The following is a 230,686-nucleotide window of genomic DNA, read 5'->3' on the forward strand; positions in this document are numbered from 1 at the left end:
TAAAAAAACGGTACTTTTGGCAGCACTGACAGGATTTTTAGGTTTACTCCTTAATTTAATAATTAGTAAGATTTATTTTGAGCCGCGCCCGTTCGTTACCCATTTGGTTGATGTGTTGATCTATCATACCGCAGATGCTTCGTTCCCAAGTGATCACACGACAGGTGCTTTTTCACTCGCCTTTGCTGTTTTATTTCGTCACCGTAAGATAGGTTTAGGTATGCTTTTATTAGCGGTTTTAACAGGGATTTCACGCATTTATGTCGGTCATCATTATCCAATTGATGTGATGGGCAGTATAGTTGTGGGTATGTTGGTCAGTGTGTTTATTTATAAAACCAGTTCATTTCTTGAACAAATTCTACAATCAATCATTGACATTTATTATCGGGTTGCACAATTTCCGCAAAAAAAATAATGCAACCACTTATTGTAAATAATTCAAGGGGAAGGTGATTACTGAGTTCTATAATAGACTACTTGAACCGCATTGTAGGACTAATCATATTTTAACGTAATTCGTGTTCCATTTTCCAACGACCCTATCTGGAAAAGAACCGGTCCAATAAAGGCAGATTCCCTAAGTGGAACTGCCTTTATTATGTTTCTCTATTAACCTGAAAAAGGAGCCTATCAGCGAATCTGTTCATTTTAGCGTAAAATGCTAACCAAAGTTGATAGAGTGATTGATATTTGACAACCTTAACGTAAATATATATGATGTGGAGGTTATTTGAAGAGGTTGCTTTGATATGGAGGGCTCCTGTGAAAGAAACACGATTGTGCTCCAAAAATGTGCACATGCGTTTCTTAATAGAGGGCCTATTCGGTTTGTATTCTAAAATTGTCGGAATAATCTCACTTAGTGTATTCGAACTAATTTCTATTGGAACAGGACAACGAACTTGTATGCTAATAGAGTATTGTGACGAATAAATATAATTTTGGAGGAGGGAGAAATTAATTGAAAAGAAATGATGTACAGTTGGATTATATATTGTTGATCACTTTACTCTTTTTATTTATATATAGCTTATTTGCTGTCTATAGTGGATCTGGACAATATGAAACCCAAGACCCTTATTATTTTTTGAAGCGGCAAGTGATTTGGTACATTATTGGAATAGGTGTAATGGTAGTTGTAGCATCTTTTGATTTTGAGTTGTTAGAAAGATGGGCAGCGCCCCTTTATGCTTTAGGAATGGGATTATTATTGCTGGTACACTTTTTTGGAACGTTCAAAAACGGAGCTATCCGATGGATAAGTATTGGACCAATGGAGTTGCAGCCGTCAGAGTTTATGAAAGTGTTTCTGATTTTATATTTAGCCGTAGTATTAAAACGTTTTGCAAATCGAAAGCTATCCTTTAAAGAGAGTATTCCAACTACGTTAAAAGTACTCTTGTTAACAATCGCACCATTCTATTTAATCTTGGTGCAGCCTGACTTAGGATCTGCACTTGTAATCGCAGCAATTGCTTTTAGTTTAATTCTTGCTTCTGGGATTGCTTACCGATTATTGATAATTTTAGTTTTTGGCTTCATGGCTTTAATAGGCTTTCTTTTTTATTTACACAATAATTTTTATGATATGTTCATAAAATTCATCAAGCCCCATCAATTGGAACGGATTTATGGCTGGCTAAGCCCTGATGAGTTTGCCTCAAGCTATGGTTATCAACTAAAACAAGCCCTTCTGGGAATTGGGTCAGGTCAAATGTTTGGAAATGGTTTTAATCAGGGAAGTCAGGTGCAAAGTGGAAGGATACCTGAAGCTCACACTGATTTCATCTTTTCCGTCATTGGAGAAGAATTCGGATTTATTGGTGCAGCCATTCTGATAAGCCTGTATTTCATCTTGCTTTATCGAATAACGATCATTGCATTTAATTCCAATAATATATTTGGCTACTTTATATGTGGTGGAGTGATTGGGTTAATATCATTTCAGGTTTTCCAAAATATCGCTATGACGATCGGCTTAATGCCAGTTACTGGAATTGCCTTGCCGCTTCTAAGTTATGGTGGGAGTGCATTGATAACCAATATGATGGCCCTAGGATTAGTATTCAGTGTCAATTTACGTTCCAAGAAATATATGTTCAGTAAGAGTGGAAATTTGTGAATTATCTTACGACGTATAAGTCACTTGTTGATTGAGGAAAAAATTACCGGGTGCGAAGAAATGAATTTTCGGAGCAGGCATATGAATGTGAAAATGGAGGTAGTCCTTGTATTTATTATTTGAAGGAACAACTATGGGCAAAGTGTTGACATTTTGTCAATCTTACTATATGTTAAATGTAATGATATGCAGGATCTCTTCTTTTCTATACTGTTCCTATGGCAAGACACATATGAAATCAGTCCTCTAGCACCATGTTGACATCATATAAGGATAATTAGGAAACAGGTTTTATCACATATAGTTCTTCACCGGACTCTCAATGGAAAGGAAGGAAAAACGATAATGTCTGAAGTCAATCATAAAAGTGAACTTGGTTTTAAATTGAAAAGCTTATTGAAAGAACGATCATTATCAATGCGAAAACTTAGTGAACTTACTGATATTGATACAGCAACAATTTCGCGGATAATTAACGGTAAACGAAAAGCCAAGCCAGAGCATATACAGCAATTTTCTAAGGCTTTAGGAGTTCCCTTCTCAGAATTGCTTACTGCAGCGGGCTATGATATTGAAGAGAAAGAGGATAAGATGAATTCAGATATTCACACTTCTGTTGAGAGCATCCAAACTATCCTTGAATCCGCTAACTTATATGATAAAAATTTTTCTATAGCAAGTGTAGAAAAAAAACTGGCTATTTATGAAGAGCTCACACAATCAGAAGAAGGAAAAGACACGATACTTAATAGATTTGCGGACAAGGTTCAGAAGGTAGGAAGTATTGGTCCATTTATTAGTCATTTGAAGGAGATGTATGAAAGATTCCGACTTAAAAATGGCACTCCAGCTGAACTCACTTTAATTGGAAGTGCACTTATATATTTCATATTACCAGTGGATGTTATTCCGGATTATACATTTCCGATTGGTTACTTAGATGACGCCATGGCTGTACAACTGGTGATGAATTTAATCTCAATTAAATAAAGACTTTTCAATGGAAGGTTTTTGCAAGTTGGAGTTTCAAAATATCAAGGGAATTGAATCCACTCATAATCACCTTCATTTTTTTCTTTATAATAGTAAAGAGAAAAAATTGTTCATTATAAAAAAGGCAATAGGAACGGACGGCCCACTCCTATTGCCTTTTGTCATGCTCTTTGGACGGCGTTAGTTACAGATGATTTATTAAGTACCGATGAAAAAACCTATATAAAGGTAAAAATCGTATATTATAGAAGAAACTCGTCAAATAAGCCATTATTCGAGAAAATAAAAACTATAAGTTAACTAATCCATATATAATTCCTTATAGGAACTTCAACTTTAGGCGCATATTTTGATACATCTTGAACCGGATGATGAAGCCTTTGGTCCATTTATCTCTCGAATCCTGAAGGGGATTGTGGTTCGTTATTGAATAAACTAAAACTATGAGAACGAAAATAGTAGGTTATCTAAGAAAAATGAAGGCTTACATTCTTATTCTGATTCTGAATGATGTATGGAAAACCTTTTGTGGTTTTTTTGTTGACATTTTGTCAAATAAAACTTATGTTGAATAAAGTGGAATATAAAAAAATAAATTTAGGAGTCAGTCTGCATAATGTGTTGACATTTTGTCAATTAATCGATGATAAAATGCGACACTGGGGATGGACGCCGCTTGTTTAACAGCCATGAGCCAATAAGGTGTAATTCTAAAGAAGTATCATGGCAACAGCGCCATAACGGTGGGAAGATACGGAAACTAAGTGGGAATAAGTCGAATATGTGGGAATGACCAAGTCGGTTCTATCATAAGAATCCATCGATATACTGCATATATCATATTTGTGGAAGAGGGAATGAATGTACATGAAAAAGAACGGATACAAAAAAAACAGATTTAGAATTCTCATTTTTACCGTGATCGCTTGTTTACTTTTGGGAGGAACTTATATTTATTCCCAATTCTATGATTTTACCAGTCATACATTTCGTGAACTCGAAAGGGGAAGTAAATCCAATAAAAGAGAACAAATGATATCTCCTTTAAAAGATAATATTTCGATTTTAATCATAGGTGAAGACACGAGTGAGACAAGAGAAAATGGTGATGGAACGAATGCTCGCTCAGATGCATTGTTACTTGCTACAATCAATAAACAGGATACGGCAATCAATCTCGTAAGCATCCCACGTGATACTAGAATGTATATACCGATTAAAGATAAGGAAGACAAAATTGCCCATGCGCATGCCTTTGGCGGTATAGAAGGTACAATAGATACAGTTGAAAATTTTTTGGACGTACCTGTCGATTACTATATTAAATTTAATTTTGATTCATTTCTCAGTCTAATAGATACTATTGGAGGGATTGACGTTGATGTCCCCGTCACTTTTACGGAACAAGATAGTCAAGATAAGGCAGGTGCCATTCATTTAGAAAAAGGGCATCAACATCTTAGTGGCGAGCAGGCTTTAGCACTAACTAGAACACGTAAGATTGATAATGATTTTTTTCGCGGGCAACGTCAGCAATTGGTGATTGAAGCAATTGGAAAAAAAGTTTTATCCTTAAATTCAATAGGGAAAATGAATGACATATTGGATGAAGTAGGTCCGCATACTTCTACAAATCTATCTGCAAAAAATATCCTGACCATTGCAAGTACGCTTATGGGTAAAAATATCGAATTTAACAAGCAACAAATTAAATGTAATGATGAATATATAAACGGAATTTATTATGCAATACCCGATATTGAGAATGTCAAAGAAATATCACGGGAAATCAACCAAGTTTTACAAGAAAAATAAGTATTGGTTTTTTGTAACGAGCGACCGCCTGGCCTGGCGGAACATACCGACCGGATAAGGAATAACTGATATCACGAGGATAGTTTCGTCTTAGCAATAGGGGGCCGCATTCATAAAAGAGCGTTACACCCCTAAATCCAATTCTTGCAACTTTGCCATAAATACATCCTCGACCTGTTAAAAGAAGATTGCTGAAACTAGCCAATGGAAAGACTGCAAATGTTGGAGGGATGATCCTTCCAACTTCCGTCCAACATTCAAGAATGTATAACAGCCAACTATTTTGCTCAGGTATGGTGTTATAATCGTAAGCAAATTAAAGCATGGATACATGGCAATGGCTCCTGCCATTTCAATTTCTTATATTATTGAGAATTTTAAGGACAGTCTGGAAAAATAACTCCTGTTCTTCTTCCGTGATGCCCTCCAAGGCTTTTCCTTCAATCTTTTCTGCGATTTTAAGGCATTTTGTATGTACTTCCTTGCCCCGGGGAGTCAGTTCAATTCTTTTTTCCTGTTCATCTTTTCCTGGTACTTGCTTAATCATGCTATTTTGTTCCATGCTGTTGACTGAACGGGTGATGATGACACTATCTACATCCAGGTAATTACAAATATCGGGTATGGTGGAATACCCACAGTTTTTTAAATAATTCAAAATTGTCCACTGATTATGATAAATTTCAAGGGAGGTAATTTGCTCATTCATTTTACTGACTAATGATCGGGAAACTTGTAAATATTGATGAAATAATTGAGTAGGGTTCATATGATTCTCCTTTATAATGGTCGACCAATCCATTATATTCTTTAATTCTTAAAAGTCTATTGTAAAGAATCATTCATTTCAGTCAATGTTTATTTTTGGAATAAAGGCACGAAAGGGAGAGGGGAATGGTGGGATAATTGGATTTTTTGGGAGTGCAATCGACCCTGAACCATTACAAAATATAGCTTAAGGATATGAAAACTGGAAAAAAAGCTAGCGAATTTTATTTTAAAATGTTGTATTTGGATATTTGGGCGGGGAGGGAGTAATACAAGCTGGCTGGCATTCTTGTATGGTTGTAGGAAACGAAGGGGCATACCGGACAGAAAGTCTGACCTTAAACCAAAAACCAGCCTGTATACGGCTGGTTATGTTTTTATATTAAAATTTCTCGCTTGTGGAGCGATTCTTCGTTTCTTTTTTATTTCGTTCTTCTTGTCGTTCATATTTAATTTCATCGATGGGTAAATCTTCAATGGGCATGACAACTTGGTCACGTTCCAGCTGCTTTTCTTGATTTTCTTTGAATGCCTTGGATTTATCATTACGCTCTTCAAGATATTTTTCCTTATCTTTGTTATCCATAGCCTATCCCTCCATCTCTTTGTACCTCTTTTTCCCTAAATTCAAGAAAATAAAACGTATAGGCGAAATATATGTGACTCCGTTTCATAAATATAGGGAGAACAAGAAAGAGCAAGGAGGGTTTGCTCAGTGAATGCTGCTGTTTTTTTTCGCTGGTTTTGGAGATTTCTTTTTCTCTTGGGCATAATAATCGTTATTCCCTATTCATGGGCTTTGATTTTGGCGCTACTCACTGCGATTCTTTTGGATGGAATGGTCCGGATGATGAGTGAAACGGCTAAGCTGCATCGCCTATGGGCCGTCTTGATTTCATTCGTTTTATATGTAGGCGGCCTACTAGGTATCACCTATTTCTCCTTTTCGGTATTGATCAAAAAAATCATGGTCTATTCCGAGGGATTTCCTGGATTGATACGTGAAATGTATTTGACGGCGATATTGCCTGTCATAAGGCAATGGGAACAATATTCCCAAACGTTGCCGCCAAATCTCATTCAATCTGTAGAACAAACGATGGAAAAGAGCGTCAAGGCTCTTGAGGGGTTCACAGAGGGATTCGTTCAGGATATGGTCCAGTTCGTTACGCTAATTCCGGGTTTATTCATTGATTTCCTCATTTATTTAATCGCTTTATTCTTGATCAGCCTGGAATTGCCTAAGTTAAAGAAAAAGGCAATGCAATACTTAAAAACGTCCACCTTCCAAAAGATATCGTTAGTTTATCATGATTTAAGCATGGCAGCAGTTGGCTTCATCAAGGCACAGGTTTTATTGAGTTTAATTACATTCATTATGGCATATGGCGGGCTATGGCTATTGAATGTGAGATATGCAATCCCGCTGGCTTTGTTAATTGTTGTTGTGGACATTCTCCCGATATTGGGTACGGGATCTGTCCTCGTTCCTTGGGCAGTCATTGTTTGGGCACAAGGAAATCACCATTTTGGGATTGGTCTGGTTATCTTGTTCTTGGTCATTACCATTATTAGAAGGATTATAGAACCAAAAATCTACTCAGCAAATATGGGGTTGTCCCCATTGGCTTCGTTGATCAGTCTTTATTTAGGGTTTAAAATGCTAGGATTCATCGGACTTTTCCTTGGACCTTCGCTTGTGATCGTTTATGAGACGTTAAAGAAGGCAGGTGTCATCAAATCCAACTTTAAATTGTGAAAGAAAGGCTAGAGGTGTTTCGCATGATTTCTTTTATTGGACATATCTCTTACCGCTTTGCCTTGGCCATGGCAATGATGGCAGTCACGGGAAAAGAATTGCAGATAGCGGGTTCTCCCTTTCCCTTTGCAGTGCTGACAGATGGTTATCAGTTTCATGATTCTTCGCTCCTTCATAAATATTGCTTTCCCCTAACAGTATGAAACAATAAAGGTTGAACTATACTCGCTGTATTCATTCAATCTTGATGGGGTTAATTTGTTTATAATATGCTGTTTATCACTTCATGTACCAAATAAACGAAAATACCCCCCGTGCCTCAACAAAATGAGGCATGGGGGGTATTTTCATGAAACGATTTCTGTTTGCGAGATCATCGGAAATTCTTTTACTTCACTTACAATTTTTGCTGGTTTATATATTTCAATATAGCGAATATGGTGATCTTCCATTTCTTTTATCCTAAAGTTATAAGGTCCAAAAGTTAGGACATCACCTTGCTTTGCTTCGTAATTCTCGGTAAGGATCCATCCGCCCATCGTATCGATGTCTTCATCATTAATATCCAGACCAAGTAAATCATTCATTTCACTGACCAATACCTTTGCATCGATTATATAATGATCTTCTTTTATTTTACGCACATCAGGCACTTCATCCAGGTCAAATTCATCCCGAATATCGCCAACGATTTCTTCAAGGATATCTTCAACTGTCACCAGGCCTGATGTCCCGCCATATTCATCCATGAGGATAGCCATATGAATTCGTTCTTTTTGCATTTTTAACAATAAATCGTGAATCGGTATGCTGTCAATGACGCGTATGATCGGACGAACATATCTGTTGATCGTTGCGGCCGTGTGATTGCTTTTGTCAATCATTTCAGTGAAGAGTTCCTTGATATTGACCATACCGATGACATGATCTTTATCGCCATCAATGACAGGATAACGGGTAAAGTTGTCTTCCGCCATGACGGTGAAAAACTGTTCAATCGTATCATCCTTGGATATCGTAGCGATTTCAGTACGCGGAACCATGATTTCTTTTGCTATCCTATCATCGAATTCAAAGATTTTATTCACGTATTTAAACTCAGATTGGTTAATTTCGCCACTTTTATAGCTTTCGGAAACGATGATACGCAGCTCTTCTTCTGTATGAGCCAAATCATGTTCAGAAACTGCTTTTAATCCTAGCATTTTTGTCAGCGCCCTTGCGGAGCCATTCAGTACCCAGATGAACGGATACATGATTTTGTTAAACCATATTAAAGGTTTGGAAACCAATAACGTAACCTGCTCCGCTTTTTGAATCGCCAATGTTTTCGGTGCCAGTTCCCCAACGACGACATGTATGAACGTTATGGAAGAAAAGGCAATCGCAACTGAGAGTATATGTGAAGCAGAATGAAGATTTAATTGAATTAAAAGTGGTCGCAAAATGTTTTCAACCGTCGGTTCTCCAAGGAACCCCAGCCCTAAGGCAGTGACGGTAATGCCGAGCTGGCAAGTCGAAAGGTATTCATCAAGATTGGATATGACCTTCCTTGCTGAAAGAGCATTTGGATTTCCTTCTTCAATTAATTGATCGACCCTCGTGCTTCTCACTTTAACGATCGCAAACTCCGTAGCGACAAAAAATGCTGTTAAAGCAATTAAAATGGCAATGATAACCAAGTTTAATATGTCCAAATAGTCTCCCTTACATCGTCTCCGAGACGAATAAGGAGTCCACCTCCTACATTTTTAAAATATACAAGTATATTTTTTTTGTCTTGCCAAATATTTTGGGACCAGTCAGACCTATTTATTGAATTACAGTCTCGAGTCCCGAATAACTTTTAAGTGATGAAGAGAATCATAGTGTATGCCGATTAGCGATGCGCAGACGGGAAATAGAAGAATTCCTGCATAATGACCTGCATCCATTTAAGTATGCACATGTCTTTTACGCAAAGCAACGTCCGTCCGTCAAAACGAACATTCTTTAATGCCCCATCAAATCACCTCAATTAATTAATTTAAATACTTTCATTATAAAAAGAGATCATCATTCAGTCAAACTGCTTACTGCTCCTTAAATCAGGTAAATAGCTTGTAAAGAGTCAATTTGAGCTAATAATTAGCCGTTTTTGACTGTTTTCTCTACTTTATTGCATTATATGATGGAATATTCTGAAAATGATTAGGCTGATTCATAAATAATTGCCGTTTTCATTATTTTTTGGACGACATAATCATATCTTTAGAAGCGGGACAGGTTTTATGGCGCAGAGGAGGGGAGATTGATGAAAATGATGGAAAGGATGGCAGCGGTTCTTGCCGGCAGCATGCTCGTAGGGGTTGGTATCAACTTCTTTCTGATACCTTACCATTTACTGGATGGTGGCATGATCGGGATTGGGCTGATTTTTCATTACTATATCGGACTTCCAACAGGCTTGGGGGTAATTCTGAGCAGTATTCCGCTATATATATATGCATGGTATTTTGAGAAAAAACTATTTCTGAACAGCTTGCATGGCCTGTTATTCTCTTCTTTATGCATCGATATTTTTTCCGACGCCATCACTGGGTGGAATTTACCCATTTATGTTAGTGCTGTAATTGGGGGAGCGTTGATCGGACTCGGAATTGGCTTGATGCTTCGTTATGGAACCTCTACAGGTGGAACGGATATGCTGGCACAAATCCTTTCGAGGAAGAGCGGACTCAATGTTGGTTTACTGATTTTCTTCATTGATGGATGCGTTCTGCTTTTCGGATTGAGTGTTGTAGGGACTTCCGTTTTTCTATATTCATTTTTAACGATCATCGCAGTAGCCATGCTGACTTCAGTCACCGTGATGCGAACGGCTTAAAGTTAATTTACGTATAAAAATCTGAAAAAAGGAAAGGATGGTCAATATGAATAGGGCGGATTTTTAGTCCAATAACTGGTAAGGGGAAGTACAAATGAAAAAAATCTATATGGTTTCTGCGTTGATAATTATGCTTGTGGGCTGTCAACAGAAAGAAATGCAAGAGGATAAAGAAGTGAACAGTGCCGTTCCGGAATCCATGGAAGCATCGATTGCCATTAAAGGGAGTTTGGATCAAGGAAAGGAAGTCATTCTTGAAACGACAGTGAAACAAGGGGATCAATTAGTGAATGAAGCTGATGAGGTACTGTTTGAGATAAGAAAGTCCGGACAAGATAAAAGGGAAATGCTTGATGCGAAAAATACGGGGAGCGGTAAGTATCAAGTGATGCATACATTTACGGAGCAAGGGAAATATATCGTGGTTGCCCATGTAACGGCCAAAGGGCTACATGTGATGCCTGAAAAAGAAATTGCCATTCCAGGACATGAAGATGAAGGTGCATCAATACATCCTAGATCGGATGTATCGATTGAATTCCAAAGCAACCCTGTAAAGGCTGGAAGCAGTTCGATTTTTGCCGCTACCGTGGAATTGGATGGAAAGCCACTGACAAATGCAGATGTGAATTTCGAGGTTTGGAAGGATGGCAGCGACGAAAGTCATTTTACTAAAGCTGAGGATGATGGAGATGGGAAATACTTAAATAAGGTATCATTCACTGAAGCAGGTACCTATAAGGTGCAGGTGCATGTTGAGAAAGACGAGGTTCATGAGCACCAGCTGCAAACCATTCAAGTGAACAAATGAAACGCTATAAAATGCTTTTTTTTGAACAAATTGATTTAATAGGTTTTATCCATTATTAAAATGGGAAGAAAAAGAATAACAATACAGAAGAAAGGGTGAGATGAGCATGAAGAACCGAATCATCAATAAGTATAAGGATCTCGGGATTCATATTGAAAAAACGAAGTCACGCCAGGAGATTTTCAATAATGTTTCGCAAGCAGATTCATCCTTACTCACCACAGCTGCTTTTTCGCAATTCGCCCGAAAAACGGAGACTAAAGGAATACTGATGCAATGAGAGGCCAGAGCACATATTTTCTGGTCTTTTTTTGTGTGCATTAACTAAGGCCGTATACCGTATGGGGCAGAAAGTGAAAAACCGAATAGAACGCCATGTCCCGAATAGGATATAAGGACGAACATATTGAAATTAGTGCTAAGGGGAGTCCGATTGCATGGTATCACAGCTTATAATGACGATATTGAATTGGTTTGCTGAAATGGGTTATATGGGGATATTGTTGGGACTGATGGTCGAAGTCATTCCAAGCGAGCTTGTTCTCGGATACGGTGGATATTTGGTGGGCCTTGGAAAAATGAATTTTTGGGGAGCCGTACTTGCAGGTGTAGCCGGTGGGACGATGGCGCAATTATTTCTATATTGGGCTGGGTACTATGGCGGGCGGCCTTTTCTTTTGAAGTATGGAAAGTATATCTTAATTAAGGAAAAGCATATTTTTATGGCTGAAGAGTGGTTTCAACGATACGGGGTAGGTGTCATTTTCACTGCTCGATTCATCCCGGTTATCCGTCACGCGATTTCAATCCCCGCAGGTATTGCTAGAATGTCCGTATGGAAATTCAGCTTCTATACAATTGCGGCAGTGATACCCTGGACCATTTTGTTTTTATCCTTGGGAAAGATCCTCGGCGAAAATTGGCAGCAGATCAGGGAGATTACTGCGCCTTATTTAATTCCGGCAGCTGGTTTTTCCTTTGTCTGCATCATGCTTTATATCATCTGGAAAAAGAAGAGCCCCCCTCCGATCGTATCGGTCAAAAAAAAATAGGTCGGCTTCCTGATAAATGAATACAAAAAAACAGCCTCGTATTTTTTACGAGGCTGTTTTTTCATCTATCTTTGAGGAAGGTCTTCCTCAAGAGGTATCTTAACGATTTTTTTTGTCACTTCGATGGAACGAATGGCGCGATCTTCCATTTCAATCACCTTAAAGCAAAATCCATCCTTCTCCATGATGTCCCCAACAGTCACATCATAATTTTCCGTAAGCACCCATCCGCCTATAGTGTCGACATCGTCTTCTTCCAAGTGAATGCCAAGTAAATCATTCACTTCCTTAACAAGAAGCTTCGAGTCTAAAATATAGTGGCCATCCTTAATTTTCCTGATGGAGGCGACTTCATCAATATCGAATTCGTCACGAATTTCCCCAACGATTTCCTCGAGGATATCCTCGACAGTGACAAGGCCGGAGGTACCTCCGTATTCATCCATCAAAATAGCCATATGAATGCGTTCCTTTTGCATTTTTAGCAGTAAATCGTGTATGGGTATATTTTCCATTACGCGAATGATCGGACGAGAGTAATTTTCAATCGCCTTTACTTGGATTTCCGGATTACGGATAAGATCCGAGAAAACTTCCTTCAAGTTCACTAAGCCAATGACATGATCTTTGTCACCCTCGACAACAGGATATCGTGTGTATTTCTCCAATTTTGCTACATCGACGAATTCCTGTACCGTTTCATCCTTGGAAATGGTCAGGATTTCTGTCCTTGGAACCATGATTTCTTTGGCAACACGGTCATCGAATTCAAATATGTTGCTTACATATTTGAATTCGGATTGGTTGATCTCCCCGCTTTTATAACTATCGGAAAGGATGAAACGCAATTCTTCTTCGGTGTGGGCTATCTCACTTTCGGACGCTGGCTTGAAGCCAAATAAACCGACAACGAAGCGGGAGGAATGATTCAATACCCAAATGAAGGGAAACGCAATCTTATGGAAAAAGATCAGCGGGCTGGCAATAGCCAGGGCCACCTGTTCCGCCTTTTGGATGGCGACGGTCTTTGGAGCCAATTCGCCTACAACCACATTCAGGAATGTTATCAGCGAAAACGATATGAAAAATGTCAAAATGCTTGTGATTTCCTGAGGGAAATGTAAGGCATTGAATAAAGGTCCGACCAATGTGAGGACGGTCGGTTGTCCGAGCCACCCCAATCCAAGGGCTGTTACTGTAATGCCGAGCTGGGTCGCGGAAAGGTATTCATCGAGATCGGATGTCACTTTCTTTGCCGCCATGGCTTTTTTGTTTCCCTCTTCAATCAATTGATCGATCCTGGAGCTGCGAACCCTGATGATCGAAAATTCAGAAGCTACAAAAAAGGCAGTTAAAGCGATTAAAATAATGACTAATAAAAAACTTAATATGTCCAAATAGTGTGGGACTCATTGAATCGCCAATGATGCCGGACGATTTTGCTATCCCAGTCACCTCCCAAAACCAATAATGAATGAAATGATTGTCTTTAAAAAATAAGTAGTGGTTTATCTTGTATGAAAGTCTTCAATCTATACGGTCATTCACCTCGATCAGTAATGGAACCTTCCTATTAGTATAAGTAAACTGACGCGAATCAGTCAAAAATTTGACACTGAAAATGCAAGGAAATGAGGATATTTATTCTTATTTTGTTTGCAGCTGTATCGAGAAGGTCGTTAGGAAATCGGTTGAGTGACAGGATAAGGTTCCTTTATGTTTCAATACGATTTCTTTACAAACGAACAGTCCCAAACCCGTCCCCCTTTTTTTGGTGGTGATGAATGGTTCAAAAATATTCGGCAGGACTTCTTCGGGTATCTTCGGACCATTGTTGGAAATGTTCAAGGTAAGGATGCCGGGTGGGCATTCAGAGCCAGATATATATATGGCTGGGGAGGGCATCCCAGTAACTACATCAAGGGCATTTAAAATGATATTCAATAAGACTTGGCGGAATTCCTCTTCAGAACCTGTAATGACCGCATCATCGGCAACATTACAAGTAATGGAAGCATTCACTTCCAAAATGCTGGGATATAAAAATTCAATAACCTCATTAGCCAATCGGGATATGGAAAACAGTTCAGGTGGCGATTCTGAAGTTTCTTTTTTTGACATATTGAGGAATTGAGTAATCCTGTAATTGAGCTGATCCAACTCCTTGGAAATGATACCAAGATATTTAGTTTCAGGTTGTTCTGCTTGTAGCAATTGAATGAACCCCATGATGGAAGTCAGCGGATTACGGAATTCATGGACGAAGCTTGAGGTCATTTGGCCTAAAAGCGTCAAACGGTCTTTGTGATCAGGGCTGATGAATTGATAGCGCTCATCGAGCTCCTTGATTTTCAATTCGGAATAATGGGATGATGCAAACTGAATGAGTTGATCAAAGTAAATGTTGATTTGCTTTATGAGACCGGATACTTCTTCCATACTTACATTGGAATTCAAAAGGTGTTCAATGATAGTGGATCTGCCGATGCTTATAGAGGAAAAGAAAATTTCCATATTCAACTGCTTATTAGCTCGGTCAGATGCAATTTTTTTCCCAATCACCTTTAGCACATCTTCTATGTCCGTATCCGTTGTTCCAAGCTGATCGACCAATAAATTGAATATGTTTTCCACTTCCCCCTTGAAGTATCCTATATATCCATCTGGTAAATGCAGCAGCTCATCTTTCCATTTAGATATGATGGTGCCCTGTTGAGAAGATAAAAAGTGAATGGTCATTTCTCGATTAGATCCCATTTTGCCCTCCATACTGTAGGAAAATGAATTTACTATTGACCTAGGTTTATTGATAAAAAATGAAAGAATTTCAAAATGATTACATTTTGTGTCCATGATAACAGATTAGTGGTGTTTAGACATGTGTCAATTGGTTAGGTATTCGGCAATTAATCGATGAATCCCTTTTTTTGAACTAGTTTTATTACAGTTATTACAAATATGAAAATAAAAAAAGGAAGCCGTTAAGTTACTGACGGTTTCCTTTTTTGTGGAAGGCAAAGGGCTCGATGTGAACGATTACATGCTGGATATTATATTTTTGTAATAGGTTCTCTTCAATTTTAACCGTAATATCGTGACCTTGGATAACCGTTAAGAGAGGGTTAACGTGAACGGTGGTTTCTAGCAGGATTTCACTTCCGTGCATTCGGGCCTTGATTTCACTCATGTCTTTTACACCTTCTGTCGAACTGATGGTTTGACCTATTTTTTGCAGCAGCTGATCGTCGAAGCCATCTGTTAAAGAAATGGAGGCATCACGGAAAATGCCCCAAGCCGTTTTGCAAATGATGATGCCTACGACTGCAGCTGCTATGGCATCCAACCAAGGAATTCCAAGCTTAGTACCGAGGATCCCGATAAATGCACCGACGCTGACAAGGGCATCGGAACGGTTATCCTGTGCAACGGCATATAGGGAGGAGCTGTTGATTTTCTTGCTTAACACTATATTGTAACGATAGATACCAAACATGAAAATAGCAGAGAAAATGGCGACATAAGCGGTAAGCATATTGGGGACGGTCGTTGATTTTGGCTGGAAGAAGGATTCCACAGCACTGAATACAACCTGCAGGCCCACTGTGATCATGATGAAGGCCGCGACTAAAGAAGCTATCGTTTCCGCCCGTAAATGCCCGTAGGCGTGATTACCATCTGGCGGTCTTTTGGATATCTTCAAGCCAATCAATACGGCAATCGAGGCGATAATGTCGGTCGAATTATTCAAACCATCTGCCCAGAGGCCTTTGGAATCCCCAAAATAGCCAAACGACAATTTAAGAGCTGATAAGAAAATGTAAGCGGCAATGCTTATGTAGGCGCCTTTTTCAGCCGATATAGAATGTTTATCCATATGTCTATCCCCTCCCGATGTAATTGGTCTTAATCATGACTAAAGCGGTAACTGGCAATCCAAAATTGGTCTAAAGAAGTTGGATGGGGTGTATCCATTTTAATTAATCATCATGCTGTTAATGTTATTTATGGAAACTAATAGTATATTCTAACCTAGGATCGAAAATTAAATACTTCCAAAAAAGGACCCAAAAAGGCTGAATGTAAGCAGACTCCTAATGCGTGAGGAATAGTATTGGCTTATGGTCTGATTTTAGATTCAAGAGTTATCGGGGCTTTGTTCATTCCGTTAAAGTGGTCGATGCACTGAAAAAAACCGAATTCACTAAGGAACCCGGTTTTTTGAGGATGGAAAATTAAATTCTTCCTAATCATTTGGCTATGAATACAGAACAAGGAGCGTTTTTCGCAATCGAACTACTGGTGCTGCCGAGAAAGAATTTTTCCAGCCCGCTTTTATCGCTATTACCGACAACGATGAGGTCAGCGCCGGTTCTCCCGGCATAGTCACAAATGCTATCTGGTGCATGCCCTTCCAATATTTCGAATTTCCCCTTCACTTGGAATTCACTTAGCAGCCTCAATGTATTGCTTTCTGCATTTTGGACACTGTTCTCGACGACGGAAGGAGATGGATTTCCTTTACGTTGTTCGGGTTGTTCAACTTCCACGACAGGGTGCGTTTGAACGGGATCTACATAAAATCCTGCAGCAGGTACGAATCCCGGAGCCGATGCATTTCCCATGATGCGCTGTTCCACCTTATCATTTAAGACATGAACTACGGTGAGCTCAGTTTCCGGAAAAGCCTTTTTCAATGTTGCCCCGTACTCGACAGCCCGTTTACTCTCCTCATTTCCATCAAAAGCGACGACAATATGCTTGAAGTTTTTCATGGATACCATCTCTCCCCATTTAGTATGTCTTTAGAGGTGTTATACCCACTTTCATCAGCATTAAGCCTTTTCAGCGGTATAAAGATGTCAAATATGGGTAAAGGAAAAGATACGAGCATACTACTGAAGCTTATTTCGCGAGCCGAGTCACGAACAAATGCAAAAAGAAAGGCGAATGATCGACTGCAAAATTAATTAATCAACGAGTTTTCTTTCATAAAAAGGGTAAAATATTTTTAATGAATATGACGCAGACGGGAAAATGGGGGTCCAAATGAGAGGGTTAGTGAAATTAGGTCTAATAATTATATTGGCAGTGGTGGTTGCGGGTGCCGGTTTTCTAATATATTTCAGACAGGGTGCAGATATAAGCCAGCTCGAAAATCGTCTGCAGCAGCCAACGGGAATTTATGATCTTGACGGGAACTTAGCCAGCACGATCACTGCCAATAAATCTGAAGGTGTGGCAATAGATGATATACCGGAACATATGAAACAGGCGGTGGTTTCCATTGAGGATCACCGTTTTTATGAACATCATGGCATAGATTATCAAGGGATTCTGCGAGCCTTGGTTAAAAATGCGAAGGCAGGCAGTGTTGTTGAAGGGGGAAGTACGCTTACGCAACAGCTTGTAAAGATTACGATGCTGGAGTCTAATCGAACATTGAAGAGGAAAATAGAAGAATTCTTCCTTGCACAGGAAGTCGAGGATGAATATACAAAAGATGAGATTCTGGAAATGTATTTGAATCAAGTATATTTTGGCCATGGGGCATGGGGCATCAAAAAAGCCGCCAATGTTTATTTTTCCAAAGAGGTTTCAGAATTGAGTGTTGCCGAGAGTGCTTTATTGGCGGGCGTCATCAACCTGCCTTCCAAACTTGATCCGTATAAGAATTTGGACGGGGCATTGAAGCGGCGAGATCTTGTTCTTTCAAGAATGGCAGAACATGGTTATTTGACGAAGGATGAGGAGGCTTCCGCTAAAAAAGATACAGTGACACTTATAAAGGGAGAAAAGGAAACGGATCCATTAAAAGGGAAGTATCCATATTTTGTCGATCATGTGTTATCGGAGGCATCCAGTAAATACGGTATGAAGCTTGAGGATTTACTTATTAAAGGCTATAAAATATATACGACACTGGATCAATCCATGCAGCAGGCGACAGAATCCGTTTACGAGAATGATGCCAATTTCCCCGTGGGAACGAGTACGGAGGAAATGGTCCAAAGTGGTTCCATCCTGTTGGATCCGAAAACAGGCGGAATAAATGCACTTGTGGGCGGACGGGGAAAGCATCAATTCATGGGATATAATCGGGCCACACAGCTGAAGCGGTCTCCCGGTTCGGCCATTAAACCACTTGTTGTTTACACCCCCGCGGTGGAAGAGGGGTATGATATCACTTCTCCTTTGAAGGATGAAAAAATGAGCTTCGGTGAATATGAGCCCACAAACTTGAGCGGAGTATATAAGGGGGAGGTACCGATGTATGAAGCTGTGATGAACTCCTTGAATGTTCCAACCGTGTGGTTATTGAATGAGATCGGCATCGATAAGGGACTTGATTCGCTTAAGCGGTTTGGAATTCCGTATGAAAAGGAAGATCGGAATTTAACGCTCGCTTTAGGCGGGATGAGGAAGGGTGTATCCCCGCTGCAGATGGCTGATGCTTTTTCAGCGTTTGCAAACAACGGTGAAAGGATCGAGCCGCATGCCATTATAAAAATAGAAAATGCCGAGGGAAAAGAGGTTGCGTCCTCTAAGGAGAACAAGACGAAAGTAACCTCTAAAAGTGTCGTCGATAAAATGAATGCGATGCTGCTTGGTACAGTCGAATATGGCACAGCGAAAAACGCAGCCGTTTCCGGTTATGAAATTGCAGGTAAAACAGGGTCAACGCAAGTTCCGATAGAAGGAGTGTCAGGCGTTAAAGATCAATGGTTCATTGGGTATACACCTTCGCTGGTAGGTGCCGTATGGGCAGGGTACGATAAGACGGATGAAAAGCATTATTTAACGACGCATAGCAGTGAGGGAAGTGCGCTCATTTTCCATAAGATAATGGCAAAAGCGCTCCAGAACCAAACGTCGCAATCTTTTAAAACACAAGACATCGGGCCGTTCATTGCTGAACAGCAAGCGATCATAGCGGAGCAAAAGGAAAAGGAAAAAGAAGATAAACGTAAGCAATATTGGATTGATAAAGGAAATGAAATAAGAGAAGGCTTGAACAAATGGAGGAACTGGGAAGTACCATGGTAATTTAAAGACATGGAAGCTTCCTCTTCACCTGGATGATTTGCTTCATGCCATACAGAACAAAAAAGCCTGTTGGCAAGCTCAATCATCATCGAGTTTGCCAACAGGCTCTTCATCATTAAAATATGAAATTTACAATGATGCCGATCACGACAATCGCACCAATTACCATTAATATGGTTCTCATTCTAAAAACCCCCTCTTCTATACGTAACGTAGTTGGACTCATTTAAATATTGACGGTTTGGTTCGAAAGAAAACCTAATGCGTTTTCTTCATTTTCCTTACAAATATCCTGTACTTTTTCAAGCATGGCATGTACATTCTCACCTTCAAGGATGACTTTCATGTTTGCACATTCCTGAAGGATAAGTACAAAGGATACAAATGTCGAAAGCTTTTTGGCATCGACCAATTTATGATTGCAGATAAAATATATATTTCCTTTAAATTCTTTTGTTACTTGATATAAATTCATGATTTGACGCATGGATAATCTTTTATTTGTTTTAATGTCAGAAGAAATCACTTTATTCATGTCGTTTACTCCTTTAGTTTTTATACTTTCGAAAAAAGCATAATCAAGATGTCGATTCAGCTGCAATTCTATAAATGAACAAGCAAGTTTGGTCTTTTTTATGTAATTGTTAGCGAGTTATGTTGTATATTTACCCGTGTAAAAGAAATTGAAACCTATTTGGCATTTACATTTTTGAAGGGAGAAGGAACGATGCTAACACTTATAAAAAATGGGGAGATTTATGGACCGGAATATATGGGTCAAAAAGATATCCTTTTGGTCGGAAGGCAAATCGGTTTCATTGAGGGTAATATTGATCGACCTGAAAATTTCGTTCAATGTGACGTGATTGATGCGAGCGGGCAAATCGTAGTTCCGGGGTTTATAGATGCTCATGTACATATCATCGGCGGCGGCGGTGAGGGTGGCTTCAAGACGAGGACACCGGAAATCCAATTGACGGATGCAACGCTGGCAGGGATAACGACATTGGTCGGCGTGATCGGTACGGATGGAACGACAAGGTCGATGCCGGCACTTATAGCTAAAGCAAGAGCGCTTGAAGAAGAAGGGATAAGCTCTTTCGTTCAAACTGGATCTTATCATCTTCCAGTCAAGACGTTAACCGGTTCGGTCGAGGACGATTTGATTCTTGTGGATAAAATCATTGGTGTCGGAGAGATCGCCATTGCGGACCATCGTTCATCGCAGCCGACTGCGGCAGAGCTTGCCAAACTTGCTTCGCAGGCACGTAATGGAGGTCTGCTTTCCGGAAAAGGGGGAATCGTGAATATTCATGTGGGCGACAGTCAAAATCTATTGAAGGTAATCGAGGAAGTCGTCGAAACAACGGATATACCGATCACTCAGTTTTACCCGACGCATATCAATCGGAATCCGGACGTTTTCAAAGCAGGTTTGTTATATGCAAAAAAAGGCGGCTATATAGACTTTACGACCAGTACGGTCAAGAAATTCCTGGAAGAAGGCGAAGTGAAAGCAAGTACAGCCATAAAATTGGCACTCGAAGAAGGCGTTGATATCAATCAGATCACCTTAACTTCAGATGGGCAAGCAAGCCTTCCCGACTTCGATGATGATGGGAAACTGCAAGGATTGAGCATGGGGACGTGCATGTCCCTCTATGATTCCGTAGTCGATGCGATTCTGGCGGATGGAGTGGCAACGGCTGACGCCATGCGGGTCGTGACGGAAAACCCAGCAAATATCTTAAAGCTGGCAAATAAGGGCCAGCTTAAGGCGGGGAATGACGCGGATATCATCATAATGGATAAGCATACTTTTGAAATCGATACCGTCATCGCGATGGGACAGGTCATGGTCAAAGAGGGAGCGGCGGTCGTGAAAGGAACATTTGAAAAATAGATTTTCCCAACAAAGGAGACATCGTGTTTTAAGTTTCAGTTTGTTGACAAAAGGTTTCGGAATGGTCTCCCCTCCGAAACCTTTTTTTATTGGATTTGAATAAGTTGTAGAGACAATACGTATAAAGCTGCTGGTCAATCGAGGTTCACCTGCGTTTTCACTCAGAGTGAATGGAAAGGGAAGGGGCTAGATTCCCGCTTATGAAATGTGTGTCCAACGATTAATACTTCACGAGACTATGAATGTAACAGTCAAATTTTACAAACTGAAAGACCCATATGATGGGCGTTTTCAGGTGGGAACGAATCAGGAAATGAGGAGATGTGCATGTTCGACCAATGGACAAACAGAGGATCAGAGCAAGTTAAGGACACTTTCGTCTTAAAATACACGTAAGAAGGCAATGAGATTTCTTGAAGTTTTTCGTTTGATTTGGCATATTTTCAAAATGAAGGCGATGCAGCAGAAAAGACATGCTAAAAAAAGGTAAAATACGGAAAATTAGTTCTATTTAACATGTTATTAAAATCACCGATGTATTATCCTTTTATATAAGCAAATGAAAAAGCAATCATTCACAGCATAAAAGTCCAGAATAAAGTTTTGGGCTGTTATTTCATGACCGTTCAAATCCTAGGTAAGTTTGCGAAACAAATCTATCTAAAGGGAGAAATGATATGGAAAAGACGGGAAACCCAATAATGAAAGCGCATTCAAATGGTGACGAGCCAGATATGTATCATGTATTGAATCCCGATGGAGAAATCATCGAATCCATTGATGGAAAAATTGATAAATCACTGATGCTGAAGATGTATGAAAGCATGCTTTTACTCAGGACCTTTGACCGTAAATCAGTTAATCTCCAGCGTCAAGGAAGAATGGGGACGTATGCGCCATTCGAAGGACAGGAGGCAGCCCAGGTAGGGAGTGCATTAGCGTTGTCGGCAGGGGATTGGATGTTTCCCACATACCGTGATCATGGGGCGGCAATCATCCACGGCCAGGAATTATACCGTGTTTTCCTGTATTGGATGGCGCATTTGGACGGCTCGGTCTGTCCGGAAGGAAAGAGGATACTGCCCCCTAGTGTCCCGATTGCCACTCAAATGGTTCATGCGGTAGGAACGGCTTGGGCAAGTAAGCTGAAAGGGGAAGAGAATGTGAGCATTGCTTATTTTGGTGATGGCGCCACTTCTGAAGGGGACTTTCATGAGGCACTCAATTTTGCTGGGGTCTATAAAACCCCGACGATCTTTTTCTGCCAAAACAATGGCTACGCAATCAGTGTCCCGTTTGAAAAGCAATCCTCCTCTAAAACGATTTCCCAGCGAGCAGCCGCATATGACATTCATGGCGTCCGAGTGGATGGAAATGATATTTTTGCAGTTTGGCTGACCGTGAGGGAGGCTGTCGAAAGAGCGCTTAGCGGCCAAGGACCCACTCTGATAGAAGCGATTACTTTTCGCTATGGCGCCCATACTACGGCAGATAACCCGAACATATATCGGAACCAAGACGAAGTTTCAACATTTTGGAGGGAAAATCGAGATCCGTTAACTCGTCTTAAAAAGTTTTTGCACAGAGAAGGTCACTGGAATGAGGAGCAGGAAGACAAGACCATCAAGCAGTTCAATGAACTGATAGATACCCACCTTCAAAAAGCCGAAGCTTATCCGAAATCGTCACCTGTTGAAATGTTCGATCATGTATACGCAGGGGGGTCATGGCATCTAAAGGAACAGCAGCAAGAATTGAAGCAAATCCTGAAGAAGGGTGTGAAAAAATGATGGGCAAAAGCGTAACGATGCTACAGGCCATTACGGAAGCAATGGATCAAAAGCTTGATCATGATGAGCGTGTCATGATTTTGGGAGAGGACATTGGGGTGAACGGAGGGGTATTTAGGTCGACGGAAGGGCTTTATGAGAAGTATGGCAGAGATCGCGTTGTCGATACTCCGTTGGCAGAGGCTGGGATCATCGGTTCTGCCATCGGTTTATCGCTTAATGGGATGGTGCCGATAGTGGAGATTCAATTCCTTGCCTTTATTTATCCTGGATTCGAACAGCTCGTGTCACATGCAGCCCGTATGAGATATCGGACCCGTGGTCAATTCGGGGTGCCCCTGGTGATTCGTACGCCTTATGGAGCGGGAATAAGAGGTCCTGAACTTCATTCAGAGAGTGTCGAAACCTTCTTTGCCCATACCCCTGGTTTAAAGGTGGTGGCACCAAGCAATCCTTACGATGCGAAGGGGCTGCTCATTTCTGCCATTGAAGATCCTGACCCGGTCATCTTCTTGGAACCGACTAAATTATATCGGGCTTTTAAGGAGGAAGTACCGGATGAAATGTACCGAATCCCGATCGGTCAGGCAAAAGTGGTCCAGGAGGGGAGTGATCTGACCATTTTTGCCTGGGGGGCCATGTTAAGGGAAGCGTTGAATGCTGCGAAAAAAATTGAAAAAGAAAAAGGCTGGAAGTGTGAAGTGGTCGACCTTCGTACATTGTACCCCTTGGATCGTGATACCATCGTACAGTCCATTAAAAAAACAGGTCGTGCACTGATAGTCCATGAAGCTCATAAGACAGCTGGATTAGGTGCGGAAATCATCTCCATCATTAATGATGAAGCGCTTATTTATCTGAAAGCACCGATTAAACGTGTGACTGGATTTGATGTACCAGTGCCGCCGTTTTCCATAGAAGATCATTATCTCCCAACTGTCGAACGTGTTAAACAGGGGATAGTTGAAACGATTTCATTCTAAATGAGATTAGGAAGGGGAGGAAGATGCATGATTGAATTCAAACTTCCTGATGTAGGGGAAGGAATGCATGAAGGGGAAATCATTCAATGGCTCATCAAAGAAGGGGATGCAGTGAAGCAGGACCAACCAATCGTTGAGGTGCAAACGGATAAGGTCAATGCGGAATTGACTGCACCTATAACCGGGGTTGTAAAGAATATCCTTTTTTCGGCAGGCGATACCGTTGAAGTCGGGACCACCATATTCACCATTCAGGAAGCGAACGAAATGTCTTTAACGGAAGCGGTTAGTGGTGAAAGTGATAACAGCCCCGAGCAATGTGGTGAAGAAAAACGAACAGATCGACTGCCAAGTCAATGGCAATTCGAAGCAGGACGTGCATTGGCTACACCGTTCGTACGTCAAATGGCTAGGGAGTTGAAGGTTGATATTCAGCTGGTCAAAGGGACGGGACCTGCAGGGCGGATAATTGAAAGTGACCTGCAGCAGTTTGTAGAAGCTGATCCGGTCTTCCGGGAACATCTAAATCAAGGCGGCAATGAAACGATTCTTCGAGAGCCGGAGCCGAAAAAGAAAGCCGAACAGCCAAAGGTTGCGGGTACTGAGCCCGAGGAGCGCATCCTGCTTAAGGGGATCCGTAAGAAAATCGCTGAGCATATGGTGAAATCCGTTTCCGCCATACCTCATGTCACCCATGTGGAAGAATTGGAAATGGATGCATTGAAGGAATTGAAGGATCAATTAAAGGCATATTCCGAAGACAAAGAAATCAAATTGACTTTTTTACCGTTTTTCGTCAAGGCCATCGTCATTGCTTTAAAGGAGTTCCAAACCTTAAATGCTTCAATAGATGAGAAGACCAATGAAATCATCTTGAAACACTATTACCATATAGGCATTGCTACGAATACGAACGAGGGTCTGATTGTTCCCGTCATAAAACATGCAGATCAAAAGACGATTTTCCAATTGGCTGATGAAATAAGGCAGTTGGCAACTGAAGCAAGAGAGGGAAAGCTGAGACTGGAGCAAATTACAGGAAGTACATTTACCATCAGTAATGTAGGTCCGATCGGAGGGATGCACGCGACCCCGATCATCAATTATCCTGAAGCGGCGATATTGGCGCTGCATAAAATGGAGCCGCGCACGGTCGTTAGGGATATGGAGGGTGTTATCCGTTTGATGATGAATATGTCCTTATCCTTCGATCATCGCTTGATTGATGGGGTTACAGCTGTGCAGTTTACCAATCGGGTCAAGGAACTGCTGGAGAATCCAATTCGTTTAGTTGTGGAGATGAGATAATGGTAGTAGGGGAAGTTGCTGTAGAAACCGATGTTTTAATCATGGGAGGCGGTCCGGGGGGGTATACTGCGGCAATCCGTCTCGGACAGTTAGGGAAAACGGTCGTCCTTGTTGAAAAGGATAGGCTCGGAGGAGTTTGCCTCAATAGGGGATGCATCCCTTCCAAGGCTCTGATACACACGGCTGACCAATTTCAAAAGCTTAGCGATTTAGGGAGAATGGGGATCAAGCTTCCTCAGGAAAGTATCAAGATGGATCTTAATGTTTGGCAGGATTGGAAGGGTGGAGTCATTTCCCGGTTGACTCAGGGGATAGCCCATTTGTGTAAAGAAAATGGAGTAACCGTGGTTCAAGGTGAAGCGACCTTTTTATCGGATGACCGGATCGGTGTGGAAACCGATGGAGATTTTGAAACCTACAAGTTTGAACACGCAATCATTGCGACAGGGTCCAGGCCGCTCATTCCGCCATACATCAAAGTGGATGGAAAGTATATACTGGATTCGACTGCATCCTTGCAGCTGCAGGAAATTCCAGCTAGCCTTTCGATCATCGGCGGGGGCTATATCGGAATTGAGTTGGGCATGGCCTTTGCAAAGCTAGGCACTAACGTGACCATCATCGAGATGGCCAATCGCATTCTTCCCCAAGTTTCAGAAAACCTGGTCAAGGAGGTCATCCGTAATACGAAGAAGCTCGGAATGAATCTAATAACATCGGCCAAAGTAGAAAAGGCTAGCGTAGTCGAAGGCCAGGTGCATCTTCATATTCAATCGGAAAAACTGGGTTCGCAAGTGATCGTCAGCGAAAAGTCGCTTGTTACAATCGGAAGAATTCCCAATACGGAAGAAATAGGTCTGAATCGGGCTGAGGTTGTGGCAGGGGAGAAGGGGCATATAACGGTTGATGTGGAATGCCGAACAAATGTGCCGCACATCTTTGCCATCGGAGACATTACGCCTGGCCCGGCTCTTGCTCATCGGGCGGCCAAACAGGGGGTGGTGGCAGCGGAAGTGATTTGTGGGATGCCTAGTGCCAATGATTCAGGCTATGTACCATATGTCATCTTCTCGGAGCCGCAAATAGCAGGAGTGGGGATCACTCGTGAAGAGGCCGAGAGACGGGGCTACAGTGTCAAGACCGGCCAATTCCCTTTCAGCGCGAACGGCAGGGCACTTGCGACGAATGAACCGAATGGGTTTGCTGAAGTGATCGTGGATGAGCGTAGCCACATATTGCTTGGTTTGCATTTGGTTGGTCCTGATGCCTCCAACCTGATAGGCGAAGGCGTCCTCGCCCTTGAGTTGGCGGCACGCATCGAAGACATAGCCCTTAGCATCCATCCGCATCCAACATTATCGGAGGTATGGATGGAAGCCGCGGAAGCGGCCTTAGGACATGCGATTCACATCGTGAATAATTAAAATATTCTTATTTCGCGGGGATTACCAATGTAGTCCCCTGATTTGAGTGCAATGCCAATGGAATCAGCATTTTGACCAGTTTTACGGGTGATATGACAACGAAAAAATGACATTTGGGCATACAGGAACTGTAAGAGCTTACAATGTTTCCTCTTGTAAAACGACCCGCATATTGATATATTTTTAATTTGTGAAGAAGTGGTTTATCAAGCAAGCAGTGCAGGCTTCCACGCTTTTTCCATAACGGTTGATGAGAATCTAACCTATCAAGTCGCCATTCGCTGGTTGAATGGGGTATTTTTAGTTTTTATAGTAAACACTTATGGATGAAGGAGGCAGATGCAAATGGGAACAAATGGTGGATCACTTCAAAAGAGATTGCTGCCGCGGCATATTAGCATGATGGCAATGGGGGGGGCAATCGGTACCGGGATTTTTAAAGGAAGTGCCGAAACCATATCATTAGCGGGACCGGGCGTCATTTTCACTTATATTTTTGCAGGACTATTACTTCTTGTCGTCATGGGAGCCATTGCCGAGATGGCGATCGCTTACCCGAATACGAATATGAAGGGTTTCATTCGGAAAGCATTCGGAAAGCGCAGCTCCTTCATTATTGGCTGGATGTATTGTTTCATGTGGCTGTCCGTGTGTGTCATCGAGATAGTGGTGGCAGGAAGCTTCTTGCAATACTGGCTCCCGGCAATTCCGCTATGGGCATTAAGCTTGGCGTGTGCAGCCTTGATCATTGGCGTCAATATGATGAATGTAAAAAATTATGGTGAATTCGAATTTTGGTTTGCAGGTATAAAAATTGCGATGATCATTTTATTCATTATATTGGGAGCTTGTATTTTATTTGGAATCATCCCAAGTGGCGGAGCTAATTATCTTCAGAACTTTACAGGGCATGGCGGTTTCTTTCCTAATGGCTGGATGTCCATCTTTTCGGCATTATTGATCGTGATGTTCTCATATGGCGGTTCCGAGTTAATCGGATTGACGGTAACGGAAGCAAAGGATGCAGAGCGCGTCCTGCCGAAGGTCATCAAAAACTATATTTGGAGAATCGTTTTATTCTTCACTTTGCCGATACTTGTCATCTGCGGGCTGATTCCATGGGACGAGATTACCGACCAATCGAGTCCTTTTGTCCAAGTTCTATCGATGTCCGGCTTTCAGGGGTCTGCCCACATCATGAACTTCATTCTTATTACGGCTGTCTTATCCGCCGCTAATTCCGGAATATATGGTTGTACCCGGATGCTGCATTCTTTGGCAGCAGAAGGCGAAGCGCCCAAATCGTTCTCATATGTTTCTAAAAATGGCGTTCCGATGTACAGTTTGGTGCTTAGTGCCGTTGTTTTGGTGGCCGGTTCGATGATCACCTACGTTGCACAGGATAAAGCATTTCTTTTGTTAATGGCGATACCGGGCTTTGTCGTTTCACTAGTATGGATCAGCATTTGTTTTGCGCAGCTAAAACTTCGCCGTTCATATACTAAGATTCCGAGCTTTAAAGTGTGGGGTTTCCCATATGTAACGACATTTGCAGCCATCACTTTAAGCATCATTACCCTCAGTTTCGTGTTTAGTGAACAGAATCGGATCAGTATTATTACGTGTCTTCTCGTGTTGGCTGCTTTAACCGTCATTTCGATTTTCAAATTTAAAAGGGCGGATGGTGAGGAACCAACCATCATAAAAAAGGATTTGATTAAATGAATCCGTATAAAAGATACGGCATGGGCGTTAGCGTCCATGCCGTTTTTTTTTCCTTCCTTTTAGTTCAAACACTAGTCTTTTCATTGATTGCATTTTGCAAGCATGTTATGAACTTTTCATTTTCAAGCGAAGTGCCGATGGTCACACGGATAGTATCCGCATAACCAAGCAAATGACCAGAACGGGTGATGACCCCGGAAGTCAATAGCTTTTCGAAAACATCCTTGCCCGGCTGGTTAAGCTTGATCATTAAGAAATTGGCATGTGAAGGGAAGAATGACAAGCCCATCCTGGTCAGTTCGGTTTCCAAATAATTTCTTCCTTCCTCGTTCCTGCGGGCGCATTGCTCCACGAAAGTATCGTCATCCAATGAAGCGAAGGCTGCAGCCTGAGCAAGCCGGTTCGTGTTGAATGGTTCTTTCACTTTGATGAGCTCTTGGATGATGGGGGCGTCCATTATACCGTATCCGATCCTTAATGCAGCCAAGCCATGAATTTTTGAAAACGTACGTAAGATGACAAGATTTGCATGATTATTTAAAAGTGGCAAGGTTTCCAAATAGTCTCCATCATTGACATACTCATAGTAAGCTTCGTCAACAACCAGTAAAATATGTTTCGGTACTTTCTCGATGAAGGCTCTTAACCTTTCCTTTTGAACGATCGTTCCTGTCGGATTATTGGGATTACAGACAAATATCATTCTCGTATTTTCCGTTATGGCGTCATACATCCGCTGAAGGTCATGCACGCCATTCATGAGAGGGATCATGACAGGCGTTCCGCCGTCTATCAAAACATTCGTTTCATAACGCGGAAAGGTAACATCTGCCATGATGACTTCATCATTTGGTTGGATATACGTTCTTGTTAATAGCCGGATCACTTCATCCGATCCATTCCCCAATATGATTTGATCTTGTTTAATGGATAATTTCCTTGCCAGTTTTTCAGCTAATGAAGGAGCCAAGCCTTCTGGGTAAAAGGATGCTTGCTCCATTTCGGCAATCATGGCTTCCTTAGCCAGGGATGAGCAGCCGTATGGATTTTCATTGGAGGCCAATTTGACGATTGTTTCAAGGCCCAATTCGCGTTGCACCTCTTCAATCGGTTTGCCGGAAACATAAGGACGTAATTCCTCAATCTTTTTTCGCACCGGGATTTTCTTAAAGGTCAATGCAGCATCCCCCTTTTATTATTCTGAATTTTCTTTTTCAATGGTAATATTAATGATAGAATATTAACTGTCAAAATTACATACAAAAAAGAACGTATTCACTGCTCACCATCCACCATATTAAAGAAATATAGACTTATATTCCTTCATTATGAAAGGCGGTCGTATCATGGATGAAATAGATGTCAGTTTGCTGGAGCTTTTACAGATGAATGGACGCATGACCATTAGTGAACTATCAAAGAAATTGACCTTAAGTCGACCAAGCATTTCCGAACGGATGTATCGACTCCAGGAGAAGGGAATCATCGAGGGCTTCAGTGCAAGGGTTTCACCGACCGCAATCGGGAGAGCGGTGCTCGTTTTCATTCAAGTGAGTGAACTTAAGGTTTCCGTTTCCGACTTCGAGCAATTAGTGATAAATGATTTGGATATTATCGAATGCCATCGCGTTACGGGGACGGTGGGGTATTTTCTAAAGGCGGCTTTAGCCGATATGGACAGCATGAGATTACTCATCGATCGCTTAATTCCCTATGGGCATCTGAATACTTCCATAGTCTTGACATCCCCTGTTCCTTCACGCTCCATCCTTCCGAAGGTCAGTGAATGATAAGGTCGCCAGCCATTGCAGTGCTTGGCGTAATGAGGAACAGTGCAGATCCACTGTTCCTTTTTGGTGTCATTCCAATTCCATCAGTGCCCCGAAATATTGCTGGGCGGCTGTAAAGCAAATGAAGGCCAATAGTTCAGAAATTTCTTCATCCGTAAGCGCTTCTTTCAGTACGTGGAAAAATTGTTCCCCCGTTTTTTCACGTTGGGTTAGGAATACTTCTGTAAAGCCAAGGCGCATATCTTTTATTTCAGATGCTCTTAGTGGACGGCCTTTTGCCTGACAGTACGAACAGCCGTTGCCGAATGCCAGGACCCGCCTGACATTTTCCTTTAACTCCATCAATAGGTTCCCATCTGCAGACATACACTACGAAAGGTCTGACCATTTTTGCAAAATCTCTTCGGAATGAAATAATCGTTGAAATGGACTGGACCCAAGCTCCGAATTTTTTATTCTTGTCATGTTCATCTCCCCTTTAAGGTAATGAATGCGCAATTTTGATTGCGTTTGTAAAGTATTTCGGTTAAAAATAAGGAAATATCACCCGAATGAAAATTGATGAAAAAGACAGTGAAATCCTTGCAGAATTAACGGTGAATAGCCGGATCTCGATGAGGGAATTGGCTAAGGAGGTAGGTCTCTCCGCGCCCACCGTTACCGAGCGAGTCCGGCAAATGGAGTCGTTCGGCATCATTAAGGGGTACGTTGCCGAGATTGATTATAAAAAAATAGGTTTTCCCATTGAGTGTATCGTGGAAGCAACGATAAAAAATGGGGAATATGAAAAATTCAAACAAGCTTGCTTTATGCTGAAAATTCGTGCTGAGAGTCTGGAAAAAGTGGAGGAATTCATTAATCAAACCATTCCCTTTGCAGCAACGGTGACACATGTGATCCTCTCTGAAGTTGAGCGGAAGCATGAATGATTTTTTTTTCATCGCTTGTGAACGAATCCTTCATTCCAAACGTCAAATAAATATAAAGGTTGGGAAATGAGAGTGGGTGATCAATGGATGGGCGAAAAAAATCTGATTAAAGCGGCAAAAAATGGCGATGACGGAGCTTTGGCGGAATTGTTTCAAAGTTCCTATCCTTTTCTGCTTAAATATTTATTGAAATTGACCTATAATCGCCAAAATGCAGAGGACTTGGTTCAGGAGACCTATTCGAAGGCCATCGAGAATCTTTCGAGGTTCAAGGGTACTTCAAAATTTTCCACTTGGTTGATTTCCATTGCAACACGGCTATATTTGGACCAGCAACGCAGGAGGAAACGTGAATTGAATTGGTTGAAACAAGAGCAGTCACTACGCAAGCTGAAATGGGAGGCACAAAGCAATAACCAAGTATGGGATGATGTGATGGAAGCATTAGGACAGTTGAACGATGGTTTACGGGTTCCTGTCATATTGAAGCATTACTATGGTTTTTCTTACGAAGAAATAGGCGCGATAATCAGCATTCCGGAAGGGACGGTAAAATCCCGTGTCCATAAGGGCATCAAAACCATAAGAAAGGAGCTGGCACCGAATGAAGAAGGATCAGTCAGGATATCCAAAACACTCAGCCAAGAATGATCTTGTTGTTGTCGACCAATTGAATAGGAGCCTGGAGAATTTTGATGAGGCGATATCTTTTGAGATTCCACATCCGTCGTTTTTTGAAGAGAAAATTAAAATCCAGCGTGCAGAGACTAAAAGAAAACGGCTGCGGGAATTGCTTTTTTTTACAGTAACTGCTGCAGTCATCCTATCTTTCCTGTTTTTTGCGCTATACCTTCAGCCGGAAATGTTCCTAGTGCTCCAGGTGCTGACAGTGGTTTTCATTTGTTGTTACACGGTATACGTGAAAAGGAAGGTGAAGATGTGTCATGAGCAAACTTGAGATATTTGCATTAATGGTCTGTGGGCTGGTGTTACTAACCCAAAGCATTTTTTTATTCATCGATGCCAGGAAGAATGGATTTAACCAATGGATTTGGGGGATTCTTGGGTTGATTCAAGCTCCGTTCCCGATCATTTTTTATTTGATCGTTAAGAAAATCAGAAAAAAGGAAGAGGATGAATTATATGATTATCGTGACTACTAATACGGTTCCTGGTAAAGAAATCAAAGATTTAAAGGGCCTTGTTAAGGGGAACTGTGTTCAATCCAAACATATCGGAAAAGATATTCTTGCTGGATTAAGAACCATTGTCGGTGGTGAAATCAATGAGTATACCGAAATGATGAAAGAGGCCAGGCAAAAAGCTATTGGCAGGATGGTGGAAGAAGCGAAAGAAAGAGGGGCGAACGCCATTGTGGCCATGCGTTTGGAAACTTCAGCTATCATGCAAAACACTTGTGAAATCATCGCCTATGGCACTGCCGTTCATGTGGAATGACGTGCAATGATCAAAAAAACAGGGTCATAAGTCTTGGTTCATTGAGCATATTTCTTTTTTCTGCTAATTATATACCGTATAATTCCTGAGCAAGACATAAGGAGGAATGAAGCGTGGGTATATATGATTTTTCAGCAGAGCGAATCAATGGCAAGGAAGTTTCTTTGGAACAATATAAAGGACAGGTTCTTATTGTAGTCAATACCGCAAGTGAATGTGGTTTCACTCCGCAATATGAAGATCTTCAAAAGTTGTATGATCGATATAAAGATAAAGGATTGAACATCTTAGGGTTTCCATGCAATCAGTTTGGCGCTCAAGAGCCTGGGCAAAATGAAGAAGTAGAGACGTTTTGTCAATTGAATTACGGTGTTAGCTTCCCTTTATTCAATAAAGTCGATGTAAGAGGAAGCCAGGCGCACCCTTTGTTTCCATATTTAACTGATCAAGCCCCGTTTACTGGACTTGAGAATAAACCTGGCGGGAAAATGCTGCAGGCAATGCTGCAAACGGAACATCCGGAATTCTTGATAGATGATTCAATTAAGTGGAATTTCACTAAATTTCTAATCGATCGTGATGGAAATGTCGTGAAGCGCTTTGAATCGGTCGAAGCACCTTTTGAAATGGAAGGTGCTATTGAAAAGCTTTTATAGCCCTTGTTACGTAATTGAATCTGGATATTATACGACATGCTTTAGACGAACTTGAAATACCGCTTATATGTTAGACACAAAACTAACATGTAAGCGGTATTTTTTCTGCCGGGAATTTCCTGTTTCATTGCACGGCAGGCACTTATCTTTCCGGAGGCTATCGGGAAGTCTCCTCTGCACGCGATTTTTCCAACAATCTGGCGACTGACTATATTCCAGAAGTTAATAGTGGATTGTACTCTGTGAAAAATCATTGGAATGCGAGTTTACCTTGAATAGGCTTATGGAATAATGGGTACAGGTAATAATGAATTTTAAAAGGATGGGGTGAGATGTAATGGAGGGAAAGGACAATTCAAAACCTGAGCTAGCCAGTGAAGCGGTGGATGCGATTGAAAAAGTAGTTGGAACATATCCAGGCTACCGGCGGGCACATGCGAGGGGATATGTGTATAAGGGGGTTTTTACCCCGAACGGAAAAGCATCGACGCTTACTGTTGCTGCCCATCTTCAGGATGAAGCCGTACCTGTGGTCATCCGGTTTTCGAATAGCTCACCGGTCCCGAGTCATCCTGATGCACATTCACCTGTAAAGGGCATGGCCGTCAAATTCCAATTGCCAGGCGGGGGGGAAACAGACCTCATTACGGTGACCATTCCGCTCTTCTTTGCGAAAACACCTGAGGCTTTCGTTGATATCGCCCACTTTATCAAAACTGCAAAAGACGGTTTTCCTAATCTGAAAGAGTTGGGGGGAATCCTGTTGAAATACCCGGAGAGCAAGGCAGGTCTGCAGATGCTTAAAGAAATGCGTTCTCCAGCCAGCTTCGCAACGTGTCAATATTACTCCATACATGCTTTTTACTTCATGAACGCACAAGGAAGGCGTCAGGCGATCAAGTATGAGTGGGTGCCCGATGCCGGCCTTAGCATGCTGGAGAAGAAGGAGGCAGCCGAGCACCCTGAATATTATTTGGAAGAAGAAATGGAAGAAAGAATCAAGCAAGGACCAGTAGGTTTTAAATTGAACATTCAAATAGGAGGCGAAAAGGATCCGGCTGACGATCCGACCATCGCTTGGTCGGAAGACAAACAGGCAATCACTGTCGGGCATTTACTAATTACTGATAAGCTGGAATCTTCTTTAGATCATCTGCTGTTTGATCCGACCAATATCCCCGAAGGAATTGAGTGTTCGAATGATCCGATCCTGCATTTTCGCCATCGCGCATATGCCGTTTCATATGCGCGCCGGACACATGGCCAATGAATGAAAAAGAGCAAAACCCTAAAGGGGGTTTTGCTCTTTCTTTCGTACGGTTACATTTTACCCGATCGGAAAATGGTATAAAGCATGAGCAAAAACATCAGGGTGGCAACGACAAATCCAATTTCGATCACCGGGATTTTCCATAGCAGCAGCGTTTCCCCGCCTATCGCCGAGCCGATTATGAGGCCGACCATGATAATGCTGAAGGCAAGCAGGATGATACTGAAGGAAAGGCGGTTCGAGATTTGATCAAGCTTATGTAAAAAAACTTGAAGCTCGGGAATGTTAATATCCAAGCGCAATTTCCCTTTTTTGATGATGCCTGTCACTTCCCTGATATCCTTCGGAAGTTCAGCGATGGCTTCAGCCGACTCGATAAATTGGCTCCAGGTATTCCTTGCAATATTTTTCGGATTGTAGCGTTCCTTGAAAAGCCTTTCCCCAAAAGGTTCGGCTGCCTTCATGATGCTGAAATGTGGATCCAGCTCCTCGACTATTGCCTCCATCGTAAGCAAAGCCTTCCCGAGCATGGTGAATTCCGGGGGGATTTGGATATGATGCCGATTGGCCACCGTGAACAGATCATTGACCGCTCCGCCTAAGCTTATTTGACTTAATGGGATATCATAATATTTATTTCGCAGTTCATCGATATCCCCCCTCAAGGAAGCCATATTCGTTTCGTCCGTCAGAAGCCCCATATCGGAAAGCGTTTTGATCAATCCATTGGTGCTACCGCGTTTCAGATTGATGACAAGCGAGGCGAACTGATATTTCATTTCGTCCTCCAATCGTCCCACCATTCCGAAATCCATGAGTGTGACGACATTCCCTGGCAAAATGATGATATTGCCAGGGTGGGGATCGCCATGATAAAAACCATCGATCAAAATTTGCTGAAGCAGCGAATTCGCTAATCTTTCGGCGATTATCCGTCGATCATATCCTTCCTCATCAAGCTGTTTATAGTGATTGATCTTAATACCTTGGATGAAATCCATCGTTAGGATTCTTTTGGTCGAATACTCCCAATGAATTCTTGGTATTTTCAGCCCCTGATCATGGATGAATTTCTTGGCTATCCTCTCCCCATTGCGGCCCTCTGCATTATAATCGAGTTCTGCGCGAAGTGATTTAGCGAATTCATCAATCATTTTCCTGATTTGGTAGCGCCTTGCCCAGGAAATGCGCGCTTCCATCAGTCTTGCCAAATCATCGAGGATTTCCAAATCCGTTTCCACTTTCGGCAAAATATCGGGACGCTGGACTTTGATTGCTACGACTTCCTGTGACGGAAGCCGTGCAGCATGTACCTGTCCAATCGATGCGGTTGCAAGCGGTTTTTGTTGGAATTCAAGAAAAAGGTTTTCCAAAGAGTCACCCAATTCTGCTTCAACTATTTTGCGTACCTTATCAAAAGGAAAGGGGGTAACCTGGTCCTGCAGTTTTTCCAGTTCGCGGACAATTTCTTCCGGAACGAAATCACGCCGAGTACTTGCAATCTGTCCAAGTTTAATGAAAGTGGGACCAAGGCTTTGTAAGATCGTCTGCAACCGCTCACCAATCGAGCGGAGGTTCAGGTTTTCATCGGGCTGGAGGTTCGATGCTGCCTTGCTTTCCGATAACCCGAGACGGTAGATGAAGTATCCAAAGCCATTTTTCAAAAAGGCATTAATGATTTCTTGGTAACGATGTGCGTGTTTCAGTCGTTTGCCAAACATTCAAGTACCTCCAGGTCATGGTTGTGTCTTTTGGTTTTGCTGCTCTAAAATGGTAATGCGACGCTCCAATTCCCGAACTTCTTCTTTCGTTGCCAAGTTTAGTCCGCTGATTGCTTGATTGACTTTAAGCTTGACGGATTCATCCAGTTGTTTTTGTGCTTGTTCCCCTTTTTCCACCCACTGCTTAATCAGAACCTTAGAGTCTTCTTTACTGATATCGCCTTTTTTCACAAGCGAGTCCACTGCTTTTTCAATTTGTTCCTTCGTAGCAGCGGCAGCTCCCAAACCTAAAGAGAACACATTTTTTAATAAGTCCATTTTTCATCCCTCCGTGAATTGTTTACTTTGCGGGCCTGATTCATTCTTGTTGTTTCTTTTATCATACATCATTCAAGGCCACTTCAAAAATATAATGGGTCCCCAGATTGTTGAGAATCACGGAAGCCAGCGTTTGAAGTGAAGGGGATTGGATATTATGATAGGGAAAAGTAAGTTAGCGAAAGGAAGGATGAAAGTATGGGCTTCTCAAATAAAACAGTGATCGTCACGGGCGCTTCAAATGGAATAGGGAGGGGCGTGGCAAAGGGATATGCACAAAGTGGTGCATCGGTCGTTCTGGCGGATACGGACGAGCAGGAGGGCCTTCGGTATGCAGAGGAGCTTAAAGGTAACGGGCATGAAGCTATGTTCGTTAAAACCGATGTTCGGAATGAGGCTGAGATCCGTCATTTGATGGATGTGACGCTAAAAGCCTATAAGACCATAGATATATTAATCAACAATGCCGGAAAGGCTTTATTCAAACCAGTATATGAACTGACGCTTGCGGAATGGGACGATATGATGAATACGAATTTACGCAGTGTTTTTCTTTGCTCCAGGGAAGCGGCAAAAGCGATGCGGGGTAATGAAATGGGCGGGGCGATCATCAATTTAGCCTCAACAAGAGCCATCATGTCAGAGCCTGATTCGGAATCCTATGCTGCCACGAAAGGGGGGATCGTTGCACTGACCCATGCATTTGCCGCATCTTTAAGCAAAGAGAAAATTACCGTTAATTCGATTTCTCCTGGATGGATTGAAACGGGCGATTATGATGCACTTAGGGAAATGGATCATCAACAGCATTTTTCCAATCGGGTCGGCAAACCTGAAGATATAGCAAGGGCCTGTCTTTACTTGACGGCAACGGAAAATGATTTCGTTACGGGCGTCAACCTTATCGTCGATGGAGGGATGACCAGAAAGATGATGTACGAAGAGTGAGTTCATTTTCTCCGATAGAGATATTGCAGCTCAGTTCCAAGCTCCCTGTTGAGCAGACGTTCCATTTCTTCGAGCTCTTCAATGCCGATTGGGGCATCGGCTGCGGTCCAGTGAATCGTGTAAACAAAATAGTAATCTCTTATCTTTCGAAAAATGACGGGAGAGTTCGGGAATTGATCAAAAATTGCCTTGATATTATATCTTCTCATATAGGACCATTTAACAAGCTGCATAGAGAACCATCCTTTATGGAATCGATCAATGGCTGCCTTGATGGCAGCCATTGAACGGACCTTATTTATCGTTGAATAAATTGAATAAACCCTTAGCTACACTGCCTTCTTCAGAAGATCCCCCGTTTTGGGGCGCTGCTGCAAAGACGCGGCTTGCAAGGCGGCTGAAAGGTAATGATTGCACCCAGACGGTTCCAGGTCCTTTCAATGTGGCGAAGAATAACCCTTCGCCCCCGAATAAAGCGGTCTTCACGCCTTTCACGAATTCGATATTATAATCTACCCCGCCAGTCATGGCGACTAAACACCCCGTATCGACCCGGAGAATCTCACCTGCAACCAATTCTTTTTTATGGATCGTGCCGCCAGCATGGACGAAGGTCATTCCGTCACCTTCGAGCTTTTGCATGATGAAGCCTTCGCCGCCAAAAAAGCCCGTTCCTATTTTTCTCTGAAACTCGATTCCAATCGATACTCCTTTTGCTGCCGCCAGAAAGGCATCCTTCTGGCAAATGACTTTACCGCCGAGCTCGCTTAAGTCCAATGGAATGATTTTTCCCGGGTAAGGCGAGGCGAAGGAGGCATGCCGTTTATCTCGCCCTTCATTCGTGAACGCTGTCATGAACAGGCTCTCCCCGGTTAGTAGCCTTTTGCCCGCACCAAATAATTTGCCCATCATTCCGCCGTCACTATTTCGTGACCCATCACCAAAGATGGTTTCCAGCTTGATTTGATCTTCCATCATCATCAAGCTCCCAGCTTCGGCCACCACCGTTTCCTGTGGATCCAATTCAACCTCGACGAACTGCATGTCATCACCATATATTTTAAAATCGATTTCATGATTATTCATTTCCCATTCCTCCCATCATTCTTTTTTCATTGTAAAAGATAATCTTGCAACCTGCCAATATTTTTCAAGCTGCCTGACTTTTTTCCGTTATCAGGGAGAAAATAAGTGGGGAGAAGGCAGTTCAGTTCGCCAGGGTTTTTAAATAGAATAAGTTAGGGTATTAATAGAAAGAAGAGATGGAGATAGGAACAAACTTTTAAAAGGGGTGTTTTACATGTTAGTGAAGGATTTCATGATCCGGGAAGTATACGTTGCCCGTCCTGATTTTACCTTGAAGGAAATTTTGCGAACCTTGATCGAAAATAAAGTGGGCGGGGTCCCGGTCGTCGATGAACACGATAAGCTATTGGGAATGGTGACGGATGGGGATATCCTTCGTTATTTGACACCTGCAGAAGAAGCCATCAAGGGATATTTCACATATATCACAGTCATTCCAGGTGAGGAATTGGATGAAAAGGTCCGATCCAAAATGAACGATAAAGCCTCACAAATCATAAAAAATAAAAGGATCACAAAGCTGTCTCCGGAAGATCCTTTAGATGAAATGATAAAGGTGCTTTCCAAGCATCATTTCAAGAAAATCCCGGTCGTCGACAAAGATGATAAAGTCGTCGGCATCATCAGCAGGGGAGATGCACTGCGGGCCCTATATAAGGAATTCGTTCACAAGCTGGAATAGGGCAATTTGCATGAAAAGGCCTGCTCTAAATCGAGCAGGCCCAGGTGAATTATTGAGTGTCTTCCGCTTTCTTGTCTGGATCGGACTTACCTTTTGCTCGATCTTCCTTTATTTTAAAGTAGGCGTCCATTACTTGCTCTCCGATCCGTTTGTTGATATCGTCAGCTGGCTTGCCTTGATATACCCATGGCACGACGACGGAGAATGCCACTTCCGGATTATTGTTAGGTGCATACCCTGCAAGCGTCAAATTGATGGTCGGGACGGGAGCACTGTATTGACTCCTCCGCGGACCGTCGTAATAGGCTTCCGCGGTTCCCGTTTTCGCTGCAGCCCGATAGGATTTTCCGCCAAAATACTTATATGCCGTTCCGCCTGGCTCCTGGGCAACCTGCCGGAAACCTTCCTGGACACGCTGAATCCAAACATCCTTACCGCCCAATTCGTTCAGCACTTTCGGGCTCATCGATTTAAAGACGCTGCCCAACTGATTGTGTTCGTCGGAAGGATTCCGGATTTCCTTGACCATCCGCGGCTCGAGCCTTTTACCGCCATTTGCAATCGTCGATGCGTATTGTGCCAACTGCATCGGGGTATACGTATCATACTGCCCGATCGATAAATCCAGCAGCAATCCATCCGTTGACATATCGACTCCTTTAAACCCGACCGATTCATTCGGCAGGTCGATGCCAGTGCGGACACCCAATCCGAATTGGGCATAATGATTGCGCATGATCGCATAAGCTTCCCGGTTGATCCCGAGCGGCCGATTCGGTATATAATGCCCGCCGGCAATCTTGATCGCCGTCATGAACATATAGACATTCGACGATTTCTTTAACGCGGAGACATCCGTTACATACCCTAAATCACTATAAGAGCCTTTCTTTGGAGCGCCCGCTAAATCGAGTTTCCTGTCAAAAAAAGCAGACCCGGGTGAAATGGCTCCCGTCTGGTAGCCCGTGTATACCGTGGCCCCTTTAACGGATGATCCTATCGTATAGGAGGTCGTAATGTTCCCGAGGGCGAAATCGTTCATTTCGGTCAAGCCGGTTTCACTGTTGCGTCCATATTGCCGGCCCGCCATCGTGAGCACCTCGCCTGTGTTCGGGTCCATCAAGACGACGAAGGCGCGATCCAAAAGGTAGGTATTCCCCCTGGCTTTGGCCCTCCATAGTTCACTCTCGATGATTTTTTCGACCTTTTGCTGCAATTCCATATCAATTGACAGGATCAAGTCTTTTCCGCTTTGCCCTTCCGTGAGGGTATTCGTTTGGATGACTTCCCCTTTGCTCATCACATTTTCAACCCGCGTCTTTTGACCACGCAGCACATCTTCATATTGTTTTTCAATATAACTTTTACCGACCCTGTCATTCCTGGTGTAATCGCGTGCGAGATAATAGTCGATATTCTCACTCGGAATCCCTTCTTCGGAGGAAGAGACCTTGCCAAGCACCGAGCGAAGGGTTTCGTCATACTTATAGGTCCTTTCCCAGTCCGTCGTTACGTCCACACCTGGCATTTCATCCAAATGCTCACTGACCCTGGCGAATTCTTTTGTGGAGACATCTTTGTTCTTCACGATCGACGGTGTGAGGGCATAGCCGCTATTGAATTCCCGGAATATGGCTATCACTTCCAATTCATCCTTGGTGAATTCCTTGATATTCTCCTCGGTGACACGCTCGAGCTGAAGCTTGTATAAATTCTTTTGTTCTAATTTCTTTTCGGTTACCTTCCGTCTTTCGGACTTGGTGATCAATGCCTCGGCTTCTTTCGGATGCTTTAAGATCCAAAAATCCTTTTTATCCGGTATTGTTACCTTTTTCGTATCTTTTTCGATCAAGGTAGCAAGAATCTCCGCCGTCTTCACCATATCGGGAGTTTTCGTATTTGGGTATTTCGTATAAGTAATGGCATTGCGCGGCTCATTATCAACGACCGGATTAAAATTGCGGTCATACATCTTCCCACGTGGAACAGGGGTATTGGCCACATCGTTTTCCGTTCGGTCGACTTCGCGAAGGTAATCATCCCCATACACGATCTGGACGATGCCAAGCCGGATTATTAAGCTTGAAAATAATATGAATATTAAAAAGAACATGAAGTTCAGTCGGAAAGGAATTGGGGTTTTTTTCTTCTTTTCTTTGGCCATCAGTAACATTCCTTTCTAGTAAAAGTAAAAAATAAGAAAATTCCTATCTCCAATGATATATAAAATTAACTTATTTTACTATGCTTTATCCGTAAATTTATCTATATTTCCAAAGAATTGTTAAATAGTCATAAAATTCCTAGTAATCTTGCGATTGGGAAAATTGATATAATAGAAACTTTAAAAAGACTGAAAGGCGGTATTTGATAGAGTGGGCTGCTTTATGGATGGGTGTAACGAAAAAAGGAGCTTAACGGATGGGGAGGTCGCTGAAAAATGAGCGTCGAATCTTAAGCTCCAACATAATCATTTAATTGACTTCATAATGCTTGGTGGGAGTTTGAGCGGAAACACTGATGATTTCTTTGAAATATCCGCATAACCCGAGCCATTTTTCAGGATAAATATAGATGAAGCGCTCCAACGTTTCCATGGAGTGCAGCACAAGGCAATCGATTTGGACGGTTTCTTTCTTCTGTAAATGGAGTAGCAGCTCATGCGGAATCGTGTAATAGAGATGGAGCTGATAAGGATTTAGTATGACCGGGGAAATATTTTTTTCATCCATATATTTGTCCGTCACGATCTTTTGGATTGTAAAGCTTTCGCTCATATGCAATTCCCCGATCGTGTAGTTCGGATTCAGTAGTACGATGCCTCTCATTTGCTTCACCCATTCTTTTTGTAACCATTCTTGCCAAATCGAGTATGGGATATTCAAAGTAAGAGGCTTCGTCTTGTTAAAAAAGGGCTTTCAGTTCGTTGATGGCTTTAAGATGTTTGACATTTTCAAGCACCTTTTGGGTCAAATCGACCTTTTTAATAATCGGTAAGTCTTGTAAATCCTCGATAAAGCTTTCCTTTGTATACCAATCATTCATTGGAAGAGGAAAGAAAGGCTGATCTGTCCATGCCTCTTGAAGGATGGGACTATAGACCTTTTCATCTTTTGCAAATGGATCGGAGGAGTAGATGCTTTCCCAGTAATCCATTCTCGAGCCAGTGTGTGGAACATCGATTGTAAATTCTTCAACACCATGTAAAACGGACGGATGCAGAAAAAGAAGCTCATAAAGAAATTTTCCCGTTTCAATTCGCTGTTTTGGGTCGGCAAAGCGTTCAACGGTTAGGCCAGTCAAGGAACGGATGCTGTCTTGCTCATTTCCGAAAGGGAAGATTACTTTCGTGAAGCCTAAAAATTCCTGCAGTTGAAAATCAATCCTTTGGAGGATTTTGCCATGACGGGTACGTTTCAACACCCGTTCTTGAATCATTCTTTGCTCATTGATGATAAGCGCTGTCGTTAAAAGGGGCGAATGGGGTTCTTTTATGAAAGATTCCCAAATCGGGGCCATGAATCTTGATATATGGAAGACGGGGAAATACTTTTTTAATCGAAGCTCCTTTTGTTTGGAATGTTCATATAGAAGGAGCTGTGGAAAGGCATCGGCAAATATCGCTGAATTGGCGCGCTCCAGGAAAAGGAAAAAATTCTGCCGTTCCGCTTGGCTAAGCAGCTGGGTCATGGACGAGCCTTTCAAGTCGGTCATATGGTATCCGCCATTCCTCGAAACCATATGTGCCAAAAAAGCCCAATGAACCTCGGGGTTACGATGGTAATAGGCAAGATAAGCTTGCGTTCTCGTCAAATTATTACGGTTCAAGGCAACCGTTTCGGTCCGGATGCTTTTTACAAGAGCGGTTTCCTCAGGGAAAAATGCCTTTGACTCCGTTTCAGGCTGAAAAAGTTCTTTTTGTAATTGAGTTTTTAGCAGACCGAATTTTTCAGGATCGATGATGGGCTTCGATTTGCCTGGGGATGTTCCGAACAGCTTCTGTACAAATTGGTAGAGCATGCGATCACCACGAGTGTTTTTCACTCATTATATGCAATGCGATCAAGAAAGGGCTTTGCATGTGCAACGCCCTCATGTTGATTGCTGATGAATTTTTTCATCTTTTATTTTTCTTCTTCTTTTCCCTGTTCAATAAAATATAATAAACTATCCAGAAAAGTAACACGGGAGTGAAGGATAACGGCCTGTATTGAACCGGTACGGCGAATAAGATGAAAATGGATAGAAATAAAAACGGTACCGCCAGGAGTATATATTTTCTCCAATCCATAAGCTAAAACCTCCTTACGCTATGTCATTCTTATAAGAATAAAGGATTATTCCGCAATAATCTAGAAAAGTCACAATTGACAAAAATATACTCACGTAGTAATCTTTAAACACGAGTAAAAAATTACCATTAATTATGAAAAAGGAGGCGAACGTCATGACTAAATCCGTTAAGCAAATAAATGCTTCAATTGAATATTTTCATACGTCCGCCTGCCCTGATCACATGTCTTTCTAGACAAAAGATCGAAATGAAGCCCTTCGATCATTTTAAAGCGCAGGTTGTCGACTTTTCGCGGCCTGCGCCTTTATATGTGTTCTTACGCATCTAAAAAAGCTTCCGCTAATCGGCGGAGGCTTTTTGGCATTGGGGAATTGAGGAGCATAAGTATCCTTTCCATACGATAGATAGGAGGAAACATGAATGAGACAAAATACTTTGGGAGCCATACAGCAGCCAGGAGATCCAGAAAGCGGTTAGCGAAAGGACATAGGTTTTGACAAAAGGGAGGGGAATCCATGTTTGCGATTTTTAAGAAGCTGTCCTGGTTCTTTAAAGAACAGTGGAAGCGTTATACCTGGGCCATTTTATTTTTGTGCCTGGTGAATATTTTGGAGGTTATTCCGCCAAAACTCGTCGGGAATGCCATCGATGATATGAACAATGGTGACATGACGCAAGAGACCATCATGAAATACGTTATTTATTTGCTGCTCGTGCTGTGCGGCAGCTACCTGTTCGGGTACTTATGGAGCTATCTGTTATTTGGTGGCGGAAACTTGGTTGAACGAAAACTAAGGTCAGGGTTCATGGGCCACTTACTGAAAATGTCACCGACTTTTTATGAGAAAAACCGGACAGGTGATTTAATGGCGAGGGCTACCAATGATTTAAAGGCCATATCGCTTACTGCTGGTTTTGGGATATTGACGCTCGTTGACTCGGTGCTGTTCACCATGACGGTCGTGGTCATGATGGGTGTTACCATCAGTTGGGAGTTGACGATTGCCGCGGTGCTGCCGCTCCCGATCATGGCAGTGATGATGCAAATCTACGTCAAAAAAATATACAGGCGCTTTACGGATGCACAGGCAGCCTTTGGTACGTTAAATGACAAGGTCCTGGAATCGATTTCCGGTGTCCGCGTCATCCGTGCCTATGTCCAGGAGCGGGAGGATGAAAAGCGATTTGATGAAATGACAGAGGATGTCTATCGTAAAAACCTTGCCGTGGCAAGAATTGATGCCCTCTTTGATCCGACGATCTCAATCATTATCGGCATCAGCTATTTAATCGGTTTGGGATATGGGGCCTATCTTGTTTTCCAACAGTCCATAACGCTTGGCGGGCTTGTTTCGTTCAATGTGTACCTTGGCATGTTAATTTGGCCGATGATCGCAGTGGGAGAACTGATCAATGTCATGCAAAGGGGAAATGCTTCGCTTGACCGCGTTCAAGATACGCTTTCATATGAAAGGGATGTGAAAAATCCATTGGGGCTGGAAAGTATTCCGAACCCGGAAGATATCTCTTTTCAACAAGTGTTTTTTACATATCCATCTTCATCGGTCGTGAATCTAGCCAATATTTCCGTCCAACTGGAACGTGGGCAAACATTAGGGATCGTAGGGAAAACAGGAAGCGGAAAAACGACCTTCGTGAAGCAATTCCTCAGGGAATATCCTTTAGGTAAAGGGGAAATCTCCTTTGCAGGCAAACCGTTGGAGCAATTGGATATTGCAGAAATTCGCACGTGGATCGGCTATGTTCCACAGGACCATTTTTTATTCTCCAAGTCTGTACGAGAAAATATCTTATTCGGCAAAATGGATGCAACTGAAGACGAACTGGCCGAAGCGATCAGGCTTGCCGACTTTGAGAAGGACGTAATGATGCTACCAAACCGGCTGGAAACGCTCGTTGGCGAAAAGGGTGTCGCTCTTTCCGGAGGCCAAAAGCAAAGGATTTCGATTGCGAGGGCATTGATCAAAAATCCGGAAATCCTTATCTTGGATGATTCCTTATCAGCCGTGGACGCGAAAACGGAAACGACGATCATCGAAAATATCCAAAATGAACGGGCAGGTAAAACGACCATCATTACGACGCATCGTTTATCAGCCGTTCAGCACGCCGATATGATCATCGTGTTGGATAACGGAGAAATCATCGAAGAGGGAACCCATGAAGATTTACTGCAACAAGATGGCTGGTATAGGGAGCAATACGAGCGGCAGCAGGTTGACGAAGGAACGGAGGTGGGGGCATGAAGGTCGTGAAAAAACTATTTCATTATGCTGCCCTTTATAAAAAATTGATCATCTGCGCCTTGATCATGCTAACACTTTCGGTAGCAGCCGATTTAACGGGTCCGTTCGTTGCCAAGAAAATCATCGATTCACATATACTCGGCATCGAAACGTCCTGGCATGAAACGGAAAAAGGAAAAGACGCTGTTAAATATGAGGGTAATTGGTATAAACGTGCGGATTACTTTACTGAAGGAGAGAAGAAAGGCAGGGAAGTCCATGTCTTCCAGGTCGGCAATCAATTTGTCTTCGTAAATGAAGCAGTACCTATCGATGGGCGCAGAGCTTTGGAAGGCCAAACGTTAATCATCAACAAAGACGGTAAAGAGCACGAAGCTCAAATAAAGAAATTGACCAGTCAGGAAGTGATGGGATTTTACCAGCCTGAAATACCGCGCATCATTAAGCTAGTCGCTTTTTACTTCGGGCTTGTCATCCTTTCTTCCATTTTTCAATATGGGCAAAGTTTTTATTTGCAGAAAGCGGCAAACCGGATCATTCAAAGAATGCGGAACGATATTTTCACACATATTTCCCGTTTACCGATTCGGTATTTCGATAATATGCCAGCGGGGAAAGTGGTAGCCAGGATCACTAATGATACAGAGGCGATCAGGGAATTGTATGTAACGGTGCTCGCCAGCTTCTTTTCGAGCACGATTAACATCATCGGCGTTCTTATCGCTTTATTCATTCTGGATGCACGTGCAGGTACGATGGGGCTTTTACTTATTCCGATCATCGTTATCTGGACGAAGGTATATCGTAAATTCGCCTCGAAGTACAATCACATCATCCGCGAGCGGATTAGTGATATTAATGGGATGATCAATGAATCGATTTCCGGAATGAGCATCATCCAGGCATTTGGACGTGAAAAGGAGACGAAGCAATCCTTTGAAAATTTGAACCGGGAGCATTATTCCTATCAAAATAAAATGCTGCATTTAAATTCATTGACCGGCGGGAACTTGATCGGTGTCATTAAGGTGTTGGCGTTAATTGCATTCGTCTGGTATTTCGGTGGGATGTCCTTGACAGCAAGCTCGGCGATTTCATTAGGGATGATGTATGCGATCGTCGATTTGATCAGCCGCCTGCTGCATCCACTTCACGGAATCGTCAATCAATTCGCCAATCTCGAACAGGCACTTGTTGCAGGGGAACGGGCGTTCAGCTTATTGGATGAGCATGGGTTGGCAGTCAGTGATGAAAGCATGGCCAGATACAAAGGGAATGTAGAATTCGAACATGTTTCTTTTGGTTATAAGGAAAATGAATATGTGTTACAAGACATTACCTTTTCAGCTAAGCAAGGGGAAACGGTAGCATTGGTCGGCCATACAGGATCGGGTAAAAGCTCGATCATGAATTTATTGTTCCGTTTTTATGACAGCAGTGAAGGGAAAATCAAAATAGACGGAAAGGATATATTGGATATCCCTCACCAAACACTAAGGGAACATATGGGAATCGTCCTTCAAGATCCTTATTTATTCACTGGCACCATCGCTTCCAATATCAGTCTCGATCATGACGGCATCACGAGGGAAATGGTCGAAAAGTCATTAAAGGATGTTGGCGGGGATAAAGTGCTGAAGCATCTTCCTTTAGGGCTGGATGAACCGGTTATCGAAAAAGGCGGAACACTGTCTTCCGGACAGCGCCAGCTAATTTCCTTCGCACGTGCTCTGGCATTCAATCCGGCTATTTTAATTTTGGATGAGGCAACTGCAAGCATCGACACTGAAACCGAAGCAATTATCCAGCAGGGGATGGAAGTGCTGAAAAAAGGAAGAACGACCTTCATCATTGCACATAGACTTTCCACGATTAAAAATGCCGATCAAATCCTAGTCCTCGATAAAGGCCGGATTGCCGAGAAGGGGACTCACGAGGAATTAATGGAATTGCAAGGGAAATACTATCAAATGTATGAACTGCAGATTGGTCCGCATAAAGGGATGGCAGGGTGAAGAAATCATTAACCAATCAGGAAATAATGATGGGTGTGCCAATTTGGCACACTCAAGCATATTACTTGATAATAGTAATCATTACGATTAATATATAGTTATACTAACAATGAGGTGATAATAGTGAAACAAAATATTCATCCTGATTATCAACAAGTAGTTTTTATGGATACGAACAGTGGATATAAATTTTTGACGGGTTCAACGAAAAAATCGGACGAAACAATCGAGTGGGAAGACGGTCAAACGTATCCTTTATTAAAAGTGGAGATAAGTTCGGATACACATCCTTTTTATACTGGAAAGCAAAAATTCGCTGAAAAAGGCGGACGAGTGGATCGCTTTCTGGAAAAATATAATATGAAGAAATGATGATAGAGCCATTTGTCCATGAAGTTTGTAGAAAAAAGGGGTCCGGATTTTAAAAATCCGGACCCTTTTTTCGCTTCACATTCATTCTATTCAGCAGGATTAACTGGTGTCTAATTTGTAAAATATGTATTTGGATGCAGGGCTCCAAAGTAATTAACCGGGTATGCCGCGTATCCGTTTTTTTATATTCTTAATTTTGTACACTTTTGATTTCGGCCAATTTTAAGTGTAATGTATGATGTAGTGGAACGATGGGAGCGAGTACCATTTGAACAGCCAAAAAAACCGTAGATAAAAATTCGATTTTCATCGAGTTTTTCTACGGTATGGGGAACCATCGGATGGATTGATGGTCCTCCTTTGTTGTTACGGAATGAAAGGAAGGGTGCCCATTAATTTGGCGGCAATCATCCATTCATCATTTTGCAGCAAGAACTCCCCCTTTGGCGATATTTACAAGAGCGGCATCGAAGTCCTTGATAAGATCATCCGGATTTTCAAGTCCCACAGAGAGACGAAGCAGGCTGTTGCTTATGCCTCGTTTATCTCTTTCATCAGCAGGCATCGCAGCGTGTGACATTTTAGCGGGATATGATAATATCGATTCGACTGCGCCAAGGCTTACGGCGAAAACTGGGAGCTCGACTGTGTTTACGAACGAACGGAAAATTTCCTCACTTGCCAATTCAAAGGAGAGGACCGCTCCAGCCCCGAGCGATTGACGCTTCTGGATGGCATGCTCGGGATGATCCGCAAGTCCAGGATAATAAACCTTTTTCACTAAGTGATGATTCTTTAAATGGGCGGCAATCTTTTCAGCCCCTCTTTGGGAATGATCCATTCTTACGGACAGGGTTTTCAGACCTCTCATGACTAGCCAGGCGTCCTGTACACCAAGAACAGCCCCGAAGGAGTTTTGGAGGGCACCGAGTCTCTGGGCCAATAAGGGATCCTTCACGACTGCAAGCCCCGCTACTACATCACTATGACCGGACAAGAACTTCGTAGCACTATGAAGGACGACATCAGCACCAAGTTTTAAAGGCTTTTGCAGTGCCGGCGTCAAGAATGTATTATCGACAAAGCTTAAGGCACCAATTTTTTTGGCGATATCACATACGGCAGAAATATCGGTCACTTTCAATAATGGATTTGAAGGCGTTTCGATGTAAATGGCCCTCGTATTTGGCTGAACGGCTGCTTCGACGCTTTCGAGGTCCGTCATATCAACGAAGGTATGTTCAATTTTGAAACGGGTCAGTACGGTGGTGACCATCCTGAACGTTCCCCCGTACACATCTTCGGAAATGATGATATGGTCCCCGGCAGATAACAGCAGAAAAGCTGTTGAAATGGCGGCCATGCCTGATGAAAAGGCGAAGCCATGTGTGCCTTCTTCCAGTTCGGCAATGATTTCTTCCAATGCCTCGCGAGTGGGATTCCCGCTTCGGCTGTAATCATATTTGCCGAATTGATCGATATCGGATTGATGGAAAGTGGAGGCGTGCTGAATGGGAACGCTCACACCTCCAGTCGTTGCATCGAATTTATGTTGATTATGAAGCAATTTGGTTTCAAAGCTAAAATCATGATCCGTCATCGTAGGGCCTCCCTTTTTACCTGCGCGAAGGCTTGCTGCAAGTCGGAAATCAAATCTCCGCTGTCTTCGATGCCTACGGAAAAGCGGAGCAGGCGATTACAAACCCCGTTTGCCGTCCTGACTTCAAGAGGAATATCGGCATGTGTTTGTGTGGCGGGGTAAGTGATGAAGCTTTCAACACCGCCAAGGCTTTCTGCAAACGAAATGAGTGAGAGTGATTGTAGAAATGGGTTGACAGCGGACTCATCAATGATTCGGAATGAAATCATGCCTCCTCTTCCGGGATAAAATACGTCCGTAACACAATCATGCTCCGACAAGTATTCTACAAGTATCTTCGCATTCTTTTCATGGCGTTCCATCCGAAGTGCAAGAGTTTTCATTCCACGCATCAATAACCATGAATCAAAGGGACTCAAAACAGCTCCTGTTCCATTGTGATGGAAGGCGAGTGATTCACATAATTCTTCTCCGCTAGCAACGATCAGTCCGGCGAGTACATCATTATGGCCGCCGAGATACTTCGTAGCACTGTGAATCACGATATCGGCGCCAAGAAGGATGGGCTGTTGAATGAGAGGCGTGTAAAACGTATTATCGACGATCAGCAATATATTGAATCGTTTGGCAAGTGTTGCAATGGCGCCAATATCCGTTTGCTGCATAAGGGGGTTAGTGGGAGTTTCGATGAAGATGGCCTTCGTGTGAGGAGTGATGGCATTCTCGATATCCTCCAAGCAGCAAGTGTTTACATAGTCACACTTCAATCCCCATTTCTTAAAGCCTTGTTCAAGCAGGCGATATGTACCGCCATAAAGATCTTCGCTGACAATCCATGCATCTCCCGATTTAAAAAGCGCCAAAATTGTAGAAATGGCGGCCATTCCCGAGCTGCAGGCATATCCTTGATCCCCTTTTTCTAGATCGGCAATCGAACGTTCCAATAGTTGGCGTGTGGGATTACCTGTCCTTGTATAATCGAAACCAGTCGATTGGCCAATACCTTCGTGACGGAAGGCTGTCGAGAAGTAGACGGGAGGATTGACCGCTCCTGTCACCGTTTCACTGCGATTTCCCAATTGAGCAAGATATGTTTCAGTTTTGTACATAATTTTCACTGCTCCTTTTTTGTTATAAAAATAAAAAAAAGTCTTCTTTAAGAAGAAGACTTTGATTAAGTGAGGACGAGTCATTCTTCTTATCTTCCAAGTTTAAAAACTTGTGGAATTAGCACCTTTTCATTGGTTTGAAACAAATGAAGGTTGCTGAGGTGTCATCGGGCCGTTCCCTCTACCTCTCTCGATAAGAGTTTAGATTATTCAATTTCTTTTGAATTTACTATATATACAAAAAACTGTCAAGCGCAATTTGGCCGGGTATTGCTCGAATGGGCTTGGAGAAGCCAAGCGTACCAACAATTTACGCTGTAAAAAAATATCCAGTAATGCAGGAGTCCGTGAGCATCATGTGCATCATTTATGGACCCTTTAGAAAAATGAGCAGGCTTGACCGGTTTTTTTTGCTTTAAAATAATAAAGTTTGTACAATGGATGGAGAGAAAGAATATTACGACATTATTCATTTCTTATTACATAGGGTATTCGATGAATAGTGCAACCATAGGAGGAGAACACATGGAATACAGAATCGAACGAGATACGATGGGTGAAGTGAAGGTCCCTGCCGATAAATATTGGGGAGCACAGACGGAAAGAAGCCGGAACAATTTCAAAATCGGTAATGAAAGAATGCCGATTGAGTTGGTGCGTGCTTTTGCATACGTTAAGCAAGCTGCTGCAAAGGTGAACTATGATCTTGGTGATCTATCGGAAGTGAAAAAGAATGCCATCGTCAAGATATGCGGGGAAATCCTCGAAGGTACGCTCGATGAGCATTTCCCGCTTGTTGTCTGGCAAACGGGGAGCGGCACACAAAGTAATATGAACGTGAACGAAGTGGTCGCCAATAAAGGAAATGAATGGTTAAAGGAAATGGGGGAAGCGGAAGCCCTTCACCCGAATGATGACGTTAACAAAGCCCAAAGCTCCAATGATACATTCCCGACTGCCATGCATATTGCAGCCTTCATGGAAGTTGCTGAAAAGTTGGTTCCTGCCATCAAAGTGCTAAGAGATACATTCGATGCAAAAGAAAAGGAATTTTGGGATGTCGTGAAAATCGGCCGGACACATCTTCAAGATGCAACTCCGTTAACTTTAGGACAAGAAATATCCGGTTGGAAAGCGATGCTGGATAAAGACTTGGCGATGATCGAGGAAAGCAGCCAAAAATTATTGAATCTAGCTTTAGGCGGAACGGCTGTTGGAACCGGAATCAATACAAAAAAAGAATTCCCGGGACTTTCCGCAAAACAAATCGCAGCGGATACAGGACATCCTTTTGTCACATCGGATAATAAGTTTCATGCACTGACAAGCCATAATGAAATCGTATATGCCCATGGTGCATTAAAAGCATTGGCAGCGGACTTGATGAAAATAGCGAACGATGTCAGGTGGCTGGCAAGTGGCCCTAGAAGCGGAATCGGTGAAATTGCCATCCCGGAAAACGAGCCAGGCAGCTCCATCATGCCAGGCAAGGTCAATCCAACCCAAAGTGAAGCGCTTACCATGATTGCAACACAAATCGTCGGTAACGATGCTACGATTGGTTTTGCAGCCAGCCAAGGAAATTTCGAATTGAACGTATTCAAGCCAGTGATCATCTATAACTTCCTGCAAACGGTTAAATTATTGACGGACGGCATTCATTCCTTCAACGATAACTGTGCAGTCGGCATCACTGCCAATGAAGATAAGATTAAAGAAAATGTTGATCGTTCCCTTATGCTGGTCACAGCATTGAATCCGCACATAGGTTATGAAAAAGCAGCCAAAATTGCCAAAACTGCATTCAAGGATAACTCTACACTAAAAGAAGCGGCGTTGAAATTGGAATTCCTAACGGAAGATGAATTCAATGCATGGGTCGACCCAGCTAACATGGTTAATAAGTAATACTCTAATACCCTCCCGCTGTTTGTTGGGGAGGGTGTTTCCATGTGTTAAAATGATTGATCTAACAAATACTAAGGTTCAAAGGCTGGAAATGGAGGAAACACAATGTCTTTATGCCCGCTTTGCAACGGTTTGAGAAAAATCAATGTGAGTTGCCCTGAATGCGGCAATGATCTTGATGATAAAGGGAAATTCATGGATTATGCTGATGAATACAGCGCTTATATGGATATCGATACACTTAAGCTGAATGACGGATACCCTCAATCCTTACAAAAAGGTCAATGCCCACACCTCATGAAATGCCCTGAATGCGGGCATGATGAAGTAGTATTGGTTCAAGAATAGGAGATCCTTAAATAAATCCTAGCAGCATAAAAAGACCCGTTCATGTGAACGGGTCTTTTTATGTTAGTTGGCTGACAATTTCAAACCTTCCTGCATCTGTTCGTCCTCTTCGACAAGAATGCGTTGTTCGCTGCTCTTATCGAAAAAGTGGGCTTTATTCATATCGAGGGCGAGCTCGATTTTTTCGCCTGCATGGATGATATTTTTGGCATCGACCCGTGCAACGAAGTCCTGTCCTTCAAGTGTGGAGTAAAGCATGATTTCCGCCCCCATCAGTTCAGCTACATCGATGTTTGTTTTGAATGTAGTGTTTAGGGAATCCGTGAAGTATTCTCCTTCATTATGGAAATCCTCCGGACGGATGCCAAGGATGATATCTTTTCCGACATAGCCTTGATCACGCAGCATTTTCATCTTTGATGCAGGTATTTCCAACGTTTGTTCACCAATTTTAAAAGTGCCTTCTTTTAATGTCCCGGTGAAGAAGTTCATGGCAGGTGATCCGATAAAGCCTCCGACGAAAACGTTTATCGGTTTCTCATATACGTCCTTTGGTGCACCGACCTGTTGGATGATGCCGTCCTTCATGACGACAAGTCTTGTCGCCATGGTCATCGCTTCCGTTTGGTCATGCGTGACATATATCGTTGTTGTGTCCAGGCGTTTATGTAGTTTGGCGATTTCAGCGCGCATTTGGACCCGGAGCTTTGCGTCAAGATTTGATAAGGGCTCATCCATCAAGAAAACCTTCGCGTCACGTACAATGGCGCGGCCAAGCGCCACACGCTGGCGTTGTCCTCCTGAAAGCGCTTTAGGTTTCCTGTTTAGATATTCTTCAAGACCGAGGATTCTAGCCGCTTCAGTGACCCTTTGCTTAATTTCCGCTTTTGGCGTTTTCCTAAGTTTTAATCCAAATGCCATATTGTCATAGACGGACATATGTGGATATAGAGCATAGTTCTGGAAAACCATTGCGATATCACGATCTTTTGGCGGGACATCATTGACGCGCTTACCGTCAATAAACAAATCACCCTGTGATATGTCTTCCAGGCCGGCAATCATCCGTAAAGTCGTCGATTTCCCGCAGCCGGAAGGTCCGACAAAAACAATGAATTCCTTATCGGCAACATGAAGGTTAAAATCCTTAACGGCTGTCACCTTTTTATCATAAATCTTGAAAATATGATCTAATACTAACTCTGCCATGAAAAATCCCCCTTTTAAACTACTGATTACTTGTACCAATTAACTTTAGTCTAAGCTATCAGTTTAGAAAAAAGTATGGGCACATTGCACAAAAAAGGGTAATGCTCCTTTTCTTTCAGCTAGAATCAATCATGCAATAAAATAAGCAAATAGGCAGTCAATGCGTGACGGAAGTTCCTTATGTCGAGCCCGGTTCTTTCGGTGAATTTGTCTATCCGGTATTGCAGGCTGTTCCGGTGTATATAAAGCTGTTTCGCGGCAAGTGTGGCATTTGAATTACACTCGATATACGTTTTGATCGTTTTGATAAGCTCCGTATCCTGCCTGGTCCTGCCAAGAACCTGATTGATATACCACTCTATATTCGTATTAGATTGATGTTTCAATAGTAAGTGGGGGACGATATCGGCCAAGTCCGTCACCTTTAAATCCGGCAACTCGGCTTGTGCCGATTCAAAACATTTTTTCTCCTGAGTCTTGTGGTGATGAAGTTCTTGGCTCACATGGTGAAAGCGGCCGGTGAACATCCGCGTCTTTACATAAAAATCGCTTTCCAGCGTCGAGGAGATGGCAAGTAATTCTTTATTTGATAAGGCTTCAGCCTTGTTCGTTTCAATAAGGATTCCTTCCATATCATCTTCCCAAATCAAGGCAGCGTCAGATGGTACAAAGGCTAGGAAAGCATCTTCGAAATCCGCGTGGGAGAAATCATTGTGAGTGAGCTTGAAATGGATGAAGCGCACGTTTTCCCAACTTGTCAAAGGCAACTGTGCATTCGGTTTGGTCAAAAAGGTGTTCCATGATGTATCTGTAAACGTGATGAGATTGGTTTTGTTCAAGGAAGACGGAAAAAGCAGCTCCAATATACGAATTTCCTCGGCGGAGATTTCAAAGCGGGGAATGCCGAGAATGCCTCCCATGGAGTCTTCGAACCAAGCAAATTGGGATATGTCAGCTGTTTCGACTTTTTCGGAAATCGCGTTCGGAAACTTTTGTTTAAGGTTTTCAAGCACTGTTCTTCACCTTCTTTCTTCCTATCATTATAGCGAAAAAGAATAAAGTTCAAAAGAATAGGATAGCACTGTTTTATTTCAAAAAGGAAAACTAACGTTTCTAAATGAGGGTGCAAAGAACGCCTGTGTGGTACCTCTGGAAGCGCCTTTCTGCTGGAGTATCGGGCACATCCTTTTGTCTACAAACCGAAAGGGTGATACCCATCATAGATGAATGATGGGTATCACCTTTCTTTTAACTTGTAAGGATTTCAAGGTTTTCCATGGCAGCTTGCACTTTTTCCAGGGATATATCAGGAAAAAGGAGATGGATCGCCTCACCCTCCTTTACGGATAGGGCGGCAATTTGCTGTAGCTCCACTTCATGTTCCACGGTCAGGCCAATGTCAGATAAAGACCTCGGAAGCTTTAGAGCCTCATAGATTGGGAGTAGCTGTTTGATATCCGAGAATTTTCCTTCTAACAACAGCTGCACTAAAATGCCATATGCCACTTTTTCCCCATGAAGTAAATGATGTGCCTGTTCGATGGAGGTCATGCCATTATGAATCGAGTGGGCACCTGCAATTCTCAGGAACTGGTCACCGAAGCCGCCAACGAGTCCACTCGTGACGATATTCGTTTCGATTACACGCTGAAGGGCGTCTGTCCATTTTCCTTTGTTCAAATCCGCCAGGGCTTCCTCGCCATGTGTCAATAAAACTTCCTGGCATTGCCTTGCGGCTATATGTGCCAATTCAATGCAGGCCGACTTGGAGGCGATTTTCTCGACGAGTGCATTGCCCTCATACCATTTAGCCAAGGTATCGCCAATTCCTGCCCGTAAATAGGCAATAGGGGAATCCAAGAGTATTCCTGGCTCGATCAGTAACATCCAGGCGTTTTTTAGATGGATATCAAACCGCACATATGAACCGTTCGTATCATAAATGACACTTAATGGCGTCCAAGCGGCACAGGTGGATGCAAGAGTTGGAATGAGGATGATATCCTTTTGGATGTGATTCCCAACTGATTTGGTGAGGTCCAGCAGTTTACCACCACCCACTCCGATTAATGCATCCACACATTGTTCCACTGCAAACTTACTGACACGTTCAATTTCGATATCACTGCATTCCCCATCATATTTAATGTAGCTCGTTTCGACATTTTCAAATGAAGGGAAGAATGGTTCAGCAACTACCCAAGATTTGTCTCCATGAACAACAAGCACTTTACGTATATTTGCTTTATTCAGTTTTGCTTCCAGTGTATCGAGAATACTAGCCATGCAGGCATAGTAGGAGGGGCCGCTGCGTACTTCCAGTAAGGTATTCATCGTTATTTCTCCTTCATGTAAAGGGCCTGTTCCCTAAAAAAGGGACGCAGGCCTCGAAATTATGTTTGGGTCGATCACTTCATCCATTCTGGTTTTCCGAAGCCGATGAATTTGCTATCGATCACTTTTTCAAACTCGGCGGACTTCACTACTTCTTTAATATCTTTTGCAAATTGAGCGTCTACATCCTTTGTATTCACGGCAACAACGTTTCGATACAAATCTGGCATGTTTTCCAATACAAGGGCATCCTCAAGCTTCATTTTAGCAGCAAGTGCGAAGTTCCCTGGCACCGCTGATAGGTCAACACTTTCAGTTGCCCGGGGCAATTGGGCGGATTCCAATGGTTTGAATTGGATATTTTTAGGGTTTTTTGTTACATCTTTTTCAGATATTTTTAAAGGGTCTACATCTGGGTCGACTTCAATCAACTTTTCATCCACCAATACTTTAAGTGCACGAGCGAGGTTGACGGGGTCATTGGGCAATGCCAAGGATGAGCCGTCTTTTATTTCTTTCAATGACTTATATTTGCTCGAATAAATTCCCATTGGTGCTGTAGGAACGATGATAAGGTCAGAGAGTTTTAATTTATTTTCTTTAGCGAAGTTATCCATATACACTTTATGCTGGAAAAGGTTTGCGTCGATCGAGTCGTTGCCAAGCGCCTTATTCGGCTGGATATAATCGGTGAATTCAACGATTTCCACTTTGTAGCCGAGATCTTCCAGACCTGGTTTGATGGCCTCATTGACCATATCGGCATATGGTCCGGTGGTCGCCCCGATCTTCAATTCTTTTTTGTCTTCTGTTTTTGTGGATGCATTGTCGCTTCCGCAAGCCGTCAAGCCAAGGGCAAGGGCACAGACTGATAATAACGAAGCAATTTTTTTCATTTTGAATTCCTCCTGGATCTATAGTATGAATCATTAATAAATGAAAGGTTCTATCGTTTGTTTACTAAGTAAGAAGCTTTGTCACCAAGCATTTGGATGATTTGTACAAGGCAGATCAATACGACGATCGTCGTGATCATGACCGTATTGTCATAGCGGTAATATCCAAACCTGATGGCCAGGTCACCAATCCCGCCTCCCCCGATCGTTCCTGCCATAGCCGAATAACCGATAAGTGAAATGGTCGTTAATGTAAGCCCTTGGATGATACCCGGCTTAGCCTCTGGCAGAAGGACATCTTTAATGATCATCCATGGCGTGGCACCAACGGCAATTGCCGCTTCAATCACTCCTTTGTCTATTTCACGCAATGCTGATTCAACAATCCTTGCAAAAAAAGGTATCGCCGAAACGGAGAGGGATACGGAGGCCGCCCTTGGCCCTATCGTCGACCCCGTAAGGAAATCCGTTAAAGGAAGGAGGGCGACCAAGAGAATGATGAATGGGATGGACCGGACAATATTGACTACGAAGCCAAGAGAACGATTCACGACACTATTTTCGAAGAACAAGTTCCTGGTTGTCGTAAACAGTAATACACCCAGCGGTAAGCCGATAAGGAGAGCAACCGCCAGAGAAACAGCCACCATGTAAATCGTTTCAATGAATGCTTTATTAAGGTCAGGCAGGATATGGATGATGGATTCAAGCAGTGACATGTTTTAGCACCTCCACAGAGCTGGAACGATTCTTTATATAGGTCAATGCTGAATGAATCTCAGCAGCTTCGCCAATCAATTCAATGATCAATATCCCTAAAGGTACATCCTGAATATATTCAATTTTCCCATGAAGGATATTACCCTTTACCGAATAAGCTTGAAGGGTATCCGAGAGAATCGATTCACCTGCCGTTTGCCCTTCGAATTGAATCTTTATGATCGTTCCTTTACTTTCTTCAATCAAATGTGAGGGAAGCTCAAATTCCAGTACACTGCCAATGAATTTTTTCGTTAACTCCTTTTTAGGTTGTGAAAATATTTCATAAACGGAACCCTCTTCTATTACCCGCCCATCCTGCATGACCGCGACCCTGTGGCACAGTTCCTTGACGACTTCCATTTCATGTGTAATCAACACAATGGTGATGCCAAGTTCGCGACTGATTTTCTTCAGTAACTGTAATATGGCCTTAGTCGTAGTAGGATCAAGGGCTGAAGTCGCCTCATCGCATAGCAATACAGACGGATCATTGGCTAAGGCACGGGCAATTCCGACCCGCTGCTTCTGGCCGCCGCTAAGCTGGGCCGGATAGACATCCTTTTTATCACTGAGCCCTACAATATCCAACAGTTGTAAAACACGTAACTTGATGGCTCCCTTCGATTGGTGCGCTGCCTTCAAGGCAAAAGCTACATTTTCAAAAACGGTTTTGGAGCTGACAAGGGAAAAATGCTGAAATATCATGCCGATTTTTTGACGTTGCTTCCGAAGCTCTTTGCTGGATAGAGATGTTAAGTCAATCCCGTCAATGATGATATGTCCTCCTGTGGGACGTTCAAGCAAATTCAAGCAACGAAGTAATGAGCTTTTTCCTGCTCCGCTGTAGCCGACAATCCCATATACTTCTCCTTTTTGAATGGTTAAAGATACGTTATCCACTCCGATAACTCGGTTTTTCTTCGATATGTATTCCTTCCTGACTGAACGGATTTCAATCATGAGCCTGCCCCCTTATACATAAAAAAAACTGCCTCTATCATTCAGAAAGAGGCAGCGAAATTATATCTCGTCTTATCTTTCAGAATGCAATCATCCTGCAGGAAGTGGCACCGTTCCCGATTGGGGCGGTTGCCGGACATCACAGGGCCTGATCCCTCCGTCACTCTTGATAAGTAAATTATTATTTTGGAATATTTCAAGTTTTTTAATATATTCTATACTATTGGTTATTCACCTCATTGTCAATGAATTCTGTGATTTTGGAATAATTTTTTTGCTTGTTTCATTATTCTTTGTCAAATGGGGGGAATGGTAGTACATTTATTGTAACAAATAGAAAAAACTTGGATTATGACTATCTTATACAGTGAAGGATGTGCAGCTTCATGATTGAAGTTAAAACGGTAAATGATGTAGTTTGTGTGTACGGAACTCCGGGGGCCGTCAATTCGGGGATGAGCGTTTATGTTTTTCTAACGGATGGTCTTTTGATTGATACGGGCGCACAAAGTTTATTGGACGGATTGATCCCATTCTATGAGACCGCCGATTTTGATTCGGTGGCCCTTACGCATTATCATGAGGACCATACGGGAGGCGCGGCCTGGATACAGGAGCATAAAAAGGTCCCGATATTCATTCATCCGATGTCGGTTGAAGCATGTGCGAAGGATGCTGAATATCCGGCTTATCGCAAAATGTTTTGGGGGCGGCGGGATGCTTTCAAAGCAGAGCCGCTTGGTATGGCCGTTCATTCCCGGAGCCAAACATGGGAGCCGATTTACACCCCCGGTCATGCGCATGACCATATGGTGTATCTGAATCGCAGTACGGGCATGCTTTTTTCAGGCGATCTCTTCGTCACTCCCAAAACAAAACTAGTTCTGCGGGAAGAGTCCGTTCCCGTCCTCATTAATTCCATAAAAAGCTTGCTTCAATATGACTTTGGCGAGATGTTTTGCTGCCATGCAGGTCATGTTCCGAACGGAAAGGAAATGTTCCGGAAAAAACTCGATTATTTGGAAAACCTCCGTGGAGAAATTTTGCTTTTGCATAATCAAGGACTCTCTGTTCAGGAAATCCAGGATACCTTATTACCCAACCGTTATCCTCTTATTGAAATATCAGAGCATGAATGGGATTCGGAGCATATCATTACGTCGATTTTGAAAGAAAATGTCCTGAAGGGAAGCAACATATAAACAAATAGCCGGACAAACTGTTCAGGATGTTTTTCCGGATTAAACGTGAAATATCTTAAAGCATAAATGCTGGTTCTAGTTTTTTAACTACTTGCTGCGGTTTCTTTTTTGTAACCTCAATGGTGTGAACATCCTAAGTGGAATGGCTGGAACCAAAGAACTGAAAACGAGATGATCGATCATCTCCGCGGGCCCTGATTGTAATCCAGGAAATAATTTGATACATTTATATGGAAAACTAAATTAGTCTAGAAATGGGTGCGGATAAGAAATCTTCTATTTATTCGCTTAATAGGGAAGCCGGTTAAAATCCGGCGCTGTCCCGCAACTGTAAATGTGAGCGATTCGATTGATGCCACTGTTTTCTGCAATAGGAAATGGGAAGGTTCGAAAAGCGATGATCATGAGCCAGGATACCTGCCTGTTTTTAGCACATCATCAAATGCCTACGAGGATAGGAGATGTTACGTGCGAAAATTGGCAAAAGCATGCTTTTCATTTTAAAAAATGGAAAAAACATGTTTGTTTTTTGTTATGTTTCGTTTCGTTGCGCTCAAACAACTTCCTTCCGGGAAGTTGTTTTTTATTTTTTAAGGGGGAATACATATGTTTGGAACGGTTGAATTTTTCACGGATAATCTTAAAGTTCAGGTTATGTACAATTTTTCGGGGGGAGATACGGTTTCTTTAAGCGAAAAACGTATCAATCTCACAAGGGAAATCAATGGTCAAGCAAAAAGTCCAGCTGAAAAGGAAGCGTTTTCGCGTAATCTGGAAATCGCCTACGAAAGGGTGATCCATGAAATGTTTGGAGGGGCAGAGGAGGTACTGTTCGAAAAAGAGCTCTCCTAAAAGAGAGCCCTAGACATATGGTCGTCTATTTATTGATGTTAGGATCTGTCTCGTCATACAAATCATGTGCTTCTTCAATGTTCCGGAGGTCAGCGGCCTCATATACATTTCCGCCTGCCAATCCTTCATTGATGTACCGATCGATATCGAGGAAGGCGGAGTCCCTTCCATCATATTCGCTATCCTTTAAAAAAGTCATTTTTTCTTTATCCAAAATAAATCCCTCCTTGCCTTTTCATTAGTTTAGGCAAAGTAGGGATTTTTATTCCTTTTTGGATTTTCCTAAAAACAGGTTGGGCAATACGGTTTATTCATAAACATGATAGACCATTAAATCATGTATCATGGTTTTGAGCTTCGGTTCATCTTCTTTTGTAGGTGGATTGGCTGTCCACTCGATGGTTCCATCTTTATGATATAAGGCTTGAATCGATAGTCTGTTGAAATAAAATGAAATTTTCCATCCTGGCAGATTCTTATGCAGGGGTGCCCATTGAAAATGACTAATCATATGTATTACCTCCATATTTGCTGTCTCACATTACATTATAATGGAAAACGGCAGCAGGAGGTGTTATTTTATTAACCGGTTGGAAAAAGTTAATTCTATGAAAAGGTTTTTTAAATGTAAAAGCCGATTAGCTTCTATATCGGTTTCGTCGAACTGCATGGGTTTGGAGTTGACCTCGTAAATGAATAGAGAGCCCGATTCGTCTTCACCGATATCAATTGAAAACTCTCCGAGAAAGCCCAATTTTTTTGAAAGGATTTCTCCGCATTTTTGGGCGATTTTTGCCAATCTTAAATTCAGTTTTCTTGATTGCAGGCTCTGATAAGGATAAAGCTTGCCACCACGCGGTGTATGTGTAGTGATTTCCTGTGTTTGTGACATCCTTACAGCTTTGCCGGTTATTTTATAAAATCCTTTTTCATAATGGACGAGGACCCTGTAATCGTAACGATGACCATGAAGTTTTTTTGGTGCGATCGCCTGCTGAGCGAGGTAATTTCTTTTTAATAAGTCTTTCTTTTTTGCTTCCCAGAAAGAATCGAAGTTCGAGAAAGATTCGCCAAGTTTTAGGCTGTTGAACAAAAGTGTATCATCCGGATTTTTGCAGATGGTATAAATACCCTTTCCTTGGCTTCCTTTACAAGGTTTTAAATAGATATGTCGGTGTGCATCAAGGAATGATTCCAGGCAATCGCGAGTTTTCAGTCTCGTTGTTGCCGGGAGGTGCTGGATGAGGGAACCATCTTCAACCAAAGTTTCGTACATTACATATTTATCTAGGAAACCCGGGTTGAATATGTTCACACTATGCTCATTAAAATGGTTCATGAGCGATTGAAATTCTGCAGAAGCCTCATAGGACCTCAAGGGAATACGATTATAGACAATGTCTGGAAGCGGCAGCTTGCATTCAATCCACCTGTCTGCACTGGAAGAAAAAACATACCCTATCATTGAACCGGAAGTAAGGGCTTTTCCTGTGAAGACATAGGTTAAAATTCCATGTTGGAAAAGATACAATGATAAATCCCGAAAAAGGGACAAGTTACCGCCCAAACCTGTTTCCTTTTTGGGATTGAACGAAGTCAGTATTCCAACAACAAGCACCCGTCTGCCGGGGAATTCGGTTATTGGATATAGAATTTGCCCTGAAAGAGCTTGTTTGTAGCTTATTTCTTCTTTGTCAGCTCCGGCAAAAAGCACTGCATCCTTTTGGTCAAGACACCAAGCCTCCGAGGTATTATCATAAAAGATATTCATCGCTGCACACTGATGGCATTTGTAATCGTCTGTTCAGTCAAATAAATGGCGTAATCGAGGCTGAGCTTTCTTGTCAACAACTCAAATTCCTTTAGTTTGGGATGGGAGAAGATGGAGCGTCCTGGCTTTGAATTCGCTTCGAACATCCAAACCTGCCCTTTTTTATCCAGTCCAAAATCGAATCCGATTTCTGCTATGATGCCATCGAGGTGCTTTTCGATGCTGTCGCTCAATATGAGTGCTGCTTCAGACAGCTTGCGCTCCACTTCTTTAGCCTCATCGTCATCACCAAACAGTTCCGCAACCGTTTTGATGACCCCGCCGCCTTTAATATGGGTCGTGACACTACCGGCTCCCGCTACTTTGGCGGCAATGGCGGTTACCTGCCAAACTCCATTACTGTCCTTGTTCGTATGCACCCGGAAGTCGACTGGGCGCTTTTCTGATCGAATGAGCGAGATGCCCTGCTGAACGATGAGGTTCTCCAGCGGCCGATCATTAAATAGGTGCTTGACGATCGATTCCAGTGTGGAGAATTTTTGTAATTTATTTTCCTTCGCTTCATTTGTATAGCGGCAATAATAAACATTTTCATGCTTATCATATAGAATCTGATGAATGCCAAGGCCGAGGCTGCCATGAATTGGTTTAATATAAACTTGACGGTAATGGGAAAGAAGCGTTTCTATAACGGATATTGATTGAAATGGATATGTTTCTGGCAAATATGGCAGTGCGCGCTCATCTGCACATAATCTTTCATTAACGTCCCATTTATTGAAAAATCCCGGATTGAACCATGGGATGGTATAGTCCCTTTGGAATTTCTGTTTCACTTCTTTAGGACCGTCACGGTTTTCGGTCAACCGATTGGGAAGCCGATCATAGATGACGTTTGGAAAAGGAAATTCATGAATGTGCCAATCATCGTTCTCGAACACATAACCCCTGATTGTTTCTTCTTCCCAATTGATGACATTCTCTCCAAAAACGAAGGGGATGCAGCCTGTTGTACGGCTAAGGGAAAGGAGCTTTGAGAAAAATTGCGATCTTTCCCCTAGAGGTTTGTTTGACAAGCCTGTGAAACCTGAAGAAAAAATACCTACCAACGGTCCGATATGAATCGTCTTGCCATATATGAATAAATGGAGGGGGATATCGGTGGGATCGAATTTTAACGATTCCGCGAGACTCTCCGATAGGACGATGGATTGATTGATGGCCGGATTTTGCTTCACATTGGCAGGACATGAATGCTGCCCGAAATAAATCAATTCAGTCTCTCCCAAATCTCCAAGTTCTGAAGGGTAGAAGAGAACGTTGCCAGGGATGACGGCAACTTCGGCAGGATAAGTCTTTCTCACATTCATTCACCTGCCTTCTGAAGATGATCGGCTAAATATTGGCTATATCGAAGCGGTGCACGATGGATAGCATTCATGGTTTCCGGCTGCAGTGCCTGGATGATTTTTCTTCCGGGTTTTGAATTAATGTCCATTATCCAAACCTGCCCCTTATTATCGATACCTAAATCGATGCCCAACTCGAATAGCCTTTCAAACACACCCTCTGTTTCGGCAGGCAGGGTGCGGAGAATATGCTGGATTTTTTGTTCGACAGCAACCGAAATGATTTCAGGGTTTTTTTTGATGAAGGAATCCAATGTCATGGCTTCTCCGCCTGTTGCCAAATTAGAGGTGATTCCATCCTTTTGGCCGGTACGAATGCCTCGGCCCCGTTCCACCCATTGGTTTTTTTCGTTTTTTTGCAGTAGGATCCGTAAATCGAATGGTTCGTTTTCTTGGTTGCAAAGTTCCAAATATGGCTGGCAAAGGTATTTGAATCGATTTAGTAAATGCTGCAGCCATTTGTTCAGCTGTGATTTTGAGGTGAATTGACGTTCGTATTTGGTACCTTTTTTTGTCATGGATACTAAAGTGCCGTCATCGTTTTTGGAAAGAAGGTAAATTCCCGTACCGCCTGCGCCGAATTCCGGCTTGATGATGATTTTATCCAAGCGCTCCAAATGACCGATAATATCTTCAGATGTCGATACTTGGACGGTCTCTGGGAAAAAAGCTTGAAGCAGGGGATGTTTTTTCAGGATTTGATAGACGTCCCACTTACCGGGAAGTCCGAGTCCCAAGAAGGTGGAATGCTCCTTTAACCAATTGATTTTATTTCGGGATTCCGATGGCTGACGCGATAGTCCATGGAAGCAACGATCATAGATGAAATCAGGTATATCAGTCGATGCTGCAATCCACATTTCCTTTTCTGCATCAAAACGTTCGCCCCGCACTTTTTTAACGTCACAATCAATATTTTCAGGTGTGAATTTACAAACGTTCATATTGAAGGATTTTGCCGTTTTGGCTATTTCGGTGAAGTAGTGGTTTTCATGTGAATCCGACGTTGCCATTAATCCAATTAACACGTGCTAGCAACTCCTTTTATCGATGTTTTTCGCGGTTAAGGGTCAGCATGAAATCTATGATTGATTTTACTGATGGACGAAAGGTTTCGTAATTACCCTGGAATTTTTTAGAAGGTTTGGAATTCACCTCGATGATCCATGGATGGGTATCGATATCCAGTGCTACATCTATTCCCAGTTCCCCGAAAGATTCGTCATGGTGCTCAACCATTGCCCTCGCCGTGTTTTTAGCCAGCCGTATCAGCTTTTGATATAAACGTCCAGCATCAGGATAATCGAATACCTCCTTTAGGAAATCCGAGCCATTTTTCATCACTCCGCCTTGTGCAAGATTGGAAACGATGGCACCCTGTTCTCCAATCCTGGCAACCATTGATGATACCCTCCATTGAAATTGATCGTTTTGGTGGAGAAGTATGCGGAAGTCAACCTTTCTTTGCTCTGTTTCCAATAAGGAGATCCCCTGTTGCAGGATGAAGGCTTGTTTTCTGGAAAATCTTTTTAATATATCGAACAATTGCTCTTCCGTATCTGCGAAGTGCAGTTCCTGCTTATTCCCGGAGGACTCGATTTTCCATTTTCCAGATACTTGCGTTAATTTGCATATATTCTTGCCTTGACTGCCTGAAGCGGGCTTAAAATAGATGACCGTATGCTTTTCTATGAAGCGCAGGAATGGTTCGTTTTCCCCAAAAAGTATCGTATCAGGTAAACTTGGCAGCAATTCATATTCTAGATTCAGCAGCTCATGTACATCATACTTGGAAAGGAATCTACCGTTGAACATCGGTATCGACCGTGCCGCGAGTTCCATTTTAAAAACCTCGAAAGATTGCGATGCCTCAAGCTTCCGCGAATGTATCCGGTTATATAATACATCCGGAGTGGGGAGAGTTAAGGATTGCCAACCATTTTGTCCTGCAAACAAGCCTTCCGCTATCCCTTCTTGGAGTGATTGCAGTTTCAATAAATAGAAGGGGATGCCTTGCTGATTACAATAAGATGCCATTTCCTGATAAAATTTTTCCATCTCCCCGAATGTCCCGTCCTGCATTGGAACTTGGTTCGTGAGTGCAGCAAAGAAAGGGCCTATCTTAATGGTCCTTTGTTCCGCATGAAAAGAAACGGATATTGCATCAGAAAAAACAGGGAGTGATAAAAATTGATTCATATCATATGAAAGTTTCAATGTAGGCCCGGATGAAGGGAATGGCTGGACAAAAACCGGGACGGAACGGCATCCAGCCATGATCGTCACGGGTTCCCCGAAACGAAGGTCCCATTCCCTAAATAGTTTTTCTTCGATGAACAAGAGCGCTTTCTTTCTAGTCTCTGCAGGGTTCACTGTCATGAAAACCTTCTGATGGTTAATGTTCATATTAATTCCCCGTTTGCACTAAGTTTGTTATCCTTTTTCAGTTAAATGATGGGCAAAAGTGGATAACACATTCTATGTTTTTGAAAGTAGAAGGTGTCATGATGCCATCGTTTCACAAAATAAAAGCTAAATCACATGAATGGTTAAAATTCAGTGAGAGTTGCTTCTTTACAGAATATGAAAATTTCCTTTCATACAGAAGTAAAGAAGCGTTTCCACAAGAAAAAAATCGATTTAAATGAACGAGCTTTTAATAGAATGAAGCGATGCTTTGCATCGAAGGAAGTACCTGCTTGATGTCGCAGGGGTCTTTCTTGAAAAAACAATTAGCTGCCGTTTACATAACGACGATTCTATACTTAATTTAGGGGTAATCAAACTGTTTTATAAGGAAAACGTGTAATTCGCATGCGGATTTGTTATAGTGGAAAAGGTGTAGGAATACAATGATACCGGGAGGGGAAATACATGAGTAACGTATATGATGCAGCGTATGAAATGGAAAAGGCGATCCGGGCAAGCAATGAGTATGCTGACTTGCAACGATTATATGATCTTGTCAATTCCGATGAATCAACAAAAGCAATGTTTGAGAACTTCCGTAATCTGCAAATGTCTTTGCAGCAAAAACAAATGATGGGCGAGGAAATTGCTCCTGAAGAAGTTGAACAAGCTCAAAAGACGGTTCAGCTTGTTCAACAAAACCCAACCATTTCTCAATTGATGGAAGCTGAACAACGGATGAGCATGGTCATCGCTGATCTCAATAAAATTATCATGAAGCCGCTTGAAGATTTATACGGCATGCCTGAACAACAGCAATAAGTCTACTCTAACCTCCAACCATTTATATATGGTTGGAAGTTTTTTTATGTGAACCACTATTTGTTCTACTCTGTAAAATTTAGTCATAAATTTGAAAGAGGATATTACAGATGGGGGAGATCAGCATGGTATATCGTCTACTTGCGGTCAATATAGACGGGACATTGCTCCAGTCCAATGGCCGTTTAAATAAATCGACTAAAGAAGCAATCGATTATGTGCACCAAAAAGGTGTCCATGTTGCACTTGTAACGTCAAGAAATTATCATTCAGCAAAAAAAGTGGCCAAAGCCCTGAAAATAAATCCGATGATAGTTGCCCAGCAAGGCGCATTTGTAGGTGCTTCGATCGAGAAGCCCATGATGGTAAAAAGAATTTCAGAAGAATTGACTGTGGAGCTTGTGCAAATGCTCGAAAAGACCGTGTGCCAAATATTGCTCATTCATGAAAAATACTCACTTGGCAATCGCGTGAACCTTCCGGAAAACCTGCTTGGCAAAACGGTCATGTATATGAATGATCAAAATATCTATGCCCAAAATTATGTGGATGATATCAGTGAAGAGTTGATTGATAAGCCTATGTCCCCAACAAAAATGGATATAATATTTTCAGAACAAAGTGATCGAAATGATATGCTTAAATTAATGAAGGAAATGTTCCCCGAGGTGGATGCGCTTTTACACCCAGGCCATAAGATGACCATTGTTCCGAAGGGTGTTTCAAAATGGAGTGGCGTGCTTTATTTAGCCGACCGTCTAGAGGTGAAAAGGACGGAAATCGTCTCGATAGGAGATGGCTTGGATGATATGGAGATGATTGCCGGTTCCGGATTGGGAGTTGCCATGGGCAATGCGGATGCGGAAGTGAAGAAAGTGGCAAAATGGGTCACTCGCTCCAATGATCAAGATGGTGTTGCCTATATGCTGAAGGAATTCTTCCGCAAGCAGCATCCCATCGAATTTTTGCAAAAGATGAATATGCTTAAATGAACCATGCGGCTCCTTCATTTTAGAAGGAGCCTCAACCATTTTTTTAAAGGTGCAAAAATTATTTCATAAATAATTCTAAACTCCTTTCCGTAAACTATAGAAAATCAGCTAAGGAAAGGAAGGATAAAATGGGAGTTATCAATGCGAAAGAAGTACAAGTCGGAGACGAGGTATTTGTGATTTATAATAATCCCCATGTTCCCACCGTTTCCAATATAAGGGCTGCGGAAATCGTTCCCCACCCAAAAGATCCGAATGCTGTCGCTTTATTCCTGAATGATACATTTCATACGATAGAGGACGATGATGCCTTGTTCTCCTCGGAAGCCGCTGCCGAACAGGCTTATAATGATTTTATCGAAAATCAGGATCAGTTGACGTAATAATGACACGAGTACTGCAGCCCCTGCTTTCATTGCTGGGGTTGCTTTTGATTCGCCTGGCAAACAGAACTCAAAAATAAAAGCGTGAAACACGCGAGTAAAAGCTGAATTGGCGAGTAAAAGCTGAATTGGCGAGTAAAAGCGCTAAATTGGCGAGTAAAAGTGCTAAATTGGCGAGTAAAAGCGCTGAAATGGCGAGTAAAAGCGCTAAATTGGCGAGTAAAAGCGCTGAAATGGCGAGTAAAGCGCTGAAATGGCGAGTAAAGCGCTGAAATGGCGAGTAAAGCGCTGAAATGGCGAGTAAAAGCACCAAAATGGCGGGGAAAAGCGCCAAAATGGCGGGTAAAAGCGCTAAATTGGCGAGTAAAAGCGCCAAATTGGCGGGTCAAGCACAATTTCGTGAGTGAAATATACAAAAAGCTGTCAGATCATTTCATGAAAATGATTGACAGCTTTTTGTGTTATTGATCAGTTGATTGAATGATGAGTTTCATTGCGTGCATTTGTCCAATATGGTTCGCTTCGTGCAGGACTATGAAATTAATGAATTCGCCTATAGCTTCCATTCCCATGAAAGGCTGTGCTGCTTTTTCTGTCAGGCGTTCTTCGGGAATTTCAAGCAGGCGGCCAAGTTGTTCTTGCAGTTGTTGTGTCAAGGTATCTACAGAAGGTACGTCGCCGGTCCAGTCGGCAGGTTTTGATCCATATCCGAATAGCTTTCCGTAATTGGCAGGCAACGTGCTGCTTGAATCCAATAAGAATTTTTCCGCTGCGGTTAGAACATGTCCTAGATGCCAATGGAGGGTATTATTAAAACCTTCAGGCTGTATATCCATATGTTCTGGAGTGACTCCCTCGATTTCCTTCAAAAGATTTTTGCGCATCATTGTCAGTTGGTTTTGAACATAATTCATTTTACATTCCCCTTTCGATCTTTTTTCTAGGTAACTTATAGAAGTATAACAAGGGTATTTCCATAATATCAAATTTCGACTCAGTGAAACTATGAGAAAATTGCAGCTTGGTGGACAAAACCTACAAAAATCATGCATGGCTTAATGATTTGAAGTTAAACGCTCAAGTTTCTTACCGTTCATCACGAACTTCCCCTATTTCTATTTTCCGAAGACTAGTATAATGAATCTTAAATGGATAATTAATCCATCTGTGTGTGAAGGGAGATGACATGAATGAAAAAGAAGACATGTATACTAGCACTTGTCTTATTGTCGATAACGGTAATGGCAGGGTGTACAACAAAGGAAGAACATATTTCGATTCAAAAACTTGAAAACAAAACTTACCATTTCGAGGCCTATAAACAAGAAATAGAAACGAGAGATACAGAAAAAGCAAAGGAGGTCTTAAAGAATGCGGATTGGCATGAATTCGTATGGGATAAGGATATTCCTAAGGCGGATTTCATCTTTTATTTCAATGATGATAAAAGTGAAGGGGCAATTCCTGTTTACTATGCTTGGGTCAATAAAGATGAGCATGTAATCGAATTGACTCGGGATCAGCACAAAAAACATGTTCAATTGAATCGTAAGGAATCAACACCCATATTAAAGCTGTTAAATGAATGGTAAAAAGCTAAAAGTAAAAAGGACCTCCGCTAATGGCAGGTCCGGTAAAAGTAAAGCGCTGCGTAATTGGCCAAGCAGGTCCTTACATTTTTTTTGTTGTCCGCAACAGGGGCATGGTACAGCAACGGAAAGAGCCGCCTGACTTGATGATTTCACTAATATCGACTTCAATGATGTCGTACCCTCGTTGACGAAGCTTACGATTCACTTGTTCGTTACAAGGCAGGCTGAATAATTTTTTATTTCCAATCGAAAGTACGTTGGTTCCCAATGTGAATTGCTCTTTTTTGGTCACTTCGATGATGTCATAGCGCGAGGCTAATAAATCCAGTTCTTTTTTTGCATGGGCTTCAGGAAAAATAAGCGCCTCTGTTGGTGAAATTACATTGAAAACGCAGTCTAGGTGAAGGAATTTTTCAATGAAGGGGATGGCGATGACATCATATTCCGGCAATAGGGACTGAAGGTGCCGGATGGAGGATTCATCCGTCCGATCACTGACCCCGATGTAGATCGTGCTACCATCAATGATGACATCACCGCCTTCAATATGATTTTTGTGAAGGTTGAAAAACGGGATATCATGCGTTTCGAGCCAGGATTTCAAGATAAGTTCTTCGCCCTGCCTGATGGTTGTAGCCATTTCTGCTACGTAAACTGTGTTGCCGAGAGTGAATCCGATGTCCCTTGTAAAGACTTGTTCTGGATATGTACTTTCTGGAGGCAGTTTAATGACCTCGATTCCTTCTCGTTCAAGTGCCTTGGTAAAGTGGGCATGCTGCTCCACGGCGCGGGCTTGATCTATATTTTCCTCCATGAACTCCTTTTGCGTTTCATTAATGATGTCACGGATCGCCATATGACGAGGTTCGCAGACAATCACCCGTGATAGCTTTGAATATTCACTCGCACAATACGCCTCTAATTCTTCGTTTATTCTATTTACCATCAGTGAGCTCCCTCTAAATATAATTATATCTTTACTATTACCTTTTTTTTCTAGAAAGAAACATGAAAAATAAGTTGTTTCGAAAACAGCTTCCTTGTTCTTCATGATATTTCAGTACTTTGAAATTCATTCAAAATAAACGGAAAAAACATATCTAGGGAAAAAGGATTATTTTTTTTCTGGTCGAATATATAATGAAGACGTTTTCAATATAAGGGGGAGATTGTAATGATGGATACTCCGTTGATCATGACTCAGATCATTGAAAGAGCTGAAAAGTATTTTCCGAAGAAAGAAGTAGTTTCGCGTACGGATGGTGGAGTCCATACTTATACATATGCCGAGTTTGCAGAGCGAACAAGGAGGCTTGCAAGTGCCTTGAGTGAGCTTGGAATAAAGACAGGCGATCGTGTCGGAACGCTTGCCTGGAACCATCATAGGCATCTGGAAGCTTATTTTGCAATTCCTTGCTCTGGAGCTGTCCTGCATACCATTAATATGCGACTTTCTCCTCAACACGTTTCTTATATCATCAATAGTGCAAAAGATCGATTATTATTGATTGACCCAGATGTGATTCCATTACTGGAAGCAATTAAAGATGAGCTGCATGCGGTTGAAGGGTATATCGTCATGACCGATAAAGCCGAGCTTCCCGAAACATCCCTTTCACCTCTATACCATTATGAAACCTTATTGGCTGAAGGGAATCCAAAACAGCCGTTCGTCCAGAATTTAGATGAAAATGCTCCGGCAGGCTTGTGTTACACTTCCGCTACGACAGGGAATCCAAAAGGTGTGGTTTATTCACATCGGGGGATATTGCTGCATGCAATTGCACTGGGGCTTGCCGATTCCACCGCAATCAGCGAAAGGGATGTGGCCCTTCCAGTCGTGCCCATGTTTCATGTCAATGCTTGGGGCATGCCTTTTGCGAGCGTCTGGTTCGGGACAAAGATGGTTTTGCCGGGGCCGTATTTCACACCGAAAATATTGGCGGAGCTTATCGAAACAGAGAAGGTCACCATCGCGGCAGGTGTACCGACGATCTGGCTTGGGCTATTGAAGGAGCTTGAAGAAACCGAACATGATACGAGCAGCATCCGCGCTGTGTTATGCGGAGGTTCGGCTGCCCCAAAAAGCATGATTAAGGCATTTGAACAAAAGCACGGAATTCCGTTTCTGCATGCCTATGGGATGACGGAGACAAGCCCGCTCGTATTTATTTCCAAACCAAAAAGCTATCAGGAAGGCCTTCCTGAAGAAGATCTTTATGAATTGAAGGCTAAGCAAGGCCTTGTTGCGCCAATGATCGAAATTAAAGTGGTCGGTCCGGATGGGGAGGTATCACCTGATGGCAAAGAAATGGGGGAATTGCTCATAAGGGGTCCTTGGATTGCGGATGAGTATTTTCAAGATGGACGTAGCGAGGATACGTTTAAGGATGGATGGCTCTACACAGGTGATGTCGTCACGATAGATGAGGAGGGGTTCGTGAAGATCGTCGATCGGACAAAGGACCTGATCAAGAGCGGCGGGGAATGGATTTCTTCAGTGGATTTAGAGAATGCATTAATGGGACATGAAGGGATTTTTGAGGCGGCGGTCATTGCGGTGCCTCATGAAAAATGGCAGGAGCGCCCGATTGCCTGCGTTGTTTTGAAAGATGCATATAAAGGTCAGGTATCAGATGAAAACATCATCGAATTTTTAAAGCCGCAGTTTGCTAAATGGTGGCTGCCGGATGAAGTGATCTTTTTGGATGAGATTCCTAAAACGGGGGTTGGCAAGTTTTTGAAAAGGGCCTTGCGAGATCAGCTTCAGGATAAATACATCAAAAAATAATGGAATGATTTCCGCAATTACAACTTTTCGCCCTATTCCGTTAATGGCAGGGGATATATAATTATTTCATGGAATAAGAAGGAGGAAGAAAAATTGAGTATTGAATCAACATCAACTGCAGGTACTGTATTAGTGACATATTCGGACCGGACAGCTACCGTTGCCATGAATCGTCCAGAGGCGATGAATGCATTAAATCCGGAAATGTTGCATGATTTCATTACTGTTCTTAAAGAAGTAAGTGATAATGAAGCAGTGGACGTCGTCATTTTAAAAGGGAATGGAAAAGCCTTTTCAGCGGGCGGAGATATCAAGATGATGCTCTCACCCGGAAAAGAAAACGCTTTCGACGATTTGATGGATGGCATCAGTGAATTGGTGACCACGTTATATTTCATGCCTAAATTGACCATTAGCGCCATTCATGGGGCTGCAGCAGGGCTTGGCTTAAGTATAGCTCTTGCAACGGATCACCTCATTGCAGATTCGGATAGCAAAATTGCGATGAATTTTATCGGAATTGGACTGATTCCAGATGGCGGCGGACATTTCTTTCTTGAGCGCCGTCTTGGTGAAGTGGGAGCGAAAGAATTGATTTGGGAGGGTAAAGTGCTTACAGCGCTTGAAGCTAAGGAAAAGGGTCTTATTCATGAGGTGGCAGACGGTACTTTGGAACAGGCAGTGGATAAAAAAGTGCAAGCTTGGCTGCAAAGCCCGATTTCTGCCATGATTAAAACGAAAAAAATCCTTAGTGAAAAAAATCGGCCATTATTGATTAAAATGCTTGAGATAGAAAAAGCGGCTCAAATGAAAATGCGTCAAACGGCGGATCATCAAGAAGGAATAAAAGCTTTCGTCGAAAAAAGAAAACCGAATTTCACCGGTAAATGAAAAATATGAATTGCAAAAGGCCGTCACTATTGTGAGACGGCCTTTTGCGTATAATATTGAGCCTTGAATGAGTGCGCTTCCATAATTGTCAACGGTGAAAAAGCAAGAGCTGGCCTGCTGGTGAAATGCAGCGGTGTGTTTGATCTTGATAGTTTTTTTCATTTAAAAGATTTTGTCCTAATTCTTTTGCTTGCTCATCATTTTCCGCGGTAAACGATTCATCCAAAAGTTTTTCACCTGACGGCTCAAATACGGTTAGCTTGTATATTTTGGTCATTCCAAAAACCCCCTTTTCAATTCGTAAATAATCATGGTATGAATGGTTAAGAAAATTTTATCATTATCTGTCAATTTTGACTATTATTATCTGAAAGAAATATATAAAAACTAAAGATATTGAAGTTTAGCAGGATTTTATAAAAAATGATGTGAAATAATTATATCGAACAAACTTTATCCGCTAATCTCTATTAGAGTCAAAGTGTACAAAGCCTATTTATGCAGACGGAAATCCATCTTTAATATCAAAAAGTATAAAATGATATAATAAGCTGGAAGGAATGTGTATGGAGTATGTGTTCAGGTCGAAGGGAGTTAGAGGGAATGACAGTGAAAATCGTGAATAATATAACGGAATTGATAGGGGATACCCCCGTTGTAAGGATCAACCATTTAACAGGGCGGGGTGACGCGGAAGTCTTTGTAAAGCTTGAATATTTCAATCCAAGCCGGAGTGTAAAAGATCGGGCTGCGTTTAACTTGATCAAGCAAGCGGAGCTGGATGGAGTCATCCAGTCTGGTGCCACGATCATCGAGCCAACTTCCGGCAATACAGGTATCGGTCTTGCCATGAATGCAGCGGCAAAAGGCTACAGGGCCATCATGGTCATGCCAGATAATATGTCAAAGGAAAGAATCAATATTTTAAAGGCATATGGTGCGGAAGTTGTCCTTACTCCGGCTGCGGAACGGATGCCTGGTGCAATTCGTAAAGCTGAGGAACTCGCATCTGAGATCCCGAATAGCTTCATCCCCCAGCAATTCGAAAATAAAGCCAATCCTGATATACATAGAGTGACGACTGCTGTCGAGATCTTGGAACAGATGGATGGGAAGCTGGACGTGTTTGTGGCAACTGCGGGTACAGGAGGAACGATAACAGGAACGGGTGAAGCGTTAAAAGAACAGCTGTCACAATTAAGGGTTGTCGTAGTGGAGCCTAAAGGTTCGCCCGTTCTTTCAGGAGGAAAGCCTGGTCCGCATAAGCTGGTCGGTACCAGTCCTGGCTTTGTGCCGAGCATATTAAATACGGATGTGTTCGATGAAATTGTCCAAGCGGCTGATGAAGATGCGATTTCAACGATGAAGGATATGGCGGCGAAGGAAGGGATTCTAATCGGGCCATCAGGCGGTGCTTCTGTCTGGGCTGCCCTCAAGGAGGCACGTCGCCTTGGTGCAGGCAAACGAGTCCTATGCGTTGCACCTGATAATGGTGAACGATATTTAAGCATGGATATGTTTCACTAATAGTACAGACCGAATGCGGTGCAGCAACAATGTACCAGCCATTCGGTCTTTTTATTTGAGAATGTGGCGATACTGTTCATTAAATGAATCGCCTCAACAATTCTGTGATTTTGGTGGGAAAGTATGTTCTCGTTATGTTAAAGTGAAATTAATAACAGTTATACCGAGGTGAGGCTATGAGCAGTGTGAAATTCATTCATGCGGCGGATCTCCATCTGGATAGTCCATATTCAGGTCTGAAGGGTTTGCCGTCAACGATATTAAAGGAATTAAGGGAAAGTCCATTCAAGTCATTTCAAAATATAATTAATGAAGCCATTTTCCATCAGGTTGACTTTATCGTGCTGTCTGGCGATTTGTTTGATGGTGAAAATCGGAGTCTTCGGACACAGGTGCGCTTTAGGGCCGAAATGGAAAAACTACAGCAACTTCAAATACCTGCCTATATCATTCATGGGAATCATGATCATCTTAGCGGAACATGGATTACTGTGGAACAACCCGATAATGTCCACGTATTCTCGGGTCAAACGGAAGTGAAATCGTTTGAAAAGAGGGATGGGACAAGCGTCCACTTATATGGATTCAGTTACCCACGCCGTCATATTAAGGAGAGGGTGATTGAAACGTACAAGAAGTCTGAAGGGGCGGATTATCATATAGGGCTGCTTCATGGGAATTTGGAAGGCAATGCAGAACATAGCCCCTACGCGCCTTTTTCCCTAAAGGAATTGGCAGACAGGGATTTCGATTATTGGGCCCTAGGTCATATTCATAAGCATCAGGTGGTTTCAGAGGACCCGCTCGTAATTTACTCAGGTAATATTCAAGGAAGGAACCGCAAGGAATCAGGAGAAAAGGGATGTTTGCTCATCGAACTCGATGGAGAATCGAGAAAACATACCTTCATAGGGACCTCTGAGGTTATATGGGATAGTGAAACGATCGAAGTATCCGGCGATGGGGGATTCGATGGGATCTTCAAGCAATGCAAGGAATTGATTGAGGAAAAATGCTTGGATGGCAGAAGCTATCTTTTGGAAATACAGTTGGATGCAGGGGAAAATGCAGGGGAGGTTGCGGAATACCTTGAGGATTTGACCCGGATTTTACAGGAAGAAGAGCAAGCTGAAGTGTTTATCTGGGTGTATAAAATTAAGCTAACGCATACCATGCAGATGAATAGGTCAAGCGAAATATCTCCATTTGTGGCTGAAGTGTCACAGCTTGCTTCTGAATTTGATGAGACGGAGACTTCGTTGGCCCCTCTTTATCATCATCCGATTGCGAGAAGGTATCTGGATTCGATGGAACCAAAAGATCAGGAGTCACTTTTGGATGATGCGGAGAGGTATCTTTTGCAGCTGTTTGAAACGAACACATAATGAGGGAGGAGGAGAAGCGATGATCATTAAAGACCTCCATGTCTATGGTTATGGCAAAATCGAAAACGAGCGTTTTTCTGAACTGGGCCAGCTGCAGGTGTTCTTTGGCGAAAATGAATCAGGCAAGTCCACCATCATGTCTTTCATGCATAGTATATTATTTGGGTTTCCGACAAGGGTTCAAAACGAACCGCGTTACGAGCCTAAAATGCATGCCAAATATGGGGGGAGACTTACTCTCATAACAAAAAAACATAGGGAAATCGTTATTGAACGAGTGAAGGGTAAAGCGACTGGCGATGTAACGATCACCTTCGAGGATGGGAGGGTCGGGGGTGAGGAAGAGCTTAATGATATTCTTCTTGGTGTGGATAAAAACTATTACCAAGCCATTTTTTCTTTCGACCTTCAAGGACTTCAAGGCTTGCAAACGCTAAGTGAAGGAACGATGAGTAAATATTTATTGTCAGCTGGGCTGGTCGGGAATGATAAGCTTCTTGAGGCAGAAACGAAGTTGCAAAAAGAGCTTGATCGGCTATTCAAGCCTTCAGGCCAGAAACCCCTATTGAATGTGAGGATAAAAGATCTTAAGGAACTGCAAAAAAAGGTAAAGGCATCGGAACAGGAGCAGCAGTCATATACGGCATTTTTGCACGAAGAGACAGAACTTAAGGAGAGGCTTGCCGAGATTACGAAAGCTATCCAAGCGATAGAAGAAAACCTTGTGAATGTAGGGACTTTCCTGCGAATTAAGCCCTTGATTGAGGAGCGGGGGAATATTGAATCGGAATTAAGGAAAATCAAGGATGTAAGTTTTCCTGTAGATGGTTTAAAAAGGCTTGAGCAGTTGCAAGCCGTTGGAATGCCAATGAAGGCCCAGCTATCTGCATTGACCGAGAAACTGAACAAACTTGAAGAGAATCTTATTGAAAGCGAGATCAATCCATTTATCACGGAGCACAAAGAGCAGATTGAACATGCAGTCGACCAAGGAACTTTACTGGAGAAGCTCGAGGTGGACATGCGCACGGCAGAACACGAAAGGCTGATGGAAGAAAAAAATATTGAGAAGGTGAAGCGGGAACTATTCCTCGATGAACCAGATGCTGAAATCAGCAAATTCGATATCAGTACATATATGAAGGAAAAGGTCAAACGAACGGAGAGGGATAAGCACCAGCTCCAAAATGATAAAATGCAGCTCGATGAGAAATATGGGCTGCAAAAGGTGAGTCTGGAGACGACAGAAGCCCGCTTGAAGGAGATAGAAGCACAGTTAATGCCTGAGGAGAAACGAAGCAAGCTGGAATTTTCATACAACAAGCAACATAACAGTGAATTTAAAGCAGTCAAAAGTCTCATACTCGATGAGCAAATACTCGAACTTGAAAAACAACTGGCTCTACAGAAAAAGAAGAAGGCACATGATCGCAATCGATCACGAATCATGAATGGAAGTATAGTAGCGCTTCTATGTTTAGGTGCGCTCAGTTGTTATTTCAGTGATCAGTTGTTGCTATCAATGATATTTCTGGCTGCAGCCATCCTGTTTGCGGTTTCCAGGTACCTCTTTAAAGGAGAGGATATATTATCAGGACATATCCGGCAATTGGATGACGCGAAACGAAAAAGAGAAGAACTTGGCAGTGAAGCTCATCAGGATAGTGATGGGGAATCGATGCGACGATTGCTGGAACTCGACGACCGTCTCCAAAGGCAGTATGAAACGGAAAGGGTCAAATATGAGGAACGGGAGGAGGCATTTGAATCGACCATTCAGGAGTATGCGGCTTGGGAAGCGCGAAGGGAAAAATTGGCTAAAGAAATGAAAAGCATCTTAAGTGGATGGGGCATGTCTTTTCCCGGCATGGAAATCAATCTTGAATCTGTATTCGACATGCTTGGGAATTGGAAGGGGGCCGTGGAAAGGAAATTCGAAACAATCGAGCGGCATCAATATCTACATGAAGAATTTGATGGCAAAGCGAAGATTTTATTTCATTTTGCCCATGACCTTGATTTTGAGCCATCCACTTGGCGTGAAGCGATAGGCCTTTTAAAGCGGGAATTGAACGATGCTGTAGAGTTCTCTGTCCAACGAACGCAAAGGGTTCAGGAGCGAAGCCATCTGCGGAATGAAATCGAGCAGCTGACGAGGGAAAAGAATTATCTTGATGCCGAAATGGAACAGCTATTTGGGTTAGCCAAGGTAAATGACGAGGAAGAATACAGACATCACGCTGCCCTGTCCGAAAAGAAAGGATCTTTGACAAATCAACTTGGGTTGATTGCCGTCCAAATTGAGCAATCGAGAATGCTCCCTGAACGAATACGAACATATGTTAAACAACAGATCACCTCCTATACATTAGAAGAGTTAGAACGGAAATTAAAGGATGCAGCAAACGCGAAATCAGCATTAATGGAAAAACTGACTGACACGAAGCATCAGATCAAACGTCTTGAAGCATCAGGTGTATACGACGATTTACTTCATCGGTTTTATGAAGAAAAAGCGGCGTTTAATGAAGAGGCGAAAGAATGGGCTAAGTTGGCAATTTCCAAACGCTTGTTGAATAAAACGCTGGATCGATATAAAAGGGAACGGCTTCCGAAGGTCATCGCGGATGCAGAGCGACATTTTGCCTTTTTGACGAATGGGTGTTATTCGAATATCATCCTTGATCATTCAGGGGAAAAAATTTTGGTGCAGCGCAGTGACGGCTTAAGATTCGGTGTGGAAGAGGTTAGCCGCGGGACAGCCGAGCAAATATATGTTTCCCTAAGGCTTGCGCTAGCGGAACACACCTTTGACAATGATCCTTTCCCACTCATCATTGATGACGGTTTTGTTAATTTTGATGCAAAAAGGACAAAACGGATGCTTGAATTATTGAAGACAATTTCGCGAAAACGGCAAATCTTCTTTTTTACCTGCCATCATCATGTCATGGAGAATTTTGCGGAGAAAGATGTGATTCATCTATCCAATCCTATATTGAACAAGGATAATGATTTGATCATCCGTGGAATATAATTGGATTGAAACTTTCATAAAGAGCGTGAAGTCATTGATTATGAATGAGTTTGTAAGCAGGCATGATCCATCTTTACTGTTAATCATCGAAAAGGAGTTCCTTGGTACGCGATGTATGGGTGGGAAATATTCTGCCGAAGGTCATACGATCACTTTATATCAGGAAGATATCGAGATTCAGTGTCAACGTTCGTTAGGGGCGCTTGATAAGCTTGAGGAATATACATGGATCATCCTTACGCATGAAATCGGTCACGCGCTGGATAAAAAGCTAACTGCGCTGAATGAGGAGTTATGGAGCACAGGTAATCCGAAAATCCTATATCAAATTGAGGTAAAAGCCTGGGGTATCGCAGCTGAAATAATGTCCTTTATCAATTTGAATTTGTTCACCTTCAGGAAAGATGAATCTCTCGCACATTGTTCAAAACGGCTGCTCGTAGGTTAACGGGCGATCATATGGAAAGGCATACTGTAGATAAACTCTCGATAATGGAGGAGTTTGTCTGCAGTTTTTGTGTTTTCTTCGTACGTGGCTTTACACTGCACTTTGAATATGAAATACGGGTAATCGTCATATATTTGAAGGATAGACGAATGAATCATCCATGGAGATGGACCTCGATGTTTTTGGTTCATTATGCTTATTTAGTTTGACAGTGATAATCATTTTCATTAAACTGAAATTATTAGAATAATAAGGGGAGTATTTTTATGCGACCAGTTATTAACACCCAGTCTTTATCGCTTGGTTATGGTGATAAATTAATTATAAATGATATGGATTTAGAAATTCCCAAAGGGGAGATCACTGTTTTCATTGGTGCCAATGGCTGTGGGAAATCAACTTTGCTGCGATCGGTGGCCCGCTTGTTGAAGCCGCAAGGTGGTTCGATAGCCTTGGAAGGCAAGGAGATTTCCTCCATGTCATCGAAGGAGGTAGCAAGAAAAATGGCGATTCTTCCGCAATCGCCGACAGCTCCTGAAGGTCTTACAGTCTATCAGCTCGTGAAACAAGGGAGGTATCCGTATCAAAGTTGGTTGAAACAGTGGAGCGCCGAGGATGAAGAGCAAGTTCAAAAGGCAATCGAAGCAACGAACTTGTCAGAGTTGAAGGACCGTGCAGTAGATGAATTATCAGGTGGACAGAGGCAACGGGCATGGATTGCGATGACGCTGGCTCAGGATACGGACATCATATTGCTGGATGAACCGACTACATATCTTGATATGACCCATCAAATCGAGATTCTTGACTTATTGTACGACTTGAATGAGCTTGAGAATCGGACGATCGTAATGGTGCTTCATGATTTGAATTTGGCATGCCGTTATGCGGATAATTTAGTTGCCGTTAAAGACGGGTCGATACATGCAGAAGGACGGCCTGAGGAAATCATCACGCCAGGGTTGGTCCGGGAAGTATTTGGGATGGAGTGCCAAATTGCCTTCGATCCAATTTTCGGCAGTCCCATGTGCATCCCGTTTGGGAAGGGGCGTTATGCTCGAAGTAGGATTAAGGCGATGGCCAATGGATAAACTCAAGTGAACCCAAAAAGTTAGACACTTTATTTACTTCGGAAGTCTTGAGGGCATGAATCCGGTAATCTACCGGGCTCATGCCCTTCTTATGACTAATATTCAGAATGTACGGAGTATTCAGTCTACTGATGATAATTTGGTGACGAACTTTGGATAACTTCATGCAAAATGGACCTAGTATACTTGTATTTTTTACTAGATCATTAATTATGATTTGGAAGCCAACCCGTATTCATAATTCATACTGTGTGATATAAGAAAGAAGATGTTCTTCAAGAGTTTATTTACACAGGTGATGGACGCAACTTTATGACATTTGTTATAGGGGTGCGTTTTTAATTTGTCGTAATACTCAACGCTATGATTCTACCCTTAACGTCTTGATAACGTCTAGCGTATGACCGTAATTGCTCGCACTAAACATCATTGCTATCTTTTCTGCCATCGCTCCAGAGAAATTTTTATTTGTATTGGAAAGTATTTTATTTTGAATAATCGTTTTTGAAAGTTCCTGAACAAAATCTGGATGTGGAAACCATGTTTTGAATAATGAGCGATTTATCTTTTCAGAGGAGATAAACCTACATTTACAGTTCATAAAATACTTAATGTTAACTATTTTTCCTGAGAAATTTTCGAAACAAAAAGATTAAACTAATTAAAAATAATACCTTATTTAACTTCCTTCTTATTTTAAAAAAATTATTGTAGATTATACTTCCAACAATAAGAAGAACAATCAATTTTAGATTTTTTTGTATTTACAATCACATCAAATGGTACTTTTTATTTATATAGTGGCGTGGTTTTTACATTTCACAGTAATTTTTTATCATTTATATGGTATTATTATAAAATATTGGTAATTAAAATACAATTAAACGAAGGAGAAAATGTTTACTTAAATACTTATGATAATCTGGAGGGTGAAAAATGCAAGGGAAGCAAATTGGATGGATTGCGTTATACATAAGGTTAGCCTTAGGTGTTAGCTTTTTATCAGCTGTGGCCGATCGATTTGGATTATGGGGAAAGCCGGGGGCTTCAAATGTGGCATGGGGCAACATGAAGGGTTTTATGGACTACGTAAACGTGCTAAATCCTGTTGTACCTGATGTGTTTATACCAACAATCGCATGGATTGCGACCATTGGTGAAATCATTTTTGGAATTTTATTGATCCTTGGTTTTCAAACAAGGATAGTAGCCTTACTGAGTAGCCTCATGTTACTTCTATTTGCGTTAGGTTTAACTGTAGGAGTTGGTTTTAAAGCTACTCTTGATTATTCTGTCTTTTCTGCATCTGCAGCCTCTCTTCTATTGGTTTGCTTCCGTGATATTCCGTACAGTTTGGATTCACTCGTGAAGAAAAAACAAAGAAAATATAGCATAAATGTTTAATTGGTGTATCGGCAAATAAAAGGTACGCACTGACTTTTAGAGATACGAATATGTGAATGGATGGCATCTCTCATTGTAATACACAATGGAAGATGCCGTTTTTGCGTTCAATATATTTGCAAATTTCTAGATGGAAGACTCAATCGTAGGAGGGGAAGCAAAAGCGTCTGGTATTTCCTATATTGATAAAAATCTCGAACAATAGAAGAGTAATATTTCAAATGATTAAAGAAAGGAGAGGAGTGGGGGCACTTATTCACGAGAGACTTACACAAAGCCACCCTAATTTAAAGCAAGTTCTTAATATTGTAGGTATTGATGATGTGTCCGCCCTCTATGTAGAAGGACATGAAATGGAACCTCAGAGAGCCAATGAAATCATAAATACGGATATGCGGAAAGCAAAAAAACTTGCTGCTACTTTTTAGTAGCTAACAAAAGGCGCATTCCACCTGGCAGAACACTTTGGAATCACTCCTGTCGAGTAGCAATCATGAAAAAGATGATGAAGTCCGTGTTATTTTGTTCTCGTCAGGGGAGCAATGGTTGAGTCGTTTCTGAAACCTTTTATAGGGTAGCGGCATCTTTTCAGGTGTCGCTTTTGCTTTACTTATTAAACAAAACTTATCCTATAATAGGCGAGGTGAATCTTCCAAACATCGACAAAAGACGGCGAAAATGAAGCCGGAAAATTATAATTCACAAAAAAGACAAGAAAAGTTTGTGAAATTATGAACATTATACTGATTTTTATTCTATAAAAAAATAAATGGTAGTATAAAAGTGTAGTAAAACTTGATAAAGATTGTGAATATATTAACAACAAGAGGAGATGGGGACATGTTAGACTTACTAAGAAAAAATAAAATTGTAGCAGGAATACTAGCAATATTTCGAATTTATTTAGGTTATCAATTTCTACACGCAGGTTTTGGAAAAATAGTGGGGGGTAGCTTTGATGCAACTGGTTTTCTTCAAGGAGCAATTGCCTCCAGCACTGGAGAGCATCCAGCAGTTCAAGGATGGTGGGCGTTATTTTTAAAAAACGTAGCATTACCAAATTCCGAGTTATTTACTTTCTTAGTACAATGGGGAGAATTACTTGTAGGTATTGCTTTAATTCTAGGTTTATTCACTAACTTCGCAGTATTAATGGGTATGCTCATGAACTTCTCCTTCTTATTTAGCGGTACTGTAAGTACAAATGCACAAATGGTGCTTCTCGGTATTTTCGTAGTGGTTGCGGGAGAAAATTCTGGTAAATATGGATTGGATAGATATGCAATTCCCTATTTTAGAAAACTATTGAAAAATGGAACGAAAAAAAATAAAAAAGGTTCTTTAGCTGCTTAATAAATAATTATTGATAAACATAAAGAAAAAAGACATGCTACATGAAAGCCTGTAAGACTGCATTTCAAAAAGAAGGAATCAGAAGGATTACTGAATTTGTATGAAATCTTATTGAGTAGGAACCATTATGTTTTTGCAGTATAGGGAAAAGAAAGTGTTTTGTTTGGTTAAGCCGTATCATTTACCTTTATATTGAGAGGAAGCTAATGAAAAACAAAAAACAGATGGACTTCCAAAAAAAAATCATTAAAGAAGAATATGTGACTGAAAAGGACATTATTATTCGAGTGAGAAAATTATTGACAAAAAATAAAATTAAAAATGCTGATCGCAAGTGGAAAGAGAAATTACTTAAAAAAGACAAGAAGTAAGCCTATCAAGGATTGACCAACCAAAACATGTCTTTGGAGCGCCGGTTCGCCCCTAGCCGCTGATGTAAACAAGAGTTATCTTATTTCCTTACAGATTCTAGTTATGATAATCTTCCCATCGTATCAGCGACGAGCTAAAAAGTTAGACGATTTAATTCCAGGATGTGTTGAAATTAGTGGTGTGAATGTGATTAAACAGATTTTCACAACAAAAGGATTATTTTATTCTAAATATAATGTATAAAAATTAACATTTAAGCTGCGCGTTTTATTGCGTAACTTAAATGTTTTTCTTTTATGTTTCATTTTTGATATCTGGCGTTTTAAAAAAGAAATTTCACGTGAGGATAAAAATGGTAATATGGTTCAAGTAAAAATAATAGGAAATGGGTAGTTTATGTTTTATTACAAAAAAAGGGATTAGTTTAAGATGCATTTTAAATATGCAAGAAAGATCAAATAAGAGAAAGGGTGATAGTATGTCAAAGATCAAAAAAAACCTTCCAACATTTTTAAAGGGATGCGCCATTTTGGGGTCAGTGGCAGCAGCAACGTATTTATACCGTAAGGATGACACACAAAAAGAGCATTCGATATTGAGGAATTTCCCCTTAATTGGAAGACTTAGATATTTGACTGAGCAAGTTGGGCCGGAACTTAGGCAATATTTATTTGATAATAATAATGAGGGCACCCCTTTTTCAAGAAAGCAATTCGAAGATGTAGTAAAATCAGGGAAATATAAGAGTCGAGTAATAGGATTTGGATCGGAACGTAACTTCGATGAAGCTGGTTACTACATTCGGAATAGTATGTTTCCAAAGCTCCGAGAAGAATTAAGATTAGATAATTCCCAGAAAATTGATACAAAGGTTTATGGAGATATGAAGGAAGGTCTATTGACTCGAAAAGAAATTTTGAAAAACAACCAAGCGGAACCATATTTCTTACGACAGGAGGATGCTGTCATCATAGGAGAAAATACATGCCAGAAGCCATTTAAACTAAAAGGACTTGTCGGGCAATCTGCCATGAGCTATGGTGCACTTGGGAAGAATGCCATCACTGCACTCTCGAAAGGGTTGGGGCTGGCAGGTGGGACTTGGATGAATACTGGTGAAGGTGGTATTACTAAATACCATCTTGCTGGAAACGTCGACATTATAATGCAGATAGGTCCAGGACTGTTTGGAGTAAAGACACCGGATGGGAAATTCTCCTGGGAAGAATTTAAAAAGAAAAGTGATATTGAACAGGTAAAGGCATTTGAAATTAAATTAGCACAAGGTGCTAAAATCAGAGGTGGACACGTTGAGGGGCAGAAGGTGACCATGGAAGTTGCCAAAATTCGTATGGTAGAACCAGGAAAAACAATTAACAGTCCAAACCGATTCTATGAATTTACTAATTTTAGCGAACTGTTCGATTTTGTACAAAAAATGAGAGATGTAAGCGGAAAGCCAATAGGTATTAAAATTGTCGTGGGGGATCTTGAAGCTCTTGAGGAAATGGCAAAAACCATGAGAGATACAGGTGAAGGGCCAGATTTTATTACAGTGGATGGGGGAGAGGGAGGAACTGGGGCAACCTATCAGGAGCTTGCAGACGCTGTCGGCCTTCCAATTATGTCAGCCTTGCCACTTGTAGATGAGATTCTGAAAAAATATGGTGTACGTAACAGGATCAAACTCATTGCATCTGGCAAGTTGATATCGCCAGATAAAGTTGCAATTGCTTTAGCGATGGGGGCGGATTTAGTAAATATTGCTCGCGGCTTTATGATTAGCATCGGTTGCATCATGGCAGAAAAGTGCCATACAAATCACTGCCCGGCGGGTGTAGCGACTACTGATTCAAAGTTACAGGAAGGTTTAGTTATTGAGGAAAAACAATACCGAGTTGCCAATTACGTAATTTCCCTCCGTGAAGGACTATTTAATCTTGCGGCTGCAGCAGGTATTGATACGCCAATTAAATTTGAACGAAAACACATCATACACAAGGATAATTACGGAAGAGTTTCCTCTGTCTGTGACATTAACCTCGCTCTTGAAAAAAGGTAAGAAATTAAGATTCAGTAATAATTGGAGGTAGAGGCGGTTGTCAAACTGCGTTTCAGGACAATCAATGAAGTGAAAATTTTAAAAATGGAAGGGTCTTGAAAGTTGACTCCTCAATATAAGTGTTACGTATATAAATCTAATATCCGTAATGCAAATAAGAATTCGTTGAAAGAATAATCGTTTTATCCGACTCAAAATCGTGTTCCTCTGGAGTCTACCGATAAAGACTAGTTTATTCCCTAAATGTTTTTTATTGTTTCATTTTTGCTGTTTGGCGTTTTAAAAAAGAAATTTCATGTGATGAGAAAAATGGTAATAGGATTGGAATGAAAAGGCTATGGTTTTGAGCCTTTTTTTATGTGGAAATGGATGGCAAAGCGTCCATCCGTAACAATATGTCCAGTACTTATTGACAAAACTAAACGGACTTTTTCTAGGTTCATATGTTATAATGTTGATATTTAATTGAACGGGGGCAGTCGCATGGGAAATGGGATCATTCACTATGGAATTGGTGAAGTTGTAGATATATATATGTATATAAAAACGAGTACAAAGGCGGTTGCAAGTAATGGAAAGCCGTTTTTAACATTGATTTTATGTGATAAAACAGGAGAGATTGAGGCAAAGTTATGGGATGTTTCCGAGGCTGATGAAAAAACGTACTGTGCTGAAGCAACGGTGAAAGTTCAAGGGGAGGTCCAGAATTATCGAGGCCGAAGCCAATTGAAAATCCGCAATTTAAGAGTCACGTCGGATGCTGATGGCATAACGAAGGCCGATTTGATTCAAACGGCACCTTTAAGTCAGGAAGAAATGATGGAAACGATCACTCAGTTCATTTTTGAAATGAGGAATCCGAATATCCAAAGAGTCACTAGACACCTTATTAAGAAGTATCAGAATGAATTCCTGACGTTTCCCGCAGCGACTAAAAACCATCATGAGTATATGTCTGGTCTCGCTTATCATGTCGTATCGATGCTAGGTTTGGCCAAAGCCATATCAACCCTTTACCCTTCGCTCGATCGCGACCTTTTGTATGCAGGAGTGATACTGCATGACCTTGGAAAGGTACATGAGCTATCCGGGCCTGTGTCGACCGTTTACACGGTGGAAGGGAACTTATTAGGTCATATAACCATCATGGTGAATGAGGTTGGTAAAGCAGCAGAGGAGTTAGGGATAGAAGCTGAAGAAATCATGATTCTCAAACACTTGATCTTGAGCCACCATGGCAAAGCGGAGTGGGGCAGCCCGAAACCGCCAATGGTGAGGGAGGCTGAAGTGCTGCATTACATCGATAACATGGATGCAAAGATCAATATGATGGACCGGGCCCTGGAAAAAGTGAAACCGGGTGAATTCACGGAAAGAGTCTTCGCGCTCGATAATCGCTCATTTTATAAACCTACATTTTAAAGAAATATGCTTCTTTCCGATGGAGAAAGAAGCATATTTTTTTTGTTCCCGCATATTTTCTAGTAAATGGATAGTAGATTTTTTGGGAGGGAATGGACATGCCGATTTGGATCTGGTTCGTGTTTATTGGAATTATTGTCAGTGCAGTCATGTCAATCTGGACAGCAAGGCAGGAGCGGCTTATAGATGATGCTTGGATAGAGAAGGAAGGTCAGAAGTACATTGAACGTATGGAAGAAGAGCGTGAGAGGCGTAAAAAGGATATAAATCAGGGAGCATAGCCGAAAAAAAGCGGCAGGACAAAGTCCTGCCGCTTTAGCTTATCCAATTATTTTTCGGCTTTTGCTGCGTCTCCGGAAGTGATGGCGTCTTTAAGGTCTTTATCTTTGATTTTTACGTCAGCTTTTTTCACTTCGGCATTCAAGATATCTTGAACCTTGGTTTGGTCGATTTGTGCGACTTTCAAATCATACTCTAGATCTTTTTTCATATCCTTGTACGATTTTTTTTCTTTTATATCTTGAAGTTGGATGATGTGGTAGCCATAATCCGATTTAACCGGCTTACTGATTTCATCTTTCTTCATCTTGTATGCTTGCTCTTCAAATGCAGGAACCATTTCGCCTTGACCGAACCAGCCTAGTTCCCCGCCTTTTTCAGCTGTCCCTGTGTCTGTTGAATATTCTTTGGCAAGTTTGGCGAAGTCTTCGCCTTTATCCAATTTAGCCTTCACTTCGTCAGCCGTTTTTTGGTCTTTTACAAGAATATGTCTAGCCTTGATTTGTGGTTTATAGTCTTCATAAGCTTTTTTCACGTCAGCTTCTTTTACTGTGATATCAGCAACGGCGGCTTTTTCTTGAAGCATGCCGATCTTAAGTGCACGTTTAAGATCTTCTTCGCTCTTATATCCGGAAGAGGCTAGGGCCGTTTGGAAATTATCACCCATTTGCTCTTTGAGTTCTGCCGTTTTGGCTTTAACTTCTTTATCCGTTACTGTATATTTTTCTGAAAGAACTTTTTCATAAACAAGTTCCTGTAGGACAGTGTCACCATAACGGTCCTTCATGACATTGTAAAATTCTTCTTTCGAAATATCCCCCGCTTTAGTTTCCACGACTGCCTCTTTGTCGCTGTTGCATGCTGTAAGTCCAATCAGCCCTGCAGTAACAGCAATCGATAATGCCCATTTCTTCATTGAGAACATCTCCTAATTTTAAGTTTCTTGTTTACTATTCTTCGTATTTCCACAAAAATAACTATAACATATTATGGTTACTTTACAAAAAATAATATATTGATGTATGAATAAGAATTTTTGGAAAAATGGGTGAATGCCTACCCAGATCATGAACAACTACATATGATAAATCGAGGACATCAAAAGGAGGTAGCATAATGAGTAATGGATTTAACGGAGGTTTCGCCTTGTTAGTGGTGTTATTCATTTTATTAATAATTGTAGGGGCAGCCTATTGCTAAACGATTGCAAAATTAATAATGGAAAGTGCCCACTCCTTTTGCCGTGGAGTTGAATAGGATAGGGTAGCCGCTCAACAGAAAAAGAATAAAATGTTATCAAGCAACGAAAGGGTTGGATTCCTTTTGGCGGATATAAGAGTGTGCAAGAAACTGTTATTACTTAAGAATGGAAAGGAGGAAGATCAATGTCTGGAGGAATAGGTGGAGGCTTTGCTCTAATTGTCGTTCTTTTCATCCTGTTAGTCATCATTGGAGCTTCTTGGTTATAAATGCATAAACAAAAGGCGAAGCATATCGCTTCGCCCCTTTTCTTTATAATTTTTGAAAATGCACCGGGTATCACCAATGTATGTAACAAATAATGCTTCATCATTTGTTGCTCATCTCTACGTATACAAAATTTCAATATAGGAGGATAATAACATAATAGTAATTAATACATTAATGGTCCTGAATACTTTAGGCTGACGGTCTTCAGCAATTTCTTTTTGGATACATAAAGAGTTGGTCATTCTATTAATATTATAAAGGATCAAAATGGCAACAACAATAAACCAGAACGAGATCAAAACCTAAAATCCCTCCTTGCAAAACATCATGTATAAATACGATACCAAATTATAATGAAAAAAGATACTTAAAAATCTTTTGCGAAAAGAAATGAAATCACTTTTGGATAAGGATGTCGTATCCTTCTCGATGTTCTTCGATAAATGAATGTCCTGGTGAACCAACCAGGTTTTTTATATAAATGAAATCCGATACACATAATCCGGTGTGCAGGGATAATAAAATGGTGAAATAATGGATGTAATGCGGAAATCTAAGTGCACAACCAATTAATAATACCGACATAATGAAGAAAGGTAAGACAAGTGTCAAGAGATAGAGATGCTTTCGAATCGGATAATGTACATTCACATTGCATGTAAGGACGAGCTTCCACTTAATGGACCAAGAAGTTTTTACTCTTTTACATAATAATCGTAAAGGTAAATAGTGTAATAGTTTGTGAACAGGATATAATAAGACTAATAGGCCAAAAAATAATATTGTTTGATCGTCATACAAAACGACCCGGGATGAAACGGCACTTAATAATGTATAGATCAAAACAAATGACATCAATATAGTAAAAACGGAAAATAAGAACAGACGGCAATTCCCATATTGTTTTGCCATGTCAATTGTTTTCCACGAGTTCATTTCGAAATCAGCCCTCCAAAGACCGTTGAATTTACTTACATACATTACGATGAATGGGTGGAAAAAGCAATAGAATTCTTGGATTTAGTATAAAGATAATAATTGCCACAGAATGGATAAGGGTAAAGTTGATGATTGGCGGGTACGGTCGGCTTGCAGTTAAATATGAATGATTGATTGGGGATTAATGATGTATGAGAAACTTAAATGAAGAAATAGACATACTCCGTTTTCATCAGGGGCTTTTATTGAACCTGATACGGAACCCAAAGGCAAGATTGGACTTTTTGCTTGTGGAAAAAAATTTCACGAAGAAGGAGGCGGATGATCTATTGGAATTATGTGATATTCTGAGCAAACGCTATGAAATAGAAAAAGCGGAAGGATACATGAACTTTCGACCGCTTTTTAACCAATTTGAAAGAAAGGTCAATCCAAAAATAACGATAAAGGAGTGCATTGACGCATGCCTCTCACAAGGTTTATATGTATCCTTCATGAGGGAAATGGATAGAGTGTGAGTCTAGACTGGTTCAGTTTCTTTCTCTATCTTTTTTTTTGTGATTTTACCCTCGACATCAGTAAACTCCTGATCAATATTATCGAAGGACCGTTCAAAGATTTGCATGAAATCTTCACCGTATATATTACGGATGACAGCCATCATTTCAATCATATCGGGGAACTTACCATAAAGCTCGCGCAGTGGAAGTGCACCTGAGAAAGCAGAATTCTTACTGGGGTCATAAGTCTCCATTAGATCAAGCAGAATCTTTTCGCCTTCAGATGTGATCTCAATATAAGTATTCCTCTTGTCATTTTCTTTCTTGGAAAAGTTAAATGCCGTAGAAACATGCATGACCCCAAATTTTGCAACGTCTGAAATGGAAGAGCCATTAAGATGGTAGGCAATCCAAAGAATATGGTGCTCGTTGATGTTTAAATCATAGGGCTTAATCCATTGCTGCCAATCTTTTTCAATCGATTTCCATAATGCTTTGCTTAATTGTGCAATTCTTTGACTAAAAATCATTGCTTCTTTCATAGAATAATTTTTATTCTGCATATTATAGACTCACCTACTTATAAGATTCTGTATATTTATTATGACAATAAAATAAAAATTAATAAAGATAATATTTGCAAAATTTTTAGAAAATTTTAGTTTTTTTAAGGAATTCTCCATTTTTCCTTTGTTAAAAATGTAATTATTAGGAAAAATGGAGAATCCGGTTTGTGTAACGATGCTAGCTGTTATTTTTTGAAGTAGGGATGGACGTTTCCAATTGTTTTAAAGAAGTTTCAATTTCTTGAACATTCTTCAATAATTCATTCTTATTCGGTTCGATTTCCTGTTTCCAATTCTCGATGACCACCTGAACGTCCGAAATGAATGTTTTTACCGTTTCTTTGCTGATTTGAGTGGCTTCCAACGAGTCATCTTTAATATTTTGCATTTTTACCTTCAGTTCATCAATGGTAGTCTTCATTTCTTCCGCATTCGTTTTGATGCGATTTCGAAAGTCCTTGCCAGAGCTTGGTGCTGCAAGCAAGGTTGCGGCACCCGCTACGACTGTTCCGGTTAAAAAGCCAATTAGTAATGATTTTGCTTTCATTAGGATCACCTCATTCAATAATATTGTTTTCGCGGTACATGGTCTGATTCCCTGCCGAAATATAATTCAATTGGAAATTTTGAAAATAGGGTTGGAAATGCTATTGATAACAAAATACCATAATTTTCTTTCCTTTGGAAGAGTATCTACCATTTTATCTTTATATCACAAAAATATTTTCTTAAACTTAGATAGTAAATATATAATATTTAAAAATAACTTGAAGTTTTGGCGAAAACGCTTCATATAAAGGAAGGATGAGCATATAGATAGTAAAAACAAGCTGTCGGAACATAGATGGCACTGGTGGGTTAATAATGAAAATCATTTTTTTATTAGGCCTGATTTGCCTGTGCGGGATGGGGTACTTTCTAAGGAAAGCAAAAATACCCGGCATCTATCCTCCCAGGAGGGTGCTCCAGGCCAGGGCTTACGCTATGGGTTTGCCCGGGGTCTTGCTGCTTCTCATTTGGTTGATGTGGCTATTCATTCACTGATTATAGAGGATGGCCCTGCTGACTCCAGTTTGATAAGTGTAAAAAAGCGCCTGACACTTGAAGTGAACCCGAAAAGTTAGATGTTATATTTAATTGGGCAGCTTGTGGGCATGAATCCGGAAATCAACCGGGCTCATGCCTTTTAACTTCACATTAATTCGTTGATGACTGCAATAATGGATATCTCTTCTACTTCCTGCTTGAAATGCTTCATACTGTCAAATTCATGTAGTAAAGTAATTCAGATTGTAATAACCGAGAGAAGGTTTCCATGCCAGCCTTGATCTCCACGTATTTATCCTGATACCCGAAGGCGTTTTTCCAATAATAATAGCTGCTCCGTACGATATTCGCGACGAATAGAAGTAGCTGTAAAGTGCATTTTCCCCTTGGTTCGTGCACTACTTTCGCGCTTGCATTGTTTTGCCAAAGTAATAGGGCAGAACGTGCTGGAATATTTGAAAACGGGAGCGGTTTGGCGGATTGACGACCATTGTTCGTGTATTCAGTTCATCTTCTGTCCTTTAAGTTGTATAGCGTTTTTCAAAAGCACGTCGATATTCATTCTGGCGAAACCAAGCATGTCATACTCCAACGGATTTAGTTATGCTTTGTATTTCTGTTGTTCTGTAATTTCAGCCATATAAAAACTGCACCCCAATTGTTAGATGTCTAACGATTGGGGTGCAGTTCACTTTTTATTTATGTTAAGCATTGATGGAAACATTCGATTTTCTGACGATGCCGTTCACAATTGGAAAAATGATGACCATCGCAACTGTATTCAGCAGTACGGCAGGAAGTACAACTGCTCCGAAAAGGGCAACGAAAGGTCCTGGAAGGGACACGATATAATATGCCGATCCGAGGAAGACAGCGCCGGAAATGATTGTTCCTACGGCAGTCAAGATACTAACCGTCACAACGGATGTTGTAAGCTTCTTAAGACTGATGAATAAAAGGTAAAACAGAAAGGCTGTTACCAATTTGTCTATAATATTCGGGATCTGTCCGCCAGGAAATGTAGTTGTCATGGCAGAGATGGCTCCAGCAGCCAAGGCGACAATGAACACATTCCTTTTTTCAGGAAACAGGATAATTGCCAGAAACATCATCAGCAGCATCATATCCGGTTTCATACCAAGGAAGAAGCCTGGAACGATAAAATGCAGGGCAGCCCCAATCCCGATTAATAGCGACAGCGACACAAGGGTTTTCGTTTTCATTTACTCATCTCTCCTATTCTCATCTCGACTAACATCTTTTCTTCAACAATGCACTATTGCTTGTTGCAAGAAGGTTAAAATATTATATCATAAGACCTATTTTTTTAGAAGTGGATTTTTTTGAGATTAAGAAATTTGAGCTTCCTTAGCCTTAAAAGCTTCCTGGAATTTTTTCATGAAATCGGCAAGTTCCTGGCAATGGGATAGAGGGACAGCGTTATAGATCGATGCCCTGCAGCCACCGATGGAACGGTGACCGTTCAGTCCGACGAATCCTGCTTGCTTCACTTCTTTAAGAAATTGTGATTCGGCTTCTTCTGACGGAAGTGTAAACGTAATGTTCATGAGAGAGCGGCTGTCAGGCTGGGCATGCCCTTTATAAAAACCATCGCTGCCGTCGATGGCATCGTAAATGACTTTTGCTTTTTCTTCATTGTTTTCAGCGATCTTCCCGACTCCACCTTGTTCTTTTGCCCATTCCAATACTAGCGATAATAAATAAATAGCCAATGTAGGTGGAGTATTGTATAAAGAATTATTTTTTGCATGGATGGAATAGTTCAACATGGATGGAATGCTGTCGTTGTCCGTTATCAAATCTTTACGGATGATAACAACGGTGATTCCGGAAGGACCTAGGTTTTTTTGTGCGCCTGCATAAATGATGCCGAATTTACTTACATCAATTTTCTTGCTGAGTATATCACTGGACATATCCGCCACTAAAGGAACGCGACCCGTTTGAGGGAAATCTTTCCATTGTGTTCCGTAAATCGTATTATTGCTTGTAATGTGAAGATAAGCTGCATCCTCATTCAATTTGATGTCTTCAACTTTGGGGATGAATGTGTACTTATCATCTTTTGATGAAGCCACCACTGCCGTTTCACCAACTTTTTTGGCTTCTTTTAATGCTTTTTCCGACCAAGAGCCAGTGAGGATATAATCTGCCCTTTTTCCCTCAGGCAAAAGGTTCATCGGAATCATGGAGAATTGAAGACTTGCCCCGCCCTGCAGCAGAAGGACCTCATAATTTTCGGGAATGTCCATAAGCTCTTTTAATGATTGTATGGCACGGTTATGGATTTTTTCGAACTCTGCACTCCGGTGGCTTAGCTCCATGACGGACATGCCGGAATCCTCGATATTCAACCATTCGTTTTGTGCTCTTTGTAAAACTTCCAAGGGCAGGGCAGCCGGCCCAGCATTAAAATTGCGTGTTCGTTTCAATTTTTTTCCTCCTATACGATAGTGTATTAAAGTGTTTGCGCCTATTTGTCTATCCTAACAGAAATCGAAATTCAATTGGAGGAAAATTTAGAATTTTTAAGTCGTTCTCCTTGTGAAATGAATGCCGACTTGGTCCACACTAAAATGGTCCAGCACCATTTTAGTGTGGACCAAGTCGGCATTCATTTTTTTGATACATCAAGCGCTGGGTGCCTTCAAATGCGGACAAGCCGGTATCATTCAATATGCTGGGCAATGGAATCAGCGATCTGCTTCAGGTCATCAGGTGTATAAGCACTTGCATTCGTTTTCCAGACTGCCCCGAAGCCGTCACCTTCTCCATGTCGCGGAATTAGATGCATATGAAAATGGAAAACGGATTGTCCGGCAGCCTCCCCGTTGTTATTCAAGAGATTAAGTCCAACTGGGTTGAATTCCTGTTTCATCGCGCGGGAGATCTCCGGAACGACTTCGAATAAATTCTTGGCAATTTCAGGTGTTAACTCATAAAGATTTTCCTTATGTACTTTCGGAATTACCAGCGTATGTCCTTTTGTTACTTGACTGATATCGAGAAAGGCCAATACATGCTCATTCTCAAATACTTTGGTGCTGGGAATTTCTCCATTGATTATTTTACAAAAAATGCAATCGCTCATCAAAACCGCTCCCTTAAAAGTTAGAGTATTTGGTTAATCGTACCATAGCATCGATCGTTGCGAAAAGAAAAAATCATAAAAACAGGATGCAACATTGAGTTGCACCCTGTCCTGGAAAAAGGGGGTTTTGCTTCAAAAATTCGCATTAGCATAAATTCTCTGCGACAAACACCTCATCTACAATAAAGTAAAATACGGTTATCTGGTTAGAGTTTTTCCATTCAAAGCAACCATCTCCTATATCTTTAAAGTTTCATCAACTTATAAAGCATAATTGATAATCATTGAATGATTTTTCTGCTTTTACGTGCAAGAGAACCATCTCCTTGCTCGAAACGATTTTTTTATTATGAAGCTTCTGGTTTAATTCAGTTATACGTCTTTAACTGACACCTCATTTACAAGATGATGTGAATCATTTGTAATAAAACCTTTGGGCATTTCAGTGTAATACGTCTTTAACTGACACCTCATTTACAATATGATGTGAATCACACGTAATGACTAACCCCTTCTTCCTTATTTATGATGGCCAGTGAGCCGAAAAAATATAATTAGTTATTTTTGGAAATTTTTCTCCGAGAACACTCGACTATATAAATCCAGGAGAATTTGTTAAAATGGGAATAAGAACCTCTACAAAAGAAAGGATCGTTAATATGTCCTTATTGGAAATAAAGCAACTAGTCGGCGGATACACGAAAACGCCCGTTTTAAAAGGGATAAGTTTTGACATTCAACCAAATGAGCTGGTGGGTTTGATCGGGCTCAATGGTGCTGGGAAAAGTACGACGATCAAGCATATCATCGGACTTATGGAGCCAAAGGGCGGCAGTGTATCGATACACGGCAAGACGCTTGCGCAGGATCCCGATACATATCGAAAACAATTCACATATGTTCCCGAAACGCCTATCTTATATGATGAGCTGACGCTTGAGGAGCATTTAAAGCTGACGGCCATGGCGCATGGATTGGCGGAAGCCACATATAAAGAAAGAATGGATGCCCTCCTTAAGGAGTTCCATATGGAGAAAAGGCTTAAATGGTTTCCGGCCCATTTCTCCAAAGGGATGAAGCAAAAGGTCATGATCATGTGCGCCTTTTTGGTGCAGCCTTCTTTATATATCGTTGATGAACCATTCGTGGGTCTTGATCCATTGGGCATTCAATCATTGCTTGATTTAATGAGGAAAATGAAGGAAAGCGGAGCGGGAATTTTAATGTCGACTCACATTTTGGCAACGGCAGAGAGGTATTGTGATTCCTTTATCATCCTGCACAATGGTGAAATTCGTGCAAAGGGCAATCTTGAGCAGCTCCGGGAGCAATTTGCGATGCCGGGAGCGACGCTGGACGATTTGTATATTCAATTGACGAAAGAAGAAATTGGGCATGAATAGTCAAAATCTCTGGAAGGAAAGATATTTGGGGTATATAAATGAAACGCAAAAATACCTTCGTTACATTTTTAACGGACATTTGGTTTTTGTGATGGTATTAGTTCTTGGTGGTCTCGCTTATTATTACAGTGATTGGGTGAAGACGCTGGACGTTGACTTCCCGGCCGAATGGATCATGGCCGTTGTTTTATCACTTCTTGTCACAAGAAGTCCGATAAATACCTTTTTGAAGGAACCTGATACCGTATTTTTGCTACCGCTTGAAACGAAGCTGAAAAGTTATTTTAACAATTCGCTGTTGTTGAGTTGGGTTATGCAAGGCTTTATCCTGCTTGCTGTACTTATTGCATTCATACCAATGTATACGAAGGTCACGGGTGCTGGCGGCAGGGATTTTGGGATCATTCTCGTTGTATTGCTGATTTTGAAGTTTGTGAATTTAATCATGCGCTGGAACGTATTGAAATATCAGGATCCCTCAGTCAGCCATTGGGACTCCCTCATCCGCTTCATCCTTAATGGAGTGATGCTCTATTTCGTCTGTTCAGGGGCAAATATCTTCTTTGCCATCATTACGATGTTCATATTGATAGGGCTTTACCTGTATTACCGGAGTGCAGCCAAAGATTTTGTCTTGAAGTGGGAGCGCCTTGTTGAACTGGAAAATAAGCGAATGAATTCGTTCTATCGAATTGCGAACATGTTTACGGATGTCCCCCATCTAAAAGGGAAGGTATCAAGAAGGAAATGGATGGACTGGCTCTTGTCGTTCATTCCATATGGTGAAAAATCCACTTATACCTTTTTGTATGCCCGCACCTTGCTGCGGTCCAATGACTATGTGGGACTTTGTCTTCGTTTAACCATCATAGGGTCGGTCATATTAAGCGTATTCACTAATATGTGGGCTCATTTGATCGTCACTTTTTTATTCTTATTCATGACAGCCCTGCAGCTGCTGCCGGTATGGAAGATACATGAATGGAAAGTGTGGGTCTCTCTGTACCCACTGCCGGCAAAAATGAGAGAATCTGCAGTTATTAAGCTTATTTCATATTTCTTATTCTTTGAGGACTTCGTCTTTTGTATCGTCCTGCTTGTAAAAGGGGAATGGATGTCAGCTTTGGCCACCCTGGTGCTGGGTCTTGCTTTCTTGGTCGGGTTTAAAAATTACGCAACAAAGAAAATTAAAAACTTTTGAACGGAAAGCTGATTTTTTCATGAAATCAGCTTTTTCTTTTCATGAAGGAAATCTAAAAGACTTGAGATAAGTATATACATACATAACGGGGGTGCGTAAATGAATGAGTATGAACAAGATGCATTAGCGGAGCTAGTAACATGGAAAAAAAAGATGGCCAAGAAATCAGGCAAATTTGAGCGGATGTCAAAAAAGGCGCAAACGAAAGTGAATGGTTACATCCCGGAACGTGTCCATAAAATGATCACCGATAGCATTAAAGCGATGATCCAGGCAGTATTATCAGGATCTAAATATATGTCCAAAGAGAAGAACGTAATGCTTCTTTCCTTACAGCAAAAAGAAGAGTGGGTTACGGAAACCGTAGCGGCATATCGCAAAACGGCTATTATGGAAGGGGCGGGGACAGGTGCGGCAGGGCTATTGATTGGTTTGGCTGATTTCCCTTTATTGCTAAGCATCAAGATGAGGTTATTGTTTGAAATTTCCCGTTTATATGGTTTCGATCCTAATAAATATGAGGAACGGCTGTTCATCCTTCATATTTTTCAGATGGCGTTCTCAAGCGAGGAGAAAAGGCAGGAGACATTAAAGGTGATAGAAGAATGGCACGTAGGAAATGTCCCTGAGATTAACTGGCAAGAATTTCAGCAGGAATATCGCGATTACATTGATGTCATCAAGCTATTCCAGCTCGTCCCAGGGTTGGGGGCTGCTGTCGGTGCATATGCAAACCATCAATTACTGGAGCAGCTAGGGGAGACGGCTGTAAATTGTTATCGAATCAGACTGCTTAAAGGATGAAGGGACGGGGATTACCCCTTCCCTTTTCCATTATCGTAATAAAGATTCGTTCGCCTTGAGCTGTGATTGTTCCTTATTATGATAGGTTATCGCAGCAGTGCCTAGGATTTTTGCGGCAATGAGCATTGCCTTTTCATCGATATCAAACAAAGGATGATGGTGAGGGTAAGCTTGTGCATTTTTTGGCCTGGCACCTGTAAAAAAGAATGTCCCTTTCACCTTTTGTAAATAATAAGAAAAGTCTTCCCCTGTCATATCCGGATCGATTTCCTCTGTAACCAAAACTTCCTTGATCGACTTTGTGCTCCCGATAAGGAATTCCGTTTCGGCGTCATGCGGGATAACCGGCGGATAGCCTTGGAAGTATTGATAATCATAGGTGCAGTCAGCAGCTATGCAGGTTCCTTTCACAACCCGCTCGATCTCTTCGCTTATGAATGAACGGATTTCCTCCTTAAAGGTTCGGACTGTTCCGATCAGTTTGGCTTTATCTGCAATGACATTAAAGGCATTATCGGCTACGAATGAACCGATGGTGATGACAGCAGAATCTATCGGGTTAAGGCGGCGGCTTACGATTTGCTGTAAGTTCGTTACTAGCTGGGAGCCGGCGACGATTGCATCACGGGTTTTATGAGGCTGTGCTCCATGTCCGCCTTGTCCTTGAATGATGATTTCGAAACGGTCAGCAGCAGCCATTAGTGGCCCGTAGGTGTATTGAACAGTTCCGGTAGGGACTGTAGCCCATAAATGGGTGCCGAAAATGACATCCACCCCATCAAGGCAGCCTGCCTCAATCATTGGCTTGGCACCACCTGGAGCATATTCTTCAGCATGCTGATGGATAAAAAGGTAACGACCTTCGAGCTCATCCTTCAGCTCATTAAGGTTCTTCGCAAGGACCAGCAAAGCAGCCGTATGGCCATCATGTCCACATGCATGCATGACGCCTGGTACAGTGGATTTATAGGGAACCTCTTTTTCATCTTGGATGGGTAAAGCGTCGAAATCGGCACGCAAAGCCACCGTTTTACCGGGTTTACTTCCTGTAATCGTGGCAATGACACCATTTCCGCCTACATTGGTTATATGTTCGATTCCCAGTTTTTCATAATAATCAGCTATGAAGGCCGCGGTTTGCACTTCATGAAACGAGAGCTCGGGATGTTGATGTAGATACCTCCTGATGGAAACCATTTCCTCGTAAGAACCTTCCAAAAGAGTGTGTAATTGATGTATCATGTTGCACCTCCCAATGATTGGATTAATGTTAAATAGTATATCATATTCTGAATAATCAGAGTCGATTAGTCGCTGAAGGGATTTTTCACATGATTAAACCTTTTTGGATCGCTGCAGTTTTGCTGTGTTTATTGTTATTCTTATTACTAGGACATGAAGTATGGATCATAAAGAGGGATTACCCATTGGTGGCCTTATTCTCAATCGGAATGGGTGGAACCGATTTAATGAATGGTATGATCAAAAATCAAATCCAAAGACAACGACCTGACCATCAGCTTGTGGAGGCATCGGGCTTCAGTTTTCCAAGCGGGCATGCTATGGTTGGCCTAATATTCTTCAGTATCTTGGCTTATTTGGTCATAAAAGAAGTTAAGCGAACCTCTTTGAAATGGGTGGCGGGGACCGGATCCTTTTTCCTCATCCTTTTAATCTGGCTCAGCAGGATCGCCATGAATGTCCATTATCCAACAGATGTTTTGGCAGTTTATGCTTTAGGTGGCGCAATCACTATAATCTTGTTCAACTTATATAGGGTGCTGGTGCAATAAAGACGCTCCAAGATGAAATATATGTTAATAATTGTTGATTTCCCTGGAAATAAACAAGGGTTTTGTCAAAATGTATTGTACGTTGATACTGGCAGCAGTAATCTTAATGATTTAGAACAAAGTTGATTGAAGGGGATGCAAGTTTCCCGTTTTCATTTACGTCCTATGGAATCCCAACAGCTGCAAAAGCGCCTGTAGCTGCAGCCCTTGATAATTCAATGCCCATAATGAAAAGAAACGATTAAATCCAGAACCAGAAAAACGGAAGTTCAACATCGATTTTTCTTAAGTATGTCGACAGACAAGAGCCCGTTCTTAATAGAACGGGCTTTAGCTTCAATCGCAACGGATTATTCCTCTGAATCCTGTACCAATGTATATTGTGTTACATAGGCTTCACCAGTAAACATCTTCTGACTGGAGTTCGTTACAGCAGCTTTAGTACCATTGTCATGCGCTTTCTGGAAGGAAGAGGACTTCTTCCAGTTCATAAAATCAGCCTGTTTCTCCCAAATCGTCAAAATGACATACGTTTCGGAATTTAGCGGCCGCAGGATGCGCAGGGCGACGAAGCCTGGTTCATTTTCAATTAGCCCTGCCCGATTTTTGAACCGATGTTCAAATACTGGCTGTCCTTCTTCACTGACAGGGATATTGTTCATGACTACATAACCATGATCCTGAAGATTACCCTTCCCATCGACGACTTCATACTTCCGTGGGGAGCTAAAAAGCGTTTTACCTGTAGTTTCGTGTAAAAGGATGGCGGATTCAAGATTTTGCATCAGTAATATGTTTTCATCCGGATGTTTATCTTTCTTGTTTTTCATGAATTCGTAAGTGCCGGACGTAATGTATACGTTCATTTATTTCCCCTCCAATTCCTATATAGTACCTGTATACCCATTTTACCCAATGAATAGCGCTTTTACCATTTTCATTTTACTGAATATTTTCAAGTCAATTCGCTTTAGCAACAAGACAAAAACGTCGAATTTTTGACAAATATATACGTTAGCTATACTTCCATTATAGAAAAAGCTATAGTTGAAGGTAATTCAATTTGAAATTCAACATCCTTCTGATATTCTATGTAAGGAATGAATGAAAATAGAAACGTGATTGCTTGAAAGGTGGATAATAATGTCTAAGGAAATTACGAATGATACATTTCTAAAAGCTGCTAGAGGAGAAAAAACAGATCATGTGCCTGTTTGGTATATGCGTCAGGCTGGCCGTTCACAGCCGGAATATCGTAAGTTGAAGGAGAAATACTCCCTTTTTGAAATTACCCATCAGCCTGAATTATGCGCTTATGTGACTAGATTGCCCGTCGAGCAATATGATGTTGATGCAGCCATTTTGTATAAAGATATAATGACACCGCTACCAGCCCTAGGAGTGGATGTAGAGATTAAGTCGGGAATCGGTCCTGTCATCTCCAATCCGATCCAATCTGTCAAAGATGTTGAGCGATTAGGGGAATTGAACCCGGAGGAGGACATTCCATACGTATTAGACACAATCAAATTATTGACCACGGAGCAATTGTCCGTGCCTTTGATTGGTTTTTCTGGCGCACCATTTACGATCGCTTCATATATGATCGAAGGAGGTCCTTCCAAAAATTACAATCGGACAAAAGCCTTCATGTACTCCGAGCCTGTGGCCTGGTTTGCATTGATGGATAAATTAGCGGATATGATCATTGTCTATGTTAAGTCCCAAATTAAAGCAGGCGTCAAGGCCATCCAAATCTTTGATTCATGGGTCGGGGCATTGAACGTGGAAGATTATCGTGTTTTCATCAAGCCAATCATGAATCGCATCTTTTCTTCATTACGTGAAGAAAATGTTCCGCTAATCATGTTCGGTGTCGGTGCAAGTCATTTGGCGCTTGAATGGAATGACCTTCCGATAGATGTAGTCGGATTGGACTGGAGACTGCCGATCACAGAAGCAAGACAGATGGGTATACATAAGACGGTTCAAGGTAATCTAGATCCTGCCCTGCTATTATCATCTTGGGATGTCATTGAAGAGCGGGCGAAACGAATCCTTGATCAAGGCATGGAAAAGGATGGATACATTTTTAATCTTGGACATGGGGTTTTCCCTTCCGTAAATCCGGAAACACTGAAGAGGCTAACTTCCTTCATACATGAATATTCATCAAAACGAAAGTGAAAATCCTTAACGGGTAGACAATATAAAAATTCTTAAATGAGGTGTAATTTCATGTCAAGAAAAAAAATGGGCCTTTTAGTCATGGCTTATGGAACTCCATATACTGAAGCGGATATTGAAAGGTATTATACACATATTCGTCATGGAAGAAGACCGAGCGACGAATTGATTGCGGATCTGAAAGGGCGGTACGAAGCGATAGGCGGATTGTCCCCGCTTGCCAAAATAACGGCTGGACAAGCTGAAGACCTTGAAAAGCAATTGAATTCGATTCAAGAAGAAATCGAATTCAAAGCATACCTAGGATTGAAGCATATTGAACCCTTTGTTGAAGATGCAGTGAAACAAATGCATGATGATGGCATCAAGGAAGCGGTCAGTATTGTATTGGCTCCGCATTTTTCAACCTTCAGTGTCAAGTCTTATAATGGACGTGCACAGGACGAGGCCGCTAAATTCGGTGATATGACGATCACTTCGGTGGAGAGCTGGTACGATGAGCCAAAATTCATTCAATATTGGGTGGATCAAGTGAAATCGGTGATTGGAAGGATGACTTCTGAAGAACGCGATAATTATGCTTTGATCGTGTCGGCGCATAGCCTCCCAGAGAAGATATTGCAGCTGGGGGATCCTTATCCAGATCAACTGAAGGAAACGGCTGAAATGATTGCAAAAGGTGCAGGAGTTACCCATTATGCAGTGGGCTGGCAAAGCGCGGGACAAACGCCAGAACCTTGGTTAGGACCAGATGTGCAGGATTTAACGAGGGAACTTCATCAAGCGAAGGGCTATGAAGCCTTCATCTATATTCCGGTTGGATTTGTAGCTGAGCATCTTGAAGTCCTTTATGATAATGATTATGAATGTAAAGTGGTGACGGATGAAGTCGGTGCGGCATACTACCGTCCGGATATGCCTAACGTAAAGCCGGAGTTCATCGATGCATTGGCGACAATCATCTTAAATCGACTTCAGGAAAATTGATTACTGTTCTTACTTGCCAACAGCATGTTTTAACCGCTTAAAGTGTATATTTGTTTTGAAAGATGGCTGTCCCGTTATATACTGGACAGCCATCTTTTCTGCAGGTAATAAAAAAATGATTGAAAAAACTGAATACTTTTGATAAGATATTATTGACTATTTTGTTCATTTGGTCAGAATTGGGGTGGGAGATGTCTGTTGATCGTAAAAAATTAATTTTGGAAGCCGCGACCAAGTCGTTTTCCCTTTTTGGTTACAAGGCGACGACCATGGACCAAGTCGCTAAAATTGCCAATGTGGGAAAAGGGACCATTTATACGTTTTATAAAAATAAGGAAGAGCTATTCAAAGAAATCGTTCAGCGAATGATAGAGGAAATGAAATATGAGGCTGAACAAGCTTTGGACGAGCAACTTTCCTTTTTTGAAAATCTGCACCGGGCCGTTTTTCGAATTCTGGAGTTCAGGCAGGAACATCAATTATCTTTAAAGCTTCTTCAGGAAGAGCGCGAAATTGGTACCCCGGCCGTTCAGGAAATGGTCAATGAAATGGAAGAAGCAGTCATATCCTACATTAAGGAAAAAATAAAAATAGCGATCGACAAGGGATATATTCAGCCTTGTGATCCAGAAATAACGGCTTTCCTGATGCTAAAAATGTACCTTGCCCTTATCTTTGATTGGGAGAGGAATCATGATCCATTAGGAAAAGAAGAAATTGCCGAACTATTCAAGATATATTTGTTCAAGGGATTATCCGCTCCATAATCATTCTATTTTCTTGACTTGCACATACAAAGAAGAGATACCACTCGTTAGTGGTATCTCTTCTTGTATGTGGGGACGGTCAGCTGAGAAACTGAACGTAATATACAATCATGCTTCTTTTTGGGAAGCAAATGGTGCAACTCGTACTACTGATTACTCTCCAGCAAGGCAATGGTCACAGTGGTTTCCATAACATTCGTGCTGTTCATCAATTTTTTTTCCGCAATCCGTGCATTGTTTAGGAGGCAGGTTTTTGAAGAACTCAACGCTACTTTGAATCATGATCATCATCTCCTGAAATTTTTGGATTCTTATTCTGTGCCTTTATTGTATTATAACAGATTTATCATGTCAATAATGTTTTATAACATAAGTAAAAAAGGTGAAATAGGGGCAAGAATAGTTTATATTAATGGGGAAGTCATAGACAGATAATAAAGGAGTGCCTAGCATGAAAATCACCGTAATTGGCTGCTGGGGCGGATATCCAGCTAAAAATGAGGCAAGCTCAGGCTATTTGCTTGAATATGAAGATTTTCGTATTCTGCTTGATTGTGGCAGCGGTGTACTATCACAGCTGCAAAATCATATGAAGCCCGAAGACTTGGGTGCGGTCGTCTTGTCGCACTATCATCCGGATCATGTAGCGGATGTCGGTGTACTGCAGCACGCTGCACTAATTCAGAAAATATTGGGCAGTGGAAAAGGGACAATCCCGATTTATGGACATGATTTGGATGAAGCTGAATTTGGGAAGTTAACGTATAAAGACGTGACAAAGGGGATCGCTTATTCTGCAAATGAACCGCTAACCATTGGACCGTGTACATTCACATTCATGAAAACGAAGCATCCAGTACCTTGTTTTGCAATGAGGATAGAAGCTGAGAATCATTCGATTGTTTACACAGGTGACAGTTCTTATATGGATGAGCTGGCGGATTTCGCTAAAGATGCCAATGTTCTATTATGTGAATGTAATTTTTACAGTGATATGGATGGCTCAAATGCGGGGCATATGACGGCCAGGGAGGCTGGGATGTTAGCAGAAAGGGCAGATGTACAGCTATTGCTGTTAACTCATCTCCCTCATTATGGAGATCTTGATCAACTGAAAAAAGAGGCCTCAGAGGTATTCAAAAGGGAAATAGCTTTGGCGAAAACAAATCTTGAATTCCAATTATAAAAAAAATAAGTGATGCGAATGAATCATACTAGGAGGAACAACTGTGCTTTTTATTGATAATAAGGGAATTACGGATCCGAGAATTAACCTTGCCATTGAAGAATTTGCTCTTAAACATTTAAATATAGATGAAACCTATCTTCTATTCTACATTAATCGTCCTTCGATCATCATTGGCAGAAATCAAAATACGATCGAAGAAATCAATGCCGACTACGTAGATGGAAATGGCATAACTGTGGTTCGAAGGCTTTCCGGTGGCGGAGCGGTTTATCATGACCTGGGAAATCTCAACTTCAGTTTCATCACGAAAGATGACGGTGATAGTTTCCATAATTTCAAGAAATTCACCCAGCCTGTCGTGGAAACCCTCGAGAAACTGGGAATTCAGGCTGAATTGAGCGGCCGTAATGACATCCTGGCTGAAGGAAAGAAAATTTCGGGGAACGCGATGTTTTCGACGAAGGGCAGAATGTTCAGTCATGGAACATTGTTGTTTCAATCCGAAATGGACCATATTGTATCCGCTTTAAAAGTGAAAAAAGATAAAATTGAATCTAAAGGAATTAAATCGATAAGAAGCCGAGTCGGAAATATTGCCGATTTCCTAAAAGAACCAATGTCTGTCGAGGAATTCCGTTCTTTCCTTCTGCAAAATATATTCAAGGAGAGCGGTGAGGTCACTGAATATGTATTGACGGAGGAAGATTGGACGCAAATCCACAAGATTTCTGAAGAAAGATATCAAAGCTGGGAATGGAATTATGGAAAATCGCCTAAGTTCAATTTGCAGAATTCGCACAGGTTTCCGGTAGGGTCAGTGGATATTCGTCTGGAAGTGAACAAGGGGATCATCGAAAATTGTAAAATCTACGGTGACTTCTTTGGGGTCGGGGAGGTTGCGGATATAGAATTAAAACTTACTGGAATACGCTATGAAAAAGACGCTATCAGCAATGCCTTAGATCAGATAGACGTTCAACATTATTTTGGCAATGTAACGAAAGAGGAAATATTGACTTTAATCTATTAAGTACGATAAAGCCGTCCTAACCTGATAGGACGGCTTTTGTGTCTGATAATGACAGTAATTTCTTGAATATGGATAAAATTGTTGCTGTAATCATTTTCTTTTAATATAATAAAAAGGTATTTAGTTTAATTAAAAAATGAATGATTATTCATTCATGGTGCTTACAGGGGAGGGAGAACGATGAATTTATCCGAAAAGCTTCATCAAACAGCTTTAAGACAGGCTGACAAACCAGCTTATTATTTTATGGATCAATCCACCTCGTATGGGGAATTGGATAAAGCCGTTACAAGGTTTGCTGATGAACTACATAAGCTTGGTGTTTCGAAAGGTGATAATGTTGCCCTGGTTTTAGGGAATTCACCACATTTCATTATTTCATTGTATGGAGCCATACGAGCTGGAGCTACCGTAATACCCGTAAATCCGATTTACACACCTGATGAGATTGGATACATCCTGAATAACGGCGATGTTAAGGTCGTCGTGGCATTGGATAAGCTGTTACCCTTATTTGAGAAAATGAACCCCATCCTTTCACATGTAGATTCCTATGTTATTTGTGAAACAGAGCCTGATAACGGGGATAGAAGCGAATTAAGCATATACCCAAAAATGAAATCGTTTACAAACATGATTTTAAATGGGGATGCACGCTTTGAAGGCCCGGAATTGGATCCCGATGATACGGCCATCATCCTCTATACGTCCGGAACAACAGGCAAGCCTAAAGGGGCAATGCTTACTCACACCAATATTTTCTCGAATGCACTTGATGTGGGCGAATATTTGAAAATCACGGAAAATGATCGAGTCATCACGACATTGCCCATGTTCCATGTTTTCAGTTTGACGGTCGTAGTGAATGCACCATTGCTGCAAGGAGGTACGCTATTAATTGTTCCGCAATTCAGTCCGAAGGAAATTTTCAGGCAAATCAAAAAATATGATGCAACCGTCTTTGCTGGCGTACCAACCATGTATAATTTTCTTTTCCAATATCCAGAAGGGCAAAAAGACGATTTAAGGTCATTGCGGATCTGCATTTCAGGCGGATCTGCCATGCCAATTTCTTTGCTTGAATCATTCGAACAAAAATTCAATGTTAGAGTTTCAGAGGGGTATGGCCTCTCCGAAGCATCTCCTGTTACATGCTTCAATCCTCTTGATAGGCCTAGGAAGGCGGGATCGATCGGAACATCCATCCTTAGGGTGGAAAACAAGGTCGTCAATGAGCTTGGTGAAGAAGTCCCAATGAACGGGGTAGGAGAATTGATTGTCAGAGGACCTAATGTCATGAAGGGGTATTATAAGATGCCCGAAGAGTCGGCAGCTGTATTGAAAGATGGCTGGTTATACACAGGTGATTTAGCCCGCATGGATGATGAAGGGTACTTTTTCATTGTAGATCGCAAGAAGGAACTGATCATTGTAGGTGGTTATAATGTATATCCACGGGAAGTCGAAGAAATCCTTTATGCCCACCCTGAAGTAGTTGAAGCAGCAGCGATAGGCGCGCCAGATCCAAATCAGGGAGAGGTGGTTCAATGCTTCGTGGTCAGGAAAAACGAAGCATTGACCGAAGAAGATCTGCTGGATTATTGCTTGGAGCACTTGGCTAAATATAAGGTGCCGGCAAAGATTGAATTTTTGGATGAACTTCCAAAAAACACAACCGGAAAAATTTTAAGGCGTTCATTAAAAACGCAAGTCACCCACAACTGAAAATGAATGATCAAAGGCGACCATTGTCAAAACTGCAATGGTCGTCTTTTTGTACAAACAAAGCGTAATGCGATGCATAATATATTTAAGGTAAGCTTTAAGCCTTGATTCTTTGTTCTAAAAGAGTTATGATTGTCTTTAAAAATTTCCACATAATTGTAAGGAGGGGTTAGATGAGAGATGTAAAGCTATTAGATATTTTTACACATCCCATTGCTCAAAAATACTTGAACCGCTCAGGTCTTGCCCATGCGATTGCGGTAGCATACCATTCGTTTCACCTAGCCAACGAATATAACATAGATCCTGATATAGCTGCCAAGGCTGGACTTTTGCATGATATGGGGCACTTCACCTGGTACCGTAATGGAAAATGGGATTATGACCTGTACAAGCAAAATGATATCCATCCGATTAAAGGTGCGGAAAGAGCACATAAACTGTTAATCCGCCTAGGGGAAAATCCGATCAAGGCAAAAACCATTTCCCTCGCCATTTTATTTCACACCGATTCATTCTTACCTTCTAATGATATTATCCGTACCCCACTACAGCAGGTCGTCAAATGGGCAGACGAAAAAGATGAAGAAGAGGGCGGGAAGCACCATTACCGCAAAATTGATTTTCTCCGGGCAAAGGAAAGTATCATGAACCTTGATAAACTCATTGATGAAGAACAAAGAAAAAGGCTATCATCCTGAAGGCAAACGGGTTGATAGCATTTTTTATATTCGGAAACTCTCATTTTTTAATGTGTTCTTACAGTTTAAATTTTGATTTTACATATATTTCACTTATATTGTTATCAAGTGAAAGAAGAAGTAAAATGTAGTTCGAAGGAACTATGTGAATGCCATGAGAAAAATGTAGTAAATAATGAAAAGAACAGGTGAAGATATGAAGGTGATTAAGCTATTGATAGTTAGTAAACAAGGGGGGGTTGAGGCAATCTTCGAAAAGGAGGAAGATATTACGGTCATCGGGGCCATTGGAAGTGTAAGGGAATTGAGCAGCCTTGCTGTTTCAACGGCAACCATGCCTGATGTCATTCTTTTCGATGTCCGGATATCCTGGACGCATGGACACGAAATGATGCTGATGCTAAAGGAAAAACATCCTTCCATCCCGATAGTTATCCTTACTGTCTATCCAGAGGATCACTATCTCATTGAAGCGATAGCTCATGGGGCTTCGGGTTACGTGTTACAAAAAGGCGGAATCGAACAAGTTGTGGCAGCAATCCGCCAATGCGCCAACGGGCAAATCATCTATCCTGCATCTATTAAAGGCTTTCTGATGAGGAAGTTTCAACCGGAAGGGATAGGGCAGGAGAACGTCGCTTTGGATAAGGCAATAGAAAGCTTGGGGTCTTTTTCCAAGCGTGAGTATGAACTGCTCATTCTCCTCACTGAAGGACAAACGAACCAGCAGATTTCAAAAAAACTATATTTATCCATAGGCACTGTGAAAAATTATATTAGCCGGCTTTACAAAAAAATGAATGTGAGTAATCGCCCGGAGCTTTTGGCTCTTTTGTATAATTACCAAAATAGGAGTATGAAGGGATGACTGGTCATCTCTTCTTTAACCATTAAAAAACTGTCGAAAAACAAGGGGCTTTACGTGCTCGTTAGTTGGCGACTGTATTGTTATAAAAACCGTATGTCATTGATGAATTTATTGCAATCGGAGATGTGTAGGAGCAAAAGGGCTTGAAGGAAAGAATAATATTAGCAGGAAATGCGGTTCTAACCTGTCCATTTTGGATTAAACTATTATGAGGGAAATTCCGAAGGAGGGGCATCATGGTTAGAAAATGGGCTGGGAGAGCTATTCTAGTATATATCCTGTATGTAGCAGTGATGTATTGGTATATTTTTTATGGGGCCGATACCGGCATTCCCGACGCATTGCGTGGAACTGCAGCAGATCCTGCTACATTCTTGAATGCCAGGGAATTAAAGCTTAGCGAAGAGTATTCGGGATTGCGCAATTTCATATTCTTCGTTTCTACACCGTTTGAATGGCTGCTGTATTTTTTCATTTTATTATTTGGCATATCTAGGGCAATTGAAAAGTCGGCATTGGCCGTTTCAAGGCGAAAAGTGATCCAAACGGGTATTTACTTATTCTGGCTTTCCATCATCTCTTATATGGCACTTTTTCCAATAAGCTTCATCGGCTACCGACTTAGTAAGAGCTACCATATTAGTACGCAAAGCTTCACATCATGGATGAAGGATGGAATCATTGAATTCTGGGTGAATTTCGGGATGATGTTTATCATTGTATCCGTCCTATATTGGTTAATGAAGAAAAGTGTGAAGAAGTGGTGGCTCTATGCATGGATGCTGTCGATCCCTTTTACACTGTTCATGATGTTCGTTCAGCCTGTACTAATCGATCCACTGTATAATGAATTTTATCCGCTCAAAAATAAAGAGTTGGAAACGGAAATTTTATCACTTGCCTCGCAGGCGCAAATTCCAGCTGAACACGTATATGAAGTTAATATGGCAGAAAAGACGAATTCCTTGAACGCATATGTGACAGGGATAGGTTCCAATTCTAGGATTGTCCTTTGGGATACGACCTTGAACAAGCTGAAGGAAGACGAAATCCTTTTCATCATGGCACATGAAATGGCTCATTATGTCGAAAAGCACATCTATTTCGGCATTGCCGGCTATTTAGGCTTGACCTTGATCGGACTATGGCTAACATCAAAAATCATGAATTATATCATCAAGCGCTGGGGCCATCTGTTAAAGGTGCATTCGGTAGGCAGCATCTCTTCTTTGCCATTATTTCTTTTGATTACGGCAATGCTGCTGTTTGCATCCAGCCCACTCTCGAATGTTGTTTCCAGATACGAAGAGACGAGGGCTGACCGATATGCCATCGAAATGACCGGGGATAAAGAATCGGCAATTACCACATTTCAGGAACTCACGAGGTCTGGGCTAAGTCAGGTGAATCCGCCATTTTTGGTGAAATGGCTTCGGTATTCACATCCCACCATGCTCGAACGGATCTCCACGATTGAAAAGGCAGATACAAAGGATGATTGAAAGCCAGCTGAAAAAGAGCTGGTTTTTTACTTTTTTGAGATCTGTGGATATGGATGGCCGGGGATTTATCAGAAAAAACTTTTATTTTATAAAAGCGGACGTTCTCCACTATAATTAATTAAATTGTCAGCTCGTTTAAGGAGATCAGTTATGTATAATGTACTTTTCATCACTATAGGATCTGTGCTCGTTGCAGTTGCCTATAACTTATTTTTGATACCTCATTTAATTTTAAGCAGCGGACTTAGTGGAATAGCGATCATGCTTGGTATCATTACTCCAGTGAACACTGGAATATTGAATTTTCTGTTGAACCTGCCATTGCTGATCCTTGGATACTTAAAATTGGGAAGGCGATTCATTACGTATACGATATTGTCAGTTGTCGTAATTTCCGTCAGTTTATACCTGATTCCAATCCATGGTGTATCCACTGAACCGATTTTGTCCTCTTTATTCGGCGGGATCATTTCCGGTTTCGGTATCGGGATCATCTTTCGTGCTTCAGGATCTTCCGGCGGGTTTGATATCATCGCCATGCTTTTGGCTAAGAAGAGCGACTTCCCGCTTGGTTCATTACTATCTGTGATGAATGCCGTCGTGGTGGTCATTTCAGGCTTCATCTTTGGCTGGGACGCCGCATTATATACATTGATTTCCATATATGCTGCCGGAAAAGTGATTGATACGATTCATTCCAACCACATTAAACTGACCTTGATGATCGTTACGAAAAAGAGTGACGAGATGAAAGCGAAGCTTCTAACCAACTTATATCGCGGGATTACGGTCATGGATGGTGAAGGTGCATACTCCGGGGAAAAGAGTAAAGTGATGATGACGGTCATCACTCGCTACCAATTAACCGACGTCAAAACGATGATAAAAGAAGTGGACCCGAATGCCTTTGTCAATATTACCGAAACAGCAGAGGTCATGGGAATGTTCCATAAGGAATGATTATAAATAAAGAAAAGCCTCCCGGCATTATGGGAGGCTTTTCATACGATAAAGCTGTTCTTGAGGCGTAAAATCTAACTTCCGAACTGTTTTAGTAAAACGTTCATTTCAGAACTAAGTTTCAGGAATAAAGGTTTGTTTTTTATATCCAAGGCTTCATCAATTTGCTTCGAAAGGATATTCTTTTTGGTAGTAAGGACGGCTTCCAGAATAATCATATCAATCAACATTTCTTGAACCACGGCATCGTTTTTCATTTCGCTCATTGATAAGGACTTCACTGACTCTGAATAAGATTTTTCATTTTTCAAAGTTACCACCCCTGACCCTTTTTATTAGTATATGGATTTGCGTGGATAAAATCAACTGAAAATTTTAAAAATTCAAATATTAATAGAGAATGTGTCTTAAAGATGACGGAAGGAGCGCTTCTTGTAAGAATTTTTAATTTTTTGTGAACTTTATTTTTTTAGTAACTTATTGTGCTATTATAATGAGGAAATTTACTTATTTGGGCTAGCTCTCTTCACTCGTTTTATGGTGAATGGGGTAAGATTACCTATATAGTGAAAATGCCTAATTTTAATGTAATGAGGAAGAGGTGGGTTAACATTGATGCAAAACAACCAGGGAATTATTGAGGAATATGAAATTACGCCCCATACACTTATGGTTGCACCGCTTAACTATGGCAGTAAAATCTATGCCCGTATCATAGAAATGGAAGACGAGTTCATATCACCGTTCAAACCTTTGGAAATTATCAAGAAAAGCTGTGAGTTCTTTGGGTCGAGTTACGAAGGTCGCAGACAAGGAACACGGCAGCTCATAAACATCACACATAAAGCGCCAATCGCGATCGATCCGACCAGTTCGATTTTTTTCTTTCCAACTACATCCCCGCTCCGGCCTCAATGCATCTGGTTATCACATGAGCATGTTGTTGCCTATGATCGCCTGGATCCCAAACATACGACCGTCACATTCAGGAATAAACAAACCATCGATATGGAGGTATCATACAGCTCGTTCGAAAATCAGCTGCACCGGACATCCTTTTTAAAAACGAAACTGATTCAAAGGATTGAGGAAACAAAGAGGAAGTCTTTCTATTTATTCAACGATGCAAGTGGAGCCAAGGCTTCAGAGGTAATGTCAAAATATTTACCGCGTTAGAGATTCAAAAAAAGACACTTAATTTGAGATAAGAGTGAAGAAGAACGGACCAAGGCTTTTTTACCGAAGTACCCATACTTTTGAAGATGGAAAAAGGAAGGGATGGAGCATTTCATATGTGAAGGTCTACGTACTAGAATAGAGCCCGTGACATACCGTATTTGATATTATAAAAGCTATAGATGAGAGGGAGATGGATATACCTCGCATTCTATAGCTTTTGTGTTAGGGTAAGCTGTCAAAATAGTGTACCTGTCGACCTTTATGTTTAATATTGCACAATTGCAACGAAGCTATTGCTTCATTCATCTTTCAGATACAAGTATTGCCATGTAATCAGGACCCATGAAGGTTGCGGATAGTATTTAGGAGCATAACAAATTTTTGCGAAAACCATTTAAAGACGCTCGAATGGTAGTTTTTGGAATGATAGGTATATATATTGTAAATAAGAGGGGATGATATGGAAAAGACTGATGATCATGCGAGCCCGCTTCATTATTGTTTAAAGATACATAGGGTTTGTCTTGGTCGAAATTGAGAGGGAATACCATATTATGCTCCTATCATAGTTGAAAAAGTAAAGCTAAGGGAGCGGGAAAAATAGCTGCGTGTTGAATTCAACTCACTCTCTGAACCGCTAAGCGACGGATTTATGGCCCAAGGCCAACTGAATCTTCCCTGGGCAGTCGACAACAAGCATCATTCAGCTACAGGAAAGCAACATTTTCGAATTTGCCTGCAGTCGTTTGCGACATGGCTATTCCGCTCAAGTTCCCCCTTACCTACTTCGTTCAAAAAAGTAATAACACAACAGGTCTTCGGTTTTATTACGAAGGCGTGGATTGAAATAATTGTGATGCTCCTCGTATCCTTTATATAAAAAACAATACATCGTAAAGGATTCATCGCGTTTGATTTCACTCACCTTAATATTTTCCTTGCGCAGATAGCGGCGAACCTCGGTAAAATCAGCCTGAACGATTTTCAGTATATGCTCGACTAGCTCGGAATAGGGCCTTCTTAATTTAAACGGACTAATTTCGATGACTTTGAGATCCCGGTGTAAGACTGTAATCACCATCGGTAGGTAGATGGCTTTTTCGATCATATTCCGGTCATCCTCTGGAATGCGGGTCATCATGACCGCCCCTTTCTGAATCAGCACTTTCTACTATGGATATGTATCCTTTAAAACGAACGGAACGTTTGTTCCTGTTTAATTATCCTAAAGTATTTTCTTTCTATATGCAAGTTGTTTTGAAAAATGGTGAAATTTTTGTTAACAAGATTATGTTTTCCCGAGATAGGGAAAGTATGAAGACATATGGATAATAATTCTTGCAATTTCAGAGGAAAGTGATATATCTAAAATAAACAGCTTTTTAATAAGTTTATGCTGCTTTGACGGCAGCATGTCGAGGGAGATAGTTATGGACTTGGAGACAATACGTGAGTGGTTTACACTTGATAATATATCGGGGCTTATTCAGCAATATCGCTCATTCGGTCCAATTCCTGGAATCCTGATGCCGATGCTGGAAGCATTTTTACCCTTCTTACCTTTAGTGGTATTCGTTCTGGCTAATGCAACCGCATTTGGCCTATGGTGGGGATTTTTATTTTCCTGGATTGGTGCGGTAGCGGGATCATTTTTGGTCTTCTTGGTCATTAGAAGATACGGTCAAATGAGGTTTTTTCGATTTTTGCAAAAACATAAGCAGGTTCAGCGTTTGATGGTTTGGGTGGAAAGTCACGGGTTCGGGCCTTTATTCATTTTGCTCTGCTTCCCTTTTACACCCTCAGCCATCGTCAATATCGTGGCTGGCCTTTCAAAAGTCAGTCCGTTGCAATATGGACTGGCAGTCGTAGGCGGGAAAGCGGTGATGATTTTCACGATTAGCTTCGTGGGCTACGATTTAGTATCCTTAATACATAAGCCCGTACGCACGATCATTATTGGGTTCGTCATTTTCATCCTATGGTATGTGGGAAAAAGACTGGAAGTCCGGTTAAATAAAAGCATGAAGAGAGAAGAAGGACAATAAGTTAGATTATAAATGTAGTAGGGGTTGACGAGATGGGAAAAACAAACAAGAATTCTTTATCCGATTGGATAAAAGCAGCAGTGATAGCTTTTGTTATTTACATCTTGATCCGTACATTTTTCTTTTCAAGCTATGATGTTGAAGGGAAGTCCATGCAGCCAACCCTTGAAGATGGCAACAAACTTGTTGTGAATAAAATCACTTATCAGATTCACGATATTCACCGTTTTGACATTATTGTTTTTCATGCGAATACAAAGGAAGATTATGTTAAACGAGTGATCGGGATTGCAGGGGACCGCATCCGTTACAAGAATGATTGGCTATACGTAAATGGCAAGAAAGTGGATGAGCCTTATCTCGAGAAATGGAAGGAAGGGTTTCCAGATCAGGATTTCACAGGAGATTTCACATTAAAGGAATTGACCGGCGGGACCACAGTTCCGGAGGGAAAGCTTTTTGTCATGGGTGACAATCGCCTTGAGAGTGCGGACAGCCGCCATTTTGGTTTCATACCGGTGCAAAATGTCGTCGGTAAGGTGGATGTAAGGTATTGGCCGCTCAAAGAATTCAATTATAGATTTACAGGTGAATGAATGATTGCAAAGCCCGGGAAACAGAGGGCTTTTTCTTTAGGGAAAAAAGCGAACGTATGATTGGTGTTTTTTGGGGAGGAACGTTAAAATGATAGATAGTGGATCTTGATTGGAAACAGAATCCTAATCAAAATTGTGAAGGTTTTTCTGGTATGATAGATGGAGACATAATGTTGTATAAGGGGGAAAAGAGATGTCACTCCGTTTTTTACTGGGAAGATCGGGTGCAGGGAAAACCTCGAATGTATTGGACGAAATTCGCTCCAAATTGGCAGAGGATCCCGAAGGCAATCCAATTATCTATCTCGTTCCAGATCAGATGACGTTTCTATCTGAATATAAATTAATTAAAACGCCAGGTCTTGCAGGCATGATCCGGACGCAGGTTTTCAGTTTCAGCAGGCTGGCTTGGCGGGTTCTACAGGAAACCGGGGGAATGAGCCGCCTCCATTTGGACAGTGTCGGCGTGAATATGCTGATCCGGAAAATCATGGATGATAAAAAAGAGGAATTCAAATTGTTTCGCCGTTCTGCAGATAAGCAGGGCTTCATTGCCCAGATGGAACTGATGCTTGCTGAGTTCAAGCAGTATTGCATCGAGCCAGGGGACATTCAAAGCTACTTGACCGAGGCATCAAAGGCAGCAAGCGGCATTGGGGATAAGTTACATGACCTAGAGTTGATTTATCAAGCTTTTGAGGATGAAATGGTCGGCAAATATTTGGATTCCGAAGACTATTTCACTTTACTGATCGAGAAAATGGCTGAGTCTTCATATATAAGGAATGCAGAAATCTATATCGATGGCTTTTATAGCTTGACGCCACAGGAATTATTGATTGTCGAAGAAATGATGAAGCTATGCAAAAACGTGACGGTTTCCCTGACCTTGGATCGCCCATATAGGCAATATGCACCGGATGACCTGCAATTGTTCAGGCAAACGGGAAACTTGTATCACCATCTTTATCAAGCAGGATTGAGGAATAACATCCCAATTTCAGACGATCGGATTTTATCGGGAACGGAAAGGTTCGGGAAGAGTCCAGGGCTGCATCATCTCGAAACTTATTTTGCGATTCGTCCTGTACGGGCGTTCGACCGCTCACCTGATGTAACGATTGCGCAGGCCGTTAACCGCAGGGCAGAAATTGAAGGAGTTGCCCGGGATATCTTGATGCTTGTCAGGCAAAAGGGGCACCGTTTCCGTGATATTGCGATTTTAGTTCGGAACGGTGAAGCGTACTCCGATATTTTGCAAACCGTGTTCCGCGATTATCAAATTCCCTTGTTCGTCGATTCAAAACGGACGATGCTGAATCATCCTTTAATCGAACTGATTCGATCCACTTTGGAGATCATCAATGGATATTGGCGTTATGAACCGGTATTTCGTGCAATCAAGACGGAGCTGCTCTTTCCACTGCAAAATGATCATGACAGGATGCGCGAACAGGTGGATAAACTGGAGAACTATGTACTGTCCCGTGGGATTAAAGGGACCAGGTGGACTTCAAAAGATCGTTGGACGTACAAGCGTTTCCGCGGTCTTGAACTGGAGGACCGGAATCAAACGGATAAGGAAATGAAGCTTGAGCAAGAGCTGAATGAGATGAAGCACTTATTTACCGAGCCCATCTTGAAGCTTTCGAAGCGTGTTAAGAAGGCTGATAATGGAAGGGAATTATGCGAAGCCCTTTATCTATATCTTGAAGAATTGCATGTCCCGGAAAAATTGGAAAAGCTGAAGCAGGAGGCGGAAGATGCTGGGGATTTGGTTTCGGCAAGAGAGCATGAACAAACATGGAATGCTGTTGTCGATCTATTTGACCAATTCGTAGAGCTTTTAAGCGGGGAAAAGCTTTCCATGAAGCAATTTGCGGCAATCATAGAAGCCGGCCTGGAATCTCTTGAGTTCTCTTTAGTGCCGCCGGCCATTGACCAAGTCCTTGTCGCCAACCTCGATTTATCCCGTCTTGACGATGTGAAGACGGCTTTTGTTATCGGCCTGAATGAGGGGGTCCTGCCAGGCAAGGCAGTATCTGAAGGAGTTTTTTCAGATAGTGATCGCGACGTTCTTTTGGCTGGGGGACTTAACGTCGCACCAGGCTCGAAGGTGCGCCTCCTTGATGAGGAGTTTACGGCGTATAAAGCCTTCACTACACCTGCAGAGTCCCTGTATTTATCGTACCCGCTTGCCGATGAGGAAGGAAAGGCACTGTTGCCATCCTCTTACTTGAAGCGGGTAAGGGATGTGCTGCCCAACGTTTCCGATGTGCATTACATGAATGATCCATCCGATCTGTCTGCTGAGGAACAGCTGAAATATGCCGCGAATAATGATGTGGCCCTCTCTTATTTGGCTGCCCAATTACAGCTCAAAAAAAGGAACTATCCAATCCATTCTCTATGGTGGGATGTATATAATGTCATCATAGAGGATGAAATGGCTGGACCTTTGGCAACTAAGGTGTTATCAAGCCTTTTTTATCAGAACAAAACAAAGAAATTATCAGAAGAAACGAGTAAGCGATTATATGGCGACAGCATCCTTACAAGTGTTTCGCGGATGGAAATGTTCAATAGCTGCCCGTTTTCCCATTATGCGGCTCATGGCTTGAAACTGAGGGAAAGGCAAATTTTCCGTTTGGATGCGCCGGATATCGGTGAGATGTTCCATGGAGCATTGAAAATGATTTCGGATTATTTGAAGGAGCACGATATTCCTTGGTCTGCATTAACGAACGAACAATGCTTGGAACTTGCCAGGATTGCTGTGGAAAGACTGGCACCCAAATTGCAAAACCAAATTTTGTTAAGTACGAACAGGCATCACTATTTACGCAGGAAATTGGAGCACGTGATCGGACGTGCCTCGATGGTATTAAGCGAGCATGCCAAGGTGAGCGGTTTTGCTCCGGTTGGTTTGGAGCTTGGGTTCGGAAAAAATGGTGAGCTGCCGCCGCTGACTTTCACATTGAAAAATGGTACGAAGATGGAATTGATTGGGCGCATCGATCGAGTGGATAAAGCGGAAGAAGGCGAAGGAGTCTATTTGCGTGTGCTCGATTATAAGTCGAGTGAAAAGGAACTGAACATGAGTGAAGTGTATTATGGACTTGCCTTGCAAATGCTGACATACCTTGATATCGTCGTGACTCATTCGAATTCACTTATCGGCAAGGAAGCGATTCCGGCCGGCGTTTTATATTTTCATGTCCATAACCCTGTCGTCAAATCAAAAGGAATGCTCAGTCTGGATAAAATTGAAGAAGAAATATATAAAAGCTTTAAAATGAGTGGCCTTGTTCTGGATCACTCGAATGTCATCCAGATGATGGATCAGTCGCTTGATATTGAAAGTTCGGGTAAGTCGGATATCATCCCGGCAGGCTTCAAAAAGGATGGATCGCTCCTTGCCGCTTCCAAAGTTGCCAGCAGGGAAGACTTTTCAATGCTGAATCGCCATGTTCGCCGCGTTTATCAGGAGTCGGGTGATCGAATGGTCGATGGTGACGTGAATATAACGCCATTTAAATTAAAGGAAAAAACGCCATGTACCTTCTGTTCCTTTAAATCGGTATGCCAATTCGACCAGTCCCTGGAGGAAAATCAATTTAGGAACTTAGCACAAAAGAAACAAAATGATGTTCTTGATCTATTGAGAGGGGAGGGTGAGAGCGATGAGTAAAACGAATATACCTGCTCTGCCTGGAGATGTGACCTGGACCGAAGATCAATGGAAGGCGATATGGGCCAAGGATCAGGATATTTTGGTTGCGGCCGCTGCCGGTTCCGGGAAAACGGCAGTGCTGGTCAATCGGATCATTCAAAAAGTGATATCGGAAGAAGAACCGATCGATGTGGATGAACTGCTCGTCGTTACATTCACTAATGCTTCGGCTGCCGAAATGCGTCATAGGGTAGGAGAGGCATTGGAAAAAGCGATCCATGATAATCCGCAGTCACAACATTTGCGAAAGCAGCTGAGCTTGATTAATCGGGCCTCGATATCGACACTTCATTCCTTTTGTTTAGAGGTGATCCGGAAGTATTATTATCTGACGGATATCGACCCGGCTTTCAGGATTGCCGATTCCACAGAAGTCCAGCTGCTTCGTGATGAAGTAATGGAAGAGCTTTTCGAGGAGCAGTACGGACAAAGTGATAATGAAACGTTCTTTCAATTGGTTGATGCCTTTACAAGCGATCGAAACGATGATGCACTACAGGATATCGTTCGATCGCTCCACGATTTTTCGCAATCGAACCCTGATCCCGATCAATGGCTCGATGGGGCAGCCAGCATGTATGAGCTGGCTGATGATGAGGGGATTGACGACCTTTCATTCATCGCATCATTGAAATTCGATATTGGTTTGCAGCTGGACACCGCAAGGGATCTATTGGAACGTTCGCTCGCGTTGACAAAAGTGCCGGGGGGACCGGCACCAAGGGCTGAAAACTATTTGGCTGACCTTGCCATGGTTGCCAAACTGTCGGAAGTGAAAGAACAATCCTGGAATGCGCTTTACGAAGAAATCCAAAACGTGAAGTTTGGAACGGCGAAACGCTGCACAGGAACTGATTTCATCAAGGAAATAACGGATGAGGCCACCAAATATCGTGATAAGGCGAAGAAAATCATTAAAGCGTTACAGGAAGAGTTATTTTCCCGTAAGCCAGAAAGCTACCTGCGTGATATAAGGGAGCTCAAGGGATATGTCGATACGCTCATCATGCTTGTTAAACAGTTCGACGCGCGTTTCTTCACGGCCAAAGCAGAAAAGAACTTGGTTGATTTCGCTGATTTGGAGCATTATTGCCTGCAAATCCTGACTGGTGAAACCGTGGAAGGTGAACGAAAACCATCGGAGGCTGCCATCGAATACAGGAACCAGTTCAAAGAGGTGCTTGTCGATGAATACCAGGATACGAACCTTGTTCAGGAATCGATTTTAAAATTGGTGACGGCCGATGGTGAATATGATGGAAATCTTTTCATGGTGGGTGATGTCAAGCAGTCCATTTACCGGTTCAGGCTTGCAGAGCCGAATCTCTTCCTTGGAAAGTACAACCGCTTTACCCGAGATGGGGTTGAAACAGGCCTGAAAATTGATTTAAACCGCAATTTCCGAAGCCGCAAGGAAGTTCTTGATGGAACGAATTTCTTATTTCAGCAGCTGATGGGCATCACAGTCGGCGAAATTGATTATGATGAGGATGCTCAATTGAAAAAAGGAGCACCATATCCCGAAGACGCCCCAAACCCGATTGAACTCCATTTAATTGATGGGGCAGCCGATCCCAATGCTCATGAGGAAACGGCGGCGGAGGACGGATTTGAGACAGAGGAGCTTGAAAAAGCGCAGCTCGAAGCAAGGCAGATGGCCAAGCTCATTAAGAAGGCCATAAGCGATAAGCATCCGATATATGATACGAAAACCAAACAATACCGATCGGCAACTTATCGTGATATGGTCATCCTGCTGCGTTCGATGCCATGGGCACCGCAAATCATGGAGGAGTTTAAAAAGCAAGGCATTCCCGTCTATGCCAACTTATCGACAGGGTATTTTGAAGCGACAGAAGTCGCGATCATGATTTCCCTATTGAAGGTGATCGATAATCCGCAACAGGATATTCCCTTGGCATCGGTGCTTCGTTCTCCCATCGTCGGGATGGATGAGGAAGAAATGTCACAGGTGCGTTTATTCCATACCGGGAGCTATTTCGAAGCATTAGCTGATTTTTACAGGAAGAGTGATCGGGAGGAGTATCCGGGGCTTTATGAAAAAGCTTCGGCTTTTTATAAAAAACTGGTCAGTTGGAGGAAGCTTGCCAGACAGGAAGCATTGTCAGATGTAATTTGGCTGTTGTACCGAGAAACCCAGTTCTATGATTTTGCAGGGGGGATGCCTGGGGGCAAACAGCGTCAGGCTAATTTAAGGGCATTGTATGACAGGGCGAGGCAATATGAGGCAAGCTCTTTTCGCGGATTGTTCCGTTTCCTGCGCTTCATTGAAAGGATGCAGGAGCGGGGTGATGATTTAGGTGCGGCCCGGGCGTTAGGGGAACAGGAAGATGTAGTCCGCCTGATGACGATCCACTCTTCAAAGGGCTTGGAATTCCCGATCGTGTTTATTGCCGGTCTATCCAAACAATTCAATATGATGGATATCCGCAAACCGTATTTACTTGATAAGGATTATGGATTCGCTGCAAAGTATGTCAATCCTGAATTACGTATCACTTATCCATCCTTACCTCAAATGGCATTTAAGAAAAAGAAGCAGCTTGAATTAATTGCTGAGGAGATGCGGGTCCTCTATGTTGCCCTTACAAGAGCTAAGGAAAAGCTGTATTTGATTGCCAGCATCAGTGATGCAGAAAAAACGCAGCAAAACTGGGCAAGTAATGCAGCACATGGAGAATGGCTATTAAAGGATTATGTAAGGGCAGGTGCAAAAAGCTATCTTGATTGGATCGGTCCAGCCCTTGTCCGTCATCGCGATTCGCTTGTGGAAGGTCAAGGGTTTGAAATGGAGTCGCATCCATCGAACTGGTCGATTACGATCGTTCCAAGTGAGGAGCTTGCCGTTCTTGATGAGGAAGAGGCACTTGGACAGGAGCAATTACTTGAGCATGTCCAGAAATCGGAGAAGGTCGCGATGGTATCTGAGTTTTACGATGAAATCAAAGGACAGCTTCAATGGGAGTATCCGGAACATGAGGCGTCCTTGCACCGTTCGAAGCAATCCGTTTCTGAACTTAAGCGGCAATACGAATTGAGGGACGAGACTGGCTCGACTGAATTGTTGCGTAAATTTAAGCGTCCCATCACAAAGCGCCCGACTTTCATGCAGGAAAAATCACTAACTCCTGCTGAAAGGGGTACGATTACACATTTAGTGATGCAGCATATCGATCTATCCAAGGAGGTTACCTTTCAAGCGGTCCAGAAATTGGTGGATGACTTGATTCAACGTGAATTGTTGACAGAGGAGCAGAAGGAAGCAGTGGAACCGGAGACGATTGTCGTTTTCTTTGATAGTGAAATCGGGCAAAGGATGCAAAGGTCCGTGAACATTCGCCGAGAAGTGCCATTCACGATGTCGTTGCCAGCAAAAGATGCTTATCTCGATTGGGATTCCGGGGAAGAGGAAATTCTTATTCAAGGTGTGATTGATTGTATCTTTGAGGATGAACAGGGCCTTGTCCTGCTCGATTATAAAACGGATGCGATTACCGGCCGATTTGCTAGCGGGTTTGAAGGAGCTAAAGAAATCCTTGCCGATCGATACCGGGTGCAGCTCCAGCTTTATACGAGGGCTGTTGAAGGGATACTCAATAAGAAGGTAACCAATCGATACTTGTTTTTCTTTGATGGGGCGCATTTATTGGAAGTATAAGACAGCCGTCAGGAGGAATAAACGAGCAAGCCTGCCGGGTAAATCTGCCGAATTTTAAAGTTCGTTAGAATAAGGTGTAACTTTTTTAAATGATTTTCTATAAAAAGCTAGGCAACTCGAAGGAGGTGCCGCCTGTATTTTGCAGGCGGCATTTTTTAGGTTTTACTGCCCTCGATAGTGGGGGGAATCAATGATCTGTGTAAATCTTAGCGGTCATATCTCAATGGTTTGCCCATGTGACTTGGATTTCCCTGACTCATTCATCAACCTGTTTAATTGTAAGGATGCCTCATCCATCTTCACAAGCTAGAATATTTGAGTCGTAAAATCAAAATGGATTGGAGCGGTAGGAGTGACTCCCGCTTGGAATGTGGGTAAAATTCCGCGGAAGGGAAGTGCTTGAAAAGCGATGGTCTAAGTCCAACCATTCCAAAACTGTAGGCAAAAGAAAATCCATTTGCGTTTTCATACCGAGAGTGAACAGAAACCGTTTTTTCTTATCATAAACATATGTGCCCTATAGGTAGACTTTTTTCGTGTCCACTCTATAGGGCACATATTGGAAGAGGGAGCCTTTTCCTTCGTTAATTATTCCCTGCAATGGGCTGGTCGATCCCATTGATATCAAGCACATTGCTTCCATTCAAACCATTGGCGGTAAAGACGATGGCACCAGTATTTGCTGAACCTGAACCTGTGACCGATTTGGAGGATGACTTTGGGGAAATCACCGCTGCATCCCCGAATAATAGATTTCCTTCCCCTACATTAAATATTTGAATAGGGCCGACTATGGCTGGCATATGAATGCCTCCTTCTTAAAAAATCAAGTATTGTTGGGTGAAACCTCAATGGATTGCCCTTCGACCTTTTTAGGGACCTGCCGTATGTGTTTCACCCTGGATTCCATACGTATATGGCCGACATTGCCCACGCCAACCACGGAAGAGGATGATATCCCGATGATATTGATGTTGCCGACACGTATGAAGGGATTTGGATTTGAAAAGCTTGAGTAGACCGGTTCATACAATCTCGGGAGATAAATGGGCCTCTTGAAAACGTTATAGTCTTTGAATTGAATGTCAATTGAACCGAAAGTTTCACTTTTCTTCTGAACGGCTAATGCAAGGGCATTTCCATCTATATAGGAAGTGTCCCCTATTTGCATGGTCGAACAGAATGAGACCGTATCGGATAATATGGATTTCACTTTTGATATTCTCGAAAACATGTTGTTTACCCTTCCGGGGTAACCGGTACGAATGGTCCGATTATAAGGGATTCAGGCGGAGTATCGAATGCGGAAGATAGTTGAACCGTTTGGACATCCCCAATGAGAAATAAAGCAGAGCTTGCTACACCAGTGATTTTTATATCACCTACACAAAGCTGATGATTCGTTACATTAAACTCCATTTACATTTCCTCCTGTTTCGGCTTGTGAATGTGTGATGAATTGAAACAATGCCGCTTGAATATCGGACTTTACCTTTTCCCTGATCTTTTCCTTGACGTTATCACGTTGCTGCGGTGCACGTTCGGGGAAAGACAAGTTATCGTAATACATATTGATTCGTTGATGGAGCTGACGTTCGACGTCTTGTTTAATGAAGTCATGATAAGAAGGCTCCAAAGTTATTTTTAGCTGGCTTTCCGTATCCTCGATCATATTTTCCAAGTCTGAAAGAATATCGTTATGAATTTCCTGAACAACGATTTCCCGGCCTGGAAATAAATTTGGAGCAGGCTGAACGGGTTGGTTATTAACGGAAAATTCATCTATGTTGTTTAGATCATTAGGATTTAAACCGATATTCAACGTACCGTCCAGTGATTCGACTTTTAATTGATCGAATTTATATTCAATCCTATCAACATGGATTGGCGGTCTATTTTTCAGCTCGGCAAGTTCATCTGTCAGGCGTTTGAGTTCGTGTTCAAGTTTCATGATCCGTTTATCCTGGGCTTCTAAAAAACGCTGCATTTGTATGGAGTACGAATAAAGATCCTGATTCACGATTCAACACCTCACCTTCACCAAGATATGTTTTCATATATGACAGTATATGAAAAAGTTTACGGTAGGTGAATGCCTATGAACTAGGAGGTGTAAATGGTACGAAGGTGGTCAATGGTGCTATATCAGCTTCGATTTCCGGTGCAGGCTCAGTGAAGCCGCCGGTATTGGCCAATGTAGAATATGGTTTGATCACGCCTGCACTTCCAATTTGAAAAACGGAGGAGTTGGCGATGCTTTCAATTTTTATCATATTGATTTGGATGGTTTGGTGAATATTGAAAATCATGATGACTCCTTTCTATAAAACCATTAGAGATTTAAGACCATTGGCTGGTCGACGCCATCTGTATCATTTGTGTTTGTGGTGCTATAGGCATTATAAAGTGAAATGGATTCACCAGTATTGAACGAGCCAGCACCTGCAAACGTTTTTGAAGTGGAGTATGGATTAATTTTAAAGACGTCACCAATATGGACAACGCCACTGCTACCGACGTTAATGACTTGAACGATTCCTACAATGGCCGGCAAGAAAATCACCCTTTTTTCATTCGGTTTTTCCCTGGAATCTTTGGCCGTGAGCCCAGAATTGAAGGGAGTTTCAATGTATTGTATGTTCACTCATGGTTGATGTGATTCATCTGCCTATCGAAATTCTGTTATGTTAAAAATTGGTAGTATTAATAAAATGATGATAACGGATGTAGTAATAATACTGATTTCAACGAAGGGAGTGAATATCTACTTCAATTTAAACAAGAGGTGATTAAATGAATGTACCAAGTATTAACGCATTTCTTAGATTGAGCAGCTTTACTACATGGCGATTAGAAAGCGATCATAGGAGATGAGAAGGTTTTAACTTACATAGAGCTGAACGGTCGTGTAAACAGCTTTCAAATGGTGATTTATCTCCGTAATGGTTACTGGAAATTCAAGGGAAGATAAGATGGGTTTCGTTAATTGTAGCCTCGCTATCGCTGTTCAGAAATGATCAGCTATTTTTTTTTGTATCTCTTAACCTTAAATGAAGTTTCTTATTAAGCTATGAAAAGTAACTCAAGCCATTCTTAAACAAGGGCGGTCATTCAGGAGCAATCGAATTTGTTTCGAAAAAAAGCTTCCGGTTTGACGATAAAGTGTTACGATTATAAAATATTTAGAATTATTATAATTTTAATTTTTCTTCATGTTGACTTTAAGAGTTTTGGATTGTGGGGGAGGGCAATGAAACGGATTCATTATAGCTGGATCATTTTAATCATCACATTTTTCTCAATTATTGTAGCAGGAATCGTTAGATCATCATCCGGCGTATTCATCGTACCATTGGAAGATGAGTTTGGATGGGATCGTTCCGTCATTTCTTTGGCATTCGCCATTAGTCTATTTCTTTATGGATTATCAGGCCCCTTCATGGCTGCCCTGATTGAAGTGCTTGGATTAAAGAAAATGATGGTATTGGGCATGTCCACCCTATTGACAGGGATTTCCCTTACTTTTTTCATGAAACATGAGTGGCAGCTGATGCTTATCTGGGGTGTTATCATCGGATTGGGTTGTGGCGTGTTTTTGACGGTGTTGAGCCCATATGTGGCGAATCGTTGGTTCGATAAGCGGCGAGGGCTGGCAGTTGGGATATTAACGGCAAGTACGGCTACAGGTCAGCTCATTTTACTTCCAGTTTTAGCTATCATCATCGAGAACTACTCTTTTAGATGGGCAATTGGTTTGGTCATGGTTCTTAGCTTGATCATGCTGCTGATCATCCTTTTATTCATGAAAAATACACCGAAGGAGGTTGGCGCGCTTCCATATGGGGCGGAAGGGAAAATCCGGGAATCGGCTGCAGTTCAAAAGAAAAACCCCATTGGCATGGCTTTTCGATCATTAAAAGAAGCGGCGGGAGTTAAGGAATTCTGGTTACTGGCAGCAAGCTTTTTTATATGTGGACTGTCAACGAGCGGATTAATCGGGACACATTTCATTTCTTATTGCATCAGTTTTGGTTTGCCTGTCGTTACGGCGGCATCATTGCTATCTTTCATGGGGATCTTTGATTTGATTGGTACTACTTTATCCGGCTGGTTATCCGACCGTTTTGATAATCGCTGGCTGTTGTTTTGGTATTACGGTCTAAGGGGAGCGTCCCTCGTATTGCTTCCTTTTGCGCTGAAGGAAGGTACGATCACGTTGTTGATCATCTTCTCCGTATTTTATGGGTTGGATTGGATAGCGACGGTTCCCCCGACCATCAGCATTTCAAGGCAAGTCTTTGGATTGGAGAGAAGCGGGATTATCTACGGGTGGATATTCGCTTCGCATCAAGCTGGTGCAGCAGTGGCGGCATATGGCGGTGGTCTGATCTTCAAGGTTTTTAATTCCTATACATGGGGATTTTTCCTAGCGGGGATCTTTTGCTTGCTGGGGAGCTTGTTTGTCATATTGATAAAAAGGGAAAGAACGGCTTCCATCATGAACGATGATACAGTAAAGCTATAGAAGCATTGTGAATTCCTGTGAAAGAAAGAGGGTGAAAATCATGAACGGGACGATGATGACATTGCAGGAAAATAAACGGATAGTAAGCATCGATATATTACGGGGGCTGTCCATTTTAGGGATTTTTTTCGTGAATATGCCTTCATTCCACTCTCCGCTCTTGTACATGGACGGTGCTGGACAATGGTCCAAAGGCTGGGACGGGATATTATACAGGTTCAGTGATGTTGTGGCACAGGCCAGCTTTTATCCGTTATTTGCGTTTTTATTCGGTTTCGGTGCAATCACCCTGGCCCTTGGGAGCACAGAAAAGGGGATATCCTTTCCTTTCCTGTTTACGAAAAGGCTATCTTTCCTGCTTATACTTGGATGCATGCATGCTTTTTTCATCTGGCATGGGGATATCCTTATTAATTACGCTGTTTTTGGGTTTGCATTATTGTTTTTTTATAAGATGAGGGGTAAGGCGTTGATCTTGCTAGGTACCGTGTGTTACGTTCTGCCATTTGCCTTATTGGGTGCGCTTTTCCTGGTTATGGGCAGCATCGATAGCGAGGCGATGTCAATAACGGAAGATTCGAAGATGATGGAGCAGTCTTTGGAAATTTATCAATCTGGCACATTAGCGGAAATCATGAATCAGAGAGCACAAGATTGGTATATGGTGAATAACCTCTTTAATGCCGGTATCCTTTTTTTGTCGATTTTCCCGTTTTTTTTGATTGGGGCTGGTGTGGCTAAGCAAGGCTATTTGCAAAACCCGATGCCATATAGGCGGAAATTGAAGGTAATCATGATCGTAAGCCTGCTACTGGGCTTGATGATAAAGAGTCTCCCCTATGTGGGGGTATATGATTTTGGCACAATGTTCATGCAGGATTATTTTGGCGGACCATTACTGACGGTATTCTATATTACAGCCATCACGTTACTTGCAGAAAAAACTGGAGCATGTCGACTGTTAATGCCTCTTTCCTATGTAGGCAGGATGTCCATGAGCAATTATTTATTCCAATCGATAGTCTGTACCTCGATTTTTTATTCATATGGCTTTGGCTTATACGGATCCGTTTCTTACACGACAGGGTTCATTATCCTGATTGCGTTGTTTTGCCTGCAAATCCCTCTATCCCGCTTATGGATGAGTTTGTATAGATACGGCCCGGTTGAATATGTCTGGCGATGTGCTACATATGGAAAAAAGCCGGTCATGCGCAAGGAAGGACTAGTAAGGAAGAAATGCACATGATGATCATTAAATTGTTGATTTTTCCCCATTAAGGTGACACCTTAGTTTTGTTTTTATGTAAAAGCCTATGATATGATGAGAGGGAAACTGAACGAGGGGGCAATAAAATGACTACACACTTGCATATTACAGCATGGGTAATCGGAATCATCCTTTTCTTTGTCACATATTCGATGCTTAAAAGCGGAAATCCGAAAGCGAAAATGCTACATATGATAACACGGTTATTCTATCTACTGATTTTCTTGACTGGCGGAATGCTGATTACGGATTTTGGTGCCTATGCCGTTAAAATGATTGTCGGCATCATCGTAATTGCTGCGATGGAAATGGTCTTGGTTCGTACGAAAAAAAGGAAAAGCACTAGTGCCATGTGGATCCTATTTATCGTTGCGTTGGTATTCGTGGTTTATTTGGGACTTTCCCTGCCACAAGGACTTTACTTCTTTAAATAAAGAATGGAAAAGCGGGTAAATGAGCAGACCTCATTTACCCGCTTTTTTCATGCTATTGTGAATTAACTTTTTCAATGACGATCCTTTTTCCAGTGTTCAAGGTGAACTCGAAGCGGTCATGATCCTTTTTCCCATAAGAAAAATGGTGCTGGACGAGACATATTTGATTTTCATTATCGAAGGTAAAGAAATTCACACCAGACTGGTTAGGGACGGTTCTTAAAAAAGTGAGCTGATTATAGCTATATATACAATCATAAATCGAGAAATCAAGAGAGTTCAAGGTGGTTATAAATTGGAAAAATGAATCGTCGTTCAATTCCTCCAATAAACGTTCAAAAGAGTAGAGCAGTTTTTTGCGAATTCGAATGGGCTCATTTTCCCTTAAAAAGGTGATTTCCCGATGAAGCAGGATTTTCCCTTCTTCCTCGACCACTCCCTGCTGCCAACGTCCACCCCTGTATACTTCGATAACACTTTCAACATAATCTTCGATGGAGCAGGCCTCATCTGTTTCATCATCGAAGAAAATCCATTGTTGATTGATATTTTCCACTGTTCCTTCGGTAAAAGCTCTCGTTTGCCTGTTCATTAGTTTTGTTCGTTGTTGCTGACTCATACATATACCTCCAATAGTGGAATCCTCACCTACTTTTTAGTCAAAATCCAATGAAAATATAACGGTATATTTTAAAATATTATGGACAAATAACCATCTTTCCGTCTTCGCATAGGCTATGTTTAAACACGGGATGCTTTGCTCAACACTTCGTAATCACTCAGGGGGGCGTATAGGAGGATCCTACGGATGATGCTGATCGATACTTAAACATTGTTATGCATGTCTTCGAATTTGGAAATAAGGGACGATAAATCTTTTTAAGACAGGAGCCAATATTCTGTAATAGTCCCGATGGAAAGGAAGAATTGTAGAATGTGTGGGATAACAGGCTGGGTACATTTTCAAAAAGATTTACGGACTGAAACGAGAACACTGGAAAGCATGACGAAAACATTGGCAAAGCGGGGACCTGACGAGGATAATGTCTGGAGCGAAGCCCATGTTGCCTTTGGCCATAAACGATTGACGGTTGTTGATGCGGAAGGCGGAAAACAGCCGATGACGAAAAATCAACAAGACGGCAGATATACACTTAGCTACAATGGTGAGCTATATAACACCGAAGATATTCGTAAACAGCTATTATTAAAAGGATATTCCTTTAAAGGTCATTCTGATACAGAAGTTTTACTAACTTCTTATATTGAATGGAAAGAAAAATGCATTGACTTGTTCAATGGGATTTTTGCGTTTGCAATATGGGATGAAAAGGAGCAAAAATTATTCATTGCAAGAGATCGGATGGGAGTAAAACCATTATTTTACACGGAAAAGGACGGCGGGTTCATTTTTGGGTCGGAGCTGAAGGCGATTTTAGCCCACCCTGATGTGAGGACAGAGATTGATCGGGAAGGGCTGTCTGAAGTTTTCGGTGTAGGTCCATCCCGAAAACCAGGTTCCGGTGTGTTCCGTAATATTCATGAGCTGAGGCCCGCCCATGCGCTCACATTATCAAGGAAGGGGGTCCGGATTTGGCGCTATTGGAATGTGAAGAGCGAAGAGCATCGGGATACCCTCGATGAGACGGCCGAGAAGGTCCGCTTTCTCGTCGAGGATGCAGTGACGAGGCAGCTTGTATCCGATGTTCCGCTGTGTACCTTCCTTTCAGGAGGGCTTGATTCCAGCGCCATCACGGCCATTGCAGCCAACTCTTATCAAAAAGAAGGAAAAGGGCAGCTTCATACGTATTCCATTGATTATGAAGATAATGAGCGGTATTTCAAGGCAAATGATTTCCAACCTAATTCCGATGGATATTGGATAAAAAAAATGACGGATACATTCAATACGGTTCATCATTCATCTATCATCACCCAAGAACAGTTAACGAATCACCTGACGGAAGCGGTGCTTGTAAGGGATCTCCCGGGTATGGCGGACGTCGACTCTTCCTTACTTTGGTTTTGCAAGGAAATCAAGCAGGATTTTGTAGTAGGACTATCAGGCGAGTGTGCGGACGAAATTTTCGGAGGTTATCCATGGTTTCATCGCGAGGATGATTTAAATCGGGCTGGGTTTCCTTGGATGAGGTCCACGGATGAGCGAGTGTTATTATTGAAGGGGGGATGGCGCGAGAAACTGAAGCTGGAGGAATACGCGCATGAGGCATACTTGACCACCCTCGCCGAAACGCCTAGATTGGATGGCGAAAACGGTCTGGCGGCAAAGCGTAGAGAGCTATTTTATGTGAACTTATTATGGTTCATGACCACGCTTCTTGACCGCAAGGACCGGATGAGCATGGGAGCGAGCCTGGAGGTCCGGGTGCCATTTGCCGATCATCGCCTTGTCGAATATGCGTGGAACATCCCATGGGATATGAAAATGGTGGGTAACCGTGAAAAGGGCATCCTTAGGAAAGCGTTGGAGGGACTGTTGCCGGATGAGGTACTGTACCGTAAAAAAAGTCCCTATCCTAAAACTCATAACCCTCTGTATACAGACCGGGTACAGGGGTGGTTGAAAGAATTGCTGAGGGACAAAAATTCCGTCCTGCACGAGTTTTTCGATAAACAAAAGTTGAATGACATTGTCGACTCCAAAGGTGCCGCATTTAAGGTGCCATGGTTCGGTCAATTGATGTCGGGTCCTCAGTTGCTGGCCCACTTGGCACAAACACATGTATGGTTCAAAGAATACGACATCCAAATCATTGAATGAATAAAGGGGCAAGGATCTATATCCTTGCTCCTTTTCTTGCATCAATGATTGAATGTCAGGATTTTATATTGATAGCCATCCAAATCGATTTGCCGTTCCTTAACGGCTGCTTTCGTCCTTAAATCCGTTACAGTCCGTCCTTTCAAGTCAAAAGGAAGCGTGAAAGATTGTAAATTTTCGGTCGGATTTATGAGTATGACCACGGAACGGTTTTGATTATATTTCAAGTAGGCAACGATGTTTGCATTTTCGCTTGTATCCAAAAATTTGAACATCCCGTCATTGGCCAGTAACCGTTCTTCTTTCCTTAACCGAATCAATTCCTTCACTTCATTTAAAAGCTCGCCATTTTGTTTTTCTTCTTCCCAGACCATGCATTTACGGCATCCTGGATCCATGCTGCCGGTTAAGCCTATCTCATCTCCATAATAGATGCAGGGGCTCCCATTGAAGGTCAGCAGGATGGCATGGATAAGTTTGGCTCGTGCCAAGTCCTCCCCACAATCAGTAAAGATCCGCGGCGTATCATGGCTTCCGAGCAGATTGAACGTCACGTCAAAAACATTGGTCGGATAGCTATGATAGATTGCAGTCATCTCTTCAATGAATTCACGGGCATTGATGGTTTGTGAAGCGACCAGGCGAAAAACTTGGTTGGTGAACGGGTAATTCATCACAGCATCAAACTGGTCGCCGCGCAGCCAGGGCATGGAGTCATGCCAGATTTCACCAAGAATATAAAGGTCTGGCTTGATTTCTTTGACCGCTGTCCTGAATTCACGCCAGAAAGGATGGTCAACTTCATTGGCGACATCCAGTCGCCAGGCATCTATATCAAATTCTTTGATCCAATAGGTCGAAACCTCGAGTAAATATTGCTTCACCTCCGGATTCGCTGTATTCAATTTCGGCATCGATTCGAAGAAGCCGAAAGTTTCATAATTCGGTCTTTCCCCTCCTTTAAGAGGGAATCCGTGAGGATGGAACCAGTCCTTATATTTGGAATCCTCTCCCTTCTCGAGCAAATCCTGAAACGGGGGAAAGTAATACCCGCTATGATTAAAAACGGCATCCAGCATAACACGGATACCACGGGAGTGGCACTCTCGTATAAGTGTTTTCAATATTTCCTTCGAACCGAATTGGGGATCGATTTTTCGGTAATCGATTGTATCGTACTTGTGATTGGAATGGGCCTCGAAGATCGGTGTGAAATAAATGCCGTTTATGCCAAGGTCTTCAAGATGATCCAAATGTTCAATGATCCCTTCAAAATCACCTCCAAAAAAATTATCCACTGTCGGTTCTTCGCTCCCCCAAGGCTTTACACCTTCAGGGTCGTTATCATGGTTGCCGTTCGCAAATCTTTCTGGGAAAATTTGATACCAAATAGTATCTTTGACCCATTCAGGTGCACCGAATATTTCATTTTGATGCAAGTAAGGAATGGCGAAATAGCTACCTGGATCCCTTGGAACTTCATTGAAAAAACCCTTTTCGGTATAAATGGCCGTTTCATCTCCTGAGCTGATCTGGAAGCCATAGCGAATTCTTCGGTAGGGAGGCAATACATAAACATCCCAATAGTCATAGTGGGCATCACGGCCGGATAAGCTCATCGCCTGCTCCTCGTAAAGCCATTTTCCTTTATCGGATATGTATGGATCCCCAAATATCAATTCAACTGAGGAGATATCGTGTTTTTTCGTACGTAAGCGGATATGTAAGGTTTCCGTGTCAATTGTGTAAGCGAAATTATCTGTAGGTCTATGGTGTATGGCTGAAAATTCCATTGGTAATCACTCCAATTCTATATGCGTTTTTGAGGAAGTAAATTGAAATTGGAAACCACAGGCTGTGAATGAGAAAAGCTTCATGGAGTTGTGTCCAGCCGTAATGAACATATTTTTTTCACTATGGTTATATACCCAATAATAATTGAAAAAAGCGGGAATTAACTAAAAAATAACAAAAATTATTCATTACTACAAGGAAATAAATACATCCAGGAAAAGTTGTAAAACGTAAGGGCGTTCATATAATAATAACAAAAGAGTTGGCATCGCTTTCATTCTCCGAATTTGTACGATATTTTATCTGTAAAACAAGCACTGTAAACAATTCGGCGCTTTTGGACATGATAAAATAAACATTTAAAAAAGGAGAATGAAATTGAAAAAGCTGATTTTCCATTTGTTCATGTCCATATTCTTGATCATGATGGCAAGTGCTTGTGAGCCAACTTCAGATAAGGAAAATAAAATAGTTAAGGATGATAAGAAGACTGTGGAAGAAGCCACCGATGAAGCGAAACCGGAAAAAATGTTCATCTGGGAAGAAAAAGGTAAAGCGGAAGCTCTTAAGCCATTAATTGAAGGGTTTGAAAAAAAATATGGTATCGATGTTGAGCATGAAGAGCTGGAAATTGACGAAGAAATGCATGACCGCCTTCGTCGTGATGGGCCAATTGGAAACGGAAAAACCCCGGATGTCGTAACATTTTCTCATCAAAAAGTCGGCCAGCTCGTGAAGGAAGGCCTGATTCAGGAAGTGAAGGTGAAGAATGATGTATTGAATTCCTTCAATGAATCTTCGGTCAGGGCGGAGATGTATCAAGATAAGGTATTTGGTTTGCCGAAATCGGTGAACACCTCCGTTTTAATTTACAATAAAAAAATGATGCCTAAGGCTCCCGAAACGATGAATGACTTATATAAAATCTCGAAAAAATTAAGAAAGAACAACATCTATGGTTACCATGCCGAATGGACTCGTTTTCATGATGCATATGGCGTAATGGCTGGAATGGGAAGTTATGTATTTAAGGATCAAAAAGGCAATTTCGATCCTTCGGACATTGGTTTAAATGACAAGCATGCCATAAAAGCCGCTGCATACATTCAAAAATGGTATAAAGCAGATTTGATTCCAGAAGGTGATAGGGATGCGATCGATAAGATGTTTCGCCAAGGTGATTTGGCTTCATTATCAAGTGATGCTAACTCATTTACCGAGAAAAAAGATACAGGAATGGCGCCTTTGCCTGAATTGCCGAATGGTAAGCGGATGAAATCGTTCCTGGAAGTCAAGGGCTGGCATGTAACGGCATTCACAAAAAATCCTTACTGGTCCACAAAATTGATCGAGTATTTGACAAACGACGAACAGGCAATCCAACGCTATGAAACAACAGGTGATTTCCCTCCGAACAAAGCGATCAGGAATAATAAATTAATCAAAGAAAATGAAAGGGCACAAGCCTTAAGCATACAATTACAATACGCTGAACCTGTGCCGAATATTCCGGAAATGAATAAAGTATGGAGACCGATGAACTCAGCCATGAAAAGGATAACGATGGATAAGGCTAAACCGAAAAGGGCATTGGATGAAGCGGTGAAAGCGATAAAAATAGAATGATTTTCTTGTTCTGAATGTTCGATTACATGGAGTTCAGGTATTATGTCCAATTTGTCCCTTAAGTGTAAAGTTTTTTATAATTTGGATTTGACGGGATGTGGTCAAAAGGCTAATCTTAAAGGCGTAAAGAGATAGCTAGGAGGAGAGCGGATATGAGAAATGGAGTGTTAACACTCGCTTTAATTCCGTTGCTTCTTTTTTACGCCATTCCAGTAGGGGCAGCTGAAAAAGAACAACGAACTTGGACGGATGAAATCGTATATTCACTAATGGTTGACCGATTTTTCGATGGCAATACCAAGAATAATGGAGATGCTAATGTAAATGATCCTTCGGCGTTTAATGGCGGGGATTTTGAAGGTGTCACGAAGAAACTGAATTATTTAAAGGACATGGGTTTTACCGCTATCATCCTTTCACCAGTTTTCGCTAATGAAGATAAGGGCTACCATGGGGATTGGGTGACTGATTTTTATAAAACGGATCAACACTATGGGTCCATGAAAGAATTTAAGAAGCTCGTGAACGAAGCACATGATCTTGACATGAAAGTGATCCTTGATTTCCAGGCCAATAATGTGGGTCCTCATTCATCTTGGGTGAATGACACCGATAAACAAGATTGGTTTCATGAAGAAAAAGAAATCTCCAATGGTGGCGATCAAAAGCTATTGGAAACAGGGTGGCTTGACGGTCTTCCCGATTTGAATCAGGACAATGAGGAAACAAGGGAATATTTACTTGATGCTGCAAAATGGTGGATAACGGAAACTGATATTGATGGATACCGTTTAAATAAAGTTCAATTCGTGGCAAAAGATTTTTGGAAGGAATTTGTGGATACAGTCAAATCTGAAAAATCAAATTTCTATACGATCGGCGATATACAAGGTGATGCCGATATGATTTCAAGCTACAAGGAGACCGGCATGGATGCTTTTATGGCCTACCCACAAAATGATGAGTTAAGGGAAGCATTTTCTGCTCCCGACAAAGATTTGAAGCCGGTTTTTAATGGGTTCGAAGAGAGTGAATCGAAGTTCGGGGGTAAAGCTCCCCAAGCATTGTTCATGGATACGCAGGGGATGCCCCGTTTTACAAAGGATGCTGCCGATCATAATGAAAACCCAGGCTCCAGATGGAGAATGGCGTTGTCCTATCTTTATACGATGCCAGGAGTGCCAATCGTATTTTACGGCTCAGAAATTGCACTAAATGGAAATGTGGCCCCTGACAATCATAAATTGATGAATTTTAAGACAGAGCAGGAGTTGGTGGAATACATCACGAAGCTATCCGACCTCAGAGATATGCATCCTGCTTTGACAAAGGGCGATATGGAGCTTTTATATGAAAAAGGGGGGACCTCTGTATTCAAACGAGTTTATGGTGAAGAGACGATGGTCGTCGCCATGAACAATACGTCTGAAACCCAAACGATAAAAATTACAGATAAGGAACTTGATAACAATAAAGAACTGCGAGGCATGCTGAATGGCGATTTGGTCCGCAGCAAGGACAACAGCTACACGATTGTAATTGATAGGGAGTCAACGGAGGTCTACACACTGTCACCTAAGTCGATCATTAATATACCATACATGTTCGTTATCGGATTGGTTCTTCTCATTTTTGGTATATTCATTGCGTTGATCATGAAACGCTCAAAGAGGAACGAACGAAAATGATCACTTATTGCGGTTGGATGCTGAATATCGTCCCTAAGGCTTTGTGAAAACAGGATCGGGGGGATTCATCATGAATGAGACTTGGTGGAAGGAAGCCGTTTGTTATCAAATATACCCGCGCAGCTTCATGGATAGTAATGGTGATGGGGTGGGAGATTTAAAAGGAGTGATTTCCAAACTCGATTACCTGCAGGATTTAGGCATCGACGTTATTTGGATTTGCCCATTTTATAAGTCTCCCAATGCTGATAATGGCTATGACATCAGCGATTATCAGGCAGTTTCAGAGGAGTTCGGATCAATGGAAGATATTGCACTCTTATTGAAGAATGTCCATCAGCGTGGTATGAAGGTGATCCTCGATCTTGTGTTGAACCATACGAGTGATGAGCATCCTTGGTTCATTGAGTCACGGTCGTCCCGTGATGATCCTAAACGTGATTGGTATATATGGAGGGATGGACAGGACGGTCGCGAGCCGAATAATTGGGAAAGTATCTTTTCAGGAAGCGCCTGGAAGTTCGATGAAGGTACCCATCAATATTACTTACATCTCTTTGCCGAAAAGCAGCCAGACTTAAACTGGAAAAATGCTGATGTACGGAAGGCGCTCTATAAAATGGTCAATTGGTGGCTTGATAAGGGAATTGATGGTTTCCGGATAGATGCAATTACGCACATCCATAAGCGAGATGGTCTGCCGGATATGCCAAACCCTTATTGGCATCAGTATGTACCTGCGTTTGAAATGCATACGAATCAGGATGGGATCCTCGATTACTTGCAGGAGCTCAAGGAGGAAACGTTCTCTAAATATGACATCATGACGGTCGGAGAGGCCAATGGCGTCAGGATCGAGCAAGCGGAAGAGTGGGTTGGGGAACCGAGTGGGAAATTCAATATGATTTTTCAATTTGAACACCTTGGACTTTGGAATCGAGGACAAAATCAGCATGTGGATGTAATCGGGCTAAAACGTACCATGACCAAATGGCAAAAAGGACTTACGGACAAAGGCTGGAATGCTTTGTTTTTTGAAAACCATGATCAACCGAGAAGCGTATCGACATGGGGAAACGATCATCAATATTGGTTGGAGAGCGCAAAAATGATTGGAGCTCTGTATTTTTTCATGCAAGGGACCCCTTTCATTTATCAAGGTCAAGAAATAGGAATGACGAATGTTCAATTTGACTCGATAGATGATTATGATGATGTCGGAATGAAAAATTTCTATCGGATCGAGACAACCAAAGGGCGTCCGCATGAAGAAATCATGCACATCATATGGCATAGCGGCCGTGATAATTCAAGAACCCCGATGCAATGGAGTGAACAGGAAAATGGAGGGTTCACGAATGGAACGCCTTGGATGAGGGTTAATTCCAATTATCGGGCGATTAATGTAGAACAACAGAAAAATGACCCCTCATCCATTTACCATTTTTATAAAAAAATGATTCAGCTTAGAAAAAAACATCAGGTCCTTGTTTACGGAGAATATGATTTACTATGGGAAGATCACCCGGAGCTTTATATTTATACAAGAAGCATGAATGGTGATTCAGTCAAGATTGTCTGTAATTTCAGTACGAATCACCATCAAATCGATCTTTCGCATTGGGGTGAAATGGAGCTTTTGCTGGCTAACTATAATGATTGTTCAGGAGGGCCCATTATTGATTTACGACCATATGAAACGAGGGTTTACCGTTATTGAGCAAATGGAATATCATTGAATTCAGCTTGAAATCTATATGTGGTCAGTCGTCTGACCTCATATTCCCTTAATGACCTTTCTTTTTTTTAAGAAGCTGATCCAAAAGTCAGCTTCTTTTTATTTTAAGTAAAGATCAAAAGGAATAGTTAGTATTTTCTGAAAAAAAGGCAAAGGACGATAAAAAAAGTATGGATATACCTACTGGACTGAGTGTATTATGAATACATACTAATGTATAAATATAAAAATATCGATTTATGTAGTCAATCAAAGCTAAAGAGAGGAGAGGGGAAATACATGGCCATCACGATAAAAGATGTGGCACAGCTAGCGAAGGTTGCACCTTCAACGGTATCCCGAGTAATCGCAAACAACCCTAGGATAAGTGAAAAAACAAAAGTACGGGTACGAAAGGCAATGAAAAAATTAGGCTACCATCCAAACTTCATTGCACGCAGCCTTGCTAATCAGTCAACGAAGATCATTGGCTTGGTCCTGCCAAGTTCATCTATTGAATTTTATCAAAATCCATTTTTTCCGACGATACTGCAAGGTTTGAGTGAGGGTGCTCAGGAAAACCACTATTCGTTATTGCTCAGTACGGGAAAAACAGAAGACGAAATCTACAATGGAGTCGTAAATATGGTGCAAGGGGGGATGGTTGACGGAATCATCTTAATGTATTCGAGGTTGAACGACCATATATTGACCTATTTAAGAGCGAGGGGCTTTCCTTTTGTCATCATTGGGAAACCATATGATTTTATGGAGGAGATAACGTATGTGGATAATGATAATATCCTCGCTGCGGAACAAGCAACGGATTATCTCATTCAACTTGGACATGAAAGGATCGGTTTCATCGGAGGAGATGTAACCCTTGTGATGACGCTAGATCGATTATCAGGGTTTGAAGGAGCGCTGAAAAGGGCAGGCATCATTCCACGGAATGAATATATCTTACATGAAGATTTTTTGCATGAAGGTGGACAAGCAGCGGCAAGGCGGCTGCTATCCATCGACGAGCCTCCAACTGCTTTGGTGGTCAGTGATGATCTTATGGCTCTTGGCGTCGTGCAGTCACTTCGGGAGATGGGGATTCGCACACCGGAGGAAATGTCCATTGTCAGCTTCAATAATGTGCTTTTCTCTGAATTATCGTTACCTGCCCTAACCTCAGTGGATATCAATATTTTCGATTTAGGCTATCAGGCGGCAAAGGGCATCATTCAGATGCTGCAAACTGGAGATGCTCCGGCTGGTGCCATCATTCCACATCATTTCGTGGAAAGGCACTCTTGCAGATCAATCAAGGAGGGCGCGATGGTAGCCATGAACTATTAATAGCAAAAGGGCATTGCTTCCAAGCAATGCCCTTTTGTTAGAAATGGACACTGAAGCCTTTAAACGTATGTATGCCTGTACCATGTTTGATCAAATCATTGTCCTTTAGGTATTGGGTAGCTTTCAACACTTCCTCCTGGATATTTGATACAAGTCCCAGCTGGTTATGACTTCCAAATATATTGGAAACTTTCTTGATTTTGGCGATTCTTTCTAATGACTTCACAAGATCTACAGGATTTGTCGAAGGATAAAATGCGTAAATGGGAGTATCCGAGTAAAGCAAATCACCTGTAAATAAATAGCCTCTATCACAATCCAATATGGAGATGTGCCCAGGAGAATGGCCAGGGGTATGATAGATGCTTAAACTCCGATTTCCAAGGTCGATCGAATCCCCATCCGCAAGGATTCCGTCAGGGATTCCTGAATATGGGGTATATGTTGAAGGATCGAATGATACAGGCCATGCTATTGTTATATCCCTGGACATGTCTTTCCTTATTTGGTTCAAGGACAAGCCCTCTATGCCATTAATGAGCCAATCGGCATCATCGGCATGAACATAAATCTTATCGAATTCCCCATGCCCGCCAATATGATCCGCATGCACGTGTGTGGTCAATACGATGATCGGCAGGTCCGTTAGCTGGTTCGTAATTCGCTTGATCGAATCGATGCCAAGTCCGGTATCAATCAATGCAGCCGTGATCGTGCCAATGAGTAAAAATGAATGCACCTTCTCCCAATGTTCATATTCACTTATCGCAAAAGTCATGTCGTCCAATTGCTGAACGGTGAACCAGGGATCGACAATGTTCTTCATAACACATCACTCCTTTCCATGTATATATTTCCGGTACGGAATGGTCATTTCCTTCATGAAAAAACAAAAATAGTGGATTCCAAAATGAAATCCACTGCAGCTGATATCATGATTTACCCGTTTACCACAGTTCCGCCGTTTACATGAATGACTTGTCCGCTTACATAGGATGAATCATCACTGGCCAAATAGACATAGGCTGGTGCTAACTCTTCGGGCTGTCCTGCGCGCCCCATTGGCGTATCCTGACCAAATTTGGCAACATCATCTTCACCGAATGAGGCAGGAATCAGGGGAGTCCAGATTGGACCAGGTGCAACACCGTTCACTCTGATGCCATCTTTTGAAATGGAGTTTGAAAGAGCTCTTGTAAAGGCTAAAATGGCACCTTTTGTAGAGGAGTAATCGATTAGCTTAGGGTTGCCCTGATAGGCGGTGATAGAGGTTGTATTAATGATGCTGCTGCCTTTTTTTAGATGCTTTAATGCAGCCTTTGTTAAGTGGAACATCGAAAAGATATTGGTGCGGAACGTTTTTTCCAACTGTTCTGCAGAAATGTCAAGGATACTTGTTTGTACATGCTGCTCCCCGGCATTGTTCACTAGAATATCCAAACCACCGAATTCATCTACCGTTTTATTGACGACATCCTGGCAGAAGTCCTCATCACCTATATCTCCAGAGATGAGTAAGCATCTTTGGCCTTCTTTTTCTATCAATTCTTTTGTTTGTTTGGCATCCTCATGTTCATCCAAGTAAGCGACTGTTACATTTGCTCCTTCTTTTGCATAGTAGATGGCCACTGATTTACCGATTCCGCTGTCACCTCCCGTGATGATTGCCGTTTTGCCTTTCAATTTGCCACTGCCTTTATATGACGATTTGACCGATTCTGGATTCGGTTTCATCTTCGTTTCCAAGCCAGGTTGGTGTTGCTGATGTTGGGGGGGGAATCCTTGTTTGCTTTCGTTTTGATTAGCCAATGTTAAAACGCCTCCTATTATTGATCTACGCTATTTCTATTCCTTGTTCTTGGGAAAAGAAAACATGGTAAAAAAAACCACATTAAATATCTTGAATTTTCTTCGAAATTCAACAATGCAACATCTTTAGTCTTACCATGTTCAGCAAAGCGGATTCATGCTGGGAGACATGTGACGGTGTAGAAATGAAGACAAAAAAAGACCAACCCAATGGGTAAGGCCTTCCAGTTTATTAGCGGTAATTCAAGAATTGTACATCAATCGAGAGATCGGCGCCCCTGATTGCGGAAATAATCCCTTGTAAATCATCCCTGTTTTTCCCAGTTACACGAATTTGGTCTTCTTGAATTTGGCTTTTCACCTTAAGGCCGCTATTTTTGATGATCGTGTTGATTTTTTTTGCTTGTTCTTTATCGATACCTTGAATGAGCTTGGCCCTTTGGCGAACGGTACCGCCGGATGCACCTTCTAATTTACCATAGTCCAAATTCTTGATGGGTACATCACGTTTAATCAATTTGCTGATAAGGACATCCTTTAATTGTTCAAGCTTATATTCATCGTCAGACACTAAAACGAGGTCTTCCTTTTCTAGGGAGACGCTGCTAACACTCCCTTTAAAATCATAGCGTGTCTGAATTTCCTTCATAGCCATTGTCACTGCATTCGTTACTTCTGAAAAGTCTACTTTGGATACAATATCAAATGAATTTTCCTTTGCCATCACTTACCTCCAGCGGGTTTATTTCCTTTATTATAGTGAAAGTGTGCAAGGAAGACAACCATATTAACCTTATGGCTAATGGGTTAATGCATGAAAAAAAGCGAGGGGGACAGGCCCCGCGCTTCATTTATGGTCCGTTTTTTTCGAATAGGAGTGTTTACCTGCTGTAAGGTTTTCCTGGTAAGCGATGTTTTTTTCGGCATTGATCGCCTGATTGTCTTTCGGTCTTTTATTGTTGTCCGCAGTTTTGGACATAATGAAAACTCCCTTCCATAATCATGATCAATATTATGGTTCACAATGATGGAAGGAAGTATGTATGTTTATGATTTCTCAGGGGTATCGTTTAAGAAGAAGAGGGCAATTGTCCCAGGGCCTGCATGTGCACCGATGACGGAGCCGATCGTGTGAATCATGAAATCACTCGTCCCGAATTCATTTTGGATGGCTTCTTTCCACTCCAGTGCCGTTTCTTCGTCATCGCCATGACTGATGGCAATCGTTTGAGTTGTTAAGTTTTTGCCTCTTTCATGCATTAATTCAATGACCCGTTTAATCAATTTCTTTTTGCCGCGAATCTTTTCAAGTGGGACCAGCTTCCCATCTTCTACGTGTAATAACGGTTTTATGTTTAATAATCCGCCAACAAGGGCAGAAGTTTTGGAGATGCGGCCACCACGTGCTAAATATTCTAGATTATCCACCGTGAACAGATGCTCCATATGGCGGGTACGAAAGTCGATATCAGCTAAAATTTCTTCTTTGGAAGCACCGCTTGCTGCTAATTCCGCGGCTTTCTTAACGATTAAGCCGACACCCATCGAAGCGCATTTCGTGTTGACGATTTCAATATCGACGTCAGGGTATTCTTCCTTCACCTGATTAAGAATCATTACAGCTGTTTGGTAGGTTCCGGATAACTCAGAGGAAAAAGCTATATAAATCCCTTGTTTTTGCTCCTTGGCAAATTGCCTGAAAAGTTCTATTAAGTATTCTGGGGAAGCTTGCGATGTTTTCGGCGCTTTCCCGTCAATCATCGCCTGATAGACTTCGTGAGAATTAATGGTAAGCAAATCTTCATAGTTTTTCCCGTCAAGATGAACTTGTAAGGGGATCAAGGATACATTGTTTTCCTTATAGAAAGACAATGGCAAATCACATGCACTATCTGCAAGAATCGTGATAGCCATAATACACCTGCTTTCGTTTTACATTTTTTAGAAAATGAGCGTTCACTCCACTTTTTAGTGTAGCACGTAACGATAAAATTTCAATCTCTACGTAAACAGAATAAATAATATTAGCTAAAAAGATAATAGGATAAGGGTGAAATGGAGGTTTTTAGAATGTATAGTGGCGAAATGAAGAAAATCATCATAGTAGTGGTCGGGGCATTCTTGAATGCGATCGCGATGAACTTTTTTCTAATACCGGCAAATGTTTATGCAAGCGGATTTACGGGGGTGGCCCAGCTTTTATCACGTATGATAGGGTCCTTTGCTCCTTTTAATGTTTCGACCGGGATTTTATTGCTGTTATTGAATATTCCCGTAACGATCATCGCTTGGCGAAAAGTTGGGAAGTCTTTTACCTTTTATAGTTTTTTAAGCGTTGCTTTGATGTCACTTTTCATGGAAGTGATCCCCATTACACGATGGTCTCCAGACATATTACTGAATGCCGTGTTTGGAGGAGTCATAGCTGCAGTAGGTGTGGGAATCACTTTGAAGTACGGTGCTTCCACAGGTGGAATGGATATTATCGCCATGTTGTTGTCACGCAAGAAGGATAAACCTGTAGGCACTTATTTATTCCTGCTCAATGGTGTGATCATCGTAACGGCCGGAGCTGTGTACGGACCGGAAAAAGCTTTGTATACATTGGTTACCTTATATACATCGACCCGTGTTGTGGATGCAATACATACACGCCATGAAAAGCTTACAGCCATGATCATCACAAAGAAAAGCGAAGAACTTAAACAGGCAATCCACGCCCAGCTGGTTCGTGGGATTACAAGGGTTCCGGCCAAAGGTGCATTCACCAATGAAAACAAAGAAATGTTATTGATAGTCATTACAAGGTATGAACTTTATGACTTGGAACGAATCATCAAAGAAGTCGATCCGCAAGCCTTTACGAACATTATTGAAACTTCGGGAATCGTCGGCACATTCAGGAGGGAATAATATTAAAGGCAAATTAAGACCATTACACTTCCGTTACAAATGGGGATTTGTCGGCGTATCTAGTTTATTGCTCGTTCAAAGCGGCTAACTCTTATAGTGTAGCGCCAATTTAAAAATCTACCGAAGGAGTGATAGTAATGGCTAAAGTTGAAAAAATGAGCAGACAGGAAGCGGGACGTAAAGGCGGGGAAGCCACTTCAAAAAATCACGACAAGGATTTTTTCAGGGAAATTGGTCAAAAGGGCGGAAAAGCGACATCCAATAATCATGATAAGGAGTTTTATCAGGAAATTGGACAGAAAGGCGGAGAGGCCACTTCCGATACCCATGGCAAGGAATTTTATAAGGAAATCGGGGAAAAGGGCGGAAAGGCCCAAAAGAGTTAATTGAATAAGGAAAAGCCTCCAGGATTTCTGGAGGCTTTTCCTTATTTCGAGTGGTTTTCCAGCTCTTCCTGGAATTCCCTCAGTTGCTCTTTCTCGGCCTCCGTCGTGTTGGCAAAGGCAGATGAAAGAGCATTTTTAGCAATTTCCTCAGTATTGTGCTGGTCACCCTCATGCTCAGAGTGGAGGGCTTCTTCAACAAATTCCCTAGCTTTTTGGAATAATTTGTTTGCCATTAGAAGCCACCGTAGCTTTGTTCAGACATAATTCTCAACCTGTCTTTTTCCGCTTGTTCAAACGTGGTGTGATAAGGAATTCTTTCGGCATGCTTGGCAACACTTTCTTTGCCCTGCTGTACAAATCTTTTGGATTTACTACCCATGCTTATCTCCTCCGATTCTGAGCGTTGTGGACAACAGAAACCAAATCTGTTATCGATATTAGTTTGGCTTCAATAGGAGATTTTATGAAGGTAAAAAATGTCTCAATAGGACTTTAAATTGAATTTTTCTTCAAGGAAGATAGCTATTCCATCTTCTTCATTCGTCAATGTCGTCATATTTGCCACGGTTTTTACAGGTGATATGGCATTGCCCATAGCAACGCCGGTTCCTGCGTAATCAAGCATTTCCAAATCGTTGTCTTCGTCCCCGAATGCAATGATTCGATCTTGAGGTATTTCCAAATAGTTGGAAACTCGTTTTAGACCTACGGCCTTGCTCAATCCGCTTTTAATGATTTCGATTATATGGAAAGGCTCTGCCCAGCGGCGATGATCGACCAATTCTGCATGAACGTCCGATAAATGCTGACGAATCTGGCCAACATAATCACTATCTGTATGAATGAGCATTGATGTAGGGGAATCCTGAAGGAAATTGCGTAAATCGCCGGTTTTCATGGTTGGATTACCTACATTGAACATGTCCATCAACTTTTGATCATGATGATGGACGTAAACGTCATCACGGACTTCAGCGATGATGTTATGGTATTTAAAGTGATCACAAGCCTCGACAATATCCTTTGCAACACTTATATCCAGCGGAGAGTGGTACACCCCCCAGCTTGTCTGTAATGGATGATGGACGAAAGCTCCATTGAAGTTGACGATTGGTGTAGTCAAGCCCAATTCGCGATAATACAGTTCGCTTGAACGAAACGGACGACCGGTTGCGATCATAATCTCGTGTCCGTCTTCTTTTAGTTTGAGCAATGTTCGTTTAGTCCTTGTAGAAATGGTTTTTTTATCTGTAAGTAAAGTACCATCAAGATCCAAAACGATTAAATGTTTTTCAGCCATGTACACACCTTCTGTTCTTTTTAATTTCATTATATGCAAATATTGTTAAGGCTATTTTAAAGGAAATGTAAATCTTTTTCATTCTTTATGCATTCCTGTATGATATTACTATATCCAGGATTATAATAATTAGAGGGAAGTACAGGTATAATGGCGTCGCTTCTGGAATTATTTCAGAGTGAGAATATTCGGAGGGGTTAAACTTGATAATTATTGAAAAAGAGCAAATCGGACAAATTCCTGTTTTACACTTGAGTGAGCAGGCAGCATTTCATCAGGAATTGCCGCTTATCATATTCATACATGGTTTTCAAAGTGCTAAGGAACATAATCTTCATTATGCTTATTTATTGGCTGAAAAGGGGTTTCGTGTTCTTTTGCCCGATGTGATCCATCATGGGGAAAGGGATTCTGGTTTAAGTGATTCCGAAATGATGCCCCTTTTTTGGGAAATGGTTTTACAGACGATAAAGGAATTATCTTTTCTGAAGGATGATTTATTATCGAGAAAACTAACCGATCCTGACAGAATTGGCGTAGCGGGTACGTCGATGGGAGGAATCGTGACGAATGGGGCGCTTGCCACTTATGATTGGATAACGGCAGGAGTGAGTCTAATGGGAAATCCATCATATGTCGCCTATGCAGAGCTCCAAATGGAAGAGATTAAAAAAAGGAAATTACAATTCCCTGTTACGGACGAGGAAGTCGGCCGAGTGATTGAGCAACTGAAACCATTTGACTTGAGTCTAAATCAAGATAGGCTAGCCAATCGCCCGCTTCTTTTTTGGCATGGAGCTAAAGACCCGATCGTACCTTATCAACATGCGTATCGATTTTATGAAGGTGTCAAACCAGGGTATGATGGGGTAAATGAAAGAATCGAATTCATCCTCGATCCCAAGGCGGGCCATAAGGTCAGCCGAGAAGGCGTGCTCATGACTGCGGATTGGTTCGGGAAACATTTGCTGTCAACTGTGCAAAAAGCTTAAGTACCTAAGCAAAATCTGTTATGATTCTAATACAGACATAGTGTAAAGTCTAAATCGTGAAATTTACGATGAAACCGACTATATCTAAAAACGAAGAGTTTAGTTTCTTCATAAAAGGAGTGATTGAAGTGGATCAAGATACAAAAGACGTTATTCTAGGAGCATTGGAGCAGGTCATTGACCCGGAGCTTGGTATAGATATCGTGAATTTAGGTTTGGTGTATGATGTGGATATGGATGAAGCAGGTCTGACTACAGTTACGATGACGTTGACCGCAATGGGATGTCCGCTGGCTGGGACAATTGTCGATCAAGTGAAGTTGGTCCTTGAAGATATCCCGGAGGTCAAGGAAACAGATGTGAAAATCGTCTGGAGCCCACCATGGACCAGAGACAAAATGTCCAGATATGCCAAGATCGCATTGGGAATCAAATAATCACCAAGTAATAACAATGAAGAGCCAGTCGCATATCAGTGAGTCCTTATAGGGTGAAACTGTTTGTGTTCTGGTTTTTTCTGATACGTTGGGGTTAGGAGTGGTTAATTGAATAGACAAGTAAAAGATTCATTAAGCAGGCCACTGAGGGATTTAAGAATCTCCGTCATCGATCGGTGTAACTTCCGCTGTCAATATTGCATGCCAGCAGAAATATTTGATGATACGTTTCAATTTCTGCCAAAAAGTGAACTTTTATCTTATGAGGAAATCGTGAGGGTTTCGAAGATATTCGCTGATCTTGGAGTTAAGAAGCTCAGGTTGACGGGCGGGGAACCACTGTTGCGGAAAGATCTTGCCATACTGATAGAATCGCTCGTAAACATTGAGGGAGTAGAGGATATTGGATTGACCACAAATGGCGTGTATTTGAAAAAACATGCCGAGAAATTGAAGGCAGCTGGGTTACAGAGAGTGAATATCAGCTTGGACAGCCTGGATGATGATCTTTTTAAGAAGATGAATGGCAGGGATATTGGGATTGAGCCGGTTCTCTGTGGTATAAGAGCTGCCAAAGACGCCGGTCTTGGCGTTAAAGTGAATATGGTAGTGAAAAAAGGAACCAATGAATCCCAAGTTCTTCCCATGGCCCGTTTCTGTAAAGAAGAGAATATGCCATTAAGGTTTATAGAATTCATGGATGTCGGACATACAAATGGCTGGCAGCTGAAGAATGTCATGACGAAAAAAGAATTGCTTGAGGTGCTCCTGGCTGAATTCGACCTTGAGCCTGTGAAAGAAGAGTATTATGGGGAAGTGGCAAAACGCTTCCAATATAAGGGGACGACTGCTGAAGTGGGCTTCATTACATCCGTATCCGAGTCTTTTTGTTCCAGTTGTACGAGGGCCCGTCTTTCTGCCAATGGAAGTCTGTATACTTGCCTATTCAATGGCAAGGGTCACGATTTGAAGTCCATGCTCCGTTCTGACATGACAGATGGGGAATTGACTCATTTCATCATATCAATGTGGAATGAAAGGGATGACAGATATTCAGATGAGCGTTCAGCGGGAACGGTAAAAGAACAGGAAAAAATCGAGATGTCATTTATTGGCGGTTAACCGAACGCCATCCCGAATTAAATCTGTATCCGTGTAAAAGCCGAGGATGAATGCCAGTAGCATTCATCTTTTTTTATACGATTTTTATGCATCTTTTTTTGGCTGATGAATTTCAGGTGAAGAAACCACGACTAAGAAAATAATGCAATGGTCCCAGTTGAAAATCATGAGTAAAGCATCACTAATCAATATTTTTAAGAGGCGATTTCAATCGATCGTGCAAATTTCAATAGGACAGTTTTCACAATCGATCTCTTGTTTCAAATAATCAATGTCAAGAATCGTAATGATTCCTTTATTTATCGAGACGACACCCTTTTTCCTAAGATGAGCAAGCAATCGATTGACCACCTCACGTGATGTGCCGCAAAAATTGGCGAGTTCTTGGTTAGTAAAGGGGAAATTGATGACTTTGCCTTCTTCAACTTCCTTACCATAACTATTTGATAAGCGGATGAGGGTGGAGTAAAATGCCCCTTTTTTACCGTGCAGGAGCATATCGCGGAACTTAGCCTGATTTCTGCGATTTTGAGCGGATAGCCATGTGATCATTTCGACTGCAAGACTGCTATCGGAGGCGATTTTCTTTTCCAATGCTTCTCTTGATATAACTGCCACACTGCCATCTTCCAACATTTTTGCATTCATCATATATTTCGGATGTTGAGAAAAAAGGACGGTTTCTCCAACCAAATCATTTTCCGAGCAAATGCGCAAAGTTAGATCCCGTCCATCTGGAACAACCTTGCTCAGCTCTACTTTGCCGCTCACTATGTAATATAAATCATCTGCGGGGGTGCTTTCCTGAAAAAGGAAGCACCCTTTTTCCATATGTTTAATGTGCCGTCTATTATCTAAAAGGGCGTGCAACCGATTTGATAACGATAATCCATTCATGTTAATATCCACCTTTCAAGTGCAGGAATATCCAATTACTACCTTTGATTTAAACGGAAAAATAGCTAGTGGTCAACATATTTGGATAAATGTAGAAGCTTTCCGGATGGACATCCGTTGATGAAATTAAAGTCTGAAATTTTATAAAAATACATTTGATTTTATTTTTATTCAGTCATATAATAATAGAATCAAAGAATGACAGGGACTAAAAATACAGGAGATGGTTAAAGTGTTTGTATCGATTGTAGGCGCAACAGGTTATGGAGGGCTGGAATTAATCAGGCTTTTGAATAATCATCCACATTTAAAAATAAAATCATTACATACTTCTTCTCAAATCGGCCGAAGTTTACATGATGAAAATGCACATCTAATGCATATGAAAGATAAATTGGAAATTATGGACCCGGAGGCGATTGCAAAAAATTCGGATATTGTATTTCTTGCCACCCCTTCAGGTGTATCCTCGGATTTGATTTCGCAATTTTCAGACCTTGATATTAAGGTGATTGATTTATCCGGAGATCTTAGGCTTCAAACCCCGGGTGAATATGAGTACTGGTATAAGAAACCGGCAGCGCCACAGCCTATTATTGAGAAAGCCGTTTATGGATTGTCTGAATGGAATGCAAATGCGATAAAGCAATCGACCATTGTTGCCAACCCAGGATGTTACCCGACTGCATCACTATTGGGTCTTGCTCCTTTGTATACGGAAGGGTTGGCTGAAGCAGCCTCAGATGTGATCATCGACGCGAAATCCGGAGTTTCCGGAGCGGGTAAATCGCCTTCAGCCGTAACACATTTTAGCGAAATGAATGAGAACTTCAAGATATATAAAGTGAACCAGCATCAACATATACCGGAAATCGAACAGCAGCTTGGACGATGGTCGCAAAATATGCTTCCAATACACCCCATTACCTTCAATACCCATCTCGTCCCGATGACTAGGGGCATAATGGCTACGATGTATATAAAGGTCGATCGTCAAACCTCGTCGGCAGAATTGGTCGACTTATACAAGACAGTTTACGAGGATCATCCATTTGTGAGGGTACAGCCGCACAACCAATTTCCATCCACCAAACAAGTATTTGGTTCAAACTTTTGTGATATCGGTGTCACCTATGATGAAAGAACAGGTAAAGTAACGGTGGTTTCGGTCATCGATAATTTAGTGAAGGGCGCTGCAGGCCAGGCGATTCAGAATGCAAATATATTAATGGGATTGGAAGAGACGGCAGGATTATGGAACAGTCCGCTTTATCCATAAATTTTGGAGGGAAATAATGAATACACTACAGACAGTTGAAGAAATCAAACAGATTAAGGACGGAAACATTTTAATGCCTCAAGGTTTCAAAGCGGCGGGTGTCCATGCAGGATTACGTTACTCGAAAAAAGATGTGGGCATCATTTTTACCGAGAATCCAGCTTCAGCCGCTGCCGTTTATACCCAAAATTTAGTTCAAGCGGCTCCCATCAATGTAACGAAGGATAGCATGGCAGTTTCGGGGAAACTACAAGGCATCGTGGTAAATAGTGCATGTGCAAATGCTTGTACAGGGGAGCAAGGTATGAAGGATGCATATGAAATGAGAAAGCTTGCCGCGAGAAAATTCGGCTTGAAGGATCATGCATTTGCAGTAGCTTCCACAGGTGTCATTGGAGAATACATGGAAATGGAAAAAGTCAAAAAAGGCATAGAAGCGTTGAAGCCAGAAAATACAAGACAGGCTGCTGAAGATTTTGAGGCCGCCATTTTAACAACAGATATCGTCACGAAGAGTTGTGGTTATGAAACGGTCATTGACGGCAAAATCGTGAAAATGGGCGGAGCAGCGAAAGGATCTGGAATGATTCATCCAAACATGGCCACCATGCTCGGTTTCATAACAACGGATGCTGCCATCGAACCGGTAGACTTACATCTTGCCTTATCCGCCATTACCAATGATACATTCAATCAAATCACGGTTGATGGTGATTGTTCAACGAATGACATGGTATTGGTGCTCGCGAATGGTGAGGCGGATAACGAACCTTTGACGCCTACACATTCGGAATGGTCCGTTTTCTTGGAATTATTGAAACAAACTTCCGAAAATCTTGCCAAACAAATCGCCAAAGATGGGGAAGGGGCCACAAAACTGATAGAAGTGAATGTTCATGGGATGCAGTTGAAGGAAGATGCCCAGATGATGGCAAAGACGATCGTGGGTTCGAATCTAGTGAAGACGGCAGCTTTTGGCGCTGATGCAAACTGGGGAAGGATCATAGCTGCAATGGGAAGGAGCGGAGTGAAGTTCCAGCCTGATCAAGCAACGATTATGTTCTGTGATATCGTCGTACTCAATGATGGAGAACCAATCCGATTTTCCGAGGAAAAAGCCAAAGCCTACCTCGAAAATGAAAGCATCATCATTCATGTTTATTTGAAGGAAGGTAAGGAAACAGGAACGGCATGGGGCTGTGATTTAACTTACGATTACGTAAAAATAAACGGAAGCTATCGTTCTTAAGGGGTGATGACAAGAATGGATATATTGGTCATCAAGTGTGGCGGCAGTATCATTAACGAATTATCGGAGTTTTTTTTTCATAGTATTAAGCAGTTGCAAAATCGTGGGTACCATATAGTTTTTGTTCATGGAGGCGGTCCAGATATCAATTCGATGATGGAAAAATTCGAAATTGAACCAATCTTTGAAGGCGGGTTAAGAAAGACGACCTCAGAAGTGTTGGGAATTGTCGAGCTCATGCTTGCTGGCAGATCAAACCGCAGTCTCGTTCATAAATTGGAAGCGCACGGAATCAAGGCAGTTGGTTTAAATGGCTCTGATGGCGGAATTCTTACAGGAGAGTATATCGATGAACAAAAACTCGGAGCTGTTGGCGAGATACAGCAAGTCAATACAGAATTACTTGGGCTTTTATTGGAAAAGGGATATTGTCCGGTATTGACACCAATCTCGATAACGGGAGCGGGAACTAAATTAAATGTGAATGCTGATATGGCAGCAGGCTCTGTAGCGAAGGCACTCTGTGCTGACATGTGTTTATTCGTAACGGATGTTAAAGGGGTTTTGAAGGATGAGCAAATCATTGAGCGTTTGACTGAAGCGGAAACATTGGGCTTAATCTCGGATGGCAGTATCCACGGGGGAATGATCCCAAAGGTCAATACAGCACTGTCGGTGCTCAATAAGGGGGTTGGAGAAGTGATGATCGTTAGCGGGAAAGGTCATTTCTATGAAGCCGGGCAATTCATCGGCACGAAATTTTTTCAGGAAGAGGGGGTCATTCAATGAGTTACTTATTTCCTACATATGCGAGGTGGGGCATTGAGCCGGATACAGCTATTGGAATGAAGGTTACAAGTACGGCAGGTAAAGAGTACCTGGATTTCACATCGGGAATTGGGGTTTTGAATCTTGGACATTGCCATGAGACGGTAAAAATGGCCGTCACGGAACAGCTAAATAAATATTGGCACGTATCGAATATGTTTCAGAGTTCGATTCAGGAACGCACGGCAAAAATGCTGGCGGATGCCTCCGGTTTGAGTCAGGTGTTTTTTGCCAACAGCGGTGCGGAAGCGAATGAGGCTGCCATCAAACTGGCACGTAAAGCTACGGGAAAAAGTAAAATCGTCACATGCCAGCAGTCATTCCACGGACGGACATTTGCTACGATGGCAGCAACGGGACAAGAAAAAATAAAATCTGGGTTCGGACCAATGCTTGAGTGCTTTGAATATGTTCCGTTTAATGACGATGATGCCATGATGGCAGCGATTGATGAGAGTACAGCCGCTGTCATGATCGAAATCGTTCAGGGAGAGGGTGGTATCCATGTCATACATCAATCGTATTTGGACACGATCCAAAGCCACTGCAAAAAATATGGAACGCTACTGATCATCGATGAAATCCAAACTGGAATAGGGCGTACCGGCAAGCCATTTGCCTTCCAGCATTATAATGTACAACCGGATATCATCACTTCGGCAAAGGGATTGGGAAATGGACTGCCAATCGGGGCGATGATCGGACGTGAAAAGCTTTCGGAGCATTTCAACCCTGGAAGCCATGGCTCCACTTTTGGCGGCAACCCTGTTAGTGTGTCCGCAGCAGAGGCTGTTTTAACGGAAATTTTCAACCCTGTTTTTTTAAAAGAAACCGTGAATAAAGCAGAATATCTTAAAAATGCATTGGCAAACGCATTGAAGGACGCAGAAGAAGTGAAGGAGATTCGCGGTCTTGGAATGATGATCGGGATTGAATGTGAACAAGATGTCCAGGAGTTCCTGGCTGAGCTTCAAGAAGAAGGCATACTTGTATTGAGCGCTGGACCCAAGGTTATTCGGTTACTTCCCTCCCTTACAGTCACTGAATCGGAGATCGATAGGGCGGTAAGGAAAATAGAAAAAATATTCTCAATAAAGCAAACTATCTAAATTTATTGAATTTTCATGGATAAAAATGAATAATTATGCTATTCTATAAATAAATATACGTCGTCTATTACTGAGGTGAAGAACGTGAAAAACTATCTATACTTAGAGAATGGTTCCGTCTTTGAAGGGGACCTGCTGACTAAATCGACTGAAAAAGCAGCCAATGGAGAGATTGTCTTTTTTACCGGAATGACTGGATATCAGGAAGTGTTGACAGATCCTTCCTATAAGGACCAAATAGTTGTTTTCACATATCCTCTTATCGGAAACTACGGGGTCAATGAAAATGATTTTGAAAGTAAAAAGCCGCATGTGGCCGGCGTGGTTGTATATGAAGGAAATATGAGCCATTCTCATTATCAGGCAAAAAATTCACTTGGTGAGTATTTAGACAAGTGGAACATTCCCCTGTTAAGCCATGTGGATACAAGAGCGGTCGTTAAGAATATTAGACAGGAAGGCTCGATGCAGGCCGTCATCACTTCGGAAGAAGGATGCACGGTGAAACCGAGTCAAGGTGGTTTAACAGCCCATGTTGCCGAAGTATCGACAAAGGTGATAGAGAGTTTTGGAGAAGGTGACAAGCACATAGTGTTGATGGACTTTGGGTATAAGAAATCGATTTTGGATTCATTGGTTCAACAAGGCTGCAGGGTCTCGATCGTTCCATTCGATACTGGATTCGAACAGATCAAGGAGTTACAGCCTGATGGAATTTTGCTTTCAAATGGGCCTGGGGATCCCAAACAGCTGGAATATCTTTTAGGGAACTTAAAAAAAATCATTTCGAAATTTCCGACGATGGGCATCTGTCTCGGTCATCAATTAACGGCCCTTGCTTTCGGGGGAAACACGAAAAAAATGCTGTTTGGACATCGCGGTGCGAATCAGCCCGTGGTCGATTTGAAAACGAAAAAGGTGTATATGAGTTCTCAAAATCATAGTTATGAAGTCGATGAACCAAGTTTACAGGGGACATCGCTTCAAGTTCGCTTCAGAAATGTGAATGATAGCACGGTCGAGGGTCTCATGCATGAAGACCTGCCGATTTTCACTACCCAGTATCACCCCGAGGCAAATCCTGGACCAATCGAGAGTTCACAGCTGTTCAATGACTTTTTACAAATGATAAATGATTATAGCGGGAGAGAAAAAGCCTATGCCTAAGGACAACACGATACAGACAATTTTAGTGATTGGTTCGGGGCCGATTGTCATCGGTCAGGCTGCCGAATTCGATTATGCGGGAACACAAGCATGCCTCGCTTTAAAAGAAGAAGGATATAAGGTCATTCTTGTTAACAATAACCCGGCAACGATCATGACAGATGAGATGAATGCCGATGCTGTCTATTTCGAACCTTTGACAGTGGATGTGCTGGAAAAAATCATTTCCAAAGAAAAGCCAGACGGCCTGCTCGCTACATTAGGTGGTCAAACAGGCTTGAATCTTGCCTATCAATTGGATGATGCTGGCATACTTGAAAAGTATGATGTGAAACTATTAGGTACACCGATTGACTCGATCAAAAAAGGAGAAGATCGTCAACTGTTCCGTGAACTTATGCTTGAAATCGATGAGCCTGTACCGGATAGTGCAATCGTCCATACATTGGAAGAGGCGCAAGCTTTTGCAGAAAAAATCGGTTTCCCCATCATCGTTCGACCTGCCTATACACTGGGCGGTACTGGTGGAGGGATTGCCGATTCATTGGAGACGTTCATTGAACTCGTCCGGGGCGGACTCCAAGAAAGCCCGATTACACAATGCTTGATTGAAAGAAGCATAGCTGGATATAAAGAAGTCGAATATGAAGTCATGCGTGATGGCAACAATACGTGCATCACCATCTGTAATATGGAAAATATAGATCCGGTCGGCATCCATACAGGCGATTCGATCGTCGTGGCACCATCGCAGACCTTATCGGATGATGAGTTTCAAATGCTGCGCGCTGCTTCCATCAAAATCATTTCCGCTTTAGGTATCATCGGCGGCTGTAACATTCAATTTGCACTTGATCCAAATAGCAAGCAATATTATCTAATAGAAGTGAACCCACGGGTGAGCCGTTCATCGGCATTGGCCTCAAAGGCAACGGGATATCCGATTGCCCGCATCGCCGCAAAGCTTGCCGTCGGCTACCATCTATCTGAATTGATAAATCCTGTAACGAAAAGTACCTATTCAAGCTTCGAGCCCGCCCTAGACTATGTAGCAGTAAAGTTCCCAAGATGGCCATTCGATAAATTCACGGGCGCAAACCGAAAATTAGGAACACAGATGAAGGCAACGGGTGAAGTGATGGCTTTACACCGCAGCTTTGAGGGCGGGGTCCAAAAGGCCGTCGATTCATTGGAATTAAAAACGAATGGACTGCAACTTTTATCGTTGCGTGACAAATCCGTTCCAGAGCTATGGGGAAAACTTGCCGAAAAATCGGACGAACGAATTTTCATCATATTCGAGATGCTTCGTAAAGGCGTGACAGTTGAAGAAATCCATGAGGCGACGATCATAGATGATTTCTTTCTTCATTCCTTCGCTTCGCTTATCGGGAAGGAAACGGAGATCGCAGCCAAGTCCATCGAATCGGTCACAAAAGAAGAACTTCAGCTATACAAAGAAAAGGGGTTTGCCGATCATTACTTAGCGTCCGCATGGAATGTAAGTGAGTTCGAGGTGAGGAAACATCGGAAAGCGCTCGGCATTACTGCTGTATATAAAACGGTTGATACTTGTGCAGCCGAATTCAGCTCACATACGAACTATCATTATTCCACATATTTCGGTGAAAATGAACAGAAGAAAACGAATAAGAAGAAGGTATTGATGATTGGCAGCGGCCCTATCCGGATCGGGCAGGGAATTGAATTCGATTACTGTTCCGTTCATGGGGTTTATGCACTCCAGGACGAAAATGTTGAAACAATCATGATCAACAATAATCCAGAAACGGTAAGCACCGACTTTGCTACGGCAGATCGCCTTTACTTCGAGCCATTAACATTGGAGTATGTCCTGAATGTGATTGAGGCGGAGGATATCGACGACGTCATCGTCCAATTCGGAGGACAGACCGCGATCAATTTGGCAAAGGGCCTTGAAGATTACGGTGTGAATTTGTTGGGAACGACCTTTGATACACTTGATCAGCTGGAGGATCGCGATCGTTTTTATCAGCTATTGAAAAAATTGGATATTCCACATGTGCCAGGTTCAATGGCGAATAGTGAACGGCAGTTAATTGAACGTTCGGAGTCCATTGGCTTTCCAGTCCTATTGCGTCCATCCTATGTCATTGGCGGCCAGGGCATGGAAATCATCCGTTCGAAGGAAGACCTGAACGATAGAGTGAAAAAGGGGACGTCCCTCGTTTACCCTGTGCTGATAGATTCCTATATACCAGGAAAAGAAGCTGAAATCGATTTGATTGCGGATGGAAAAGATATATTTATCCCAATCATTGCCGAACATATAGAAAAAGCAGGCGTACATTCAGGCGATAGCATGGCATTATTGCCGGCACGAACTTTAAAGGATGATATGAAAGCTAAGATGAACCATTATGCTCAAAAGCTTGTAACAGAGCTAGGCTATAAAGGACTTATGAATATCCAATACGTGATTGAAGGAAATAACGTATATGTATTGGAAGTAAACCCGCGTGCCAGCCGGACAATTCCGATCATCAGTAAAGTCACTGATATACCCTTAGTGCAAGTCGCGACAAAAATATTGCTTGGGAAATATTTTTTGTCGAATGTATTCGATAAAACGGGATTGATGGAAGACATTCCGTATGCAGTCGTCAAATACCCAGTTTTCTCAACGTTCGCCCTAAGCGGGCTTGATTCCAAAGTAGGTCCGGAGATGAGATCGACAGGTGAGGGAATTGCAATCGGTAAAACGGTAAAAGAAGCTTTGGCAAAAGTATTCCATGCCCAAAAGTCTAGAAATGCTACAGGCATTTACCAATCCGGATCAGTCCAATTAAGTGAGGAATTGCTTGTGCAAATCAAGGGTGCCGGTTTGACATTGTGTGATTCGGGATTTGATAAGTGGCTGAAGGACGGGAATGCCGCTGTCGTTTTGGCATATGGAACAACGCCAGAAGATAAGAAGCTAAGGCTTATGGCAGCAAAATACCGGTTGCTGGCATTTACGGAAGAAGAAACCTTTAAGGCATATTTGCAATCAATAAGCGATACTGAGCTAGATGTTACCTCGCTACAGAAATGGCTTGTAACATATTCGAAAGGAGTGTCACACGCATGAGCTCAATTACAGTGCCGGCACAGGCGAAGATTTTAAATGGGAAAGATTTTTTGACAATGAAGGAGTCTACACCTGCAGCCATAGCAGATTTATTAAAACTAGCACAGACGATTAAAGGGAAATTACAGGCTGGCGAGGAATATACACCATTAAAAGGAAAGACGCTGGGGATGATCTTTGAAAAATCGTCTACCAGAACTCGTGTGTCTTTTGAAGTCGGCATGATGCAGCTGGGTGGGCACGCCTTGTTCTTAAGTGGAAATGATCTGCAAATAGGTCGTGGGGAATCCATTTCCGATACGGCAAAGGTCCTTTCGGAATATATTGATGGCATCATGATTCGTACCTTCGAGCATGAAAAAATCATGGAATTGGCGGAGAATGCGTCCATTCCTGTCATCAATGGACTAACAGACCTTGCACATCCATGTCAGGTGCTGGCAGATTTCTTGACCGTCATCGAGATTAAAGGACAGCTAAAAGGGCTGAAGATGAGTTATATCGGCGATGGCAATAACGTTGCCAACTCATTGATGGTCGGCTGTGCAAAAATGGGTATGGACTTTTCCATTGGATGTCCAGAGGACTACAAACCTGACGAAAAAGTCGTCAATTATGCACAAAAAGTGGCAGAATCGACGGGAAGCAATATTGTCGTGACGACATCAGCCCAGGATGCGATACATAATGCCGACATCGTCTATTCCGATGTATGGACGTCCATGGGCCAGGAAATCGAGAATGGAGTCCGCTTAGAAGCGTTTAAAGATTATCAAATAAACAATGAGCTGGTCAAGCAGGCTAAAAGCGACTATTTATTCATGCATTGCCTTCCTGCGCATAGGGGAGAGGAGGTAACCGGTGAAGTCATCGATGGACCCAATTCCGTCGTTTTTCATCAAGCTGGAAATCGTCTTCATGCACAAAAGGCGGTTTTAGTGGATTTAATGTCTTAATCAAGGAGGCGTCCGCTCACTTTAGCAGACGTCTTTTTTACATCCTAATTTCCTTTTTGTCCTTTATTTTTCAGACATGAAAGATAAGAAACGGGCAATAATAACAAGGAAAGCATGTAAAGGGGTGAAATTCATGGGGCAAAATCGTCAATTCAAGCCAGGTCAAAAGGCACCTAATAATGGGACCTACGTAGAAATTGGTGAAACGGGCAGTACGGTCGTCAATCCTAAAATGATAAAGCTCGATGCAGGGGATGCCTTTCCTGAAACATCCAATCATAACCGAATTTGGACTTATCAGCGGAAGCCTTGAAAAAAGCTAAATCAGGAACAGGAGCAATCACTCCTTTTCCTGATTTTTCCATTATTTAGGAAATTAATAGCATTCTTCATCTCAATCATTATCATTTAACGGATAATATTTCTCTATATAGCTATTTCCCTGATTTGCATAAATATGCAGGTTTTTATGACCGAGGCGGTTAATAGTCCTTTACTGTATTTCATAGATTTGCCAAATGGAATCTTGGAGTTTTATAATGATATAGAAAAAATGATTAACTGAATAGTTAATTATATACATAACGGATAAGTGGAGCCGGGATCGGCCCATAGCTACTAACACTAAAACAAGTATAGTAAAGGAGAATGGCATATGAAATTAGTGACTTTCAGTTATGAAGGGTTTAAGCGTATTGGAGCACTTTACCCGAATGATGAAATCGTGGACCTGAACTATGCTTATCAAGCATTTCTTGAAAGTGAAGGGAAACTGCGCAGTGAACAAATTGCAAACGCATACGTCCCCGCAACGATGGTCGATTTTCTGCAGGGTGGGAAGGAAAGCCTTGACATTGCCAAGAAGGCTGCTGACTATGCAATCGGAAATCGTGATTCTTTCAGACATAAATTGATACATGCTGTTCGGGATATAAAACTTGAGGCACCTGTCCAAAACCCTGGGAAAATTATTTGTGTAGGTCAAAACTATCGTGAGCACATTGCTGAAATGGGCCGCGAATTGCCGCTATTCCCCGTTGTATTCGCCAAGTTCACCAATGCGGTGATCGGTCCTCAGGACGACATTCCCTTCTTCCCCATCTCTGAGCAGCTTGATTATGAAGCGGAATTCGCTTTTGTCGTCGGAAAAAGGACACGTCAGGTGCCACAAGAAGATGCTCTTGATTATGTAGCAGGTTATACCATTGCGAATGATGTTACGTATCGCGACATCCAGAGGCGTACAATCGAATGGCTTCAAGGAAAAACGGTTGAAGGAAGTGCTCCGATGGGACCTTGGATTGTTACTTCCGATGAGCTAACAGATCCAACTGGTCTAAATGTCCGATTGACTGTTAATGGGGAAGAACGGCAAAATACGAATACATCCAACTTCGTATTCGATGTGAAATATTTGATTGAATTTTTATCGAATTTAATGACCCTTGAACCAGGTGACATCGTGCTCACTGGGACACCTGGTGGAGTGGGGTTTGCACGCAGCCCGCAAGTGTTCCTGAAAGATGGTGATGTGGTCAAAATCGAGATCGATAAAATCGGCTACCTTGAAAACCGTGTGAGACGTGCGGGTGAGGAGTACTGAGAATCGCTTTTCAGGAAATTCGGGACACAACTCCATACGATTTTATCCAGGTGTTACTGATGAGGATTTCTAATGCTTTGCTGAGTTCCACTAGCCGCCGTATGAGTCTTATACGTTTTGCTCAATTGTGCTGAATGATATCAGGTAATTTATATGGGACTGAACCTTTCTTCATGAAGAAAGGTTTTTGTCTTTTTTCCGGATTGCATCTCGTATTTATGTTAACTTTTCTTTACATGGGGAAAATTAGAAGTATAATAAAAATATAAAGGTCAAAATTGGTCAAACTTAAAATATTCATGACAAAGAATGGGAGGTTTTTAGGATGGATATGAATAAAATGACCGAGAAAACCCAGCAGGCATTCATTGGCGGACAAGAGTTAGCTCTCAATAAAGGGAATCCGGAGCTGACGGAGCTCCATTTATTAGGAAATCTACTGGAACAGGATGATAGTTTATTGGTCAGGCTATTATCGGAATCCGATAAATCACTTGATCATTTTGAATTAGAACTGAATAAGGCACTCGATCATTTGCCGGAAGTGAGCGGGGGTGGTTCCCAGATTTACATGTCACCATCACTGCAGCAAATAATAACAGCTGCCGAAAAGGAAATGCAGATGTGGGATGATGAATATTTATCTGTCGAACATATCCTGCTTGCAACATTAAAAGGAAGTAAAGCGAGTGGTTATAAACTTTTTTCATCAATTGGAATGGATTACGATAGAGCAAAGAAGATCATACAAGATATAAGGGGGAATCAGCGAGTGACTAATCAAAATCCTGAAAGCACATATGAAGTCCTGAAAAAATACGGGAGAGACCTCGTTGCCGAAGTTAAAACCGGGAAGGTCGATCCAGTCATCGGACGTGATACGGAAATCCGGAACGTCATTCGGATCCTTTCACGTAAAACAAAAAACAATCCCGTATTGATTGGCGAGCCAGGCGTTGGAAAAACTGCAATTGTCGAAGGGCTGGCCCAAAGAATTGTCAGGAAGGATGTCCCGGAAGGATTGAAGGACAAGACCGTTTTTTCACTGGACATGAGTGCGCTTGTCGCAGGCGCAAAATTCCGTGGCGAGTTTGAGGAACGTCTTAAAGCCGTATTGAATGAAATCAAGAAAAGTGACGGTAAAATATTGTTATTCATTGATGAGTTGCATACCATCGTCGGTGCAGGCAGAACGGATGGGGCTTTGGATGCCGGAAATATGCTGAAGCCAATGCTTGCACGTGGCGAGCTCCATTGCATCGGGGCAACTACATTAGACGAGTACCGAAAATACATTGAAAAGGATCCGGCTTTGGAGCGACGGTTCCAGCAGGTCCTCGTACCTGAACCGGATGTGGAAGATACGATCTCGATTTTGCGAGGGCTGAAGGAGCGGTTTGAAATTCACCATGGCGTCAGGATTCATGACCGGGCGATCGTCGCAGCCTCTGTCCTCTCCAACCGATATATAACGGAACGCTTCCTGCCCGATAAAGCGATAGATCTTGTTGACGAAGCTTGTGCAATGATCCGGATGGAAATCGATTCGATGCCTTCAGAGTTGGATGAAATCACAAGAAAGATCATGCAACTTGAAATTGAAGAAGCTGCCTTGAAGAATGAGGAGGACCCTCAAAGTATAGCGAGGCTCGAAGTGCTGCAAAAAGAACTTTCAGAACTTCAAGATCAAGCGAATGGAATGAAATCGAAGTGGCAAATGGAGAAGGCAGCGCTTCAAAAAGTTCAGGATCAACGTGAAGAGCTAGAGCAACTCCGTCATGAATTGGAGCAGGCTGAAAATGATTATGACCTTAACCGGGCAGCTGAGCTCCGGCATGGAAGGATTCCTGAGCTTGAAAAAGAATTGCAAGCGATGGAAGATGAATTGGAACAAGAAAAGCAGGATTCACGATTACTTAGGCAAGAAGTGACGGAAGAAGAAATTGCTTCGATCGTGGCTAGGTGGACGGGGATTCCTGTTAGCAAACTGGTGGAAAGTGAACGGGAAAAATTACTTCGGCTATCCGATATTCTCCATGAACGTGTAATTGGTCAAGGAGAAGCGGTTGAACTTGTTTCTGATGCAGTTCTAAGGGCTAGGGCAGGAATCAAGGATCCAAACAGACCAATTGGCTCGTTCATTTTCCTGGGGCCGACCGGTGTGGGGAAAACCGAACTGGTAAAAGCGCTGGCAGAAACTTTATTTGATAGTGAAGAACATATGATTCGAATCGATATGTCGGAATATATGGAGAAGCATTCCGTTTCCCGTCTTGTTGGTGCCCCCCCTGGGTATGTTGGTTTTGAGGAAGGCGGACAGCTAACGGAGGCTATCAGGAGAAATCCATATTCCGTCGTATTATTGGACGAAATTGAAAAAGCTCATCCAGAGGTCTTCAATATCTTGCTGCAATTGCTAGATGACGGAAGGATCACTGATTCCCAAGGTAGGACCATCAATTGTAAAAATACGGTGATCATCATGACTTCAAATATAGGCTCCCATTTCTTGCTGCAGTCAGATAGGAAGGATGGCGGTATCGAAGATGAAATAAAAGATCAAGTCTTTAAAGAATTGAGAGGGCATTTCCGGCCAGAATTTTTGAATCGTGTAGATGATATCGTTTTATTCAAACCTCTTACGAAACAGGAAACCGTTGAAATCGTAGAAAAAATGGTTCAGCAATTACAAGTGAGGTTAACTGAGCAAAATATTCGATTGGATGTTACTGAAGCCGCTAAGGAATTCATTGCCGAACAAGGCTATGATCCTGTATATGGTGCAAGACCGTTGAAACGATTCATCCAAAAGCATCTGGAAACAAAAATCGCCCGAAAAATCATAGCTGGGACAGACGGTCTAAAAGATGGGATCACGATTGATTATAATGAGGATGAATTGGTTCTCCTTTAAATTATATGTAGTTTAGTTGAAAGAAAAGGGCGGTATAACAAAAAGGACATCCGAAAAGGATGTCCTCTTTTGCTTCTTAATGCTGTTGGGAGTCTTCTGTTGGCCCAGCAGGCAAAACGGCAGGGATGATCAAAATCAGGATAGAAGCTGCTATTCCTAGAATCGACCCCTGTGCAGCATCGTATGAAACTCCCATCATGGAAGAAACAACATATACAGTCATATGCACTAATAAGAATGTCCAAAAAATTGTCCAAGCATAACGCATCGAATTTCACCTCATTCCACTACATTCATTTTTTATCTTACCATAATTAATATACAGTTAAAACGGCTTTTTAATAATACCCTTTAAATAATTCAATCCATTCACCGAGAGGGACCCTTACACTTAATCCAGTCGATATCGAAGGTCATTATGGAGTCATTGCGGTCCATTGATGAAAAAATCATCCCTGCTAGGTTAATTTAAGATACGAAGTTAGGCATTTCCACTGACCCTTTCTATTTTTCGTCATAAATTAAAATAGTAGTAGTAATATTCCTTAAAGGAGTTAGACCGATGGAACAGCGAACTTTTCAAATTGACGACCAGTGGAATATCATCTATTATCCAGAGCGGCCAAGTGGTTTTTCCGTTTTGGTTATTGGAGACCGCAGTCATTTTGTCGAAAAAGACAGCAGCTTTTGGCTTCAGCACCCCGGCAGGATGCAAATATTGGAGCATCTAAAGGGATACGGTTATACGTTATTTTCCTCCAATTTATATGGCGCCAACTGGGGCAGCCCTAAAGCAATGGAACTTTCCCTTAATCTATATATTCTCTTCATGAAAAAGGAAATAGTCAATAAAAGGGTTCATGTATTGGCAGAGGGGGCAGGCGCGCTCCTCGCCCTGAAGCTAATGAATGAACTTGGCAATAATATACGGTCAGTCGTGCTGATCGATCCGGTTTTTTCCTTGAAAGCGCAGCTTGAAAAGGAAAAGGAAAATAAATTTTTCTATAAAAAATGGCTATCCGAGGTTGCGGCTGCATATGAGCTCGAGCCAGCAGAATGTGAACGTTATATTTTGGAATCCGAAGATTCGGTTATTGCGGAGAAAATCCCGATGAAGGTGATCCAGATTTTTGGAAGCATGCGGAAAGAGCAAGCCTCCCTATACAGACAAATCCAGCTTGCCAGAAAGGCAGACTTACAGCTGACCTATTTACTTCCCGAAAAACGTTATAAAATCCCATATCAAATCCAGAAATTTTTCAATGAAAATGAAGAGTCTTTATGAGTTTGGATATATTTCCTCAATGGTTTGCATACGATACAGCATCTAAAAAAACTAGATGTGCCGGATGAAGCAGGCTTGATGGCATACGAGGAGGCTGTATTGATGCAAACATTCATTGTCATTGGCACTTATCAATTTATAGGTTTTTATGTGACTCAACATTTTTTGAACCAAGGTGAAGAGGTTATCGGAATAGACTGGACGGAAAAGGAAGGCAGCCCTCATATTATGGAAGAAAAGGAACTTGAAATAGGTAGAAGTGCCAATTATATATACTTTCCTATAAATAAACTTAAATTATTGGATATTTCTCGTCAGGACACGGTATTCATATCTTGTTACGATTTGTATAACGGAAAAATGGATAAAACCGATATTGTGTTAAGGGAGATCGGTTCGTTTATTGAGAAATGCAAAAAGAATGGTTTGAGCGAAGCTCCAAATATTGTTCTACTCATGCCGATAGAAGAAGAGAGGGTGTTTCAATCCATATTATCCGCGATTGAAGTTGTAGAATGTGCAAAAATCATATATTTACCAACGGTTTATGGACCTTGGCAATCGGAAGGAATGAGTTTCGAAGCTGGAATCAATCAACAAGGACCGTCTGTCATCGAAGCGGCCATCGCTACCGAATATACAGGGGATGCTCTCTTCGTTACCGATTTCGTGAATGCTTTGGAAGATGTAGTAGCTTCTTCCGATAGAAGCATTCAACTTTCCAGCAACATAGCTGATCACTGGAATAAATGTGCCGAGTGTGTTTTTGATGAAGAAATCGTTTCATCGCTTTCACCATCAACACCTAAAATCAATAAAGCCAGCATAGTTCAGGTGCATTGCAACACAGATCCGCAGGAAGGTGTTGCCTCACAAAGAAAACATAATAAACGATTAAGCTTACTTAAGAAATGGAGAAAAGTTTGATGAGGTGTAAAATAATACCAAAAATTATACAATTTGCCTCGCGGCTTTTTGTCTAGTACCATAGAGGTACCTGATATTTAATTTACGCCCTTTACGAAAGGGACATGGCGATTTATGATGATATTGAGCTTTCTTTAAGCATTACATCGATCAATGATGAATTTTCAATAGTAAGGAGGAAACGAAAATGAGTTCAGATAAAACACTTGAATTTATGGGGATTGCAATGAAGTACTTCCCTGAAGCTAAAGCGAAACTTGAAGCGAGTGGGATTCCCTTCTCAATGGAGATGGCTGAGCCGTTCATGGAGCTTTTCAAAAGCGTCATGCAAGAAGCCTATGAGCTTGGCAAGCAAGATGCCCAACGTTAATAAAAATGCAGGCTGTCCGGATATATGGGCAGCCTTGCTTTTTTTATTCCTTTTTCAAGAACTTGTCGATCATTGGGCTCAAATTCAGTTTATCGATGGCTGGCTTGTATTGCCCGTATAAGCCCATCAAAGTTTCGACGCTCTCCATCAATTTCATGTAATCTACATTGGATTCGCCTTCTTTGAATTCGTCTTTCTCCGTTTCAACTTTTCTGCTGCCGAACATCAAATTCGAAAAATGATCATCCTCGGTTCTGCGATTATTGCGGTTGAAGATATCCATAATCATTTCCTCCTTATCACTTTTATTATTAATGTATGTCCCTAAATTGCCTTGGAATAGGCTCTTAACCGACTTCTGAAGCAGTTTCTTATACTTTCAAACTGTTAGTCCTTGCAAGGAAGTGATTTTTTATATAAAATTAGTACCAGGTAATAATAGATGATTATAATAACTCATTAAATATAAGGGGATGGCAATATGAACGCTGGAATATTAGGGCTTGGCCGCTACTTACCCGAAAAAATCTTAACAAATGCGGATTTGGAAAAAATGATGGATACTTCTGACGAGTGGATCCGGACAAGGACGGGCATCGAGGAAAGAAGAATCGCCAATGATGAAATAAATACTTCTGATATGGCTTATGAAGCGGCAAAAGCTGCCTTGGAAAATGCCGAAATTTCTGCTGAAGACATAGATATGATTCTTGTAGCTACAGTGACGCCGGATCAATCCTTTCCAACTGTCGCTTGCATGATCCAAGAGAAATTAGGAGCGAAAAAGGCAGCTGCCATGGATGTAAGTGCTGCATGTGCAGGCTTTATGTATGGGATGATTACGGCTCAGCAATTCATTCAAACAGGTGCATACAAGTATGTGCTGATTGTGGGCGTCGAGAAACTTTCGAAAATAACCAACTGGGAAGACCGCAATACGGCCGTTCTCTTTGGTGACGGTGCAGGTGCAGCTGTGGTGGGACCTGTGGCAGATGGTAAAGGGATCCTTTCCTTCGAATTAGGGGCAGATGGATCTGGCGGGAAGTACCTAATGCAGGAAGGGGAATTCCTTAGCATGAATGGACGTGAAGTGTTTAAATTCGCAGTGCGTCAAATGGGGGAATCCAGCCTGAATGTACTTGATAAAGCGGGATTGACAAAAGAGGATGTCGATTTACTTGTCCCGCATCAAGCGAATATCCGCATTATGGAAGCTTCAAGGGAACGTCTGGGACTTCCTGTTGAAAAAATGACAAAAACGGTTCATAAATATGGAAATACCTCTTCAGCGTCCATTCCGATTGCTCTAGTGGAAGAAATGGAAGCGGGAAGAATCAAGGACAATGACCTGATTATAATGGTCGGTTTTGGCGGAGGCCTTACTTGGGGAGCGATTGCCCTTAGATGGGGTAAATAAAAGACAAATAAACGTACGAACTTTTTAATATTGGAAGGAGCCATTTCGAATGACTAATCGTCGTGTAGTAGTAACAGGTATTGGAGCCATTTCTCCAGTTGGTAATGATGCAGAAACAGGCTGGAAGAATATAATTGAGGGGAAATCGGGTATTGGGCCGTTAACACGCTTGAATGCTGATGAGTACCCCGTTAAAGTGGCAGCGGAAATCAAGGACTTTGATATCGAGACATATATTAACCGTAAAGAAGCGCGCAAAATGGATCGGTTCACTCACTATGCCATTGCAGCATCAGTAATGGCTTATAATGATAGCAAGCTGGAAATAACGGATGAAAATGCTGCACGTGTAGGGGTGTGGATCGGTTCTGGCATAGGCGGACTGGAAACATTGGAAACACAGCACGAAAACTTTTTAAATAGAGGATACAAGCGTGTCAGCCCATTCTTCGTACCAATGATGATACCTGATATGGCAGCAGGCCAGGTATCCATCCTGCTTGGTGCCAAAGGAATCAATTCATGTACGGTAACAGCCTGTGCAACCGGTACGAATTCGATTGGTGACGCATTTAAGGCCATCCAGCGAGGCGATGCAGATGTAATGATCACCGGTGGAGCGGAAGCGCCAATCACCAAGATGTCGGTTGCGGGCTTCTGTGCAAACACAGCGTTATCGACTAATCCAGATCCGCAAACGGCTAGCCGTCCATTCGATGCGAATCGTGATGGATTCGTAATCGGAGAAGGAGCCGGTATTATCGTTCTGGAAGATCTGGAACATGCCTTGAATAGAGGGGCGAAAATTTATGCCGAGATAGCTGGCTATGGTTCAACAGGGGACGCCTTCCACATTACGGCTCCTGCGCCTGGTGGAGAAGGCGGAGCAAGAGCGATGAAAATTGCAATTGAAGATGCAGGTTTAAACCCGGAAGATATCCAATACGTAAACGCCCATGGCACAAGTACGCCTTATAATGATAAATATGAAACGATGGCAGTCAAGGAAGTGTTTGGGGATCACGCTAATAAGCTTGCGATCAGCTCAACAAAGTCCATGACGGGCCATATGTTAGGGGCAGCAGGAGGAGTGGAGGCGATATTCACGATTCAAGCGATCAGGGATAGCATCCTCCCGCCAACCATCAATATTGTAACCCCAGACCCTGAATGTGATTTGGACTATATCCCGAATCAAGCAAGGAAAGGCGAGATTAATGCCGCCATCAGTAATTCCCTTGGATTTGGTGGACATAACGCAACGATTCTTTTCAAGAAATATCAATAATGAAGATGGGCAGGTCTTTTTAGACCTGCCCTTTTTGTATGCTGTCGTGAATCCGAAGGGGAAAAAATGTGTCAACTGCCTTTTTGAAAACATAAGATAGTCAAAAAACGGGGGCAGGAAAATGGGAGTTATTTCTACTGATGAATGGCTGAAGAAGGATTTCGATCGTCCGGTACAGATGATGGAAAAACTTAAAGGTGCGTTCCGCAATACTCTTGATGGAGATGTGATCTATCAGCATTTAATGAAGCACGGCATGTATTCCCCGACTCAAAGAACGAAGCTGACCTGGGAACATTTACGTGATAATGATGCGTGGAAAAAAACACAAGCTCTATTTATGGCTTATAAGAAATTGTGGGGCGGGCCAGATGTGCCTATTTATATTTTTCCGCTGATGTCTTCCGGGATGCGGAAGAAAACGAATGAAATGAAATCAGGGTTGGCATTTGAAGATAAACTGTTCCTTTTTTATGATAAAGACATAGATGACAAGGAAATGGAGGCCGTGCTGATCCATGAATATCACCATGTGTGCCGTTTGCATCATTTAGAGAAGGAACAAAAGGAATTTACGCTATTGGATACGATGGTCATGGAAGGATTGGCTGAGCGAACTGTCGAGAGATATTTAGGTGCAAAGTATTTAGCTAGATGGACCAAGTTATATCAGGAGGATAAACTGCAAGAGTTTTGGAGCAAGCATATAGAAGGGCAACACTCGATAAAGCGTACGGAACCCCTTCATGATATCCTTTTGCGTGGACAAAAAGGATATCCACATATGCTAGGATACTGCTGTGGCTTTTATTTAGTAGGGAAATCCGAAAAGATTTCGGTAAAAAAATCTTTCATCATCCAATCCGAAGAATTCTTATAAAGAACTAATTTATACTTTCTTTTTTTTCTTGATCTCTTTTCTGGAATAGGAATAAATTGTATGGTTCCTGCCTATACTGAGTGACAAACAGAATTTGTTTAAGTGAGGGATGAATGATGCTATATCTTCATGATGTATGGGTTAACTGGTTTGAAGGAGAAGAAAACGGCTATAATATTTGCCATTTTCACGAATGGCGAAAGGATGATGGGATTGAACTATTAGATCAAGTTCCTTTGTTGAAAGTGTCTGCAACATTGTTCGACTACATAGAAAATGACTTGTCAGAATTACCTAAGCCGCTGCTGAATGATGTGTATCAAAAAGCATATGCTAGGAAAAACCATGAACGAATCCAGCTTGATTATTGTTTTATCGTAACTGATGGAAATGGAATTCTAGCTGTTGATACGATAGGTTATCATATTCCAATCAGGAAAAGCAGAATTATTCCCCGCCAGGAACAAATTGTTTATGACATGATAGAAAATCATGATGTCCTGGATTACACATTTACTGAAAAACCTACATCTGAAAAAGAATATCACATTTTATCGCCGTCACCCTTATTCATGAATGGTTTGACTAGAAAGGAAAGACAGCTGAAGCAATTACTATTCATGGCGATGGATCAGTTATTCACGGCGAAAAACACGGCTGAAATCCGTTATTGGTATACAGAATGGGCTCCGGAAAAATATGAGAGCATCCAAGAGATGGATTTTCAAATAGCATGGCTCGAGTTGTATGAGGAAATGAAGGAAGGCTGGTCGGATAAGCACCTTCAACTTTGTGAAAATTTGGTGAAGGGTCAGCCTTTTTTTGAAAAGCTTTGGCAAGTGGAGGCAGGAGATAGCCCATCGATTTTATAGAAATACTTCAAGAAAAGACGATCCGGTGCGGGTCGTCTTTTTTTATACTATATCCCGTTTTCCACTTGTGGGCACTAACCTTTCAAAGAGGCAGGGCCCGCCCTTTTCGCTTTAGCGCCTGCGGTCTCTTGGATGAATATCAGCCACTCCCCTCGTTGCAAAGCGAAAAGATTGGACAAATTCGATAATGGTTCTAAATCCACAAAATAAAAAAAGGGTTTCGGAATGATATCATTCCGAAACCCTTTTATCTGCAAATCGTGAGGATTGGAGAAAAATGGTCTTTATCTGTTAGCTTTTTCTGCCAAGACCCATGCCATTATACATTTTTTTGATCATTTTATTGGCTTCCTTGTTAGCTTTTTCTGCTCCGCGATCCAAAATTTCATCCAATTCAGGTGAATCGATCAATTCATTATAGCGTTCTTGGATAGGAAGGATCTCGGCGAGAACCACTTCAGCCAAATCGCTTTTGAAGTCGCCATACCCCTTTCCTTCGTACAACTCTTCAATCTCCTTATAGGTTTTCCCGCTGAAGATGGAGTAAATCGCCATCAAGTTGGAAACACCTGCTTTGTTTTCTTTATCATAGCGGACAATACCTTCGGAATCGGTAACTGCGCTCTTGATATTTTTTTCAATTTGCTTCGGATCATCCAGCAGGGCAATTGTAGCCTTTTTATTGGGATCGGATTTGCTCATTTTCTTTGATGGCTCTTGAAGCGACATGATACGTGCGCCTTCTGTAGGCAAGCTGATTTCCGGGATTTTAAATATGTCGTTATGCTTTTTGTTGAATCTTTCAGCCAAATCCCGTGTCAATTCAAGGTGCTGTTTTTGATCCTCCCCAACAGGAACTACATCTGTACCGTAAAGGAGAATGTCAGCAGCCATCAGCGGCGGATATGTAAGCAGTGCAGCCGATACCCCTTCCTTACCAGTTGATTTATCTTTGAATTGTGTCATTCTCTCAAGTTCCCCGATATAGGAAATGCTTTGCAATATCCAACCTGCCTGAGCATGAGCGGGCACCTCTGATTGGATGAATATCGTATTCTTTTCAGGGTCAAGGCCTATGGCTAAATATAGGGCAGCTAATGTTTTAATGTTTTTCCTTAATTTAAGGCGATCTTGTGGAACGGTTATGGCATGCTGGTCAACTATACAAAAGAAACAATCATACTCATTTTGTAAATTCACGAATTGTTTCATGGCCCCGATATAGTTTCCTAACGTAACGGAACCGGATGGCTGTATGCCGGAGAAAATCCTTTTCAACTGCTAGTCACTCCTTTAATTGCGTTTTTGATAAATGGATATCCGTTCTTCATTATTGTAAGGATAAATAGATAATGAATCCACTTTTCTTTGAAAGAAATGGCCGTCCATTAAGGTAAACGCTCATTTAATTCTCGTGGAGGGTCAAATTGGCCTGGATCGTTGCTATTTCTGAGAATACGAAATGTCCACTATATCTGTATTTTAGCATTTATTCATAGTAAATGTATAATCCAATCGGGAAGAAGCCTCAAATCAAAAAAATTTGAATTTGGGGATGCAGAATTAGAGGAAAATCAAACCGTTTTCTATATTTCACAATGCTCGGATGATTTTAGGGAAAGCTACACTAAAAGGAACACTTCATGTAAAGTTATCCATCAAGTGGAGGTTATGTTTTGATGGATAAAATTTTTGTATGGCAGAGTTTGATTAATTTTTTGTAATATAGAGGAGTAATGTCGATTCATTGTGGTATTAAAGAAAGGGGTCTATTGTTTTTTTGTTGAAAATTGAAGACTGATGGCGAATGAGGTGGAGGAAATGAAACCAATGAGTAAATGGTTGATGACAGGTGTGTGCATATTCCTTGTTCAACAGCCTGTTCATGCACAAAGCATGAATGAAACGAGGCAGGTAGCATTAGAAGCTAAAGAACTGCCTGTGAATGCACCGCGTTTTGTTTTTGATTCGGGTTTGAAATTCGATTATCCGGATGCAGTGCGAGGGATATATGTCACCGGTCCCGCAGCTGGAGGGAGTAAACTGAACGAACTTATTAAATATGTAGATGAAACCGATTTGAATGCGATGGTCGTCGATATTAAGGATGACTGGGGTAACATTACCTATAAAGCCAAAGATTCCGATTCTCCATATGCTGGTATTGGTAAAGACTACATAAAAGATCCAAAGGCAATGCTGAAGAAATTCGAGGATAAAAAAATATATCCGATTGCCAGGGTGGTTGTTTTCAAGGATTCCCTTCTGGCTAAAGAGAAGCCCGAATGGTCCTTTCAAGATGGGGAAGAGATTTGGAAGAATGGCCGGGGTGAGGCCTTTGTTAATCCATTCTTAAAAGAGGTATGGGATTATAATGTCGGGATTGCCATTGAAGCAGCAAAGATGGGCTTTAAGGAAATCCAATTCGACTATGTCCGGTTTCCTGAAGGGTTCGAAAATAAGGAAGACGACTTGAAATATGATATGGGTGAATATGACGAGGCGAAAGTGAGTCATACAGCTAAACGTGTTCAGGCAGTGACGGATTTCGTAAGTTATGCGAAGAAGCGACTGGAGCCATACGGCGTGAAGGTATCGGTTGATATTTTCGGGTATACAGCTACCCTCCCCGAAGCACCGGGTATAGGGCAAAACTTCACGAAAATTTCCGAGAATGTCGATGTTATATCGTCAATGATCTATCCAAGCCATTGGACATCTTATTTTGGTATTGATAAACCTGATTTAGAGCCTTATGATCTCGTAAAAGAATATGCCAAATTGGAAAATGAGAAGCTGAAGGAATTGAAAACCCCACCAACTTCCAGGCCGTGGCTTCAAGATTTCACAGCCTCGTATTTAGGAGATGGAAATTATCAAAGGTATGGCAAGGAAGAAGTGGAAGCCCAAATAAAAGCGTTGAACGATAACGGAATTGATGAATATCTATTGTGGAATGCAGCGAATCGCTATACTAAGGGAGTCGACTATACCCCGTGAAAAAAAGGATGACCGGGAGGCAAAAGTTTCGGTCATCCTTATTCTCTCTCAATTACCGCTTTTTTTTTCCGCCAACTTGATTCCATCCTGACTGAATTCGTTTGGATTGATCGAAAATATGAGAGTGACGTTTCCCGCCGAACCATTTTTCGCCGATGGCATTCGTCACGACACCATTAACGGCTGTAATCCCAATAACGCAAGCAGCGACCAAAACAAAGTCCGTAAAGTAGCTGATCATCAAAACCCTCCCAATATTTTGAAAATATATTAGTTCTATTTTAGACGATTAGAAAATATATGGAAAGAAAAAATGGTTAAAAAGGAGATGGAATCATGAGCTGGTATGAAAAATTGAATCAATATTTCCCTATTGAAGAAATGAAGTCCAAAGAGCATATAAATGTCTTGCTGGAGGATAAGAAAGAAATATATTTAAAAGATGAAGGACCTGACCATGTTTTATTATATGTAGAGGGAGAAGAGTTTATTTTCATCGATTATCTATTCGTATCCAAAAACTCAAGAGGGCAAGGACTAGGAAGGAAATTGATTCAAAAACTGCAAAAGAAACAAAAAACAATTTTATTGGAAGTGGAGCCTATCCAAGAAAATGACGACGATTCCTTTAAAAGGCTGCGGTTTTATAAAAGGGAAGGCTTCAAGCACGCTTCTTCCATCACCTACAGCAGGAAGTCGCTTGCCACCAAGGAGAATACCCCGATGGAAATTCTATATTGGCCGTCTGCCCCTTCAGTTGAAGACGAAGAAGTATTCGATTACATGAAAGAGATTTATTCGGAAATCCATACTTACAAAGATGATGATCTTTATGGCAAATCTTATCAGGACGTCGAGGATGTGCTAAGCTTGGATGCTAATCAGGAAACGGATATTTTTAAAAAGATGGAAGTATGAAGATAAAGGGCCGGTCATATACCGGCCTTTTGGTTTGTCAAAAAAAGAAAGGTATGCCGTTTCAAAAAGGGAAGCAGGACGAATAAATTCGCGGACGGACGGAAAAAGAGGGAAGCAGGACGAATAAATTCGCGGACGGACGGAAAAAAAGGGAAGCAGGACGAATAAATTCGCGGACGGACGGAAAAAGAGGGAAGCAGGACGAATAAATTCGCGGACGGACGGAAAAAGAGGGAAGCAGGACGAATAAATTCACGAAAGGCTGAAAAAACAGCATCGTTTGCCGAAAAAGTACAAGAAAGCTGAAAAAACAGCTTCAGCAGATATAAATGGTGCATTCTCTCGGGGAGTTAGGCGATAAAAAAGGTTCAATGATCAGAGGAAGGGGAGCGGATTTCTCTGAGAACAACTGTCATCTTTCAATAGGGATATGAATAGGTATAACTTCTCGGGAGGGGAGATGTTCAATGCGTTCTGGGGCTTTTGGTTTCCTTTTTTTTACTTTTTGAAGAGTGTATGCTAAAAGCATCGTTTTTTTTGTGAAAGCAGGAATTCGATTAACATTAAAGAAAATATAGGTATATGCTTTGTTTATCGACAGTGAAAGGGGGTACATAAAAGTAACGAGCCAATCAAAGGAATATGAGGGTCCATTTGAGAGTTAAATGAGAATGATAGCCAGGTATTTTCAATTAGGAAAAGGGATTTATAATGTATTACATAAAAATTAGAAAAAGCTATAGTACAGGGAAAACAAGAAGCTTTAGAGGATTTTTTCAAATATCAAAAAGGGTATTCATTTTAAATAAATTAGTGTATAATAAGGTTTATGAAATACTTATTTAAAATTATTTCAAATTAGAGTGGTACTTATGAATACTAATAGTAGATTTCCCCTCATAGATCACCGATTCTATATTTAGGGAGTGTGAGTAAACATGGTAACATTATATACATCACCTAGTTGTACTTCATGCAGAAAAGCAAAAGCATGGTTAGAAGAGCATGAGATTGGATATAAAGAACGAAATATCTTTTCAGAACCGTTAACGATTGATGAAATAAAGGAAATACTTCGAATGACTGAAGATGGCACTGATGAAATCATTTCAACACGGTCAAAAACTTTTCAAAAGTTAAACGTAAATTTAGAGAGCCTGCCTCTTCAAGAATTATATAAATTGATTAAGGAAAATCCTGGGTTGCTGAGGCGTCCAATTATCCTTGACGAAAAAAGGCTTCAAGTCGGTTACAATGAAGATGAGATAAGACGCTTTTTACCGCGTAAAGTTCGTACTTTCCAGTTGAGGGAAGCACAACGCATGGTCAACTAATTAAAAGGTCTTTCAAGCTCTGCCAGGAATTGTGCAGGGCTTTTTCTTTATACATATTGCATTCTTTTTCGCTTTTTCCTTTTAAAATCGGGTACATTTATCGATTCTTAGGCAAGAGTGGATGTTTGGTGTTTCCAGGCATATCCTATAGTCAGCCTTCATTTAAAGTTAAAGGACGCATTTAATTAGGCATGATGAGGCAGTGCGGGGCAAATGACAGGACGCATGGTGATAGTTGCATGCGGATGAATTTTTTTATAGAATGAATGGAATATTAGGCAAACAATTGTTTTTTAGATAAGTAATGTTTTTTATTTCCCTTCTTCAAGGTTTTGTCATAAAATGATGTAAAATAGTCTGTTCTACCGACTAACATGATTTACAGTATTCACTTACGGGTAAAGAGCTTTTAAGGGCAATTTTCGCTTGGGGGTTATTATCCCTTCAAAATGAGAAAGGAAGGGAGAGGGGAATCATGGAAATCGAACGCATTAATGACGATACAGTTAAATTTTATATTTCCTATATAGATATTGAGGAAAGAGGCTTCGATCGCGAAGAAATTTGGTACAGCCGTGAGAGAAGTGAGGAACTTTTTTGGGAAATGATGGATGAAGTGCACCAAGAAGAAGAATTCATGATTGAAGGACCATTATGGATTCAGGTTCAAGCTCTTGAAAAAGGCTTGGAAGTCTTGGTCACGAAAGCCCAGCTTGCCAAGGATGGTCAGAAGCTCGAGCTGCCTCTTTCAGATGATAAGTTAAAGGATTTGAATGTAGCGGATAAGATGGATACGCTCCTTGATCAGCATTTTCAAGGTAAGGATGAGGAAAGCGGCATTACATTCGAAGACGGTATGATTGAGTTCATTACAACTTTTGAGGATTTCGAAGACGTCATTTCATTAAGCAAGCGTCATGGCTTGGATGATTGGACGACTAAACTTTATGTTTATCAAAATAAATATTATCTTTACATTGAATTTTCCGAGACGGAAATCGACGAGGAAGAAATCGATAATGTTCTAAGTCTTTTATTGGAATACAGCCAAGAGTCTCCTATAACGGTGCACATGCTTGAAGAGTACGGGAAAATAGTTATAGAAAATGATGTATTCTCAACGGTCGATAAATATTTCGCATAAATGTTGAGGCCGATTTCAGTAGAAATCGGCCTTTTCGACCTATGTGCCTGCGTTTGTTAATTGGAGGTAGCTTATGTGAAGAATATAGTTGGCATCAGCCTGTTTTTCCTCTTGTTGATCGGCCCTTGGTTTTTCCTTATAAAAGAAGCCGAAGGAGGATTTGTTTTTTATTCAAGTCTTATACTAACCCTTTTCTTGACGATAATTGGGTTTGTCATTTTCCTGGAAAACAGGAATCCCATTCAAACGATTACTTGGCTTGTTGTTTTTGGCGCTTTTCCCTTCATCGGATGCATTTTTTACTTTTTGTTTGGCCATAATTTCAGAAAAGAAAGGATTTTTCGCAAGAAGTATTTTTTGGGTAAGCAATCTTTTGTGAAAATAAGCGGCGAAGCGGAATATAACGAACGAATAAAGGAAATGGGCGAAAGCTCACAGCAGTTAATCACGCTTGCAAATAGGCTGGGGAATAGTCCTGTTTCATTTACAACTGAAACGCGGATTTTACGGAATGGCCAGGAGACATTTTTCAATATCATCGAGCAATTAAAAAGGGCGAGACATCATATTCATTTGGAATATTATATTGTGAGGGATGACGGCATTGGCTGTGCGTTAAAGGATGTCTTGATGGAAAAGGCTAGTGAAGGGGTAGAGATCCGGTTTCTCTATGATGCGGTTGGCTCCTGGAAGCTGGCTCGTTCTTATATCGATGACTTGAAACGGGCAGGAGTTGAGATGGTGGCTTTTGGACCTTTGCAGCTACCGTTTTTAAACAATACGTTCAATTTTCGTAACCACCGAAAAATCATTGTGATAGATGGTTGTGTCGGGTTCGTGGGCGGTCTTAATATCGGAGATGAATATTTGGGCCTCGATTCAAAATTCGGTTATTGGCGTGATACTCATCTTATCGTAAAAGGGGAAGCGGTCCGGACGTTACAGCTCATTTTTTTACAGGATTGGTATTACAGCACCAATCGTAGCTTCTTAACGGATGAATATCTAATGACTGACGTTTCGCCCCCTAGTGATCATGGGGGGGTCCAATTGATTGCTGGCGGTCCGGACAGTGAATGGACAGTCATAAAGAGCATTTTCTTCAAGATGATCACTGCTGCAGAAAAATCCGTCTGGATTGCTTCTCCATATTTCGTTCCTGATGATGATATCCTTCAAGCGCTGAAGGTAGCTGCTTTAAGTGGTTTGGATGTCAGGCTGCTAGTTCCGAAGAACCCTGATAAAAAGATTGTTTACCATGCTTCGAGAACCTATTTTCCCGAAATGCTTGCTTCGGGGGTGCGCATATTCCAATATAAAGAAGGCTTCATGCATAGCAAAATCATCATTGTTGATGATCAGTTGGCTTCGATAGGGACAACCAATATGGATATGAGAAGCTTTCATTTAAATTTCGAGGTCAATGCCTTTCTTTACAGAACGGAAAGCACCCAACAGCTTGTGAATGACTTTGTGAACGATTTAAAGGTGTCTCAAGAGGTGGAGATGGATGAATTTTCCAATCGTAGTTTTAGATTGAAAGTACTTGAATCCACCTGCCGATTACTTTCACCACTTCTTTAAAGATCCATCTTCCGTTTTATGCCGATCAGGCATTTTTTTTTTGAAATGAAAGGAATCGATGGCGATTCAAGCGAATGTTATGGGAGAGGAGGAGAATTATGCTAACTGCGAAAAAAAAAGATGGGACATGGATTACCCTTCCTGAAAAGCTGTCAACCACTCTACTGATGCGATTAAAGGAATCGGGGAAATATTACTGTCCATGCTGCAAGATGGAAATGTCGATAAAAGCTGGCAGTGTCAGGATTCCTCATTTCGCCCATAAAAATAATCATTCGTGCCGTGCATCCTCGGAACCGGAATCCGCTTATCACTTAGCTGGAAAAAGAAAATTATTTCACTGGTTTTCGTCACATGATTATCATGTCGAACTTGAAGCCTACCTTCCTGAAATTGAGAAAAGGGCAGATATTTTGGCAACGATAGGAGGCAATCGCTATGCCATAGAATTTCAATGCTCCACCATACCGGAAAACGAATTCATTGAACGTACAAAAGCTTATCGAAGCATAGGCATCAAGCCACTATGGATTCTTGCTGCAAAGCGCCTGAAAAGAAAAAACAAGCATGAATTCCATATATCCGATTTTGAATGGCTCTTCGCCACCGGCAGTTGCCAGCACCCATTTCTTTGGATGTTTTGTCCGGAATCGAACCAATTATCAGTGTTAAAGAATCTCACTCCCTTTTCCCCCAGAACCGTCTTTGCCGAATTGACGACCGCTCCTTTGGAGCTTCTGCCCCCTCATAAACTATTACCTCAAGAATGCTCCAGTTTCCCTTTTCTTCCTGCTTGGAGACAAAAACGAAAGAATTGGTGCCTGCACGTTGTGAAAACGGCACGTAGAGGAGATCCTTTTTTTAAAAGACTGTACCTAGAAAGGATGGCAGCTGCAACCATTCCTGCTGAGTTTGGGATACCTGTTAAGGGGATGCTATTGATCAAGACCCCTGCAATGGAGTGGCAAGGTTGGTTTTACATGGATGTGTTTGGAAAGCAAAAACCTGGGGAAATGATTTACATGACGGATGTTCTCCGACATTTTTGGAAGCATGTAAAAAATGGAGAAATAAAATTCAGAATGTTACCCATGCTGCATGAAAAGTCCGCCGAATATCCATTAATGCAATATCTTCAACTGTTGGAGAAGATGGGGTACATAGCGCAGGTGACAGAAGGGGCGTTCACAGTTGAAAAGCGTATGTCCGTTCCCTCCAATGGTGAAGAAGGTCAAAAAATGGAAAGAAAATTTTATCATGAGCATAAATTGCTGATTGAACAGGGAAATATCCAGTATAATCAAGGGTGATATTCATTTGTCCTTGAATTGACGAGAAAGGGCAGGATTATTTTTGTTAATGGAGAAATAGTAATAGGAATGGGGATTTAAACTGAAAAAGCATCAATTCCCTGGTAATGATTGAAGCGTTTAATCCAGTTTGATGTCGATTGGCTGATTGGCAAGTTTTCTATAGAATGGAGAGGGTTTTTATGGTGCAGGAAACAAAAGTGAATACTTTACCGGAGAGAAACGAAATAGCAGCCGAGGATACTTGGAGACTTGAAGATATTTTCGCAACCGAGGAAGATTGGGAAGCCGCCTTTAAAGCGGTGAAAGAAGATCTCAAAAAAGCGGATGCACACAAAGGAACGCTTGGTGAGAGTGCGGAAAAGTTATTTTCAGCTCTTCAACTTCAAGATGAAGTATTTGAAAACCTAGGAAAAGTGTATTCATATTCACATATGCGCAATGATCAAGATACGACGAACGCTTTTTATCAAGGGAAGGAAGATCGGGCAAAAGCTTTATTTGCTCAAGCAGCTGCCGCATTTTCTTATATGGTACCTGAACTTTTGAGTATTGATGAAAGCAAAGTGGCTGGATTTTTGGAAGAAAAAGAAGAGCTGAAACTCTATAAACATTCCTTGGAGGAAATAAGTCTTCAAAGGCCCCATATCTTAACTGCTGAGCAAGAAGAATTATTGGCACAGGCATCAGAGGTACTCGATGCATCAGGCAATACGTTCGGCATGCTTAACAATGCCGACTTGAAATTCCCGACCATCAAGGATGAAGAAGGAAATGAAGTGGAGATCACTCACGGACGGTATATTCGTTTTCTTGAAAGTGAAGACCGTCGTGTACGTGAGGAGGCGTTCAAAGGGGTATACAGCAAGTATGGAGAGTTCCGCAATACCTTTGCCTCCACCTTGTCCGGAGAAGTGAAGAATCATAACTTCAATGCGACGGTTCGCAAATATGATTCAGCAAGACATGCGGCTTTAAGCAGCAATAACATCCCGGAGACGGTATACGATAACCTTGTCAAAACGGTTAATGACAATCTGCCTTTGCTGCACCGTTACCTTGAATTGCGTAAGAGGGTACTCGCTTTGGATGAACTTCATATGTATGATTTATTCACTCCGCTCGTAAAAGAAGTGAAGATGGAAGTGACATATGCTGAGGCAAAAGATTATGTCCTTAAGGGTCTTGCCCCGCTTGGCGAGGACTATTTAAATGTGTTGAAAGAAGGATTTGAAAATCGCTGGGTCGATGTACATGAAAATAAGGGGAAACGAAGCGGCGCCTATTCCTCCGGTACATATGGCACGAATCCATACATTTTAATGAACTGGCAAAATAACGTCAATAACCTATTCACGCTCGTTCATGAGTTTGGGCATTCGGTCCATAGCTACTATACACGCAAATGTCAGCCATATCCATATGGAAACTACTCGATATTTGTTGCTGAGGTCGCCTCGACTTGTAATGAAAACTTATTGAATGATTATTTATTGAATACAATCGAAGATGAAAAAAAGCGTATTTATTTATTGAATCATTACCTGGAAGGCTTCCGTGGAACATTATTCCGCCAAACGATGTTTGCAGAGTTTGAACATGCAATCCATCTAAAGGCGCAAAATGGGGAAGCGCTGACAGCCGATATGCTCACGAAGGAATATTATGAGCTGAATAAGAAATACTTTGGCGAGAATGTGACCATAGATGAGGAAATCGGGTTGGAATGGGCACGGATACCACATTTCTACTACAATTATTATGTTTATCAATATGCGACAGGAATCAGTGCAGCTACAGCTTTGAGCAAGCAAATTCTCGAAGAAGGCGAACCTGCAGTCAAAAGATATTTGGAATTCTTGAAATCGGGAAGTTCCGATTATCCAATCGAAGTACTCAAAAAGGCTGGGGTCGATATGACAAAAGCCGAGCCTGTCCAAGAAGCCATGAATGTATTCGAAGAGAAGTTAAATGAATTGGAAGAGCTATTGAATAAATAAGATACGGAAGGGACCCGGGCAGCTCCGGGTCTTTTTTTGTAATGTCTCCTTATAAGCCTTTAAACCGATTCCTCTGATTCCTGCTATGAAGTATGATGAAAAAAACGAAAAATAAAATCGGGGAAGAAAAATACAAAGGAATGAGGTCCATGATTCCGAGCAGCTGGACAAATAACGAGCCTATCAAGAGTATCGATAAAATGACGCCTTTCAATTTGGCACCTCCAACCTGAAAAGGATGACTTGCTCCTATGTTAGATTTTATGTTATGGAATAAGCAGTATTCTAAGAATATGACAAAAATGTGAAATATCGCACAAAGTTCTTGCAATGATAGTGCATAACTTGATATAGTACAGATATAGAAGTTCTCACATCCCAAACTTATACCCCTTTGTTTGAACGTCGTGAAATTTCTCCCATCCCCTTTGTTCGTATAAATAGGAAAAACCCTGACGGATTTCACGATTTGTCGGGGTTTTTCTTCTATCTGGCAAACAAACGGCCGCAAGGGGCAAGCTGGAGTATGAAGGGGTAAAATGATTAACAATTTCAAGCATGTAATATTGTATTTCCTTAATCGTTAACGCCATGTAAGTAAAATAAAATTGCTTGTAGTTTGTGATTGCAAAGGGATATGTGATTATAAGATCTATTTTGTGAACAAATTGTGAAATGTTGAACAAAGGGTTGATGGATGGATGCGTCATCTGTTATAGTTATTATTGTGAAGTGAATCACATACAAACTTATACCCCTTTGTTTGATCGTGAAAAATTTCTCCCATCCCCTTATTTCTTATATGAAACAAAAAAGCAGTCATTTTCATGACTGCTTTTTTGTGTATCTCCAAAACGTCCCATATTTAGCCGGGATTTTCTCAGCCAGCTGTTTTAATACAAGTTTTTTCATTTCCAGCTCGACAGTAGTTCTGTTCATATTGTAAACCGTTTCGATTTCCTTGGTTGCGACCAGTTTGAAACAGCTTAAGAAATCTTCAAGGGAGGGTGGTTTGGCAGGTGCGGGGAGACCGTTCAGCATATCTTCTAGAATCTGAACATATACCTCGTAAGAATAAACACCCGAAACCTTTATTCCTTCTTCTTCAATGTTTTGATTGAAGAAGACAAGAGAAGGGATTTCCGTCACTTCCATTTCACTCGTGATTTTCATATCACATTGAAAGCCCCTTGCTGCACTTGAAGAATTGATGTCGTATAGGAATTCCTCGACATCCAACCCAACCTTCTCGGCACACTCCGTTAGAATACCAATATCGGAAATATCCTTTTTCCCGATGAATACATATTCTTGAAGCTGCCTTAAAAAGCGAATGGCCAATTTTCGGCCCTGCAATTCAGCTGCTTTTATGGCGATGGAAGCTGTATATGGAGAAGAGATTGGGTTTTCGGACCAAAGGCTTCCGTCACAGGACATTCCCGAGCGACTGGCTGTCTTTTCCCAAACATGAGCAAGGTTTTCAAAATTTTTATTTTTCCCCATATTAAGAGAATCAATCTTACCGCTTAAAACATGGCGTAAGCTGAATAACTGACCATATTCTATCTGTAATTTTCTAATAATTGGTTCTAAGCCCCAGCATTCGGGACAAAGCGGATCAACAAAAACATAAATTTCAATTGGCTTTTTTCCTATATCGTAGCAATGCTGTGTTTTAATCCAATCGGAAATGTTGAAAACTGGTTTATGTGCGCTCAACTTTCTTCTCCTTTCCCGTCCGTACCGGATGTATTGATCATATGCTGTGCCGTCAAATAAAGGCGATGATAGAAGAATTCCCTAATTTCACCCTCAAGGCCCACTTCGTCCATGGCATGGTACATGCATGATAGCCATGCCTTCGCACGTTCTGGTGTAATTTCAAAAGGTATATGTCGAGCCCGCAACATGGGGTGGCCATGTTCTTCGGTATATAAAGACGGACCGCCTAGATATTGCGTCATGAATTGTTTTTGTTTACGGACCGTATCTGTTAAATCGTCAGGGAAAATCGGCTTCAGATCAGGGTGTTGACTAACGTTGGAGTAAAACACATCAATTAACCTGTGTAATTGCCCTTCTCCAATTGTTTCATATGGTGTAGGGTTCCCTTGCATCATGTTGATTACTCCTTTAAAAGAAAAATGGTTGATATTTATTCATATTTTATCAATGACGTCGTGATATAACAAATATATAGCTTGAAGAAAATTTTACATCTGTAGTATGACACAGAGGGTAAAGAGGGAAAGTCGAACCTGGGATCCCTTGCAGGAGAGATGGACCGCGAAAAAACTGACCCCGAAGAATGGGGTCAGTTATCGTTAGCTTAAAAATGTTCCGTAAACACTTTGAACATAATTGCGTGTTTCTTTGAAGGGGGGAATGCCGTTATATTTATCCACATTTCCCGGCCCTGCATTATAAGCCGCAAGGGCGAGCTGGATGTCTCCGTCATACCGGGTCATCATCTGACTTAAATATTTACTCCCTCCCATGATGTTTTGTTCCGGATCTGTGGCATCATGCACTCCAAGGCTTCTGGCGGTTGCCGGCATTAATTGCATAAGCCCCGCCGCTCCCGCATAACTGACCGCTTTAGGGTTAAAGTCCGACTCTTGTTTAATGACCGACTTTATCAGTTTTTCCGGCAGCTTATATAAAGTGGCTGCCTGGCTGATGATTTCGTCAAAATTTGTTCCGGATTCCCCCGTCACCTTTTCAGTGGGGGGAGCAGGAGTGACAGGAGTCATCGATGCTGCATTCCTTGATTGAAGGATGGACTTCGCTTCCGTTTCCACAGTGGCCAATAAGGAGCCCAATTTTTGCGAGGTTCCGTCTAGCGTTTCACCGGAAACCAGTTCAGACAGCATGTCCTGAAAAACCGAATGCGATGAATCCGTACTTGAGTTGCTTCTATTTGTGAATTGCTGGATGGCTTGCAATTCCATAAATGTTTTGAAATCCTGGATCTTCAGACTCTCCACCTCCGAATATGGTTCAATCAGGGTCAATCCTTGAATTTGGCACGATAAAACCGTTTAACTTTATTTTCGGTTTTTCTTTCAGGAATTTGAAGGGTTTCAAGCAGGTTTATGAAAATATTTTTTCCGGCTTTTGCGTCCGTCACTTCATATTCAAGCTCATAGTCCTCTTGATCCAAATAAGAACTATGATCTAACACAAGCAACCCTTCCTTGTAAGGAAATTCAAACCTGTCCGTCTCCAGCGTCCCAAAACAAGTGAAGGCATCCGTATCCAACCCATCTGCAGTGAGGAGGCTTAGAATCGACCCTTCAGGGAATGTGCCATCCTTCAAAAATGCGATGGCTGCTTCGGCCGTGATGGCTTGATTCGTTTCCAACAATCCCTCTTTGGCTGGCTGCTTTAATGTCAGTTCATAACGATCGTTTTTTTTTCGGATCCGAAGCGCAGAACTTCGATTTTTCAATTCGAAATCAGATGTATCGAAATAATGATTTTGCTGAGATGTGAAACGCGCCGCTTCGATCTCGAAGTGATCAATCAGCTTCCGAAATTCTTTTTCATCCAAAAGGTTTTTAAACTCGATTTCAATATGCTGGTTCATGTATTTCTTCCTTTCTGATCTTCCAATTAAATTAACTATATAAGAACCAATTCAGCTGTCAAATGGAAGGCAATAATTTTTTACTATTATACTTGAATATTTAGGAATCATTTGCAGGTTATGATAAAATATAAACGTTGAACATATGAGAAGAAATCATACATATTTTTTTGTCATTGAAGAACTTTACCAAATAAAGAAGTGAAAGCAGTGTGTCATAGGACCGCTGGATAAGGAGAGAGCGTTCTGCCCATACCAGAGTTGAACAGGCGCTTTTTAGATAGATATAGGTGGTGTGGCAATGGAGAGTTGGGACGATTTCTTGGCACCGTATACACAGGCTGTCGAAGAATTGAAGGTTAAGCTAAAGGGATTGAGGAAGCAGTTTGAGAGGGAGAACATTCACTCCCCGATCGAATTTGTTACGGGCAGGGTAAAGCCGATTGTCAGCATTTTGGATAAGGCGAGTCAGAAGGACATTCGGATTGATAAATTGGGAACGGGGATGCAGGACATTGCTGGTCTTAGGATGATGTGCCAGTTTGTGGATGATATTGAGCAAGTAGTTGAACTTTTACGGGGCCGCAATGATTTCGAAATCGTCGAGGAAAGGAATTATATTTCCCATAAGAAAGCAAGCGGCTATCGTTCTTACCATGTCGTCATCAGGTATCCGGTCCAGACGATCCATGGCGAAAAAAATATCCTTGCCGAAATTCAAATCAGGACGCTCGCGATGAATTTTTGGGCTACGATTGAACATTCGTTAAATTATAAATATAAAGGCATTTTTCCGGAAGATATTCAACTGCGGCTGAAACGTGCGGCGGAAGCTGCTTTTCTGCTTGATGCAGAGATGTCGCAAATCCGGACGGAAATCCAGGAAGCACAGCGCCTCTTTTCAAGGAAGAAGGATTCTTGAACGCTTGAATGGGTAATTAAGAAGAAATTTAAAGGTAAGGTGGGATTACATGAAATTCGCGATTACGTCAAAAGGAGATGCAAAATCGAATACTTTGATGCAAAGGATGCGAACGTACCTCCAGGACTTTCAGTTGGAATACGACGAGGACCAGCCGGATATCGTCATTTCGGTCGGCGGTGATGGCACATTATTATATGCTTTCCACCGTTATAAGAATCGTTTAGATAAAACGGCCTTTGTTGGTGTGCATACTGGACATCTTGGTTTTTATGCAGATTGGACCCCGGATGAAATCGAAAAATTGGTGATAGCTCTGGCGAAAACCCCCTTTCAGATTGTGGAATATCCGTTGTTGGAAACGATCGTCCGCTATCAGCATGGAGGGCGTGAAGCCAGATTTTTGGCTTTAAATGAATCGACAGTCAAGAGCGTCGAGGGCACGCTCGTCATGGATGTCGAAATACGAGGGCAGCATTTCGAGACGTTCCGCGGTGATGGTCTATGCATTGCCACCCCATCGGGCAGCACGGCATATAATAAGGCTCTTGGGGGGGCCATCGTCCACCCTTCCATCGATGCCATCCAGATAACCGAATTGGCATCCATCAATAACCGTGTGTTTAGGACGGTTGGTTCGCCACTTTTGCTGCCCGCGCATCATACGTGTATGTTCAGGCCTGTAAATGCAGTCAATTTCCAAATTACGATCGATCATTTAACTCTTCTTCAAGAGGATGTAAAGTCGATTCAGTGCCGGGTGGCTGATGAAAAGATACGCTTTGCCAGATTTCGCCCTTTTCCTTTCTGGAAAAGAGTGCATGATTCATTCATTGCTAATTAAGGAGATACATTCACCACATGTCAAATCAAAACTTTTCTATGACTTGGTCGGTTTTTGAAGAGGATTCCGGTTCTTTATTACGAGAGTTTCTCAGCAAATGTGATATTTCAAAGCGGGCATTAACGGATATTAAGTTTAAAGGTGGATTTATCTTGGTAAACGGCAATAACGTCACCGTCAGGGAACGCATTGAAGCTGGAGATGTCGTGACGGTCATTTTTCCTCCAGAGCAGGCAAGCGGAGGGCTTTTGCCGGAACGGATTCCCCTGGATGTCAAGTATGAAGATGAATTCGTTTTGGTGGTCGTCAAGCCGCCGTCCATGAATACCATCCCGTCCCGGGAGCATCCAAACGGCAGTCTTGCAAATGGCTTAGCTGGTTATTATAAGAAAACGGGAATACAGGCAACGATCCATATCGTTACAAGGCTGGATAGGGATACTTCAGGCTTGGTTTTAATTGCCAAGCACCGGCACATCCATCACCTATTGAGTGAACAGCAAAAAATGGGTCAAGTGAAACGGAGATACCAAGCCGTTGCAGAAGGATTTGTTGCTGGCCCTGGAGGAGTCATTGAAGCGCCTATCGGGAGGAAATCCACGAGCATCATTGAACGGGAAGTTCGTAAAGATGGCAGGTATGCATGCACCTTATTCGAGGTATCGGCACACACTGATTCCCATACATCTCTTAAATTGGAACTCCTAACGGGGAGGACGCACCAAATAAGGGTTCACATGGCTCATATCGGTCATCCTTTGGCAGGTGATGATTTATATGGGGGAAGAAGGGAGGAGATCGATCGCCAAGCCCTTCATTGCTTTGAATTGAAATTTCTGCATCCCTTCACGAAGAAGATGATGCTGTTTCAGCAAGAGCTTCCTGAAGATATGAAGAATTTGCTCAAAGGGAAGTAAGAGAAGTGATCTCATACATAAAGAACCTGTAATCAAAAAAACGAATACAAGCAAAAAAAATCCATAGAACAAAAAACTCACCAAGTTGGCGAGTTTTTTTGATTAATCGAAAGAAGTCCTGAATTTTTCTGCTAGATAGGGCATGGACGAAGGAACGTCTTGTAGTTCCATTTCAGGATATCGAATGGCGGTCAATTTGCCACCGAAGACGCAGCCGGTATCAATGTTGTATGTACGATTGACTTTTCTGGCATGTGGAACCGGTGTATGTCCATACACGATCCAGGCATTCCCTTCGTAGGACCCGGCCCAATCCTTCCTGATTGGAGAACCGTCTGGATGTTTGGAGCCATTGATATCACCGTAAAGAACAAAGGTTTTTACTTTATTGCCATATTGGCCAATATAATCCCTGCGAATGCCGGCGTGTGCAATGATCAAACGGCCCTCATCCAGGTGTTGATAGAGTGGGGAACGTTCATACAATTCCATGAATTTTTTGCGGATCTTCTTTTGCTCCCTGATGCTCAGGGTTTCGTATTCAGCTACTGTAGTCTCTAATCCGTGCGATACTTGGACTTTATTGCCTGAAAAATAACGGTACAGCTTATTGCAATGATTACCTGGTGCATACTTTGCCAGTTTTTGATTTATGACTAATTCATGGACAACCTCGATTACTTGGAGGGAGTTTGGACCGCGGTCGGTCAAATCCCCAACAAAGCCAAGAATCCTTCCGGAAGGATGGAGCGGTATCCCGGTCTCCCAAGTATAGCCCATTTTTTTTGTCAGCTGCTTGAATTCAGGGAAGCATCCGTGGATGTCCCCGATGATATCGATGTTCATTAGTCACACCCTTTGTTTGTTTTGTATATGTTTATGGTATTAGTATAGTATTATTTAAAAAAATAAAATATAAACGAAGAAATAAAAAAGTGCGTTTAGGAGGTGTATGGGTATGGAGGAGATGAAGGAACTGGAAAAAGAAAGTAAACAAACGAATCATGATCTTTTGCATGAAGCTCTTAAAACGGAGGATTTGGATCAGTTCCGTACGGAGTTCCTTGAAATGCATCCATATGATCAGGCTCAATTTTATACAAGCTTGTCAGACGAATCAAGGTCTGTCGTTTACAGGTACTTGTCACCTGAAGAGATGGCGGACCTTTTTGAAAATATCGAAATAGAGGAAGAAGGTTACGAAAGCCTGCTTGCAGAAATGAATCCTTCCTATGTAGCCGATATGCTATCGCATATGTATGCGGATGACGCGGCAGATGTGTTGAATGAGATTAATGATGAACAGGCCGTCAGCTATTTGACGATCATGGATGATGAGGCAGCCAGTGAAATCCAGGAGCTTCTGAATTATGAGGAATCAACGGCAGGAAGCATAATGACGACGGAGTTCATCGCTATTGAGGCTAATGAAACCGCCAAATCAGCTCTGCAAATCTTAAAAAGGGAAGCACCGCAAGCGGAAACGATCTATTATGTATTCGTCATTGATGAGGAAAAGAAACTGCTGGGGGTATTGTCACTCCGCACATTGATTATCGCGGATGAAGAAGCTTTAATTAGTGATTTAATGGATGACCGGGTAGTATCGGTCCCTGTCTCGGAGGACCAAGAAGAGGTAGCCCGAAAAATTCGGGATTATAATTTCCTCGCCGTCCCTGTCGTCGATTTTCAAAATCATCTGTTGGGAATCATTACAGTCGATGACATCATTGATGTAATGGATGAAGAAGCATCCGATGATTATTCTAAATTGGCGGGTATATCAGATATCGACCATGTTGATAAGAGTCCGTTCTCGGCTGCGAAAAAACGGCTGCCATGGTTAGTGATTCTTTTGTTTTTAGGATTGTTGACTGCAAGTTTAATTGGCCGTTTCGAAGAGACACTCAGCCAAAAAGCAATATTGGCCGTGTTTATACCATTAATCGGCGGTATGGCTGGCAATACTGGAACACAAGCATTGGCAGTAGCCGTCAGAGGGATCGCAACGGGGGATTTGGAACAGGAAAGCAAATGGAAGCTAGTTCTCCGAGAGGCTGGAACCGGCCTCATCATCGGACTTACATGCGGGATCGCCATCATTTTCATCGTCTATTTTTGGCAGCATGACTTAATGCTCGGATTACTGGTCGGCATCTCTATTTTCATCACGCTGATCGTAGCCACGCTTGCAGGTTCGATCGTCCCGCTACTCATGCATAAAATGAAGATCGACCCTGCGGTAGCTTCCGGACCTTTCATTACTACAATCAACGACCTGATCAGCATTCTGATTTATTTCGGGCTGGCGACATTGTTCATGGGATATTTACTGTAACCTTGCATGATGCAAACCTGTTCAGAAAACGGTGTTTTTATTGAAGAAAATTTGATATACTATTATTAGTAGCAGGTACTAATAACTTGTATTAAAAATAGGAGGTCACAAGATGACTTTTTCACTAGAAGGAAAAACGTTTGTCATAATGGGTGTAGCGAATAAAAGAAGTATAGCTTGGGGAGTTGCCCGTTCCTTACATAAAGCAGGTGCAAAACTGATATTCACGTATGGTAAAGATCGTACGGAAAAAAGCATAATTGAACTATCCTCCACGTTGGACGGCGAGCCTTCCATCATCTTGCAATGCGATGTAACTAAGGACGAGGCAATCGAGGAATGCTTTGCAACCATTAAGGAAAAGGTAGGCATCATCCACGGTGTTGCCCATTCCGTCGCTTTTGCGAACAAGGAAGAACTTGATGGAGAGTTCGTCAACACAAGCCGTGAAGGATTCTTGCTTGCCCACAATATCAGTTCTTTCTCTTTAACGGCTGTGGCCAAAGCAGCGAAGGAACTTATGCCTGAAGGTGGCAGCATCGTCACGATGACGTATCTTGGCGGAGAACGCGTCATGCCGAATTATAATGTGATGGGTGTGGCAAAGGCTTCGCTTGAAGCAAATGTCCGTTATCTGTCCAGCGACCTTGGCAAAGATAACATCCGGGTGAACGCCATTTCAGCAGGACCGATACGTACGTTATCGGCAAAAGGAGTCCGCGATTTCAATAGTATCCTGAAGAAGATTGAGGAAGAGGCACCTCTTCGCCGCACAACGACTCCTGAAGAAGTGGGCGATACGGCTCTCTTTTTATTAAGTGATATGTCCCGCGGTATTACCGGAGAAAATATCCATGTCGATTCTGGATATCATATAATGGGGTAACAACCAAAATGATGGCTGAGGGTTCGGAATGCAAACATTCCGAACCTTTTCCTTTTCCCTTGAATATTGCTCAAGAAGCTAAAAAGAGTTCTACTAAAAAGTAAGGAAGCTGGGCTGGGTAATCCAGCTTGCGAGTGTAGAGTAAGGAGGAGGCGCAAAAGGAGCAAAGGAGGAAACATGCCGCTGAAAGAGTCCCTGTCGCGGCAAGGAATGGTCATGATTCATATTTACCCCATTCATTCATTGGCAATCAAGATGCAATGTTCGTTTTCATGCAGAGTAAAAACGAAAGGAAGGTGCGAGCATAGGTGAAGACACAGCCGCAAGAGAGACGAGGGAGGGGCTGCCATTTCCGCCATATGTGAGCAGGATGCTCCACTATAAAAAAGCAGGAAGATGCATTCTCCCTGCGCAACGTTTTATTTAATCCAAGAAATGTGATTTGAAAAATTCCAATTGATAATCCAATGTTAAAGGGTCATTAAATATAAACTCGTTACCATTTGCCTCAAATACATGAGCATTTTTCACAGCCGGCATCTGTTTATAAACCTCGGTGTTTTGAAAAGAGTTATCTTGATCTCGATATTTGCTAATGACTAAATAGTCACCAACATATTGAGGCAATACTTCCAACGAAATGGAATAATAGCCTTCCTTATGAACCATCTCCTTTACTTTGTCGGGCATTTTTAATCCCATTTCTTGATAGAGGACTTCGGTGCCCCTGCCCCAATTATCTCCAAACACAGCTAGCTGCTTATCATAGCTTTCCACTACTGTAACGGTGGCATCTTCGCCGATCTTTTCTTTAATTTGCTTTCCGGCTGCCGCTGAGCGTGATTTATAATCATCAATCCAAGCTTGTGCCTTTTTTTCCTTGTTCAGCAGCTTCCCGATTTCCAAATGCTGTGTTAAATAGTCCACTTTACCGTATGTATAAGTTACAGTAGGGGCAATTTCTTTCAACTTATCCAAATTCTTTGTAGTGCTTGCGCCGATGATCAAATCCGGATCCAATTCGATTATTTTTTCTAATTCATCTTCCGAAACCGATTGTACATCCTTTAATTTTTTTTCGAATCGTGGGTTCTTTTTAGACCATGGTTCAACACCGACCAAATTCACTCCAAGTGACAAGACATCTCCCGCATAAGAAGCTAAAACGATGACCCGTTTTGGGTTTGCAGGAACCTCAACCGCACCATTTTCCGACTGATAGGTAATCGTATCTTTTTTATTTTTTTCGCTCGTTGTTTTTTCAGTGGCTGCATTGCCGCATGCGCTAACTAAAAGCATAAAAATGAAAACGATTGGTAAAAGTAGTTTTTTCAAGATTAAGTTCCCCTTATAATAAAAAGATTTTTTTTCATTTTGATTCAACATGGTAAAAAGGACATTGCCTAAGGTGGATTTTTCCTTTCTATAAATATAGTTGAGAATGATAATCAACAACAATTAAATATTAGACTTATTTTTCAATTAAGTCAATGTTGAAAAAAATTATTTTTCTCCGATATCCGAAGCTTGGTTGACATCCATTTTTTTCTCGCGGGGGACATCTTCGGCATAAAAAAACCTTAATTTCATATAAATGATACATAGAGCAGATATTCCATTGTGTAGTTACAATCAGCTTAAACCTGTTTCAGCCTTAACCGGGCCAATGAAAAAGGAGGGGGGACATCATATGGACGTAAAAAAAGTAAATCTGCCTTGTGCTGTTGGGAAACGAACCGTCTATGACATGAAGGGCCATGTGCCATTTCCTGATAAAAGTATCAGTCGGTCTTATAGTGCCGAGGAATTGGTGGAGCTATTGTCCCGACTCCCAGCCTTTGCACCTAAGCCAGTATGCAAATTCACCATCAATGGACGTACATTATTTGGGAAATTGGAACATAAAAAAGAATCGAATTTGTATATAAGGCATAAATTTGGGAAAAAGGTTGTTCAATACGATATGAAGCAGCTGCAGGCTGTCGATATCTTGAAATATTAAGGAGGAAGTTGCATGCCAGAGAGTAATGGTGATAAAGAATCCAAACCAATTTTATATGTAAATTCATCAAAGATTTCCGAGCAGCGAGGAAATATGCAAACGGATTTTAGAACGAAAAAAAATACAGCTCCTGATACCGTCGAACCTGCGCATAATGAAGAAGAGCACCATAAGGAGGAAGAGAAAAAGGAAGAAAAAATAGAAGAAGTTAAACGTGAATTCGGTGTATTTGATGTCATGAAGGAAATTGAAACGGAAATGACGGCCATCAGGAAAATAACCGATCAATATGTTCCCGAGCAAACCCCATCGAAACAGGCGGAACCTCCAGAACAAGCTGAAAAGGAAACGGTGAAGCCACCGAAGAAAAAACGGAAAAAAATCGAAAAAAAAGAATCTACTCGTGAGATCATAACCCGATTATCCAATCAACAAGGTTTTCCAAAGCCGTTATGTGAGGCGGTCATTAACGGAGAATCGCTTCGGTTCCACGTATTGGGGATGAAGGGGGAATCAGTGAAGATCAAAAGGGGAAACCGCATACACTTTGTTGCTCTTCCCGATATCATCAATGCCAAAATCATCGAAGAATCCAAGTGAAGGGAGCAATAGTGAATGTTTCTCCCACAAAATGAGTTGACCTTGTTTATAATATTAGGGTTGGCCTCCTTCAGGCTGACCCGATTGATTGTGTTCGATAAGATCACGGAGCCGCTGCGCCGCCCTTTTTTTAAAGAGATAGAGGAAAAGAATGAAGAAGGCGAAGTGGAAATATATTTAATGCCGAAAGAAAAGGGATTACTTGGTTGGGGCGGGCAATTGCTTAGCTGCTTTTGGTGCGTGGGTGTCTGGGTGAGCATTTTTTTGGTTTTCCTGCACGTGCAACAATGGTTTGTGGGGGACGCAGTGGTGCTGATTCTTGCCGTAGCAGCTGTGGGAGCGATTATTGAGGTCATAATCAGTAAAATTATGGACAATTGATTGGAAACAACTTGTCTCTTAAATCATATAGTAAGTTATAGATAGTAAAGGAGGCGTCATGCATTGAACAAGAAACAGAATCCATGGACTTATGCCAAGCCGATGAAAAAGGATCAGCCGATCAAAATCAAGAAAGACTGTGGCTGTAATAATAATAATAAAAATAAAGGCTATTATTGAGTAGAAAACCTTTCCGTTTTAGGGAAGGTTTTTTTATTTCCTAATCCTACCATTCATAAAAAAGCAGTTAAACAAGAAAATACTAATAGAACGATTAATTAGGATGTGATTCTTTTGTTCAGAAAAAAAAATTATGTGTATCGCAGCTGGATGGTATTATTGGCTGTTTTATGTTTACTGACAGCCTGTAGCAGCCAAGGAGACGGGAAAACGGAGAATATGGCTCTGATTAAGCGTACGAATCCCAAACCGATGGATATTATTAATGGGATGGATGAAGAAGATGAAAAAGGCCTGATCACAAAGGTCAAGGAAACTGTTGCGAATGAAGATACGATTTATGACGTGATCGTGGTGAAAAATGAAAAAAAGATTATTGTCGCTTACAAAGTTAAGCATTTACAACGTTTCCATATGAAGAAGATAGAAAAGAACGTGACGCAAAATCTTGAAGAAAGGTTCCCTAAATATGACTTCATCGTTTCCAGTGATTATAAAATCTTTTTGGAAGCTTTAAGGTTGAATGAGTTCCTCAAGAAAGAAGACGTTCCTGAGAAAAAGGCAAGGAAGAAGTTCAAGGAAATTGAAGAACTTCAAAAAGAATTGATTTAGAAAGCGAGGTTCAAAGCTATGAGCAACAAGGAAAAAACGACTCCCCAGCAGGACGCGTATAAGCAGCTACAAGGAAAGCATGAAATTAAAAGACCGATAGTGAAGAATTGTTTAAAGGCATTTTTGGTAGGCGGGATTTTCTGCATAGTGGGACAAGCGATTTCTTACTTTTACATTTACTTTTTCAACTTTACGGAGCAGACAGCCGGAAGTCCAACCACCGCGACCATGGTTTTTCTTGCCCTGTTGATGACAGGCTTCGGCTTCTACGATCGCATTGGCCAGTTCGCCGGGGCAGGGAGTGCCGTTCCGGTTACCGGATTTGGTAATGCAGTCATCTCAGCAGCTATCGAACACAGGACTGAAGGGTTTGTACTGGGTGTCGGGTCTAATATGTTCAAATTGGCAGGTTCAGTCATATTATTTGGTGTATTTTCAGCCTTTGTCGTGGCATTGATTAAAACGATTTATTTAACGATTGGGGGCTAAGCAGTGTTAAAAGGAAAACAAACATGGATGTTCGCCAATAAACCAGTCATTTTGGAAACAGGAGTAACAGGCGGTCCATTCGAAGCAAATGGGGAAATCGCGGGTGATTTCGATATTCTATATGAAGATTTGTGGATGGAGCAGGAATCGTATGAGAAGGCCCATCGCCATTTGCTGGAGAAAGCGGTGGAGCTTGCATTGGAAAAGGGAGATATTGAAAAGGAGCAGGTGCAGTTTTTCTTGGCGGGTGATTTAATCAATCAGATTAGCCCAACGAGTTTTGCAGCAAGAACGAATGGCATTCCCTACTTCGGTTTGTTTGGGGCATGCTCCACTTCAATGGAAGGACTTGCACTGGCAGCCTTCATCACCAATTATGGCGGGGCGAATTACGTGCTGACAGGCGCCTCGAGCCATAATGCAGCTGTTGAAAAGCAATTTCGCTATCCTACTGAATATGGTGGCCAAAAACCTCCCACAGCTCAGTGGACGATAACGGGTGCAGGGGTGGCGCTGGTTGCTCCGAACGGAAGCAGGGAAGGTGAATACCCCCATGTTGTTTCGGCCACGATAGGCAAGGTGATCGACATGGGCCTGAAGGATCCGTTCAATATGGGGGGAGCGATGGCACCGGCAGCCGTCGATACGATCCTTGCGCATTTCAATGACACAGGCTTGGGTCCGGATGATTATGATTTGATCATAACGGGTGATCTAGGGCAAATAGGCAGGGAAACCGCCATGGAGTTATTGAAGCAAAAAGGTTGCGAAATCAATCGGGAAAAGTTCAACGATTGCGGCTTGATGATATTTAAAAAGGATCAGCCCGTTTTAGCGGGCGGGAGCGGCGCGGGATGTTCAGCTGTGGTTTTATATGGCCATATCCTCAATCAAATGATTTCAGATAAATATCAAAAAATCCTGTTAGTTGCAACTGGAGCATTATTATCCCCATTATCGGTCCAGCAAAAGGAGACGATTCCGTGCATTGCTCATGCGGTGGCCATCGAGTATGGGATGAATTCATGAAAAAGGAGAGATTTGGATGTTAGCAATGTTTTTTTGGGCCTTTGTCATCGGTGGCCTGATTTGTGTAGTCGGGCAGCTTCTTTTCGATGTTGCTAAGCTGACACCAGCACATACGTTAAGTTTGTTCGTTGTGATAGGCGCTGTTCTTGGCGGGTTTGATTTATATGAACCGCTTGTTGACTTTGCCGGTGCGGGAGCGACGATACCGATCGTTTCATTTGGGAACTCCCTAGTGAACGGTGCCATGATGGAATCCGAAAAACATGGTATCGTAGGCGTGCTGACAGGGATGTTTGAAATTACGAGCTCCGGTATCTCGGCAGCGATCATCTTTGGGTTTATCGGGGCTTTGGTTTTCAGGCCAAAAGGATAGATCATCGGAAATAGGCAGCCTGGACTAGGACATGGCCTATACATATTTGTCCAGACCTACATATGTTATCAGTAAGCTTTTAGCGAAAGCGAGGTGATATAGTATGTTTGGTTTCGGAGGCTACGGTTGCTGCGGCAACAGCGGTTATGGATATGGCGGCGGTTATGGCGGAGGCTACGGTGGTGGCGGTTCTACATTCGCGATAATTGTTGTGTTGTTTATCCTATTGATCATTGTAGGGGCTTCTTTCTGCTAAAGTAAATGGAATAGGCAGAAGAAGCCTATTCCATTTATTTTTATTTAAGGGCCAAGCACCATTTTTCTGTTAAAGCCATAGGATAGGTACAGAAAAGGGAGGGGCTTAGGTATGGATAATAACTTTTTTAAAAACATAGAAGGTAAAACGGGCGTGAATATGAAAGACGTATTAGAATTGGCAAACTCTCTACAAGGGGCCAATTTCAAAGATGAAACAACCGTCAGAAACGTCATTAAACGCGTTTCAAAAATAGCGAATAAACCGGTCAATAAGGAAACGGAAGATAAAATCGTCCATTCCATCGTAGCGGAAGGCAATAAACTAGACTTTGGAACGATTTCCAATATGATAAATAAAAAATAATGAACCAAGGGCCTGCTTCAGCTGCAGGCCTTTTACATTTGATTCCATCCGATCGCGGTTAGTTCAAAGCTTAAGGAAGCGTGATGGATATGCGGTCCGTCCGCGTCTTGTTTGCAGGATGGAAAGATAAAGATCCTTTTTAGCCCTTGTCGCTGCGACATAAAGCAGCCGTCTTTCCTCCTCAAGAGGAGCAAGTTCCCCTTTTCGATAAGATTCAAGAGCGAAATCATGGGGCAGGCTCCCATCCACTGCAGCCAGTACATAAACGGTATCATATTCAAGCCCTTTGGAACGGTGTATGGTGGTAAGCTGTATGGCATCTTTAAAATGTTTCGATAATTTTTTTATTTCTTGGATCATGGCTGTCATATGGTCGACATGGTCAAGGAAAGCGGCGATTGTAGGAAAGCGGTTGGCTGCCACCTTTAGGTCGCGGATGTCATCGGAGCCTTTTTCCAGATTCGCTTCGTTACCTCGCTTTTTTACATAATCCTGGTAGCCCAAGTCCTTTTCGATGATTTCCAAAGCGACAAGCGGCGACATGTTTTTTAAAGAGCGAATCTGTCCTGGTATTGTTTTTAATTTTTTTTCTTGAAAAGCATGACCTGTCTTAATGTAAGCAAATGCATCAATAAAATCACAGTCCTGTAATATGGTTTGTGCTTTTAATTCCTGCAAAATACTTTGCCTTAAAAATAATGAGGAAAGAACATCCGCAGCAGCCTTGCTATCATGAGGAAACAGACTTAAGCGCATGAAGGCAAGCATGCCGCGTATGACCCTGCGCTGATAAAAGGAATCTGCATCCTTCTCAATCACAAATGGCAGGTTTGAAGCTGCCAGCCTTTCAAATATGGCCCGGGACATAGTGTGTGTTCTGTATAATACGGCAAAGTCCCCAGGATTTGCTCCTTTGGAGATCTTTTCTTGAATATCAGCCACGATCATCGTTGCTTCCAATTCCTCATCATATGGATAAAATAATACAGGCGGATTACCTGAATCATGCTGTGCCCGCATTTTCTTTTCCATCCGATTCTGGTTGCGCTTGATCAATCGATTTGCCGTAGCGACGATTTCATGAGAAGAGCGATAATTTTCGGTTAACTTTACAACTTGTGATCGAGGGAAGTCATGGTTGAAATTGAGGATATATTTCGGATCGCTCCCCCTGAATGAATAGATCGACTGATCATCATCCCCAACCGCACACACATTTTTTGATTCGTAAGAAAGGAGTTTTATCAATTCGTATTGAACTTTATTGATATCCTGAAATTCATCCACCAAGAAATACTGAAATCGCTGCTGGTATTTCTTTAAAAAATCGGGGTGATTTTTTAAGAAGACATAGCAGCCGACAAGCATATCGTCAAAATCATACTTTCCTGTTTGCTTTTTATACTCTTCATATTTCTTATATAAGAATATACAGGATTTCTCCCACTCGTCATCAGGTTGAATATCTTCAGGAAAAGCCAATGAGTTTTTCCAAAGCCCGATTTGCTGTAGTGCTTGATCGTATGCGAAATCCTTATCATCAAGTTCTATTTCCCGACCAGCCTGTTTCAAGATCTTTTCTTTTTCCCAATCCCATTTCAAAAGCAAGTCGCGCTGCCATTTGGATGGTTCATGAAAGATCAGGATTTTATAAAAAATGCTATGAAAGGTCCCGCTCACAACTTGGGAAACGAGGGAAGGCGTCATATTAGGATAACTGAGCAGACGCTGCTGCATCTCTTTAGCTGACTTTGCGGTAAATGTTACGAGCATGATGCTTCTCGGATCGATTTTTTTCACCGTAAGCATATAGGCAGTACGGACCGTTAATACCCGGGTTTTCCCGCTGCCTGCTCCTGAAAGGACAAGAATGGGTCCATCGATCGTTTTTACGGCTTTAAGCTGCTCTGCATCCAGAACGACCCCGCATGAGGACAATTCCTGAAAATAAGGTTCCTCTAATTGTGCCATGGTAGTGGTTTTATTTGAATATTGCGGATTGCCTGTTATCTGTCGGCTTTTCAGGAAAGGCTCCGTAATGGTTTTTGTTTCGGTAATGGTTCGGGACTTGGGAATCTTAAATCCATTCTGCTCCCTATATTCTAATGGCTCGTCCTGATTTGCTGGTTCGGAATGTGGCATTATACAGGGTGCCTGCGATGGATCACTGTGATAAAAATAGGGCGTTTCATGGATGCCAATGAATAATTTCACCGGCTTCCGACAAACGATGCAAGAAAGCTGATCACGTTTCCCTTTTTCGAATAGTGTCTGCAGCTCACCAGCTGAAACGGTATGTATATGTACGATTTCATCGCCAGATTTTGCTTGATTCATATAATTGGATACCTCTAATCTATTAAAAATATCGGCAATACCCATCATACCAGAAGATGAAGAAAAAAGAATCTGGAAATGGTGTTTACTTATCATCCTGGGCGGGTATTTAAATGACAGCATACGTACATGAAAAGGAGGGTTAACGATGGGATACATAGCGCCGGTAACACAATTTGATTATATTCAATATGCCAACAGGACGGTCGAAGCTGCAGAGAAAGTAAGAATTGTTAAAGGAACGACACCCATTCAACCTATCCGATTTGATCAAGTATTGGAGGAGAAAATGGGCAGTTTCGAAGAATTCGATTACGTTTCCAATCGCACTTTTGAAGGAACGGCTGGAGCGGGCACGTATAAAACGCATATGGGCATGAGGGCCAACAATCAACTGACGGCTGAAATGACGGGGAAGGGATTATATTTCAACGAAATGGTTTAGAATGAATTGAAATACAAAAGAGGACACGTGAGTGTCCTTTTTTTGTGTTGAATTCTTAGAGGATGTCTATCTCAACGATTAGAGCTAACAATAGTTGTAGTAATAGTTGGATGTTAAGAGCGATTTGTGCATCAGTTGTCGTAATGTCGATATCCCGGCTGTTTTCAACAATTGTTTTTTGACGCGTGATTTGTTTGACATTAGAAGATTGAATCAATTCTTGAGTGATTCTTTCTGCATTATCTGCATCAGCGATGGAAATGCTTACGATGACCGCAATGGCAGCTTGCAGTGCAGCTTGAAGAGAAAGAGCAGCTTTAACATCTGTAGAAGTGATATTTACATTACAAGAATCTTTAATGTAAATAAGTTCTTCAGAAAGCTGGACCTGGGAATTATCCTGTCTAGCCTCTTGGTCAATCCGAGTGTTGTCATTGCCGTTACAGAATCCTGTCAGGGGATGGTTGGAAGCGGAATCTAGAGCTGACCAAGTTCTGTCACAGCTTTCATGTGTGTTACAGTTGCTACGGTATACATTTTGGTTCATGTCGTTTTTTCCTCCTTAGGTTTTATTCCCTATTAAAATATGCTTCGATGATTATTCTGGTTGGACGAATAAATCAATTCATTCGTCTATTTTTTAAAATACTTTGGAAAAGTAACGATGTGCGGGGATGAATGATAAAGAAGCTGGAGTTTTAGGAATGGAATGAAATGAAAGTGCTGCTATGTCTTATTTTATTTTGCCAGCAAGTAAGGTTGATTAGCTGATAGGGTGAATCATTTATCTTTGGAATCCGTGAATTTATTATGAATGGAATTCGTAATCGGATTAACATCATGTTCCGTGATGTTCTTTTCCTGGTTTATGAGGATTTGTGATTGCTCCTGTAAATACCGAATGGTTTCTTTTAGGTTGTTTCTCTCTTTTTCAGTAAGATCGACATGCTCCTTTTTGAAACCATGTTTTCTCATTGTCCTTGAAACCAACAATTCCATTAATCTTTTTTGCGACTCCTCCAGGTTAAATTCATTATTACCCATAAAATTATCCCTCCTTCTTGCTTTCTATATATAGACTATGTATTTTTGCGGAGATTGCCATTGAACGGAAAGGGTTTTTTATAAAACGCTAATCAAGGAATATGAACGACCAAAAAAACGCTGTACCATCAGATGACTGAAGGGACAGCGTTATCAGGATCATAATACAGTTTTTATCATCGTTCTATGAGGAATGCCTGCATCCATGAATTCATCGGACACAATCTCATATCCTAATTTCGAATAAAACGGGATTGCGTGCACCTGTGCATCAAGCTTCAGTTTAGGAATTCCCTGCTGGATGGCATATTCCTCAATTGCGTTCATGATCTTGGCACCGGCCCCACTTTTTCGGCCAGCTGCGAGGACACAAATGCGCTGGACTTTTCCAATGTTATCAATGACCCTGAAACGGCCTGCACCGATTGGGTGTTCTTGATCATTATATAAGACGAAATGCGTGGAAACGTCTTCGTATTCATCAATTTCTTCTTCAAGCGGGACATTTTGTTCTTGAACGAATACTTGCCTTCGAATCATATACGCTTTTTCACGCTCTTGGCTGTTTTCGGCAATTTTTACAAACACTTATTATTCAGCTCCTAACCTAAATGTTTCGTATACGGTCCAAGCACCATCCTCCAGCTGATACAATAGGTGAATACGCTTCACTTCTTCTTCATGGCTGACATCAAGCATGCTTAATTGACCTAAAACATCAGAATGCTCATTATCGGATAAATCTTGGGCGATGGTAATGTGCGGGACAAAAGCATGTTCATTTTCACTTATAATGAAGCTCTCATCATTCAGTGCATCATGTAGCTCTTGAAGCCCTTCGGACAGTTCCACCTTGAAATAGATCGTATTGCTTACCGGCTGGAAGGATTTAGCCTTCGTTACATTCATCGTAAATGGTCTGCACTTTTGGGCAATGCCTTTTAGCTGTTCTGCAATCGTCGAAATTTCCATGTCCGTCGCTTCAAATGTTGGCTTAAGCGTTAAGTGCGGCGGAATGAAAGCGTATTTCGTATCATATCTCTTGCGATAGGAGTTAGCTAAATCTTGAAGTTTCTTTGTAGGGAAAATGGCAACACCGTATTTCATAAATAAAACCTCCTGATATTTTAAATGGTTGTATTATGGTTGGATATGTTTGTGAGAAACCTATCATTGGTTTTAATCTAGGTTAGAACATTTCCAATAGTGCTCTTCTTAAATCTGCCTGCCAATATTTCCAGGTGTGATTACCTTCAAATTCTTCATAGAAGCATGGAAATCCTTTTTGGTTCAATAATTCATGCAATTTCCTGTTGGGCTCTATGAAGTTCGCACGGTTCCCATCAGTCGTGGGTACGTCCGTTTCCTCAGTCCCGATTACATGGTAAAGTTCGAGGAGATGCGGATCCTCAAAATTACGTACAGCATCCATCACCGCTTCATTGGCCAGGGGCGACTGCATGATGCACTTCCCGAATGTGTGCGGATACTGCAGGGCTGTCAATAAAGAGACAGTACCGCCAAGAGAATCACCTATCAGGGCGCGGCCATGTCCCATTTGATAGGTCGGAAATTCATCATCCAAAAACGGCACAAGTTCATGGGCAAGAAAACGTATGTATGCAAGGTGCTGTTCCCCATCGGGATGATATTTGCGTCTGCGGTCAAAACGATCTTTATAGGGAATGCCTACAACGATTATATTCTCGATCTCATCGTTACCCAACAGTTCATCGGCTACGCGGCCGATACGGCCCATTTGAAAATAATCACGCCCATCCTGAGCAATCACAAGCGAATATTTATACAAGGGTGAATAATTCGCAGGCAAGTAAACAAGCAGTTCCAATTCCTCCGCCAGCGCTTCACTTTTAAACATATACTCTTTGATCGTTCCTTTACGTACACTCATTTCCCGCACCTCGATGATCATTAATAATGAAATACTTCTTACTTAGTCATTTTAGCATGTCCTTGCGAGTTTTTCCCGTCCCAAGAATTTGGAATAGAAAATTTTCAATATATTTTCTAAAAATTTAAAAAATAGGATGCTATAATACAAGGATATACATTCATCATACTATAAAAAAGGTGGCGAATTAAATGGCAGATGTACAAGTGCACAGCAGGGAAGTAACAAAGGCGGCCAAGCGGCTTTTATTGGAGCGCGGCGTCAGTGTGGAGGATATTGCAAAGATCGTTTACGAATTGCAGATTCCTTACAAAGCTGACCTGAAATTGGAGGAATGCATCCGCAGCGTCGAGCGTGTCCTATTGAAGCGGGAAATTCAGCATGCCATTTTAGTCGGTGTGGAGCTTGATAAACTTGCAGAGCAAAAGAAGCTCTCCGAACCTCTTCAATCTATTGTCGAATCCGATGAAGGCTTATTCGGAGTCGATGAAACCATCGCCTTTGGTGCAGTACTCGGATATGGAAGCATTGCTGTCACGACCTTCGGCCATCTGGATAAAAATAAAATAGGCGTCATCCACGAGCTTGATAAGAAGCAGGAAGGCGTGGTCCACACCTTCCTGGATGATATCGTAGCAAGCATTGCTGCGAGTGCCGCCTCAAGATTGGCCCATCGCCTGAGGGATGATGAAGAATCATTGACAGAACGGGAAAAGGACATTCAGGAAGAAGAAGAGTTAATCGGATGAAAATATCTTATTGGTCATAAAGACTCATCCGGATTGATCATATTTGGCCTTGATGAGGCGGGCAGAAAGGATATTATTCATTTTAAACGTCCGTTTTGTCTGCCTCAGAAAACAGAAAGCGTGAATATGGCCAGGATATATTTCAAGCACCTGGATCTTTCGCTGCGTAATCTTACCTTGCTCGGAGAGGTAAATGATCTCCAGAGGAACTTTTTCTTCCATATGCTTACGAAGTATATATTTCACTCTCGATCGCCCCTTTGCTGACTTACTTGGTTTTTATCATTATATGCGAACGTATGTTTTTTATGCAAGTTAAAAAAGAACGTTCGTTCGCTTTCGCCGAAAAAGAAATAAAATTAAAACTTTTTTAATATAATGCGTTGACTTTTTGCCAAAAAAACTTATAATAAGTTATGTGCTTAAGTAATTCACACGCAAGCATATACATACGACTTGTTAGCTCAGTGGGAGAGCACTTCCTTGACAGGGAAGGGGTCGTGGGTTCGAATCCCTCACAGGTCATCAACTAACAAAGGCTCAAATTCTTGATATCACAAGGATTTGGGCCTTTTTTTGTATTTAAAGATATAGGTCATTATTTACTTAATCGGTGGCGGATAGAGAAGGATTTAAACGTACTAGGTCAATGATTAATATTTCAAAAACGTAGGTAAAGCTTATGCTTATTCAGCTAACGATGAAATAAACGCTCATGTGCTATGTTAAGGATTGCTTTCAAGACGATTTATTTGCCATAAAATTCATTATAAAATTTCATACATCCTTTATTAAACCATGGGGAAGTTTTGTTGAATAAGTAGTAATTTTACTATATGAAATAAGAGCATTTCTATATTATGAGAAATGTTCTTATTTTTGTGTTAACTAAAAGGGTATAGCAATAAAAATATTGTTAAGAACAATATTAATTTATTGTAAAACAATAAACTTCGTGGTAAAGTCACTTATTATGAAATTAAATGATTGTTGGAATTGCGAGGCTTGCTTTATGTATCTAATGGTTGAGGAAGCCATCAAAGATGCAAAGCTTAAAGGAGATTGTTACCATACGATCCAGCAGGTCCTATATCAAGGTATTTTAGCAGCAAGTATCATCGCAGCCATTGTGGATGCACTTCTAAATCCATTTAAAAAAGTCTCGAATATTAAAGTGGAAAAATGATTAACGGTTTGAAGAAAATTATTTAAAGAGGTATTTTTTATGAAACAAGTTACGACACTCTTTTTAAAGCTAGCTGTTTTTATGATAGCAATCCCGGTTCTTGCATTGTGCATATTTTTAGCGCCCCATATAGGCAATTTCGCAGCAAAATTGTATCCCGATATTTCCTTGATGAAATATCTCGTTTTCATCGTGATGTATGGAGCAGCTGTGCCTTTTTATTTTGCTCTTTATCAGGCTTTCAATCTTTTACGCTACATTGACCAGAACACAGCGTTCTCGGAATTATCTGTAAAGGCGTTAAAGAAGATAAAGTGCTGTGCGATTACAATCTGTGGTTTGTATGTATTAGGTTTGCCACTCTTTCATTTTATAGCGAAGAAGGTTGATCCTCCCATTGGATTAATGGGATTCATCATCATTTTTGCTTCGCTGGTCATTGCTGTTTTTGCTGCTATCCTCCAACGGCTCTTACAAGAAGCGATTAACATTAAATCAGAAAATGATTTGACGGTCTGAGGTGGAGTATATGGCAATTATCATTAATATTGATGTGATGCTAGCGAAACGGAAAATGAGCGTAACGGAGCTTTCTGAGAGGGTTGGAATCACCATGGCGAATCTGTCCATCCTGAAAAATGGGAAAGCGAAAGCGGTTCGTTTTTCAACATTAGATGCGATTTGTAAGCATTTGGATTGTCAGCCGGGTGATATTTTGGAGTACACAAGCGATGAGGGCACTCAATAAAAACAGATAACAAATTCCAGTGTCCAGCGAGAATCTATACAGAATTAAAGAGGTGCCCCCAAAGTCATTTTCAATGATTTCGGGGGCATCTCCTTTCTTTTTTTTGTATTTTATTAAAAGGTATATAGCAGCTAACAATAAAGCTCCAAAACTAGCAATTATATTACAAACCACAACATTTTCTCTTAATCCTTGCTCTAATCTGATAGGTTTTGTTTTCATTTATAATTTAAATGTTGAGAATCGTCGGAAATTGTTAATATCTTTAGTGGGAAATATAGGATAGTATATATTTAGAACCATTTGGGACAACTTTGAAGGCTAAGCATGAGATGGAGGGATATAAGTGAGACAGACTTTAGACAAAATGAGCGGATTTTCATTATATGATGACATATCCATACTGGAATTAGTGCGTAAGGGTGATATCGATTCATATGAATATTTGATAAGAAAATACCGAGGTTTAGTTCAAGCTAAAGCCAGGCAATATTTTTTGGTTGGAGCGGAAAAAGAGGATATTTTTCAGGAAGGTATGATTGGTCTTTACAAAGCCATCCGTGATTTTAAATCGGACAAACAGAATTCATTCAAGAGCTTTGCCGAGCTTTGTATAAAAAGACAAATCATAACAGCAATTAAAACAGCCTCCCGCCAGAAACACACTCCCTTAAACTCCTATATCTCTTTGGACAAACCTATTTATGATGATGATTCGGAATATACACTGATTGATAAACTACCAAGCAAAGTAATGGACCCGATAACCTTACTCATCGACAGGGAAAAAGCCATTGATATCGACTTGAAAATGTCGGAAATCCTTAGCGATTTAGAAAAGACCGTATTAGCTCTTTATATGGATGGTGAAACGTATCAAGAAATTTCATTGAAACTGGACATTCATGTTAAATCTATAGATAATGCCCTGCAAAGAACGAAAAAGAAACTTGGGAAATATCTAGACAATAGAGAACGGGTCGTATAATGGAACCGAAGGAAACAGGATGGAGGCCTTCGTCCTTTTTCCTTTTTTGAGCAATCAGCTTTTCTTTACCTTTATTCTATACAGTTAACGTTTGAGTAACATGAAATCCCTCACAGGGCAGCAACTGCCAAGGATTCAATCTTTTAACTGGACAGTGTAAGGGGACAGTCATAAATGAAGTCCCCTTTTATGATGTATTACGGTTATGTAGTTTATATTGTTCCATGAAATCACCTGCATACAAGCTTGTTATACTGAAGCAATAATAGGAGGAAAAGGGGTAACGTACCCAATAAAGGACCTCCGAAAGCAAGGTAAGCTTCTTGGTTAGCGTTCTTCTTTAAGGATAATTAATGCTCCGACAAACGGGATGAAAATGGCATTGGCTGTTTTGATGCCTATTCTCCTAGCAGCAAATAAATGTCCCATTTCATGGATGTAGGCATACGCTCCTAATGAAACGAAAATAGAAATCTGGGATCCCACCTTTGCTATTTTCAATAGTGCAAACAACTTCCTAGGAAAAATAACCCGATCGCCCCAAAACTTAACCATCCTTAATCGATTTGGATTCTTCCAAAATGCCCTCCTGATAGTAAAGGGGAAACAGGTGCCACCTTTATTGATTCAACCTCTTTTAATATCTTTATTTTATCGTATTGTTTCTTTACCTTTTTGGCGATTTTTTCTAAAATATCAGCTTTCAAGCTATACATTATTTTCAAAGCTGTTGATGATTCGGAAGGTAATGAATTAGTCCCTGTAAAAGAAGGACTATAGGCTGGATTTGGGCTCTTTTTTTGTATATTTGGTTTTCTGTAAAGACGCACAAAGACAGTAGGTGATGATGTCGTTCGTTGCATGACTTCAGCCACTTTGGTACACTATGCAGAAGTGCATGTCACTTTGATGGGGAGCACATCATGTCCCAGTTTTATAAGTGTTCTTGGACTTTTGATTTTGATTTTTATGACAAATTAAATATGTAAAAAAGCGTTTCTAAGGAAAAATCATATGTTCCCTCATACAGCAGGCGTGTATGGGGGGCTTATATTTTATAGGTTTTTTGTCTGGATAGCTTTACAGTAGGAGGAACCGATGAACAATTACAAGCTGACCATTCAATATGATGGCGGACGCTATAGAGGCTGGCAACGGCTCGGCGATAGTGATGATACGATTCAGGGGAAAATAGAAAATGTATTGACGGAAATGGCAGGGAAGAAGATAGAAATCATCGGATGCAGCAGAACGGATGCCGGTGTCCATGCTTTTGCCCAGATTGCCAATTTCAAGATTGATGGAAAGTTGACGGAAGCTGAAATTATGAACTATTTGAATAGATATTTGCCCCAAGATATCAGCATCACAGAGGTTATGTTAGTTCCTGATCGTTTTCATGCCCGTTATAATGCTAAGGACAAGACCTATTTGTATAAGATCTGGAACGAGCGATATACGAATCCGTTCATGAGGAAGTACAGTATGCATGTTGAGGAAAAGCTGGATATAGAAAAAATGAAAAGAGCGTGTCAATATTTTATCGGTGCGCATGATTTTACTGCTTTTTCGAATGCAAAGTCCAAGAAGAAATCAATGGTGCGTGAAATATATGTTATTGATATCGAGGAAAATGCCGGCTTCATCGAAATTAGTGTGCGTGGGGATGGTTTTCTTTATAATATGGTTAGGAAAATGGTCGGGACGCTGATAGAGGTCGGGCTGGGTGAAATTGACGCTGAGCAAATCCCGGGCATTCTGGAGTCGAAAGAAAGAATCCAAACGGGCCGTATGGCTGATGCAGCCGGGTTGTATTTGGTGAAGGTTGATTTTTAGACCGAATACGTTGTTAAAAAATCGAAGAAACAGGGAAGAATGATAAAGTTGAACAGCACGAAGGAAGGGGAGGTTTTCATGAGATTAGCTGGAAAGAAAATTATCAGTCTTGTGCACCATGATTTTGAGGATTTAGAGCTTTGGTACCCGATCCTACGATTGAAAGAAGAGGGTGCGACCGTTCATCTTGCTGGAGAGAAGGCGAATGAAACATACATGGGGAAATATGGTGTACCCGCCGTATCCGATTATGCGTATGGGAGCATTAAAGCGGAAGATTATGATGCGATTCTCGTACCGGGCGGTTGGGCCCCTGACAAAATTCGCCGGTTCCCTGAAGTGATTTCACTTATCCAAAGCATGGAAGAAACGAAAAAACCGATCGGGCAAATTTGTCATGCGGGCTGGGTGTTAATCTCAGCAAAAATCTTAGCTGGCAAGAAAGTAACAAGTACGCCTGGCATCAAGGATGATATGGAAAATGCCGGAGCTACATGGATTGACGAAGCTGTCGTCGTCGATGGAAACCTTGTATCAAGCAGACGCCCGCCTGATCTGCCGGATTACTTAAGGGAATTGATAACCGTGATAGAACAACGTTGATCGAATTCAAACTGAAGGCAAACCCGAGGAAAAGGGGGTTTGCCTTCAGTTTTTTTCTTTATGAAAAGTCCTAATGTTCATGCAACGACCAACATACGTGAAATGAAAATACATGGATATGTTTACTTAGTATCGAATATGAAGGTTTTCCGAATAATAGTATCAAAATACTTATGCACGGGGGTATATTTTGAGAAATATTCGGGAGATATTCGTGGACGATTTAAAAAGCATTTATAAAAATTTCTTTGTTTGCATCGTGCTTGTTTTCCTGATGCTCATCCCGTCCATTTATGCGTGGTTCAATATTGTCGCCTCTTGGGATCCTTATGGAAACACGGAAGGAATTCTTGTAGGGGTTTCCAATAATGATAAAGGTGCCGAGTTGAATGGTAAATCGGTTAACTTAGGCAATGAAGTCATAGAGGGGTTAAAGGGGAATAAGGATTTAGGCTGGAGATTCACATCGGAAAAGAATGCCGTTGCAAAGGTGAAGAAAGGGGATTATTACGCAACGATCGTCATCCCTGAAAATTTTTCCGAGCATATTGCGACCATCATGACCGATGAACCTATGAAAGCGGAGATTGATTACTATGTTAATGAAAAAATCAATTCCATCGCCCCTAAAATTACAGCAGCAGGAGCTAACACCATCGTCGATAATGTAAGCAAAAGCTTTGTTAAGTCGGCTAGTGGCAGTATCCTGGAAATCTTTAATGAATTGGGCATCACGTTGCAAAATGAATTGCCGACCATTCAGAAGATGAAGAATATGGTGTATTTATTGGAGGGAGAACTTCCAGAGCTTGAACAAAATCTGAAAATCGTACAAACACACGTAAAGAGGGCAGAAGAAATCATTAACAAGGTCAATGAAGGCTTGGAATCGATACAAGGGATAACATCGCAGAAAGATGAATTGGTATCTGGCGTTTCTGGTTATGTAGACTCAACCAAGCAGGCGTTCGAAGAAATCCATCCACTCTTGAAAAATGATATTGCGAAAATGAGGAGCGATAATGAAACGATCTTAGTGCTTGCGAGTAGGGTAACAGATCAGGATTTGACTAGCGATGAGGTAAATCAGTTAGTTGAACAAGGCAGAACGCAAATAAATAAAGAACTCTACCTTTTGGACAGCATGTTTGACTTATTGGTGAGTGTTAATCAATTTAGCGAAAAAGACCGGCTTCAGCCAGAAATAAAGCTAGTGGATGGTTTACGTGATAATGCTTCCGGCCAGCTTCAAGCGCTGAATGACCATTCTTTCGATTCACTTAGAGTTCTTGGTGATAATAATGATCAAGTCTTGGAAAGCCTCCAGGCTACCTTTTCCAATGATACAGGATCAAAAATCGATGAAATCTGGATGGAAGCGAATTCCATTTTACAAAAAGCCAAACTTACGCTTGAGGAAGGCAGTCAGGTTCTTCCTGAAGTGAAGGGATTATTGAATGAGACCAATGGAAAGTTGGCGGACCACAAGGGAGATATCGATAAGTTACAGGAAAAGTTTCCGGAAATCCAAGCAAAAATCAAGGCGCTCGCTTCTAAAATGAGAGAAATCGATAAGTCTTACAATATGAAGGAAGTCATTAATTTCCTAAGGAATGATATTGAACAAGAAAGTGAATTTTTCTCGGAGCCGGTACTGCTCAATAAACATAGTTTATTTCCCATTCCGAATTATGGGTCTGCCATGTCCCCCTTCTTCACGGCACTGTCCTTATGGGTGGGCGGGACCATACTGATTTCCATGCTTAGCGTGAGCGTCTCGCAAAAAAACTACAGTCCATATCAAATTTATATCGGCAGATACCTCATATTCTTCATCATTGGTTTGATGCAGTCTTTAGCCGTTTCCATCGGAAACCTTTTCCTGATTGATGTATATGCAGTGGATAAATTCGAGTACGTCATGTTTTCCATCTTGATAAGTACGGTATTTACATTGATGGTCTATACCTTCGTCTCGGTTCTGGGGAATGTCGGGAAAGGGATTAGCGTAGTCCTGATGGTGCTTCAAATATCAGGTTCGGGAGGCACTTTCCCCATTCAAGTAACACCGCCGTTTTTTCAACATATCAACCCTTTTCTGCCTTTCACCTATGCCGTCAGCTTACTTCGTGAATCGGTTGGGGGGATAACCTGGAGTGTAGCTGGCAAGGATATATTCATCTTATTCATCTATTTATTACTGACGATCGGCTTCGGCATCATTTTGAAAAAGCCATTGCACGAAAGAACGCAAAAGATGAAGGATAAACTATATGGAAGCAGGATTTTCTAGGTGCATTGAAAGGTGCAGGCTTGTAAAGAATTTTCTCGACCAATGTAAAGGCCGAATAATACCAGTCAAGGCCGAAATAATCGAAACAAGGACGAAATACTCCAATGTAGGCCGAATTAATAGCAGTCAAGGCCGGATTAATCGAAACAAGGACGAAATACTCCAATGTAGGCCGAATTAATAGCAGTCAAGGCCGGATTAATCGAAACAAGGACGAAATACTCCAATGTAGGCCGAATTAATAGCAGTCAAGGCCGGATTAATCGAAACAAGGACGAAATACTCCAATGTAGGCCGAATTAATAGCAGTCAAGGCCGAAATAATCGAAACAAGGACGAAATACTCCAATGTAGGCCGAATAATACCAGTCAAGGCCGAAATAATCGAAACAAGGACGAAATACTCCAATGTAGGCCGAATTAATAGCAGTCAAGGCCGGATTAATCGAAACAAGGTCGGGAAAATTCAATGTAGGCCGAATTAATCCCAGTATAGGCCGAAATAATCGAAACAAGGACGAAAAAATCCAACGTGGGATGAATTAATAGCAGTCAAGGCCGGATTAATCGAAACAAGGTCGGGAAAATTCAATGTAGGTCGAATTAATCCCAGTATAGGCCGAATTAATCGAAACAAGGACGAAAAAATCCAATGTAGGTCGAATTAATAGCAGTCAAGGCCGGATTAATCGAAACAAGGTCGGGAAAATTCAATGTAGGCCGAATAATACCAGTCAAGGCCGAAATAATCGAAACAAGGACGAAATACTCCAATGTAGGCCGAATTAATAGCAGTCAAGGCCGGATTAATCGAAACAAGGTCGGGAAAATTCAATGTAGGTCGAATTAATAGCAGTCGAGGCCGGATAAATCGAAACAAGGACGAAATACTCCAATGTAGGTCGAATTAATAGCAGTTCAGACCGGATTAATCGAATCCAGGTCGGAAAAATCCAACGTGGGATGAATGAATCCCAGTATAGGCCGAATTAATCCAGTCCAAGGAATATACAAGCACGACGTGGTAGGGGCTCCCTGTTATGGACAGACTTTGTCCAATGCTTGGATTACCTGATCTACCTCTTCCCACGAATAGATGGAAGCACCGGAAGCAAATGGATGCCCTCCGCCATTGAATTGGCGTGCCACTGAGTCGATGGGGGTATTCCGTGAACGAATCCTGACACGGATGTTGGCAGGATATTCAATGAAAAAAGCCCAGATCTTGTTCGCTCTGACAGTTGATAGCGTATTAATCAAATTCGAAGCTTCGTTTCGGTCTATGTTATATAATTTCAGCAAATCCTCGGTAATGATGAAGTAAGCAACTCCTTTATCCGTTACCTTGAAGCTCATGAGAATGTCTTTTTGAAGCCTGGAAGAGTTTTTCGACTTTACCTGGAGGAAGTTATGGATGCGCTCCGGTTGAAAATCATAAGCTCGTAAGCGTGAAACCACTTTTAATGTCCGTGGAGTGATATTTCCATTCATGAAATTACCAGTATCACTAAGTATCCCTGTATAAAAGGATTTAGCCGTTTCTTTATTCATCGCAAAATCATCTGGAAATTCCAAGCACAAATCCGTAAGCATTTCACTTGCAGAACTATAGGAAGCGTCAACCCAAGAGAGGTCGCCAAATGGCTCGTAATCGTGGTGATGGTCGATTTTAATCAGCTTTTCACCTAAACAAAAGCGGGAATCACTAATTCTTGAAAGATTGGCAGTGTCACAAACTATCACTAAGGAGCCTTGATATTTTTTATCGGGGATGACATCCATTTTACCGATGAAATTAAGTTTATCGACCTCCTCACCTACTGCAAAGATTTCCTTTGACGGGAAGGACTGTTTCAGAAAGTGCTGTAATCCGACTTGTGAACCGAGGGCATCCGGGTCCGGATTGACATGGCGATGAATGATGATGGTCGAATATTTCTTGATGGTTTCCACTATTTCTTTTTTTATCTTTTCCATTTTACCATCTCCCTATAATGCTTTCGTTCCTATCAGTATCATCACATGCATCAAGGATAAAGGCAATTCGAATAAGCTTCACCATGCGTCTTCCGGAAATATTAGAAAACATTATTGTTGAAAGATTCGAATAATTAGCTTATACTTAATTTACCAAACCGAGGACAGCAAGCTGCATACCTTGCTGCATGGCCGGCTTGACATAAAACTGGAATTCATAAAAATTGACTTGGTTCACTTGATCTTCCTTTGCAGGAGGACAGTGCGTGGATAAGAGTCAGTGAAACGTTCAATGTGATGACATTGTTTGTTTTACTGGCTCTTTTTGTGTATTTCGGTATTTGAAAGGGGTGAAGGTATGAGCGGAGCTTTGGAAGGAGTCAGGATCATCGATGTATCCCGGGTTTTGGCAGGGCCGTTTTGTTCGATGATTCTGGGTGATTTGGGAGCGGAAGTGATTAAAATTGAACATCATCAATCAGGTGATGAAACGAGAGGCTGGGGCCCTCCGTTCGCCCAGGGGGAAAGTGCCTACTATTTATGCGCCAATCGAAATAAGCAAAGCATGACATTGAATTTAAAGTCTGAGCAAGGAAAAGAGATATTTCGAGAGTTGGTCTCATCCGGGGACATAGTGATTCAAAATTTCAAGACCGGTACGTTGGAAAAAATGGGGTTAGGTTATGAAGATTTAAAGGAATTCAATCCACAACTGATCATGGCCTCGATTACGGGGTTTGGCTTAACAGGCCCTTATAAAGATTTGCCGGGCTATGATTATATCATTCAGGCGATGAGCGGGTTGATGAGCATCACCGGAGAGAAGGGTGGAGAGCCCGTGAAAGTCGGTGTGGCCATAGCCGATATCTTGACGGGCTTGTATACATGCATCGGCATTTTATCAGCCCTGCATCATCGGAATGAATCGGGGCAAGGGCAGGAAATTGATATTTCGTTAATGGACTGTCAGGTTTCTTCGCTAGTGAATGTGGCTAGTAACTATTTATTCAATGGCCTGCCACCAGAGCGTATGGGAAACCAGCATTCTAATATCGTTCCATATCAAACGTTTCGTACAAGCGATGGAGAGCTAGTCGTGGCGGTAGGGAATGATGAGCAATTCAGTCGGTTCGCGGCTGTTATTGGCAGTCCTGAGTTAGCGGAACAGCAACGGTTTAAGCATAATGAGAAGCGTTTACTGAACAAGGAAGAATTAATCCCGATTTTGGAAGATTCATTGAAAAGAAAGACAAAAAAAGAGTGGAAAGTGCTGTTGGATGATGCTGGGATACCGAACGGTCCAATTAATGATATAGCAGAGATGTTCGAGGATCCACAAATCAGCGCCAGAGGCATGCTTATGGCAATGGACCATCCGACCATTGCGGACTTGAGAATGGTCGGATCGCCATTGAACCTATCAAAAACGCCGGTCACGATGAGGAAGCACCCGCCTCTGTATGGGGAGCATACCGATGCCATTTTGGTTGAAATGGGATACGATCCCGTTCAAATCGAGAAATTCAAGCAAAATAAAATTATCTAGGAGGAATATGGATGATGAATTTCGAATTAACAGAGGAACAGCAAAGTGTGAAAAAAGTGGTCAGGAAATTCGTGGATAAGGAAATCATCCCTTATATCCAAGAGTGGGATAGGCAAGGTCAATTTCAGCCACATATCCTGAAACGACTGGCGGAATTACAGTTGATGGGCGTTTGCATCCCCGAAGAGTATGGCGGGGTCGGAATGGATTATAATACTTTGGCCATCGTTTGCGAAGAGCTGGAGCGGGGTGATACGGCCTACAGAACTGCCGTATCGGTACATACAGGGCTGAATAGCATGACCCTGCTGCAATGGGGTACGGAAGAACAAAAATTGAAATATTTAGTGCCGCAGGCCAAAGGGACGAAGATCGGCGCTTTCGGGCTGACTGAACCGAATGCGGGGTCTGATGTAGCAGCAATGAAATCTACAGCAAGGCGTGTAGGCGATCATTATATTTTAAATGGATCGAAAACATGGATTTCCCTCTGTGATTATGCCGATCATTTCCTCATTTTTGCCAAGACTGATCATGATCTTGGCTCAAAGGGCATTACGGCATTTATCGTGGAAAGGACTTTTGAGGGAGTGGAGTCCAAGGCCATTAAGGGGAAGTTGGGGATTCGTGCGGGAAATACAGGGGAAGTCTTTTTGACGGATGTAAAAGTTCCGGCAGCGAATAGGCTTGGTGAAGAAGGGGAGGGCTTTAAAATTTCCATGTCGGCTTTGGACAGCGGCCGGTTTACGGTGGCCGCCGGTGCTGTAGGGTTAATTGAAGCGAGCCTAGAAGCCAGCTTGAAGTATTGCCATGAACGCAGTACTTTCGGCAAGGAGATAGGAAGGCATCAGCTCGTCCAACAGATGATTGCCAAAATGACGGCAAATTTGGAAATTTCCCGATTGCTGGTCTTTAAAGCGGGCACGTTGAAAAATCAAGGAAAACGGAATACGAAGGAAACGTCCCTTGCCAAGTGGATTTCCTGCAATGCAGCTAATGAAGCAGCCAATGATGCCGTTCAAATCCATGGTGCCTATGGCTATTCAGATGAATATCCGGTCGAACGTTTTCTGCGGAATTCAAAAGCTCCGGTCATTTACGAGGGAACCCGTGAAATCCATACGATGATGCAGGGCGAGTATGCACTTGGCTACAGAGAGGATAAAGAGCTCCGTAGGCAATTGCCTGCATGGCCTTTCGAGCAAGCATCCGTATATTAAATATAGATAGAGGAGACCAGAGATGAACACTTATTTTATTGCAGGGCATGCCAAACTTCCACAAGGGATGGCAGCGAGAAATTTATATGATTCCTTGACGATCACATTGGAGCTGGACTTTAAATATGGTGTGATCGTCGAGGCTTCCTGTACGCTCGCTACAGAGCATGGCAGGGAATTCATTCGGCAGCTGCTGCGCGGTCATTGCCTGAAAGATGGTATCGGGGAATTGATCGATCGTGTACAAATGCATTATCGCGGGAAGGCTGGCCAAGCCATCCAAGCAGGATTGAAGGATGTGTATGCACAGTTCGAACTGGTCTCCGATAATTAGGGAAAATGGAAGGATCCTGCCGAAACATGAAGTCGGCAGGATCCTTTTTTTATTGCTAAAGCGTGACAAAAAAAGAGGTGTTAAAGAACGCACCTCTTCGCCTTTCAACCTATTTCATGCACAATTACATGAGAAGGCATGGAACTAGAAGCTCCATTTCCATTTCTTCTTGAAATGAATGCTGCCGCTGCCGTGGCACCCACGCTTGTGGCATGAACACCGTTTCCTGCAAGTGTTCCTTTTTTTGCAGCATGTTGATTTCCTGTTGCCGCTTGATCGTCTTTGCGTGCCCCGTGTTGACTGTTTCCTGCTAGTGCGCCGCTTCGTGCCGCAAGTGGACCGTTTCTTGCTACAGCAACGCTTCGTGCTGCCAGAAGAACGTCTTTTATTGTTTTTACGTGAAGAGCGCCCTTTTGAGCGTGGATCATTGAACATGAAATCGCCCAATCCCATAGAATTCGCCTTATCCACAGCATTTTGTATATCACGAATGAAGTTTGACATAATGATAATCCCCCTTTCCATACGATAAACTATGCGGCTTGTACGTAATGTGCTAAAGATAATCGCACAGCCGGTAAAAAAATAGGTGCATTTTGGTGACATCCTTCGCTTTTTTTCCATATTTTAATAGGAAAGTGAAAGGGAAGGGTTATATGAATGCTGACAAGAAGCTGCCTTTGTATCAGCTGTTTATTCCACCTGTAAATTTAATGGAGCTTCGCAAGGATATATGGTGCAATGATCCGCTGCCTGCTAAATTAACCATCAACAAAAAGAAGCTCGATATTGATATTGTTTACCGTGGCTCGCATATCCGGGAATTTCGGAAAAAATCCTATCATGTTGTTTTTTATAAACCCCATACCTTCAAGGGAGCCAAAGAAATTCATTTGAATGCTGAATATAAGGATAAATCGTTATTGAGAAATAAATTATCGCTGGACTTTTTTGCTGATATTGGCACCTTGGCGCCCAAATCCCAATTCGTAAGCCTGAATCTGAACGGGAAGGATGAGGGGATATACCTGGAGCTGGAGTCCGTGGATGAATATTACTTGAAGCGAAGAAATCTTCCGGAAGGCTCCATTTTCTATGCGGTGGACGGCGATGCGAATTTTTCCTTAATGAGCGATTTGGATCAGGGGATTAAAAAGTCATTGGAGATGGGCTATGAAAAAAAATGCGGAACTGTGAAAGACGAATGGTATTTACAACAATTGCTCATCCAAATCAATACCATTTCCAAAGGCGATTTTGAAGGGGAAATCGTAAAATATATCGATGTGGAAAAGTACTTGCGCTGGCTGGCTGGCGTAATTCTCACACAAAACTATGATGGATTCGTTCATAACTATGCCTTGTACCGGAATGGTGATACGGGACTGTTTGAAATCATCCCGTGGGATTATGATGCGACATGGGGGAGGGATGTTAATGGGGAAGTGATGGAGGAGGATTATGTTGGCATCGAGGGATTTAATACATTGACTGCGAGAATCCTTGATATAAGGGCGTTTCGCCTTCGTTACCAAAGCCTGCTAAAAGAGATTATGGACTTACGTTTTAACGTTGGTCATATGAAGCCGATCATCATCGGGTTGCATGATCAAATAAGTCCTTATGTATCAAAAGATCCATATATCAAAGACAATAAGGCAATTTTTGATGATGAACCTGATTCCATCCTGAAATTCATAGAAGAACGGGCCAAGTATATTAAGGGCCAATTATATAAATTGGATTGAACATTTCATTTTCTTTAGAAGTTGAGTGTAATTGGGCAAAGAAAAAAACGACAGGAGTGCTGAAGAATTGCATTTCTGTTATTTTTTTTGCGCGATTCCATTTGCTTTTCTATACCATTACGGCTATGTTTGATAGAAAGATATAATCTTAAGAAAATGAAGGATGGGAATGGATTGACTAATCATAGCCGAATACCGGCATATATATATACGTTTACGTGCAGCCCTGACGAACGTTCATTATCCAAAATGGAGATGCGCTCGTTCTTTGGCTTTGAAACGGCAGGAAGCATTTTGAAAAGTGATATTAAAATTGATCCGAGCAGAAGTCCTTTTATTAAGGGACGTGTGGATATTATGTTTGAAGGGGAAAGCATTCCAGATATCGTTGAGCAAGTAAAGGGTGTTCATTTGCCGGATTCAACGTTCAAAGTGCTATTCGTAAAAATCAATGATTTGAATGAAGAAGAAAAAATAGATTATGATGGGCAGCGAGAAATTGAACGAGAAATTGGCTGGCACATCCAAGCGGAGGCTGATGTACGCAATCCTGATCAGGTCTTCGGTATCGTACCCCTCGGCGGACGTTGGTATTTTGGGGAGTATGTCAAGCCAGATGCAGTTTGGCTCCATCATCTGAAGAAGCCGCGGGAATATTCAACGGCCCTAAGTACACGGGTGGCGAGGGCGATTGCGAACATAGCCGTACCGCACCCTGATGGAGTGAAGGCGATTGATCCATGCTGCGGAATTGGGACGGTATTGGTAGAAGCGCTATCAATGGGGATAAATATTGTTGGCCGAGATATAAATCCACTCGTTACGGACGGCTCAAGGGAGAACATTGCCTACTTTGGTCTTGAAGGCGATGTAACGACAGGCCCGATTTCAGAGGTCGCGAATAATTATGATGTGGCGATAATCGATATGCCCTACAATTTATATACCCATGCGACTCCGGAGGATCAGCTCTCGATCCTTAAACATGCAAGACGGTTCGCTGACAAAGTCGTTGTCGTGACGATTGATACGATGGATGAAATGATTTATGAAGCAGGGTTTGAAATTGCCGATCGATGTGTAGCGAGGAAAGGGGTTTTCTCGAGACAGGTTGTATTGTGCGTGTGAGAGTGCCGAAAAAGAAGGCTGAAATCCATTAAGGATTTCAGCCTTCTTGATGATTACATCGCTTCATAATGAACCACTTTTCCGATGATTTTCTTCGTGACCTTTCCCTGATACTCCAAGTAATCCAAATGCCCGATGATTTCAGACATGACAAGCGGGAACTGGGATACATACTTTTGCCTATAGAATGCCTTTGCCAGCTCATTTCCTGAAGTTATACCGCTTTCTATCATGGACAAGATCTTTTGTGATTTCCTTTCGATGCCCTTGAGCCTTTTTTCAATCAAACGACTTGGTTGTTCGATGATATTCCCGTGGCCAGGCAGAAGGAGATCGACCTGTAATGCCAAACATCGCTGCAAAGAATCAATATGATCGACAAGAGTCAGCATTCTATTGCCGTCATCATCAGGTTCGATCAAGGCGTTACTTGAAATATGCTCAATCAATAAATCGCCTGAAAGCAGTCGCCTTCCTTTTTGGTCCATGAACGCGATTTGGTCAGGAGCGTGCCCGGGAAATTCAATCACATCAAAGTCAAACAAGTGTTTTTCCGTGATTTCGATGATGTCGCCATTTAACTTTTGATCTTTATTATGGTCGACCGCGTTAAAAAGGTAGGCGATCTGTTTATCTCCAAGGTCACCACAGCCCATCTCCAGGTAAAGCTGTTTATAAAATTCAATTCGCATCTTCAAGAAGTCGGAATCGCGTTTTAGGCGAGGAGCGGCTTTAGGGTGGGCATATATGGGAACCGGGTGGAGCGCAGTGATCTTATTGACCAATCCAACATGATCTCCATGATGGTGTGTTAACCAAATATCCGTGATATCCCCGATGCTCAAAGCATTTTCCTTCAATGTGCGCTGCAATGCATACCAGCAAGTTTCATCATTCATGCCTGCATCAATTAATGTTAAAGCTTCTTCCCTTTTCACTAAGTAAAAGTTTATGCTTTTTAAAGGTAAAGCACTTGGAGCGATGATTGGATAAATTTCAAAATCTGAATTCGTTATCATGAACGTCCCGGATCCTCCTAAAGATAAACATATTGGAAAACTAGTGAAATGACGAAATATTGAGACTTTGTTATTCTATGATTAGTTGATTGAAAGGAAACTGTCAAGAAGAAGCTCCCATATGAATGGATGAACTGTCCGATTATGTTTTTTATGGGGCATACGAATAAATCGGTATAGGAGGTTATTAAATGAGGCCAAAAATCTATATTACAAGGAAATTGCCGGAACAAATCATCGAAGGTTTAAGAGGGAATTTTGATATCAGGATGTGGGACGAAGAGGAGATACCGGTACCTAGAGAAGTCCTTGAAGAAGAAGTGAAGGAAGTTGATGGGCTGCTTTGCTTGTTGACGGAACAAATTGATGAGTCACTGATCAATCGGGCGGTTAACCTGAAAATCATCGCCAATATGGCAGTTGGCCATAATAATATCGATGTTCACAGTGCCACGGAGCGGGGCATCATGGTAACGAACACACCTGGAGTTTTGACGGAAACGACAGCTGACTTAACCTTTGGCTTACTGCTGGCAACGGCCAGAAGGATGATGGAGGCAGCGGATTATTTAAAAAGCGGAAAATGGGAAACATGGTCTCCGATGCAGCTGACTGGGCAAGATGTACACGGTGCGACGCTGGGGATCATCGGCTTGGGAAGGATAGGGGAAGCACTTGCCAAAAGAGCGAAGGGCTTCGATATGAACTTGGTTTATTTTAATCGAAGCCGTAAATATGAACAGGAAAAGGAATTAGGCATCGATTATCTGCCCATTGAAAAGCTGCTACAAGTATCGGATTTTGTGTGTATCTTGCTCCCGCTTACACCGGATACCGCCTATATGATTGGCAAGGAGCAGCTGAAATTAATGAAGAGGACGAGTGTACTCATAAATACGGCAAGAGGCGGAATCATCGATGAAAAAGCGTTATATCAGGCCTTGAAGGATCGTGACATCTGGGCAGCAGGGTTGGACGTATTTGAAGAAGAGCCCGTTTCTGTCGATCACCCGCTGCTAACATTACCCAATGTCGTTACATTACCGCATATCGGGAGTGCCAGCATAGCCACAAGAATGAAAATGGCAGCCCTAGCCGTGCAAAATCTGGCGGATGGATTGGCGGGAGACACCCCCCGTAATTTAGTATTGTTGAATAAAACATAATACATGAAGGTCGGAAAAAGTGCGGTGAAGGACGGAAAAATCCGCGGACGGCCGGAAAAGGAGCGATGATGGACGGAAAAATCGGAAGACGGCCGTAAAAAGAGCGATGAAAGACGGAAAAATCCAGTGTAGGCAGTTATCATAAAAAATGACTCCGAATGGGGTCATTTTTTATGGCCGAAACTGAAAAATATGTGTGAATGGAGTATATCCCAAGCCTTGATTTAGGTCATGAATATCGTAGTTTTGCTGCATATGCAGGCAGAGAGAGGGAACCACATTTAGGGTTCGAAATCAAGGGAGGCATACTTATCGTAAATTGTATCGATTTTCTGTAAAATGAAGAAAGCGAAAAACGATTAGTTGGAAGGGATAGGTTAAAGAATGATCGAAATGAAGGAAACGATATCATCAGGAAACGAAATGACTAAATCCAACAGACTGCTTTTGGCTCTTATGCTAGGTTCTTTTGCAGCGATTGGACCGCTGTCATTGGATATGTATTTACCTGGTCTGCCCACACTGGCGGACGATCTGAAAAGCAGTACGTCCTTGGCACAACTAAGTTTGACTGCCTGTTTGTTAGGGTTGGCACTTGGTCAAATTTATTTGGGGCCTCTAAGCGATGCGAAAGGGAGACGCACACCGTTAATCATATCTTTATCGGTTTATGGCCTTTCATCCCTATTATGTGCTTTTGCTCCAAACATTGAATTGCTTTTATTATTACGATTCATACAAGGGATTGCAGGAGCGGGGGGCATTGTGATATCAAGGGCGATCGTCCGTGATTTATTTTCGGGAACGGACTTGACCAAATTCTTTTCCATGTTAATGCTGGTGAATGGAGCGGCGCCGATTTTGGCTCCGGTGTTTGGGGGACAGCTTTTACAGTTCACATCTTGGCGGGGCGTTTTCATCGTCATTGCGATATTGGGTATCCTGATGGTTGCTGCTGCCTTTTTCGGGATAAAGGAAACTTTATCACCTAATCTTAGGAGTACCGGGGGGATAAACGACACAATCAGGACTTTTGGGAATTTAGTGGGTGACCGTGTATTTATGGGCTATGCTTTTTCTCAAGGCTTCATAAGTGCTGCCATGTTCGCTTATATTTCCGGTTCTCCTTTTGTCCTCCAGAACATATATGGCGTTTCTCCACAGACGTTCAGCTTGATTTTTGCCATAAATGGAGTGGGAATCATCATTGCTTCCCAAGTGGCAGGAAAGCTGGCCGGGAGGGTGAAAGAAGAAAAATTGCTTCAAATTGGATTATGTCTTGCTCTGTTTGGCGGGGTATTCCTTATTGCCTCAGTCCTTTTCGAGATCGGGTTAGCAGGCATTTTAATCGCTCTATTTCTCTCGGTTTCAAGTGTCGGCATCGTCGGTACGACGAGCTTTTCGTTAGCGATGCAAAATCAGAAAAAAACGGCAGGCAGTGCATCGGCCTTGATCGGATTGCTGCCTTTCATACTGGGGTCACTCATGGCTCCATTGGTGGGCTTGGGTTCAGGCGCTTCGTCCCTGCCGATGGGAATTGTGATGGTGAGTTGTCATGCGATTGCCCTGCTCGCATACTTATTGCTTGCACGCCATGGTTTAAGTCAGGTGGAAGGATAAGGAAAAAGCTGAAGTCCCGATGATGGGATTTCAGCTTTTTTTTGTTTAGGCTGCATAAATCATAAAAGGGATTCTGCCCCGTCGATATAAACCTCCGTACCGGTGATGTGTGACGACATATCCGAGGCTAAAAACAATACAAGGTCTCCAGCCTGCTCTGTGGTTCCGGCTTTATTGGCTAAAGGCTGAGAGCCCTGAGGATATTCGATGGGAATCCTGATTTTCTTTAAGCTTTCATCTTCAGGGAAAGTGTTGTCGTGGATATTCGTATCTATTGAGCCTGGACAAATCATATTGACCCTGATTTTGTATTTTGCCAGTTCGAGGGCAGCCATTTTACCGAACGCGACCTGCCCAGCTTTGGAGGAGCTATAGGCGGAAAAACCAAAGTTCTTGAAAAAACGGTTCCCATTGATGGAGCTGTTGATGACGATGCTGCCGCCCGTTTCCTTCATGTATGGAATGGCGTATTTGATGGTGAGAAAGGTTCCTTTAAGGTTGATGGTGTGCGTCTGATCCCAATCTTCCGGCTTGATGTCTTCAATGGGGGCAATCACCCCGTTGATGCCTGCGTTGGCAAAAACGAAGTCAATTTTTCCGAAATGGTCATAGGCAACCTTGAATGCATGTTCAACTTGCTCAGGCATCGATACATCGGTTTTAATGATGAAAGCTTCCCGGCCTAGATGTTCTACCTCTGCCTTCACCTTTTCAGCCTTTTCCACGGTTCGATCAAAAAAGATGATGTTCGCGCCGTTTTCAGCTAGCTTCAATGCTGCCCCCCGGCCAATTCCCGATCCTCCGCCGGTAATGATGGCCACTTTATCTTTCATTAAATCTGACATAAACTTCACACGCTCCTTTTTTAGTTTTCTTTCCCCTTCAGGGAGTATGTAGAAACCTCATGGCAGTAGTAATATAGGAAATTATAAACGAATATTGCCTGAAAAATCCAATTTGAACCGTTGTCGTTGGACATTATGTTTTATTTTTTTATGAATTGTCGGTATATTGAGTACATAATAAGTTAGCTTGAAAGGGGATAGGATTTTGATACGACTAGGGGTAATAGGTACGAATTGGATCACGGAACGATTTTTGGAGGGGGCAAAGCATGTAGCGGATCTATCGTTGACGGCGGTATATTCACGGACGGAAGAGAAGGCAAAGGAATTTGCCGGGAAGTACAGAGTGTCGAGAATTTTTACGAATTTGGAGGAAATGGCCGCAAGCGATGAGATCGATGCTGTTTATATAGCCAGCCCCAACTCTCATCATTGCCGGCAGGCTGTATTATTTTTACAAGGTAAGAAGCATGTATTATGTGAAAAACCAATGGCTTCGAATGTCAGAGAAGTGAAGCAAATGATCGAGGCAGCCCAACAAAATGGGGTCCTGTTGATGGAAGCGATGAAATCAACGATCATGCCTAATTTCCGAAGTGTCCAGGAAAATATCGGAAAAATAGGCGAAGTCCGCCGCTTTACTGCAAGCTTTTGTCAATATTCCTCGCGCTATGACTCGTATAAACAGGGCACAGTGCTGAATGCATTCAATCCCGAATTTTCAAGTGGTTCGTTAATGGATTTGGGCATCTATGTCCTGTATCCACTTGTTGTACTATTCGGTAAACCTAATAAGGTGCAGGCAACAGGAACGATGCTAGAATCAGGTGTTGATGGACAGGGCTCGATCTTGCTTTCTTACGATGATATGGAAGCAGTCGTCATGTATTCGAAGATAACCCAATCAGATCAGCCAACTGAAATCCAGGGAGAACTTGGAAGTATCCTGATACAAAAAATTTCAGGGCCTGTTGCAGCAAGTATCCAGTACCGCGATGGAACGGCTGAAAATATCACGGTAAATCAGGATATGCCGTCGATGTATTATGAAGCGAAAGAATTCGTTGAATTGATACAGCAGGGGAAAAAGCAGTCCGATATAAATTCTTTCTCCCACTCACTAGCAACGATGGAAATCATGGATGAAGCAAGACGCCAAATCGGTATCGTCTTCCCTGCAGACCGATTATGAGCATCTAATCGGAACTGACTAAAGCAGTTAGGGTATAAATGGATGTTACGGATTACCTTAAGTTGGGTACAATTGAGTACATGGACAATTTTATTGCTGGAGGAATGGACATGAAATGCAAAATTAATCGGAATGCAGCAAAGGTTTTACATAATATGCTGAACACGGATGAAGCGAATGGAAAAATGGTCCGTGTGTATATCACCCATATGCATGGAGACCATGCTCATTATGAGATGAAGCTGGATACACCCACAGAGCATGACGAAATCGTCAAAACAGATAAAGATATTGATATTTTGCTGGACTCACGTGAGGAATTCCTTGATGGTGTCTGGATTAAATATTTTTACGTACCTGAAGAAGGCTTTGAAATCACCAATCCTTCTAAAGAACCGCAAGGGCATCATCATCACCATTAACAATAGAACAACATTAGAACTTGAAGGGGGACGATTAGCATGAATCAAAAATACGAAAAGATCTTTCAACCATATAAATTTTCATCAGGGGTCGAAGTGAAAAACCGTATCATGATGGCCCCGATGACCACCTATTCTTCAGATGATCAAGGGGTAGTGACCGATGCGGAACTTGCATACTACGCCGATCGCTCTGCAGGTGTTGGCGCAGTGATTACCGCGTGTGCTTTTGTCATCGCCGGCGGCAAAGGGTTTCCGGGCCAATTAAGTGCAGAGGACGATTCCTTCATTCCATCGTTAAGAAAATTGGCGGAAACGATTCAATCTAATGGGTCAAAAGCGATTTTACAAATATATCATGGCGGTCGCCAAAGCCCTCCGGAATTACTGCCTGATAACCAACCGGTTTCAGCCAGTTCCGTTGCTTCGAAAGAGGATGCACCGGTACCGAGGGAAATGAGTGAAGAAGACATACAAGACGTTATTAGGGCATTTGGAGAAGCGACAAGAAGGGCGATTGAAGCAGGGTTTGATGGTGTGGAAATCCATGGCGCCAATACATACTTGCTCCAACAGTTCTTCTCTCCACACTCGAATCGACGTACCGATAAATGGGGAGGGACATTAGGCAAACGGTTGATTTTCCCGCTCACAGTCGTGAATGAAGTGGAGAAAACAGTTGCTGAGCATGCCAACAAGCCATTTATCATCGGCTACCGCTTATCTCCGGAAGAAGGCAGCAATCCAGGAATTACATTGGATGATACGCTGCAGCTTGTTGATAGATTGGCGAATCAAAATCTTGATTACCTGCATATTTCGGTAGGCCATTTCTGGAATGGTTCCTTCCGTGAGAGTGACAGGACCAAGTCACGAATCGTTAAAATTTACGACAAAGTGGGAAACCGTATCCCGGTCGTCGGTGTAGGTGCCCTGCACACTCCGGATGAAGTGGCTGAAGCTATGGAAACGGGTGTACCCTTTATCGCCCTTGGCCGTGAACTACTGATGGAACCGCATTGGATCGAAAAAATCAGGTCAGGAAAAGAAATGGAAATCCGAACGACGCTTTCCAAAAAAGATCAAGCTGAACTGGTCATTCCCGATCCGCTTTGGGAAAAGCTAATTGGGGTGAAAGGGTGGCTCCCGGTCGTGGATTGAACGTGAAAATCAAGAGTGAAAAAACCGTCCTCCAATGAATGGAGGACGGTTTTTTGGATGTAAACACATTTTGTGAAGATTCGTCCTGAACTCTCCATAATTCACATCTCGGCTACGGAATTTTGGATGATGTTTTCAGTTGGAATGATCGTATGCTGGTTCGGGCTCGAAGCGTTCTGGATCTTTGCAAAAAGGATCTGTGTCGCAACATCTCCTAGCTTCCTCACGGGAATTTCCTTACAAGTCAGAGATGGGGAAAGGAATGGATGTAAATGTGAATTGCTGTAACCAACAATCGATAGGTCTTTTGGAATGGAGATTCCATTTTCCGCTGCCATCTTATAAATACTCATCACTTTAAGATCATCAGTGGCAAAAATGGCCGTAGGTCGGTTATTTCCCAGTATTTTTTTGGCTGACTGATAAGCGGCATCAATGGTATAGCCACTATTTAAGGTCCATTCATCCTTTAGTGGGAGCCCATTTGCTTTCATGCATGATTTATATCCTTCCAATCGGTCGATGGATACATGATAATCGAGTGGAGAATGCAGGCAGGCAATATCACGGTGTCCTTTATCGATCAAGTATTGCGTCAAGTCATAACTGTCAATGTAGTTATTCGTGTCTACAGAAAAAACATTTTTATAATCTCCCTCAACCTTGCCAATGACCACTATAGGAATATTGAATGGGTCAATTTGTTGGAAAAAGTTCTCATTAGCAGGGGAACTTAGCATAATTATCCCTTTTATGAATTTCTCTTTTATTTTTCTAATGCATTTTTGAAGCTCGTCCTGGCTGTTTTTTGCAGTCTGTAAAATCACATCGAAGTTTAGTTCTTCGGCATTGGTTGATATGGCATGGATAATTTCAGAGAAAAAAGGGTTATTGGCGGTAGTCTTGGTAGAACGAGATAGCACCATGATGGCATCAAATCCTGAGGATAGGGCCCTGGCTAATTTACTGGGATGATAATTCAATTGCTCAATTGCTTTCAACACGCGCTCACGCGATTCTTCA

The 230,686-nt window shown here is 41.9% G+C and carries 233 protein-coding genes, 1 tRNA gene, 4 pseudogenes and 3 riboswitches (2 of these 241 cut by a window edge); of the genes and pseudogenes, 145 read left to right on the top strand and 93 right to left on the bottom strand.

The window, feature by feature from the left end:
• From ABE28_RS05280 to ABE28_RS05295, 4 genes are all read left to right on the top strand, one after another.
• On the top strand, window positions 1-418 hold the 3' portion of the coding sequence (locus ABE28_RS05280) for an undecaprenyl-diphosphatase (protein WP_064466723.1). 146 nt of this gene lie to the left of the window's left edge; 418 of the gene's 564 nt are visible here — the last part of the coding sequence; its start codon lies beyond the left edge, outside the window; it ends in the stop codon at window positions 416-418.
• A gap of 546 nt (window positions 419-964) precedes the next feature.
• The gene (gene rodA, locus ABE28_RS05285; RefSeq protein ID WP_064466722.1) at window positions 965-2,125 is read left to right on the top strand and encodes a rod shape-determining protein RodA; all 1,161 of its coding nucleotides are present in this window, start codon (window positions 965-967) and stop codon (window positions 2,123-2,125) included.
• Between the two features lie 345 nt (window positions 2,126-2,470).
• Window positions 2,471-3,115: a helix-turn-helix domain-containing protein gene (locus ABE28_RS05290; protein ID WP_064466721.1), complete on the top strand. Its 645-nt coding sequence runs from the start codon at window positions 2,471-2,473 to the stop codon at window positions 3,113-3,115.
• A gap of 870 nt (window positions 3,116-3,985) precedes the next feature.
• Window positions 3,986-4,933, top strand: coding sequence for an LCP family protein (locus ABE28_RS05295; RefSeq protein WP_064466926.1), 948 nt, complete (start codon window positions 3,986-3,988; stop codon window positions 4,931-4,933).
• 352 nt (window positions 4,934-5,285) lie between these two features.
• On the opposite strand, the gene ABE28_RS05300 is transcribed toward ABE28_RS05295, so the two are convergent.
• The gene (locus ABE28_RS05300) at window positions 5,286-5,702 is read right to left on the bottom strand and encodes a MarR family winged helix-turn-helix transcriptional regulator (protein ID WP_064466720.1); all 417 of its coding nucleotides are present in this window, start codon (window positions 5,700-5,702) and stop codon (window positions 5,286-5,288) included.
• Between the two features lie 381 nt (window positions 5,703-6,083).
• A complete protein-coding gene (locus ABE28_RS05305) occupies window positions 6,084-6,287 on the bottom strand; it encodes a hypothetical protein (protein WP_064466719.1) in 204 nt (67 codons plus the stop codon).
• Between the two features lie 129 nt (window positions 6,288-6,416).
• Here ABE28_RS05305 and ytvI point away from each other — a divergent pair, with 129 nt between their 5' ends.
• Window positions 6,417-7,460 (top strand): sporulation integral membrane protein YtvI, encoded by a 1,044-nt coding sequence (gene ytvI / locus ABE28_RS05310; protein ID WP_064466718.1) that lies wholly within the window; start codon window positions 6,417-6,419, stop codon window positions 7,458-7,460.
• A gap of 23 nt (window positions 7,461-7,483) precedes the next feature.
• The gene (locus ABE28_RS05315; RefSeq protein WP_064466717.1) at window positions 7,484-7,663 is read left to right on the top strand and encodes a hypothetical protein; all 180 of its coding nucleotides are present in this window, start codon (window positions 7,484-7,486) and stop codon (window positions 7,661-7,663) included.
• 144 nt (window positions 7,664-7,807) lie between these two features.
• On the opposite strand, the gene ABE28_RS05320 is transcribed toward ABE28_RS05315, so the two are convergent.
• Window positions 7,808-9,157 (bottom strand): hemolysin family protein, encoded by a 1,350-nt coding sequence (locus tag ABE28_RS05320; protein WP_064466716.1) that lies wholly within the window; start codon window positions 9,155-9,157, stop codon window positions 7,808-7,810.
• A gap of 596 nt (window positions 9,158-9,753) precedes the next feature.
• Here ABE28_RS05320 and ABE28_RS05325 point away from each other — a divergent pair.
• The 4 genes from ABE28_RS05325 to ABE28_RS05335 all read left to right on the top strand — a co-directional run bounded on the left by ABE28_RS05325 (window position 9,754) and on the right by ABE28_RS05335 (window position 12,189).
• Window positions 9,754-10,326 carry a YitT family protein gene (locus ABE28_RS05325; RefSeq protein WP_306807328.1) on the top strand — a complete coding sequence of 191 codons (573 nt, stop codon included), beginning with the start codon at window positions 9,754-9,756 and terminating at the stop codon, window positions 10,324-10,326.
• 94 nt (window positions 10,327-10,420) lie between these two features.
• Window positions 10,421-11,137: a FixH family protein gene (locus tag ABE28_RS05330; RefSeq protein ID WP_064466715.1), complete on the top strand. Its 717-nt coding sequence runs from the start codon at window positions 10,421-10,423 to the stop codon at window positions 11,135-11,137.
• 106 nt (window positions 11,138-11,243) lie between these two features.
• A complete protein-coding gene (locus ABE28_RS24870) occupies window positions 11,244-11,417 on the top strand; it encodes an Lmo0850 family protein (protein ID WP_156775689.1) in 174 nt (57 codons plus the stop codon).
• Window positions 11,418-11,574: 157 nt separating this feature from the next.
• Window positions 11,575-12,189: an undecaprenyl phosphate transporter UptA gene (locus ABE28_RS05335; RefSeq protein WP_064466714.1), complete on the top strand. Its 615-nt coding sequence runs from the start codon at window positions 11,575-11,577 to the stop codon at window positions 12,187-12,189.
• A gap of 65 nt (window positions 12,190-12,254) precedes the next feature.
• Here ABE28_RS05335 and ABE28_RS05340 read toward each other — a convergent pair whose 3' ends face one another.
• From ABE28_RS05340 to ABE28_RS05355, 4 genes are all read right to left on the bottom strand, one after another.
• Entirely contained in the window at window positions 12,255-13,586 is a 1,332-nt protein-coding gene (locus ABE28_RS05340) for a hemolysin family protein (RefSeq protein WP_064466713.1), read from the bottom strand.
• 250 nt (window positions 13,587-13,836) lie between these two features.
• Window positions 13,837-14,946 (bottom strand): histidine kinase N-terminal domain-containing protein, encoded by a 1,110-nt coding sequence (locus ABE28_RS05345; protein ID WP_064466712.1) that lies wholly within the window; start codon window positions 14,944-14,946, stop codon window positions 13,837-13,839.
• Window positions 14,947-15,175: 229 nt separating this feature from the next.
• Window positions 15,176-16,063: a cation diffusion facilitator family transporter gene (locus ABE28_RS05350; protein WP_064466711.1), complete on the bottom strand. Its 888-nt coding sequence runs from the start codon at window positions 16,061-16,063 to the stop codon at window positions 15,176-15,178.
• 373 nt (window positions 16,064-16,436) lie between these two features.
• On the bottom strand, window positions 16,437-16,961 hold the full coding sequence (locus tag ABE28_RS05355; protein ID WP_064466710.1) for a universal stress protein: 525 nt from the start codon (window positions 16,959-16,961) through the stop codon (window positions 16,437-16,439).
• Between the two features lie 274 nt (window positions 16,962-17,235).
• Between ABE28_RS05355 and ABE28_RS05360 the strand changes: the two genes are divergently transcribed.
• Complete coding sequence (locus ABE28_RS05360) at window positions 17,236-19,233, top strand: transglycosylase domain-containing protein (RefSeq protein ID WP_257390723.1); 1,998 nt, start codon at window positions 17,236-17,238, stop codon at window positions 19,231-19,233.
• Window positions 19,234-19,459: 226 nt separating this feature from the next.
• Here ABE28_RS05360 and ABE28_RS05365 read toward each other — a convergent pair whose 3' ends face one another.
• Entirely contained in the window at window positions 19,460-19,768 is a 309-nt protein-coding gene (locus ABE28_RS05365) for a hypothetical protein (RefSeq protein WP_064466708.1), read from the bottom strand.
• 192 nt (window positions 19,769-19,960) lie between these two features.
• On the opposite strand from ABE28_RS05365, the gene iadA reads away from it, so the two are divergent.
• The 6 genes from iadA to ABE28_RS05395 all read left to right on the top strand — a co-directional run bounded on the left by iadA (window position 19,961) and on the right by ABE28_RS05395 (window position 28,366).
• A complete protein-coding gene (iadA, locus tag ABE28_RS05370; protein WP_064466707.1) occupies window positions 19,961-21,136 on the top strand; it encodes a beta-aspartyl-peptidase in 1,176 nt (391 codons plus the stop codon).
• A 677-nt stretch (window positions 21,137-21,813) separates the two neighbouring features.
• Window positions 21,814-22,926 carry a pyruvate dehydrogenase (acetyl-transferring) E1 component subunit alpha gene (gene pdhA, locus ABE28_RS05375; RefSeq protein ID WP_257390724.1) on the top strand — a complete coding sequence of 371 codons (1,113 nt, stop codon included), beginning with the start codon at window positions 21,814-21,816 and terminating at the stop codon, window positions 22,924-22,926.
• The gene (locus ABE28_RS05380; protein WP_064466923.1) at window positions 22,926-23,909 is read left to right on the top strand and encodes an alpha-ketoacid dehydrogenase subunit beta; all 984 of its coding nucleotides are present in this window, start codon (window positions 22,926-22,928) and stop codon (window positions 23,907-23,909) included. The genes pdhA and ABE28_RS05380 overlap by 1 nt, the downstream gene beginning before the upstream one ends.
• Before the next feature lie 27 nt (window positions 23,910-23,936).
• Window positions 23,937-25,217: a dihydrolipoamide acetyltransferase family protein gene (locus tag ABE28_RS05385; protein ID WP_064466706.1), complete on the top strand. Its 1,281-nt coding sequence runs from the start codon at window positions 23,937-23,939 to the stop codon at window positions 25,215-25,217.
• Entirely contained in the window at window positions 25,217-26,641 is a 1,425-nt protein-coding gene (gene lpdA / locus ABE28_RS05390; RefSeq protein WP_064466705.1) for a dihydrolipoyl dehydrogenase, read from the top strand. The genes ABE28_RS05385 and lpdA overlap by 1 nt, the downstream gene beginning before the upstream one ends.
• A 345-nt stretch (window positions 26,642-26,986) precedes the next feature.
• A complete protein-coding gene (locus ABE28_RS05395) occupies window positions 26,987-28,366 on the top strand; it encodes an amino acid permease (protein ID WP_064466704.1) in 1,380 nt (459 codons plus the stop codon).
• Window positions 28,367-28,430: 64 nt separating this feature from the next.
• Here ABE28_RS05395 and hisC read toward each other — a convergent pair whose 3' ends face one another.
• Entirely contained in the window at window positions 28,431-29,543 is a 1,113-nt protein-coding gene (hisC, locus tag ABE28_RS05400; protein ID WP_064466703.1) for a histidinol-phosphate transaminase, read from the bottom strand.
• A 169-nt stretch (window positions 29,544-29,712) separates the two neighbouring features.
• On the opposite strand from hisC, the gene ABE28_RS05405 reads away from it, so the two are divergent.
• Window positions 29,713-30,156 (top strand): Lrp/AsnC family transcriptional regulator, encoded by a 444-nt coding sequence (locus ABE28_RS05405; RefSeq protein ID WP_064466702.1) that lies wholly within the window; start codon window positions 29,713-29,715, stop codon window positions 30,154-30,156.
• A gap of 69 nt (window positions 30,157-30,225) precedes the next feature.
• Here ABE28_RS05405 and ABE28_RS05410 read toward each other — a convergent pair whose 3' ends face one another.
• Entirely contained in the window at window positions 30,226-30,498 is a 273-nt protein-coding gene (locus tag ABE28_RS05410) for a carboxymuconolactone decarboxylase family protein (protein WP_306807329.1), read from the bottom strand.
• 209 nt (window positions 30,499-30,707) lie between these two features.
• Between ABE28_RS05410 and ABE28_RS05415 the strand changes: the two genes are divergently transcribed.
• The 7 genes from ABE28_RS05415 to ABE28_RS05445 all read left to right on the top strand — a co-directional run bounded on the left by ABE28_RS05415 (window position 30,708) and on the right by ABE28_RS05445 (window position 34,469).
• Entirely contained in the window at window positions 30,708-31,085 is a 378-nt protein-coding gene (locus ABE28_RS05415) for an Lrp/AsnC family transcriptional regulator (RefSeq protein ID WP_064466701.1), read from the top strand.
• A gap of 87 nt (window positions 31,086-31,172) precedes the next feature.
• A complete protein-coding gene (gene sigY, locus ABE28_RS05420) occupies window positions 31,173-31,736 on the top strand; it encodes an RNA polymerase sigma factor SigY (RefSeq protein ID WP_064466700.1) in 564 nt (187 codons plus the stop codon).
• Window positions 31,690-32,043, top strand: coding sequence for a YxlC family protein (locus ABE28_RS05425; RefSeq protein ID WP_064466699.1), 354 nt, complete (start codon window positions 31,690-31,692; stop codon window positions 32,041-32,043). Before sigY ends, ABE28_RS05425 begins: the two co-directional genes overlap by 47 nt.
• A complete protein-coding gene (locus ABE28_RS05430) occupies window positions 32,030-32,248 on the top strand; it encodes a hypothetical protein (protein ID WP_064466698.1) in 219 nt (72 codons plus the stop codon). Before ABE28_RS05425 ends, ABE28_RS05430 begins: the two co-directional genes overlap by 14 nt.
• Entirely contained in the window at window positions 32,229-32,543 is a 315-nt protein-coding gene (locus ABE28_RS05435; RefSeq protein ID WP_064466697.1) for a YbjQ family protein, read from the top strand. Before ABE28_RS05430 ends, ABE28_RS05435 begins: the two co-directional genes overlap by 20 nt.
• Window positions 32,544-32,656: 113 nt before the next feature.
• Window positions 32,657-33,199 (top strand): glutathione peroxidase, encoded by a 543-nt coding sequence (locus tag ABE28_RS05440; protein ID WP_064466696.1) that lies wholly within the window; start codon window positions 32,657-32,659, stop codon window positions 33,197-33,199.
• 337 nt (window positions 33,200-33,536) lie between these two features.
• On the top strand, window positions 33,537-34,469 hold the full coding sequence (locus tag ABE28_RS05445; RefSeq protein WP_064466695.1) for a catalase family peroxidase: 933 nt from the start codon (window positions 33,537-33,539) through the stop codon (window positions 34,467-34,469).
• Between the two features lie 50 nt (window positions 34,470-34,519).
• Here ABE28_RS05445 and ABE28_RS05450 read toward each other — a convergent pair whose 3' ends face one another.
• On the bottom strand, window positions 34,520-36,190 hold the full coding sequence (locus ABE28_RS05450; protein ID WP_064466694.1) for an ABC1 kinase family protein: 1,671 nt from the start codon (window positions 36,188-36,190) through the stop codon (window positions 34,520-34,522).
• Between the two features lie 15 nt (window positions 36,191-36,205).
• A complete protein-coding gene (locus ABE28_RS05455) occupies window positions 36,206-36,508 on the bottom strand; it encodes a phasin family protein (RefSeq protein WP_064466693.1) in 303 nt (100 codons plus the stop codon).
• Window positions 36,509-36,706: 198 nt separating this feature from the next.
• Between ABE28_RS05455 and ABE28_RS05460 the strand changes: the two genes are divergently transcribed.
• A complete protein-coding gene (locus ABE28_RS05460) occupies window positions 36,707-37,456 on the top strand; it encodes an SDR family NAD(P)-dependent oxidoreductase (protein WP_064466692.1) in 750 nt (249 codons plus the stop codon).
• Window positions 37,457-37,458: 2 nt separating this feature from the next.
• Here the strand turns inward: ABE28_RS05460 and ABE28_RS05465 are convergent, their stop codons facing one another.
• Both ABE28_RS05465 and ABE28_RS05470 read right to left on the bottom strand, forming a co-directional pair.
• Window positions 37,459-37,740: a hypothetical protein gene (locus ABE28_RS05465; RefSeq protein ID WP_257390725.1), complete on the bottom strand. Its 282-nt coding sequence runs from the start codon at window positions 37,738-37,740 to the stop codon at window positions 37,459-37,461.
• Between the two features lie 10 nt (window positions 37,741-37,750).
• Window positions 37,751-38,542, bottom strand: a complete 792-nt coding sequence (locus ABE28_RS05470) for a TIGR00266 family protein (protein ID WP_064466690.1) — start codon at window positions 38,540-38,542, stop codon at window positions 37,751-37,753.
• 214 nt (window positions 38,543-38,756) lie between these two features.
• Between ABE28_RS05470 and ABE28_RS05475 the strand changes: the two genes are divergently transcribed.
• Entirely contained in the window at window positions 38,757-39,224 is a 468-nt protein-coding gene (locus ABE28_RS05475; protein WP_064466689.1) for a CBS domain-containing protein, read from the top strand.
• 49 nt (window positions 39,225-39,273) lie between these two features.
• Here the strand turns inward: ABE28_RS05475 and ABE28_RS05480 are convergent, their stop codons facing one another.
• From ABE28_RS05480 to ABE28_RS24875, 4 genes are all read right to left on the bottom strand, one after another.
• Complete coding sequence (locus ABE28_RS05480) at window positions 39,274-41,388, bottom strand: peptidoglycan D,D-transpeptidase FtsI family protein (RefSeq protein ID WP_064466688.1); 2,115 nt, start codon at window positions 41,386-41,388, stop codon at window positions 39,274-39,276.
• Window positions 41,389-41,698: 310 nt separating this feature from the next.
• Window positions 41,699-42,052 carry a hypothetical protein gene (locus tag ABE28_RS05485; protein WP_064466687.1) on the bottom strand — a complete coding sequence of 118 codons (354 nt, stop codon included), beginning with the start codon at window positions 42,050-42,052 and terminating at the stop codon, window positions 41,699-41,701.
• A 76-nt stretch (window positions 42,053-42,128) separates the two neighbouring features.
• Window positions 42,129-43,244 (bottom strand): DUF2515 family protein, encoded by a 1,116-nt coding sequence (locus ABE28_RS05490; protein ID WP_083231957.1) that lies wholly within the window; start codon window positions 43,242-43,244, stop codon window positions 42,129-42,131.
• Window positions 43,245-43,341: 97 nt separating this feature from the next.
• Entirely contained in the window at window positions 43,342-43,515 is a 174-nt protein-coding gene (locus ABE28_RS24875; RefSeq protein WP_156775690.1) for a hypothetical protein, read from the bottom strand.
• 518 nt (window positions 43,516-44,033) lie between these two features.
• Here ABE28_RS24875 and ABE28_RS05495 point away from each other — a divergent pair.
• From ABE28_RS05495 to ABE28_RS05505, 3 genes are all read left to right on the top strand, one after another.
• Window positions 44,034-45,785 carry an ABC transporter ATP-binding protein gene (locus ABE28_RS05495; RefSeq protein WP_064466686.1) on the top strand — a complete coding sequence of 584 codons (1,752 nt, stop codon included), beginning with the start codon at window positions 44,034-44,036 and terminating at the stop codon, window positions 45,783-45,785.
• A complete protein-coding gene (locus tag ABE28_RS05500) occupies window positions 45,782-47,800 on the top strand; it encodes an ABC transporter ATP-binding protein (RefSeq protein WP_064466685.1) in 2,019 nt (672 codons plus the stop codon). Before ABE28_RS05495 ends, ABE28_RS05500 begins: the two co-directional genes overlap by 4 nt.
• Before the next feature lie 123 nt (window positions 47,801-47,923).
• Window positions 47,924-48,172: a type B 50S ribosomal protein L31 gene (locus tag ABE28_RS05505; RefSeq protein ID WP_064466684.1), complete on the top strand. Its 249-nt coding sequence runs from the start codon at window positions 47,924-47,926 to the stop codon at window positions 48,170-48,172.
• 418 nt (window positions 48,173-48,590) lie between these two features.
• Here ABE28_RS05505 and metC read toward each other — a convergent pair whose 3' ends face one another.
• Together metC and ABE28_RS05515 are read right to left on the bottom strand one after the other, a co-directional pair.
• The gene (metC, locus tag ABE28_RS05510; protein WP_064466683.1) at window positions 48,591-49,772 is read right to left on the bottom strand and encodes a cystathionine beta-lyase; all 1,182 of its coding nucleotides are present in this window, start codon (window positions 49,770-49,772) and stop codon (window positions 48,591-48,593) included.
• Window positions 49,769-50,881: a methionine biosynthesis PLP-dependent protein gene (locus ABE28_RS05515; protein WP_064466921.1), complete on the bottom strand. Its 1,113-nt coding sequence runs from the start codon at window positions 50,879-50,881 to the stop codon at window positions 49,769-49,771. Before ABE28_RS05515 ends, metC begins: the two co-directional genes overlap by 4 nt.
• Before the next feature lie 86 nt (window positions 50,882-50,967).
• Window positions 50,968-51,081: riboswitch (SAM riboswitch) on the bottom strand.
• 325 nt (window positions 51,082-51,406) lie between these two features.
• Between ABE28_RS05515 and fumC the strand changes: the two genes are divergently transcribed.
• A complete protein-coding gene (fumC, locus tag ABE28_RS05520) occupies window positions 51,407-52,789 on the top strand; it encodes a class II fumarate hydratase (protein ID WP_064466682.1) in 1,383 nt (460 codons plus the stop codon).
• 105 nt (window positions 52,790-52,894) lie between these two features.
• Window positions 52,895-53,137 (top strand): hypothetical protein, encoded by a 243-nt coding sequence (locus ABE28_RS05525; protein WP_064466681.1) that lies wholly within the window; start codon window positions 52,895-52,897, stop codon window positions 53,135-53,137.
• Window positions 53,138-53,200: 63 nt separating this feature from the next.
• Here the strand turns inward: ABE28_RS05525 and ABE28_RS05530 are convergent, their stop codons facing one another.
• From ABE28_RS05530 to ABE28_RS05555, 6 genes are all read right to left on the bottom strand, one after another.
• Window positions 53,201-54,346, bottom strand: a complete 1,146-nt coding sequence (locus ABE28_RS05530) for an ABC transporter ATP-binding protein (protein ID WP_064466680.1) — start codon at window positions 54,344-54,346, stop codon at window positions 53,201-53,203.
• Window positions 54,347-54,471: 125 nt separating this feature from the next.
• Window positions 54,472-55,359: a PucR family transcriptional regulator gene (locus tag ABE28_RS05535; RefSeq protein WP_064466679.1), complete on the bottom strand. Its 888-nt coding sequence runs from the start codon at window positions 55,357-55,359 to the stop codon at window positions 54,472-54,474.
• A 235-nt stretch (window positions 55,360-55,594) separates the two neighbouring features.
• A complete protein-coding gene (locus tag ABE28_RS05540; protein ID WP_064466678.1) occupies window positions 55,595-56,680 on the bottom strand; it encodes an iron-containing alcohol dehydrogenase family protein in 1,086 nt (361 codons plus the stop codon).
• A gap of 74 nt (window positions 56,681-56,754) precedes the next feature.
• On the bottom strand, window positions 56,755-57,576 hold the full coding sequence (locus ABE28_RS05545) for a MetQ/NlpA family ABC transporter substrate-binding protein (RefSeq protein ID WP_064466677.1): 822 nt from the start codon (window positions 57,574-57,576) through the stop codon (window positions 56,755-56,757).
• Between the two features lie 50 nt (window positions 57,577-57,626).
• Window positions 57,627-58,295, bottom strand: a complete 669-nt coding sequence (locus ABE28_RS05550) for a methionine ABC transporter permease (RefSeq protein WP_064466676.1) — start codon at window positions 58,293-58,295, stop codon at window positions 57,627-57,629.
• Window positions 58,282-59,298, bottom strand: coding sequence for a methionine ABC transporter ATP-binding protein (locus tag ABE28_RS05555; RefSeq protein ID WP_064466675.1), 1,017 nt, complete (start codon window positions 59,296-59,298; stop codon window positions 58,282-58,284). The genes ABE28_RS05550 and ABE28_RS05555 overlap by 14 nt, the downstream gene beginning before the upstream one ends.
• A gap of 69 nt (window positions 59,299-59,367) precedes the next feature.
• A riboswitch (SAM riboswitch) is annotated at window positions 59,368-59,474 on the bottom strand.
• Window positions 59,475-59,684: 210 nt separating this feature from the next.
• On the opposite strand from ABE28_RS05555, the gene ABE28_RS05560 reads away from it, so the two are divergent.
• Window positions 59,685-60,500: an MBL fold metallo-hydrolase gene (locus ABE28_RS05560; protein WP_064466674.1), complete on the top strand. Its 816-nt coding sequence runs from the start codon at window positions 59,685-59,687 to the stop codon at window positions 60,498-60,500.
• 239 nt (window positions 60,501-60,739) lie between these two features.
• A riboswitch (cobalamin riboswitch) is annotated at window positions 60,740-60,939 on the top strand.
• 167 nt (window positions 60,940-61,106) lie between these two features.
• Window positions 61,107-61,352, top strand: coding sequence for a hypothetical protein (locus tag ABE28_RS05565; protein WP_064466673.1), 246 nt, complete (start codon window positions 61,107-61,109; stop codon window positions 61,350-61,352).
• A gap of 25 nt (window positions 61,353-61,377) precedes the next feature.
• On the opposite strand, the gene ABE28_RS05570 is transcribed toward ABE28_RS05565, so the two are convergent.
• From ABE28_RS05570 to ABE28_RS05595, 6 genes are all read right to left on the bottom strand, one after another.
• Window positions 61,378-61,566 carry a hypothetical protein gene (locus ABE28_RS05570; protein WP_064466672.1) on the bottom strand — a complete coding sequence of 63 codons (189 nt, stop codon included), beginning with the start codon at window positions 61,564-61,566 and terminating at the stop codon, window positions 61,378-61,380.
• Window positions 61,567-61,659: 93 nt separating this feature from the next.
• Window positions 61,660-61,863: a YheE family protein gene (locus ABE28_RS05575; RefSeq protein ID WP_064466671.1), complete on the bottom strand. Its 204-nt coding sequence runs from the start codon at window positions 61,861-61,863 to the stop codon at window positions 61,660-61,662.
• Between the two features lie 63 nt (window positions 61,864-61,926).
• Entirely contained in the window at window positions 61,927-63,123 is a 1,197-nt protein-coding gene (locus ABE28_RS05580; RefSeq protein WP_064466670.1) for a YheC/YheD family endospore coat-associated protein, read from the bottom strand.
• On the bottom strand, window positions 63,120-64,493 hold the full coding sequence (locus tag ABE28_RS05585) for a YheC/YheD family endospore coat-associated protein (protein ID WP_156775691.1): 1,374 nt from the start codon (window positions 64,491-64,493) through the stop codon (window positions 63,120-63,122). Before ABE28_RS05585 ends, ABE28_RS05580 begins: the two co-directional genes overlap by 4 nt.
• The gene (locus ABE28_RS05590) at window positions 64,490-65,560 is read right to left on the bottom strand and encodes a YheC/YheD family endospore coat-associated protein (protein ID WP_064466669.1); all 1,071 of its coding nucleotides are present in this window, start codon (window positions 65,558-65,560) and stop codon (window positions 64,490-64,492) included. Before ABE28_RS05590 ends, ABE28_RS05585 begins: the two co-directional genes overlap by 4 nt.
• A 16-nt stretch (window positions 65,561-65,576) precedes the next feature.
• Window positions 65,577-66,938 carry a YheC/YheD family endospore coat-associated protein gene (locus tag ABE28_RS05595; RefSeq protein ID WP_064466668.1) on the bottom strand — a complete coding sequence of 454 codons (1,362 nt, stop codon included), beginning with the start codon at window positions 66,936-66,938 and terminating at the stop codon, window positions 65,577-65,579.
• A gap of 468 nt (window positions 66,939-67,406) precedes the next feature.
• Here ABE28_RS05595 and ABE28_RS05600 point away from each other — a divergent pair, with 468 nt between their 5' ends.
• The 3 genes from ABE28_RS05600 (at window position 67,407) to ABE28_RS05610 (ending at window position 69,138) form a co-directional block, all read left to right on the top strand.
• The gene (locus tag ABE28_RS05600) at window positions 67,407-67,763 is read left to right on the top strand and encodes a YlbF/YmcA family competence regulator (protein ID WP_064466667.1); all 357 of its coding nucleotides are present in this window, start codon (window positions 67,407-67,409) and stop codon (window positions 67,761-67,763) included.
• Window positions 67,764-67,888: 125 nt separating this feature from the next.
• The gene (locus ABE28_RS05605) at window positions 67,889-68,755 is read left to right on the top strand and encodes a Cof-type HAD-IIB family hydrolase (RefSeq protein ID WP_064466919.1); all 867 of its coding nucleotides are present in this window, start codon (window positions 67,889-67,891) and stop codon (window positions 68,753-68,755) included.
• A gap of 128 nt (window positions 68,756-68,883) precedes the next feature.
• Window positions 68,884-69,138, top strand: a complete 255-nt coding sequence (locus tag ABE28_RS05610; protein WP_057912515.1) for a transcriptional regulator SplA domain-containing protein — start codon at window positions 68,884-68,886, stop codon at window positions 69,136-69,138.
• 70 nt (window positions 69,139-69,208) lie between these two features.
• Here ABE28_RS05610 and ABE28_RS24880 read toward each other — a convergent pair whose 3' ends face one another.
• Together ABE28_RS24880 and ABE28_RS05615 are read right to left on the bottom strand one after the other, a co-directional pair.
• Window positions 69,209-69,514, bottom strand: coding sequence for a hypothetical protein (locus tag ABE28_RS24880; protein WP_156775692.1), 306 nt, complete (start codon window positions 69,512-69,514; stop codon window positions 69,209-69,211).
• A gap of 85 nt (window positions 69,515-69,599) precedes the next feature.
• On the bottom strand, window positions 69,600-70,052 hold the full coding sequence (locus ABE28_RS05615) for a DinB family protein (protein WP_064466665.1): 453 nt from the start codon (window positions 70,050-70,052) through the stop codon (window positions 69,600-69,602).
• Between the two features lie 276 nt (window positions 70,053-70,328).
• Between ABE28_RS05615 and ABE28_RS05620 the strand changes: the two genes are divergently transcribed.
• Complete coding sequence (locus ABE28_RS05620; RefSeq protein WP_064466664.1) at window positions 70,329-70,730, top strand: hypothetical protein; 402 nt, start codon at window positions 70,329-70,331, stop codon at window positions 70,728-70,730.
• Window positions 70,731-70,809: 79 nt separating this feature from the next.
• On the opposite strand, the gene ABE28_RS05625 is transcribed toward ABE28_RS05620, so the two are convergent.
• Complete coding sequence (locus ABE28_RS05625; protein WP_180319979.1) at window positions 70,810-71,676, bottom strand: dimethylarginine dimethylaminohydrolase family protein; 867 nt, start codon at window positions 71,674-71,676, stop codon at window positions 70,810-70,812.
• A gap of 228 nt (window positions 71,677-71,904) precedes the next feature.
• Here ABE28_RS05625 and ABE28_RS05630 point away from each other — a divergent pair, with 228 nt between their 5' ends.
• Window positions 71,905-73,521 carry a long-chain fatty acid--CoA ligase gene (locus ABE28_RS05630; RefSeq protein ID WP_064466663.1) on the top strand — a complete coding sequence of 539 codons (1,617 nt, stop codon included), beginning with the start codon at window positions 71,905-71,907 and terminating at the stop codon, window positions 73,519-73,521.
• 99 nt (window positions 73,522-73,620) lie between these two features.
• The gene (locus ABE28_RS05635; RefSeq protein WP_064466917.1) at window positions 73,621-74,412 is read left to right on the top strand and encodes an enoyl-CoA hydratase; all 792 of its coding nucleotides are present in this window, start codon (window positions 73,621-73,623) and stop codon (window positions 74,410-74,412) included.
• A gap of 88 nt (window positions 74,413-74,500) precedes the next feature.
• Here the strand turns inward: ABE28_RS05635 and ABE28_RS05640 are convergent, their stop codons facing one another.
• Window positions 74,501-74,689, bottom strand: a complete 189-nt coding sequence (locus tag ABE28_RS05640; RefSeq protein ID WP_064466662.1) for a YhzD family protein — start codon at window positions 74,687-74,689, stop codon at window positions 74,501-74,503.
• Window positions 74,690-75,015: 326 nt separating this feature from the next.
• Here ABE28_RS05640 and cysK point away from each other — a divergent pair, with 326 nt between their 5' ends.
• The 5 genes from cysK to ABE28_RS05665 all read left to right on the top strand — a co-directional run bounded on the left by cysK (window position 75,016) and on the right by ABE28_RS05665 (window position 81,900).
• A complete protein-coding gene (gene cysK / locus ABE28_RS05645) occupies window positions 75,016-75,939 on the top strand; it encodes a cysteine synthase A (RefSeq protein ID WP_064466661.1) in 924 nt (307 codons plus the stop codon).
• Window positions 75,940-76,115: 176 nt separating this feature from the next.
• Entirely contained in the window at window positions 76,116-77,324 is a 1,209-nt protein-coding gene (locus tag ABE28_RS05650) for a metallophosphoesterase family protein (protein ID WP_064466660.1), read from the top strand.
• 19 nt (window positions 77,325-77,343) lie between these two features.
• The gene (locus tag ABE28_RS05655; RefSeq protein WP_064466659.1) at window positions 77,344-80,361 is read left to right on the top strand and encodes an ATP-binding protein; all 3,018 of its coding nucleotides are present in this window, start codon (window positions 77,344-77,346) and stop codon (window positions 80,359-80,361) included.
• Window positions 80,362-80,401: 40 nt separating this feature from the next.
• Window positions 80,402-80,809 (top strand): hypothetical protein, encoded by a 408-nt coding sequence (locus tag ABE28_RS05660; RefSeq protein ID WP_257390726.1) that lies wholly within the window; start codon window positions 80,402-80,404, stop codon window positions 80,807-80,809.
• 266 nt (window positions 80,810-81,075) lie between these two features.
• Entirely contained in the window at window positions 81,076-81,900 is an 825-nt protein-coding gene (locus ABE28_RS05665) for an ABC transporter ATP-binding protein (RefSeq protein ID WP_064466658.1), read from the top strand.
• 210 nt (window positions 81,901-82,110) lie between these two features.
• Here the strand turns inward: ABE28_RS05665 and ABE28_RS26045 are convergent.
• Window positions 82,111-82,269, bottom strand: a pseudogene (locus ABE28_RS26045) (IS110 family transposase); the annotation flags it as partial.
• A 567-nt stretch (window positions 82,270-82,836) separates the two neighbouring features.
• On the opposite strand from ABE28_RS26045, the gene ABE28_RS05670 reads away from it, so the two are divergent.
• From ABE28_RS05670 to ABE28_RS05695, 7 genes are all read left to right on the top strand, one after another.
• Window positions 82,837-83,304, top strand: coding sequence for a DoxX family protein (locus tag ABE28_RS05670; protein WP_064466657.1), 468 nt, complete (start codon window positions 82,837-82,839; stop codon window positions 83,302-83,304).
• 221 nt (window positions 83,305-83,525) lie between these two features.
• A complete protein-coding gene (locus ABE28_RS05675; protein WP_156775693.1) occupies window positions 83,526-83,732 on the top strand; it encodes an NADPH-dependent FMN reductase family protein in 207 nt (68 codons plus the stop codon).
• A gap of 412 nt (window positions 83,733-84,144) precedes the next feature.
• Entirely contained in the window at window positions 84,145-84,657 is a 513-nt protein-coding gene (locus ABE28_RS05680) for a DoxX family protein (RefSeq protein ID WP_064466655.1), read from the top strand.
• A gap of 206 nt (window positions 84,658-84,863) precedes the next feature.
• Window positions 84,864-85,028 carry a hypothetical protein gene (locus tag ABE28_RS24885; RefSeq protein WP_156775694.1) on the top strand — a complete coding sequence of 55 codons (165 nt, stop codon included), beginning with the start codon at window positions 84,864-84,866 and terminating at the stop codon, window positions 85,026-85,028.
• A gap of 479 nt (window positions 85,029-85,507) precedes the next feature.
• Window positions 85,508-87,091 (top strand): FMN-binding glutamate synthase family protein, encoded by a 1,584-nt coding sequence (locus ABE28_RS05685; RefSeq protein ID WP_083232228.1) that lies wholly within the window; start codon window positions 85,508-85,510, stop codon window positions 87,089-87,091.
• A 483-nt stretch (window positions 87,092-87,574) separates the two neighbouring features.
• Window positions 87,575-88,513 (top strand): 3'-5' exoribonuclease YhaM, encoded by a 939-nt coding sequence (gene yhaM, locus ABE28_RS05690; RefSeq protein WP_064466654.1) that lies wholly within the window; start codon window positions 87,575-87,577, stop codon window positions 88,511-88,513.
• 98 nt (window positions 88,514-88,611) lie between these two features.
• Complete coding sequence (locus ABE28_RS05695; protein ID WP_053344914.1) at window positions 88,612-88,794, top strand: sporulation YhaL family protein; 183 nt, start codon at window positions 88,612-88,614, stop codon at window positions 88,792-88,794.
• Between the two features lie 47 nt (window positions 88,795-88,841).
• Here ABE28_RS05695 and ABE28_RS05700 read toward each other — a convergent pair whose 3' ends face one another.
• Window positions 88,842-89,708, bottom strand: coding sequence for a peptidylprolyl isomerase (locus ABE28_RS05700; RefSeq protein WP_064466653.1), 867 nt, complete (start codon window positions 89,706-89,708; stop codon window positions 88,842-88,844).
• A gap of 200 nt (window positions 89,709-89,908) precedes the next feature.
• On the opposite strand from ABE28_RS05700, the gene ABE28_RS24380 reads away from it, so the two are divergent.
• Together ABE28_RS24380 and ABE28_RS05705 are read left to right on the top strand one after the other, a co-directional pair.
• Window positions 89,909-89,992, top strand: coding sequence for a YjcZ family sporulation protein (locus ABE28_RS24380; protein ID WP_081092482.1), 84 nt, complete (start codon window positions 89,909-89,911; stop codon window positions 89,990-89,992).
• Window positions 89,993-90,177: 185 nt separating this feature from the next.
• Complete coding sequence (locus tag ABE28_RS05705) at window positions 90,178-90,261, top strand: YjcZ family sporulation protein (protein ID WP_034314699.1); 84 nt, start codon at window positions 90,178-90,180, stop codon at window positions 90,259-90,261.
• A 117-nt stretch (window positions 90,262-90,378) separates the two neighbouring features.
• Here ABE28_RS05705 and ABE28_RS25665 read toward each other — a convergent pair whose 3' ends face one another.
• Together ABE28_RS25665 and ABE28_RS05715 are read right to left on the bottom strand one after the other, a co-directional pair.
• Window positions 90,379-90,561: a hypothetical protein gene (locus ABE28_RS25665; RefSeq protein ID WP_061143102.1), complete on the bottom strand. Its 183-nt coding sequence runs from the start codon at window positions 90,559-90,561 to the stop codon at window positions 90,379-90,381.
• A gap of 97 nt (window positions 90,562-90,658) precedes the next feature.
• Window positions 90,659-91,198 (bottom strand): DUF3267 domain-containing protein, encoded by a 540-nt coding sequence (locus ABE28_RS05715; protein WP_064466652.1) that lies wholly within the window; start codon window positions 91,196-91,198, stop codon window positions 90,659-90,661.
• Window positions 91,199-91,392: 194 nt separating this feature from the next.
• Here ABE28_RS05715 and ABE28_RS05720 point away from each other — a divergent pair, with 194 nt between their 5' ends.
• Window positions 91,393-91,719 carry a DUF1878 family protein gene (locus tag ABE28_RS05720; protein ID WP_064466651.1) on the top strand — a complete coding sequence of 109 codons (327 nt, stop codon included), beginning with the start codon at window positions 91,393-91,395 and terminating at the stop codon, window positions 91,717-91,719.
• 2 nt (window positions 91,720-91,721) lie between these two features.
• Here the strand turns inward: ABE28_RS05720 and ABE28_RS05725 are convergent, their stop codons facing one another.
• From ABE28_RS05725 to ABE28_RS05750, 6 genes are all read right to left on the bottom strand, one after another.
• Window positions 91,722-92,264 carry an HTH-type transcriptional regulator Hpr gene (locus ABE28_RS05725; RefSeq protein WP_064466650.1) on the bottom strand — a complete coding sequence of 181 codons (543 nt, stop codon included), beginning with the start codon at window positions 92,262-92,264 and terminating at the stop codon, window positions 91,722-91,724.
• A gap of 181 nt (window positions 92,265-92,445) precedes the next feature.
• Entirely contained in the window at window positions 92,446-92,814 is a 369-nt protein-coding gene (locus tag ABE28_RS05730) for a YtxH domain-containing protein (RefSeq protein WP_064466649.1), read from the bottom strand.
• A 586-nt stretch (window positions 92,815-93,400) separates the two neighbouring features.
• Window positions 93,401-93,493 (bottom strand): IS3 family transposase, encoded by a 93-nt coding sequence (locus ABE28_RS26050; protein WP_373921333.1) that lies wholly within the window; start codon window positions 93,491-93,493, stop codon window positions 93,401-93,403.
• 525 nt (window positions 93,494-94,018) lie between these two features.
• Window positions 94,019-94,537 (bottom strand): tryptophan transporter, encoded by a 519-nt coding sequence (locus tag ABE28_RS05740; RefSeq protein ID WP_064466647.1) that lies wholly within the window; start codon window positions 94,535-94,537, stop codon window positions 94,019-94,021.
• Between the two features lie 126 nt (window positions 94,538-94,663).
• A complete protein-coding gene (serC, locus tag ABE28_RS05745) occupies window positions 94,664-95,767 on the bottom strand; it encodes a 3-phosphoserine/phosphohydroxythreonine transaminase (RefSeq protein ID WP_064466646.1) in 1,104 nt (367 codons plus the stop codon).
• A 236-nt stretch (window positions 95,768-96,003) separates the two neighbouring features.
• Complete coding sequence (locus ABE28_RS05750; RefSeq protein ID WP_064466645.1) at window positions 96,004-96,426, bottom strand: HIT family protein; 423 nt, start codon at window positions 96,424-96,426, stop codon at window positions 96,004-96,006.
• 659 nt (window positions 96,427-97,085) lie between these two features.
• Here ABE28_RS05750 and ABE28_RS05755 point away from each other — a divergent pair.
• From ABE28_RS05755 to ABE28_RS05765, 3 genes are all read left to right on the top strand, one after another.
• Entirely contained in the window at window positions 97,086-97,829 is a 744-nt protein-coding gene (locus ABE28_RS05755) for an ABC transporter ATP-binding protein (RefSeq protein ID WP_057912648.1), read from the top strand.
• The gene (locus tag ABE28_RS05760) at window positions 97,822-99,030 is read left to right on the top strand and encodes an ABC transporter permease (protein ID WP_064466644.1); all 1,209 of its coding nucleotides are present in this window, start codon (window positions 97,822-97,824) and stop codon (window positions 99,028-99,030) included. Before ABE28_RS05755 ends, ABE28_RS05760 begins: the two co-directional genes overlap by 8 nt.
• A 99-nt stretch (window positions 99,031-99,129) precedes the next feature.
• Entirely contained in the window at window positions 99,130-99,834 is a 705-nt protein-coding gene (locus ABE28_RS05765) for an EcsC family protein (RefSeq protein WP_064466643.1), read from the top strand.
• A 30-nt stretch (window positions 99,835-99,864) separates the two neighbouring features.
• On the opposite strand, the gene ABE28_RS05770 is transcribed toward ABE28_RS05765, so the two are convergent.
• A complete protein-coding gene (locus tag ABE28_RS05770) occupies window positions 99,865-101,076 on the bottom strand; it encodes a M20 family metallopeptidase (RefSeq protein ID WP_064466642.1) in 1,212 nt (403 codons plus the stop codon).
• Between the two features lie 89 nt (window positions 101,077-101,165).
• On the opposite strand from ABE28_RS05770, the gene ABE28_RS05775 reads away from it, so the two are divergent.
• On the top strand, window positions 101,166-101,627 hold the full coding sequence (locus ABE28_RS05775; protein ID WP_064466641.1) for a phosphatase PAP2 family protein: 462 nt from the start codon (window positions 101,166-101,168) through the stop codon (window positions 101,625-101,627).
• Between the two features lie 350 nt (window positions 101,628-101,977).
• Here ABE28_RS05775 and ABE28_RS05780 read toward each other — a convergent pair whose 3' ends face one another.
• Window positions 101,978-102,493, bottom strand: coding sequence for an antibiotic biosynthesis monooxygenase family protein (locus ABE28_RS05780; RefSeq protein WP_064466640.1), 516 nt, complete (start codon window positions 102,491-102,493; stop codon window positions 101,978-101,980).
• Between the two features lie 277 nt (window positions 102,494-102,770).
• Here ABE28_RS05780 and hemE point away from each other — a divergent pair, with 277 nt between their 5' ends.
• The 3 genes from hemE to ABE28_RS05795 all read left to right on the top strand — a co-directional run bounded on the left by hemE (window position 102,771) and on the right by ABE28_RS05795 (window position 105,568).
• The gene (gene hemE / locus ABE28_RS05785) at window positions 102,771-103,814 is read left to right on the top strand and encodes a uroporphyrinogen decarboxylase (protein WP_064466639.1); all 1,044 of its coding nucleotides are present in this window, start codon (window positions 102,771-102,773) and stop codon (window positions 103,812-103,814) included.
• A 51-nt stretch (window positions 103,815-103,865) separates the two neighbouring features.
• Window positions 103,866-104,801, top strand: a complete 936-nt coding sequence (gene hemH, locus ABE28_RS05790) for a ferrochelatase (protein ID WP_064466638.1) — start codon at window positions 103,866-103,868, stop codon at window positions 104,799-104,801.
• Between the two features lie 191 nt (window positions 104,802-104,992).
• Window positions 104,993-105,568: a TetR/AcrR family transcriptional regulator gene (locus ABE28_RS05795; RefSeq protein WP_064466637.1), complete on the top strand. Its 576-nt coding sequence runs from the start codon at window positions 104,993-104,995 to the stop codon at window positions 105,566-105,568.
• Between the two features lie 153 nt (window positions 105,569-105,721).
• Here the strand turns inward: ABE28_RS05795 and yhfH are convergent, their stop codons facing one another.
• Entirely contained in the window at window positions 105,722-105,850 is a 129-nt protein-coding gene (yhfH, locus tag ABE28_RS05800) for a protein YhfH (RefSeq protein WP_064505164.1), read from the bottom strand.
• 169 nt (window positions 105,851-106,019) lie between these two features.
• Between yhfH and ABE28_RS05805 the strand changes: the two genes are divergently transcribed.
• The 7 genes from ABE28_RS05805 to ABE28_RS05835 all read left to right on the top strand — a co-directional run bounded on the left by ABE28_RS05805 (window position 106,020) and on the right by ABE28_RS05835 (window position 113,543).
• Window positions 106,020-106,754, top strand: a complete 735-nt coding sequence (locus tag ABE28_RS05805) for an MBL fold metallo-hydrolase (protein WP_064466636.1) — start codon at window positions 106,020-106,022, stop codon at window positions 106,752-106,754.
• Between the two features lie 43 nt (window positions 106,755-106,797).
• Entirely contained in the window at window positions 106,798-107,787 is a 990-nt protein-coding gene (locus ABE28_RS05810) for a lipoate--protein ligase (protein ID WP_064466635.1), read from the top strand.
• A 180-nt stretch (window positions 107,788-107,967) separates the two neighbouring features.
• Window positions 107,968-109,512 (top strand): fatty acid--CoA ligase family protein, encoded by a 1,545-nt coding sequence (locus ABE28_RS05815; protein ID WP_064466634.1) that lies wholly within the window; start codon window positions 107,968-107,970, stop codon window positions 109,510-109,512.
• Between the two features lie 173 nt (window positions 109,513-109,685).
• Window positions 109,686-110,213, top strand: coding sequence for an HD domain-containing protein (locus tag ABE28_RS05820; protein WP_064466633.1), 528 nt, complete (start codon window positions 109,686-109,688; stop codon window positions 110,211-110,213).
• A gap of 175 nt (window positions 110,214-110,388) precedes the next feature.
• Window positions 110,389-111,081 (top strand): LuxR C-terminal-related transcriptional regulator, encoded by a 693-nt coding sequence (locus ABE28_RS05825; protein WP_069191702.1) that lies wholly within the window; start codon window positions 110,389-110,391, stop codon window positions 111,079-111,081.
• Window positions 111,082-111,317: 236 nt separating this feature from the next.
• On the top strand, window positions 111,318-112,583 hold the full coding sequence (locus ABE28_RS05830; RefSeq protein ID WP_064466631.1) for a M48 family metallopeptidase: 1,266 nt from the start codon (window positions 111,318-111,320) through the stop codon (window positions 112,581-112,583).
• Between the two features lie 150 nt (window positions 112,584-112,733).
• Window positions 112,734-113,543 carry a YitT family protein gene (locus ABE28_RS05835; protein ID WP_064466630.1) on the top strand — a complete coding sequence of 270 codons (810 nt, stop codon included), beginning with the start codon at window positions 112,734-112,736 and terminating at the stop codon, window positions 113,541-113,543.
• Window positions 113,544-113,617: 74 nt separating this feature from the next.
• On the opposite strand, the gene ABE28_RS05840 is transcribed toward ABE28_RS05835, so the two are convergent.
• A complete protein-coding gene (locus tag ABE28_RS05840; RefSeq protein ID WP_083231962.1) occupies window positions 113,618-113,854 on the bottom strand; it encodes an IDEAL domain-containing protein in 237 nt (78 codons plus the stop codon).
• Window positions 113,855-114,158: 304 nt separating this feature from the next.
• Here ABE28_RS05840 and ABE28_RS05845 point away from each other — a divergent pair, with 304 nt between their 5' ends.
• Window positions 114,159-114,719: a competence protein ComK gene (locus ABE28_RS05845; protein ID WP_064466629.1), complete on the top strand. Its 561-nt coding sequence runs from the start codon at window positions 114,159-114,161 to the stop codon at window positions 114,717-114,719.
• A gap of 781 nt (window positions 114,720-115,500) precedes the next feature.
• Here ABE28_RS05845 and ABE28_RS05850 read toward each other — a convergent pair.
• Entirely contained in the window at window positions 115,501-115,860 is a 360-nt protein-coding gene (locus tag ABE28_RS05850) for a YhjD family protein (RefSeq protein WP_064466628.1), read from the bottom strand.
• A gap of 292 nt (window positions 115,861-116,152) precedes the next feature.
• Between ABE28_RS05850 and ABE28_RS05855 the strand changes: the two genes are divergently transcribed.
• The 4 genes from ABE28_RS05855 (at window position 116,153) to addA (ending at window position 124,775) form a co-directional block, all read left to right on the top strand.
• Window positions 116,153-116,767: a TVP38/TMEM64 family protein gene (locus tag ABE28_RS05855; RefSeq protein ID WP_064466627.1), complete on the top strand. Its 615-nt coding sequence runs from the start codon at window positions 116,153-116,155 to the stop codon at window positions 116,765-116,767.
• Between the two features lie 32 nt (window positions 116,768-116,799).
• Window positions 116,800-117,363, top strand: a complete 564-nt coding sequence (lepB, locus tag ABE28_RS05860) for a signal peptidase I (protein WP_064466626.1) — start codon at window positions 116,800-116,802, stop codon at window positions 117,361-117,363.
• A 193-nt stretch (window positions 117,364-117,556) separates the two neighbouring features.
• Window positions 117,557-121,054, top strand: a complete 3,498-nt coding sequence (gene addB / locus ABE28_RS05865; RefSeq protein WP_064466625.1) for a helicase-exonuclease AddAB subunit AddB — start codon at window positions 117,557-117,559, stop codon at window positions 121,052-121,054.
• Window positions 121,047-124,775 (top strand): helicase-exonuclease AddAB subunit AddA, encoded by a 3,729-nt coding sequence (gene addA, locus ABE28_RS05870; RefSeq protein WP_064466624.1) that lies wholly within the window; start codon window positions 121,047-121,049, stop codon window positions 124,773-124,775. Before addB ends, addA begins: the two co-directional genes overlap by 8 nt.
• Before the next feature lie 584 nt (window positions 124,776-125,359).
• Here the strand turns inward: addA and ABE28_RS05875 are convergent.
• The 6 genes from ABE28_RS05875 to ABE28_RS05900 all read right to left on the bottom strand — a co-directional run bounded on the left by ABE28_RS05875 (window position 125,360) and on the right by ABE28_RS05900 (window position 127,329).
• Complete coding sequence (locus tag ABE28_RS05875) at window positions 125,360-125,578, bottom strand: spore germination protein (RefSeq protein ID WP_061143070.1); 219 nt, start codon at window positions 125,576-125,578, stop codon at window positions 125,360-125,362.
• Between the two features lie 23 nt (window positions 125,579-125,601).
• Complete coding sequence (locus ABE28_RS05880; RefSeq protein WP_064466623.1) at window positions 125,602-126,009, bottom strand: spore germination protein GerPE; 408 nt, start codon at window positions 126,007-126,009, stop codon at window positions 125,602-125,604.
• 5 nt (window positions 126,010-126,014) lie between these two features.
• Window positions 126,015-126,194 (bottom strand): hypothetical protein, encoded by a 180-nt coding sequence (locus tag ABE28_RS05885; RefSeq protein ID WP_064466622.1) that lies wholly within the window; start codon window positions 126,192-126,194, stop codon window positions 126,015-126,017.
• Window positions 126,184-126,795: a spore germination protein GerPC gene (gene gerPC / locus ABE28_RS05890; RefSeq protein WP_064466621.1), complete on the bottom strand. Its 612-nt coding sequence runs from the start codon at window positions 126,793-126,795 to the stop codon at window positions 126,184-126,186. Before gerPC ends, ABE28_RS05885 begins: the two co-directional genes overlap by 11 nt.
• Before the next feature lie 76 nt (window positions 126,796-126,871).
• Window positions 126,872-127,084, bottom strand: coding sequence for a spore germination protein GerPB (locus tag ABE28_RS05895; protein WP_064466620.1), 213 nt, complete (start codon window positions 127,082-127,084; stop codon window positions 126,872-126,874).
• 23 nt (window positions 127,085-127,107) lie between these two features.
• A complete protein-coding gene (locus ABE28_RS05900; protein WP_061143066.1) occupies window positions 127,108-127,329 on the bottom strand; it encodes a spore germination protein in 222 nt (73 codons plus the stop codon).
• Window positions 127,330-128,025: 696 nt separating this feature from the next.
• Between ABE28_RS05900 and ABE28_RS05905 the strand changes: the two genes are divergently transcribed.
• The 3 genes from ABE28_RS05905 to ABE28_RS05915 all read left to right on the top strand — a co-directional run bounded on the left by ABE28_RS05905 (window position 128,026) and on the right by ABE28_RS05915 (window position 131,004).
• Window positions 128,026-129,300, top strand: a complete 1,275-nt coding sequence (locus ABE28_RS05905) for an MFS transporter (RefSeq protein WP_064466619.1) — start codon at window positions 128,026-128,028, stop codon at window positions 129,298-129,300.
• Between the two features lie 40 nt (window positions 129,301-129,340).
• Window positions 129,341-130,549: a DUF418 domain-containing protein gene (locus ABE28_RS05910; RefSeq protein ID WP_064466618.1), complete on the top strand. Its 1,209-nt coding sequence runs from the start codon at window positions 129,341-129,343 to the stop codon at window positions 130,547-130,549.
• A gap of 107 nt (window positions 130,550-130,656) precedes the next feature.
• On the top strand, window positions 130,657-131,004 hold the full coding sequence (locus tag ABE28_RS05915; RefSeq protein ID WP_064466617.1) for a YisL family protein: 348 nt from the start codon (window positions 130,657-130,659) through the stop codon (window positions 131,002-131,004).
• A gap of 52 nt (window positions 131,005-131,056) precedes the next feature.
• Here ABE28_RS05915 and ABE28_RS05920 read toward each other — a convergent pair whose 3' ends face one another.
• On the bottom strand, window positions 131,057-131,623 hold the full coding sequence (locus ABE28_RS05920; protein ID WP_064466616.1) for a DUF2777 domain-containing protein: 567 nt from the start codon (window positions 131,621-131,623) through the stop codon (window positions 131,057-131,059).
• A 315-nt stretch (window positions 131,624-131,938) separates the two neighbouring features.
• Between ABE28_RS05920 and asnB the strand changes: the two genes are divergently transcribed.
• Complete coding sequence (asnB, locus tag ABE28_RS05925; RefSeq protein WP_064466615.1) at window positions 131,939-133,786, top strand: asparagine synthase (glutamine-hydrolyzing); 1,848 nt, start codon at window positions 131,939-131,941, stop codon at window positions 133,784-133,786.
• Between the two features lie 41 nt (window positions 133,787-133,827).
• Here asnB and ABE28_RS05930 read toward each other — a convergent pair whose 3' ends face one another.
• Window positions 133,828-135,579 carry a glycoside hydrolase family 13 protein gene (locus tag ABE28_RS05930; protein WP_064466614.1) on the bottom strand — a complete coding sequence of 584 codons (1,752 nt, stop codon included), beginning with the start codon at window positions 135,577-135,579 and terminating at the stop codon, window positions 133,828-133,830.
• A gap of 379 nt (window positions 135,580-135,958) precedes the next feature.
• Here ABE28_RS05930 and ABE28_RS05935 point away from each other — a divergent pair, with 379 nt between their 5' ends.
• From ABE28_RS05935 to ABE28_RS05950, 4 genes are all read left to right on the top strand, one after another.
• On the top strand, window positions 135,959-137,206 hold the full coding sequence (locus ABE28_RS05935) for an extracellular solute-binding protein (protein ID WP_064466613.1): 1,248 nt from the start codon (window positions 135,959-135,961) through the stop codon (window positions 137,204-137,206).
• A 152-nt stretch (window positions 137,207-137,358) separates the two neighbouring features.
• On the top strand, window positions 137,359-138,894 hold the full coding sequence (locus tag ABE28_RS05940; RefSeq protein ID WP_064466612.1) for an alpha-amylase family glycosyl hydrolase: 1,536 nt from the start codon (window positions 137,359-137,361) through the stop codon (window positions 138,892-138,894).
• Between the two features lie 70 nt (window positions 138,895-138,964).
• Entirely contained in the window at window positions 138,965-140,614 is a 1,650-nt protein-coding gene (locus ABE28_RS05945; protein ID WP_064466611.1) for a glycoside hydrolase family 13 protein, read from the top strand.
• A gap of 297 nt (window positions 140,615-140,911) precedes the next feature.
• Window positions 140,912-141,958 carry a LacI family DNA-binding transcriptional regulator gene (locus ABE28_RS05950; RefSeq protein ID WP_064466610.1) on the top strand — a complete coding sequence of 349 codons (1,047 nt, stop codon included), beginning with the start codon at window positions 140,912-140,914 and terminating at the stop codon, window positions 141,956-141,958.
• Between the two features lie 37 nt (window positions 141,959-141,995).
• Here ABE28_RS05950 and ABE28_RS05955 read toward each other — a convergent pair whose 3' ends face one another.
• From ABE28_RS05955 to ABE28_RS05970, 5 genes are all read right to left on the bottom strand, one after another.
• A complete protein-coding gene (locus tag ABE28_RS05955; RefSeq protein WP_064466609.1) occupies window positions 141,996-142,784 on the bottom strand; it encodes an MBL fold metallo-hydrolase in 789 nt (262 codons plus the stop codon).
• A 113-nt stretch (window positions 142,785-142,897) separates the two neighbouring features.
• Complete coding sequence (locus tag ABE28_RS05960) at window positions 142,898-143,767, bottom strand: SDR family oxidoreductase (RefSeq protein WP_064466608.1); 870 nt, start codon at window positions 143,765-143,767, stop codon at window positions 142,898-142,900.
• A gap of 232 nt (window positions 143,768-143,999) precedes the next feature.
• The gene (locus ABE28_RS05965) at window positions 144,000-144,491 is read right to left on the bottom strand and encodes a YajQ family cyclic di-GMP-binding protein (protein ID WP_064466607.1); all 492 of its coding nucleotides are present in this window, start codon (window positions 144,489-144,491) and stop codon (window positions 144,000-144,002) included.
• Between the two features lie 123 nt (window positions 144,492-144,614).
• Complete coding sequence (locus ABE28_RS24385) at window positions 144,615-144,746, bottom strand: DUF3941 domain-containing protein (RefSeq protein WP_083231963.1); 132 nt, start codon at window positions 144,744-144,746, stop codon at window positions 144,615-144,617.
• 68 nt (window positions 144,747-144,814) lie between these two features.
• Window positions 144,815-145,681, bottom strand: coding sequence for a DegV family protein (locus ABE28_RS05970; protein ID WP_064466606.1), 867 nt, complete (start codon window positions 145,679-145,681; stop codon window positions 144,815-144,817).
• A gap of 156 nt (window positions 145,682-145,837) precedes the next feature.
• Between ABE28_RS05970 and ABE28_RS05975 the strand changes: the two genes are divergently transcribed.
• Together ABE28_RS05975 and ABE28_RS05980 are read left to right on the top strand one after the other, a co-directional pair.
• Window positions 145,838-146,680, top strand: a complete 843-nt coding sequence (locus tag ABE28_RS05975) for a YitT family protein (RefSeq protein WP_064466605.1) — start codon at window positions 145,838-145,840, stop codon at window positions 146,678-146,680.
• A 137-nt stretch (window positions 146,681-146,817) separates the two neighbouring features.
• Window positions 146,818-147,054: pseudogene (locus ABE28_RS05980) on the top strand (KGG domain-containing protein); the annotation flags it as partial.
• Window positions 147,055-147,107: 53 nt separating this feature from the next.
• Here ABE28_RS05980 and ABE28_RS05985 read toward each other — a convergent pair.
• The 3 genes from ABE28_RS05985 to ABE28_RS05995 form a co-directional block, all read right to left on the bottom strand.
• Complete coding sequence (locus ABE28_RS05985) at window positions 147,108-147,299, bottom strand: DUF3813 domain-containing protein (protein WP_064466603.1); 192 nt, start codon at window positions 147,297-147,299, stop codon at window positions 147,108-147,110.
• Window positions 147,299-147,445 carry a hypothetical protein gene (locus ABE28_RS05990; RefSeq protein WP_057912450.1) on the bottom strand — a complete coding sequence of 49 codons (147 nt, stop codon included), beginning with the start codon at window positions 147,443-147,445 and terminating at the stop codon, window positions 147,299-147,301. The genes ABE28_RS05985 and ABE28_RS05990 overlap by 1 nt, the downstream gene beginning before the upstream one ends.
• Window positions 147,446-147,547: 102 nt before the next feature.
• Window positions 147,548-148,366, bottom strand: a complete 819-nt coding sequence (locus ABE28_RS05995; RefSeq protein ID WP_064466602.1) for a Cof-type HAD-IIB family hydrolase — start codon at window positions 148,364-148,366, stop codon at window positions 147,548-147,550.
• 203 nt (window positions 148,367-148,569) lie between these two features.
• On the opposite strand from ABE28_RS05995, the gene ABE28_RS06000 reads away from it, so the two are divergent.
• The 3 genes from ABE28_RS06000 to moaA all read left to right on the top strand — a co-directional run bounded on the left by ABE28_RS06000 (window position 148,570) and on the right by moaA (window position 150,917).
• Window positions 148,570-149,358: an alpha/beta fold hydrolase gene (locus ABE28_RS06000; protein ID WP_064466601.1), complete on the top strand. Its 789-nt coding sequence runs from the start codon at window positions 148,570-148,572 to the stop codon at window positions 149,356-149,358.
• A 128-nt stretch (window positions 149,359-149,486) separates the two neighbouring features.
• Entirely contained in the window at window positions 149,487-149,795 is a 309-nt protein-coding gene (locus tag ABE28_RS06005; RefSeq protein WP_061143046.1) for a metal-sulfur cluster assembly factor, read from the top strand.
• Window positions 149,796-149,903: 108 nt separating this feature from the next.
• Window positions 149,904-150,917 carry a GTP 3',8-cyclase MoaA gene (moaA, locus tag ABE28_RS06010; RefSeq protein ID WP_064466600.1) on the top strand — a complete coding sequence of 338 codons (1,014 nt, stop codon included), beginning with the start codon at window positions 149,904-149,906 and terminating at the stop codon, window positions 150,915-150,917.
• 207 nt (window positions 150,918-151,124) lie between these two features.
• Here the strand turns inward: moaA and ABE28_RS06015 are convergent, their stop codons facing one another.
• Window positions 151,125-151,814, bottom strand: coding sequence for a Crp/Fnr family transcriptional regulator (locus ABE28_RS06015; RefSeq protein ID WP_083231964.1), 690 nt, complete (start codon window positions 151,812-151,814; stop codon window positions 151,125-151,127).
• A 232-nt stretch (window positions 151,815-152,046) separates the two neighbouring features.
• On the opposite strand from ABE28_RS06015, the gene argC reads away from it, so the two are divergent.
• From argC to clpB, 10 genes are all read left to right on the top strand, one after another.
• Window positions 152,047-153,093 (top strand): N-acetyl-gamma-glutamyl-phosphate reductase, encoded by a 1,047-nt coding sequence (gene argC / locus ABE28_RS06020; RefSeq protein ID WP_064466599.1) that lies wholly within the window; start codon window positions 152,047-152,049, stop codon window positions 153,091-153,093.
• Window positions 153,094-153,109: 16 nt separating this feature from the next.
• Complete coding sequence (argJ, locus tag ABE28_RS06025; RefSeq protein WP_064466598.1) at window positions 153,110-154,342, top strand: bifunctional ornithine acetyltransferase/N-acetylglutamate synthase; 1,233 nt, start codon at window positions 153,110-153,112, stop codon at window positions 154,340-154,342.
• 15 nt (window positions 154,343-154,357) lie between these two features.
• On the top strand, window positions 154,358-155,131 hold the full coding sequence (argB, locus tag ABE28_RS06030) for an acetylglutamate kinase (protein ID WP_064466597.1): 774 nt from the start codon (window positions 154,358-154,360) through the stop codon (window positions 155,129-155,131).
• Entirely contained in the window at window positions 155,128-156,279 is a 1,152-nt protein-coding gene (locus ABE28_RS06035) for an acetylornithine transaminase (protein ID WP_064466596.1), read from the top strand. Before argB ends, ABE28_RS06035 begins: the two co-directional genes overlap by 4 nt.
• A gap of 84 nt (window positions 156,280-156,363) precedes the next feature.
• On the top strand, window positions 156,364-157,446 hold the full coding sequence (locus tag ABE28_RS06040) for a carbamoyl phosphate synthase small subunit (protein ID WP_064466595.1): 1,083 nt from the start codon (window positions 156,364-156,366) through the stop codon (window positions 157,444-157,446).
• A complete protein-coding gene (locus ABE28_RS06045) occupies window positions 157,439-160,558 on the top strand; it encodes a carbamoyl-phosphate synthase (glutamine-hydrolyzing) large subunit (protein WP_064466594.1) in 3,120 nt (1,039 codons plus the stop codon). The genes ABE28_RS06040 and ABE28_RS06045 overlap by 8 nt, the downstream gene beginning before the upstream one ends.
• Window positions 160,555-161,514 carry an ornithine carbamoyltransferase gene (argF, locus tag ABE28_RS06050; protein ID WP_064466593.1) on the top strand — a complete coding sequence of 320 codons (960 nt, stop codon included), beginning with the start codon at window positions 160,555-160,557 and terminating at the stop codon, window positions 161,512-161,514. Before ABE28_RS06045 ends, argF begins: the two co-directional genes overlap by 4 nt.
• Before the next feature lie 133 nt (window positions 161,515-161,647).
• Window positions 161,648-161,827: a YjzC family protein gene (locus ABE28_RS06055; RefSeq protein WP_064466592.1), complete on the top strand. Its 180-nt coding sequence runs from the start codon at window positions 161,648-161,650 to the stop codon at window positions 161,825-161,827.
• 342 nt (window positions 161,828-162,169) lie between these two features.
• Window positions 162,170-163,117 (top strand): fumarylacetoacetate hydrolase family protein, encoded by a 948-nt coding sequence (locus ABE28_RS06060; RefSeq protein ID WP_064466591.1) that lies wholly within the window; start codon window positions 162,170-162,172, stop codon window positions 163,115-163,117.
• Window positions 163,118-163,442: 325 nt separating this feature from the next.
• Window positions 163,443-166,031, top strand: a complete 2,589-nt coding sequence (clpB, locus tag ABE28_RS06065; RefSeq protein WP_064466590.1) for an ATP-dependent chaperone ClpB — start codon at window positions 163,443-163,445, stop codon at window positions 166,029-166,031.
• A 76-nt stretch (window positions 166,032-166,107) separates the two neighbouring features.
• Here the strand turns inward: clpB and ABE28_RS06070 are convergent, their stop codons facing one another.
• Window positions 166,108-166,299, bottom strand: a complete 192-nt coding sequence (locus ABE28_RS06070) for a YjzD family protein (RefSeq protein ID WP_064466589.1) — start codon at window positions 166,297-166,299, stop codon at window positions 166,108-166,110.
• Between the two features lie 294 nt (window positions 166,300-166,593).
• Between ABE28_RS06070 and ABE28_RS06075 the strand changes: the two genes are divergently transcribed.
• The 3 genes from ABE28_RS06075 to ABE28_RS06085 all read left to right on the top strand — a co-directional run bounded on the left by ABE28_RS06075 (window position 166,594) and on the right by ABE28_RS06085 (window position 168,613).
• Entirely contained in the window at window positions 166,594-167,316 is a 723-nt protein-coding gene (locus ABE28_RS06075; protein ID WP_064466588.1) for a hypothetical protein, read from the top strand.
• Window positions 167,317-167,418: 102 nt separating this feature from the next.
• Entirely contained in the window at window positions 167,419-168,243 is an 825-nt protein-coding gene (locus ABE28_RS06080; RefSeq protein WP_064466587.1) for a Rossmann-fold NAD(P)-binding domain-containing protein, read from the top strand.
• 187 nt (window positions 168,244-168,430) lie between these two features.
• Window positions 168,431-168,613, top strand: a complete 183-nt coding sequence (locus ABE28_RS06085; RefSeq protein ID WP_034314525.1) for a ComZ family protein — start codon at window positions 168,431-168,433, stop codon at window positions 168,611-168,613.
• Between the two features lie 43 nt (window positions 168,614-168,656).
• Here the strand turns inward: ABE28_RS06085 and ABE28_RS06090 are convergent, their stop codons facing one another.
• Window positions 168,657-168,896 carry a hypothetical protein gene (locus tag ABE28_RS06090; protein ID WP_064466586.1) on the bottom strand — a complete coding sequence of 80 codons (240 nt, stop codon included), beginning with the start codon at window positions 168,894-168,896 and terminating at the stop codon, window positions 168,657-168,659.
• Between the two features lie 198 nt (window positions 168,897-169,094).
• Here ABE28_RS06090 and ABE28_RS06095 point away from each other — a divergent pair, with 198 nt between their 5' ends.
• The 4 genes from ABE28_RS06095 (at window position 169,095) to ABE28_RS06110 (ending at window position 173,070) form a co-directional block, all read left to right on the top strand.
• Window positions 169,095-170,030 carry a beta-ketoacyl-ACP synthase III gene (locus ABE28_RS06095; RefSeq protein WP_064466585.1) on the top strand — a complete coding sequence of 312 codons (936 nt, stop codon included), beginning with the start codon at window positions 169,095-169,097 and terminating at the stop codon, window positions 170,028-170,030.
• Between the two features lie 49 nt (window positions 170,031-170,079).
• Window positions 170,080-171,318, top strand: a complete 1,239-nt coding sequence (gene fabF, locus ABE28_RS06100) for a beta-ketoacyl-ACP synthase II (protein ID WP_064466584.1) — start codon at window positions 170,080-170,082, stop codon at window positions 171,316-171,318.
• Window positions 171,319-171,439: 121 nt separating this feature from the next.
• Window positions 171,440-172,198 carry a DUF2268 domain-containing putative Zn-dependent protease gene (locus tag ABE28_RS06105; protein WP_064466583.1) on the top strand — a complete coding sequence of 253 codons (759 nt, stop codon included), beginning with the start codon at window positions 171,440-171,442 and terminating at the stop codon, window positions 172,196-172,198.
• Between the two features lie 116 nt (window positions 172,199-172,314).
• A complete protein-coding gene (locus tag ABE28_RS06110; RefSeq protein WP_064466912.1) occupies window positions 172,315-173,070 on the top strand; it encodes a YjbA family protein in 756 nt (251 codons plus the stop codon).
• Between the two features lie 291 nt (window positions 173,071-173,361).
• Here ABE28_RS06110 and trpS read toward each other — a convergent pair whose 3' ends face one another.
• On the bottom strand, window positions 173,362-174,348 hold the full coding sequence (trpS, locus tag ABE28_RS06115; RefSeq protein ID WP_064466582.1) for a tryptophan--tRNA ligase: 987 nt from the start codon (window positions 174,346-174,348) through the stop codon (window positions 173,362-173,364).
• A gap of 552 nt (window positions 174,349-174,900) precedes the next feature.
• Here trpS and ABE28_RS06120 point away from each other — a divergent pair.
• Window positions 174,901-176,070 carry a putative glycoside hydrolase gene (locus tag ABE28_RS06120; RefSeq protein WP_257390727.1) on the top strand — a complete coding sequence of 390 codons (1,170 nt, stop codon included), beginning with the start codon at window positions 174,901-174,903 and terminating at the stop codon, window positions 176,068-176,070.
• A 52-nt stretch (window positions 176,071-176,122) separates the two neighbouring features.
• On the opposite strand, the gene ABE28_RS06125 is transcribed toward ABE28_RS06120, so the two are convergent.
• Window positions 176,123-176,311, bottom strand: a complete 189-nt coding sequence (locus ABE28_RS06125; protein WP_064466581.1) for a hypothetical protein — start codon at window positions 176,309-176,311, stop codon at window positions 176,123-176,125.
• Window positions 176,312-176,406: 95 nt separating this feature from the next.
• Between ABE28_RS06125 and ABE28_RS06130 the strand changes: the two genes are divergently transcribed.
• From ABE28_RS06130 to pepF, 6 genes are all read left to right on the top strand, one after another.
• Window positions 176,407-176,988: a GNAT family N-acetyltransferase gene (locus ABE28_RS06130; protein WP_064466580.1), complete on the top strand. Its 582-nt coding sequence runs from the start codon at window positions 176,407-176,409 to the stop codon at window positions 176,986-176,988.
• Window positions 176,989-177,926: 938 nt separating this feature from the next.
• Window positions 177,927-178,322, top strand: coding sequence for a transcriptional regulator SpxA (gene spxA, locus ABE28_RS06140; protein ID WP_034314502.1), 396 nt, complete (start codon window positions 177,927-177,929; stop codon window positions 178,320-178,322).
• A 475-nt stretch (window positions 178,323-178,797) separates the two neighbouring features.
• On the top strand, window positions 178,798-179,466 hold the full coding sequence (mecA, locus tag ABE28_RS06145) for an adaptor protein MecA (protein WP_064466579.1): 669 nt from the start codon (window positions 178,798-178,800) through the stop codon (window positions 179,464-179,466).
• A gap of 75 nt (window positions 179,467-179,541) precedes the next feature.
• Window positions 179,542-181,050 carry a cardiolipin synthase gene (cls, locus tag ABE28_RS06150; RefSeq protein WP_064466578.1) on the top strand — a complete coding sequence of 503 codons (1,509 nt, stop codon included), beginning with the start codon at window positions 179,542-179,544 and terminating at the stop codon, window positions 181,048-181,050.
• Between the two features lie 98 nt (window positions 181,051-181,148).
• Window positions 181,149-182,360 carry a competence protein CoiA gene (locus ABE28_RS06155; protein WP_064466577.1) on the top strand — a complete coding sequence of 404 codons (1,212 nt, stop codon included), beginning with the start codon at window positions 181,149-181,151 and terminating at the stop codon, window positions 182,358-182,360.
• A gap of 182 nt (window positions 182,361-182,542) precedes the next feature.
• A complete protein-coding gene (pepF, locus tag ABE28_RS06160; RefSeq protein ID WP_064466576.1) occupies window positions 182,543-184,360 on the top strand; it encodes an oligoendopeptidase F in 1,818 nt (605 codons plus the stop codon).
• Between the two features lie 825 nt (window positions 184,361-185,185).
• Here the strand turns inward: pepF and ABE28_RS06175 are convergent.
• From ABE28_RS06175 to ABE28_RS06190, 4 genes are all read right to left on the bottom strand, one after another.
• Entirely contained in the window at window positions 185,186-186,079 is an 894-nt protein-coding gene (locus tag ABE28_RS06175; protein WP_083231967.1) for a ClpXP adapter SpxH family protein, read from the bottom strand.
• On the bottom strand, window positions 186,076-186,480 hold the full coding sequence (locus ABE28_RS06180; protein ID WP_064466574.1) for a globin domain-containing protein: 405 nt from the start codon (window positions 186,478-186,480) through the stop codon (window positions 186,076-186,078). The genes ABE28_RS06175 and ABE28_RS06180 overlap by 4 nt, the downstream gene beginning before the upstream one ends.
• Window positions 186,481-186,684: 204 nt before the next feature.
• Window positions 186,685-187,311: a lytic transglycosylase domain-containing protein gene (locus ABE28_RS06185; protein WP_064466573.1), complete on the bottom strand. Its 627-nt coding sequence runs from the start codon at window positions 187,309-187,311 to the stop codon at window positions 186,685-186,687.
• A gap of 59 nt (window positions 187,312-187,370) precedes the next feature.
• The gene (locus tag ABE28_RS06190) at window positions 187,371-187,949 is read right to left on the bottom strand and encodes a CYTH domain-containing protein (RefSeq protein ID WP_064466572.1); all 579 of its coding nucleotides are present in this window, start codon (window positions 187,947-187,949) and stop codon (window positions 187,371-187,373) included.
• 301 nt (window positions 187,950-188,250) lie between these two features.
• Here ABE28_RS06190 and ABE28_RS06195 point away from each other — a divergent pair, with 301 nt between their 5' ends.
• From ABE28_RS06195 to ABE28_RS06205, 3 genes are read left to right on the top strand one after another with little or no spacing between them, the layout of a single operon-like run.
• Window positions 188,251-188,871: a GTP diphosphokinase gene (locus tag ABE28_RS06195; RefSeq protein WP_064466571.1), complete on the top strand. Its 621-nt coding sequence runs from the start codon at window positions 188,251-188,253 to the stop codon at window positions 188,869-188,871.
• Between the two features lie 49 nt (window positions 188,872-188,920).
• Window positions 188,921-189,715, top strand: coding sequence for an NAD kinase (locus ABE28_RS06200; RefSeq protein WP_064466570.1), 795 nt, complete (start codon window positions 188,921-188,923; stop codon window positions 189,713-189,715).
• Between the two features lie 17 nt (window positions 189,716-189,732).
• Window positions 189,733-190,632 carry an RluA family pseudouridine synthase gene (locus ABE28_RS06205; RefSeq protein WP_064466569.1) on the top strand — a complete coding sequence of 300 codons (900 nt, stop codon included), beginning with the start codon at window positions 189,733-189,735 and terminating at the stop codon, window positions 190,630-190,632.
• A gap of 102 nt (window positions 190,633-190,734) precedes the next feature.
• Here ABE28_RS06205 and prpE read toward each other — a convergent pair whose 3' ends face one another.
• Complete coding sequence (gene prpE, locus ABE28_RS06210) at window positions 190,735-191,478, bottom strand: bis(5'-nucleosyl)-tetraphosphatase PrpE (protein WP_064466568.1); 744 nt, start codon at window positions 191,476-191,478, stop codon at window positions 190,735-190,737.
• A 112-nt stretch (window positions 191,479-191,590) separates the two neighbouring features.
• Here prpE and mgtE point away from each other — a divergent pair, with 112 nt between their 5' ends.
• Both mgtE and fabI read left to right on the top strand, forming a co-directional pair.
• Window positions 191,591-192,970, top strand: a complete 1,380-nt coding sequence (gene mgtE, locus ABE28_RS06215) for a magnesium transporter (RefSeq protein ID WP_064466567.1) — start codon at window positions 191,591-191,593, stop codon at window positions 192,968-192,970.
• A gap of 112 nt (window positions 192,971-193,082) precedes the next feature.
• Window positions 193,083-193,856, top strand: coding sequence for an enoyl-ACP reductase FabI (fabI, locus tag ABE28_RS06220; protein ID WP_064466566.1), 774 nt, complete (start codon window positions 193,083-193,085; stop codon window positions 193,854-193,856).
• A 423-nt stretch (window positions 193,857-194,279) separates the two neighbouring features.
• On the opposite strand, the gene ABE28_RS06225 is transcribed toward fabI, so the two are convergent.
• A complete protein-coding gene (locus ABE28_RS06225) occupies window positions 194,280-195,191 on the bottom strand; it encodes an iron-hydroxamate ABC transporter substrate-binding protein (protein ID WP_064466908.1) in 912 nt (303 codons plus the stop codon).
• Between the two features lie 355 nt (window positions 195,192-195,546).
• On the opposite strand from ABE28_RS06225, the gene ABE28_RS06230 reads away from it, so the two are divergent.
• From ABE28_RS06230 to ABE28_RS06265, 9 genes are all read left to right on the top strand, one after another.
• Window positions 195,547-195,858, top strand: coding sequence for a hypothetical protein (locus ABE28_RS06230; RefSeq protein ID WP_064466565.1), 312 nt, complete (start codon window positions 195,547-195,549; stop codon window positions 195,856-195,858).
• Window positions 195,859-195,870: 12 nt separating this feature from the next.
• The gene (locus ABE28_RS06235; RefSeq protein WP_064466564.1) at window positions 195,871-196,458 is read left to right on the top strand and encodes a hypothetical protein; all 588 of its coding nucleotides are present in this window, start codon (window positions 195,871-195,873) and stop codon (window positions 196,456-196,458) included.
• Between the two features lie 15 nt (window positions 196,459-196,473).
• Window positions 196,474-196,839, top strand: a complete 366-nt coding sequence (locus ABE28_RS06240) for a DUF1360 domain-containing protein (protein ID WP_064466563.1) — start codon at window positions 196,474-196,476, stop codon at window positions 196,837-196,839.
• Window positions 196,840-197,133: 294 nt separating this feature from the next.
• Window positions 197,134-197,631 carry a YhcN/YlaJ family sporulation lipoprotein gene (locus ABE28_RS06245; protein ID WP_257390728.1) on the top strand — a complete coding sequence of 166 codons (498 nt, stop codon included), beginning with the start codon at window positions 197,134-197,136 and terminating at the stop codon, window positions 197,629-197,631.
• 18 nt (window positions 197,632-197,649) lie between these two features.
• Window positions 197,650-198,120 carry a stage V sporulation protein AC gene (spoVAC, locus tag ABE28_RS06250; RefSeq protein WP_064466562.1) on the top strand — a complete coding sequence of 157 codons (471 nt, stop codon included), beginning with the start codon at window positions 197,650-197,652 and terminating at the stop codon, window positions 198,118-198,120.
• A 3-nt stretch (window positions 198,121-198,123) separates the two neighbouring features.
• Window positions 198,124-199,149 (top strand): stage V sporulation protein AD, encoded by a 1,026-nt coding sequence (gene spoVAD / locus ABE28_RS06255; RefSeq protein ID WP_064466561.1) that lies wholly within the window; start codon window positions 198,124-198,126, stop codon window positions 199,147-199,149.
• Window positions 199,150-199,165: 16 nt separating this feature from the next.
• Window positions 199,166-199,522, top strand: coding sequence for a stage V sporulation protein AE (gene spoVAE, locus ABE28_RS06260; protein WP_061143410.1), 357 nt, complete (start codon window positions 199,166-199,168; stop codon window positions 199,520-199,522).
• A gap of 103 nt (window positions 199,523-199,625) precedes the next feature.
• Window positions 199,626-199,778 carry a YjcZ family sporulation protein gene (locus tag ABE28_RS24390; RefSeq protein ID WP_083231968.1) on the top strand — a complete coding sequence of 51 codons (153 nt, stop codon included), beginning with the start codon at window positions 199,626-199,628 and terminating at the stop codon, window positions 199,776-199,778.
• Between the two features lie 111 nt (window positions 199,779-199,889).
• Window positions 199,890-200,144 carry a sporulation-specific transcription regulator SpoVIF gene (locus ABE28_RS06265; RefSeq protein ID WP_034314458.1) on the top strand — a complete coding sequence of 85 codons (255 nt, stop codon included), beginning with the start codon at window positions 199,890-199,892 and terminating at the stop codon, window positions 200,142-200,144.
• A gap of 63 nt (window positions 200,145-200,207) precedes the next feature.
• On the opposite strand, the gene ABE28_RS06270 is transcribed toward ABE28_RS06265, so the two are convergent.
• Window positions 200,208-202,481, bottom strand: coding sequence for an ATP-dependent helicase (locus tag ABE28_RS06270; RefSeq protein ID WP_064466560.1), 2,274 nt, complete (start codon window positions 202,479-202,481; stop codon window positions 200,208-200,210).
• Between the two features lie 148 nt (window positions 202,482-202,629).
• Here ABE28_RS06270 and ABE28_RS06275 point away from each other — a divergent pair, with 148 nt between their 5' ends.
• A complete protein-coding gene (locus ABE28_RS06275) occupies window positions 202,630-202,926 on the top strand; it encodes a hypothetical protein (RefSeq protein WP_064466559.1) in 297 nt (98 codons plus the stop codon).
• Window positions 202,927-202,981: 55 nt separating this feature from the next.
• Here the strand turns inward: ABE28_RS06275 and ABE28_RS06280 are convergent, their stop codons facing one another.
• The 5 genes from ABE28_RS06280 to ABE28_RS06300 form a co-directional block, all read right to left on the bottom strand.
• Window positions 202,982-203,473: a spore coat protein gene (locus ABE28_RS06280; RefSeq protein ID WP_064466558.1), complete on the bottom strand. Its 492-nt coding sequence runs from the start codon at window positions 203,471-203,473 to the stop codon at window positions 202,982-202,984.
• A gap of 233 nt (window positions 203,474-203,706) precedes the next feature.
• The gene (locus ABE28_RS06285) at window positions 203,707-203,970 is read right to left on the bottom strand and encodes a hypothetical protein (RefSeq protein ID WP_064466557.1); all 264 of its coding nucleotides are present in this window, start codon (window positions 203,968-203,970) and stop codon (window positions 203,707-203,709) included.
• Between the two features lie 159 nt (window positions 203,971-204,129).
• On the bottom strand, window positions 204,130-204,558 hold the full coding sequence (locus tag ABE28_RS06290; RefSeq protein ID WP_064466556.1) for a GNAT family N-acetyltransferase: 429 nt from the start codon (window positions 204,556-204,558) through the stop codon (window positions 204,130-204,132).
• Window positions 204,559-204,561: 3 nt separating this feature from the next.
• Window positions 204,562-205,077, bottom strand: coding sequence for a YjcG family protein (locus ABE28_RS06295; RefSeq protein WP_064466555.1), 516 nt, complete (start codon window positions 205,075-205,077; stop codon window positions 204,562-204,564).
• Between the two features lie 82 nt (window positions 205,078-205,159).
• Window positions 205,160-205,882, bottom strand: a complete 723-nt coding sequence (locus ABE28_RS06300) for an alpha/beta hydrolase (protein ID WP_064466906.1) — start codon at window positions 205,880-205,882, stop codon at window positions 205,160-205,162.
• A 191-nt stretch (window positions 205,883-206,073) separates the two neighbouring features.
• On the opposite strand from ABE28_RS06300, the gene ABE28_RS06305 reads away from it, so the two are divergent.
• A complete protein-coding gene (locus tag ABE28_RS06305; RefSeq protein WP_064466554.1) occupies window positions 206,074-206,631 on the top strand; it encodes a phosphatidylglycerophosphatase A family protein in 558 nt (185 codons plus the stop codon).
• Window positions 206,632-206,655: 24 nt separating this feature from the next.
• Here ABE28_RS06305 and ABE28_RS06310 read toward each other — a convergent pair whose 3' ends face one another.
• Window positions 206,656-206,877, bottom strand: coding sequence for a hypothetical protein (locus ABE28_RS06310; protein ID WP_064466553.1), 222 nt, complete (start codon window positions 206,875-206,877; stop codon window positions 206,656-206,658).
• Between the two features lie 207 nt (window positions 206,878-207,084).
• On the opposite strand from ABE28_RS06310, the gene ABE28_RS06315 reads away from it, so the two are divergent.
• From ABE28_RS06315 to sigH, 5 genes are all read left to right on the top strand, one after another.
• Window positions 207,085-207,156 (top strand) — tRNA-Val (locus tag ABE28_RS06315).
• A 487-nt stretch (window positions 207,157-207,643) separates the two neighbouring features.
• Window positions 207,644-207,817 (top strand): hypothetical protein, encoded by a 174-nt coding sequence (locus tag ABE28_RS24890; protein ID WP_156775695.1) that lies wholly within the window; start codon window positions 207,644-207,646, stop codon window positions 207,815-207,817.
• Between the two features lie 39 nt (window positions 207,818-207,856).
• The gene (locus ABE28_RS06320) at window positions 207,857-208,336 is read left to right on the top strand and encodes a DUF2975 domain-containing protein (RefSeq protein ID WP_064466552.1); all 480 of its coding nucleotides are present in this window, start codon (window positions 207,857-207,859) and stop codon (window positions 208,334-208,336) included.
• Between the two features lie 10 nt (window positions 208,337-208,346).
• The gene (locus ABE28_RS06325) at window positions 208,347-208,565 is read left to right on the top strand and encodes a helix-turn-helix domain-containing protein (protein ID WP_064466551.1); all 219 of its coding nucleotides are present in this window, start codon (window positions 208,347-208,349) and stop codon (window positions 208,563-208,565) included.
• A gap of 367 nt (window positions 208,566-208,932) precedes the next feature.
• A complete protein-coding gene (gene sigH, locus ABE28_RS06330; RefSeq protein ID WP_064466905.1) occupies window positions 208,933-209,553 on the top strand; it encodes an RNA polymerase sporulation sigma factor SigH in 621 nt (206 codons plus the stop codon).
• A gap of 266 nt (window positions 209,554-209,819) precedes the next feature.
• On the opposite strand, the pseudogene ABE28_RS06335 reads toward sigH, so the two are convergent.
• Together ABE28_RS06335 and ABE28_RS06340 are read right to left on the bottom strand one after the other, a co-directional pair.
• Window positions 209,820-210,089: pseudogene (locus ABE28_RS06335) on the bottom strand (site-2 protease family protein); the annotation flags it as partial.
• Between the two features lie 21 nt (window positions 210,090-210,110).
• On the bottom strand, window positions 210,111-210,416 hold the full coding sequence (locus ABE28_RS06340) for a hypothetical protein (protein WP_064466549.1): 306 nt from the start codon (window positions 210,414-210,416) through the stop codon (window positions 210,111-210,113).
• Window positions 210,417-210,651: 235 nt separating this feature from the next.
• Between ABE28_RS06340 and truA the strand changes: the two genes are divergently transcribed.
• From truA to ABE28_RS06355, 3 genes are all read left to right on the top strand, one after another.
• Entirely contained in the window at window positions 210,652-211,389 is a 738-nt protein-coding gene (truA, locus tag ABE28_RS06345) for a tRNA pseudouridine(38-40) synthase TruA (protein ID WP_064466548.1), read from the top strand.
• Between the two features lie 78 nt (window positions 211,390-211,467).
• Entirely contained in the window at window positions 211,468-211,992 is a 525-nt protein-coding gene (locus ABE28_RS06350; RefSeq protein WP_064466547.1) for a type 1 glutamine amidotransferase domain-containing protein, read from the top strand.
• Window positions 211,993-212,182: 190 nt separating this feature from the next.
• Window positions 212,183-214,285, top strand: a complete 2,103-nt coding sequence (locus ABE28_RS06355) for a YhgE/Pip domain-containing protein (protein WP_064466546.1) — start codon at window positions 212,183-212,185, stop codon at window positions 214,283-214,285.
• A 1,038-nt stretch (window positions 214,286-215,323) separates the two neighbouring features.
• Here ABE28_RS06355 and ABE28_RS06360 read toward each other — a convergent pair.
• Window positions 215,324-216,262, bottom strand: a complete 939-nt coding sequence (locus ABE28_RS06360) for a DHH family phosphoesterase (RefSeq protein ID WP_064466545.1) — start codon at window positions 216,260-216,262, stop codon at window positions 215,324-215,326.
• A 358-nt stretch (window positions 216,263-216,620) separates the two neighbouring features.
• Between ABE28_RS06360 and ABE28_RS06365 the strand changes: the two genes are divergently transcribed.
• From ABE28_RS06365 to ABE28_RS06375, 3 genes are read left to right on the top strand one after another with little or no spacing between them, the layout of a single operon-like run.
• Entirely contained in the window at window positions 216,621-217,808 is a 1,188-nt protein-coding gene (locus ABE28_RS06365) for a CaiB/BaiF CoA transferase family protein (RefSeq protein WP_064466544.1), read from the top strand.
• Window positions 217,809-217,822: 14 nt separating this feature from the next.
• Complete coding sequence (locus ABE28_RS06370; protein ID WP_064466904.1) at window positions 217,823-219,028, top strand: acyl-CoA dehydrogenase family protein; 1,206 nt, start codon at window positions 217,823-217,825, stop codon at window positions 219,026-219,028.
• A 22-nt stretch (window positions 219,029-219,050) separates the two neighbouring features.
• Entirely contained in the window at window positions 219,051-219,362 is a 312-nt protein-coding gene (locus tag ABE28_RS06375; RefSeq protein WP_064466543.1) for a DUF3870 domain-containing protein, read from the top strand.
• Between the two features lie 104 nt (window positions 219,363-219,466).
• Here the strand turns inward: ABE28_RS06375 and ABE28_RS06380 are convergent, their stop codons facing one another.
• Window positions 219,467-219,790 (bottom strand): hypothetical protein, encoded by a 324-nt coding sequence (locus ABE28_RS06380; RefSeq protein WP_156775697.1) that lies wholly within the window; start codon window positions 219,788-219,790, stop codon window positions 219,467-219,469.
• 22 nt (window positions 219,791-219,812) lie between these two features.
• Window positions 219,813-219,986, bottom strand: a pseudogene (locus ABE28_RS26055) (hypothetical protein); the annotation flags it as partial.
• 32 nt (window positions 219,987-220,018) lie between these two features.
• On the opposite strand from ABE28_RS26055, the gene ABE28_RS06385 reads away from it, so the two are divergent.
• Together ABE28_RS06385 and ABE28_RS06390 are read left to right on the top strand one after the other, a co-directional pair.
• Window positions 220,019-221,110: a CotH kinase family protein gene (locus ABE28_RS06385; RefSeq protein ID WP_064466903.1), complete on the top strand. Its 1,092-nt coding sequence runs from the start codon at window positions 220,019-220,021 to the stop codon at window positions 221,108-221,110.
• 174 nt (window positions 221,111-221,284) lie between these two features.
• Window positions 221,285-222,238, top strand: coding sequence for a TRM11 family SAM-dependent methyltransferase (locus ABE28_RS06390; RefSeq protein WP_064466541.1), 954 nt, complete (start codon window positions 221,285-221,287; stop codon window positions 222,236-222,238).
• Between the two features lie 53 nt (window positions 222,239-222,291).
• On the opposite strand, the gene ABE28_RS06395 is transcribed toward ABE28_RS06390, so the two are convergent.
• The gene (locus ABE28_RS06395) at window positions 222,292-223,257 is read right to left on the bottom strand and encodes an MBL fold metallo-hydrolase (protein WP_064466540.1); all 966 of its coding nucleotides are present in this window, start codon (window positions 223,255-223,257) and stop codon (window positions 222,292-222,294) included.
• 191 nt (window positions 223,258-223,448) lie between these two features.
• Between ABE28_RS06395 and ABE28_RS06400 the strand changes: the two genes are divergently transcribed.
• Both ABE28_RS06400 and ABE28_RS06405 read left to right on the top strand, forming a co-directional pair.
• The gene (locus ABE28_RS06400) at window positions 223,449-224,423 is read left to right on the top strand and encodes a 2-hydroxyacid dehydrogenase (protein ID WP_064466539.1); all 975 of its coding nucleotides are present in this window, start codon (window positions 223,449-223,451) and stop codon (window positions 224,421-224,423) included.
• Window positions 224,424-224,816: 393 nt separating this feature from the next.
• Window positions 224,817-226,043: a multidrug effflux MFS transporter gene (locus ABE28_RS06405; RefSeq protein WP_156775921.1), complete on the top strand. Its 1,227-nt coding sequence runs from the start codon at window positions 224,817-224,819 to the stop codon at window positions 226,041-226,043.
• A 59-nt stretch (window positions 226,044-226,102) separates the two neighbouring features.
• Here the strand turns inward: ABE28_RS06405 and ABE28_RS06410 are convergent, their stop codons facing one another.
• A complete protein-coding gene (locus ABE28_RS06410) occupies window positions 226,103-226,888 on the bottom strand; it encodes an SDR family oxidoreductase (RefSeq protein WP_064466537.1) in 786 nt (261 codons plus the stop codon).
• A gap of 205 nt (window positions 226,889-227,093) precedes the next feature.
• Between ABE28_RS06410 and ABE28_RS06415 the strand changes: the two genes are divergently transcribed.
• From ABE28_RS06415 to ABE28_RS06425, 3 genes are all read left to right on the top strand, one after another.
• Entirely contained in the window at window positions 227,094-228,080 is a 987-nt protein-coding gene (locus ABE28_RS06415; RefSeq protein ID WP_064466536.1) for a Gfo/Idh/MocA family protein, read from the top strand.
• Between the two features lie 110 nt (window positions 228,081-228,190).
• A complete protein-coding gene (locus tag ABE28_RS06420; RefSeq protein ID WP_064466535.1) occupies window positions 228,191-228,502 on the top strand; it encodes a hypothetical protein in 312 nt (103 codons plus the stop codon).
• A gap of 39 nt (window positions 228,503-228,541) precedes the next feature.
• A complete protein-coding gene (locus ABE28_RS06425) occupies window positions 228,542-229,663 on the top strand; it encodes an NADH-dependent flavin oxidoreductase (protein WP_064466534.1) in 1,122 nt (373 codons plus the stop codon).
• Window positions 229,664-229,764: 101 nt separating this feature from the next.
• Here ABE28_RS06425 and ABE28_RS06430 read toward each other — a convergent pair whose 3' ends face one another.
• Window positions 229,765-230,686 carry the 3' portion of a LacI family DNA-binding transcriptional regulator gene (locus ABE28_RS06430; protein ID WP_156775698.1) on the bottom strand. 89 nt of this gene lie beyond the right edge of the window, so the window shows 922 of its 1,011 coding nt (coding positions 90-1,011); the start codon falls outside the window, past its right edge; the stop codon is at window positions 229,765-229,767.

Origin of the sequence: Peribacillus muralis (genome assembly GCF_001645685.2) — a bacterium.
Classification (GTDB): Bacteria; Bacillota; Bacilli; order Bacillales; family DSM-1321; genus Peribacillus; species Peribacillus muralis_A.

Bases quoted from the DNA above. Each gene is read 5' to 3' on its own strand.
- ABE28_RS06060 (WP_064466591.1), top strand. From the start codon at position 162,170: ATGAAATTAGTGACTTTCAGTTATGAAGGGTTTAAGCGTATTGGAGCA.
- ABE28_RS05680 (WP_064466655.1), top strand. From the start codon at position 84,145: ATGTTAGACTTACTAAGAAAAAATAAAATTGTAGCAGGAATACTAGCA.
- ABE28_RS05835 (WP_064466630.1), top strand. From the start codon at position 112,734: ATGTATAATGTACTTTTCATCACTATAGGATCTGTGCTCGTTGCAGTT.
- iadA (WP_064466707.1), top strand. From the start codon at position 19,961: ATGCTAACACTTATAAAAAATGGGGAGATTTATGGACCGGAATATATG.
- ABE28_RS05550 (WP_064466676.1), bottom strand. From the start codon at position 58,295: ATGTCACTGCTTGAATCCATCATCCATATCCTGCCTGACCTTAATAAA.
- ABE28_RS05435 (WP_064466697.1), top strand. From the start codon at position 32,229: ATGATTATCGTGACTACTAATACGGTTCCTGGTAAAGAAATCAAAGAT.
- ABE28_RS05765 (WP_064466643.1), top strand. From the start codon at position 99,130: ATGAATGAGTATGAACAAGATGCATTAGCGGAGCTAGTAACATGGAAA.
- ABE28_RS05970 (WP_064466606.1), bottom strand. From the start codon at position 145,681: ATGGCTATCACGATTCTTGCAGATAGTGCATGTGATTTGCCATTGTCT.
- ABE28_RS06350 (WP_064466547.1), top strand. From the start codon at position 211,468: ATGAGATTAGCTGGAAAGAAAATTATCAGTCTTGTGCACCATGATTTT.
- ABE28_RS05565 (WP_064466673.1), top strand. From the start codon at position 61,107: ATGTTTGGAACGGTTGAATTTTTCACGGATAATCTTAAAGTTCAGGTT.
- ABE28_RS05910 (WP_064466618.1), top strand. From the start codon at position 129,341: ATGAACGGGACGATGATGACATTGCAGGAAAATAAACGGATAGTAAGC.
- ABE28_RS06195 (WP_064466571.1), top strand. From the start codon at position 188,251: ATGGAGAGTTGGGACGATTTCTTGGCACCGTATACACAGGCTGTCGAA.
- yhfH (WP_064505164.1), bottom strand. From the start codon at position 105,850: ATGATTCAAAGTAGCGTTGAGTTCTTCAAAAACCTGCCTCCTAAACAA.
- ABE28_RS05495 (WP_064466686.1), top strand. From the start codon at position 44,034: ATGTTTGCGATTTTTAAGAAGCTGTCCTGGTTCTTTAAAGAACAGTGG.
- ABE28_RS06285 (WP_064466557.1), bottom strand. From the start codon at position 203,970: ATGGGTAATAATGAATTTAACCTGGAGGAGTCGCAAAAAAGATTAATG.
- sigY (WP_064466700.1), top strand. From the start codon at position 31,173: ATGGGCGAAAAAAATCTGATTAAAGCGGCAAAAAATGGCGATGACGGA.
- ABE28_RS05955 (WP_064466609.1), bottom strand. From the start codon at position 142,784: ATGAAGAACATTGTCGATCCCTGGTTCACCGTTCAGCAATTGGACGAC.
- ABE28_RS06320 (WP_064466552.1), top strand. From the start codon at position 207,857: ATGAAACAAGTTACGACACTCTTTTTAAAGCTAGCTGTTTTTATGATA.
- ABE28_RS05360 (WP_257390723.1), top strand. From the start codon at position 17,236: ATGAGAGGGTTAGTGAAATTAGGTCTAATAATTATATTGGCAGTGGTG.
- ABE28_RS24390 (WP_083231968.1), top strand. From the start codon at position 199,626: ATGTTTGGTTTCGGAGGCTACGGTTGCTGCGGCAACAGCGGTTATGGA.
- ABE28_RS05480 (WP_064466688.1), bottom strand. From the start codon at position 41,388: ATGGCCAAAGAAAAGAAGAAAAAAACCCCAATTCCTTTCCGACTGAAC.
- ABE28_RS05875 (WP_061143070.1), bottom strand. From the start codon at position 125,578: ATGCCAGCCATAGTCGGCCCTATTCAAATATTTAATGTAGGGGAAGGA.
- clpB (WP_064466590.1), top strand. From the start codon at position 163,443: ATGGATATGAATAAAATGACCGAGAAAACCCAGCAGGCATTCATTGGC.
- ABE28_RS05300 (WP_064466720.1), bottom strand. From the start codon at position 5,702: ATGAACCCTACTCAATTATTTCATCAATATTTACAAGTTTCCCGATCA.
- ABE28_RS06070 (WP_064466589.1), bottom strand. From the start codon at position 166,299: ATGCGTTATGCTTGGACAATTTTTTGGACATTCTTATTAGTGCATATG.
- ABE28_RS06155 (WP_064466577.1), top strand. From the start codon at position 181,149: ATGCTAACTGCGAAAAAAAAAGATGGGACATGGATTACCCTTCCTGAA.
- ABE28_RS06205 (WP_064466569.1), top strand. From the start codon at position 189,733: ATGTCAAATCAAAACTTTTCTATGACTTGGTCGGTTTTTGAAGAGGAT.
- ABE28_RS05855 (WP_064466627.1), top strand. From the start codon at position 116,153: ATGGACTTGGAGACAATACGTGAGTGGTTTACACTTGATAATATATCG.
- ABE28_RS06095 (WP_064466585.1), top strand. From the start codon at position 169,095: ATGAACGCTGGAATATTAGGGCTTGGCCGCTACTTACCCGAAAAAATC.
- cysK (WP_064466661.1), top strand. From the start codon at position 75,016: ATGACAGTGAAAATCGTGAATAATATAACGGAATTGATAGGGGATACC.
- prpE (WP_064466568.1), bottom strand. From the start codon at position 191,478: ATGAACATCGATATCATCGGGGACATCCACGGATGCTTCCCTGAATTC.
- ABE28_RS05455 (WP_064466693.1), bottom strand. From the start codon at position 36,508: ATGGACTTATTAAAAAATGTGTTCTCTTTAGGTTTGGGAGCTGCCGCT.
- ABE28_RS05965 (WP_064466607.1), bottom strand. From the start codon at position 144,491: ATGGCAAAGGAAAATTCATTTGATATTGTATCCAAAGTAGACTTTTCA.
- ABE28_RS06275 (WP_064466559.1), top strand. From the start codon at position 202,630: ATGGGATACATAGCGCCGGTAACACAATTTGATTATATTCAATATGCC.
- ABE28_RS05920 (WP_064466616.1), bottom strand. From the start codon at position 131,623: ATGAGTCAGCAACAACGAACAAAACTAATGAACAGGCAAACGAGAGCT.
- ABE28_RS06055 (WP_064466592.1), top strand. From the start codon at position 161,648: ATGGGGCAAAATCGTCAATTCAAGCCAGGTCAAAAGGCACCTAATAAT.
- ABE28_RS05995 (WP_064466602.1), bottom strand. From the start codon at position 148,366: ATGGCTGAAAAACATTTAATCGTTTTGGATCTTGATGGTACTTTACTT.
- ABE28_RS05650 (WP_064466660.1), top strand. From the start codon at position 76,116: ATGAGCAGTGTGAAATTCATTCATGCGGCGGATCTCCATCTGGATAGT.
- ABE28_RS06045 (WP_064466594.1), top strand. From the start codon at position 157,439: ATGCCTAAGGACAACACGATACAGACAATTTTAGTGATTGGTTCGGGG.
- ABE28_RS05595 (WP_064466668.1), bottom strand. From the start codon at position 66,938: ATGAACATTAACCATCAGAAGGTTTTCATGACAGTGAACCCTGCAGAG.
- ABE28_RS06360 (WP_064466545.1), bottom strand. From the start codon at position 216,262: ATGGAAAAGATAAAAAAAGAAATAGTGGAAACCATCAAGAAATATTCG.
- ABE28_RS05780 (WP_064466640.1), bottom strand. From the start codon at position 102,493: ATGAACGTATACATTACGTCCGGCACTTACGAATTCATGAAAAACAAG.
- yhaM (WP_064466654.1), top strand. From the start codon at position 87,575: ATGGGAAATGGGATCATTCACTATGGAATTGGTGAAGTTGTAGATATA.
- truA (WP_064466548.1), top strand. From the start codon at position 210,652: ATGAACAATTACAAGCTGACCATTCAATATGATGGCGGACGCTATAGA.
- ABE28_RS05555 (WP_064466675.1), bottom strand. From the start codon at position 59,298: ATGATTGAAATCCGTTCAGTCAGGAAGGAATACATATCGAAGAAAAAC.
- ABE28_RS05575 (WP_064466671.1), bottom strand. From the start codon at position 61,863: ATGATTAGTCATTTTCAATGGGCACCCCTGCATAAGAATCTGCCAGGA.
- ABE28_RS05530 (WP_064466680.1), bottom strand. From the start codon at position 54,346: ATGGCAGAGTTAGTATTAGATCATATTTTCAAGATTTATGATAAAAAG.
- ABE28_RS06105 (WP_064466583.1), top strand. From the start codon at position 171,440: ATGGGAGTTATTTCTACTGATGAATGGCTGAAGAAGGATTTCGATCGT.
- ABE28_RS05295 (WP_064466926.1), top strand. From the start codon at position 3,986: ATGAAAAAGAACGGATACAAAAAAAACAGATTTAGAATTCTCATTTTT.
- ABE28_RS06380 (WP_156775697.1), bottom strand. From the start codon at position 219,790: ATGATCCACGCTCAAAAGGGCGCTCTTCACGTAAAAACAATAAAAGAC.
- ABE28_RS05675 (WP_156775693.1), top strand. From the start codon at position 83,526: ATGATTAAAGAAAGGAGAGGAGTGGGGGCACTTATTCACGAGAGACTT.
- hemE (WP_064466639.1), top strand. From the start codon at position 102,771: ATGTCTAAGGAAATTACGAATGATACATTTCTAAAAGCTGCTAGAGGA.
- ABE28_RS05655 (WP_064466659.1), top strand. From the start codon at position 77,344: ATGATCATTAAAGACCTCCATGTCTATGGTTATGGCAAAATCGAAAAC.
- ABE28_RS06405 (WP_156775921.1), top strand. From the start codon at position 224,817: ATGAAGGAAACGATATCATCAGGAAACGAAATGACTAAATCCAACAGA.
- argB (WP_064466597.1), top strand. From the start codon at position 154,358: ATGGATATATTGGTCATCAAGTGTGGCGGCAGTATCATTAACGAATTA.
- ABE28_RS06420 (WP_064466535.1), top strand. From the start codon at position 228,191: ATGAAATGCAAAATTAATCGGAATGCAGCAAAGGTTTTACATAATATG.
- ABE28_RS05385 (WP_064466706.1), top strand. From the start codon at position 23,937: ATGATTGAATTCAAACTTCCTGATGTAGGGGAAGGAATGCATGAAGGG.
- ABE28_RS05750 (WP_064466645.1), bottom strand. From the start codon at position 96,426: ATGAGCGATTGCATTTTTTGTAAAATAATCAATGGAGAAATTCCCAGC.
- ABE28_RS06340 (WP_064466549.1), bottom strand. From the start codon at position 210,416: ATGCAACGAACGACATCATCACCTACTGTCTTTGTGCGTCTTTACAGA.
- ABE28_RS05660 (WP_257390726.1), top strand. From the start codon at position 80,402: ATGAATGAGTTTGTAAGCAGGCATGATCCATCTTTACTGTTAATCATC.
- ABE28_RS05905 (WP_064466619.1), top strand. From the start codon at position 128,026: ATGAAACGGATTCATTATAGCTGGATCATTTTAATCATCACATTTTTC.
- ABE28_RS05445 (WP_064466695.1), top strand. From the start codon at position 33,537: ATGGAGGGAAAGGACAATTCAAAACCTGAGCTAGCCAGTGAAGCGGTG.
- ABE28_RS06370 (WP_064466904.1), top strand. From the start codon at position 217,823: ATGAATTTCGAATTAACAGAGGAACAGCAAAGTGTGAAAAAAGTGGTC.
- ABE28_RS06400 (WP_064466539.1), top strand. From the start codon at position 223,449: ATGAGGCCAAAAATCTATATTACAAGGAAATTGCCGGAACAAATCATC.
- ABE28_RS05485 (WP_064466687.1), bottom strand. From the start codon at position 42,052: ATGAGAGGCATCGTACTACTGAATCCGAACTACACGATCGGGGAATTG.
- ABE28_RS05755 (WP_057912648.1), top strand. From the start codon at position 97,086: ATGTCCTTATTGGAAATAAAGCAACTAGTCGGCGGATACACGAAAACG.
- ABE28_RS24385 (WP_083231963.1), bottom strand. From the start codon at position 144,746: ATGTCCAAAACTGCGGACAACAATAAAAGACCGAAAGACAATCAGGCG.
- ABE28_RS05740 (WP_064466647.1), bottom strand. From the start codon at position 94,537: ATGAAAACGAAAACCCTTGTGTCGCTGTCGCTATTAATCGGGATTGGG.
- ABE28_RS05500 (WP_064466685.1), top strand. From the start codon at position 45,782: ATGAAGGTCGTGAAAAAACTATTTCATTATGCTGCCCTTTATAAAAAA.
- metC (WP_064466683.1), bottom strand. From the start codon at position 49,772: ATGACGGATCATGATTTTAGCTTTGAAACCAAATTGCTTCATAATCAA.
- ABE28_RS06230 (WP_064466565.1), top strand. From the start codon at position 195,547: ATGGACGTAAAAAAAGTAAATCTGCCTTGTGCTGTTGGGAAACGAACC.
- ABE28_RS24885 (WP_156775694.1), top strand. From the start codon at position 84,864: ATGAAAAACAAAAAACAGATGGACTTCCAAAAAAAAATCATTAAAGAA.
- ABE28_RS06180 (WP_064466574.1), bottom strand. From the start codon at position 186,480: ATGATGCAAGGGAACCCTACACCATATGAAACAATTGGAGAAGGGCAA.
- ABE28_RS06185 (WP_064466573.1), bottom strand. From the start codon at position 187,311: ATGGAATTGCAAGCCATCCAGCAATTCACAAATAGAAGCAACTCAAGT.
- fumC (WP_064466682.1), top strand. From the start codon at position 51,407: ATGGAATACAGAATCGAACGAGATACGATGGGTGAAGTGAAGGTCCCT.
- ABE28_RS05365 (WP_064466708.1), bottom strand. From the start codon at position 19,768: ATGAATAAAGTGATTTCTTCTGACATTAAAACAAATAAAAGATTATCC.
- fabF (WP_064466584.1), top strand. From the start codon at position 170,080: ATGACTAATCGTCGTGTAGTAGTAACAGGTATTGGAGCCATTTCTCCA.
- ABE28_RS05460 (WP_064466692.1), top strand. From the start codon at position 36,707: ATGGGCTTCTCAAATAAAACAGTGATCGTCACGGGCGCTTCAAATGGA.
- ABE28_RS05950 (WP_064466610.1), top strand. From the start codon at position 140,912: ATGGCCATCACGATAAAAGATGTGGCACAGCTAGCGAAGGTTGCACCT.
- ABE28_RS05355 (WP_064466710.1), bottom strand. From the start codon at position 16,961: ATGAAAAACTTCAAGCATATTGTCGTCGCTTTTGATGGAAATGAGGAG.
- ABE28_RS05815 (WP_064466634.1), top strand. From the start codon at position 107,968: ATGAATTTATCCGAAAAGCTTCATCAAACAGCTTTAAGACAGGCTGAC.
- mecA (WP_064466579.1), top strand. From the start codon at position 178,798: ATGGAAATCGAACGCATTAATGACGATACAGTTAAATTTTATATTTCC.
- ABE28_RS06280 (WP_064466558.1), bottom strand. From the start codon at position 203,473: ATGAACCAAAATGTATACCGTAGCAACTGTAACACACATGAAAGCTGT.
- ABE28_RS05695 (WP_053344914.1), top strand. From the start codon at position 88,612: ATGCCGATTTGGATCTGGTTCGTGTTTATTGGAATTATTGTCAGTGCA.
- ABE28_RS06110 (WP_064466912.1), top strand. From the start codon at position 172,315: ATGCTATATCTTCATGATGTATGGGTTAACTGGTTTGAAGGAGAAGAA.
- ABE28_RS06305 (WP_064466554.1), top strand. From the start codon at position 206,074: ATGGCAGATGTACAAGTGCACAGCAGGGAAGTAACAAAGGCGGCCAAG.
- ABE28_RS05730 (WP_064466649.1), bottom strand. From the start codon at position 92,814: ATGAAAGCAAAATCATTACTAATTGGCTTTTTAACCGGAACAGTCGTA.
- ABE28_RS05605 (WP_064466919.1), top strand. From the start codon at position 67,889: ATGGTATATCGTCTACTTGCGGTCAATATAGACGGGACATTGCTCCAG.
- ABE28_RS06090 (WP_064466586.1), bottom strand. From the start codon at position 168,896: ATGGATATCTTCAACCGCAATAATCGCAGAACCGAGGATGATCATTTT.
- ABE28_RS05830 (WP_064466631.1), top strand. From the start codon at position 111,318: ATGGTTAGAAAATGGGCTGGGAGAGCTATTCTAGTATATATCCTGTAT.
- ABE28_RS05915 (WP_064466617.1), top strand. From the start codon at position 130,657: ATGACTACACACTTGCATATTACAGCATGGGTAATCGGAATCATCCTT.
- ABE28_RS05415 (WP_064466701.1), top strand. From the start codon at position 30,708: ATGAAAATTGATGAAAAAGACAGTGAAATCCTTGCAGAATTAACGGTG.
- ABE28_RS06270 (WP_064466560.1), bottom strand. From the start codon at position 202,481: ATGAATCAAGCAAAATCTGGCGATGAAATCGTACATATACATACCGTT.
- ABE28_RS05425 (WP_064466699.1), top strand. From the start codon at position 31,690: ATGAAGAAGGATCAGTCAGGATATCCAAAACACTCAGCCAAGAATGAT.
- ABE28_RS06120 (WP_257390727.1), top strand. From the start codon at position 174,901: ATGAGTAAATGGTTGATGACAGGTGTGTGCATATTCCTTGTTCAACAG.
- ABE28_RS05315 (WP_064466717.1), top strand. From the start codon at position 7,484: ATGATTTCTTTTATTGGACATATCTCTTACCGCTTTGCCTTGGCCATG.
- ABE28_RS06425 (WP_064466534.1), top strand. From the start codon at position 228,542: ATGAATCAAAAATACGAAAAGATCTTTCAACCATATAAATTTTCATCA.
- ABE28_RS05720 (WP_064466651.1), top strand. From the start codon at position 91,393: ATGAGAAACTTAAATGAAGAAATAGACATACTCCGTTTTCATCAGGGG.
- spoVAC (WP_064466562.1), top strand. From the start codon at position 197,650: ATGAGCAACAAGGAAAAAACGACTCCCCAGCAGGACGCGTATAAGCAG.
- ABE28_RS05625 (WP_180319979.1), bottom strand. From the start codon at position 71,676: ATGGTAAATAGAATAAACGAAGAATTAGAGGCGTATTGTGCGAGTGAA.
- ABE28_RS06295 (WP_064466555.1), bottom strand. From the start codon at position 205,077: ATGAAATACGGTGTTGCCATTTTCCCTACAAAGAAACTTCAAGATTTA.
- ABE28_RS24875 (WP_156775690.1), bottom strand. From the start codon at position 43,515: ATGGATTGGAGAAAATATATACTCCTGGCGGTACCGTTTTTATTTCTA.
- ABE28_RS05350 (WP_064466711.1), bottom strand. From the start codon at position 16,063: ATGGATAAACATTCTATATCGGCTGAAAAAGGCGCCTACATAAGCATT.
- ABE28_RS05845 (WP_064466629.1), top strand. From the start codon at position 114,159: ATGCAAAACAACCAGGGAATTATTGAGGAATATGAAATTACGCCCCAT.
- ABE28_RS05515 (WP_064466921.1), bottom strand. From the start codon at position 50,881: ATGTACAAAACTGAAACATATCTTGCTCAATTGGGAAATCGCAGTGAA.
- ABE28_RS06365 (WP_064466544.1), top strand. From the start codon at position 216,621: ATGAGCGGAGCTTTGGAAGGAGTCAGGATCATCGATGTATCCCGGGTT.
- ABE28_RS24870 (WP_156775689.1), top strand. From the start codon at position 11,244: ATGAAGAACCGAATCATCAATAAGTATAAGGATCTCGGGATTCATATT.
- ABE28_RS06075 (WP_064466588.1), top strand. From the start codon at position 166,594: ATGGAACAGCGAACTTTTCAAATTGACGACCAGTGGAATATCATCTAT.
- ABE28_RS05940 (WP_064466612.1), top strand. From the start codon at position 137,359: ATGAGAAATGGAGTGTTAACACTCGCTTTAATTCCGTTGCTTCTTTTT.
- ABE28_RS05880 (WP_064466623.1), bottom strand. From the start codon at position 126,009: ATGTTTTCGAGAATATCAAAAGTGAAATCCATATTATCCGATACGGTC.
- ABE28_RS05615 (WP_064466665.1), bottom strand. From the start codon at position 70,052: ATGAATTATGTTCAAAACCAACTGACAATGATGCGCAAAAATCTTTTG.
- ABE28_RS05540 (WP_064466678.1), bottom strand. From the start codon at position 56,680: ATGAATACCTTACTGGAAGTACGCAGCGGCCCCTCCTACTATGCCTGC.
- ABE28_RS06190 (WP_064466572.1), bottom strand. From the start codon at position 187,949: ATGAACCAGCATATTGAAATCGAGTTTAAAAACCTTTTGGATGAAAAA.
- ABE28_RS05795 (WP_064466637.1), top strand. From the start codon at position 104,993: ATGTCTGTTGATCGTAAAAAATTAATTTTGGAAGCCGCGACCAAGTCG.
- ABE28_RS24380 (WP_081092482.1), top strand. From the start codon at position 89,909: ATGAGTAATGGATTTAACGGAGGTTTCGCCTTGTTAGTGGTGTTATTC.
- ABE28_RS06240 (WP_064466563.1), top strand. From the start codon at position 196,474: ATGTTTCTCCCACAAAATGAGTTGACCTTGTTTATAATATTAGGGTTG.
- ABE28_RS05410 (WP_306807329.1), bottom strand. From the start codon at position 30,498: ATGGAGTTAAAGGAAAATGTCAGGCGGGTCCTGGCATTCGGCAACGGC.
- spxA (WP_034314502.1), top strand. From the start codon at position 177,927: ATGGTAACATTATATACATCACCTAGTTGTACTTCATGCAGAAAAGCA.
- ABE28_RS05820 (WP_064466633.1), top strand. From the start codon at position 109,686: ATGAGAGATGTAAAGCTATTAGATATTTTTACACATCCCATTGCTCAA.
- ABE28_RS05580 (WP_064466670.1), bottom strand. From the start codon at position 63,123: ATGAATATCTTTTATGATAATACCTCGGAGGCTTGGTGTCTTGACCAA.
- ABE28_RS05945 (WP_064466611.1), top strand. From the start codon at position 138,965: ATGAATGAGACTTGGTGGAAGGAAGCCGTTTGTTATCAAATATACCCG.
- ABE28_RS05600 (WP_064466667.1), top strand. From the start codon at position 67,407: ATGAGTAACGTATATGATGCAGCGTATGAAATGGAAAAGGCGATCCGG.
- ABE28_RS05330 (WP_064466715.1), top strand. From the start codon at position 10,421: ATGAAAAAAATCTATATGGTTTCTGCGTTGATAATTATGCTTGTGGGC.
- ABE28_RS05885 (WP_064466622.1), bottom strand. From the start codon at position 126,194: ATGGAGTTTAATGTAACGAATCATCAGCTTTGTGTAGGTGATATAAAA.
- addB (WP_064466625.1), top strand. From the start codon at position 117,557: ATGTCACTCCGTTTTTTACTGGGAAGATCGGGTGCAGGGAAAACCTCG.
- ABE28_RS05775 (WP_064466641.1), top strand. From the start codon at position 101,166: ATGATTAAACCTTTTTGGATCGCTGCAGTTTTGCTGTGTTTATTGTTA.
- ABE28_RS06200 (WP_064466570.1), top strand. From the start codon at position 188,921: ATGAAATTCGCGATTACGTCAAAAGGAGATGCAAAATCGAATACTTTG.
- ABE28_RS06235 (WP_064466564.1), top strand. From the start codon at position 195,871: ATGCCAGAGAGTAATGGTGATAAAGAATCCAAACCAATTTTATATGTA.
- ABE28_RS05290 (WP_064466721.1), top strand. From the start codon at position 2,471: ATGTCTGAAGTCAATCATAAAAGTGAACTTGGTTTTAAATTGAAAAGC.
- ABE28_RS05805 (WP_064466636.1), top strand. From the start codon at position 106,020: ATGAAAATCACCGTAATTGGCTGCTGGGGCGGATATCCAGCTAAAAAT.
- ABE28_RS05380 (WP_064466923.1), top strand. From the start codon at position 22,926: ATGGGCAAAAGCGTAACGATGCTACAGGCCATTACGGAAGCAATGGAT.
- ABE28_RS24890 (WP_156775695.1), top strand. From the start codon at position 207,644: ATGTATCTAATGGTTGAGGAAGCCATCAAAGATGCAAAGCTTAAAGGA.
- ABE28_RS05770 (WP_064466642.1), bottom strand. From the start codon at position 101,076: ATGATACATCAATTACACACTCTTTTGGAAGGTTCTTACGAGGAAATG.
- fabI (WP_064466566.1), top strand. From the start codon at position 193,083: ATGACTTTTTCACTAGAAGGAAAAACGTTTGTCATAATGGGTGTAGCG.
- lpdA (WP_064466705.1), top strand. From the start codon at position 25,217: ATGGTAGTAGGGGAAGTTGCTGTAGAAACCGATGTTTTAATCATGGGA.
- ABE28_RS05825 (WP_069191702.1), top strand. From the start codon at position 110,389: ATGAAAAGAACAGGTGAAGATATGAAGGTGATTAAGCTATTGATAGTT.
- sigH (WP_064466905.1), top strand. From the start codon at position 208,933: ATGAGCGGATTTTCATTATATGATGACATATCCATACTGGAATTAGTG.
- asnB (WP_064466615.1), top strand. From the start codon at position 131,939: ATGTGTGGGATAACAGGCTGGGTACATTTTCAAAAAGATTTACGGACT.
- ABE28_RS05405 (WP_064466702.1), top strand. From the start codon at position 29,713: ATGGATGAAATAGATGTCAGTTTGCTGGAGCTTTTACAGATGAATGGA.
- pepF (WP_064466576.1), top strand. From the start codon at position 182,543: ATGGTGCAGGAAACAAAAGTGAATACTTTACCGGAGAGAAACGAAATA.
- ABE28_RS06410 (WP_064466537.1), bottom strand. From the start codon at position 226,888: ATGTCAGATTTAATGAAAGATAAAGTGGCCATCATTACCGGCGGAGGA.
- ABE28_RS06080 (WP_064466587.1), top strand. From the start codon at position 167,419: ATGCAAACATTCATTGTCATTGGCACTTATCAATTTATAGGTTTTTAT.
- ABE28_RS06385 (WP_064466903.1), top strand. From the start codon at position 220,019: ATGAATGCTGACAAGAAGCTGCCTTTGTATCAGCTGTTTATTCCACCT.
- ABE28_RS05620 (WP_064466664.1), top strand. From the start codon at position 70,329: ATGAAAAAGAAGACATGTATACTAGCACTTGTCTTATTGTCGATAACG.
- ABE28_RS05705 (WP_034314699.1), top strand. From the start codon at position 90,178: ATGTCTGGAGGAATAGGTGGAGGCTTTGCTCTAATTGTCGTTCTTTTC.
- ABE28_RS05975 (WP_064466605.1), top strand. From the start codon at position 145,838: ATGTATAGTGGCGAAATGAAGAAAATCATCATAGTAGTGGTCGGGGCA.
- ABE28_RS05725 (WP_064466650.1), bottom strand. From the start codon at position 92,264: ATGCAGAATAAAAATTATTCTATGAAAGAAGCAATGATTTTTAGTCAA.
- ABE28_RS06130 (WP_064466580.1), top strand. From the start codon at position 176,407: ATGAGCTGGTATGAAAAATTGAATCAATATTTCCCTATTGAAGAAATG.
- ABE28_RS06300 (WP_064466906.1), bottom strand. From the start codon at position 205,882: ATGAGTGTACGTAAAGGAACGATCAAAGAGTATATGTTTAAAAGTGAA.
- ABE28_RS05335 (WP_064466714.1), top strand. From the start codon at position 11,575: ATGGTATCACAGCTTATAATGACGATATTGAATTGGTTTGCTGAAATG.
- argF (WP_064466593.1), top strand. From the start codon at position 160,555: ATGAGCTCAATTACAGTGCCGGCACAGGCGAAGATTTTAAATGGGAAA.
- ABE28_RS05700 (WP_064466653.1), bottom strand. From the start codon at position 89,708: ATGAAGAAATGGGCATTATCGATTGCTGTTACTGCAGGGCTGATTGGA.
- ABE28_RS05465 (WP_257390725.1), bottom strand. From the start codon at position 37,740: ATGGCTGCCATCAAGGCAGCCATTGATCGATTCCATAAAGGATGGTTC.
- ABE28_RS05470 (WP_064466690.1), bottom strand. From the start codon at position 38,542: ATGAATAATCATGAAATCGATTTTAAAATATATGGTGATGACATGCAG.
- pdhA (WP_257390724.1), top strand. From the start codon at position 21,814: ATGGAAAAGACGGGAAACCCAATAATGAAAGCGCATTCAAATGGTGAC.
- ABE28_RS06325 (WP_064466551.1), top strand. From the start codon at position 208,347: ATGGCAATTATCATTAATATTGATGTGATGCTAGCGAAACGGAAAATG.
- spoVAE (WP_061143410.1), top strand. From the start codon at position 199,166: ATGTTAGCAATGTTTTTTTGGGCCTTTGTCATCGGTGGCCTGATTTGT.
- lepB (WP_064466626.1), top strand. From the start codon at position 116,800: ATGGGAAAAACAAACAAGAATTCTTTATCCGATTGGATAAAAGCAGCA.
- ABE28_RS05685 (WP_083232228.1), top strand. From the start codon at position 85,508: ATGTCAAAGATCAAAAAAAACCTTCCAACATTTTTAAAGGGATGCGCC.
- ABE28_RS06015 (WP_083231964.1), bottom strand. From the start codon at position 151,814: ATGAATGGATTATCGTTATCAAATCGGTTGCACGCCCTTTTAGATAAT.
- ABE28_RS05585 (WP_156775691.1), bottom strand. From the start codon at position 64,493: ATGAATGTGAGAAAGACTTATCCTGCCGAAGTTGCCGTCATCCCTGGC.
- ABE28_RS05895 (WP_064466620.1), bottom strand. From the start codon at position 127,084: ATGATTTTCAATATTCACCAAACCATCCAAATCAATATGATAAAAATT.
- ABE28_RS05545 (WP_064466677.1), bottom strand. From the start codon at position 57,576: ATGAAAAAAATTGCTTCGTTATTATCAGTCTGTGCCCTTGCCCTTGGC.
- ABE28_RS05670 (WP_064466657.1), top strand. From the start codon at position 82,837: ATGCAAGGGAAGCAAATTGGATGGATTGCGTTATACATAAGGTTAGCC.
- ABE28_RS05305 (WP_064466719.1), bottom strand. From the start codon at position 6,287: ATGGATAACAAAGATAAGGAAAAATATCTTGAAGAGCGTAATGATAAA.
- ABE28_RS05430 (WP_064466698.1), top strand. From the start codon at position 32,030: ATGAGCAAACTTGAGATATTTGCATTAATGGTCTGTGGGCTGGTGTTA.
- ABE28_RS05325 (WP_306807328.1), top strand. From the start codon at position 9,754: ATGAAAATGATGGAAAGGATGGCAGCGGTTCTTGCCGGCAGCATGCTC.
- ABE28_RS05525 (WP_064466681.1), top strand. From the start codon at position 52,895: ATGTCTTTATGCCCGCTTTGCAACGGTTTGAGAAAAATCAATGTGAGT.
- ABE28_RS05395 (WP_064466704.1), top strand. From the start codon at position 26,987: ATGGGAACAAATGGTGGATCACTTCAAAAGAGATTGCTGCCGCGGCAT.
- argJ (WP_064466598.1), top strand. From the start codon at position 153,110: ATGAATACACTACAGACAGTTGAAGAAATCAAACAGATTAAGGACGGA.
- ABE28_RS06125 (WP_064466581.1), bottom strand. From the start codon at position 176,311: ATGATCAGCTACTTTACGGACTTTGTTTTGGTCGCTGCTTGCGTTATT.
- ABE28_RS05715 (WP_064466652.1), bottom strand. From the start codon at position 91,198: ATGAACTCGTGGAAAACAATTGACATGGCAAAACAATATGGGAATTGC.
- ABE28_RS05990 (WP_057912450.1), bottom strand. From the start codon at position 147,445: ATGGGTAGTAAATCCAAAAGATTTGTACAGCAGGGCAAAGAAAGTGTT.
- addA (WP_064466624.1), top strand. From the start codon at position 121,047: ATGAGTAAAACGAATATACCTGCTCTGCCTGGAGATGTGACCTGGACC.
- ABE28_RS05640 (WP_064466662.1), bottom strand. From the start codon at position 74,689: ATGACCAAAATATACAAGCTAACCGTATTTGAGCCGTCAGGTGAAAAA.
- ABE28_RS05610 (WP_057912515.1), top strand. From the start codon at position 68,884: ATGGGAGTTATCAATGCGAAAGAAGTACAAGTCGGAGACGAGGTATTT.
- ABE28_RS05490 (WP_083231957.1), bottom strand. From the start codon at position 43,244: ATGCTCTACCAATTTGTACAGAAGCTGTTCGGAACATCCCCAGGCAAA.
- ABE28_RS06035 (WP_064466596.1), top strand. From the start codon at position 155,128: ATGAGTTACTTATTTCCTACATATGCGAGGTGGGGCATTGAGCCGGAT.
- ABE28_RS05475 (WP_064466689.1), top strand. From the start codon at position 38,757: ATGTTAGTGAAGGATTTCATGATCCGGGAAGTATACGTTGCCCGTCCT.
- ABE28_RS06375 (WP_064466543.1), top strand. From the start codon at position 219,051: ATGAACACTTATTTTATTGCAGGGCATGCCAAACTTCCACAAGGGATG.
- ABE28_RS06395 (WP_064466540.1), bottom strand. From the start codon at position 223,257: ATGATAACGAATTCAGATTTTGAAATTTATCCAATCATCGCTCCAAGT.
- hemH (WP_064466638.1), top strand. From the start codon at position 103,866: ATGTCAAGAAAAAAAATGGGCCTTTTAGTCATGGCTTATGGAACTCCA.
- ABE28_RS05630 (WP_064466663.1), top strand. From the start codon at position 71,905: ATGATGGATACTCCGTTGATCATGACTCAGATCATTGAAAGAGCTGAA.
- ABE28_RS05345 (WP_064466712.1), bottom strand. From the start codon at position 14,946: ATGGGATCTAATCGAGAAATGACCATTCACTTTTTATCTTCTCAACAG.
- ABE28_RS05760 (WP_064466644.1), top strand. From the start codon at position 97,822: ATGAATAGTCAAAATCTCTGGAAGGAAAGATATTTGGGGTATATAAAT.
- ABE28_RS06265 (WP_034314458.1), top strand. From the start codon at position 199,890: ATGGATAATAACTTTTTTAAAAACATAGAAGGTAAAACGGGCGTGAAT.
- ABE28_RS05985 (WP_064466603.1), bottom strand. From the start codon at position 147,299: ATGGCAAACAAATTATTCCAAAAAGCTAGGGAATTTGTTGAAGAAGCC.
- ABE28_RS06085 (WP_034314525.1), top strand. From the start codon at position 168,431: ATGAGTTCAGATAAAACACTTGAATTTATGGGGATTGCAATGAAGTAC.
- ABE28_RS05930 (WP_064466614.1), bottom strand. From the start codon at position 135,579: ATGGAATTTTCAGCCATACACCATAGACCTACAGATAATTTCGCTTAC.
- mgtE (WP_064466567.1), top strand. From the start codon at position 191,591: ATGGAGGAGATGAAGGAACTGGAAAAAGAAAGTAAACAAACGAATCAT.
- ABE28_RS05560 (WP_064466674.1), top strand. From the start codon at position 59,685: ATGATTGAAGTTAAAACGGTAAATGATGTAGTTTGTGTGTACGGAACT.
- ABE28_RS05850 (WP_064466628.1), bottom strand. From the start codon at position 115,860: ATGACCCGCATTCCAGAGGATGACCGGAATATGATCGAAAAAGCCATC.
- ABE28_RS05665 (WP_064466658.1), top strand. From the start codon at position 81,076: ATGCGACCAGTTATTAACACCCAGTCTTTATCGCTTGGTTATGGTGAT.
- ABE28_RS05450 (WP_064466694.1), bottom strand. From the start codon at position 36,190: ATGTTTGGCAAACGACTGAAACACGCACATCGTTACCAAGAAATCATT.